Here is a 225895-nt window from a genome sequence, read left to right as displayed (position 1 = left end):
GCAGGCCCGCGGCGATGAGAGTGGTGATGTTGGAGTCCGCGATCGCGCTGAAGGCGTTGCGGAATCCTGCGGTCAGGGTCGACCGTGGCGTCGGGCGGTCCCGCGCTGCGTACTCCTCGCGGGCACGTTCGAAGACGAGAACGTTGGCATCGACCGCCATGCCGATGGCCAGCACGAATCCGGCGAGGCCGGGGAGCGTGAGGGTGGCGCCGAGCGCTGCGAGGGCGGCGTAGGAGATCAGGCCGTAGGCGGCCAGGGCGACGGTGGCGATGGCGCCCATGAGGCGGTAGATCGCGATGATGAAGAGTGAAGTCAGCGTGGTGCCGATTACTGCGGCCCAGATGCTTGCCGTGATGGCTTGCGCGCCGAGGCTGGCGCCGACCGTGCGCTGCTCGATGATCTCCACCGGTACGGGCAGGGCGCCACCGCTGATGAGCAGGGCCAGTTCGCGGGCCTCGCTGTCGCTGAATGAGCCGGTGATTTGCGTCGAACCGCCGCTGATTCCGGAGCGGCACGGGACCGAGGGGTCTACCTGCGGCGAGGAAATGATCTTGCCGTCCAGGACGATGGCGACCCGGCGGGCCGGGTCGCCTGCCGGATGGCAGGCGGCTTCGCCTGTCAGGCGGGCCCAACCGTCGCGTCCTGGTCCCTTGAAGTCGACGGTGACGTGCCAACCGGCACCGCCTTGCTGGTCGAAGCGGTTGGTGGCCTTCTCGACCTGCTTGCCTGTGAGTGAGGCTGCCTCCAGGTGCAGGGGGTTGCCTGACTCGTCGGCCAGGGTTTGCTGGTGGGGGCTGGACGGCGGTGTGGGGCGGTTCGGGGTGTCGCCGGTTTTCTTAGCTGCGCCGATCACCTGGTGGAAGGTGAGTTCGGCTGTGCGGCCGAGCATGTCCGCCGCCTTGGTCGGGTCCTGGGCGCCGGGCAGCTCCACGACGATCCGGTTGTCCCCGGCGCGGGCGATGGTGGGCTCGGCGACACCGAGCGCGTCGATACGGCCGCGCAGCACCTCCATAGTGCGGTCGGTGGCCTCCGCGCCTGCGTCGGAGGTGGACGTGGGGCGCGTTTCCAGTACGAGTTGCGTGCCGCCGCGTAGGTCGAGTCCCAGGTGGATGGGCACGGTCAGGGCGACGTAGAGGGACAGGGCTACTGCGGCCAGGGCTAGGAGGGCTCTGATGAGCGGGGGGCGGTTGGCGGTTCGGCGTGGGGAGCGGGGGGTGCGTCGGTCCGGGGTGGTGGGTCGGGCTGGGGAGTGGGTGGTAGGTCGGCGTGGAGGGTTGTTGGCGGCGGCTCGGCGCGGGGGGCGGGGGGTGGATCTGTGTGGGGAGAGCTTGGCGTCGGGGGTCGGGGTGCGGGTCGCGTCTGAGCTTGGAGAACGGTTTTCGTCCGAGTGCGGGGGGCAATTCACGTGCGGGTTCGGGGAACGGGTCGCATCTGGGTCCCACGAGCGCGTCGAGTCCGGGCCCAGCGGACGGATCGCGTCGGGGCTCGGGGGGCGGTGCCCGTACGGGTCCGATGAGTGGGTCGAGTCCGGTTCCGGAGAACGGGTCGCGTCGGGGCTCGGAGGACGGCGCCAGTTCGGGTCCGATGAGTGGTGCGCGTCGGTATTCGGGGAACGGATCACGTCCGGGTCCGACGAGCGGTGCGCGTCGGCGCTCGGGGGACACTGCGCGTCCGGGGCCGACGCGCAGTTCGCGGCTGGGTCCGGGGAGCGGTTCTCGTTCGAGTGCGTGGGATGGATCCCGTCCGGGTCCGGGGGATGGTTCGCGTCGGGGTGTGAGGGTCGGTGCACAGCAGGCCTCCGGCAGGCACACCGCGGCCAGGGCATTGGCCGCGGTCAACGGAAAAAGGGGGACATTCAGGTGCCGGGAGGTGGGGGCGGTGCGCGCACGCCGGGTGGGCCGGCTGCTTCCAGGGATGCGGGGCGGCGTACCGCCGACGGGGGCGTCCACGCGCGCTGGTGCGGGGTGGCAGTTGTGCAGTGCGCGGTTGGGGCGGCAGGGAGCGGCGGTGATGAGCGCTCGCCAGCGGTGTCGCGTTGGTTGCGGGTTGCGGCGCTGGAGACTGCGAGGTCCGCGTCGTCTGCGTGCGGTGGGCTCAGCGGGAACGCGACGCTGGAGACTGCGGGGTTCGCATCCCCTACGTACGGTGCGTTGGACGGGAACGCGACGCTGGAGACTGCGGGGTTCGCGCCCCCTGCGTACGGTGCGTTGGACGGGAACGCAGCGCTGGGAACTGCAGGGTTCGCCTCTTCCGCGTAAGGTGCGGCGGCGAGTACCGCCGGGCCCGCACCCCCTGCGTACGGTGCGCTGAACGGAAGCACGGCGCCCGAGACCGCGCGGTTCGCCACCTCTGCGTGAGGCGCGGCGGCGAATGCCGCCGGGCTCGCATCTCCTGCAAACGGTGCGCCGAGCGGGAGCGCGGTGTTGGCCGTTGGCGGTGTGGCGGGCTTGCCATGCGTCGTCTGGGTGGATGTGGGGCTCGGCGGTGCGGCCGAGTCGGCTTGCGTCGGCGCGGTCTCCGTGGTGTGGGGCCGTGCGCGGTCGTCATCGAACGGCACTGCACGCGCGGCGGTTGGCGCCGATGGGAACGGGTGAGGCGCATGTGTGCTGCCGTGCTCGGGCCGTCCCAGCAGAACTGTGACAACGGCAAGCAGTACCGCTAGCAGCGCTGCCGCGCGCGGGACGGTGTGCGAGGAGCGTGCCACGCCCCGTCCCCCTCTTCGTGTCGGTGGTGCCCGCCGCAATGCTTTCGGGGCCTCAAGGCCCGGCCGGGGAGTGGCGGCTGGGCCTTGAGGCAGTCAGGTGGGTGGGCGGGCGGGCGAATGGGTCGGTGGGTGAATGGTGGGTGGGGCCGCGTTGCATCGAACGGATCGGGCAGGTGAGCCCTCCGCCGAACAGGCCAGCGGGCTGCGGGCAGCGGGCAACGAGCAGCGGCCAGCGGCCAGCGAGCCAACAGGCCAGTGGGTAGGTGTGCGGGGCGGGGTGAACCGGCCGCGGGACCGGACGGGGCAGGCTTGCTTGGATAGTCAGGGTTCGATCAGGCCCGCTCTGATTGCGTAGCGCGTTAGTTCCAGGCGGTTGCGCAAGCCCAGTTTGTGCAGCAGGTTCGCCCGGTGTCTGTGGACCGTCTTGATGCTGATGAAGAGCATTTCCGCGATCTCCTTGGAAGAGTGGCCCTCCGCCACGAGTTTGAGGACCTCCTCCTCCCTCGCCGTCAGCACCTGGTCCGGCGGCTCTTCGCCCTGGCGGACCCGGTCGAGGTAGTTGCGGATCAGTGCGGTGACCGCTCCCGGATAGAGGAAGGGCTCGTCCCGCATCGCCGCCCGGCAGGCGGCCACCAGGTCCCTGTCGGCCACCGACTTCAGTACGTATCCACTCGCGCCCGCCTTCAGCGCCTGGAAGAAGTACTGCTCGTTGTCGTGCATCGTCAGCATCAGCACACGTACGCCGGGCTTCACCGCGGCCAGTTCGCGTGCTGCCTGCAGACCTGTCATCCGGGGCATCGCGATGTCCAGTACCGCCAGGTCGACCTCGCGCGAGCGGGCCAGGGCGATGGCCTCAGCACCGTCCCCCGCCTCGGCGACGACTTGGAGGTCGGGCTCACCGTCCAGGATGAGCCGCACCCCGCGCCGTACCAGCGCATGGTCGTCGGCCAGCAGAATACGGATCGGCTTACTGGTCATCAGCGCTCCCCGAGGAGTCCGAAGCCGCGGAATCGGCCGAAGCCACGGAATCGACCGCCGAAACAGGCACCGTCAGCCGCACCTCCGTACCGGCGTGCGGGCGCGACGTGACGTCCAGCGTCGCCCCGATGAACAACGCCCGTTCACGCATCCCCCTGATCCCCGCCCCCTCGTGGGCGAATCCGGTCCCCCGGCCGTCGTCGGCGACGGACAGCACCACCGCACCGACTGCGCCGACCGCACCGCCTGACCGGGACAGGGTCACCTCGACCTGGCCTGCCTCGGCGTGGCGGGCCGCGTTGGTCAGGGCCTCCTGGGCCACGCGGTACAGAACTAGTTCCGCCTGCTCATCCAGTGGGGGCAGGTCCGAGTCGAAACGGCGTACCACCCGTAGCCCCGCGTGTGTGGCGAACTCGGTGGTCAGAGAGGTCAGGGCGCTGATCAGGCCGAGGTCGTCAAGGACGCCCGGCCGCAGCCTGCGCACCAGGCGTCGCACTTCGTCCAGGCTTCCCCGCGTGATCTCCTGCGCCTGTTGCAGTTCACCGCGCAGAGGTTCGTCCGCCCCGTCCGACGCCCGCTTGAGGGCCAGCAGGACCGCGGTCATGGTCTGACCGACCTCGTCGTGGAGCTCCTGGGCGATACGGCGCCGCTCGGATTCCTGGGCGAGCAGTACGCGGGCGCTGCTGGCGGCCCGTTCCTGCTCCAGCCGTTCCAGCATGGCGTTGAAGGTGCGGATCAGCTCGGCCGTCTCACCCCTGCCCTGCTCCGGCAAGCGGTGTCCGGGGCGCAGCAGGTCGACCGTGGTCATCAGGCGGGTGAGCCGGTCCAGCGGGGCGAGGCCGATCCGCAGCAGGGCCGCGTTGGCGACCAGCATGACGCCCAGGCCGGCCACGAGGATGACCGCCTCGGTCAGCACCACCGGCACGGAGACGGTCACCGGCGCCCACAGCAACAGCGCCGTGGCGCTTCCGAGCACCACCGCGTTGAGCGCGAAGATCCGCCAGAACAGGGTCAACGGGGGTGGCGCCTTTCTCTCGTGCCGGTCAGGCCAAGTCGCCGATCTTGAACGGCCTCCGTCCAGACTGCCTGGTCACCTTCCGTCCGTCGATGGGGCCCAATGCCCATTTCCTCACCTCGGTGTGCCCATGCCCCGCCCACGCCGGGATGGGCTCCCGGGACCGCCTCAGATGGGTATTGCGCCCGATGGGTTTTACCTCGCGTACGGGCGACGGTGAGTCACATACGCGCCGCCGACCCTGGCGGCCACCTTGCCGGAAGAAGGACCCACCATGCCGCACGACGCTCACCGGCGCCTGGAACACGAACGCTCCTCCCGGCTGACCCAGTTGCAGGCCATCGACGGAGCCGGGCCAGAGGTGGAGGAGCAGGTGATGCTGGCGCAGAAGGACACCATCGAGCGGGTGCTCAAGGAGATCGACGCCGCTCTCGCCCGCGTCCGGGACGGCAGCTACGGAACCTGCCCCACCTGTGCCAAGCCCATCCCGGTCGAACGCCTGGAGATCCTGCCGTACACCCAGTTCTGCGTCCCCTGCCAGCGCAGGACCGACTGAGCACCCCCCCTCCACCGCCGCCTGGCCCCCCTCCCACCAACCCCCTCCACCCGCCCGCTCTCCGTATCCCGCCCTGCCCGAGGGGTGAAGTGGTGAACCACCAGATCATCGACGACCGCAGCACGCACTTGTCGCCCGAGGACCTCGCCACCCTGAGCGAGAACCTCCGCGAGCAGTTCCTGTTCCGCCGCGAACAGTTGCAGCAGCTCTCCACCTCCGCGCTGACCCGGGCGGACGCGCTCCTCGACCGGCAGAGCGCGGCACGGACCGAGGTCCGCGTCAAGCTCTCCGCCTCCGCCCGCATGGTGCTCGCCGATGTCGAGGCCGCCCTGGGACGCATGGACCGCGGCGACTACGGCGCCTGCCATCTGTGCCGGCGTCCCATCGACCGCGAGCGCCTGATGATCGTGCCGCAAGCCCGCTACTGCGCCCGTTGCCAGCAGGTCCGAGGGGGAGGGGCCGACCGATGACCATGATGCCCGGCCCCGTCCCCCTGCCTGGCAGGCACCGCTCGTGGCCCTGGTGCCCCCGGTGCTCCGGCATCGCCCTCGACCTCGGCAGTGCCCGGACCCGTGCCTGGACCTCCAACCGACGGATGGTCCTCGACGTCCCCACCATGACCTTCAGCGGCGGCGGTGCCGTCTATCCCATCCGGCGCGGCGCCATCGTCGACACCCCCGGAACCGCCCTGATGCTCGACCGTCTGCTCGGCCACCGGCTGCCCCGCTTCGGGCGCCCCTTGCTCATCCTGACCGCGCCCGTACTGGGAGGGGTCGCCTACCGGGCCGAGGCCCGCGTCGCCGTCGAGGTCCTCCGTCCGCGCACCGTCCTGACCGTCCCCACCGCGCGAGCCGTGGCCACCGCCGTGGATGCCGATCTGGCCCGCCCCCTGCTCGTCGTGGACGTCGGCGCCCACCTGACGGAGGTCGCCCTGCTCTCCGGCGGCGATGTGATCGACGCCCGGCACGCTGCCCTGGGGACCAGCGACGAGGACGGCCAGATCACCGACTGCGTCGTCGCGACGGTGGCCACGATGGTGGCCGCGATGCTCGAACAGGACCGCACCTCCCGGACCCGGGAGGCCCTCCGGCGTGGCGCGCTGCTGGCCGGCGGCGGCGCGCTGCTTCCCGACATCGGTTACGGCCTCGCCGGCGAGCTGCACGCTCCCGTCCAGCCCGTACCCGCCCCGCACACCGCGGCCGTCCGCGGGGCCGCGAAACTCCTCCGGGCCGCGCACGCCCACCCCTCCAGAACCCACCCCGACTAGGCCCGGCGGATGGGCGGCAGCTCGTACGTCCCGTCGAAGATCGCGGCGCGGGGCGTGTACATGCGCAGGACCGGGCGGAAGCGGCCCTCCGGTGTGGGCAGCCAGTTCGCCGCCGTCTTGTCGTCGGCGGGACGCTGTGGCTGGAGGAGGAGGGTGAGGGAGCCGTCGTCGTCGTAGTTCAGGCCCGGGGTGCGGTCGCCGATGGAGTGGCGTTCGGCGGGGTCGGCGACCAGGTGCCGGTCCGGGTCCGGCTTCGGGCCCGGGTCCGGCAGGCCGTACATCGTCACCGACCAGAACGCGTCCACCGGCGGCGGCTTCTCGAAGCGCAGGGTGTACGACTGCGCGCCCTCCAGCGGCCGGCCGTCGCCGTCGTCCCACGCCTGCGCGTACGCCGCTTCGTAGCCGTGCTTGCCCCAGAGCGCGGTGTGCGCCGATGTGGCCCGCAGCATGCGGCCCATCTCCCGGTCGGCGCAGACCCATTGGGGGTCCTTGAGCGTGCCGACCTCGAAATGGTCGGCGTTGTAGTCGAAGGAGTGGTAGGTGAGCCGCCAGCCGTTCTGCTGCGTACCGGCCCCGGGGGCGGGCGCCTGCTCGACCTGCTCCTTGCCCGCCGCGAACCCGGCGCGCAGCGCTTCGGCGAGTTCCGGCTCGGGCGGCGCGTAGGGGCTCTGCGCGTCCAACAGGCCCAGTGGCGCGAACCGTTGCTGATAGGCGAGGTCGGGTTGCGCGGGCGGGAAGGCGGCCATGCGGGCCCGCAGTTTCTCGTAGAAGAGGATCTCCGGTTCACCGTCGGGGACGTACGTGTGGGTCGGCAGCCCGTGGAGCTCGCCGGACGCCGTCCAGTAAGGCTCCAGGAGTGTGTCCTCCTGGAGCGCCCGCACCGCCGCCACGTCATCCGGTCCCGTACACGCCCATCGCCCGACGATCGTCGCCACCTCTGTCGGCACGGCGATCCGGGTGGCGCCCAGCGGGACCTCCTCGTCCCAGCCGGGGGGTGTGAGCAGGTAGCTGGCCTCGCCGGTGCCGGTGGCGCGGCGGCCCACGTAGGCGAAGTTGTTGGTCCATGCGTCCACGAACTGCAGGACGTAGTAGCGGCCCTCGGTGTCCGGGACGGTCAGGAGCAGGGCGCCGCCGGAGAGGTCGAGCTGCGCCAGGGAGCAGACGGTGCCGTCGTCGGCGTCGGCACCCGCCGACTGGTCCTGGGGGTCTGCGGGCTTGCCGCCGTGGCTGAACTCGTTGAACGGCGCGGGGGGAACCGAGCCGATGCCCTTGCGGGAGGCGCGGTCGACTTCGTCGAGGTTGAGCACCATCGGGTAGCCGTAGATGTACGCCTCGGCCGCCAGCGCCTGGAGATCGGTCGTGCCGTCGGTCATGCCCGCCGCCTTCTCGTGATCAAGCTCGTCGTCGTTCGCGATCAAGGTTCTACGGACATCGTCGGGGCGCCGTGTCCCTCTTGCCACTCATGCGCCGCACGCGGCGTGGCGTGCTCCCTCATCCCTCCGGCGTGCCCGGGGACGCCTGGTCACCGAAGCGCCGCTCGAACTTGGCGACCTGGCCCTCGGAGTCCACGACGCGGGCGCGGCCCGTGTAGAAGGGGTGGCTCTCGGAGGAGATCTCCACCTCCACCAGCGGGTACGTCTCGCCGTCGTCCCACTCGATGGTCCGGTCGCTCTCGGCGGTGGAGCGGGTGAGGAAGGCGTAGCCCGCGGAGCGGTCCCGGAAGACGACGGGGCGGTAGTTGGCGGCCTCGTCCTTGCGCTTGTCCTGGGTCATGCCTTCCAGGTTCCCCGCGTACGTGCGCTGCGGCGAGCCTGAGGGCGCCACGTGGGCTACCGCCGGTCCGGCCAGGCGCCCTCCCCTCCTGCGGCTTCGGCGCACGGCAGCTCGGGGCCGCGCCGGACAAGCCGTTCCGGCCCACCCAACCGACTGCCCCACAACACGATCGCAATGCAAGTCGCGATTCAGGTCGCTGTTCAGGTCGCGATTTAAGCCCGTGCTCGTTTCTTTGCGGCGGGCTTCTTCGCCGTTGTCTTCTTCGCCGTTGTCTTCGTCGTCGTCTTCTTCGATGTCGACTTCTTGCCCCCCACCTCCTTCGGCGTCGTCTTCGCCGCAGCTCGTTTCCGGCCGCCGCCCCGCTCCAGCGGCGTCACCTCCGCCACCGCTCCGTCCCCCTGTCCCCGCGCCGTCTTCGCCGCGCGCACGCTCTTCTCGAGCGCCGCCACCAGATCGATCACCTTGCCTCCGTCGGAGTCCCTCTCCGCAGCCGGCTCCGCCGGGAGCGTGCCCTCGGCCTTGGCCGTGATGAGTTCCTCCACCGCCTCGCGATAGTCGTCGTGGAGGGTGGAGATGTCGACCTCTCCCAACGTGTCCATCAGCGCGTCCGCCAGGTCGAGCTCCGCGTCCCGGACCTTGACCTGGCCCTCGGGGGCCACACCCTCCGGAGCCCGGATCTCGTCCGGCCACAGCAGCGCGTGCATCGCGATCACGTCGTCCACCACCCGCAGCATCCCCAGCCGCTCCCGCCCCCGCAGCGCGTACCTCGCGATCGCCACTTTCTCGCTCCGCTTCAGCGCCTCCCGCAGCAGCGTGTACGGCTTGGTGGCGGGCACCCCGTTGGCCGACAAGTAGTAGGCCGTGTCCATCTGCATCGGATCGACCCCGTCGGCCGGCACGAAGGCGACGATCTCGATCGTCTTGGCCGTCGGAAGCGGCAGGGCCGCAAGGTCCTCGTCCGTGATCGGGATGATCGAGCCGTCCGCGTCCTCGTATCCCTTGCCGATCTCGGCGGACGTCACCTCCCGCTCCTCCAGCTCGCACACCTTGCGGTAGCGGACTCGGCCGCCGTCCTCCGTGTGGATCTGCCGGAAGGACACCGAGTGGTTCTCGGTGGCGCTCATGAGCTTGATCGGGATGCTGACCAAACCGAAGGAGATCGCACCGTTCCATATGGATCGCACGTCAGGCACCTCTCAGCAGCCGGGTGACGAGAGAAGACAAGTAACGCTGTAACGCTGATCCCCGTTCCCTGCTTTGTCGTTTTTACCCCGATTTGTGGGACTCTCATCGTATGACGCCGATCACCGAGGTGGAGGGGCGGCGACTGGCCCTCAGCAATCTCGACAAGGTCCTCTACTCCGCATCCGGCTTCACCAAGGGCGAGATGCTGCACTACTACGCCAGCACGGCCGACGCCCTCCTCCCCCATCTCCGCAACCGGCCCCTCTCCTTCCTCCGCTTCCCGGACGGGCCCGACGGTCAGCTCTTCTTCGCCAAGAACGTGCCGCCGGGCACCCCCGATTGGGTGCACACCGCCGACGTACCGCGCTCGGACGGCAACACCCGCCAGATCGTCGTGAACGACCTGGCGAGCCTGATGTGGGCGGGCAATCTCGTGACCGAGTTCCACACCCCGCAGTGGCAGGCGGACGCCCCCGCCATGGCCGACCGGCTCGTGCTCGACCTGGACCCCGGCGCGCCCGCCACCGTCGTCGAGTGCTGCCGGGCGGGCATCTGGCTGCGCGAGCGCCTCAGGGCGGACGGCCTGGACGCGTACGCGAAGACCTCGGGCTCCAAGGGCCTGCATCTGCTCTGCCCCTTGGAGCCGACACCCTCCGAGCAGGTCAGCGCCTACGCGAAGGCGCTCGCGCAGGAAGCCGAGGCCGAGCTGCCCGACCTGGTCGTCCACCGGATGACCCGCAGCCTGCGCCCCCGCAAGGTCTTCGTCGACTTCAGCCAGAACGCCGCGGCGAAGACCACCGCCACCCCCTACACCTTGCGCGCCCGCCAGGAACCGACGGTCTCCGCCCCCGTGACCTGGGAGGAGGTCGAGGAGTGCGTCAGCCCGGCGGACCTCGTCTTCCTGGCCGCCGACATCGGCCCCCGGCTCCAGCGGTACGGGGATCTGCTGGGCCCGCTCACCGACCCGGACCAGGGCCGGCCCCTCCCGCACAAACTCCCTCGGTCGGGGCAGTGAGACCGTGCGGCATCGCCGTGATCGTGGCGGCCCGCTCGTATCGGCTTCGGACGCGCCCCGAGTGAGCGGCATCACAGTTAATCAAGTTTGACTAATCAGGGAAGCGAGCATACCTTTCTCTGCGTAGTCAAACTTGACTAACGTGACGACATGGCGAGGAGCCCACATGACCGTTCTGCCCGAGACCGGATACGTCCCGACCGACGAGGACCGCGCGAGCCTGGCCGCCTGGTTCGCCGAGTACGACGCACACAGCGCCAAGCGCGACGTGGAGCGCATGGCCGACCTGGCCGTCTTCCCGCTCAACCTGGTCAGCGACGACTCCGCGGGCGACGGGCGCTCCGCGCAATGGGACCGGGAACAGTTCGTCGCGACCATGACGCACGTGATGGGCGAAGGGAGCGACGACATCACCTTCGAGTCCACGCGTACGCCCGTCTTCCTCTCCCCCGCCATGGCCGTGGTCTTCACCGACTCGGTGATGACGGCGAACGGCGAGACGCAGGAGCTGCGGTACGCCGACATCCTGCTGAAGCGGGGCGGGGCCTGGGCGTTCCAGACCATGATCCAGGGCGGTTGGGGGGACAACCTGTGACGAGCTGAAGGACGAGACGAGGGACGAGCTGCGGGGCGTGCTGCGGGGCGAGCCCACCGGGCTCAGGAGCTAGACCCGCAGCCAGGTGTGCCGGTCGCGGGCCATCGCGTGCAGCGCCTCCACATCGGCCGGTTTCAGTACGCCGCCGACGCCCGCGAGGGCCGACACCTCCCCGTCGCGCACGATTCGCACCCCGCGCGGCGGGGCCGTGACGTCGAGGTCCGTCGCCCCGCAGAGGGCAAGGACCGGGCGGATCTCGGCGGTCATCGCGAAGGACGCCCGGTCGGCGTCGGCGCGGATCTCCCTCAGGAGTGGACGCGGGTCCGCGCGGCCGACCGTGACCATCGGGTCGGCGACGCGGACCCGCTGCTTGCGGGCGGGCAACGTGTGGACGCTGAACAGACCGCCGGGGCCGATCAGCAGGTGGTGGATGCGGGGGCCGCCCGGCAGCGGCACCGAGTGCAGGGTGTGCCAGCCCGCGCCTTCGAGGCCGTCGAGCACCTCGCCGATGGCCTGCTCGGCGGTGAGCGCACGCTGCCGCGGGTCGGCGCGCAGCCTGCGGGCGGGGGCCGGGTCGCGGTCCAGGTCGATCAGGAGGGCCTCGCCAGGGCGGTTCGGGGCGAGGTCGTCGTCCGGGTGGAGGGCGAGGCGGGCCAGCTCGGCGGGGGTGGGAACGGGCGGCGGGCCGACCGAGAAGCCGCCGGAGATGAAGGGGGCGAGGGCGCGCAGGACGGCTTCCCTGTGTTCCTCGCCCAGCAGGTTCACGCGGGACGACTCCCTCTCGTACCACGCCACGTTTCTGCCGTCCGCGAGGCAGACGTACAGCCGCTCCTGTCCATGGCGCCAGGCCGGTATGACGCGCAGTCCGCTCATGCACCATCACCCCACGGACCATGGGAGCAGCAAGGACATGCCTTGGGCAAGAACCTGGGCGACGCGGAGAGAAGTTGAGCCACTCGTGACGGCGCCGCCTCCGCGATGACGGCCCGCTGTTGCTGACCCCTTACCCCTGAGCCCGCAGCTCTCAGGAGCCCGCGCCGATGCGGCACGTGGGGAAGGCGAGAAGGGTGAGAATGGGGGGCACGATGGAGGTGCCGCGAGCGGGCGGAAGTACGGCGACGTTCCGGGAGTACGGCGACGTCCAAGGTGCGCGAGATGGAACGGGTGGACAAAACAAACATTCCCACCCATAAGGTGTATGGGGCGACCGAGCGGCCCGAGCTGCGCCCGCTGACCTGTGGCGGGCCGGTCAGGGACGGTCACCGCACCGACGACATCATCCCCTACGCCGACCTCGCGCCGTAGCCGGACCCGGGCAACGGGACCCGGGCCCCGCGGCGCCGCAACCGAACCCCGCGCCGCAGCCGAGCAGCCCCCGGGCCGCTCCACCGGCAGGCAGGAGTGCAGTGCACCGGAGCCGTCTCGCGCTCGCCGCAGGACTCGTGCTGCCCGCCGCCCTGCTGGCGGGCGGCTGTGGCGACCCCGGCGACCTGCGCGGCGCGGGCTCCACGCCCACCGCCGAGGCCCCCACCCGCCTGTGGCCGAAGCTGCCGCCCCCGTCGGCGCCCGCCGAGGACTACGGCACGATCGAGAGCCTGCCGGTCAAGGGCGTGGACGTACCGGGCGGGGACCTGCGCAAGGTGAATCCGGTGACCGTCGCCAAGGCCGACTTCGACGAGAATCCGGGGATGTACAGCCGTTCGGACGCGGTCTACAGACAGACGGCCGAGAACCTCGCCGCGTGCGACACCACCGTCACCGACGACAGCAGGGACAGCAGCGAAGCCGAGTGCCCCGTCCTGAAGGCCTACTACCGCGACCTCACCGGTGACGGCAAGGACGACCTCATTGTCGGCATCCGGCTGGCCCGCGGGCACGCCGAGAATCTCGACATACGCGCCTACGCCGTGGAGAAGCGGCAGTTGACGCAGATCATGGAGATGGGGGACGCGGTGCTCGGTGTCGAGCTGGCCGGTCATGAGGTGATCGTCCGCGCCGTCTCGGGCATGCCGGGGTACGAGTACCGCACCGTCTGGTCCTGGGACTCCCACCAGAAGACCATGCTGCCGACGACCGACGAGATCGTGCGCTCCCCGAACGCGCCGAAGGGCAAGACGTCGCGCAAGCCCGAGCCCGCGGCGAGCGCCCGTCCCGTGCCCTCTCCCGGCGACTCCCCCAGCACGTCCGCCGGCACGTCTGCGAGCGCCTCCCCGAGCGGAAGCCGATGAGCCACCGGCTGCCGCGTGGACCGCGGCTCCCCGCCTGGACGGCGACCCTGACCTGGAAGGCCGGGGTCTTCATCACCGTCATGTGCTGCGCGCTCGCCGCCCTGCTCGGCGCGCTCGTGCATGTCTCGGTGACCAACCAGACCGTGGGCCAGGCCCGCGAGCACGCCCTCACCCGGCTCGACGACGCCACCAAGGCGTTCGAGGCGGGCGACGATCTCGGTCCCGGCGCGGGGATCGATCCCGAGGGCCTGCCCGCGCGGCTGCGGGATCTCGCGGTGAGCGGCGAGCGCGGGACGATGGTCGCCGCGCAGGACTCCCGGCCGACGATGTGGGCGGCGGGTCCCGCCACGGACCGGCGCGCCATCGCCGTCCGGGTCGACTACGCCCAGGGCGCCCGCACCATCGACGGACTCGACCGGGCGATCCTCGGCTCCTCGGTCCTCGCGATCGGGGCGACGCTCCTGGTCGGAGCGTTCGCCGTGACACGCGTGACGCGGCGCCTGCACCAGACGGCGACGGTGGCCCGCCGGATCAGCGCGGGCGACCTCGACGCGCGCGTGAACGATCCGCGCACCCGCGAACCCTCGCGCCGCCAGGACGAGGTGGCGGACGTCTCCGGCGCGCTCGACACGATGGCGTCCTCGATGCAGGGCAAGCTCCAGAGCGAGCAGCGGTTCACCGCGGACGTGGCGCATGAGCTGCGTACGCCGCTGACCGGACTGCACGCGGCGGCCGAGCTGCTGCCTCCGAGCCGCCCCACGGAGCTGGTGCGCGACCGGGTCGCCGCGCTGCGCACCCTCACCGAGGACCTCCTGGAGATCTCCCGCCTCGACGCGAAGAGCGAGCGCGTCGACCTGGACGACCACCACCTCGCCCCACTGGCCGAGCGCGCCGTGCGGGCTTCGGGGGTCGATGCCGAGCTGGTCGTCGTACGCGACGTCTGTGTGGTGACCGACCGGCGGCGCCTGGAGCGGGTGCTCGGAAATCTCATCGCCAACGCGGACAAGCACGGGCGCGGGCCCATCGTGCTGACCGTCGACGGGCCCGTGGTCTCGGTGCGCGACCACGGCGACGGATACCCGGATTACCTGGTGGCGCACGGCCCGCAGCGGTTTCGTACGGAGGGCACGACCAGGGGCCACGGGCTCGGCCTGACGATCGCGTTGGGCCAGACGGCGGTGCTCGGCGCACGCCTCACGTTCGCGAACGCGGCGGACGGCGGGGCGGTGGCGACGCTGACGCTGCCGTACGAGGAGACGGCGGGGAGCGGTTCCAGGGGCGCCGACGGGGCGGCTTGAGCGGCCATGTGACGCCGCGTGACCTTTTGCGCGCCCAGCGCGCCGATTTTACTGTGAATCGCGGCCTATGACCCATGTTCCAGGGGGCTTGCGGGCCGTTTCGCATCCGTCCTTTCCAGAGGAGGCCCCATGTCCCTTCGGCCCACCGCCACCAGCACCCGGCTCGGCATACTCGCCGCCGCCGGCGCGCTCGCCGCCTGCGCCCTCACCGGCCCCGCCGCCGCAGCCGACGACACCGAAGCGAGCGGCCACCCGCGCCTCTACAAGGGCCGTGTCATCGCCAAGGGCGGACTGATGCTGCGCACCGCCCCCCACCGGGGCAGCAAGGCGATCCGCAGCGTGCCGTACGGAAAGGTCGTCTCCATCTACTGCAAGACGACCGGCGACCACGTGGCGGGCAACAACCGCTGGTTCCTGCTCACCAACGGGACTTGGGCGTGGGGTGCCGCGCACTACATCGCCAACATCGGGCCCTCCCCGCGCTGGTGCTGACGCACCACAAGGACGGTGACATAAGCGGACATCAGGGCCTATCGCTTGCTACGTTCCGGGCATGACCGGAACAGCGACGGCGCCCCCCTCCGTACCCGCTGTTCGCGTGCCCCGGCGCCGTGGCACCGAAGTCGCACTGATCGTCGTGGCCGTCCTGCTCTCGGTCTACGGCTACTGCGGCGTCGGCCTCGCCAAGAACGGCACCGTCCCGCCCGGCGCCGTCGGTTACGGCGCCGGGCTCGGCGTGCTCGCGCTCCTGGCGCATCTCGCGGTCCGCTTCCGCGCCCCCTACGCCGATCCGCTGCTCCTGCCGATCGCCGTGCTCCTCAACGGCCTCGGTCTCGTCCTGATCTACCGGCTCGACCTGGAGACCCCCGGCGACGAGGCGGCGCCCACGCAACTCGTCTGGTCCACCGTCGGCGTGGCACTCTTCATCGCCGTCGTGCTCTTCCTCCGTGACCACCGGGTGCTCCAGCGGTACGCGTACATCTGTGTCGTCACCGCGCTGGTCCTGATGATCGTGCCGATCTTCTTCCCGGCCGTGAACGGCGCCCGGATCTGGATCAGGGTCGGCGGTTTCTCCATCCAGCCGGGCGAGTTCGCGAAGATCCTGCTCGCGATCTTCTTCGCCAGCTATCTCTCCGCCAACCACAACGCCCTCGCCTACACCGGCCGTACGGTCTGGAAGCTGACGAAGCTCCAGCTGCCGACCGGGCGGGTCCTCGGCCCGATCGTGGCGATCTGGCTCCTGAGCGTCGGGGTCCTCGTCCTCGAACGGGACCTCGGCACCTCGCTGCTCTTCTTCGGCCTCTTCGTGATCCTGTTGTACGTCGCCACCGGACGCACCGGCTGGATCGCGGTCGGCCTGGTGCTCGCCGGGATCGGGGCGTACACGGTCGGCTCGCTCGAACCCCACGTACACAGCCGGGTCGAGGACTGGCTGCACCCCTTCGCCTCCATCGACGCGGGCCAGGGCCCCAACCAACTGGCCCAGTCCCTCTTCGCGTTCGCGGCCGGCGGGATGCTCGGCACCGGGCTCGGCGCCGGGCACTCCATCCTCATCGGCTTCGCCGCCAAGTCCGACTTCATCCTGGCCACGGCGGGCGAGGAGCTGGGCCTCGCGGGGCTCGCCGCGATCTTCCTCCTTTACGCGCTCCTGGTGGAGCGCGGCTACCGGGCGGGGCTCGCCCTGCGGGACGCCTTCGGGCGGCTGCTGGCGGTGGGGCTCGCCTCGATCGTCGCGCTCCAGGTGTTCGTGATCGCGGGCGGGGTGACCGGGCTCATCCCGCTGACCGGCATGGCGATGCCGTTCCTGGCGCAGGGCGGCTCGTCCGTCGTCACCAACTGGATCATCGTGGCGCTGCTCATCCGGGTCAGCGACTCGGCACGCAGCCAACCGGTGGAGGCTCTGAAGGGGGGCGCCCCGTGACGCGGTACATCCGCCATGCCGCCGCGTTCTGCGCGCTGCTCCTGATCGCCCTGCTCGTGAACGCCACCCGCGTCCAGGTGGTGCAGTCCGACTCCTTCGACGAGAACCCCGCCAACCGCCGCCAGGCCATCGCCCGCTTCGGCCAGCCGCGCGGCGACATCATGGTCGACGGGCGCGCGGTCACCGGCTCCAAGGACACCGGGGAGCAGCTTCGCTACGAACGGACGTACAAGAACGGCCCGTTGTACGCCCCGGTGACCGGGTACGCCTCCCAGGTCTACGGCACGACCCTCCTGGAGAACGCCGAGGACGACATCCTCTCCGGCACCGACCCGATGCTCGCCCCGCTCCCCCTGTGGAACGACATCAGCCGCGCCCAGAACCCCGGAGGTCAGGTACGGACCACCATCAGGGCCGCGGCGCAGCAGGCCGCGTACGCCGGGCTCGGCGGCAAGAAGGGGGCGGTCGCCGCGATCGAACCGTCGACCGGGAAGATCCTCGCCCTGGTCAGCACGCCTTCGTACGATCCCGAGCGGCTCTCCGGCACCAGTGATGCCGTGGCAAGGTCCTGGGCGTCGCTGAACCGCAGCGCGGACAAGCCGATGCTGAACCGGGCGATCCGCCAGACGTACCCGCCGGGGTCGACGTTCAAGGTGGTCACGGCGGCGGCCGCCCTGGACGCGGGCACGGTCACGGACCTGGACGCCGCCACGAAGTCCCCGGCCCCGTACACGCTGCCCGGCACGAGCACGCGGCTGACGAACGAGGTCGACGGCTGCAAGAACGCGACCCTGCGCTACGCCTTCGAGTGGTCCTGCAACACGGTCTTCGCCAAGCTGGGCGCGGACACCGGCCTGAACGACATGCTGGACACGGCGGAGAACTTCGGCTTCAACGACAGCGGCCTGAAGATCCCGTCATCGGTGGCGGCGAGCAACTTCGACACGTCCATGGACGAGGCGCAGCTGGCGCTCTCCTCGATCGGCCAGTTCAACACACGGGCGACGCCGCTGCAGATGGCGATGGTCTCGGCTGCGGTGGCGAACGGCGGCCAGGTCGAGTCACCGCACCTGGTGGACGAGACCACGACGGACGACGGGAACGTGGTGCGGAACACCGGCACCAGCTCCCTGCACCAGGCCATGAACCCGGCCACGGCGATGCGGCTGCGGGAGCTGATGACCGGCGTGGTCGAGGAAGGCACCGGCGGCAACGCGGCGATCCCCGGCGCGACGGTCGGCGGCAAGACCGGCACGGCCCAGCACGGCATCGACAACACCGGGACGCCGTACGCCTGGTTCATCTCCTGGGCCCAGAAATCCGGCGACGCCCAGCCCTCGGTGGCGGTGGCGGTGGTCGTGGAGGACGCGGCGGCGGACCGGGGGGACATCAGCGGCGGCGGGAGCGCGGCGCCGGTGGCGAAGGCGGTGATGGAGGCGGTGCTCAGCGGCGGTTGAGGGCGGTGAGGTCGATGTCGAGAGGGAAGGGGAACTTGAGCTTGAGCTCCTTGCGGTGAATTCCCATGACGGCGTACTGCTTGGTAGCGGGGTCGAGCTCGTAGACGTAGACGACCGGCAGACCGTCCTCCTGCTCCACCCGCCAGAAGTGCCGGACGCCCGCTTGCGCGTACTTGCGGGGCTTGACCTCGCGGTCACGCTCCACGGAGTCGTCCGACACGACTTCGACGGCCAGGATCACGTCCTCGGGTTTGAACCAGGTCTGACGCGGGCCGGTGTCGGCGTCGACGGCGACGACGAGGACGTCTGGCTCTGGGCGGTTCCGGCGGTCCAGCTTCATCGTCATCTCACGAGCCACGTCCAGGTGCTCCGGCGCCTGGGTCATCAGGGCGCCCTCCAAGAGGCGCATGGCAAGCATGTGGAACCGGGTCTGCGGACTCATCACGACAAGCGCCCCATCAATCAGCTCCGTGTGCGGAGGGAGATTCGGGAGCTTGTCCAGGTCGTCCGCCACCCAGCCGTCGGCGGGCGGGACGGCCCACTCGTACCGGTCGTCCAACCCGTACTCGCGTGCGGCGGTCATAGTTACTCCCATACGCCGGAGTCTGCCGTGCACGACCAGCGTACCCAGCGAGAACCCCGAACCGCCCGCCCATCGGGTGATCAACTGCGGCGCGTTGACGTCAGTGGGTCGCCTCCCCCGAGGCGATCATGTCCGTCACCTCCGCCACCCGCTCCCCCTCCTCCGCCGCGAACCGCTCCGCGTCCAGCTTCTCCGCTATCTCCTCGTCCTGGGCCATCAGCTGGTCGAGGTTGGCGTTGCCCATCTCGAAGACGCCCATGTCGACGTACGCCTCCTGGAGCCGTTTGCCCCACAGGCCGATGTCCTTGACGCACGGCACGATGCGGCTGAAGAGCAACTGCCGGAAGAGGGCGAGGAACTCGGAGTTCTCGCTGCACTCCTCGGCCTCCGCCTTCGGGATGCCGAAGTTCTCCAGGACCTCGACGCCGCGCAGCCGGTCGCGCATCAAGTAGCAGCCCTCGATGACGAATTCCTCGCGCTCGCGCAGTTCCGCGTCGGAGAGCTGCTTGTAGTAGTCCCGCAGGGCCATGCGGCCGAAGGCCACGTGGCGTGCCTCGTCCTGCATGACGTACGCGAGGATCTGCTTGGGCAGCGGCTTGTCCGTCGTGTCGCGGATCATGCCGAAGGCGGCCAGGGCAAGACCCTCGATCAGGACCTGCATGCCGAGGTAGGGCATGTCCCAGCGGGAGTCGCGCAGGGTGTCGCCGAGCAGGGACTGGAGGTTGTCATTGATCGGGTAGAGCATGCCGATCTTGTCGTGCAGGAAGCGGCCGTAGACCTCCGCGTGCCGCGCCTCGTCCATGGTCTGGGTCGCGGAGTAGAACTTCGCGTCCAGGTCGGGGACGGACTCCACGATGCGCGCCGCACACACCATCGCGCCCTGCTCACCGTGCAGGAACTGGCTGAACTGCCAGGAGGCGTAGTGCTTGCGCAGTTCGCCCTTGTCCCGGTCGGTCATCTTGTCCCAGTGGCGGGTGCCGTAGAGCGACATGGACTCGTCGGGGGTGCCCAGGGGGTCGTACGGGTCGACCTCCAGGTCCCAGGCGATGCGCTTGGCTCCGTCCCACTGCTTGTCCTTGCCCTTCTGGTAGAGAGCGAGGAGCCGGGCGCGGCCCTCGTCGTACTCCCAGCTGAAGCGGGCGGCGCCGGTCGCGGGGATCTGCCAGGTGATGTCGTCGGGGGCGTGGGTGTACAGCTCGTGCGTGGACATGGACGGCTCCTAAGGGTGGGCCTTCGCTCTCCGTGATCGTCCTGGGCTGCTTTCGACTGCCTTGTACCACTTGGTAGTTGGCAGGCTCACACGTTCGTAGACGCCGGGTCAACAAGTCGCGCACAAGGGATTGACGCCCTTGCTGACAGGCAGTCTCATAATTCGTGACCGCCGGTAACTCTGACGACGAGGCAGGGGCAGAGTCATGACGACCATCACGGAGGACGCGGCGATCGAAGGGCTGCGGGACGCGCTCGGAGCGCTCAAGGACCGGGAGCAGGTGGCCGAGCGGCTGCTCGACTCCTCCGCCAAGCACTCCTTCGACCCCGACAAGGAGCTGGACTGGGAAGCGCCCTTCGAGGAGGGCAAATGGTTCTGGCCCCCGGAGCTGCTGTCTCTGTACGGCACGCCGATGTGGCAGCGGATGAGCGAGGAGCAGCGCATCGCGCTCTCCCAGCACGAGGCCGCCGCCCTCGCGTCGCTCGGCATCTGGTTCGAGCTGATCCTGATGCAGCTCCTCGTACGGCACATCTACGACAAGCCGGCGACGAGCGCCCATGTGCGCTATGCCCTGACCGAGATCGAGGACGAGTGCCGGCACTCGAAGATGTTCGCGCGCCTGATCACGCGCGGGGACACCCCGTACTACCCGGTCAGCGCCGTGCACCGGAACCTCGGCCGCCTCTTCAAGACCATCTCGACGACGCCCGGTTCGTTCACGGCGACGCTGCTCGGCGAGGAGATCCTCGACTGGATGCAGCGCCTGACGTTCCCGGACGAGCGTGTGCAGACCCTGGTGCGCGGTGTCACCCGCATCCACGTCGTGGAGGAGGCGCGCCATGTGCGGTACGCCCGTGAGGAACTGCGCCGCCAGATGGTGACGGCACCGCGCTGGTCCCAGGAGTTCACCCGCCTCACCTCGGGTGAGTTCGCCCGCGTCTTCTCCATCGCCTTCATCAACCCCGAGGTCTACACGAACGTCGGCCTGGACAAGCGCGAGGCCATGGCCCAGGTCAAGGCGAGCGCCCACCGCAGGGAGGTCATGCAGACGGGAGCCAAGCGGCTCACCGACTTCCTGGACGACATCGGGGTGCTGCGGGGCGCGGGGCGGCGGCTGTGGAAGAGCTCTGGACTGCTTGCGTAACCAAGAGGGTGCGCAGCGTTCCGGGGCGCTTGTTCGAAAGGGCGGTTACGCTGCGAGGCATGACCTCGCCTGCTCCCACCCGCGCGTACCGGCGCCTCAGTGTCGAAGAGCGGCAGCGGCAGCTCAAGGAGGCCGCCCTGTCCCTCTTCGCGGTGCGCGCACCCGACGAGGTCTCCCTCGACGACGTCGCGGAGGCGGCCGGAGTCTCCCGGCCACTCGTCTACCGCTACTTCCCGGGCGGCAAGCAGCAGTTGTACGAGGCCGCGCTGCGGTCCGCGGCCGACGAGCTGGAGAAGTGCTTCGCCGAACCGCCCGAGGGGCCGCTCACCCGGCGCCTGGCGAACGCGCTCGACCGCTACCTCGCCTTCGTGGATCAGCACGACGCGGGGTTCAGCGCGCTGCTCCAGGGCGGCAGTGTCGTGGAGACCTCGCGGACCACGGCCATCGTGGACGAGGTGCGCAGGACGGCCGCCGAGCACATCCTGGCCCACCTGGAGGTCGTGGGCGCCACGGGCCCGCGCCTTCGGATGACCGTGCGGATGTGGATCACCTCCGTCGAGGCGGCGTCCCTGATCTGGCTGGACGAGGAGAAGCAGCCGCCGCTGGACGAGCTGCGGGACTGGCTCGTCGAGCAGTTCATGGCGGTCCTCGTGGCCTCTGCCGGCCGCGACCCGCAGACCGCGGAGGCGGTACGGGTGGCGCTGGCGATGGAGACGCCCGACGGCCCCGCGGGCTCCCTGGCCCGGCGGGTGCTGCCCGTGGTGAGCGACGCGGCGCACCTGCTGTGACGCGCGGCAGCCGCCTGCTGTGACACTGGCCGGGTGAAGAGCGAAGACACCACCTTCGTGGGTGGCCCCCTGGACGGCCGTGTCCTGCCCATCCTGCTCGGTCCGACCGGCCACCCTCCGAAGGTGTACCGAGTCCCGGTCCCGGACGAGGCGGGTGGACCGGCGACCGTGCTGGTGTACCGCCGGGTGGCCAAGGCGGGGGGCAAGCGGCTGGGGCTGCACCAGGGCTGGACGTACGAGTACGACCCCGAGGGCGACAAGGCCGGGCCCGGACTCAAGTGGCCGTGGTCGAAGCCGGGCGGGACGGCGGGCTGAGGGTCGCCTCCGCAAGGACGGCGCGCCGTGGGGCCCTGGACGAGTGACCGCATTGCGCCAACCCGCGCACCTTCCGGAGGCGGGCCGCCCCGGGGCCGCCGATGCTCGCGGTGCGGGGCGGAGCCGCCGCCGCGCGCCGGAGGTGATGACATGTCAGGCAGGCTGCTGCGCTGGGTCGGTACGGGAGCCGCGGTCGGGGCGTTGCTGGCGACGGCTTCCCCGGCGTACGCCGTCCCACAGCCGGACGGCACCACCGAGCGCCCCGTGGCCGAGCTCCTGACGGATCTTCAGAAGGCGTACCGGAAGGCCGAGGAGGCGACGGAGAAGTACAACGCGGCCGCGGAGAAACTGAAGGAGCAGCGCGCCGAGGTCACCCGCCTGAACCGCGACCTGACCCGCGCCCGGACCTCCGTGCGCGAAAGCCGGGGCGCGGCGGGCCGGTTCGCCCGCCAGCAGTACCAGGGCACGACGAACATCTCCCCCTACGTACGCCTCCTCCTCGCCCGCAACCCGCAGCAGGCCCTGGACGAGGGGCATGTGATCGGACGGGCGGCGGCGGAGCGCGCCGCGACGGTGGACCGGCTGATCGGCGGCGAGAAGAGAGCGTCGGAGCTCGCGGCCAGGGCCAAGAGGGCCCTGGAGACCCAACAGGCGCTCGCGGCGCGGCGGAAGGAGGCGCGGGACACGGTCAAGGGACAGCTCAAGGAGGTCGAGGAGCTGCTCGCCTCGCTGAGCACGGAGCAGCTGGCGGATCTCGCGCGGGCCGAGGAGGAGGGGATGGCCGACGCGCAGCGCAAGTTCCTGGCGTCGGGCTCGCTGAGCGGGCCCCCGGGCTCCGCACCGACCCGGTCGCCCTCCCGGCGGGGGGACGAGGCGCTCGACTACGCCGTGCGGCAGATCGGGAAGCCGTACAAGTGGGGTGCGGAGGGGCCCAAGGCCTTCGACTGCTCGGGGCTCACTTCCCGGGCGTGGGCGGCGGCGGGGAAGGACATCCCTCGCACGTCGCAGGAGCAGTGGGCACAGCTGCGGCGGGTCTCGCTGCGGAAGCTGCGCCCGGGGGACCTGATCGTCTACTTCCGCAAGGCCACGCACGTGGCTCTCTACCTGGGTGACGGCATGGTGATCCAGGCCCCGCGCCCCGGAGCCCGGGTCAAGGTCTCCCCCATCGCGGCCAACCCCGTCCTGGGAGCGGTACGCCCCGACCCCTCGGCCAAGCCGATGAAGAACTACGTCCCGCCCAAGCTGCCGCGAGGGGCGACGAAGGGCGGCGACGCGGGGTACGGGCGGGCTGGTGCGCCCCAGGCATGAACGCCTGCACGAACAAGCCCGCCCGCCCACGACGGTCCGGCGGCGGGGTCAGCCCGTCAGCTCTTGCAGGTACGCGCCCGTCTTCTCCGGCTCATAGAAGAAGTTCTCGAAGTCCGACGGGTCGTTGAAGCCGTTCGCGAAGCGGTCCGCGGCCGGCTGGAGCCGGCCCGCCGCGCCGATCAGGTTCAGGACGTGCTCCGGCGGCGGCGCCAGCATCGCGTTCGTCCACTTGGTGACGTGCTGAGCCGTCTCCCAGTACCGGTCGAACGTGGTCTGCATCCACTCCTCGTCGAACGGCTTGTCGCCGCGCGAGACGATCGAGGAGAGGTACGAAGCCGCGCACTTCGAGGCCGAGTTGGATCCCTGACCCGTGATCGGGTCGTTGGCGACCACCACGTCCGCGACGCCGAGCACGAGCCCGCCGCCCGGCAGCCGCCCGATCGGCTTGCGTACCGTCGGCGCGTAACGGCCGGACAGCGTGCCGCCCGCGTCCGTCAGCTCGACCTTGGTCGCCCGCGCGTACTCCCACGGCGTGTACTTCTCGAGGAGTTCGAGGGTGAGCGCCAGGTGCTCCGAGGGGTCCTTGACCCCCTGGAAGACGTCGAGCGGGCCGCCCGGCACGCCCTCCCAGAACAGGATGTCCGCGCGACCGGAGGTGGTGAAGGTCGGCATGACGAAGAGTTCGCCGACGCCCGGCACCAGGTTGCACCGCACCGCGTCGAACTCGGGGTGCTCGGGCCGCGGCCCCATCCCGTGGACGTACGCGACGGCCAGCGCGCGCTGCGGGGTGTCGTACGGGGAGCGCGAGGCGTCCCGCTCGAACATCGAGACGAGCTCGCCCTTGCCCGCGGAGACAAGCACCAGGTCGTACGTGCGGGAGAAGTAGTCGAGGTCCGAGACCGCCGCGCCGTGGATGACCAGCTGGCCGCCGCGCTGCGCGAACGTCTCCATCCAGCCCGCCATCTTCACGCGCTGGTCGACGGACTGGGCGATCCCGTCCAGCTTGCCGACCCAGTCGATGACGCGGGATGAGTCGGGGCCTGCGACCGAGACGCCGAGGCCCTCGATCTTCGGGGCCTGGGACTCCCAGAAGTTCAGCTGCAGATCGCGCTCGTGCTGCAGCGCCGTGTGGAACATGCACTGGGTGGACATCACACGGCCGGACCGGACCTCGTCCGCCGTGCGGTTGGACATCAGGGTGACCTCGTACCCCTGCGACTGGAGTCCGAGCGCTATCTGGAGCCCGGCCTGACCGGCTCCGACGACGAGTATCTTCCGCATGCGGCAACTTCTCCTACGACGTACTGAAGACTGAGATGCTATTCGGGGGTTGCTGCGAGGGCGTGGCCCACCAACGAGAGCAACGACTCGATCACCGAGATCCGCTGCCTCGCGTCCATGATCAGCACCGGTATGTGCGCCGGGATCGTCAGCGCCTCACGGACGTCCGCGGGCTCGAACTCCTCGGTGCCCTCGAAGTGGTTGACGGCCACGATGTAGGGCAGCCCGCAGCTCTCGAAGTAGTCGAGCGCGGGGAAGCAGTCGGGCAGGCGGCGGGTGTCGGCGAGGACCACGGCACCGATCGCGCCGCGCACCAGGTCGTCCCACATGAACCAGAAGCGCTGCTGTCCCGGCGTACCGAAGAGGTAGAGCACCAGGTCGTCGTCGAGCGTGATCCGGCCGAAGTCCATGGCGACCGTGGTCGTGGTCTTGTCCGGGGTCGACGTGAGGTCGTCCGTGTCCTCGCTCGCCTGCGTCATCAGCGCCTCCGTCTGGAGGGGCGTGATCTCGGAGACCGCGGTGACCAGGGTCGTCTTGCCGACGCCGAAGCCGCCCGCCACCACGATCTTCGTGGCGATCGGGGCGCGGGTGCGGTCCGTCTGCCAGGCTTGGAGGTTTTCGTCCGGGTCGGGGCCCGGGTGGCGGAGTTCAGAGACGGCGGAGTCCACTCAGCACCCTTTCGAGCAGTGCGCGGTCCGGCTGTCCCGGGCCGTGGCCCGTTCCGTACACGCGGATCTTTCCCTGGTCTGCGAGGTCGCTGAGCAGTACGCGGACCACGCCGAGCGGCATCTTCAAAAGCGCGGAGATCTCCGCGACCGTACGCATACGGCGGCAGATCTCGACGATGGCCCGCAGCTCCGGCATGACGCGGGCGGTGGCGTTGCCCTGCGGCAGTTCGCGGCGCTCCTCGGGGGCATCGAGGGCGGCCACGAACGTCTCGACGAGCAGGACGTGACCGAAGCGGGTGCGTCCGCCGGTGAGGGAGTACGGGCGTACGCGCGCGGGTTTACGGTCACCGCCGCGCTGGGGCAGCTTGCCGGGCTTACTGCTCATCGGACGCTCTCCATCGACTGGCGCAGCTCGCTGCGGAGTTCGGGGGTGAGGACATGCCCGGCGCGGCCGACGAAGAGCGCCATGTGGTACGCGACGACGCTCATGTCGCAGTCCGGGGTGGCGTGCACGCCGAGCAGCGAGCCGTCGCTGATCGACATGACGAAGAGGCTGCCCTCCTCCATCGCGACGACGGTCTGCTTGACGGCTCCCGCGTCCATCAGCTTGCCGGCGCCGATGCAGAGGGAGCCCAGGCCGGACACGATGGTGGCGAGGTCGGCGCTTGAGCCCTTGGGGCCCGAACTGTTGTCGACGGGCTGCTCGTTGTTCCGCGCGGGGTCGGAGGAGAGCAGGAGCAGACCGTCGGAGGAGACCACCGCGACCGAAAGAAGGCCCGGCACCTCCTCGACGAGGTTTGTCAGCAACCAGTGCAGGTTGCGTGCTTCGCTGCTCAGTCCGAATCCGGCGGACGTGCTGCCGGGGGTGGGGCTGCCGGTGGATTTACCGCCGGTGGAAGAACTGGGCGAGCGCATGGGCGCAGTCAACTACTTGCCTCCTCGACTGTGTCCCCCATGTTTTTGGTCTCTTTGGTCTCTTTGGTCTCTGCGGTCTCAGCGGTCTTCTCGTTACGTTCGGTCAGCTCGGCCTCTACGTCGCGACGGCCGCTGACGGCTCCCTGGTGAAAGCCCCCGAGACGCTTGCGCAGCGCTTCGGCGTCGACGGAGCCGCTGCGCGCCTTGGGCACGGTGGGCCCCGGCGCGGTGATCTTCGGCGTGCGCTTGGGCAGCCCCTTGTCCGTGACGCGCTCCCACTTGGGGGCGGGGGCGGCTTCGGGGGCGGGCTCAGGCTGGGCTTCGGGCGCCGTCGGGGCCTCGGGGGCTGCCGGAGGTGCCGGAGGGGTCAGCTCCAGCGTCGTCTCGGGGGAAGCCGCGGGCTCAGGCTCGGCCTCCGTCTCCGCCTCGCGCACCGCGTGCTCCGCAGCCGCGATCAGCGGGTCCTCATCGGCCCCGGTGGCGGCGGCCGATGCTGAGCGTCCCGGCAGCACATTGGAGTTGGCCTCGGCCTCCGAGCCCGGAAGGTGCAGGGCGGGCGCCCCGCCGGGTACGTGCTCACCGACCGGCGGAGCCGACACCGCGGGCGCCGCGGCGAGAATCACCTTCGGCAGGACCACGACCGCCGCGACGCCACCCTGCTTCTGCTCGCGCAGCCGGACCCGCGCCCCGTGCCGCGCGGCGAGCCGGGCCACGACGTACAGGCCGAGCCCGAGTCCGTCCCCGCTCTCCTGGTCGTACGCGTCGTCGGGACGGAAATCCGCCAGGCGGGAGTTGAGCTCCTCCATGCGGTCCTCGGTGACCCCTATGCCCTCGTCCTGCACGGAGAGCATGACCTCGCCGCTCTCCAGGAGCCAGCCGGAGACCTCCACGGAGGCGTCCGGCGGCGAGAACGACGTCGCGTTCTCCAGGAGCTCGGCGACCAGGTGGCTGATGTCGTCCGCGGCGAAGCCCGCGATGTGCGCGTGCGGCGGCAGCGTGGCGATGCGCACCCGCTCGTACCGCTCGATCTCGCTGACGGCGGCGCGTACGACGTCGACCAGCGGGACCGGGCCCGGGTGCTGGTGGCCGTGCTCGGCGCCCGCGAGGACCAGGAGGTTCTCGCTGTGGCGGCGCATGACCGTCGCGAAGTGGTCGAGCTTGAAGAGCGTGGCGAGGCGGTCGGGGTCCTGCTCGCGGTCCTCCAGGTTCTCGATGACGGCGAGCTGCCGCTCGACCAGGCCGAGGGTGCGCAGCGCCAGATTGACGAACGTGCCGTGGATGGACTGCCGCACCCGCTCCAGGTGGGCGGAGGCCTCGGCCAGTTCGGCGCGCAGCGCCTCCCGCTCGTCGGCCATGGACTGGCGCTTGCCGATGAGGTGCTTGCGGTCGGCTTCGAGCGTGGTCAGACGCTCGGTGAGGGCCGCCGCATGCTCGTGCAGCGCGTTGACGGACCGTACGACCTGGGCGAACTCGTCGTCGCGGCCCGTGAAGCGGATCGGCTCCTGAGGCGCGGGCTCGTGGGCCAGGCGCGCCGAGCCGATGCGCAGGACGGCGAGCGGGCGGGTCAGGCTGCGGGCCATCGCCATGGAGACGCCGACCGCGACGAGCAGCGTGACGCCGACGAGCGCGACGCGGATCTCCAGCGCCGTCACGTCGTCGTCGCGCAGCTTGGTGAGGTCCTTGGTGCGCTGCACCATGAGCGCGGACTCGGCGCCGCGCATCATCTCGATGCGGGCGGAGAGCGCGGTGTCGAGCTTCTTGCGGTCGTAGCCGAGCTCGGTGGTGGAGAGCGTGGGCTGGTCGGTGAGGCGGGTGAGGTACTTCTCGGCCGTGGTCACCTCGTGGCCCGTGACCGTCGAGTCGTACGTGGTGCGGGCGCGGTCCGTGGCCGCGTCCCGGAAGTCGGAGAGTGACGCCTGCGCGCGCACGTGGGCCTGCTGGCCGGCGGCGCTGAGGGTGTCGCGGCTCTTCTCGGCGGCGGGGGACTCGTCGACCACGGTGGTGGGCAGGCCGGTGACGGGGTCGACACCGGTGCTCGTCTCCGTGGAGCGCGGGACGGCGAGGGTGGCCAGGAGCAGGCCGCGGGCGCTCGCCGCCTGTTCGACGGCGTGGTCCAGGTCGGCGAGCGCGTAGGCGCCGGAGCCCGCGCGGGGCGGGGTCTTCTCGGCGAGCTCGCGGGTGAGGCCGTGCAGTTCGGTGATGACGTTCGAGTACGCCGTGTGGGCTTGGAGAGCAGTGCTCTTGCCGGTGAGCGCCGCTCTGCGCACGGCTGCGATGTCGGCGAGGTCCCCCCGCAGAGCGGCCGGGGCGTCGGCCGTGCGCAGCTCCTCGATCTGACGGTCCACGCGGGCGCTGCGGCTCTCGGAGAGCCCCTTGCCCTGCGGGCGGCCCGCGGCGATGAACGAGGTGACCTCGTCGCGCTCGTCGGCCAGCGAGTGGCCGAGGGAAACGGCGTCCTGGGTGCGCTCGGCGAGGGTCACCAACTGCTGTGCGTCACCGAGTTGCCCGGAGGCGGCGACGATGGCGGGTGCTCCGGCACCGGCGATCGCGGCGGCCACGACGGCGACGGCGACGATCAGTCGATTGCGTACCCGTGCGGTGGGCTTGGAGTTGGCGGGCTTCACGGGCTTCGCGGGCTTCGAGCCGTCAGGAGGCGTCACGGCGGGGGCTGTGTGATCTCCCGCCGCGTTCTCTCCCGTGGCGTTCCCCGCGCTGCCCGCGTTCTCCGCCGCTGTGGGCTCGGACGCACGCTCCGTAGGGATGGTCGCGCCCGGCGTGGCCCCTTCGGGAGCCGTCTGCTTGCCCTTGCGCCCAGGCCGCATCTTCTGCACCGGTGCTCGCATTCTTCTTTTTCGTCTGCCCATGGGCCCGGGTGACGATCCGTCAACACACGCGCCCCCCGGTACGGCTCCAGACCCTTCCAGTGCCGATGGGTGGCAGTCGTGCATCACATGCCTGGCCACCCGAAGGAGTGAACATCGGCGGGGAGTTGGCGAGCAAGTCCCGCCCCGGGCCGAAAGTCCCGGCCACGGTGCGCCGGTTGGACGTCGACCGCAGGCTTTGGCAGGATGCGCCGCCACACGCCGCCGGAGGCGATCATTCCGACTGAAATCCGGCGCCTGACCTGCTGGTCCGGGCCAAGCCCCGCCGCCTCGGGGCTCCCGGACGACCCTGTGAAGGCCTCGTGCAGACTGGCCGAATGCGTATCGAACTCGCCACCGAGCCCGGAGACCCCGCGCGGCCCAACGAGGACTATGCGGCGGTGATCCTTCCCGCGGCCGGACAAGGCGGAGCGCTCGTCCTTCTGGACGGGGTGACTCCGCCTGTCGGAGATGACGGCTGTCTGCATTCGGTCCCCTGGTTCACGGCGCGGCTCGGCGGCGCGCTGGGAGAACTGTCCGTTTCGCGGCGGGATATGACGCTCCCTGAGATTCTCGCGGCGGCGATCGTGCGCACCGCGAAGGCCCATGGTCAGACTTGTGACCTTTCTCACCCACGTACGCCTCAGGCGACGGTGATTCTGGTGCGTTGGGACGAGGAGCGGGTCGAGCACCTCGTCCTCTCCGACTCCGCGCTCCTGGTGGCGGGCCCGGACGGCCACGTCACGCCGGTGCTCGACGAGCGCCTCGCGGAACTGCCCCCGCGAATTCTCGCCATGCGCGACGCGGTCCGTGCACTGCCGCGCGGCTCCGCCGAGCGAGAGGAGGCGGGCCGCGCGTACGGCGCCGCCGTCGAGGCCCTGCGGAACGCGGAGGACGGCTTCTTCACGGCGGCAGCCGACCCGTCGGCGGCGGCGCGTGCGGTCACCGGCACCTGGCCGCGCGCCGAGGTGTCGGCGGTGGCGGCTCTCACGGACGGCGTCGGCCGGTGGGTCGAGACGTTCCGGCAGGGCGACTGGGCGGAGTGCTTCGCGCTGCTGCGCAAGGACGGCCCGCAGCGCCTGGTGGACCGAGTGCGGGAGCTGGAACGAGCGGACCCCGAGGGCACGGCGTTCCCGCGGGGCAAGCGGCATGACGACGCGGCGGTGGTCTACGCGGAGTTCTGACGCGACCGGGGGTGCGCCCCCAAGGGGCGCGGGGAACTGCGCGACCAGCCACGACGCAGCCGCGGACGGAGACGTGCCGCACCCCGGCCCGAGTGGGCGGCCGGTTCCCTCAAGACTCCGGGGACTCGTTCAGCTGCCGCAGCAAGCGGGCAAGCTCCGCGACCTCCGTGCGGTCCCACCCGGCCAGCTTCCGCACATACCGCTCCCGCCGCCCGGCCCGCACCGTACGGAACCGTGTGCCGCCCTCCCGCGTGAGGCGCACGAGCCAGGCCCGCCCGTCGGCGGGGTCGGGCTCGCGGGCGACGAGCCCCAGCTCCTCCAGGGCCCGCAGCTGGCGGCTCATCGTCGCCTTGCCGACACCGATGTACGCGGCGAGATCCGTGGCCCGCTGCGGGCCGGAGTCGTCGAGGCAGACCAGGAGTCCGTACGCGGCGGGCTCCAGGTCGGGGTGGACCTGCCTGGCCATCTCCCCGGACGAGGCGCGCGCCCGGCGCAGGAGCAGCGTCAACTCGCGCTCCAGGGAGAGGAACTCACGGTCGATCCCGCTGCTCACGTCGGCCCCGCCGCTGTTCACGTCGGCCCCGCCGCTGTTCACGTCGACTGCACCGTCGTTCTGGCCCTCGTGCACTTCAGCACCCATGGCACGCTTTCTTTCCGGATCAGAGAAGTTTTCCGCCCCGCACGGCGGCAGACATCCGCGTCGGCCCATCGCCGCAGCTCGACCAGTATTTCGTAACGCCCCGACGGCTCACGCCGAGGACACCGCCGCTGGAGTAGACCAACGGCAGACACCGGACCCCCTTCCCAGCCTCGGGTCTACGTGCGTAGCGTCATGCATGACATGTTCACACCACGAATGTGTCGACAGGTCCCCCCACGAGCTCCATCGAGCTCAATCGAGGCCTACGGAGGCACGCACATGCCCGTGCACAGACCCGGAACGCCCCGCCGCTCCCGCTGGTCAGCGGCCGCAGTCCTGCTCTCAGTCCTCTCCGCCCTCTCCCTCCTCCTCACGCTGCCGGGCGCCGCACAGGCCGCCGACGGCGACGACACACCGGCCCGCGGCTCCGCCCGCATGGGCCAGGGCGTCGTCGAGCACGACGGGCAGGGCAGTCTGCCGCCCAGCGGCGACGCCGTACAGACCGAAGGCGTCGACGTCAGCAGCCATCAGGGCAACGTCGCCTGGTCGACGCTCTGGAACAGCGGCGTGAAGTGGTCCTACGTGAAGGCGACCGAGGGCACGTACTACAAGAACCCCTACTTCGCCCAGCAGTACAACGGTTCGTACAACGTGGGCATGATCCGCGGGGCCTACCACTTCGCCACGCCCGACACCTCCACCGGCGCCGCCCAGGCCAACTACTTCGTGGACAACGGCGGCGGCTGGTCGCGCGACGGCAAGACGCTGCCGGGCGCGCTGGACATCGAGTGGAATCCGTACGGGGCGGCCTGCTTCGGCAAGTCCCAGTCCGCGATGGTCACGTGGATCCGGGACTTCCTGAACCAGTACAGGGCGCGCACCGGACGGCACGCGGTGATCTACACGGCCACCAGCTGGTGGAAGCAGTGCACCGGCAACTACGGCGGCTTCGCCGTCAACAACCCGCTGTGGATCGCGCGTTACAACACGTCCCCGGGCGAGCTGCCCGCCGGATGGGGCTTCCACACGATGTGGCAGTACACCTCGTCGGGCCCGACGGTCGGGGACCACAACAAGTTCAACGGCGCCCTGGACAGGGTGGTGGCGCTCGCCAACGGCTGAGCGGACCCACCGAGCGTGAGGGCCCGGGACCCCTTTCGGGGTCCCGGGCCCTCACGCGCCGACCGCCTCCGTCACGCGGCGGCCGGAACCCTCACCTCGGCCTCGGTCAGGGCCAGTTCGAGCACCTGACGGACGTCCGTCACCGGGTGCACGTCCAGCTTCTGCAGGATCTCCGCCGGGACGTCGTCCAGGTCGGCCTCGTTCCGCTTCGGGATGATCACCGTGGTGATCCCGGCGCGGTGCGCGGCGAGCAGCTTCTGCTTGACGCCACCGATGGGCAGGACCCGCCCGGTCAGCGAGACCTCGCCGGTCATGGCCACATCCGTCCGGACCAGGCGGCCGCTGAGCAGCGACGCGAGGGCGGTCGTCATGGTGACACCCGCGCTCGGCCCGTCCTTGGGGACCGCGCCCGCCGGGAAGTGGATGTGCACGCCGCGTTCCTTCAGGTCGGCGACGGGCAGCTCCAGCTCGGCGCCGCGCGAGCGCAGGAAGGAGAGCGCGATCTGCGCGGACTCCTTCATCACGTCGCCGAGCTGACCGGTCAGGGTCAGGCCCGCGGCGCCCGTCTCCGGATCGGCGAGCGACGCCTCGACGTACAGGACGTCACCTCCCGCGCCGGTGACCGCGAGCCCGGTCGCCACGCCCGGCACCGCCGTGCGCCGCTCGGCCGGGTCCTGCGCCGACTCGGGCACGTGGTGCGGGCGTCCGATGAGGTCACGCAGATCGCCCTCACCGACGGTGAACGGCAGCTTCCGCTCGCCCAGTTCGTGCTGCGCCGCGACCTTGCGGAGCAGCCGCGCGACGGACCGCTCCAGGTTCCGTACGCCCGCTTCCCGGGTGTACTCCCCCGCGAGCTTGCGCAGCGCGCTCTCGTCCAGGGTCACCTCGTCCGTCTCCAGACCGGCCCGCTCCAGCTGGCGCGGGACCAGGTGGTCACGGGCGATGACGACCTTCTCGTCCTCGGTGTAGCCGTCGAGGCGGACGAGTTCCATGCGGTCGAGCAGCGCCTCGGGGATGGATTCGAGGACGTTCGCCGTCGCCAGGAAGACGACATCACTCAGGTCGAGCTCGACCTCCAGGTAGTGGTCCCGGAAGGTGTGGTTCTGCGCCGGGTCGAGCACTTCGAGGAGGGCCGCCGCGGGGTCGCCGCGGAAGTCGGAGCCCACCTTGTCGATCTCGTCCAGGAGCACGACCGGGTTCATGGACCCGGCCTCCTTGATGGCCCGCACGATCCGGCCGGGCAGCGCACCGACGTACGTACGCCGGTGGCCGCGGATCTCCGCCTCGTCGCGTACGCCGCCGAGCGCGACCCGCACGAACTTGCGGCCCATGGCGTGCGCGACGGACTCGCCGAGGCTCGTCTTGCCGACGCCAGGAGGGCCCACCAGGGCGAGCACGGCGCCGCCACGACGGCCGCCGACGACCCCGAGGCCGCGGTCGGCTCGTCGCTTGCGCACCGCGAGGTACTCGGTGATGCGTTCCTTCACGTCCTGCAGGCCGGCGTGCTCGGCGTCGAGGACGTTCTGGGCGCCCTTGATGTCGTACTCGTCCTCGGTCCGTTCGTTCCAGGGCAGTTCGAGGACGGTGTCGAGCCAGGTCCTGATCCAGGAGCCCTCGGGCGACTGGTCGCTGGACCGCTCCAGCTTGTCGACTTCCTTGAGGGCGGCCTCCCGGACCTTCTCGGGGAGGTCGGCGGCCTCGACGCGGGTGCGGTAGTCGTCGGACTCCTCGCCGTCCTTCTCGCCGTTGATCTCGCGCAGTTCCTTGCGCACGGCGTCGAGCTGGCGCCGCAGCAGGAACTCGCGCTGCTGCTTGTCGACGCCTTCCTGGACGTCCTTGGCGATGGACTCGGCGACGTCCTGCTCGGCGAGGTGCTCGCGCAGCTGCTCGGTGGCGAGCTTGAGGCGGGCGACCGGGTCGCCGGTCTCCAGGAGCTCGACCTTCTGGTCGGTGGAGAGGAAGGGCGAGTAGCCGGAGTTGTCGGCGAGCGCGGAGACGTCGTCGATCTGCGTGACGCGGTCCACGACCTGCCAGGCCCCGCGCTTCTTCAGCCAGCTGGTGGCGAGCGCCTTGTACTCCTTGACCAGCTCGGTGACCACACCGGGGAGCGGATCGGGCACGGTCTCGTCGACCTTGACGCCCTCCACCCAGAGCGCGGCACCGGGCCCGGTCGTCCCGGCACCGATCCGCACGCGGCCACGGCCGCGGATGAGGGCGCCGGGGTCGCCGTCGGAGAGACGCCCGACCTGTTCGACGGTGCCGAGGACACCGGTCGCGGCGTACGTCCCGTCGATGCGCGGAACAAGAAGGACCTGCGGCTTGCTGCTCCCGTCGGAGCGGGCGGCGGCCTGGGCGGCCTCGACCGCGGCGCGCACCTCGGTGTCGGACAGGTCGAACGGAACCACCATGCCGGGCAGGACAACTTCGTCGTCGAGCGGGAGCACGGGCAATGTCAGCGGTGTGGACGGCTTCGACTCGGCGGACTCAGTAGTCATGATCTCCCCTTCGGCATTCAAGTTGAGCTATGTGGACTCAATGCTCGTGAGTCCTTGAATGTTCCCCAAGGGGTGTTCGCTGTGAGCGATCACGTCGACACGTGCGGGAAGGCGGGTCGTCGGGGCGGTCAGGCCGACCGGCGCCACCGTCGCACCAGCGGCCATGTGGCGACACCGATCGACAGCGCGAGCAGGTGGCCCCAGTTCGTCATCGGGTCCGTGAACGCGATCAGGTCGTCGATCAGCATGCCGCCGAACCCGGCGAGCACCAGCCACCGCAGCCACGGCCTGAACAGCCCCGCCAGCGCGCCGACGCTCGCCGCGACTCCGAAGCTGATGCCGTAGTCGAGACGGTGCAGGGAGCTGTCGGGCAGATGCCCCGCGAGGACCGAGAGGCCGACGGGGATCTCGGTGGCGAGGGTGGCGACGACGTGACCGAGCAGGAAGACGCCCGCCGTGCGGAGCGCGCCGATGCGGCGCTCGAGGGCCGTGAGGACCAGCAGGAAGCCGACCGCGTACGGCGAAGCGATGCCGCCCGCGATCCACAGCGCGCTGGCCACCAGGACGAGCAGCGGCTGCTGCGACAGGTGCGCGACATCGGTGCTGGAGTGGCGGTGCAGGTCCGAGACGAGGGACGGGTCCGCATACTGCGCCAGGAGCGACGTCACGGCGAGGACCGCGGCATAACCGAAGGTGAAGGGCGTGCCCGTGGGGGTCGGCAGGATTCGCCAGAGACGCGGGCGCCGACCGGGCGCAGCCGCGTCGGGGGTGGCCGCCTCGGAGGGAGCCGTCTCAGGACTGGTCGTCACCTCGGGCGCGCGGCCCCGTTGCCGCGGGATGCCGTCCCGTTGTCGCGGGACGCCGTCCAGGCCGGGCGGGGCGGTCTCCTCGGGTGCCGTGGAGGCAGCCGACGCGCTCAGGTTCAAGGTGAGACGCTCCTTCCGTCATGGCCACCCTTTGCCGATCTTTCCGGCACTGTCTATGACCCGTACCACGGCCCGTGCCAGGTGAGACGCGAATCACAGCAACCCGGCGGTCCCGGTTCGCGTCCGCCCCCAGGCGGTGCTCTCACCAGTCATACCCTGGCCGCCATGCACACCCACACCACCGCCCCCGTCGTCATCGACCGGCGCGAGGGGCCGTACGGCGAAGTCGTACTGCGGCGCCATGGTGCGCTTCTGCAGATCATCGCCAACGGCTGTTTCCTGATGGACACTTCGGACGGCCGCTCCGAGCGGCTGCTCGTCGACGCGGCGTACGACGCGCTGGACGATCCCCGCGAGCCCGCGCTGCTCATCGGCGGCCTCGGCGTCGGCTTCTCCCTCGCCCACGCGGCGGCCGACCCGCGCTGGGGCCGCATCACGGTCGTCGAACGCGAGCAGGCCGTCATCGACTGGCACCGCTCGGGAGTCGACGCCCCGCTGGCCGGGCTCTCCGGCGCCGCGCTCGCCGATCCGCGCACGGAGATCCTGCACACAGACCTGGTGGCGCATCTCTCCGGCGCCGACGCCTCCGACGGCAGCCCGAGAACGTACGACGCGCTCTGTCTGGACATCGACAACGGCCCGGACTGGACGGTGACGGAGGGCAACAACTCCCTCTATTCTCCCGCCGGTCTGGCCGCCTGCCGGTCGCGTCTGAACCCGGGCGGGGTACTGGCCGTGTGGTCCGCCCAGCCCTCGTCCGCTTTCGACTTCGCTCTACGGAATGCCGGGTTCCAGTCGGTACGGACGGAAGAGATCCCCGTTGCCCGAGGCGTACCCGACGTGGTTCATCTCGGCGTAAGGGCTGCGTAGCCGAGGTGCCTTCGCGACCCGTACCCTGCTGACCGAACACAAGCGATCAGTGTCAGGGGCGGGCGATGGAGCAGACACACACCTCCCACAACGGCGCGACGGCGGCGATGCCAGGCGCCCAGCGCCGGGTTCTGGTGGTCGAGGACGACCCGACGATCGTCGACGCCATCGCCGCCCGGCTACGCGCCGAGGGTTTCGTAGTGCAAACGGCGGGCGATGGCCCGTCGGCGGTCGACACCGCACAGGCTTGGCAGCCCGATCTGCTGATCCTGGACATCATGCTGCCGGGCTTCGACGGGCTTGAAGTGTGCCGCCGGGTGCAGGCCCAGCGGCCGGTTCCGGTCCTCATGCTGACGGCGCGCGACGACGAGACGGACATGCTGGTCGGGCTCGGCGTCGGCGCCGACGACTACATGACCAAGCCGTTCTCCATGCGGGAGCTCGCGGCCCGGGTGCACGTCCTGCTGCGCAGGGTCGAGCGGGCCGCACTGGCCGCGACCACCCCGCGCAGCGGCATCCTGCGCCTGGGCGAGCTGGAGATCGACCACGCTCAGCGGCGGGTCAGGGTGCGCAGCGAGGACGTCCATCTGACGCCGACGGAGTTCGACCTGCTGGTCTGCCTGGCCAACACCCCGCGTGCCGTGCTCTCGCGCGAGCAGCTGCTCGCCGAGGTGTGGGACTGGGCGGACGCGTCGGGCACCCGGACCGTCGACAGCCACATCAAGGCGCTGCGCCGGAAGATCGGCGCCGAGCGGATCCGTACGGTGCACGGCGTCGGATACGCCCTGGAGACCCCGACCCCGTGAGGCGGGCCGTCCGATGACCGGTCCCTTCGGCGAGCTGCGGCCGTTCTCCATCAAGACCAAGCTCGGCACCCTGGTGGTCGTCTCGGTCTTCATCACCACGGGTCTGCTGATGGTGGCGATGAAGACGGAGACGGAGCTGCGCTTCATCACCGTCTTCTCCGTGATCGCCACGCTGCTGATCACGCAGTTCGTGGCGCACAGCCTCACCGCGCCGCTGGACGAGATGAACTCCGTGGCGCGGGCCGTCTCGCACGGCGACTACACGCGCCGGGTGCGCGGCGCCGACCGCCGCGACGAGCTGGGTGACGTGGCCACCACGATCAACCGCATGGCGGACGACCTGGAGGCCCAGGACCAGCAGCGCAAGGAACTGGTCGCCAACGTCTCGCACGAGCTGCGCACCCCCATCGCGGCCCTTCGCGCGGTCCTGGAGAACGTCGTCGACGGAGTATCCGCCGCCGACCCGGAGACCATGCGTACGGCCCTGAAGCAGACGGAGCGGCTCGGGCGCCTGGTGGAGACGCTGCTCGACCTGTCCCGCCTGGACAACGGCGTCGTACCGCTGCGGGCCCGCCGCTTCGAGGTGTGGCCCTACCTGTCGGGCGTCCTGAAGGAGGCCAACATGGTGGCTTCCGCGCGCGCGGGCATCGCGTCGGGCTCCGGCAGCCACACCCGTACGGACGTCCATCTGCACCTGGACGTGACGCCGCCCGAGCTGACGGCGCACGCGGACGCCGAGCGGCTGCACCAGGTCGTGGCCAACCTCATCGACAACGCGGTCAAGCACAGCCCGCCGCACGGCCGCGTCACCGTACGCGCCCGGCGCGGTCTCTACCCCGAGTCCCTGGACCTGGAGGTCCTCGACGAGGGCCCCGGCATCCCGGAGTCGGAGTGGCACCGGGTCTTCGAGCGCTTCAACCGCGGCAGCCACGCCAACACCCCTCCGCAGGGGCCCGGCAGTGACGGCGGCACCGGACTCGGGCTCGCCATCGCGCGCTGGGCGGTCGATCTGCACGGCGGACACATCGGTGTGGCCGAATCCCCTCGCGGCTGCCGCATCCAGGTCACTCTTCCGGGCCTGCCCGAGGCGCGGAGTTGACGTAGGGTTCGAAACGGAAGCGATTCGCGGGCGCATCGGAAGCGCGCCCGGGTGACGCCACCGCGCCGGCCACGGTCCGCGCGGCCGTCCTGCGTTCCGGAACCTCGCTTGTTTCCCGCCATTTACGCCACCGAAACCCCCCGTCCAATGTGACTTACGCGACGGATGACGGGGCCGGTCTGCACCTGGCGGCGTTGGAGGCGTAGCCTTGATTCCCGCTGTCCATCACCTTGTGAAGCGGAAGAGGGCGGTTACCGCCGTGTCGTCACAGTCCCCCAGTAGCTCGAGCATCTCGACCGACCAAGACGGGCAAGGCAAGAGCCCTGCTGCGGCCTTCGGTCCCAATGAGTGGCTCGTCGACGAGATCTATCAGCAGTACCTCCAGGACCCGAATTCGGTCGACCGAGCCTGGTGGGACTTCTTCGCCGACTACAAGCCAGGAGCGGGCGCGTCACCCACCGCTGCCCCGGCCAAGCCGGCGGGTGACGCAGCCGCGGGGGCTGCGGCCACCACGTCCCCCGCAGCTCCCGCCGCACCCGCAGCTCCGGCAGCGTCCGCCCCGGCGACGCCCGCGGCCCCCGCCGCGCCTGCCGCGCCCGCGGCTCCGGCCGCGAAGCCCGCGGCCGCCGCTCCGGCCCCCGCCGCGAAGCCCGCGGCCAAGGCGGAGCCCGCTGCCAAGGCGGAGCCCGCCACCGAGGCCCCGGCAGGACCCGAGTACGTGACGCTGCGCGGCCCCGCCGCCGCGGTCGCGAAGAACATGAACGCCTCCGTGGAGGTCCCGACGGCGACGTCGGTCCGCGCGGTCCCGGTGAAGCTGCTCTTCGACAACCGCATCGTCATCAACAACCACCTCAAGCGCGCCCGCGGCGGGAAGATCTCCTTCACGCACCTCATCGGGTACGCGATGGTGCAGGCCATCAAGGCCATGCCGTCGATGAACTACTCCTTCGTACAGAAGGACGGCAAGCCGACGCTGGTCAAGCCGGAGCACATCAACTTCGGCCTCGCCATCGACCTGGTGAAGCCCAACGGCGACCGCCAGCTGGTCGTCGCGGGCATCAAGAAGGCCGAGACGCTGAACTTCTTCGAGTTCTGGCAGGCCTACGAGGACATCGTCCGCCGCGCCCGCGACGGCAAGCTCGGCATGGACGACTTCACCGGCGTCACGGTCTCGCTGACCAACCCCGGCGGCCTCGGCACCGTCCACTCGGTCCCCCGCCTGATGCCCGGACAGTCGGTCATCATGGGCGTCGGCTCGATGGACTACCCCGCGGAGTTCCAGGGCACGTCCCAGGACACCCTGAACAAGCTCGGCATCTCGAAGGTCATGACGCTCACGTCGACCTACGACCACCGGGTGATCCAGGGCGCCGCCTCCGGCGAGTTCCTGCGCATCGTCGCGAACCTGCTGCTCGGCGAGAACGACTTCTACGACGAGATCTTCAAGGCGCTGCGCATTCCCTACGAGCCGGTCCGCTGGCTCAAGGACATCGACGCCTCGCACGACGACGACGTCACGAAGGCCGCCCGCGTCTTCGAGCTGATCCACTCCTACCGCGTCCGCGGCCACGTCATGGCCGACACGGACCCGCTGGAGTACAAGCAGCGCAAGCACCCCGACCTGGACATCACCGAGCACGGCCTCACCCTGTGGGACCTGGAGCGTGAGTTCGCGGTCGGCGGCTTCGCCGGCAAGTCCATGATGAAGCTGCGCGACGTCCTCGGCGTCCTGCGCGACTCGTACTGCCGCACCACCGGCATCGAGTTCATGCACATCCAGGACCCGAAGCAGCGCAAGTGGCTGCAGGACCGCATCGAGCGCACCCACGCCTCCAAGCCGGAGCGCGAGGAGCAGCTGCGCATCCTGCGCAGGCTGAACGCCGCCGAGGCCTTCGAGACGTTCCTCCAGACGAAGTACGTCGGCCAGAAGCGCTTCTCCCTGGAGGGCGGCGAGTCCGTCATCCCGCTGCTCGACGCCGTGCTCGACAGCGCCGCCGAGTCGCGCCTGGACGAGGTCGTCATCGGCATGGCCCACCGCGGCCGGCTGAACGTCCTGGCGAACATCGTGGGCAAGTCGTACGCCCAGATCTTCCGCGAGTTCGAGGGCAACATGGACCCCAAGTCCATGCACGGCTCCGGCGACGTGAAGTACCACCTGGGCGCCGAGGGCACCTTCACCGGCCTGGACGGCGAGCAGATCAAGGTCTCGCTGGCCGCCAACCCGTCCCACCTGGAGACGGTCGACCCGGTCATCGAGGGCATCGTCCGCGCCAAGCAGGACATCATCAACAAGGGCGGCACGGACTTCACGGTCCTGCCGGTCGCCCTGCACGGTGACGCGGCCTTCGCGGGCCAGGGTGTGGTCGCCGAGACGCTCAACATGTCGCAGCTGCGGGGTTACCGCACCGGTGGCACCGTCCACATCGTCATCAACAACCAGGTCGGCTTCACCGCCGCCCCGGAGTCGTCGCGTTCCTCCATGTACGCCACGGACGTGGCCCGCATGATCGAGGCGCCGATCTTCCACGTGAACGGCGACGACCCGGAGGCCGTCGTCCGCATCGCGCGGCTCGCGTTCGAGTTCCGTCAGGCGTTCAACAAGGACGTCGTGATCGACCTCATCTGCTACCGCCGCCGCGGTCACAACGAGTCGGACAACCCGGCGTTCACGCAGCCGCTGATGTACGACCTGATCGACAAGAAGCGCTCGGTGCGCAAGCTCTACACCGAGTCCCTCATCGGTCGCGGCGACATCACCCTGGAAGAGGCCGAGCAGGCTCTGCAGGACTTCCAGGGGCAGCTGGAGAAGGTCTTCACGGAGGTCCGCGAGGCCATCTCGCAGCCCGCCGAGGCGGAGGTCCCGGCCCCGGAGGCCGAGTTCCCGGTGAACGTCGACACCTCGATCTCCCAGGAGGTCGTCAAGCGGATCGCCGAGTCCCAGGTCAACATCCCCGACCGGGTCACCGTCCACCCGCGACTCCTTCCGCAGCTGCAGCGCCGCGCGTCGATGATCGAGGACGGCACGATCGACTGGGGCATGGGCGAGACCCTCGCCATCGGTTCGCTGCTCCTGGAGGGCACCCCGGTCCGCCTGTCGGGCCAGGACTCGCGTCGTGGCACGTTCGGTCAGCGCCACGCGGTCCTCATCGACCGTGAGACGGGCGAGGACTTCACGCCGCTCCTGTACCTCTCCGAGGACCAGGCGCGCTACAACGTCTACGACTCGCTGCTCTCCGAGTACGCGGTGATGGGCTTCGAGTACGGCTACTCGCTGGCCCGCCCCGAGTCCCTCGTCATGTGGGAAGCGCAGTTCGGTGACTTCGTCAACGGCGCGCAGACGGTGGTGGACGAGTACATCTCGGCCGCCGAGCAGAAGTGGAACCAGCACTCCGGCGTCACGCTGCTGCTGCCGCACGGCTACGAGGGCCAGGGCCCGGACCACTCGTCCGCCCGCATCGAGCGCTTCCTCCAGCTGTGCGCGCAGAACAACATGACGGTCGCGATGCCGACCCTTCCGTCGAACTACTTCCACCTCCTGCGGTGGCAGGTGCACAACCCGCACCACAAGCCGCTGGTGGTCTTCACCCCGAAGTCGATGCTGCGCCTCAAGGCGGCGGCCTCGAAGACGGAGGAGTTCACGACGGGTGGCTTCCGCCCGGTCATCGGCGACGACTCGGTCGAGGCGTCGGCGGTCCGCAAGGTCGTCTTCTGCGCGGGCAAGCTGTACTACGACCTCGAGGCCGAGCGGAAGAAGCGCGGCGACACGGGCACCGCGATCATCCGCATCGAGCGTCTGTACCCGCTGCCGGGTGCCGAGCTCCAGGCGGAGATCGCGAAGTACCCGAACGCCGAGAAGTACCTGTGGGCGCAGGAGGAGCCGGCGAACCAGGGCGCGTGGCCCTTCATCGCCCTCAACCTCATCGACCACCTGGACCTGGCGGTCGGCGCGGACATCCCGCACGGCGAGCGCCTGCGCCGCATCTCGCGGCCGCACGGCTCGTCCCCGGCGGTCGGCTCGAAGAAGCGCCACGAGCAGGAGCAGGAACAGCTCCTCAACGAGGTCTTCGAGGCGTAGGCCCCGAGCGGTTCGTACGCCGGTGGGCCCGGTCCCGAGTGCTTGTCACCCGGGGCCGGGCCCACCGGCGTATCGGCTTATCCTGAATGTCCTGAGCACATCGCTCACCAGTCGTTCTTGAATCGCGGAGCCTGTCTTGTACTTCACCGACCGTGGCATCGAGGAACTGGAGAAGCGGCGCGGCGAGGAGGAAGTCACCTTCGAGTGGCTCGCCGAGCAGCTCCGCACCTTCGTGGACCTCAACCCGGACTTCGAGGTCCCGGTCGAGCGCCTGGCGACCTGGCTGGCCCGTCTGGACGACGCGGACGAGGACGAGTAGGCCGCGCGTCACCCGCCCACGAGCGCGGGGGCCAGCTTGCGCCACTGGGGCAGCGGCAGGGCTCCCGGTTCACCCGTCAGCACCGGTACGCAGACGTGGTCGGCGCCCGCCGCGAAGTGCTCCCGCACGCGCGGATCAGCCGGGCCGGTTGCTGGATCTGGCGCTGGACGCGGTTCACGGGCGCGGCACAGGGCCGCCTTCCGGGACTCGAGGGCCGGGGTCCTCCAGAACGACGCTCTCAAGCTCCGGATGGTGGCCGCGCGTCGGCTGCCCGCACGCTGTCGTACGCAAGCCCCAGGGAGCCGTGGACCAGCAGGAGCGCCGCCGCCGCGGCCCAGCCCGCGCTGCGTCGCCGCAGGGCCCATGCCGCGAGCGGCAGCCCGGCGGCCAGCTGAGCCGCGGCCAGGGCGCGAGCCCGCGGTCCCCGCAGCCAGGGCCCGAGGCGCCCCCGCTCGACCACGTCCAGTTCCGCCCGCACCACGTCCCGCCAACCGGACCACTCGATGTCCCGCACGCCCGGCACCACGCGCGCCACCGTGCGCAGCCGATCCGCGGACTCCCCCGGGCCGAGCCCGGGCGGTAGCTCCACCCCTGCCCGCGCGAGGACGGCGAGCAGCCCGAGCAGGCGCGCACGGGCGTCGGCCTCGCTGTCGGGGCGCCCGAGGGCCTCCAGGGTCTGCAGGTCCAGTACGGGGTCGAGCCCGAGCCGCGCGGTGAAGGTGCGCAACGCCTCGTCCTCGCCGGCGGGCGTTCCGTTGGCCAGCCACACGTACTCGACGGTGCGCCGGAAGCCCGCGGCGAGTGTGCTGCCGGCGCGGTCGGAGTCCCACCACAGAGCCAGCACCGGCCAGGTCGCCCCGACGGCGAGCGCGGTGGCCCATCCGGTGAGGACCCGGTCCACCGGTTCGTCACCGTGCACCCAGGGCTTGCCCTCGGGCACGAGCACGCTCCACTGGTGGCCCGCCGGAGCGAGCAGCATCGGTTCGCGCAACAGGCGGGCGGCGGGCTCGACCACGTCGGGTTCGGCCCGGCAGAGCAGCAGCGCACCGGCGGCGCCGTGCTCGAAAGCTTCGGACGACATGGCCCCACGCTAGGTCAAATCGCCATATTTAGCGCAGAGAAGCGAGGGTGTCTTGACTTTCCGTGACCGCGATATATCGTGTATCTCAGAGACGCGATATGGCGCGTTGCTGTCGGGCTTTCGGGCCCTCCGTCCACAGCAGCCCAGCCCGCCGAGGAGGACAGCCCGATGTCAGAGTGGTCCGTCGCCGAGCCCCGGAAGCTCACGTTCGACGCCCCCGTGAAGACCCTCCGTGTGCGCGTGGTCAACGGAACGGTGAACGTCGTGGGCACCGACGAAGTTTCCGCACGCCTCGAGGTGTCCGAGATCGAGGGGCCGCCGCTGACCGTCACGCAGGCCGACGGCGTGCTGACCGTCGCGTATGACGACCTGCCCTGGAAGGGCTTCCTCAAGTGGCTCGACCGCAAGGGCTGGCGCCGCAGCGCGGTGGTCTCCCTGGCCGTCCCCGCGGGGACCCGCGTGGAGGTGGGCGTGGTCGGGGCGGGCGCCGTGGTCTCGGGGATCGAGGGGAGCACGGAGGTCAAGGGGGTCACCGGAGACACGACCCTCGTCGGCCTCTCGGGCCGGATCCGCGCCGACACGGTCTCGGGCAGCGTGGAGGCGCAGGGCATCACCGGCGACCTGCGGTTCAACTCGGTCTCCGGCGATCTGACGGTCTTCGAGGGCGCGGGGGCCTCGGTTCGGGCCGATTCGGTGAGCGGCTCGATGATCGTGGACCTCGACCCGGCGGGCGCTCCGGCCGACATCGGCCTGACGAACGTCTCGGGCGAGATCGCGATCCGGTTGCCCCATCCGACGGACACGGACGTCGAGGCGAACACCGCGAGCGGGACGGTGTCCAACGCGTTCGAGGATCTGCGGGTCAGCGGCCAGTGGGGGGCGAAGAAGATCACCGGTCGCCTGGGGTCGGGGAGCGGAAAGCTCAAGGCGACGACGGTCTCGGGGTCCATCGCGCTGCTGCGCAGGCCGCCGACGGAGGAAGATCTCTCCGACGAGGTCCCCTCGACCGCTCCCCCGACAGATCCGACGGACCCGCCGGGCCCGACGGACAGTGTCCCGTCCGACGACGCCGCCCCGACCGACAAGAAGGTGCTCTGAGATGGCCCCCGTGTTCGCCCATGGCCGACTGCGCCTGTACCTGCTGAAACTCCTCGACGAGGCGCCGCGCCACGGCTATGAGGTGATCCGCCTCCTGGAGGAGCGCTTCCAGGGGTTGTACGCACCTTCGGCGGGGACGGTCTACCCGCGCCTGGCGAAGCTGGAGGCCGAGGGCCTGGTCACGCACACCACGGAAGGCGGCCGCAAGGTGTACGCCATCACGGACGCGGGCCGCGCGGAACTGGCCGACCGCAGCGGTGAGCTGGCCGATCTGGAGCTGGAGATCCGCGACTCCGTCGCCGAGCTCGCCGCGGAGATCCGGGACGGCGTGCGGGGTGCGGCGGGTGAACTGCGCCGCGAGATGCGGGAGGCGGCCAAGGAGGCGCGCGCGTCCGGCGGCGCTTCCGAGGGCAAGAGCGGGGCGGGCTCCGGCTCCGGCAGGCCCTTCCCTGACCCCGCGGACTTCTTCGACGGCTCCTGGGCCGAGACGGACGGCTGGCGTCAGGCCAAGGAGGAGTTCAAGCGCGCCAAGCAGGAGTGGAAGGAGCAGGCCCGGCGGGCGAAGGACGAGACCCGCAGGGCACGCGAGGACGCCCAGCGCGCCCGCCGCCAGGCCCAGGACGCGCAGGAGACCGCGCGTGCCCAGGCACAGGAGGAGGTGCAGCGCATCGCACGGCGCGTCCAGGACCAGGTGCAGGACCACTTCACGCGGGGCGACTGGCCGACCGGGGTCCGCGAGGGCCTGACGGAACTGGCCAAGGAGTTCGGCGAGTTCGGCAAGGACCTGGGCAAGGACTTCGGGCGCAAGAGCCCGAAGCCGACCGCCGCCGAGGAGCCCACGTTCACCTCCGCCCCCGAGGACGGGGTCCCCACGGAGTACGTCCCGGAGTGGGCTCAGGTGGACGGCACCGGCAATCCGTCGCGGGACCTGGACCGCCTCCTGGACCGCTTCCGCGACGACATCCGCGACGCGGCCCGGGACCACGGCGTGACGGAGGACCAACTGCGGGACGCACGCCGCCACTTGTCGGCGGCGGCGGCCCACATCACCGCGACACTGCGCACCCCCAAGGCCTGACCTGGGGACGCCGAGGCCGCCGGCTGCCTACTCGGGGCCGGTGCCGGGACCGGAGCCCCCGCCGTACAGCACCCGCTCCACCGACTCGTGGGTCACGCCGTGGTCCGCAAGGACCTCGCTCACGAGTCCGGGGCGGACGGTCAGGGCGAACAGGATGTGCTCGTCGCCGATCTGCCGGTCCTTGCGGGCGGTGGCCACGCGCAGGGACCTCACCAGGGTGTCCTTGGCCTCGCGGGTGAACGGCCGGTGCCCGCTCCAGCCCCGGCCCCGGCCCGGACGCGCTGCCTTGCGGGCACCCGCCAACGCGCCCGCACCGTGGGCCTCTTCGACCCGGGAGACGATCTCGGACACGTCGATGCCGAGTCCGGCCAGCGCCTCCGTATCGGCCTGCGAGAGGCCCCCGCGGCGCCGCGCCTCGCCCAGCGCGTCCTCGATCGAGTCCCGGCGGCGCGTGGCCCCGAGCGAGGCCAGGGCGAAGGACGCCCGGCTCGCCTCGCGGTCGAGCAGCGCGAGGAGCATGTGCCCGTCGTCGACGCACGCCGCACCCTCGCCCTCGGCATGCCCGACCGCACCCTTGACCACGGCGCGGGCGTCCTTCGTGAACCGCTCGAACATCACTGCCTCCCGTACTTCTTGTGCACGGCCTGCCTGCTCACTCCGAGCTCCGCGGCGATCCCCTGCCACGACCAGCCCTGCTGGCGCGCACTGCGCACCTGCACGGCCTCCAACCGCTCCACCAGCCTCCGCAGCGCGGAGACGGCCCGCAGTCCGACTCGTGGGTCACGGTCACCCGCACGCTCGGCGAGATCCGTAGCTTCGGTCATGCATGTCAACTTACGTTGACAGGAAGCGGATGTCAATCAAAGTTGACACCCGTGATGTGGACGCGGCCCTTCCAGCGCCTTTCAGGTCATCCGACCTCGAGCACGATCTTCCCGAACAGGTCACCGGACTGAAGACGCTCGAAGCCCTCGCGCGCCCGGTCAAGCGGCAGCACCTCGTCGATGACGGGACGCACGCCCGTGGCCGCGCAGAAGGACAGCAGGTCCTCCAGTTCGTCCTTGGACCCCATCGTCGAACCGACGATCTTCAGCTCCAGGAAGAAGACCCGCGTCAGCTCCGCGTGCGAGGGCCGGTCACCGCTGGTCGCCCCCGAGATGACCAAGGTGCCGCCCGGCTTGAGGGACTTGACGGAGTGCGACCACGTCGCCGCCCCCACCGTCTCGATGACGGCGTCCACCCGCTGCGGCAACCGCGCGCCGGACTCGACGGCCTCCACCGCGCCCAGCTCCAGGGCCCGCTTCCGCTTGGCCTCGTCGCGGCTCGTGGCGAAGACCCGGAGCCCCGCGGCCTTGCCGAGGACGATCGCGGCCGTCGCGACACCGCCACCCGCGCCCTGGACCAGGACCGAATCCCCGGGGCGCACCCCCGCGTTGGTGAAGAGCATGCGGTACGCGGTGAGCCACGCGGTCGGCAGGCAGGCCGCCTCGGCGAACGACAGTTCCTTCGGCTTCGGCAGCAGATTCCAGGTGGGGACGGTGACCTGCTCGGCGAACGTCCCCTGGTACTTCTCGGTCAGGATGGAGCGGCCCTCCGCAGGACCGACCCCGTACCCGGTCTGGCCGATGACGGAGTGCAGGACGACCTCGTTGCCGTGCTCGTCGATCCCCGCGGCGTCGCAGCCGAGGATCATCGGCAACCTGGCCTCGGGGAGCCCGACCCCGCGCAGGGACCACAGATCATGGTGATTGAGGGAGGCGGCCCGGACGTTCACGGTCGACCAGCCGGGCCTGGCCTCGGGGGCGGGACGCTCCCCCAACTCAAGGCCGCTGAGCGGCTGGTCACGGTCGATGCGGGCTGCGTAGGCGGCGAACATGAGGCAGACGATAGGCCGCGGGCCTGCCCGGACGTAACCACGCACGACTGTGACGCGCGCCGCGCTCCCACCCCGTACACACCCAGATGCACACCCGTCCAGCACCCCGTGCACACCCGTCCAGCCCCACCAACGCGCCGCGCCCCCGTCCCGTACACACCATGTGCGTACGAAACGGGGGCGCGGTCACGCCATCGAGTGCTCGAGTGCTCCGCTCAGCGGCGGGCGACACCCTCGGCCCGAGCGGCCGCGGCCACGGCGGCGGTCACTGCCGGGGCGACCCTCTCGTCGAACGGCGAGGGAATCACGTAATCGGCGGACAGTTCGTCGCCCACCACGCCGGCCAGCGCCTCGGCGGCGGCGATCTTCATCGTCTCGGTGATCCGCGACGCCCGCACCTGCAGCGCGCCCGCGAAGATGCCGGGGAAGGCGAGCACGTTGTTGATCTGGTTCGGGTAGTCCGAGCGCCCGGTCGCGACGACAGCCGCGTACTTGTGGGCGATGTCGGGGTGCACCTCGGGGTTCGGGTTGGCCATGGCGAACACGAACGAGTTCGGCGCCATGGAGGCGACCGCGGGCTCGGGGACGGTGCCGCCCGAGACGCCGATGAACACGTCCGCACCCGCGAGGGCGCTCTCCAGCGAACCGCTGAGCCCGGCCTTGTTGGTGATCTCCGCGAGCTCACGCTTGACCGGGGTGAGGTCGTCCCGGTCCCGGCTCACGACGCCCTTGCGGTCCGCGACCGCCACGTCGCCCAGGCCCGCCTCGAGCAGGAACTTGGCGATGGCGACCCCGGCCGCACCGGCACCGGAGATCACGGCACGCAGCTCACCGAGCGTGCGCCCGGTCAGCCGCGCCGCGTTCCGCAGCGCGGCGAGCGTCACGACCGCCGTGCCGTGCTGGTCGTCGTGGAAGACGGGAATGTCGAGCCGCTCCTGGAGCTTGCGCTCGATCTCGAAGCAGCGCGGGGCCGAGATGTCCTCGAGGTTCACACCGCCGAAGGACGGCGCGAGCCGCACCACGGTCTCGACGATCTCGTCCGCGTCCGTCGTCGCGAGCGCGATCGGGACCGCGTCCACGCCGCCGAACTGCTTGAAAAGAATGGCCTTGCCCTCCATCACGGGGAGGGAGGCCTCGGGACCGATGTCACCGAGACCGAGCACGGCCGTGCCGTCGGTGACCACGGCCACGACGTTCGACTTCCATGTGTAGTCGTTCACCAGCTCCGGCTGCTCGGCGATCGCGGTGCACACTTTCGCGACGCCGGGCGTGTACGCCAGGGACAGGTCGTCCTTGTCCCGCACCGGCACGGTGGCCTGCACGGCCATCTTGCCGCCACGGTGCAGCGCGAACGCCGGATCGAAGGGCTCTTCAGCGCCTTCGTGACCCGTACTGCTGTCGCTGCGAGGATTGACGATCTCCGCTGCCACTTGTCTTACCCCTTAAGTCTTAAATCATCAGTTGAGGGTGTCCACTCCTGGTTGAGAAGTGGGCGGGCACCGCGTCTGTTCCCCGCCTGTCGGCGGAGGGAGGTACAGACACGCGAGCGCGCCGCACACGCGCTCTGGGCCCCGGATGAGGGGTGTAAATAGCCTTTCTACCTGAAGGCAGCGGGCGCGGGCGAGTGACATTGGTTTCAGCGACTCCGCAGGTACCCCTTGAAGCCTGAACAGATGTTCTTGATCCGAACGAGTGACCTTCCACAGCCAGCCTCGTTGAGCTGTTCGACGCGGGAAGAAGCGGCTGGACGAAGGATTGGACATGGCGGGCAAAAGGGCGGGGCCGGTGACTGTGCCAAGTGACCGGAAGCCATTGCGCCCGCTGGCCTCTCCGGTCTCGGTGCCCGCTCCGGCGGGGGCCTCGGTCCGAACCCGGCTCCATGTCTCTGCCGAGGAGTCGGGACTCCTGTGGGAGCTCGGGTGCTTCCTGGGTGCCGGCCTCCAAGGATCTGGCAGCCAGGTGCAGCGACGGACGGGACGAGCGGTCCGCTGATCGTTCCCGGCGGTGGGCGGAGCGCAAGCGATCTCTCACGGAGGTCACTTCGTCCCGATGGGCCGGGTCGATCACCGGTTGGGCGAACGGGCAGTACGCGGCCCGGCGCGAGGCCCAGACTCGGGAGGTCGCCGAGCTCCGGCGGGCCATCGGTCTGATCGAGCAGCGGCTTGCGCTCCCGCTCAGGAGCAAGGGCGCCAAGGGGCGGCCCGGTGGGTACCGGTCCCGGTCCGAACGCCGGGGCAAGCAGATTCGGATGGCTCACCTCTTGGCCCGTCTGTACCGGGTCGAGGCGGATCGCGTTGCTGGCGTCGTGCACATGGTGCGCGGCGGGCGAAGTCGGGCGAACGGACGGCATCACCTGTCCGGTGACGGCGGAGCTCTGATGGCCTGGCGTACGGAGTGGGAAGCTTCCCGGTTGTTTCTGCAGGCGGACGGGGAGGCCGGCAAGCCCGGCGGCAACGACACGATCCGAATCGACGGAGAGGGCCGGGTCTAGATCCGCCTGCCCGGGGCCTTGGAGCACTACGCGAACGCACCGTACGGCCGCTATATCCTCGCTGCTCCCGTACGGTTCGCCTGGCGCAGCGGCGAGTGGGCTCAGCGGCAGGCGGCGGGGGCTGCGCTGGCCTATCGGATCGCCTTTGATCCCACGCGGGGTGGGCGCTGGTACCTGACGTGCTCCTGGACGGCAGCGCAGACGGTCGCCCGGAGTTCCCGAAGCCCACAGCCGGAGAGCGACAGGGCGGCGTTGAAGGCCGCGTTGGCCCGTGGTGCTGCCGGAGTCGACCTGAACGCCGACCACCTGGCCGTATGGCGGCTCGACGAGCATGGCAATCCGGTGGGCCGCCCCAGGGACTTTCCCTTCGACTTGTCGGGCACCGGCTCGCACCGCGATGCCCAGATCCGTCAGACGATCACCAGGCTGCTCCAGTGGTGCGGGAAGCACGACGTGAGGGCTCTGGTCATCGAGGACCTCGATTTCACCGACTCCAAGTCCCGCGATCGGCATGGCCGCAAGAAGTTCCGGAATCTGATCTCCGCCTTCCCCACCGCGATCTTCAAGCGGCGGCTGCGGGGCATGGCGACGTCGCAGGCCCCAACGGGAGGATCCAAGATCGAGAAATGGGGGGGACCAGCGTGCCCCCAACCGTTCAGGGCAGGCCGCTGACCAGCACTCAGGGGAACCAGAGTCCGCTGGCCGCTCAGCGAGCAAGAACGGTGTAACGCACCTTTCAAACGCCCGACCCGCCACCGGTCCACATCGCGAGATTCACCCGAGATTCACCGAAAATCTCAAATGGCGGTACTTCGTTCCGGGCCGGTACGGCCCTGTTGTCCCAGCCTGTCTGGGTTGCCAGGTCACCCGTTATCCGATTTTGACATCACTGGCACCCAGAATCGGACGGTCCGAATGGCAAGATGCCGTCATCACACGAGGTCGCGACACCCGAAGGTGTGTGCACGACCGCTCGGCAACTCCCTCATCCGCCGGAGGAACCCTCATGACCGCACGCTCCATTTGTCGTACCGCCGCCGGTAAGTCCGCGAAGTCCCGGATGGCCACGGTCGGCGCGATCGCGGTCGCCGGCGCGCTGCTGCTGACCGGTTGCGGAGACCAGACCAAGAGCAACGAAGGGGGCGGCAAGAAGGCGAGCAGCGCGCCGCTCGCCGACAAGCTGCCCAAGGACATCCGTGACGCGGGTGTCATCAAGGTCGGTTCGGACATCGCGTATCCGCCCGTCGAGTTCAAGGACAAGTCGGGCAAAACCGTCGGCATCGACCCCGACCTCGGTGACGCGCTCGGCAAGCAGCTCGGCGTGAAGTTCGAGTTCGAGAACGGCACCTTCGACTCCTTGATCACCGGGCTGCGCTCGAAGCGGTACGACGTCGCAATGTCTGCCATGACGGACACGAAGAATCGCCAGGAAGGCATCGACGAGGCGACGGGCAAGAAGGTCGGCGAAGGGGTCGACTTCGTCGACTACTTCACCGCGGGCGTCTCGATCTACACCAAGAAGGGCGATGACCAGGGCATCGAGACCTGGGCTGACCTCTGCGGCAAGAAGGTCGCCGTCCAGCGGGGCACCGTCTCGCACGACATGGCCAAGGCAGAGTCCAAGAAGTGCAAGGGCGGAAAGAAGATCGCCATTGAGTCCTTCGACAACGACCAGCAGGCCCAGACCCGACTGCGCTCCGGCGGTGCGGACGCGGGCTCGTCCGACTTCCCGGTCGCCGCGTACGCGGTCAAGACCTCTGGCGGCGGCAAGGACTTCCAGCTCGTCGGCGATCAGGTCGAGGCCGCTCCGTATGGCATCGCGGTCTCCAAGAAGAATGAAAAGCTGCGCGACGCGATCAAGGCTGCGCTCGACGCCGTCGTCAAGAGCGGCGAATACGACAAGATCATCTCGAAGTGGGGCGTCGAGGAAGGCTCAGTGAAGGAAGCCAAGATCAACGGCGGCAAGTGACCACGAACTACGCGTGATTCGCTCACAAGTACCCCGTGTCCAACGCTCCCAAGCCGTTGAAAGGCGCCACCCGTGACTGCTGACGTGCGCAAGTCAGACTCAGAAAACCCCCCACCGCCGCCATCAGGCCCAGAGGCCATCAAAGCCGTGCCGGTCAGGCACTACGGCCGGTATGTCTCCGCACTGATCGCCATAGCGGCCCTAGCTGCGATCATCTACGCCTTCGGGCAGGGCAACGTCAAATGGGACACTGTTCCCGAGTACTTCTTCGATGACCGCATCTTGCGGGGAGTCGGCCAGACGCTCCTGCTCACCGTGCTCGCCATGTTGATCGGTGTGTCGGGTGGCGTCCTCCTCGCCGTGATGCGGATGTCGCGGAACCCGGTGACCTCATCCATCGCCTGGTTCTACATCTGGTTCTTCCGCGGCACGCCAGTCCTGGTCCAGCTCTTCGTCTGGTTCAACCTCGGTCTGGTCTTCGACACGATCAACCTCGGGCCCATCTACAAGGACGAGTGGTCCGACTTCATGACGCCGCTACTGACGGCGTTGCTCGGGCTCGGCCTGAATGAGGCCGCGTACATGGCGGAAATCTGTCGCGCTGGTCTGTTGTCGGTCGATGAGGGCCAGACCGAGGCGTCTCACGCGCTCGGTATGAGCCACGCCAAGACGCTCCGCCGGATCGTCATCCCGCAGGCAATGCGCGTGATCGTGCCGCCGACTGGCAACGAAGTCATCAACATGCTCAAGACGACTTCGCTGGTGGCGGCAGTGCAATACACCGAGCTGTTCCGCTACGCCCAGGACATCGGGCAGGTCTCGGGTGCACCGGTGGAGATGTACTTCACCGCCGCAGCCTGGTACTTGATCATGACGTCGATCCTCAGCGTCGGCCAGTATTACCTGGAGCGCTACTACGCGCGGGGCTCCAGCCGGACCCTGCCGCAGACACCGCTACAGAAGATCAAGCGCAACTTGCTCGCTCTGGGCCGCTCGAAGGGAGACATGGCATGACCGCCATGGTGAAGGCCGAGGGCGTACACAAGTCCTTCGGCCACGTAGAGGTACTCAAGGGCATCGACCTGGAAGTCGCGACTGGCGAGGTCTTCTGCCTCATCGGCCCGTCCGGCTCCGGCAAGTCGACGTTCCTGCGCTGCATCAACCACCTGGAGAAGATCAACGCTGGCCGACTCTACGTCGACGGCGAACTGATCGGTTATCGGCAGAAGGGTGACAAGCTGCACGAGCTCAAGGACAGCGAAGTCGCCCTGAAGCGCCGGGACATCGGCATGGTCTTCCAGCGCTTCAACCTCTTCCCGCACATGACGGCGCTGGAGAACGTCATGGAAGCACCAGTCCAGGTCAAGGGCGAGACGAAGGCGGCGGCGAAGGAGCGGGCCGGGCAGCTCCTGGAGCGCGTCGGTCTGGCCGACAAGGCGAAGAACTACCCCTCGCAGCTCTCGGGCGGCCAGCAGCAGCGCGTGGCGATCGCCCGCGCGCTGGCCATGGACCCGAAGCTGATGCTCTTCGACGAGCCGACGTCGGCGCTCGACCCCGAATTGGTGGGGGAAGTTCTGAACGTGATGCGGGACTTGGCGGAGTCCGGGATGACGATGATCGTCGTCACCCATGAGATCGGGTTCGCTCGCGAGGTCGGCGACAGCCTCGTCTTCATTGACGACGGCGTGGTAGTGGAGTCAGGTCGTCCGCGCGACGTCCTGACGAGCCCCCAGCACAGCCGAACTCAGTCGTTCCTCTCCAAGGTTATGTAGGTCGTAAAGAGTCGAGGTTCGCAGGTCGCAAATCAATTAAGTTCAGAACTTGCGAACCTCGACTTAGGTGGTTATCAGGATGAGTTACCTGGGACTGACATATCCACGGAGAGTCAAACTGGGGGACTCATCCGGGCCGTTAGCCCCGTTACGGATCACCGCGAAGAACTCGATGTAATTATTGTTACCTTCCCTGAAGTTATAGTTGCACACCTTGGCACCGTTATCGGCACCATCGGAATCGTGGCACTCACCGACACGACCCGACCCGTCATGGGCAAACCACCTGACAACCAGCCTTTTGTGGTCCCTGCGGAGGTCATTGAGGATGAACTTGTCGCCGTTACCGTCAAAACAGACGTCACCAAGCCCCCAGCTCACCATGGGAATGCAAGTCCGAGTGGCTGCATGAGCAGGCGCACTGGCAATTAGCGAGCCAGCCATAACGGCGCCAGCCGTGAACACTGCCTTCAGACGAAATCTCACACATACCCCCTGATTTGTTGAGCACGCCAGTTACCGGCGCCCCCGTGGTCAATAACGAACAGCAGGTTATCCCACTCACACTTCAGCAGACAAGAGTTAATGAAGAATCGACATCACGCCCGATTTAGCGCCACATGACAGCGCTCATGTCGTATAAATACGTCTGAATTCCACCATGCGACCCAAGCTTTCGGCTGACCTACGACGGCTCGGGCGCCATAGAACACGAATGCATGGGGCTCCATAGCCCCCGAGCCGCCTTCACTTAAGGCCCAGCACCATCGCGTCCGACGGCGAGGACCACACGGTCCGCGCCTCGCCGAAGCCCGCGTCGCGCAGCGTCCGCGCGTGCCACTCGGGCGAGGGGGTGTCGCCGTCCGCGTGCTCGCCGTAGATCTCGAAGTGCTTGGCGGTGGGCCCGGCGAGCACCGGGTCCTTGGCGGCCAGCTGCCACCATTCCTTCCAGTCCAGGGCGCCGTCCGCCTTGGCCCGGTCCATGCGGGCGTGCCGCTGGGCCCGGTCGGCGTCGTTCAGGCGGGGCGTGGCGGGGTCGGGCATGTGGTCGGCGTTCATGAAGACGCCGCCGTCCCGCACGAGCCCGGCGACCTGGCCGTACAGGGTGGTGAGGGGTTCGCTGTGCAGCCAGTGCAGGGCGGTGGCGGTGAGGACGGCGTCGTACGAGTCGTACGGGAGTTGCGCCGTCCACTCGGGGTCCTTGAGGTCGGCGGTCACGAACGTGACGCGGTCGTCCCCGGCGAAGGTGCCCTCGGCGATGGCGAGGAGCGCCGGGTCGAGGTCGAGGCCCGTGCTGACCGCCTTCGGGAACCTCTTGAGCAGCCGGTCCGTAATACTCCCCGTACCGCACGCGAGGTCGAGGACGCGCGGTTCGGTGCCGACAACCGCCTCGACCATGTCCAGCATGACCCGGAACCGCTCCTCGCGGTCGGGCAGATACCACTCCTGCTGCCGGTCCCAGCTGTCCTGCCAGGCACGCCAGTCGGCCGTGGACACCGTTTCCGTCATAAGAAGCCCTCCGGTACGTAATACGCTCTCGTAATACCCTAGAAGCACGCGCAGCTGTTACTCACGCACGTGACGAAGATAGACCGCCCCGGTAAGGACTACAAGTGGAACTGGCCTATTACTCGGACTACGCCGTACGTCTGGTCAACAGCGAGGAGCCGGGTCGCAACAAGGACACGCTGACGTCGGTCGATGCGGTTCGTGAGCTGTTCGGAGGCGGTTCGCAGGCGGCGCGGCGCGCCACGGACTCCGATGTGACCCGCTTCCGTTCGGTGCGAGGCAGGCTCAGGGCCGTCTTCGAGGCGGCCGACGGCGGCGACGAGACCCTCGCGGTCGACCTGCTGAACTCACTGCTCATGGAGTTCCCGGTCAGCCCGCAGATCTCCGGCCACGACCACCGCGACGACGACGGCCATCCGCTGTGGCACATGCACCTGGCCGACCACCCGTCGAACGCGACGTCCGGGTACGCGGCGATCGCCGCGATGGGTCTCGCCTTCCACCTCACCGAGCACGGAGTGGACCGCCTCGGCCTGTGCGAGGCAGCGCCCTGCCGCAACGCCTATCTCGACACGTCGACGAACCGCTCCCGACGCTACTGCTCGGACCGCTGCGCGACCCGCGCCAATGTCGCCGCCTACCGCGCCCGCAAGCGCCTGGAGACGGAGCGGTCGGCCAGCACCGGCCGCGCGGCCGACACGGCCCAGCGCAGCAGACTGAACGGCGAGCGCTGACCGGAGCCGAACCGGGGCGGGCGGTAGCGGAACCACACCTTCCCCAGGACGAGCTCCTCGGGCACCGTGCCGTAGTCCGTGCTGTCCCCTCCCGCGTACGTGTTGTCCCCGAGCACCCACCAGCCGCCCTCGCGCCGCTCGGCGGCCCGCTTGACGACCAACAGGTCCTGCTGGAACGGATGGCGGAGCACCACCACGTCACCCGCTCGGACCCGCGCGCCCCACTGCACCACCAGGCGATCTCCGTGGTACAGCGTGGGCACCATCGAAGGGCCGGTCACCTCAGCCGCACCCAACGGCAAGACGCCCCTTCTCCGTTCGCTCTCCTGCGACAGCTCCGGCATCCCCGCACCTCCCCGGTCCTATCCTCCACGAGTCCCAGTCTGACCCTGGACTTTTGTCCTAAGCCCATGGGGGCACTCGCGAAAAGCCGTCTCTCACGGAGTAATGTCCCACCTGAGAAGACGATCACGAGGAAGGACTGCTGCATGCTTTCCCGCCTGTTTGCCCCCAAGGTAAAGGTCAGCGCCCACTGCGACCTCCCCTGCGGCGTGTACGACCCCGCCCAGGCCCGCATCGAGGCTGAGTCGGTCAAGGCCGTCCAGGAGAAGATGGCGGCCAACGACGACGCGCAGTTCCAGACGCGCGCCATCGGCATCAAGGAGCAGCGCGCGGAGCTCGCCAAGCACCACGTGTCGGTGCTGTGGAGCGACTACTTCAAGCCCCCGCACTTCGAGAAGTACCCGGAGCTGCACCAGCTGGTCAACGACACCCTCAAGGCCCTCTCGGCCGCCAAGGCGTCGTCCGACCCGGCCACGGGCCAGAAGGCGCTGGACTACATCGCCCAGATCGACAAGATCTTCTGGGAGACGAAGAAGGCCTGACCCACCGGTCGGCCTCTTCCCAAGAGCGCAGGCGAGAGCACCCGGCATCCGCGCGGAGCCGGGTGCTCTCGCGTTGCGTCACCCCTGGAGCGCCGCAAGGCCTCTCCGCAGGTCGTCGGCGTTCATCACCGGACAGATCTCGACCTCCGCACCGAGCTCCATGAAGAACGGCTCGGCGATGGACGGTATCTGCGAGCTGTCCTGCATATCGAAGACGAAGGTGGCGGTCCGGCCGCCGTCACCGGGAGCGAAGTACGCCGCCTCGGGTTTGAGCTGTTCCGTCACCGACTGCATCAGCTTCGGCAGCGTGCCGTTCTTGATCGCCTCGTTCGAGATGTGCGTGTCCAGACGTGCTCTCAACATGACTCTCATGGCTTTCACTTCCTCCCTTCCAGAGTCCCGCATCGGGCCCGGTCGTGCAGCGCGAGGTTCGCGGCGTGATGCCGGTCATGCCGGACAGACACGGCGTGATGCCGGATAAATCAGTTGCCCCCACGGCCCGCCCCTGCTGCACTCTCGGTACGCCTAGACCCGTCAAGGAGACGCAATGCGCCGTTCGTTCATGTCCAGCCAGAAGGGAATTGCCATCAACCCAGAGGACATGACACTCAGTGCATACGTCGAGCACGTCCAACTCCCTGAATCTGGGGATCCTGGCGCATGTTGACGCCGGGAAGACCAGCCTGACCGAGCGGCTGCTGCACGCTGCCGGTGTCATCGACGAGATCGGTCGCGTCGATGCGGGGAACACCCAGACCGATTCACTCGCCCTGGAGCGGCAGCGCGGCATCACGATCAAGTCCGCCGTCGTCTCCTTCGCCGTCGACGACGTCACCGTCAACCTCATCGACACCCCTGGCCACCCGGACTTCATCGCCGAGGTGGAACGGGTGCTGAGCGTGCTCGACGGCGCCGTACTCGTCGTTTCCGCGGTCGAAGGCGTCCAGGCGCAGACGCGCGTACTCATGCGGACGCTGCGGCGGCTGCGCATTCCCACGCTCGTCTTCGTGAACAAGATCGACCGACGCGGGGCGCGCCACGAGGAGCTGCTTCGCGACATCTCCGAGCGGCTCGTCCCGGACATCGTGCCCATGGGGATGCCACGCGGCCTCGGCGGTCGAGACGGGGCCTTCGTGCCCTTCGAGGACGGCGATCCCTCCTTCACCGCCCGCCTCGTCGACGTACTCGCCGCGCACGACGACGCCCTGCTCGCCGCGTACGTCGAGGACGAGACGGGACTCTCCTGCCGGCGGCTCCGCACCGAACTCGGCACCCAGACCAAGCAAGCCCTTGTGCACCCGGTGTTCTTCGGCTCGGCCGCCACCGGCGCGGGCGTCGGCGAACTCATCGGGGGCATCCGGGAACTGCTGCCCTCCGAGGACGGTTCCCGGCGCGCCGACGACCCGGCCTCCGGCACCGTCTTCAAGGTCGAGCGCGGGGACGCCGGGGAGAAGATCGCGTACGTACGGATGTTCGCGGGGACGATCCGCACGCGGGACCGGCTGCCGTTCGGCGGCGGACGCGAGGGCAAGGTCACCGAGGTGAGCGTCTTCGACCGCGGGTCGGCCACCCCGCGCGAGGGGGTCTGCGCGGGGCAGATCGGGAAGCTGTGGGGGCTCGGCGACATCCGGATCGGGGACGTCGTCGGCGTACCGCACGCGAAGAGGGGCGCAGCGGGTCAGCGCTTCTTCTCGCCGCCCACCCTGGAAACCGTCGTCGTCCCCGCCCGCCCCGGCGACAGGGGCGCGCTGCACCTCGCGCTCACCCAGCTCGCCGAGCAGGACCCGCTGATCGATCTGCGGCAGGACGACCTCCGGCAGGAGGTCCACGTGTCGCTCTACGGCGAGGTCCAGAAGGAGGTCATCCAGGCGACGCTCCTCGACGAGTACGACATCGACGTCACGTTCCGCGAGACCACGACCATCTGCGTGGAGCGCGTGACCGGAAGCGGGTCGGCCTTCGAGATCATCGACAAGGGCGACAACCCCTTCCTGGCCACCGTCGGGCTGCGCGTCGACCCGGGTCCGCCCGGCTCCGGCGTGGAGTTCCGCCTGGAGGTCGAGCTCGGTTCGATGCCGTACGCGTTCTTCCGCGCCGTCGAGGAGAGCGTGCGGGAGGCCCTGCGCCAAGGCGTCCATGGATGGGAGGTCAGCGACTGTGTCGTCACCATGACGCACTCCGGCTACTGGCCACGCCAGAGCCATGCGCACGGCACCTTCGACAAGAGCATGTCGAGCACGGCCGGGGACTTCCGGCTGCTGACCCCGCTCGTTCTCCTGACCGCGCTGCGGCGGGCGGGCACCGAGGTGCACGAGCCGCTGCACCGCTTCCACCTCAGCGTCCCGGACGACGTGTTCGGGACGCTCCTGCCCGCACTCTCACGGCTGCGCGCGGTCCCGCACACCCAGACGGCGCGCGGAGCCTCGTACGTGGTCGAGGGCGAGGTCCCCGCGGCCCGCGTGCACGAGCTGGAGCAGCTGCTGCCCTCGCTGACGCGCGGCGAGGGCGAGCTGGAGTCCGCCTTCGAGCGGTATCAGCCGGTCCGGGGCGAGGCCCCGGACCGGCCGCGGACCGACCGCAACCCGCTCTGCCGCAAGGAGTACCTGCGGGAGGTGGCGGGTGTCCGGCGCTAGCCGGCCGGGCCTGGGCCCTGGGTCAGCGCCGGAACGCGGGCAGGCCCAGGGCGCGTACGCGAGCGGGGTCGACGAGGAGGTTGAGTTCGGTGATCCTGCCGCCGGCGATCGTGAACTCCATGACCGAGACGACCTCGCCGTCCGGCACTCCGACCACGCCGAAACGGCCGTTGACGAGCGCGATCTCGGTGGTCGGCGCACCCTTCGAGAACATCGCCGCCTGCCCGGCCACCACCGAAGCGCCCCGCACCAGCTTCGAGAGCCCGGAGGCCGTTTCTCCGGTGTCGGCCCGCAACACCACGTCCGGGTCGAGCAGTTCCAAAAGCGCGTCGAAGTCACCGCCACGCGCGGCAGCGAGGAAGGCTCCGACGACCTCGCGCTGGCGTACGGGGTCGTTGTCGGGCGTGGGCGCCGAGCCCTGCACCCGGCGGCGGGCCCGGCTCGTCAGCTGCCGGGTCGCGGCCGGGGTGCGCTCCACGATCGGGGCGACCTCGTCGAAGGGCACGGCGAACATGTCGTGCAGCACGAAGGCGAGGCGTTCGGCGGGCGTCAGCGTCTCAAGGACGACGAGCAGTGCGAGGCCGACCGAGTCGGCGAGCAGCGCCTCATGCTCCGGGTCGACCACTTCTCCCCAGCTCACCACCGGGTCCGGCACATGGGTGTCCATCGACACGGACAGGGAGTCCTCGCGCCGCGCATGCCGCGTACGCAGCATGTCGAGGCAGATCCGGCCGACGACCGTGGTCAGCCAGCCACCCAGGTTCGACACCTCGCGGATGTCGGAGCGACTGAGGCGGATCCACGACTCCTGGACCGCGTCATCGGACTCGGCGAGCGATCCGAGCATGCGATAGGCGACAGCCTTCAGATGCGGCCGGTGCTCCTCGAAGCGGGCGGCCAGGGCTTCGCTCTGATCTACTGCTGCTTCGCTCTGATCTACTGCTGCTTCGCTCTGATCTACTGCTGCTTCGCTCTGAACTGCTGCTGCTTCGCTCTGGTCCATCTGTCACATTCCCTCGTCGCGGTACGTCACATCAATGACGCACCGTGCAGGCGCACTTGGAGGAGAACAGTAATGAACACCGAGACGACGAAGCCCCGCACACCCGAGCAGCGCAAGCGGGACACCCTGCACCGGCTCGCCCACGACATCGACGCGTGGGTGGCGACTGCCGACCCGGACAGCGGAACCCCGTACCTGATCCCGCTGTCCTTCCTCTGGGACGGCGAGGGCCTGCTGGTGGCCACCCCGGACGCCAGTGTCACCGGCCGCAACCTCCGGGCGACCGGCAAGGCGCGGGTCGGCATCGGGCCGACCCGCGACGTCGTCCTCGTCGAGGGGGCCGTACGCGCTCTGGGCGAGGGCGAGTTGACCCCCGAGGACCGTGACGCCTTCGCCGAGAAGACGGGCTTCGACCCGCGCGAGCTCGCTACCGCGTACACCTACTACCGCATCACCCCGCAGCGGCTCCAGGCCTGGCGCGAGGCCGACGAACTGGAGGGCCGGGAGCTGATGCTGGGCGGGCGGTGGACGGTGCGATAGCCGCCGGGGCCCTGCCCGGGTCAGCCTCTGCCGAGCACCGGGGCCAACGCCTCCCGGAGGTCGTCGGGGCCGGTGTAGTGGAGCCCCAGCATGCCGAGCGCGACGGCCGCGTCCACGTTCTCCTTGCGGTCGTCCACGAAGAGGCAGCGCTCGGCAGGGACCCCCGTCCGCTCCACGGCGATCTCGTAGATCCGGCGGTCGGGCTTCACGATGCCGACGTCCGCGCTGCCGACCACGGTGTGCGCGAGGTCGGCGATGCCGAGCTCGGCCAGGTCGTCGTCGAGCCAGGGCGTCGCGTTCGTCACGAGCGCCACGTGCAGGTGCGCGCGGGCCCGCCTGAGCAGGTCCACCACGGTGGCGTCGGCGGAGAAGCCGGCCTCGGCGAGCGCGGTGCCGAGGGCGCGCCCGCGCTCGTGGGGCACCCGGTCGGCGAGGCCCTGCGCGATGGCCTCCACCCACTCCTCCTTGCCGATGCGCCCGAGCATCAGCGGCTGGTCGGTCTCGGGCGCGAAGGCGATCTGGGCGGTGCTGCCGTGCGGAAGTCCGGCGGCGTGCTCCATCTCCTCCATCCGCGTCATGTCGTAGAAGCGGATCACGCCGTCGAGGTCGCAGAGCACGGCGTCGAACGGCAGCGGCGGCACCTGCCAGGCGAAGCGCAGCTTCTCCTTGGCCTCGGCGCCGATCCGGCCGTAGAAGCGGATCGCGCCCTCGTTCCACGCGGGCGTCTGCCACTGGACCTCGGTGAGGCCAAGGGCACGGGCCTCGGCCGCCACCGCGTCCGTCAGGCGCTCGCCGAGGCCGAGGCCCCGGTGGCCGTCGCGCAGGAAGAGGCAGTCCATGTGGAGGTACTCGGCGCCGTCCCAGGTGGAGATCTCCGGCGCACACGTGGCGTAGCCGACGACCTCGCCGCCGGGCAGCTCGGCCACCAGACAGCGCAGCCGCGGCTGCGGCACCCCGAAGAGGAGGGCGTTCAGGCGCTGTTCGAGGCCGGGGGCGGGCGGTGCGCCCTTCTCGTACGCGGCGTGCTCGGCGACGAGTTCCACGACACGGGGGAGGTCGGCGGGGCGTGCGTGGCGGATGCGGGGTGCTTCGCCGTTCTGTTCGCCGGGCATACGGGTACGGGCGGGCTGTGCGCTCGGGCCGTCGGACGCGGTCGGATACGTACTGTCGTACGTGGTCGGATGCGGGCCGTCGTACGCGGCCGGATCTTCGTGCGTCATCGCAGGTCCCCCTCGATGACGTCCCGGCCCCACGCGGCGAGCCGTTCCGCGAGGCTACCGCTCCCGTCGAGCACGCACCGCACATAAGCGTCCCGCTCGTGCGTGAGCACGGCGGCCTCCCACACGCAGGGCGCGAGCCCGGCCCGCCCCGGCCTCAGCTCACCGGGCTGCCCGGCGGGACCGACGAAGACCGCGAGGTCGGACATGTACCCCTCGATCCAGCTCTGTACGAGGACGTAGTCGCCGTCACCGCCCGCGTGCACGATCAGCACGGCGAGCCCTGCCGACCCACGGACACGACCGAGCCCCAGATGCGCCCCCGCGATCGCGAGCGCGGTTCCCTCGTCCTGCCCGGTGACCTTCCGCCCGGGCGCCTCGACGGCGTACACCTTCACGAGGTGCCCGCCCGCCTCGCGGACGCCCAGGGGCCGTGCGGTGCGGGCGTGATGGCCGTCGGCGAGGGCGAGCAACCGTTCGCCGTCGACGGCCGAGGGAAGTTCAGCAAGCTCGGTCATGTCCATGCGCCCATGATGCAGATGTCCCCCACGTCTTGTGACGCGGATGTGCGCCACGCCTCAGTGGGCGTCGCCGTCACACCCTCAGTGCCGTGTCCATCGGGGAACGCCCCACGACGGCCGCCCGCGCGGCATTCCGCGCGATACGGCTGTCAGCGCTTCCTGCGGTACGTCCGCACGACGACGCCGTTGCCGAAGACCCGGGACGCGTCGAGCGCGAACTCACTGATCACCGTCTCCGCGCCCGCGCCCCCGTCGAACATCGGCATGCCGGTCCCCAGCAGCACCGGGTAGGACTTGATGACGAGCTCGTCGACCTCGTCCCGCAACTGCGCCGCGATCCGCGCGCCACCGCACAGCCATATGTCGAAGCCACTGTCCTCCTGCTTGAGCTCACGGACCCTGCCGACCAGGTCATCGGAGATGATCTCGACATTCGGGTCGGGCGACTTGTCGAGGGTGGTGGACGCCACGTACTCGCGCAGGTGCCCGTAGGGACTCGTGATGCCGGCGTCCAGGGCAAGCCGGTAGCTGCCCAGGCCCTGGACGACCGTGTCGAAACGCTTGTTCTCCAGACCTTCGAGACCGAGCATCCGGCGGCCCTCGGTCGGAATCGTCTCCGGGTATTCCGTTTTGAGGAACTCCAGGAACTCCTCGTCCACGAACGGCATGAAGGATCCCCCGTCGCCGCTCCTGTCCCCGATGAAACCGTCGATCGACACGGCGACGAAGTAACTGAGCTTTCGCAAAGGGGGCTCCTGTCTTGGATTTACTTCTTCGTGTTCCGGATGTTCCGGGTCGCGCCAGAAAGACGCACAGGTCGCTGGGCGGGCTGAGGTCGCTGGGGGGGGGCTGAGGTCGCTGAGAGGCTGAGGTCGCTGAGAGGCTGAGGTCGCTGAGGGGCGCGGCACCGAAGAGGCCGCACCGCCGCGTCACCCCCGGTGGATTGCCTCCGTGTCGAACTCCCCCGCAACCACCTGCCGCGCGCACTCCGCGAGTCGCAGCCGGTTCGCGCGGGCATGGCTCCGAAGCACCGCGAACGCCTCGTCCACCGTGCACTTCCAGCGCTCGGCGAGCACACCTTTCGCCTGCTCGATGATGATCCGGCTGACGAGCGCCTCCTGTAACTGGCCGCGCTCCGTCTCGCTCTGCTCCAGGGAACGCCGCCGGAGCATCGCGATCGTGGCGACATCCGCGAGGGCCTGCGCGAGCGCCGTTGCGTCCGGACCCAGCACCTGAGGCCTCGCCTGGAACAAATTCAGCGTGCCGAGCGCCTGATCGCCCTGGCGCAGGGGCAGCACGTGCATCATCGCGTAACCCGCCTCGCCGGCCCGCGTCGCGAACTTCGGCCAGGCGATGGTCGCCTCCAAGCGGGTGAGCGCGATGTTCGTGTTCGCCGTGCCGGAGCGGTGGCAGTCCAGCGACGGCCCCTCTTCCCGCTGCAGGGCGAGCAGATCGAGCACCCAGGCGTGCTCGCCTGACGCGGCGACGAGCTTCAAGTCGCCCTCGGTGTCAGCAAGAAGAACGCCCACGGCCGAGACGCCGAGCAGTTCCACACAGCGTGCGGCCAGGCCCTGCACGAACTCGGCGACGTCGAAATCGTCGGTCACGGAGTCGGCCATCTCCACGAAGGCCTCGGCCAGAAGTCGCTCGCGGGACGTGCCGCCGGACACTTCACGGGTCATTTTGCGGGACATGGGGCTCGTCCCCCCTTCATCGCGTCTACGGCCAACACATCGGCGTTGCAACGATTTTAGGCGAACCGGCCGGTGTCGCCACCGCCCGTGGCGAAAGGCCGGGGCTCCCGCCACATCGGCCACAGCTGCGGGCCGTCCGGCAGATCGACGGCGTTACCCGTGAAATGGAATCCGAGCCGTTCGTACAGTGCGCGGCTGCGGCTGTTGCTCGCTTCCAGATAGGCGTGCAGCCCTTCCTGGTCACAGCGATCGAGCACGGATCCGATCAGCGCCGAGCCGAGCCCCTCGCCCTGCCGCTCCGGGCTCACGCCGATCATGTGCAGATACTGGTGGGGCCGGTCGGTCGGATGCGCCTCGCCGGTCAGCCGACCGATCTCCTCGATCCGTACGTTGTCGGGGTCGACGGCCGCGCGCAGCTGTGCGGGCCCCTCTTCGCCGCCCTCGTCCTCACCCGCGGGGACGGACCACCACAGCGCGACGGCCGAGCCGTCCTCCGTGATGTCGACGTAGCCGAGGCTCAGCGCGAGGTCGAGAAAGGCGTTCATCAGCGCGCCGTGCCTGCGGCGGCGGTACTCCTCGTCGGGGAAGACCCAGCTGCTCACCGGGTCGTCCCGGAACGCCTCGTCGAGCAGCCGGACCACGTCCGCCCTGTCGCTCTCCCCGGCTCTCCGGATGACTACGCCCACAGCCCGCCCCTTCGCCCTCGCCCACGCTCAACTGCGTGTACCGCCCCGCCGGTTACTACTGGTGCAGCCTAGGCGATCGGGCCCCCGCACACGGGCGAGCCCCGCACCCTGACCGGCTCTCGGCGGGGTGCGGGGCTCAGGGCCGTCGCGGGTTGGCGTACGCCTGTGTAGGGCCGCGTACGTTCAGTGCGTGCGCCGCGTCACGAACTCCGCGAGCGCCAGCAGGCTGCCCGCCGCCTCCGGAACCGGCACCGCGCCCGCGAGTTGGTTGATCGCACGGGACATCCGGTCGCCCGCGTGCAGCAGCGCCCAGTCCCTGCCGCCCGCCGCCTCGACGGCGTGCGCCATACGGTCCAGGTCGCCGTCGGCCGACGGGCGGCCGTACAGCTCGGCGAGGGTGGCGGCTGCCGGGGTGCCGGAGGCCAGAGCCGCGACCACCGGCAGGGACTTCTTACGGGCGGCGAGGTCGGCACGGGCCGGCTTGCCCGTGCGTCCCGGATCGCCCCAGATGCCGATCACGTCGTCGATGAGCTGGAAGGCGAGCCCCGCCTCACGGCCGAACCCGTCGAGCGCCTCCACCTCGCTCCGCCCCGCCCCCGCGTACAGAGCGCCCAGCGCGCAGGCGCAGCCGAGCAGAGCCCCCGTCTTGGCCTCGGCCATGGCGAGGCACTCGTCGAGCGTGACCTCGTCGGGGCCGCGCCGCTCGAACGCGCCGTCCGCCTGCTGGCCCTCGCAGAGCTCCACCACGCAGGAGGCGAGCCGGGCGGCCGCCGCCGGGGCTCCGGGGTGCGGGTCCTCGGCGAGCAGCCGCTGCGCCAGCGCCTGGAGCGCGTCACCGGCCAGGATCGCGTCGGGTTCACCGAACACGGTCCATGCGGTGGGCCGGTGCCTGCGGGTGGTGTCGCGGTCGATGACGTCGTCGTGCAGCAGGGTGAAGTTGTGGGTCAACTCCACCGCCGCCGCGGCCCGGACCGCGCCGGCCTGGTCCCCGCCGAGGGCCCGCACCGCGGCGAGCACGAGCGCGGGCCTGATCGCCTTGCCCGCGTGCCCGGCCGCCGGTGTGCCGTCCGCGTGTTCCCAGCCGAAGTGGTAGAGCGCGATACGGCGCATCGCTCCGGGCAGCGAGTCGATCGCCCGGCGCAGCTCCGGGTCGACGCACTCGCGAGCCGACGCCAGAATCTCCACCGCTTCGCACGAATCGCGCCCCGCGTGCTCCTCGTACTCCGTCGTGTCCGTCGTCGTGTCCGTCATGGACTCACCCCGGAGAGGATGCGGACGGTGGCGATTCCTGGGCCTGCGGGCGCGTACGGGAGGGGTGTACCCGGTGGCGCGCCCGCAGACACGGCCTCATCGCCAGCGGCCGATCTCGACGTTCTCCAGCACGCCCAGCGCGTCCGGCACCAGGACAGCGGCGGAGTAGTACGTCGACACCAGGTACGAGATGATCGCCTGCTCGCTGATCCCCATGAAGCGCACGGACAGGCTCGGCTCGATCTCGTCGGGGATGCCCGCCTGGTGCAGGCCGACGACGCCCTGCTCCTCCTCGCCCGTACGCATGCAGATGATCGAGGTGGTGCGGGCCTCGGTGACCGGGATCTTGTTGCACGGGAAGATCGGCACCCCGCGCCAGGTGGGGATGCGGTGGCCGCCCATGTCGATGGTCTCCGGCACCAGACCACGCTTGTTGAGTTCGCGGCCGAACGCGGAGATCGCGCGCGGGTGGGCCAGGAAGAGCTTGGACCCACGCCTGCGGCTGAGCAGCTCGTCCATGTCGTCCGGGCTCGGCACGCCGTCGTGGGGCTGCAGTCGCTGCTCGTACTCGCAGTTGTTGAGCAGGCCGAACTCGCGGTTGTTGATCAGCTCGTGCTCCTGGCGCTCCTTGAGCGCCTCGACCGTGAGCCGCAGCTGCTGCTCGGTCTGGTTCATCGGCTGGTTGTAGAGATCGGCCACGCGTGTGTGGACGCGCAGAACGGTCTGGGCGACGCTCAGTTCGTACTCACGCGGTGCTGATTCGTAGTCGACGTAGGTGCCCGGCAGCACGGCCTCGCCGACGTGTCCGGCGGAGAGGTCGATGGGCGCCTCGCCGAACTTGTTGGTCCGCTGGGCCGGGATGGACCGCAGCCTCCGGAGGTGCTCGCGCAGGGAATCCGTGCGCTCGGCGACCTGCTCCAGATCCTGGCGGGGCAGTGTGAGCACGGTGCACGCGGTCACCGCGCGTGTCGTGTACTCCCAGATGGCCTCCGGGTCGAGCAGCGCCTGCTCGCCGAAGTAGGCGCCGTCGGCGATCGACCCGAGGTCGGTGTCGTCCCCGTAGGGCCCGGTGCCGATCTTCTCGACCCGGCCGTGCGCGAGCAGGAACACCTCGTCGGCCTGGCTGCCGAAGGAGGTGATGACCTCCCCCGCGGCGAACTCCCGCTGCTGGCAGCGCTGGGCCAGCTCCCCCAGGACCTCGACGTCCTCGTAATCCCGCAGGATCGGCAGCTCGCCGAGCTCCGCCGGGATGACCTGGACCCGGTCTCCGGTCTTCACGAACGACACCCGGCCGTCACCGACCGCGTAACTCAACCTCCGGTTCACTCGATACGTGCCGCCCTGCACCTGCACCCACGGCAGCGTCCGCAGGAGCCAGCGGGAGCTGATCTCCTGCATCTGCGGCGCGGACTTGGTGGTGGTGGCCAGATTCCGCGCGGCCGACGTACCCAAGCTCTGCTGTGGCTCGGCCTGTTCCGCACGGACCTCTTCGCCTACCGACATTGGCTATGCCCTCCCGATCAAGCGCTCATCTGCGCCGACAACCCTTCCAGCACGGTGAGTGCGAGCGCCATTACACAAACGAGCGGGAATGGATCAGGCAGGACGGGGCATTCACCCGCGTGCTGGCGGGCGGCGTTCGCGGGGAGCGGGGAACTCGAAGATCGGCGCGTCCGTTGAACCAGACACAGAGGCCGCTACTCTTCGTACCGATATGAACCATTTCGCGGCATCCCGCACCAATCCGTAGGAGACGGCAATGGCAGGCTTCCTGGATCGCGCCAAGGAACAGGCGCAGCGCGGACTCACTCAGGGCAAGCAGAAGATCGACGAGGTCCAGGCGCAGCGCACGGGCGGCGACCTCCTGAAGAAGCTGGGCGCCGCGTATTACGCGCAGCAGCACGGCACGGGTACCCCTCAGGCCACGCAGCAGGCCCTGCAGGCGGTCGAGGCGCACATCGCGACGAACGGCGACGCGTTCCTGCACAGCGGCGACCACCGCGGCTGACCAAATCGGCTCGCACGGTGCCCGAACAGCGACGGAATACCTCCGAACAGCTGGTCCGGGCACCGTGGTTCCGGTAAAAGCGGACATACAAGACGGTCCGCGACAGGCGGCCGTCGTGCTCCGCAAAGGAGTCGGCCATGGCCCCACCCATGTCCGCGGGCAGCTTTCTCGACGCGCTCAAGGACGAAGGGGTGACGGTCGTCGAAGTCGGCGACTGGCGTCACCACAACCGCAACCACAAGGGGCCGTGGGGGCCCGTGCACGGGGTGATGATCCACCACACGGCCACGTCGGGCAGCCAGCGCACCGTGGACCTCTGCCGTGACGGGTACGCCTCGCTGCCCGGCCCGCTGTGCCACGGCGTCATCACCAAGGACGGCCGCGTCCACCTCGTCGGGTACGGCCGCGCCAACCACGCCGGCCTGGGCGACGACGACGTCCTGCGCGCGGTCATCGCCGAGAAGGCGCTCCCGCCGGACAACGAGGCCAACACCGACGGAAACCGCCACTTCTACGGCTTCGAGTGCGAGAACCTCGGCAACGGCGAGGACCCGTGGCCGGACGCGCAGCTGGACGCCATCGAGAGGGTCTCGGCGGCCATCTGCCGCCACCACGGCTGGACCCACCGCTCGGTGATCGGCCACCTCGAATGGCAGCCGGGCAAGATCGATCCCAAGGGCTTCACCATGAACGCCATGCGGGAGCGCATCGAGGAACGCCTCAAGTAACGGCCCGCCTGGACCAGGCGGGCCACGACCATGCCCGACTGCGCGGCGCCGGGCAGAATGGCGGGGTGAGCACCACCCCGCCGACCACCCCGCGCCTCCGGCTCCCGTCCCCGCTCCACGAGCTCAGGGACGACCGGTTCACACGGCACGGAGTCACTCTCACGCTCAAGCGGGACGACCTCATCCACCCGGACCTCCCGGGCAACAAGTACCGCAAGCTCTTCCTGAACCTGGACGCCGCCGTCGCGGCCGGGCACGAGTCCCTGCTGACGTTCGGCGGCGCCTACTCCAACCACCTCAGGGCGACAGCGGCGGCGGGCCGCCTCCTCGGCATGGACACCATCGGCGTGGTCCGCGGCGACGAACTCGCCGACCGCCCCCTGAACCCGTCGCTGACGCGTTGCGCGGCCGACGGAATGCGCCTGCACTTCATCGACAGGACGACGTACCGCGAGAAGTCGGACCCGGAGGTCCTGGCCGCCCTCCTGCGCGCGACAGGCGCCAAGCACCCCTACGTCATCCCCGAAGGGGGCAGCAACTCCCTGGCCGTGCGGGGCTGCACGGCCCTGGGCGAGGAACTGCGCGGCCGCACCCACACGGCGGCCGTGGCCTGCGGCACGGGCGGCACCCTGGCCGGCATGGCGGCGGGCCTCGCCCCGGGTCAGCACGCGCTCGGCATACCGGTGCTCAAGGGCGGCTTCCTCGGCCCCGACATACGGGCACTGCAACAGCGGGCCTTCGGCGCCCCCACCGCCAACTGGCGCCTGGACGAGCGCTTCCACTTCGGCGGATACGCCCGTACGTCCCCCGAACTCACCGCGTTCGCAGATGACTTCGAGGACCGGCATGGCCTTCCCGTGGAGCGCGTCTACGTGGCCAAGCTCCTCTACGCGCTGACGGCCCTCTCCGAAGAGGGCGCGTTTCCCTCCGGCACCGACGTCACGGCGGTGATCACCGCGACGGAGCCCGCGGCTCCCACGGCTCAGTCCTCGACCTCCCGATAGGCCGCCGCCTCCTCCAGGTCCAGCTTCCGAAGCAGCGTCCGCATCATCTCGTCGTCGATGCGCCGCTCGTCCCGCATCGTCACGAACACCTCCCGCTCCGCGGCGATCGCCTCCCGGGCCAGCCTGCGGTAGGTCTCGTCCGCCGACTCCCCCGTGACGGGGTTGGGTTGGCCAAGGCGCTCCCACACGGAGTTGCGGCGTCGCTCGAGAACGGTGCGCAGACGGTCCTGAAGGGGCTGTGGGAGGCAGTTGCGCTCGCCCTCCATCAGTTCGTCCACCCGGCGCTCCGCGGCCTGCGAGGCGGCGTTCTGTGCCTGCGCCTCCGCGAGCGTCTCCGCCTGCGTGTCACGCCCCGGAAGCCTCAGGACCCGGATGAGCCACGGCAGCGAGAGCCCCTGCACGACCAACGTGCCGATCACCGTGGTGAAGGTCAGGAACAGAACGAGGTTGCGCGCGGGGAACGGCTCCCCGTCGTCCAGGACGAGCGGGATCGAGAAGGCGATCGCCAGCGACACCACACCGCGCATCCCGGCCCAGCTGACGATCAGCGGCCGGCGCCAGTCCATGTCGCTCTCGCGCTCCTTGATGCGCTTCGACAGGATCCGCGGCAGATAGGTCGCCGGATACGACCACACGAAGCGCACGAGGACGACGAGGAAGAAGACCGCCAGCGCGTACCAGGCCGCCTGCGGGCCGCTGTACTCGCCGAGTCCCTTGAGCACGAGTGGCAGTTGCAGTCCGATCAGCGCGAAGACGGCCGACTCCAGGATGAACGCGACCACCTTCCACACGGCGGCCTCCTGGAGCCGCGTCTCGAAGTCGACCTCCCAGGAGCGGTGCCCGAGGAACAGGGCGACGACGACCACGGCGAGCACTCCGGAGGCACCGACCTGCTCGGCGGCCGCGTACGCGACGAAGGGGATCAGCAGGGAGAGGGTGTTCTGCAGCACCGCCTCCTTCATGTGCCGGCGCAGCCAGTGGATCGGCACCATGAGGATCAGGCCGACACCGACCCCGCCGACCGCGGCCACCAGGAACTCCCTGATCCCGCCCGCCCAGCTCGCGCCCTCGCCGACCGCCGCCGCCAGGGCGACCTTGTAGGCGGTGATCGCGGTCGCGTCGTTCACCAGCGACTCGCCCTGCAGGATCGTGGTGATCCGTGACGGCAGCCCCACCTTCCGCGCGATGGCCGTGGCCGCCACCGCGTCAGGAGGCGCGATCACCGCGCCGAGGACCAGCGCGGCGGTCAGCGGCAGGTCGGGGATCAGCAGATACGCCAGATAGCCGACGGCGAGGGTCGCGAACAGCGTGTAGCCGACCGAGAGCAGCGCCACGGGTCTGATGTTGGCGCGCAGATCGAGGTACGAGCTCTCCAGGGCCGCGGTGTGCAGCAGGGGCGGCAGGATCAGCGGCAGCACGATGTGCGGGTCCAGGTGGTAGTCCGGCACCCCGGGGACGTAGGCGGCGACGAGACCCGCCGCCACGAGGAGCAGCGGCGCGGGCACCGGTGTCCGGCGGGCGGCTCCGGCCACCGCGGCGCTCGCCGCGATCAGTGCCACCAGGGGCAGTACGTCCATCGGTCAGGCCCTCCGCGCTACGCGTTCCCGTCGTAATCTGGCAATCATGAACGAGTGCCCGCATGTCGCAGCGCTGCCGCACCCCGAGCCCGCGCCACTGAGCGAGACCTGTCTCGAGTGCCGCGCGGCCGGCAGTCACCCCGTGCAACTACGGCTCTGCCTGGACTGCGGCCACGTGGGCTGCTGCGACTCCTCGCCCTTCCGGCACGCGACGGAGCACTTCAAGGACACCGGGCACGCGGTGATGAGGACCTTCGAACCGGGCGAGAGCTGGCGTTGGTGCTTCGTCGACGGTTCGATCGTCTGACGCCTGGGTACGTCAACCCGACGCCCGTACTCTCCAATTGGGACCGCGAGACCCCTAGCCACTCTCCGTACCCTTAGGCTTACTATGAGTGACAGCAACGGAGCGGGGTCCCCGGGACACGGAACTGGGGAGCGCGGTAGCGTCACCGCATAACTACGTGGTGCGTTACCCGTGTGACGCAGTCCGGACCGCCGCTTGACGGCGGACCTGGAGCCCCGAAAGTGCTTGTACCACCTTGGAGGTGAGGGTGTCCCAGATCGCAGGCGAGCCCGGGAATCAGGACTTCGTCGAGGTCCGCCTTCCTGCCGCGGGTGCCTACCTGTCGGTGCTGCGTACGGCCACGGCCGGTCTCGCGGCGCGTTTGGACTTCACTCTCGACGAGATCGAGGACCTGCGCATCGCGGTCGACGAGGCCTGCGCGATCCTGCTCCAGCAGGCCGTGCCCGGCTCCGTGCTCAGCTGCGTCTTCCAGCTCGTCGACGACTCCCTGGAGGTGACCGTCTCGGCGCCGACCACCGACGGCCGGGCTCCGGAACGGGACACCTTCGCCTGGACAGTGCTGTCCGCCCTCGCGGGTCAGGTCGACTCCTCCGTGGCCGAGGACAACACCGTCTCGATCAGTCTCTACAAGAAGCGCGGCGCGGGACCCGGGCCGGCGTGAGGGACGGGGAGGGGCCGGTGCGGGACGAAGAGCGCGGCACACGGGGTCTGCCCGGTGGCCGGGAAGGGACGCCCACGAGGGGGCGCGAGGCTCCGGTGGAGCCGGCGCTCACGGGCATCCCCGAGCAGCAGGCCAGGCCGCACCCTCAGGACCCGGAGCAGCCGGGTCCGTCGACTGTGGCTGACGCGTCGGAGCAGGCAGAGCCGACCGCCCAGGAGGAGCGCGCGAAGCCCTCCGTCCGGGGCGGCGCGCAACGGGCGGGATACATGAGCGAGCAGCAGCACACCCGGCACGATCCGCAGGACCGCAGCGGTGCACGCGCGATGTTCATCGAGCTGCGCGAGCTGAAGGACGGCAGTCCCGAGTACGCGGACCTGCGCAACAAGCTGGTCCGCATGCACCTGCCGCTCGTCGAGCACCTGGCCCGCCGGTTCCGCAACCGCGGCGAGCCTCTCGACGACCTGACGCAGGTCGCCACCATCGGCCTGATCAAGTCCGTGGACCGCTTCGACCCGGAGCGCGGCGTGGAGTTCTCCACGTACGCGACGCCCACGGTCGTCGGCGAGATCAAGCGCCACTTCCGTGACAAGGGCTGGGCGGTCCGGGTCCCGCGGCGCCTCCAGGAGCTGCGGCTCGCGCTGACCACGGCGACCGCCGAGCTGTCCCAGCTGCACGGTCGCTCGCCCACGGTGCACGAGCTCGCCGAGAAGCTGGGCATCTCCGAGGAGGAGGTCCTGGAGGGCCTGGAGTCGGCCAACGCGTACTCCACGCTGTCCCTGGACGTCCCGGACACGGACGACGAGTCCCCGGCGGTCGCGGACACCCTGGGCGCGGAGGACGAGGCCCTGGAGGGCGTCGAGTACAGGGAGTCCCTCAAGCCGCTGCTGGAGGACCTTCCACCCCGCGAGAAGCGCATCCTGCTGCTGCGGTTCTTCGGCAACATGACGCAGTCGCAGATCGCCCAGGAAGTCGGCATCTCCCAGATGCACGTCTCCCGGCTTCTCGCCCGCACACTCGCGCAGCTGCGCGAGAAGCTCCTCGTCGAGGAGTGACGGAGGAGCAGACCGCCCCTCCGGGTCTGCTCCTTCGGTAAGCCCGTACCGCCCATACCGTCCGGGACGGCTACTTCACGTCGTCCTGCACGTTCCCCGGGCCCCGGATGCCGAGCGCCTGGGTCGTGGCGGGATTGACCAGCAGGACGAGCGCGGTGACCGCGACGACGGCGAGCGCGATACCGGCCGGGATGGCCATGCTGTCGACCTGCAGAAGCTGCCAGGCCACCGGCAGCGCCATGATCTGCGTGATGATGGCGGGCCCCCGGCTCCAGCCGCGGCGGAGCAGGAGCCCGCGGGCGGCGAGCAGGGGCAGGAGCGCGAGGACGATCAGCGTGACGCCACCCGTCGTGGCCTGTTCCGGGTTGTCGGGGTCACCCGCGAGGCCCATGACGAGCATGTAGACACCGGCGGCGATGAGTGCGACGCCCTCCAGCGCGGCAAGGGCCGCGGCGGCCGTCAGACGTCCGGGACGCGGGCCGGGCTCCGGTGCTTCGGGGGTGGGGTTCCGCTCAGTACTCACCCTTGCAGCGTAGCTGTGCGTGTCCGTGCTCCGGCCCCCGGTCCGCCCCCTCGGTCTGTGCCGGGTAAAGAGGGCTAGGTACTCTGCTTCGCATGCGTGCACTCCTTGTGGTCAACCCGGCGGCAACCACCACCAGCGCGCGCACGCGTGACGTACTGATCCATGCGCTGGCGAGCGAGATGAAGCTCGAGGCGGTCACCACGGAGTACCGCGGCCACGCCCGGGACCTCGGCAGACAGGCCGCGGAGAGCAAGGACATCGAGCTGGTCGTCGCCCTCGGCGGAGACGGCACGGTCAACGAGGTCGTCAACGGACTGTTGCACAACGGCCCCGATCCGGCCCGCCTGCCTCGCCTCGCGGTCGTCCCCGGCGGCTCCACCAACGTCTTCGCGCGCGCCCTCGGTCTGCCCAATGACGCCGTGGAGGCGACCGGCGCACTGCTCGACGCGTTGCGTGAGGGAAGCGAACGGACAGTGAGCCTGGGCCGGCTGTCCGGCACCCCGGGCACCGAGGACGAAGCGGTACCCGCACATTGGTTCACTTTCGCCGCCGGGTTCGGCTTCGACGCCGGGGTGGTGGGGCGGGTCGAACAACAGAGGGAACGCGGGAAGCGGTCCACGCACGCGCTGTATTTGCGCCAGGTGGTCCGTCAGTTCCTCGACGAACCGCACCGCAGGCACGGAATGATCACGCTGGAACGGCCCGGCAAGGACCCGGTCACCGACCTCGTGCTTTCCATAGTCTGCAACACCTCTCCGTACACCTACCTGGGCAATCGCCCGATGTACGCGTCCCCGGGTGCGTCTTTCGACACGGGCCTGGACGTGCTCGGTCTGAGCAGGCTCTCCACCGCCGCGGTGGCCCGGTACGGGACCCAGCTGCTGACGTCGACGCCGAATCGCGGACCACACGGCAAGCACGCGGTTACGCTCCATGACCTCACCGACTTCACCTTGCATTCAAAGGTGCCGCTCCCCCTTCAGATGGACGGTGACCACCTAGGGCTGCGCACGAGCGTGACGTTCACAGGCGTTCGCCGTGCACTGCGTGTGATTGTGTGAGTGGAAGGGGCCAAAGTCCTTTCACTCGAACGTTTAGGCCAGGGTCCACCCCATGGAAGTACGGCTGTGACCCAGTCGACACTGAGGAATCAAAAAAAACTTTCCGGAAGGGGTTGTATCCGCCGCCGAGGTTTGCGAATCTCTACATGGCGATCGGGACGGCCCGCAACATCGGCCCCACAGATAGCCAGAACCCCCTCCTCAACGCATAGGACATCGTCGCCCATGTGACGAAAGTCCCTTCCGTTGTCGAGGGATTCGTGAAAGCGTTCACATTCACAAGCAACCCTGCATGTAATACCAAGGAGAGGTAGCAGCCATGGACTGGCGTCACAACGCCGTTTGCCGCGAGGAAGACCCCGAGCTCTTCTTCCCCATCGGCAACACCGGTCCTGCGCTGCTGCAGATCGAGGAAGCCAAGGCCGTCTGCCGCCGCTGCCCCGTCATGGAGCAGTGCCTGCAGTGGGCGCTCGAGTCCGGCCAGGACTCCGGCGTCTGGGGTGGCCTCAGCGAGGACGAGCGCCGCGCAATGAAGCGCCGCGCCGCTCGCAACCGTGCACGCCAGGCAAGCGCCTGACGCTCACGCCCCCTACGAGCCTTAGCCCGGCGGCGCGTACAGCGAGTACGCATCTCCCGCCCCCGAGCCGCAGCCGCGCAGTACCCCCGATGCGCAACGCAACGTGAGCAGTGAGCCCCGGACCGAAGTGGTCCGGGGCTCACTGCTTTCCGTTTGCGTATGCGCTGTTCCGTACGTGAGTGCACTACGTGCACCGCGTGTCCTACTTGTCGGCGCGCACCGGGATGTCGAGAACGACCTGTGTGCCGCGTTCCGGGGCCCGCACCATGTCGAACGTTCCGCCCATCTCGCCCTCGACCAGGGTGCGGACGATCTGCAGGCCGAGGTTGCCCGAGCGGTGCGGGTCGAATCCGTCGGGCAGACCGACGCCGTCGTCCTGGACGGTGATGAGGAGTCGGGCGTCCTTGCTGGTGCCGCCGCGCACGGCGGAGACCTCGACCGTGCCGGTGTCGCCTTCCTGGAAGCCGTGCTCCAAGGCGTTCTGCAGGATCTCGGTGAGGACCATCGCCAGCGGGGTCGCGACCTCGGCGTCCAGGATGCCGAAGCGTCCGGTGCGCCGGCCGGTGACCTTGCCGGGCGAGATCTCCGCCACCATCGCGAGGACGCGGTCGGCGATCTCGTCGAACTCCACGCGCTCGTCCAGGTTCTGGGACAGCGTCTCGTGCACGATGGCGATCGAGCCCACGCGGCGTACGGCCTCTTCGAGCGCTTCACGTCCGGTGGCCGAGTCGATGCGCCGCGCCTGGAGGCGCAGGAGTGCGGCGACCGTCTGGAGGTTGTTCTTCACCCGGTGGTGGATCTCCCGGATGGTCGCGTCCTTGGTGATCAACTCCCGCTCGCGACGGCGCAGTTCGGTGACGTCGCGGAGCAGTACGAGCGAGCCGATGCGCGGGCCCTTGGGCTTGAGCGGGATCGCGCGGAGCTGGATCACGCCGTCGCCGCCCTCGATCTCGAACTCACGGGGCGCCCAGCCGCTGGCGACCTTGGCGAGCGCCTCGTCGACCGGGCCGCGGGACGGGGCGAGTTCGGCCGTCGCCGTGCCGAGGTGGTGACCGACCAGGTCTGCGGCGAGGCCGAGGCGGTGGTAGGCGGAGAGCGCGTTCGGCGACGCGTACTGGACGATGCCGTCGGCATCCAGCCGGAGCAGACCGTCGCCCACGCGCGGGGACGCGTCCATGTCGACCTGCTGGCCGGGGAACGGGAAGGACCCGGCGGCGATCATCTGGGCGAGGTCGGACGCCGACTGAAGGTATGTCAGTTCCAGGCGCGAGGGAGTGCGCACCGTGAGGAGGTTGGTGTTGCGAGCGATGACGCCCAGGACGCGCCCTTCCCTGCGTACGGGGATGGACTCGACCCGCACCGGGACCTCTTCGCGCCACTCGGGGTCGCCTTCGCGCACGATGCGGCCCTCGTCCAGGGCGGCGTCGAGCAGCGGGCGGCGTCCGCGCGGGACGAGGTGGCCGACCATGTCGTCCTGGTAGGAGGTGGGGCCGGTGTTCGGCCGCATCTGCGCCACGGAGACATAGCGGGTGCCGTCGCGGGTGGGGACCCACAGCACGAGGTCGGCGAAGGAGAGGTCGGAGAGCAGCTGCCACTCCGAGACCAGCAGATGCAGCCACTCGAGATCGGAGTCACCGAGAGCGGTGTGCTGGCGTACGAGGTCGTTCATGGAGGGCACGTGTGCGAGCGTACCTGGCACGCCCGGCGGGACCGCCCCGGGAGATTCCCGACGAGCCGCGGCGCCAGGGCGGGACCCTCAACCCACCCACGGCACCGCAGCCCTTCAGGAACACCGACCACCGGAATGTGCGGTACCGGACGGCCGATCAGAGGATCCGACACGGTCAGGGCAGAGAGTGCCGGTTCCTCGGTCCACCCTCCTGTGCGGGAAGGGCGGATGCTTTACCAACGCATTGTGGACTAGACCATTCACCTGTGTCTACGCGTCGGCAGATGTTTGTTGTGTTGTCTCTTTGTCACGCTTGCGGCCCGGCGGGCACCTGCCGTCCAGCGGGGTCACACCCCGGGCCAGACCCGCATGGCCAGCTCGGCGACCGCTTCCAGCTCCTGCCGGCTCGCGCCGTCGCGGGACTGCTGGGACATGCCCTGGAGCACGGCTCCCGTGTAGCGGGCCAGGGCGGGGGCGTCGGTCTGCGGGGGGAGTTCGCCCGTGGCGACAGCGGCCCTTATGCGCGACTCGATGGAGCTGATGTTCGCGTTGCGCCGGTCGCGCAGGCCGGCCTCGACCTCCGGCGTCGTGCAGTTCGTCGCGGCGCAGATGACCAGGCAGCCGTGGGGGTGGCCGGCTTCCGTGTACTTGTCGGCGGCCTCGTGCAGCATCCGCGCGACTCCGTCGCGGACGGTGGGCTCCTCGGCGAAGGCGCGCTCGCCGAAGGAGCCGTGCGTCTGCCCGTACAGCGTCACGACCTCCTCGAACAGTGACTGCTTGTCACCGAAGGCCGCGTACATGCTGGGGGCGCCGATCCCCATGGCCCGGGTGAGGTCCGTGACCGATGTCGCTTCGTACCCCTGATCCCAGAAGGTGCGCAGCGCCTGCTCAAGGGCGGTGTCGCGGTCGAAGGAACGGGGGCGCCCGCGCTGTTTCGTCGCCATGGAGTGAATTGTATAGCGAGCGCTAGAAAAACGGCTCGGGGTGCGCTACGGTTTTTTCTGTAACGACCACTAGAGAAATAGGGGGCGGCTCTCATGGGTGCGCTTGCAGGGAAGCTCGCGGGGAAGACGGCGCTGGTCACGGGCGGCAGCCGCGGCATCGGGCGGGGCATCGCCGAGCGGCTGGGGCGGGACGGAGCACGGGTGGCCGTGCACTTCGGCAGCAATGAGACCGCGGCGAAGGAGACGGTCGCGGCGATCGAGTCCGCGGGCGGCTCGGCCTTCGCGATCGGGGTCGAGCTCGGAGTGCCGGGTGACGCGCAGTCACTGTGGGAGGCGTTCGACGCACACGCGGACGGCGTGGACATCCTGGTGAACAACGCGGGGATCGGCACGTCCCGGCCGTTCGCCGACATCGACGAGGCGGAGTACGACCAGCTGTTCGCGGTGAACGCGAAGGCACCCTTCTTCATCACGCAGCTCGGCGAGCGGCGACTGCGGGACGGCGGGCGGATCATCAACATCTCGTCGGGCCTCTCTCAGGCCGCGGTCATGCCGGAGATCATGACGTACGCCATGACGAAGGGCGCCCTGGACGTGTTCACGCGCAACCTCTCCAAGGTGCTCGGCGCCCGCGGCATCACGGTCAACTCCGTGGCACCGGGCATCGTGGACACGGACGTCAACGCCGCATGGCTGCGCGGCGACAAGAACAAGGAGGCGTGGGCGGGCGCGGCGGCGATGTCGGCGCTCGGCCGTGTCGGCACCCCGGCGGACATAGCCGACGCGGTGGCGTTCCTCGCCTCGGACGACGGGCGCTGGGTCACGGGGCAGTGGATAGACGCGACGGGGGGTTCGCTGGCATAGGTGGGTGGACGCGACGGGGGTACACCGGCGTAGGCGTCTCGATGGGGCGGGGCAGGCTCGACGGGCGGGGGTGGGCCGGAGAGTCGAGCATGGGAGGCGGGGAGTTCGTGCTGCCGAGGCTCGGGAACCTGGGGTCACGGCGGGGCAGCTCTGCTAGATTGGTCTATACCACATAATCCAGTAGTCCCCCGTGGGTGCTCTCTCCAGACCCGTGAGTCCCCCCTCCAGATCGGCAGGCCCAGCGTGGAAGTTGTCATCGTCCCGGACGCCAAGGCAGGCGGCGAGCTCATCGCGGAGGCCATGGCCGCCTTGGTACGTCGTAAGCCTGACGCCCTGCTCGGTGTCGCCACCGGATCCACCCCGCTGCCCATCTACGAAGCCCTGGCCGCCAAGGTCGCCTCCGGTGCCGTGGATGCGTCGCGGGCGCGGATCTGCCAGCTCGACGAGTACGTGGGGCTGCCCGCCGGGCACCCCGAGTCCTACCGTTCCGTGGTGCTGCGTGAGGTCGTCGAGCCGCTGGGGCTCAGTGAGAAGTCCTTCATGGGGCCCGACGGCAGCGCGCAGGATGTGCAGGCGGCCTGCGAGGCGTACGACCAGGCGCTCGCGGACGCCGGAGGCGTGGATCTCCAGCTGCTCGGGATCGGCACGGACGGGCACATCGGGTTCAACGAACCGTGCTCGTCCCTCGCCTCGCGCACCCGGATCAAGACGCTGACGGAGCAGACGCGGGTGGACAACGCGCGGTTCTTCGACGGGGACATCGAGCAGGTGCCGCACCACGTGATCACGCAGGGGATCGGGACGATCCTCGAGGCGCGGCACCTGGTGCTGCTCGCCACCGGTGAGGGCAAGGCGGACGCGGTGGCCGCGACGGTGGAGGGGCCTGTCGCCGCGGTTGTGCCGGCTTCGGCTCTGCAGTTGCATCGGCACGCGACTGTCGTCGTGGACGAGGCGGCCGCGTCCAAGCTGAAACTTGGGGAGTACTTCCGGGCCACGTACGCGGCGAAGCCGGCCTGGCAAGGGCTTTGAGCGGGCCCCTGGGCCTTGTGCGGAGGTGCCGGGACCGCCCCCTGCTGGGGCGGTCCCGGCACCTTTGCGTTGTAGCCATACCTGCTGGTGTGTGAGGGCTGGGCGCGCAGTTCCCCGCACCCCTTCGGGGCGTCCCGAAGGGGCGCGCTCTAGATCCCCGCGATGGCCTCCGCCGCCGCCACGCCGCAGACCCTCGCCGCGCCATGTGTCGCGATGTGTACCGAGCCCCTCGGAGGGGCCTGGGGGACGCCCATCTCCACCACGATCGTGTCGGGGCGGGCGGACAGGAGCGTGTTCAGGGCCTCTGCCATCCACGTGTGCCGGTGGGCGTCGCGGACCACGGCCACGATCCGCCGCTCCCCCGCCTCCGCGAGGGCCGGCGCACCCGCGTCCGCGCCCGTGAAGCTGCCCGTCTCCGTGCCCGGGAGCAGGCGTGCCAGCTCCGCGGCCACGCCCCACGGGGTCTCGTCACCCACCGCGATGTTGGCCATCGGGGTGAAGGCGGCGACGTACGGAGCTTCGGTGAGCGGGGCCGCGTAGGACTCGCCCCGGGTGACCGTCAGGGCGCGGCGGGCCGCGACCAGGCCGATCTCGGTGCCGGGCGCGCCCCCCGAACGCTCGGCCGCGCCCGACACCGAAGTCCAGTGGGCCAGCGCCCGTACGCGTGTGGCCGCGTCGGCGAGGCGCTCCTCGGAGAGCTCGCCCGTGCGGACGGCCCCGACCAGCGCGTCGCGAAGGCGCAGGACCGTGTCGTCGTCCGCGAGGCCGCCGCCCACACAGATCGCGTCGGCACCCGCGGCGATGGCGAGGACGCTGCCGCGCTCGATGCCGTACGTGGCGGAGATGGCCTGCATCTCCATGCCGTCCGTGACGATCAGGCCGTCGTAGTTCAGTTCCTCGCGCAGGATCCCCGTCAGGATGCGGCGCGAGAGCGTCGCCGGGTACTCCGCGTCCAGGGACGGGACGAGGATGTGCGCGCTCATCACCGCACGCGAGCCCGCGGCGATCGCGGCCCGGAACGGCGCGAGGTCGCGGGCGCGCAGCACCTCGGGGTCCACCCCGATGCGCGGCACGTCATGGTGCGAGTCGACCGCGGTGTCGCCGTGCCCCGGGAAGTGCTTGGTGCAGGCGGCGACGCCCGCGGACTGCAGCCCCTCGACGTAGGCGGCGGTGTGCCGGGCCACCAGGAGCGGGTCGGAGCCGAAGGACCGTACGCCGATGACGGGGTTGTCCGGGTTGGAGTTGACGTCGGCGGACGGCGCCCAGTTGAGGTTGACGCCGCACGCGGCGAGCCGGCGGCCCAGCTCTGCGGCCACGTCACGGGTGAGCTCCGTGTCGTCGACCGCGCCGAGGGCGTGGTTGCCGGGGAAGGAGGAGCCGGAGCGGACCTCCAGGCGGGTCACGTCACCGCCCTCCTCGTCGATGGCGACCAGGACGTCGCCACGCTCGGCGCGCAACTGGGCCGTAAGTGCGGCCAGTTGTTCGGGGGAGGCGATGTTGCGGCCGAACAGACCGACCGAGGCGAGGCCTTCACCGATCCTGCGCAGCAGCCAGTCCGGCGCGCTGGTCCCGACGAAGCCGGGCTGCAGGACGGTCAGGGCGTCGCGGGTCAGAGTGTCGGCGGGGCGGGTGAGTGTCGTCATATGGCGGGTTATCCCTTCACGGCACCGTCGGTCAGACCGCTGACGGCCCTGCGCTGCAGGAAGACGAAGAGGACGAGGATCGGGATGGCGAAGAGCGAGGCGGCGGCCATGGTGGCGCCCCAGTCGTCGCCGAAGGCGGTCTGGAAGCCGGACAGCCACACCGGCAGCGTCTTGGCCTCCGCCTCCTTGTTGAGGACAAGGACGAGCGGGAATTCGTTCCAGGCGGTGATGAAGCCGAAGAGCGAGGTCGACATCAGGCCCGGCGCGAGCAGCGGCAGGATCACCCGGCGGAACGCCTGCATCCGGGAACAGCCGTCGACCATCGCCGACTCCTCCAGCTCGCGCGGCACCGCGGCGACGAAGCCGCGCAGCGTCAGGAGCGTGAAGGGAAGGATCATCACCATGTAGAAGAGGGTGAGCGGAACCAGGCTGTTCAGCATGTCGGCGTCGCGCACGATGATGTAGATCGCGATGACCATGACTTCCCAGGGCGCCATCTGGGCCAGCATGAAGCCGATGATGAAGCCCTTGCGGCCCTTGAAGCGCATCCGGGCGAGTGCGAACGCCGACGCGAGGCCGATGATCAGCGAGAAGATCACGGCGAGCAGGGTGACGGTGAGGGAGTTGCCGACCATCGTCCAGAAGTGTTCGGCCTGCACGGCGGTCTTGAAGTGCTCGAACGTCGCGTCGGTCGGGAACCACACCGGGTCCTCGCTGATGATGTCGCCGGTCGGCTTGAAGGCCGTGGCGAACATCCAGTAGACCGGGAAGACGAGGCCGATGAAGAGAACGACGGCAACCGCGTTGGGCCAGATGCGACGGACCACCGACGAACGCGACGAACGCGACGACCTCGATGAAGCGGTGCGGTTCACAGCTCGTCCTCCCCTTGCTTGAGCACGATCCGCAGATAGAAGGACGTCAGGACCAGCAGGATGACAATGGTGAGCAGGGCGATCGCCGCACCCATGCCGAAGTGCTGGTTGCCCATGCCCTCGATGTAGGCGTAGACGGGCAGGATCTCGGTGAGCCGGTCAGGGCCGCCCTCGTTGAGCGCCATGACCTGCGCGAACGCCTTGAAGACCCAGATGACCTCCAGGAACGTCGTCGCGTAGAGGAAGGGCCGCAGATAGGGCAGCGTGACGTTCGTGAAGCGCTTCCAGGCGCCGGCGCCGTCGAGCGACGCGGCCTCGTAGAGCTCCTTGGGGATCGTCGTCGTCGCGGCGTACAGGTTGATCGCCACGAAGGGGATCGACTGCCAGACGATCAGGACGATGACCACGAAGAAGGTGGAGTACTGGCTGCCCATCCAGTCGTACTCGGCCATCGAGTGCCAGCCGGCCTTGTCCAGGACCCAGTTGACGACGCCGAAGCGCTGGGCGAACAGCCACTGGTAGACGGTCGTCGCCGCGATGACCGGCATGGCCCAGGCGAGCACGAGCCCGACCAGGAGGAACGTCCGCATCCGCTTGCCGAGCCGTGCGAGCAGCAGTCCCACCAGCATGCCGAGCAGCATGATCAGTGCGACGTTGACCGCGGTGAAGGCGATCGAGCGACCGGTGACCCGCCAGAAGTCCTCGCCGCTGAGGACCTCCTTGAAGTTGTCGATCCCGTTCCACTCCGTGAGGTGGAGGATGAACTGCCTCATGTTGAGGTTCTGGAACGACAAGATCCCGTTGTTGATCAGCGGCCAGCCGAGGAACAGCAGGGTGGCCGTGAGCGCGGGGAGCAGGAGCAGGTAGGGGGCGAGCGATCGGGCCCCCGTGCGGGGCTTACCCGGATCCGCCGGCCGTCTGTCCGATTTCAGATCCTCCGTCGGGCCGGAGGGCGGCCGTTCGGTCTGCACGGTCATGCTTCGCCATCTCTTTCGTGGGCATCGCGGAACGCAGCGCTTTTGTGGGCATCGCGGAACGCAGCGCTGCGCCGGGGGCAACGGGCCCGGGGGCAGTGACACCCCGGGCCCGGAGACACCGGCAGGAGCGCTTGCTTACTGCTTCTGCGACAGGCGCTTGTTGAGCTCGCCCTCGACCTGCTTGGCGGCCGCGTCGTTGGACTTACCGTTCAGCACCGCGGTCATGTAGTTCTTGATCGGGTTCGGCGGGTTCTCCACCGCGGCCCACTCCGGGATCAGCGGGGTCGTGCCGCCGCCGGCGGTGGCGGGGGCCATGGCCTCGGCGGCCGGGTTGCCCTTGAGCTGGGCCTCCAGGGCCTGCTTGTTCGGGATGACGCCGCCTTCCTTGGCGAGCGCCCCCTCGAACTTGTCGCTCAGCGCGATCTTCAGGAACTCCTTGGCGAGCTCCTGCTTCTTGCTGGTCGCGGCGACGGCGAGGTTAGAGCCACCGAGGAAGACGCCCTCGGGCTTGTCGGCGGTGGGACCGGGGATGGTGAAGTAGCCGATGTTCTCCTCGAACTTCTTGTCCTTGCTGGCCTCGATCGCGGTCGCGGCCTCCCAGCTCATGCCGATGAAGGCGCCGGTCTTGCCCTTGGCGAAGACCTCGGCCTGCTGCGGGGTGGCCTCGTCCTTGTTCTTGGGGGCCTTGGAGAGGTCCGCGAACTGCTTGTACGTCTTCATGGCCTTGGCGACCTTGGGGTCGGTCAGGTTGGAGACGTACTTGTCGCCGTCCTTCTTGACCAGTTCGGCGCCCTCACCGATGGTCAGGCCGACGAAGTGGTACCAGTTCTGGCCGGGCAGGTAGATCGGCTCGGCGTCCGTCTTGGACTCGATCGTCTTGAGGTCCTTGAGGAACTCCGCCCGCGTCTTGGGGGTGTCCTTGATGCCGGCGTCGGCCCAGACCTTCTTGTTGTAGATGACGACGCGGTTCAGGACGAACCACGGGGCGGCGTACTGCTTGCCGTCCACGACCGAGGACTTGTTGATCGACTCGGTCCAGTCGGCGCCGACCCCTTCCTTGAGGTCACTGAGGTCGGCGAGGCCACCGGTCTTGGCGTACGCGGCGGTCTGCGTGTTGCCGATCTCGAAGACGTCCGGCGGGTTCTCCTCGGAGAGGGCGGTCGTCAGCTTCTGCTGGATGCCGTTCCACTGCTGGACTTCGAGCTTCAGCTTGGCGCCGGTCTTCTTCTCGAAGGCGGCCTTGACGTCCTTGGTCCAGCCCTCGGGCGTGGAGCCGTCCATCGCCCAGAGCGTCAGGGTCTCCCCCTTGAAGCCGTCCGCCCCGGCCTTCTTGTCGTCGCCGTCGTCGCCGCCACAGGCCGCGATCGAGACCAACATGCCCGCGACACCGATGGCCGCTATGAGCTTGCGCTTCACGTCACCCTCCTCAAGGGATGCCAGTCAACCCCCCACCCGCAGCGACCAAATGGACCGAGATCTGCCCGTGGGACTGGAACCTGGTCTTTAATGGTGTAGACCAGTACGGGGAGCTTGGCCTAGACCTTTAGGGGTGTCAAGGGTGTATAAGAAGGGCTGTCAGGTCCGTTATCGGACCGACACCTGAGCGGGCGCAGTAATCCCCCAAGCTCTCGACTTCGCTCGAGCAGGGGGGACCCCCAAGCCCGGTACGTGCCACGATGTGAGCCGCGACAGACGGAGGAGCCGGTGACGGCAGCAGGAAGGCGGGCCATGGGCACCGAGGCGGGGAGCACGGAGACGGAAGCGGGTGCGTCCCCGGCCGCGGAGACCGGCGCGGCAGCGGCAGTCGGCCGCACCGCACGCGTGCCCAAGTACTACCGCCTGAAGCGGCACTTGCTCGACATGACGGAGACGCTGCCGCCCGGCACCCCGGTCCCTCCGGAGCGCACGCTGGCCGCCGAGTTCGACACCTCACGCACGACGGTGCGCCAGGCCCTGCAGGAGCTGGTCGTCGAGGGCCGTCTGGAGCGGATCCAGGGCAAGGGCACCTTCGTGGCCAAGCCCAAGGTCTCCCAGGCGCTCCAACTCACCTCGTACACCGAGGACATGCGGGCCCAGGGCCTCGAACCCACCTCGCAGCTCCTGGACATCGGCTACATCACCGCCGACGACACCCTCGCCGGGCTCCTGGACATCAGCACGGGCGGCCGGGTGCTGCGGATCGAGCGGCTCAGACTCGCCAACGGCGAGGCGATGGCCATCGAGACGACGCACCTCTCGGCCAAGCGCTTCCCGGCCCTGCGCCGCTCCCTGGTGAAGTACACCTCGCTCTACACCGCACTCGCCGAGGTGTACGACGTGCACCTCGCGGAGGCCGAGGAGACCATCGAGACCTCGCTCGCCACCCCGCGCGAGGCGGGCCTGCTCGGCACGGACGTGGGCCTGCCCATGCTGCTCCTGTCGCGGCACTCTCTGGACGGCGGCGGCCAGCCGGTGGAGTGGGTCCGCTCGGTGTACCGCGGCGACCGCTACAAGTTCGTGGCCCGCCTCAAGCGCCCCACGGACTGACCCACTCCCCTCGAAGGACTCTTCCGGGGTCTGGCGCAGATCACCGTGCTGCTCTACGTTCCTCCCGTCATCGCATGATGAACGGGAGGACGACTCGGTGCGCACAGCGAATCCCCGATCCATCGTCATCTGGACCCTCGTGGCGCTGGTGGGCGCCGCGGGCTGGACCGTGCTTGCGCTCTCACGCGACGAGGAGGTGTCGGCGGCCTGGATGGTGGCCGCGGCCCTCGGCTCGTACGCGATCGCCTATCGCTTCTACTCCAAGTTCATCGTCAACCGCGTCCTGAAGGTCGACAAGAAGCGGGCCACCCCGGCCGAACGCCTGGACAACGGCATCGACTTCCACCCGACCGACCGCCGCGTCCTGCTCGGCCACCACTTCGCGGCGATCGCGGGCGCGGGGCCGCTGGTGGGCCCCGTACTGGCCGCTCAGATGGGCTACTTGCCGGGCACCATCTGGATCGTCGTCGGGGTGATCTTCGCGGGCGCCGTGCAGGACATGGTCGTCCTCTTCTTCTCCACCCGGCGCGACGGCAAGTCGCTCGGCCAGATGGCGCGCGAGGAGATCGGTCCGTTCGGCGGGGCCGCCGCGCTGCTCGCCGCGTTCGCCATCATGATCATCCTGCTCGGGGTGCTCGCGCTCGTCATCGTCAACGCGCTCGCGGACTCGCCGTGGGGCACCTTCTCCATCGCGATGACCATTCCGATCGCGCTCTTCATGGGCTTCTACCTGCGGATCCTGCGACCCGGCCGGGTCAGCGAGGTCTCCCTCATCGGGATCACACTGCTCCTGATCGCGCTCGTCGCCGGGCGCTGGGTCGCCGAGTCGTCCCTCGCCGAGACGTTCACGCTTGCGCCGTCGACGCTGGTCATCTGGCTGGTGGCGTACGGATTCATCGCCTCGATCCTGCCGGTGTGGATGCTGCTCGCGCCGCGCGACTACCTCTCCACGTTCATGAAGATCGGCACGATCCTGCTGCTCGCGCTCGGCGTCGTCATCACGCTGCCGACGCTGAAGATGGACCCGGTGACCGACTTCGCCTCGCGCGGCGACGGGCCCGTCTTCGCGGGATCGCTCTTCCCGTTCGTCTTCATCACCATCGCCTGCGGGGCCCTGTCCGGCTTCCACGCGCTGATCGCCTCGGGCACGACGCCGAAGATGGTCCAGAAGGAGACGCAGATCCGGATGATCGGCTACGGCTCCATGCTGATGGAGTCGTCCGTCGCGGTCATGGCGCTCATCGCGGCGAGCGTCATCGACCCGGGTCTCTACTTCGCGATGAACGCGCCCGCGGGCGTCATCGGGGACAACGTCCAGGCCGCCAGCCAGGCCGTCGCGAACTTCGGGTACTCCATCTCCCCCGAGGACCTCGCGCAGGCCGCCAAGAACGTCGAGGAGTCCTCGCTGCTCTCGCGCACCGGCGGCGCGCCCACACTCGCGGTCGGTGTCTCCGAGATCTTCTCGAAGGTCACCGGCGGCTCCATGAAGGCGTTCTGGTACCACTTCGCGATCATGTTTGAGGCGCTCTTCATCCTGACCGCGCTCGACGCGGGCACGCGCGTGGGCCGCTTCATGCTGCAGGACATGCTCGGGAACGTCTACAAGCCCTTCAAGAGGGTCAGCTGGAAGCCCGGGCTCATCATCACGAGCGCGGTCGTCACCGGCCTGTGGGGCTACTTCCTGTGGGTGGGCGTGCACGAGCCGCTCGGCGGGATCAACCAGCTCTTCCCGATCTTCGGCATCTCCAACCAGCTCCTCGCCGCGGTCGCCCTCGCCGTCTGCACGACGCTTCTGGTGAAGTCTGGACGCCTCAAGTGGGCCTGGATCACCGGGGTCCCGCTCGTCTGGGACGCGACGGTGACGCTCACCGCGAGCTGGCAGAAGGTGTTCTCCAGCGACCCGCGCGTGGGCTTCTTCAAGCAGCGCTCGATCTACCAGGACGCGATCGACGACGGAAAGATCCTGCCGCCCGCCAAGTCCATGGAGGACATGCACACCGTCGTCACCAACTCCACGGTGGACGGCGTCCTTTCGGCCACGCTCGCCCTGCTCATCGTCGTCGTGATCGCGGACGCGGCCCGGGTCTGCGTGAAGCACGTCCGCGACCCTCAGTCGTCGAAGCTGAGCGAGGCCGAGTACGTCGAGTCGAAGCTGACCGCGCCGGCCGGGCTCATCGCGACCCAGGAGGAGAAGGCCGAACTGGCGGCGGCGAAGTCGAAGGCCTCCGATGACGCGCAGGTCCCGTCATGACCTGGGTGCTGCGCGGCCTGCGCTGGGTGCGGTGGTACGCACGGGAGTTGACCGACGAGTCCGCATACGACCGCTATGTGGAGCACACGCGCAAGACGCATCCCGGGGCATCCGTCCCCTCCCGGAGGGAGTTCGAGCGAATGCGGACGGACCGACAGGAGTCCGACCCCAGGCAGGGGTTCCGCTGCTGCTGAGCCGCTGCTGATCCCCAGCTCAGCGGGCACATCGACGCGTCCGGAATCCGGACAGGGGTTCCATAGATCAATACTCTCGCTTAGATTTCCCGCACGTTAAAGGTGGGATGAGCGAGGGAGCGGAGCCGCGAAGTGTCAGATGCGCCTGAAGTGAGCAGACCGGTGGTCACGCCGGTCCGCGTGATCATTGCCCTCTGTCTCGTCGCGCCGTTCGTGGCGATGCTCTGGGTGAGCTCCTACGCGAAGATCGATCCGACCTTCAACGGCATCCCGTTCTTCTACTGGTACCAGATGCTGTGGGTGCTCATATCCACGCTTCTCACCATGATCGCCTACAAGCTGTGGCAGCGTGACCAGCGCGCCCGCAAGGCCGAGCAGGCCCAGGGGGGTGCGACCCGATGAACGAGCTCGCAGCGGACACGGGCGGCGTCAACGGCATCGCCCTCGCCGTCTTCATCTTCTTCTTCGCCGCCGTCACGGCGATGGGCTTCCTGGCCGCGCGCTGGCGCAAGGCCGAGACCGAGAGCCTGGACGAATGGGGCCTGGGCGGACGGTCGTTCGGCACCTGGGTCACGTGGTTCCTGCTCGGCGGCGACCTCTACACGGCGTACACCTTCGTGGCCGTCCCCGCGGCGGTCTACGCGGCGGGCGCGGCCGGCTTCTTCGCGGTGCCGTACACGATCCTCGTCTACCCGCTGATCTTCACCTTCCTGCCGCGTCTGTGGTCCGTGTCGCACAAGCACGGCTACGTGACCACCTCGGACTTCGTGCGCGGGCGCTTCGGCTCGAAGGGCCTCTCGCTGGCCGTCGCGGTCACCGGCATCCTCGCCACGATGCCGTACATCGCGCTCCAGTTGGTCGGCATCCAGGCCGTGCTCGACGTCATGGGCATCGGCGGCGGTCCCGACACGAACTGGTTCATCAAGGACCTGCCGCTCCTGATCGCGTTCGCGGTGCTCGCCGCGTACACGTACTCGTCGGGTCTGCGCGCCCCCGCGCTGATCGCGTTCGTGAAGGACGGCCTGATCTACCTCGTCATCGCCGTGGCGATCATCTACATCCCGATCAAGCTCGGCGGCTTCGACGAGATCTTCCAGGCGGCGAACGAGAAGTTCTCGTCGGCGAACGAGGCGGCGGGCAAGCCCGTCGCGGGCCTGGCGCCGGGCCACACAGGGCAGTGGACCTACGCCACCCTCGCGCTCGGCTCCGCGCTCGCGCTGTTCATGTACCCCCACTCGATCACGGCGACGCTCTCCTCCAAGAGCCGCAACGTGATCCGCCGCAACACCACGATCCTGCCGCTCTACTCCCTGATGCTGGGCCTGCTCGCGCTGCTCGGCTTCATGGCGATCGCGGCCGGGATCAAGGTGGAGAACGGACAGCTGGCGATCCCGCAGCTGTTCGAGACCATGTTCCCCGACTGGTTCACGGGCGTCGCGTTCGCGGCGATCGGCATCGGCGCGCTCGTCCCGGCCGCCATCATGTCCATCGCCGCCGCCAACCTCTTCACGAGGAACATCTACAAGGACTTCATCAAGCCGGACGCGACACCCGCGCAGGAGACCAAGGTCTCCAAGCTGGTCTCGCTCCTGGTGAAGGTGGGTGCGCTCGCCTTCGTCCTCACCATGGACAAGACCGTCGCGATCAACTTCCAGCTCCTGGGCGGCATCTGGATCCTGCAGACCATGCCCGCACTGGTCGGCGGCCTGTTCACACGGTGGTTCCACCGCTGGGCGCTGCTCGCGGGCTGGGCGGTCGGCATGGTCTACGGAACGGCCGCCGCGTACGGGGTCGCCTCGCCTACGCAGAAGCACTTCGGTGGCTCGTCCGACGAGATCCCGGGCATCGGCGAGATCGGCTACATCGGCCTCACGGCGTTCGTCCTGAACGTGGTGGTCACCGTGGTCATGACCTTCGTCCTGCGTGCCATGAAGGCCCCTGACGGCATCGACGAGACGTCTCCCGGCGACTACACGGCGGACGCGGGCGACCCCGGCGTCGTGGAGGAGCTGCCGCCGGCCACGGTGGGAGCGCCGGGCGGGCACTGAGGTTCTTTCACACGTACGTGACGCGGGCCGCCGGAGGAACCGATCCGGCGGCCCGTCGTCGTGCGTGCGGCCCTACGAGACCTTGTAGAGCTCCGTACGGACCCGCTGGGCGGCCTGGGCCGCGAAGGAGATCGTCAGGTCCTTGTCGGGGCCCGCGTCCACCAGGACGAGCACGTCACCGACCCGAACCTCGGCTCTGTAGTACGGAGTTCCGCCGTCGTACTCGTCGCCGCCTTCGGTCCGCGTGGCCTCCAGGATCGCCTCGTCGCCGATGCCCGGCAGCTCCTCGAACACGTGGTGCTCCACGACCGGGGCCGCCTCGGTGTCGACGGTGACCGCGGGGCACGCCTTGTGGAGCTGCCGGCGCAGGGTCACGTGACGCTCGGCCTGCCCTGCCCGCATCGAGACCAGGCTCTGGGTGACGAAGGGGTCCCCTTCGTCGGCGATCGCCCCGGGGAAGGGGCTGATCAGGTGCTCTGCGCGTGTCCCCCGCATCTCGAACAGCTCCGTGCTCGCCTTCGCGCCGGGAGCGCAGGCGCCCCAGTCACCGCCCCCGTAGGGCTGTTCGTAGATCCCTGTGGTGGCATCGCGCGCCTGCGCCTTCGGGCCGACCGCCTTCGCCGGAAGCAGCGCCGCCTTCAACTCGGCGCCCGTGAAGACCTTGCCGGGGTCGATGTCGCCGTCCACCCCGGGCGCCGTGCTCGGCTTCGGGGGCCGCGCGGGCTTCGTCTCCGCCTTCTCGCCACCCTCCCCGCACCCGGTGAGCAGCAACAGCAACACCGCGGCAACGCCCGCGCCCCGCCCTCGCACGCCGTCTCCCCCTGGTCGCCCATCAGTTCGGCGCCACCCTAGGGGATACGCACGCCGACACAAGATGTGGGGCTGACTCCCAGAGCCAACACAAGATGTATGCTCGTGCTCGCTGTCGCCGCAGGGGAATCCGGTGCAAGTCCGGAACTGTCCCGCAACGGTGTATGAGTACGCATTTGTCGTGCTCGCAAGTCCGAAGACCTGTCGACAGCGCGCCCGTTCCGACCGGTACGGGCGCCAACGACGTCCGGGCCTCGTGGAATGGGCTGGTGGACGCGGAGCGCAGCCCTGCCCAGGGGCGGCCCCCGTGTGTCACTCACCCCTCCTCCCCAAGGCCCTGAGCCGAGCGAGGGAGTGCTCCACGTGACCATCGCGCCAGCCGAACCTGCGTCAGCGCAGACCACCGACGAGTCGCGGACCGCCGACGGCCCAGGAACCGCGCTGCTGCGTACCCTGACCGATCTCACCGCCGACCTCCAGGGCGCCGACCCCGGCCGGGTCGCCGCGGCCGCACTGCGCGGCCGGTCGGCCAAGGGGGCCTCGGAGATCACGGCGGAGCTGCGGGAACTGGCGACCGAGGCGGCCGCCGGGCTCATCTCCGAGGACCCGACCTACTCGCAGCTGGCGGCCAGGCTCCTCAGCCTCAGCATCCGCGACGAGGCCGCGTCGCAGGGCGTGCGCAGCTTCTCCGACTCGGTCGCCGTCGGGCACCGCGAGGGCCTGATCGCGGACCGCACCGCCGCGTTCGTCGTCGACCACGCGGAGCGCCTCGACGGTCTCGTGGACGCCGCCCTTGAGGACGGCGCCGACTTCCGCTTCGGCTACTTCGGCCTGCGCACCCTGCACAGCCGCTACCTGCTGCGCCACCCGATCACCCGGCACGTCATCGAGACCCCGCAGCACTTCATGCTGCGCGTCGCGAGCGGCCTCGCCGAAGACGGCTCCGCACGCTCGGTGGACGAAGTCGCCGCCCTGTACCGCCTGATGAGCCGCCTGGACTACCTGCCGTCCTCGCCGACGCTCTTCAACTCCGGCACGCGGCACCCGCAGATGTCCTCCTGCTATCTCCTCGACTCCCCGCTGGACGAGCTGGACTCCATCTACGACCGCTACCACCAGGTCGCGCGCCTCTCCAAGCACGCGGGCGGCATCGGTCTCTCCTACTCCCGCATCCGCGCCCGCGGTTCGCTGATCCGCGGAACGAACGGCCACTCCAACGGCATCGTGCCGTTCCTGAAGACCCTGGACGCCTCTGTGGCCGCCGTGAACCAGGGCGGGCGGCGCAAGGGCGCCGCCGCGGTCTACCTGGAGACGTGGCACTCGGACATCGAGGAGTTCCTGGAGCTGCGCGACAACACGGGTGAGGACGCGCGCCGCACGCACAACCTCAACCTCGCGCACTGGATCCCGGACGAGTTCATGCGCCGGGTCGCCGCCGACCAGGACTGGTCGCTGTTCTCGCCGGCCGACGTGCCGGAACTGGTCGACCTGTGGGGCGACGCGTTCGACGCCGCCTACCGCAAGGCCGAGGCCGCCGGGCTCGCCCGCAAGACCATCCCGGCCCGCGACCTCTACGGCCGCATGATGCGCACCCTGGCGCAGACCGGCAACGGCTGGATGACCTTCAAGGACGCCGCCAACCGCACCGCCAACCAGACGGCGGAGCCGGGCCACACCGTCCACTCCTCCAACCTCTGCACGGAGATCCTGGAGGTCACGGACGACGGCGAGACGGCCGTCTGCAATCTGGGTTCGGTGAACCTCGGCGCGTTCGTGGACACGGCCGCCGGTGACATCGACTGGGAGCGGCTCGACGAGACCGTCCGCACGGCCGTCACCTTCCTCGACCGCGTCGTCGACATCAACTTCTACCCGACCGAGCAGGCCGGGAAGTCGAACGCCCGCTGGCGTCCGGTGGGCCTGGGCGCCATGGGGCTCCAGGACGTCTTCTTCCAGCTGAAGCTCCCCTTCGACTCCCCCGAGGCGCGCGCCCTCTCGACGCGTATCGCCGAGCGGATCATGCTCGCCGCGTACGAGGCCTCCGCCGACCTCGCCGAGCGCAACGGCCCGCTGCCCGCCTGGGAGAAGACCCGCACCGCGCGCGGCGTCCTGCACCCGGATCACTACGACGTCGACCTGACGTGGCCGGAGCGCTGGGCCGCGCTGCGCGCACGTATCGCCGCGACCGGCATGCGCAACTCGCTGCTGCTCGCCATCGCGCCGACCGCCACGATCGCGTCCATCGCGGGCGTGTACGAGTGCATCGAGCCGCAGGTCTCCAACCTCTTCAAGCGCGAGACGCTGAGTGGTGAATTCCTCCAGGTCAACGCCTACCTGGTGGAGGAGCTGAAACGGCTCGGCGTCTGGGACGCGAAGACCCGCGAGGCGCTGCGCGAGGCCAACGGCTCGGTGCAGGGCTTCAGCTGGATCCCGGCAGAGGTGCGCGAGCTCTACCGCACCGCCTGGGAGATCCCGCAGCGCGGCCTGATCGACATGGCCGCCGCGCGCACGCCGTTCCTGGACCAGGCGCAGTCCCTGAACCTGTTCCTGGAGACGCCGACCATCGGCAAGCTCTCCTCGATGTACGCGTACGCCTGGCAGCAGGGCCTGAAGACCACGTACTACCTGCGTTCACGCCCGGCGACCCGCATCGCCCGCGCGGCGGCCGGCAAGAGCGCCGAACCCGAACCCGTACCCGTACCCGCCCAGGTCACGGCCGAAGAAGCCGTCGCCTGCTCCCTGGAAAACCCCGAGTCCTGCGAGGCCTGTCAGTAATGAGCTCCACGACCAACAGCGAGAAGAACCTCCTCGACCCGGGCTTCGAGCTGACCCTGCGCCCCATGCGCTACCCGGACTTCTACGAGCGCTACCGGGACGCGATCAAGAACACCTGGACCGTCGAGGAGGTCGACCTCCACTCCGACGTCACCGACCTCGCCAAGCTCTCGCCCGGCGAGCAGCACATGATCGGCCGTCTGGTCGCGTTCTTCGCCACCGGTGACTCGATCGTCTCCAACAACCTCGTGCTCACGCTCTACAAGCACATCAACTCCCCCGAAGCACGGCTCTACCTGAGCCGTCAGCTCTTCGAGGAGGCCGTGCACGTCCAGTTCTATCTGACGCTGCTCGACACCTATCTGCCCGATCCCGAGGACCGCGCCGCGGCCTTCGACGCGGTCGAGGAGATCCCCTCCATCCGCGAGAAGGCCGAGTTCTGCTTCCGGTGGATGGACTCCGTCGAGAAGATGGACCGCCTGGAGAGCAAGGACGACCGCCGCCGGTTCCTGCTGAACCTGATCTGCTTCGCCGCGTGCATCGAGGGGCTCTTCTTCTACGGCGCCTTCGCGTACGTCTACTGGTTCCGCTCGCGCGGTCTGCTGCACGGCCTGGCCACCGGCACCAACTGGGTGTTCCGTGACGAGACGATGCACATGAGCTTCGCCTTCGACGTCGTCGACACCGTCCGCAAGGAGGAGCCCGAGCTCTTCGACGACGCGCTGCGGACGCAGGTCACGGACATGCTCAAGGAGGCCGTCGAGGCCGAGCTGCAGTTCGCGCGCGACCTGTGCGGTGAGGGCCTGCCCGGCATGAACACCGACTCCATGCGCGAGTACCTGCAGTGCGTCGCCGACCAGCGGCTCCAGCGGCTCGGCTTCGCGCCCGTCTACGGCTCGTCAAACCCGTTCTCGTTCATGGAGCTCCAGGGCGTCCAGGAGCTGACCAACTTCTTCGAGCGGCGGCCTTCGGCCTACCAGGTCGCGGTCGAGGGTTCGGTCTCCTTCGACGACGAGTTCTAGTACGTCCGATGGCCGTGAGCCGCGTGGGGCGCGTGCCGCCTCGCGCAGCTCACGGTCGATCCGGCGCTCGTGGACGAACCCGACGAGTGAGGGTGCGGCCAGCAGGAGGAAGACGGTCAGGACGGTCGCGTATCCGAGGAATGCGTTCATGTCCTCACTGTCCTGCGCGTCGCACCTGAGCGTCAGTGGCAGGACTGCCACACACCATCGACTTACTGCCAGTCCTGCGGCACACTTGCGGACATGCTGAAGACCGGCGCTTTGAGGAACGTGGCCGCCGTACTGCTCGACGGTGTGAACCCCTTCGAGCTCGGCGTCGTCTGCGAGGTGTTCGGCCTCGACCGGAGCGACGCGGGCCTTCCCGTGTACGACTTCGCGGTGGTCGCCGCGGAGGACGGGCCCCTGGGCAATCACGCGGGGTTCTCGGTCACCACTCCGTACGGCCTGGACCGGCTCGAAGAGGCCGATCTCATCACCGTCCCGGCCGGCCGGTCGTTCGTGGACCGCGCCTACCCCGAGGAACTGCTCGCCGCCCTGCGCCGCGCGGTGGACCGCGGGGCCCGCGTCCTGTCCGTCTGCTCCGGCGTCTTCGTGCTCGGCGCGGCGGGGCTCCTCGACGGGCGCCGCTGCGCCGTGCACTGGCAGCACGCCACGGAGCTCGCGGTGCGCTACCCACGCGCCCGGGTCGAACCCGACGTCCTGTACGTGGACGAGGGCCCCGTCATCACATCGGCGGGCACCGCCGCCGGGATCGACGCCTGCCTGCACATCGTGCGCCAGGCGCACGGCACCGAAGTCGCCAACGCCATCGCCCGGCGCATGGTCGTACCGCCCCATCGCGACGGCGGCCAGGCCCAGTTCGTGACGCGCCCGCTGCCCCGCACGCAGTGCGACACCGTGGGCGGAGTGCTCGCCTGGATGGAGCGCCATCTGGACGCGGACGACATCACCGTCGACCGGCTCGCCGAGCGCGCGCACATGTCGCCGCGCACCTTCGCGCGCCGCTTCCAGCAGGAGACCGGCACCACGCCCTACCGCTGGCTCCTGCGCCAACGCGTGCTCCTGGCGCAGGAGTTGCTCGAGGGCTCGGACGAGACGGTGGACGCCATCGCCGGGCGTGCCGGTTTCGGCAACGCCGCGGCGATGCGCCACCAGTTCCTGCGGGCGCTCGGCACCACGCCGAACGCCTACCGCCGTACCTTCCGCGGACCGGCCGTCAGCGCCTCAGCGCCCGCAGAACGAGCCTCTTCGGCTGTAGCGTGATGCCGATCTTCGTGTCGGCGTCGGTCTCCTCGACCGGCGTCAGGTGCCACTTGGGCGCCACCGTCGCCAGGATGATGGCGAGTTCGGCCAGGCTGAAATGGTCGCCCGGGCACTTGCGGTTGCCGGTGCCGAACGGCATCATCGCGAACTCCGGTATCTCACTCGCGCGTTCCGGGTTCCAGCGGTCCGGGTCGAACTCCAGGTGCTGCTCGAAGGAACGCGGATCGCGCTGCATCGCGTACACGCTGTAGACGATGTCGGCACCGGCCGGAATGCGGTAGCCGCCCAGGATGGTTTCCCCCACCGACCTGCGGGTGAAAATCCAGGCGGCCGGTTGTATACGCATGGCCTCGGTGACGACATTCCGGGTGTGCGGCAGGTCCCCGAGGTCGGCGAATGTGATCTCCCGGTCCGGCGCGACGGAATTTACTTCTTCAACCAATCGCCTTTCCTGTTCGGGGTGTTCGGCCAGCAGGTGGAAGGTCCACGCCAGGGTCGCCGCGATATTCTCGGCGCCCGCCACGACAAGGGAGATCACATGGTCGTGAACCTCCTGATCGCTGAGCGGCTCCCCTGATTCATCGCGGGCTCGCAGCATTTCGGCCAACAGGTCGTCCTGCTCTCCGTCCGCCGCCCTGCCTTCGGCGATGATCTCGTCGACCAGTGCGTGCAGTTCGGCGAGCGCGCTCTGGAAGCGGCGGTTTCCCTGGGTCGGCACGCGGTACAGCGGCCCGACCGAGAGCACCATCCTGCGGTAGAGCCCCTCGAAGACGGTGTGCAGCGATGCAGCGATGCGGTCCGCCTTCTCACTGATCGCGTCGACTTCAAGGAGCGAGCGGGAGACGACCCGTACGGCGGTGCGGAACATTTCCGCGTTGATGTCGATCGTGTCGCCCGACCGCCAGCGGGCGGCCGTCATGCGGGCCTCCTCCTCCATCACCTTGGCGTAGTCGGCGATCCGCTCACGCCTGAACGAGGGCTGCATCATGCGCCGTTGACGCCGGTGCAGCTTGCCGTTGCTGGTCGCCACACCCTTGCCGAGCAACACTTCCAGGGTGTCCCAGAGGGGCCCTCCGACGATGTAGTCGGGGCTCCTGAGCATCTGCCCGACCAACTCCGGGTCACAGACCGCGTACGCCGTCTTGGGGCCCAGCCTGATGCGTACGAGATCGCCGTGGTCCCGTAGCGCGGCGAGGAAGCCGAGCGGGTCGCGGACCAGGTTCCAGGCGTGGCCGATGAGCGGGGCGCCGCCGCTGACGAGCGGTGGCGTAATTGTCGCGGATATCGCGGATTCGACGCTCATTCCTCACCCACCAATTCAGTTTCGGCCAAGTCGCCCGATCCCGCGTCGCTCACGTACGGGGGAATGGACCTGTCGTCCCAGCTGTCCACCCGATAGCGACCGGATTCGTGATGGAACCAGTACACGGAAGAGAACCAGTTCCGCATATTGGCGATGCATGATTCCACCGCGTCCGAGAGTTCCTTTCCGCGCACGCTTCCGTCGGCCAATTGCCCGGCGAGATGGAGCACTTCCTGTTCTGCCACCAGGAACTCCGTCACGCATCGGGCCACCCGTCGGTGGACTTCCTCCACTGCTTCTTCGAGGGAAAGCCCTTCGTGCTGGATCAGGCTGATCCCGAGATTGTGCAGTTCGTCTCCCGCGAGTTCTTTGGGGAGCGAGCACAGGTCGTTGTACCAGGCGGAGAAATCCTGCGTGGCGAGCGCCGCCCGCCGGTATGCGGGATGCTTCCGCACCGCCGGCGGCAGCTCCTGTCGCGCCGTCGGTTCGAGCAGGTCGATCCACGTCCAGTGCGCGAACGTCAGCCTGCGCAGTTCGATGTAGGCCTCGACCGTCGGGACGGTTCCGGTTCTGCGGTTTCTGAACTCCAGGTCGTACGCCTCGATCACACTGTGGAAATGCCGGGCGAACCGGGCGTTCCAGCTGGCCCCGAGGTGCGAGTACAGCCGCAGGACGCAGTCCGCGAACCCCGCAACCAGGGGGTCGCGGTGGCGCAGTTGCTGCCGGGGCGCCCGGAGCGCCTCGTGGAGCCCGCGGCACAGCCGGCGCCACTGCGCCGCCCTGCCGTGCACCGAGTCGCGGTCGTGCCGGTCGTCCCACGCGAAGAACCAACTGCTGAGGTCGGCTATCGCGCTGAGCAACTCATCGGGCGCGCCAATGTAGTAGCCGGCCACCAGATCCGTGTAGCACAGGCCGTCCGCGTACCGCTCGACCTTGTCCGGGGGCATGAGGCGCATTTCGCGCAGCCAAGTCCTGGACTTCTCCTGGAGCTGCGGCCAATACGGGTGCAGTTGCCGAGGAAACCCTGACTCGATCACCGGAAGCGCCAACGCCGGTGGTACGGATACCGCCGGCACCTGTGTCTGGGTAGGGAAAGTGCTGTGTGAATATGCAGGCACGGACAAGCCCCTCTCAGCCGCGTGAGGACGCACGCCCCTCCCGCCGTGCCGGGCGCGCGCCGTTGTGTATCCCCGCGCTTTCCATTCAGCACCACAACTGACCGTTCAGGGAACAGATTTGCGCCATTCACTACCCCCCAGTGCCGAAAAAATCCCCGTACGTGACTGATTAAGGATCACCATGAGCCTGATTTGATCGCACAGCTGACCGGTCCGGGACGGTTCATGCGAACGGCCCCTGGACGGGAGGGAGTTCCCGACCAGGGGCCGCAGGTGGCTCGCGGTGCGCGCGAGTCCGGAGTCGACTAGGCGTTCGGCACGACGGGGTAGCGCGGGGTGCCCTCTTCCATCTGCCGCAGCGCGTCCTTGCGGTCGCGCTTGGAGAGGCGGTCGATGTAGAGGTAGCCGTACAGGTGGTCCGTCTCGTGCTGGAGGCAGCGGGAGAAGTACCCGGTGCCCCGCACCTTGATCGGGTTGCCCTTCTCGTCCTGCCCGGTCACCTCGGCGTAGTCCGGGCGGGCCAGCTCCGCGTAGGCCGTGGGCACGGAGAGGCAGCCTTCGTTCGAGTCGTCCAGGCGGCGCTGGTCCGCGGGGAGGTCACGCACGACGGGGTTGCAGACCACGCCGACGTGCCGCCTGCCCTCGTCGTCCATGCAGTCGTACACGAAGACCTTCAGGTCGACGCCGATCTGGTTGGCGGCCAGGCCCACGCCCTCGGCGGTCCGCTGGCTGGCGAACATGTCGGCGACGAGCTGCTCGAGATCGGCGTCGAAGGCGGTGACGTCCTTGCACTCCTTGTGCAGCACCGGGTTGCCGACGACCGTGATGGGCCGGGACGTGCCGCGCTCGCGGTAGGCCGTCTCCCGCTCCTCGCAGTCCTCCGTGTCGATGACGAAGCCCTCGTCGTCTACGGGGAGGACCCCGCCCGAGGCCTGCTGCTCAGTGTCCTGCGCCATTGTCCGACGTACGCCTTCCTGGGAACCCACAAGAGATAGTGCCGGTACAGCCTACGGCCAGGAGTCAGCAGACCTCTTCCAGATCCCGCCAGTCGCGGGAGTCCGGGCTGTCCGCGACCCAGCCGTCGAGCAGCCCGCGCACCAGGGCGGCGGGCGCCGCGATGCCGCACTCCCGCTCGGGCACCCACAGGGCGCCGGGGCTGCGGTGGCCGAGCGGCCCGGGGTGACCCGGCTCGCTGTGGTCGTGCGGGTCCAGGTGCTCGCCGTCGCCCTCGTCGCTCGGCATGCGGCTCTCGGAGCACATCCGGCACAGCAGCCGTACGGACGACGACCAGTCCTCGGCGGCGAAGCCCGCGTCCGCGGCGAGCTTCTCCAGGGCGTCCCGGTCGTCCTCGGTGGCGGCCTCGAGGAGCACCACCCAGGTCGGGACGGGTGAGGGAGCCCACAGCTCGATCTCGTCGAAGACGGGATACGAGTCCCCTCCTCCCGTCGTCCGCTCGCCGTGCGGAACGCCGTCGTGCAGCACGACCTCGCCCCAGCGGCGCCCGGAGGAGGGCAGCGGGATGGAGAGCACCTCGATGCGGGCGGGGTCGAGCCTGCGCCCCCACACGACCTCGGCCTCACCCTCGGGCGAGAGCCGCACGGCGGCGCTGCCCAGGTCCATGCCGGTCGGCTCACCGGAGGCGGCCACCCCGCCGGGCACCTTCAGGCCGTACGCCTGCCAGGCCCGCCGGGCCAGGGGCCAGTCCTGCAGTGCCGTGGCGGCGATCCCCACGTTCCACCAGTCGGGGGCGCCCGCCGACCGGTCGAGCAGCGCCACGGCCCGCAGTCCCGCGGCCCGCGCCTGCTCCCAGTCGTGCCGGAACTTGTGGAGCAGCGCGAGGTTGAACCAGGACTCCGAGAGCCAAGGCTCCAGATCCGCCGCGCGCGTAAGGAGCGCGCCCGCGTCCTCGTACCGCCCGTCGCCGATCAGCGTGAAGGCGCGGTCGGTGGCCTGCCGCCATGAGGCGGAGGGCCGGTGCCGTCCCTTGCCGAAGATCCTCACGATTCCCGCCTGCCGATACTTAAGTTCCTGTGTTCCGCTGTGCCCGAGGGCCCTCTTCGCATCCAACCACGTACGGTCGGACGGCCGCTCATTACCCATGGGTTACCCAACCGGCGGCAAGCTATGACCGCCCCGCGAAAGCACCCGGGCCAGGGCTTCCACCACTTCGGGCTGGTAGTCGCGGCCGGTGCCGAGGCGCAGCCGCTCCAGAGCGTTGAGAGGCCCTCCGGGACCTTCTCCCCTGGCCATCTCGTCGTACGCGTTGGCGGCTCGCACGATACGGGCGGTGAGCGGCTGGTCGCGGTACGGGTCCGCCTGTCGCTCCACGACCACGGCGACGTCGCCGTTCACCCCCGTCTGACGCACGACGGCGCCCCCGAGCAGGGCGATCCGCCGCTGTTCCGCGTCCGGCAGGGCGGCGGTGGCGCCCGCGGGCACGGGGTCGACGAGGGAGAGCTGCCCGATGTCGTGCATCAGCGCCGCGTGCTCGAGGACGGCGAGGTCCGGGGCGGAAAGCCCCAGCTCACGCCCTACGGCCCGGCTGAGCGCGGCCACGCGGCGGGCGTGGCCCTGCGGGGTGTACCCGGCGATCTCGGTGGACCGGGCGAGCGAGGTGATGGTCTGCCGATAAGTGGTCCGCACCGCCGCGTACCGCCCGAACGACAGCTGGGTCAGAAGCAGCGGCAGGCTGAACACCGGCAGCGCCCAGAGCCCCGCCACGGCGACCGCGAGCGCGATGACGGCCCCTGTCGCGCACACGGCGGACCCGATGCCGAGCATGGCCCGCAGCTCATCCCTCAGGATCGGCCCGAAGGGCATGGGGGCACCTCCCATGCCCTTCGGGCCATGGGGGACGGTACGGGCGTGCGCCATGGCCGCGGCGAGCACGGCGTCGCAGAGGGCGGTCAGGACGATCAGCGCGACGATGACGGCAGCGAAGGCGGGCCCCTGGCCCACCCACTCCTCCAACTTGCCCGCGTTGTAGAGCGGCTGGAAGCAGGCGGCGGCGAACCCCACGGTGAGGACGCGCCGGGCCACGTGGTCGAGGGCGGGCCCCTTGCCGAGCGCCACATGGGGCACGGCCCCGACGAGCGCGGCCGCGACGACGACGGCGATCACCTGGAGGACGCCGTGGTGCGTGTGCCGCCCCCCGACCTCCCCGAGCAGCGCGTACGCGAGCGCCCCCGCGGCTCCGAGCGGCGCGGGCTCCCGGTCGCTCCCGCCCGCGCCCCAGCGGGCCAGCTCCCCCACGGCGACGAGCCCTCCGAAGGCGAGCGCGATCCCCCCTTCGGTGATGCCGTGCCAGAGGGTCGAGCCGAGGGCGACGAGGGTGAGCAACCCGGCGGCTCCGTAGACAACCGTTAGGGGCAGGCGTTCCACACGGGCGCTCACCGCGCTCCCGCCCCCGGGGCCGCGGGAACACCGGAAGGACCGTGCCGGGGGCCGGGCACCTCGGCGGTGTCCGAGGTGACCACCGGGTGCCACCCGTGCCGGTCGAGCGCCCGCCGCAACGCGGCGACCATCGCGGGGTCGAACTGTGACCCCGCGCACCGGGACAGCTCGGCCACAGCCGCAGCGACAGGGCGGCCCCGCCGATAGGACCGCGTGGACGTCATCGCGTCGAACGCGTCCGCGACCGCCACCACCCGCGCGAACTCGGGAATCTGCCGCCCGACGAGCCCGTAGGGATATCCGCTCCCGTCGATCCGTTCGTGGTGGTGGAGGATCGCCGCCCGCGCCTCCCCGAGGAAGCCGATCCCGCGCACCATCTCGTGCCCGTACTCGGGATGCAGCTCGATGACCCGCCGCTCCTCAGGGGTCAGCGGCCCGTCCTTGCGCAGCAGCCGGGTCGGTACGCCGAGTTTGCCGACGTCGTGCAGGATTCCGGCGAACCGCAGGCTCTCCACCCGCTCGTCCGCCATCCCCAGCTCCCGCGCGATCATCACGGAGGCCCGCCCCACGCGCTCGCTGTGCCCCCGGGTGTAACGGTCCTTGATGTCGACGGCCTGCACGAGCGCCCGGATGGTGGCCTGGTGGGCGGCGCGCTCGCGGTGGTACTGCGCGAAGACCCAGCAGGAGACCCCCATCGGGAGCAGTACGAGGAGCGCGGCGAGCGGCCCGTACGGACTGCGCCACAGCACCGCCATCATCAGTCCGGCGAGGCCGTGCACGGCGACCGGCGCGAACGACCGCAGGAAGAGCCCCCGCCACGCGGCCCGCGCGGGCGCCCGCTCCGCGGTGGCGAGGATGCCGCCGTCCAGGACGGTCAGAACGACGGAGAAAGCCAGGACGGCCGCTCCCGCGGGCACGAGCGCGTACGGAAAGTCGGCCGCGGCCACGGTCTCGCGTCCGCCGAGCGCGCCGTGCGTCCACGCCGACACCCAGGCGGTGAGGGCGAGTTGGGCGGCACGCCAGAGCCTGCGCACCCACCGGGGGCGCCGCTCGACGCGAGCGAGCAGCGCACCCGGCACCGCCACGAGCGCGGCGGCCGCCGGGGGCAGCAGGAAGACGGCGGCCAGCAGCACGGGGAAGAAGGTGCCGAGGCCGTTGGCCGGGGCGCCGGCACGGCGGCCGATGACCCGGCAGCGCGTGAGCTGCTCGCACCCGGCGTAGAGCGCGGCGAGCAGCGCGAGCGCGGCCCACTGCGTGCGCGAGGTCAGCGCGGGCACGGCACAGGCGACGGCGGCCAGGGCGGCGCACAGGATGTAGGCGCGCGCCCATGGAGCGATGGACCGCATGGCTGCGCCTCCTCCCCCGTGACCGTCCCCAGTGCCCCGTGACCGTCCCCAGGGACCACGTTCCAAGGTCCGGAGACTAGAACGACTGCCACCCACTCCGAGCCCCGCACGCGGAAATTGGCACGTACGAGTGACAAGTGAGCAGAAAAAAGCAGGCCGTGACGGTCTCCCGTCACGACCTGCTCATGCTCAACTACCGGAGGCTCAGGCCTCCTTGGCCCGCAGACTCTTGGCGGACACGCTTCCCTCGGCGGTCACCGTCTCCACCGTCACGTCGTGCTCGGGCACTGCCTCGCCCGAGCGGATCAGGTCGATGCGTCCCATGACCTTGGCGCGCAGGTCGGTCGGCACGTCGTCCTGGCCGCAGCAGCGCTTCACCAGCTTCTTGACCGCCTGCTCAAGGCCGTACTTCTCCAGGCACGGAGAGCACTCCTCGAAGTGCGTCTCGAACTTGGTGCAGTCGCTGTCCGGCATCTCACGGTCCAGGAACTCGTACAGATGGTCCAGGACTTCACTGCAATCCGTCTCGTGCGGCTCTCCGCAGCTCATGAGCCTGAGCCTTTCGCTTCGTTCGACGACTCTGACGCGGCTCCGGCGGGGACGAGGCCACGGTCACGGGCGTAGTCCTCGAGCATGCCGCGAAGCTGGCGACGACCGCGGTGCAGCCGGGACATCACCGTACCGATGGGTGTCCCCATAATGTCCGCGATCTCCTTGTACGCAAAGCCCTCTACGTCGGCCAGATAGACGGCGATGCGGAATTCCTCGGGGATCGCCTGCAGCGCCGACTTCACGTCGGAATCCGGCAGGTGATCGAGCGCCTGCGACTCGGCCGAGCGCAGACCGGTGGACATGTGCGACTCGGCACGCGCGAGCTGCCAGTCCTCGATCTCCTCGGCGGCGCTGCGCTGCGGCTCGCGCTGCTTCTTGCGGTACGAGTTGATGAACGTGTTGGTGAGGATGCGATACAGCCACGCCTTGAGGTTGGTGCCCTCACGGAACTGGTGGAACGACGCGTACGCCTTGGCGTAGGTCTCCTGCACCAGGTCCTCCGCGTCCGCCGGGTTGCGCGTCATGCGCAGCGCCGCCGAGTACATCTGGTCGAGGAAGCCCAAGGCGTCCCGCTCGAAGCGCGCCGTGCGCTCCGCCGACGTCTCTGCGCTTCCGTCGGGTCGCTCCGCCTGGCCTTGCTCGGCCCCTGCGTCGGTCCCAGTGACCGGACCCACCTCCTCCAAAGACGTGGTGAGACCGAAAGCAGTCCCACTCGAATCGGAGGATAGACGACGATCCGGTCCCGCCGCCGCCCGAATAGGAGCGGTCTTGGGCGCGCTCAGCACCGTCCATTCCAGGTCACGGGTGCTGGAGCGGGCCGGGCAGGTGGTCGAACCCATGCGGCGGACTTCCTCTCGTACCAACAGCGTTTGGCTTCTGTTCGGCACAACAGAGGTCACGCACCCAACATTCCCGTCCACCTGATGACGCCATCCGTGATGCGCGTCATGGCCTCGTCCTCGGTGATGTCCGCGCGTTTCGGGATCGCGAAGCCGTGGTCGCCGTAGGGGACCTCGACCAGTTCGTACGGTCCTTCGGGGAACTCCGCGGGCTTCCCGAAGGGGTCGTTCCCGCCCTGTACGACGAGGGTCGGCACCCCGGCGCCCAGCAGTTCCTCCGCGCGGGACTTCTCCGGCTTGCCCGGCGGGTGCAGCGGGAAGCTGAGGGCGAGGACGGCGGCTGCGCCCAGTTCGGCCGCCGTACGGCACGCCACTCGGGCCCCGGCGCTGCGTCCGCCCGCGATCACCGGGAGGCCCGGCTTCGCGAGCGCGGGCCACAGGCCGCGCCACCCCACGTCCAGCGTCTTCGGCGCGGGCGCCAGCTTCTTGCCCGCGACGCGCCAGGGCTGCTCCACCAGGGCGACGGTGACGCCGTGCGCGGGCAGCGCCGCGGCGATGGCCTTGAGGTCGCGGGCCTCGATGCCGCCGCCTGCGCCGTGGCTGAGGGCCAGGATCAGGCGTGCCTCGGCCTTCGGGGCGGGGTGCCAGGTGATGCGTGCGTCACCCGCGTCGGTCGATGCGATCTCACTCTTGGCTGCGATCTCACTCTTGGTCACGTCAGAAGAGTGTGCCTTCCTCGGGTCCCTCCAGCTCCTTCAGCAGCTCCGGGCCGTTGTTGCGTACGTTGCTGACCGCCGTCGACACCGGGTAGGCCCGCATCAGGCCGTGCGGTGGCGGCTCCAGGAGCGGGCGCAGGTCCTCGACGTCCGTGCGTGACGGGTCGAGCCAGGCGTCCCAGCGGTCCGGCGTCAGCATCAGGGGCATCCGCGGGTGGATGTCGGCCAGCGTGCGCGGGCCTTCCTCGGGGGCGACCGCGAGGGGCGAGGTCTCCGCCTCCGTGGTGATCACCGTGCAGGTCACCCACCAGGCGAGGGGGTGCTCGTCGGGCAGCGTCCTGTCGCGCCAGAACTCGTAGAGCCCCGCCATCGCGAAGACCGAGCCGTCGGCGGGCGTCACGAAGTACGGCTGCTTGCGGGGGCGCTTCTTCTTGCCCTCGACCTCCAGCTCGCGCTCTCCGGAGCCGGTGACCCACTCGTAATAGCCGTCGGCCGGGATGACGCAGCGGCGGGAAGTGAAGGCCCGGCGGTACGAGGGCTTCTCGTGGACCGTCTCCGCGCGGGCGTTGATCATCCGGGCGCCGCCCTCGGGCGTCTTGGACCAGGACGGCACGAGTCCCCACTTGAGCGTGCGCAGCTGGCGAACCGGGGCGGGGTCTTCCGCGTCTTTCACTGGACGGTCCAGGACCGCGTAGACCTCCTTGGTCGGAGCCACGTTGAAATCGGGTGCGAGGCCCTCCTCGGGCTCCCACTTCTCGATCTCAAAGATTCCTGCGAGATCCTCGGGCCTACGACTCGATGCATACCGTCCGCACATACGTGCCAGACTGCCAGACCCCGTACGTCAGAAGGAGCCGGTCCGAGCAATGCAGAGCACCGCGAACGCCAGCCTGACCGACCTCTGGGACCGGGTCTTCGGCACGCAGGCCGCCCCCGACGAGTGGCTGGTGATCGCCACCGGCCTCGTCGCGCTCGCCGTCGTCGTCCCGCACGGCGTCTGGCGCATAGCCCGCAACGCCATCACCATCGCGCACGAGGGCGGCCACGGCCTGGTCGCCCTGCTCACCGGCCGCCGCCTCGACGGCATCCGGCTGCACTCCGACACCAGCGGCCTCACCGTCTCCCGCGGCAAGCCCACCGGCCTCGGCATGATCCTCACGGCCGCCTCGGGCTACACCGCGCCGCCTCTGCTCGGCCTCGGCGGCGCCGCGCTGCTCGCCGCCGGTCACATCACGGCGTTCCTGTGGCTCGCGACGGCGTTGCTCCTCGTGATGCTGGTCATGATCCGCAACGCGTACGGCGCCCTCACGATGATCGTCACAGGCGGCGCCTTCCTGCTCGTCTCCTGGCTGACCAGCTCGCAGGTGCAGGCGGCGTTCGCGTACGCGGTGGTGTGGTTCCTGCTCCTGGGAGGCGTACGTCCCGCCTTCGAGCTGCAGTCCAAGCGCAGGCGCGGCGGCGCGGGAGACTCGGACGCGGATCAGTTGTCCCGGCTCACGCACGTGCCCGCCGGGATGTGGCTCTTCCTCTTCCACGCCGTCTCACTGTGCTCGCTGATAGGCGGCGGTCGCTGGCTGCTCGGCCTCTGAGCAGCGACGAGTTGCCTCAGCTCTCTGCCACTAAAGTGGGGGCATGACCGCAAACCCAGCGCACAGCACCCTCTGGCCAGCCCCGCACGCGAGCGGAGCCGTCGCCGCGACGGTCCATGTACCCGGGTCCAAATCGGTCACCAACCGCGGCCTCGTCCTCGCCGCCCTCGCCGCCGAGCCCGGCTGGCTGCGCCGGCCGCTGCGCTCCCGCGACACCCTGCTGATGGCGGGCGCCCTGCGCGCCCTCGGCGTCGGCATCGAGGAAGGCGTGGGCCCGGACGGCTCCGGCGAGGCCTGGCGGGTCATCCCCGCCGGCCTGCACGGCCCCGCCACGGTCGACGTGGGCAACGCGGGCACGGTCATGCGCTTCCTGCCCCCCGTCGCCGCCCTCGCCGACGGCGCGATCCGCTTCGACGGCGACCCCCGTTCGTACGAGCGGCCCCTGAACGGCGTGATCGACGCCCTGCGCGCGCTCGGCGCCCGCATCGACGACGACAGCCGCGGCGCGCTGCCGCTGACCGTGCACGGCGGCGGCGCACTCGACGGTGGTCCGGTCGAGATCGACGCCTCCTCGTCCTCCCAGTTCGTCAGCGCCCTGCTGCTCTCGGGCCCGCGCTTCAACCAGGGCGTCGAGGTGCGCCACACCGGCTCCGCCCTGCCCTCCATGCCGCACATCCGGATGACCGTCGACATGCTCCGCGCGGTCGGCGCCCAGGTGGACACCCCGGAGTCGGGCGGCGAGCCGAACGTGTGGCGGGTCACCCCCGGCGCCCTGCTCGGCCGTGATCTGACCGTCGAGCCCGACCTCTCCAACGCCCAGCCGTTCCTGGCGGCCGCCCTGGTCACCGGTGGCCGCGTGATCGTCCCTGACTGGCCCGCGCACACCACGCAGCCCGGCGACAAGCTGCGGGAGATCTTCACCGAGATGGGCGGTTCCTGCGAACTGACCGAGCAGGGGCTCGTGTTCACCGGCTCCGGCTCGATCCACGGCATCGACGTGGACCTGAGCGAGGTCGGCGAGCTCACCCCCGGCATCGCGGCCGTCGCGGCCCTCGCCGACTCCCCCTCGACCCTGCGCGGCGTCGCCCATCTGCGGCTGCACGAGACGGACCGCCTCGCGGCCCTCACCAAGGAGATCAACGAACTCGGCGGCGACGTCACCGAGACCGCCGACGGCCTGCACATCCGTCCGCGCCGCCTGCACGGCGGGGTCTTCCACACGTACGACGACCACCGCATGGCCACGGCGGGCGCCATCATCGGCCTGGTGGTGGAGGGCGTGCAGATCGAGAACGTCGCGACGACGGCGAAGACGCTGCCCGACTTCCCCGACCTCTGGACCGGAATGCTCGGGAACTGACGGGCGGATCCAGAACATGCGCCGCTACGGAAAGAACCCCGACGAGGACGACATCCGCGTCCGCCCCAACCGCAAGGGCAACCGCCCGCGCACGCACATCAGGCCCAAGCACGAGGACGCGTCCGACGGCATGGTCCTCACCGTCGACCGGGGCCGCCTGACCGTCCTGGTCGACGACCGGATCGTCATGGCCATGAAGGCGCGCGAGCTGGGACGCAAGGCCGCCGTGGTGGGCGACCGCGTCTCGCTCGTCGGTGATCTCTCCGGCAAGAAGGACACCCTCGCGCGCATCGTGCGCATCGAGCCGCGTACGTCGGTCCTGCGGCGTACGGCCGACGACGACGACCCGTACGAGCGGGTGGTCGTCGCCAACGCCGACCAGTTGGCCATCGTCACGGCCCTCGCCGATCCTGAGCCGCGTACGCGCTTGATCGACCGCTGCATCGTGGCGGCGTACGACGGCGGTCTCACCCCGCTCCTCGTCCTGACCAAGTCCGACCTGGCGTCCGCCGACAAGATTCTGGAGACCTACTCCACGCTCGACATGCCCTACGTCGTCACCAGCCGCGAGGAGTTCACCGACGGCGCGGAGCTGGCCCGGGTGCGCGAGGTGCTCGACGGCAAGGTCACCGCGTTCGTCGGCCACTCCGGTGTGGGCAAGACGACGCTGGTGAACGCCCTGGTCCCCGAGGACCTGCGGCGCAGCACCGGACACGTCAACGCCGTCACGGGCCGCGGCCGCCACACCACCACCTCGGCGCTCGCGCTCCCCCTGGCGGGCTCACCCGGCGGATGGCTGGTCGACACGCCCGGCGTGCGCTCCTTCGGCCTGCATCACGTCGACCCGTCCCGCGTCATCCTCGCCTTCCCCGACCTGGTGCCGGGGACGGAGGAGTGTCCGCGCGCGTGCAGCCACGACGAGCCGGACTGCGCGCTCGACGCGTGGGTGGAGGTGGGGCACGCGGATCCCGCGCGTCTCTACTCGCTGCGCAGGCTCCTCGCGACCCGTGAGCGACGCGACGACGACTGACCTGTCCATTGTTTGCGCCCCGGGCACAGCGGCAAAGGCATAATCGCACCAAGCCTGATCCCAGGCGGACGAGGCGGTCACCGAACGTACGGATGCGGGAGGCAGAAACATGGCGTGGCTGCTGGTCATCGTCGCGGGGTTCCTGGAGACCGGGTTCGCGGTCTGCCTCAAGCTCTCGCACGGCTTCACCCGGCTCTGGCCGACGATCACTTTCGCGGCCTTCGCCCTGGGCAGCTTCGGCCTGCTCACGCTCGCGCTGCGCAAGCTCGACGTGGGCCCGGCGTACGCGGTCTGGACGGGCATCGGCGCCGCGGGCACCGCGATCTACGGAATGATCTTCCTCGGTGACGTCGTCTCCACGCTCAAGCTCGTGTCGATCTCGCTGGTGATCGTCGGTGTCATCGGCCTGCAGCTGTCGGGCTCCGCGCACTGATCCTGCGACTGAGCGGCGTCCTCAGGCGTTGATCCAGCGCCCGAGGGTCCCGCGCACGAGTTCCACGGGGTCCTCATCCGCCGGCGAGGGCGCGACGACGTACGACAGCGCCATCCGCACGGCACTCTCACAGGCCATCGCGAGCTCTTCCGTGTCCTTCGGCCGCGCCCGGCCGTTCAGCGCGTTCACCGCCTTGTCCCGTACGAGGGCGAGCAGTTCGGCGGGCGAGGGGACGCCCGCGTCCGCGCGCCGCTGTGCCGGTACGGGCGAGGAGGAGATTCCGGGCCTGGTCGGTGCGGGCAGCCGTTCGCTCCAGCAGCCGGTGAGCATGGCCCGGGCCAGTGCGTTCCCGCGGGCGGCGGCGATCGTCCACGCGCTCACGGCGGTGAGCCGGTCCACCGGACCGCCCTCCACGGCCAACGCGCGCTCCACGCCGTGCAGATACGCGTCGGTCTCGCGCCGGAGCAGGGCGCGCGCCAGGCCGTCCTTGCTGCCGAACTCGTTGTAGAGGGTCTGCCGGGACACCCCGGCGGTGGCCGCGACGTCGACCATGCGGACGCCCGGCCACGGTCGGCGGGCGAGCGCCGTGTTGGCCGCGTCCAGTAGGGATTCCCGTGCTGCGGGCATCGTCGCCTCCCGGGGCCGAAGCGGCTCTGCGGCCAGAGTTGACGCGCTCGGAAGCGGTGTCAATAGCCCCGGCGCGACCTGGCACGGTATGCGTCATGTCCCGGAATGGCCCGGACATACGGTGCTGTGGCCCAGGCACAACGAGATCGATACTGTTCACTCATGCCCGACTACCACGATGATCTGCGTCTTGCCCATGTCCTCGCGGACGCTGCCGACGCCGCGACGATGGACCGGTTCAAGGCTCTCGACCTCAAGGTCGAGACCAAGCCGGACATGACGCCGGTGAGTGAGGCGGACAAAACGGCCGAGGAGTTGATCCGGTCGAACCTGAAGCGCGGACGGCCGCGCGACGCGATCCTCGGTGAGGAGTACGGCGTCGAGGGCACGGGCCCGCGCCGCTGGGTGATCGACCCGATCGACGGCACCAAGAACTACGTACGCGGCGTGCCGGTCTGGGCCACGCTGATCGCCCTGATGGAGGCGGGCGAGGGCGGCTTCCAGCCGGTGGTGGGTGTCGTCTCGGCGCCCGCGCTCGGCCGCCGCTGGTGGGCGGCGAAGGGCGCGGGTGCCTTCACCGGGCGCAGCCTGACCTCGGCGACCCGGCTCAAGGCCTCCAAGGTCTCGCGGCTCCAGGACGCCTCCTTCGCGTACTCCTCGCTCACGGGCTGGGAGGAGCAGGGCCGCCTCGACGGGTTCATGGACCTCACGCGCGCGGTCTGGCGCACGCGGGGCTACGGCGACTTCTGGCCCTACATGATGGTCGCCGAGGGCTCGATCGACATCTGCGCGGAGCCCGAGCTCTCGCTCTGGGACATGGCGGCGACCGCGATCATCGTGACCGAGGCGGGCGGCACCTTCACCGGCCTCGACGGCATTCCGGGCCCGCACAGCGGCAACGCGGCGGCGTCGAACGGCCTGCTCCACGACGAGCTGCTCGGTTACCTCAACCAGCGCTACTGAGGCGTACGCCCCGCGCGCGTACGCCCTGAACCGGCAGCACCCGCCCCCTTGTTGAGGACCCGCAGGCCTGCGACTCTAAGAGTTCCCCCACTTGTGAACTTGTGAATCGCTTCTCTTGCGGTCCACTCAGGAGGTGGCTCAAGCCCATGCTCGTCCGCGACGCCATGAGCACGATGGTCCTCACCATCGGTCCCGCCCACACACTGCGCCAAGCGGCCCGGCTGATGGCGGCGCGCCGCGTCGGCGCGGCCGTCGTCCTCGACGCCGACACCAGCCTGGGAATCCTGACCGAGCGCGACGTCCTCGTCTCGCTGGGCCTCGGCCAGAACCCCGACACCGAGACCGCCGGCACCCACACCACGACCGATGTCGTCTTCGCCGCTCCGTCCTGGACCCTGGAGGAGGCGGCCGACGCCATGTCGCACGGCGGCTTCCGGCACCTGATCGTCATGGACGGGAACGAACCGACCGGCATCGTCTCGGTCCGCGACATCATCCGCTGCTGGGCCCCGAGCAGGCAGCAGGCGCCCACACTCACGGCCTGAGCACTCTTCGCCGAGAACGGTCGGCGGGCCGGACCCCCCGAAGGGATCCGGCCCGCCTTTTCTCCCTGCGACAAGCGATCTCAGCCGCGAAGGGCCTGGACCGCGGCCTCGAGGCGCTTGCCGAAGTCTCCGTCAGCCTGACGGAAGTTGTTGATCGCGCGCTCGGCGATGTCGTCGCGCGAGACCTTGGAGATGAAGCCCGCCAGGTTCTCGATCAGGCGGCCCTTCTCGTCCTCGGACATCAGGCGGTAGAGGTTGCCCGCCTGCACGAAGTCGTTGTCCTCGGCGTGCGAGGGCGCCTCGTGGTTGCCCGTGCCGCCGGTGACGGGGGTGGACACCCACAGCGGCCGGTCCGTCTGGAACGGGCCGCCGAAGGAGTTCGGCTCGTAGTTCTTCGTGCCCTTGTGGCGGCCGTCGTACAGCGCGCCGTCACGCGAGTTGGTGCGCGCCTCGGTGGCGTGCGGGCGGTTCACCGGCAGGTGGTCGGCGTTGATGCCGACGCGGTAGCGGTGGGCGTCGCCGTACGCGAAGAGGCGGCCCTGGAGCATCTTGTCCGGGGAGGGACCGATGCCCGGCACGAAGTGCGCGGGGCTGAAGATGGACTGCTCGACCTCGGCGAAGATGTTCTCCGGGTTGCGGTTGAGCTCCAGCTTGCCGATCTCGATCGGCGGGTAGTCCTCGTGCGGCCACACCTTGGTGAGGTCGAACGGGTTGAAGCGGTACGTCGCCGCGTCGGCCGCGGGCATGATCTGCACCTGCACGGTCCAGGACGGGAACTCGCCGCGCTCGATGGCCTCGCGCAGGTCGCGCTGGTGGGAGTCGGGGTCGACGCCGGAGAGCCTGACCGCCTCTTCCGTGGTGAGGTTCTTGATCCCCTGGTCGGTCTTGAAGTGGTACTTGACCCAGAAGACCTCGCCGGCCTCGTTGTTCCACTGGAACGTGTGCGAGCCGTACCCGTTCATGTGGCGCAGCGTCGCCGGGATGCCGCGGTCACCGAAGAGCCAGGTGACCTGGTGGGTCGACTCGGGGCTCAGGCCCCAGAAGTCCCACACGTTGTCGGCTTCCTGCGAGCCCGTGTACGGGTCGCGCTTCTGCGTGTGGATGAAGTCGGGGAACTTGATGGCGTCCTTGATGAAGAAGACGGGGGTGTTGTTCCCGACCAGGTCGTAGTTCCCCTCCTCCGTGTAGAACTTCAGCGCGAAGCCACGGGGGTCACGCACGGCGTCGGCGGAGCCGAGGTTGCCGGCGACGGTGGAGAAGCGGAGGAAGGTCTCCGTCTGCTTGCCGACCTCGGAGAGGAACTTCGCGCGCGTCCACTGCGAGACGTCGCGGGTCAGCGTGAAGGTGCCGTACGCGCCGGCGCCACGTGCGTGGACGATGCGCTCCGGGATGCGCTCGCGGTTGAAGTGCGCGAGCTTCTCCAGCAGCGCCTGGTCCTGGACCAGAACCGGACCGCCTGCACCAGCGGTCTCGCTGTTCTGATTGTCGGCGACCGGCGCGCCGGCCTCCGTGGTGAGCGGTCCCTGCGTCACGTGCGCCTCCTGCGTCATTTCCTGCAAGTCCTGTCCCTTGGCGTAGCCCTTGGTGTCAGCCGATGCCCTTGGCTTCTGCCGAACTCGATCCTACGATAGACATTGTCTAAGTCAAGTGAACATCCAAAGTCACACCTCGTCGGGACTTGGTCCCTCACCTGTTAGGCTGGTGCTCATGAGTGACCTGTTGGAACGACTGCGCGGACGCGGCTGGCGCATGACCGCGCAGCGCCGTGTCGTGGCCGAGGTCCTCGACGGGGACCACGTACACCTGACGGCGGACGAGGTGCACGCGCGCGCCGTCGGCAAACTGCCCGAGATCTCCCGCGCGACCGTCTACAACACTCTGGGTGAGCTGGTGACCCTCGGTGAGGTCATCGAGGTCTCGACGGACCGCAGGGCCAAGCGGTACGACCCGAACGCCCACCGCCCCCACCAGCACCTGGTGTGCGCGCAGTGCGGCACGATCCGTGACGTCCATCCCACGGGCAACCCGCTGAGCAGCCTCCCCGACTCGGAGCGCTTCGGCTTCACGGTCGAGGGCGCGGACGTCACATATCGGGGCACGTGCCCGAGCTGCGCGGCGGCGTAGCGCTTCTTGCTCGTACGTTGACGAAAGCCCCCGGTGGCCGATGGCACCGGGGGCTTTCGCGCGCCCTGCGGACGCGTGGTTCACGCCGGGCTCTTCCCTCGTGATAGCGCCCCGGAACACACCAAAGGCCGGGAAGCTGATGCTTCCCGGCCTTTGGCCTTTAGTAGCGGGGACAGGATTTGAACCTGCGACCTCTGGGTTATGAGCCCAGCGAGCTACCGAGCTGCTCCACCCCGCGCCGTTGTGTTGTAACCGTACGTCAGACGCGACGACCAGCGCAAATCCGTTCCGGCGCCTTGCTGTGGGCAGGCGTTCCGCAGGGCGGAACGAGTGGGCACAGCCCGCCCACCAGCCTGCACCCGCCCGACAGCCGCAAGTGAGAAGGAGGGCAGGCGCAGGGGTCAGGCAGTCAGCTCCTGCTGAAGAGCTTCGCGCAAGCGAGCGGCTCGCTCGCTGACCTCAGCGGGCCCCAGCTCCACCGCACGCGAAGCCCACCGCTGCCCCTCGACCAGCTGTCCGCGCCGGGCGTAGAGCAGCGCGAGCCGGAGCGCGGCCCGCCCGTGCCCGGCGTCAGCGGCCCGCGTCCACCACAGCGCTGCCTCCGGCTCACTGCCCTCGCGGGCGAGCAGCAGCCCGAGGTTGAACGCGCCGTTCCGGCTGCCCGCGTCCGCCGCGAGGCGGTACCACCGCGCCGCCTCGACGACATCCCCGCGCCCCGCGGCCAGCATCCCGACCCGCACCTGCGCACGCCGGTGCCCCTGCTGGGCCGCCCGCTCGTACCACTCCTCGCACTCGGTCTTCTCGGCTGCGGGCTCCCCGAGGGCGGGCGGGCCCGCGGCGGACCGCCGCGCGTCGAGCACGGTGCCCAGGCGGTACGCCGCCTCCGCGCTGCCGCCGCCCGCCGCACACCGCAGATGCCGCTCGGCGTCCCGCTCGTCGCCCTCCCGCAGCCGCGCGGTGCCGACCTGGAGCGCCGCCTCGGTGTGCCCGGCGGCCGCCGCACGCTCGTACCAGGCCAGGGCGGAGTCCTCGTCGTCACGGGACGCGTACAGGATCCCGAGGTTGAAGGCCGCGTCCACGCTGCCCGCCTCGGCCGCCTTGGAGAACCACGGCTCGGCGCCCGCCGCGTCGCCGCCCTGGAGCAGCAGCACGGCCAGCGCGTTGGCGGCCTCGCGGTGACCGGCGTACGCGGCACGCCTGTACCACTGGTCGGCCTGCACGGTCCGCCCCTGCTCGGCGCAGAGCAGACCGAGGTTGTACGCGCCGTTCACGTCTCCCGCGTCCATGGCCGCCCTGTACCACCGCTCGGCGGTCTGGGTCTCGCCCCGCTCGGCGTGCAGCGCGCCCAGGGCGTTCGCGGCGTTCCCGTCGCCGTCCTGGGCCGCTTTCAGCCACCAGACGGCGGCGCTCTCCTCGTCGCCCGCGTCACGCAGCAGGAAGCCGAGAGCGCAGGCGGCACGCGCCTCCCCGTCCTTCGCGGAGTTCAGGTACCAGCGTCCCGCCTCCTTCAGCTCGCCGCGCTGCTCCAGGATCGCGCCGAGGTGCAGCGCGGCCCGCCGGTGGCCGCGCGCGGCGGCCTGGCGGTACCACTGCTCGGCCTCGGCCGCGGCGGAACGTGCTCCTTTGGCGTCGGCCTTCGCGGGGGTCTTGGTGTCGGTGCGCTCGGCGGTGGCCCGCCGGTCAAGGGCACGGGCGATGCGGTAGGCCGCCTCGCGGTGACCGCGCTCGGCCGACGCGCGCATCCAGCGCTCGGCGCCGACGTCACCGCGGTGCTCCAGGAGATCGGCGAGAGCGTACGCACCCAGGGCGTGCCCCTGCTCGGCGGACTGCCGCAGCCAGTACTCCGCGGCGGGCTCGTCGCCGCGCTCGCGGTGGTAGCGCCCGAGCGCGTGCGCCGCCGCGGCGGAACCGGCGACGGCGGCGACCCGCCACCAACCGGCCGCCTCGTCGGCGTATCCGCGCTGGTGGAGGAGGACTCCGAGGTTGTTGGCCGCGGCGCGGTCGCCCTCGGCGGTCGCCGCGCGCAGCATGGACTCGGCACCGTCGAGATCACCGCGGCGCAGCAGAAGGCTTCCGAGGACGCTCATCGCGTCGACGTCTCCGGCCTCGGCGGCCAGCCGATGGCGCAATTCTTCGGCGGCCGCCCCGGGATCCTCCCGGTCGGCCGGCTGCACAAACCGCCCTGTCTCCAACAGAGTTGCCTTGTCCCCCATAACGTCCATCGTCGCACCACCTGCAACCTGGGTACACCTGGTATACCGCAGCCAGTGAGGTCACTTCAGCGTTTTGTCGACTTGCCCACAGAGAGATAAGTGAAACACAGTTTCCCCAACTCCCCTCGCGCGGAGCACGGTTCGCACAGACCAGCGCACGACGCCACGGACCCCTCGCACACACGACCACATACACGACGAAGGCCCGGATCCGATAAGGATCCGGGCCTTCGTCTTTTAGTAGCGGGGACAGGATTTGAACCTGCGACCTCTGGGTTATGAGCCCAGCGAGCTACCGAGCTGCTCCACCCCGCGCCGTTGTGTTGAAACAGTACCACGGCCCGGGGTGGGTGCTTTACCGCAGGTCAGTCGCCCTTCTGATCTCCCTTGTCATCCTTGTCGGCCGGCTTGTCGCCCGCCTTGTCGCCCGGCTTGTCGCCTGCCTTGTCGCCTGCCTTGGCCTGGGCGTCCTCGGCGCGCTGCAGGGCTTTCTGGAGGTCCTCCTGCGCCTTGCCGTACGCCTCCCAGTCGCCGTCCTTCAGGGCCGTCTGCCCGTCCTCGAACGCCTGCTGGGCGTCGTCGAGGGCAGCCTGCACCGTCGGGTCGTTCGTCTTGGGCGGATCGGCCGGGTCGGCCGGCTCGTCCGTGCCGTCGGCCGGTGGCTTGGTGGTTCCTTCCGCACCGAAGACCTGGTTGAGGCCGTCGCTCAGGGAGTCCGCGAACGCGGTCTCCGTGCCGTAGGACACCGCGACCTTCTTCAGGAGCGGATACGCCGATTTACGTCCCTGTACGTACACGGGCTCGACGTAGAGGAATCCGTCGTCCAGGGGGACGGTCAGCAGGTTTCCGTAGAGGACGTCGGAGTCGGCGCCCTTCATGTCCCGGACGAAGTTACCGACCTCGGTCATCGAGTTCAGCTTGTTCTGGACCTGTTCAGGGCCGTCCACGTCGCCCGTGACTCTCAGCAGCTTCATCGTGCCGAAGTTCTTGCTTCTGGCGTCGGCGTCGACCGTCATGAAGGCGCGCAGGTTCGGGCGCCCGCTGGGGGTGAACGTCGTCGTCAGCGAGAACTGCTGCTGCGTCTGACCCGGCGTCTTCATGGACAGGTAGTACGGCGGGACCGCGCTGTTGTCCTTCTTCGTCGGGTCGTTCGGCACCTGCCAGGCGTCACTCGCGTTGTAGAACTGGCCGGGGTCCGTGACGTGGTAGAGCGTCAGGAGCTCACGCTGCACCTTGAACATGTCCTGGGGGTAGCGCAGATGGTCCATCAGGGCCTTGGGGATCTCACCCTTGTCCTTGACGGTGTCCGGGAACGCCTTCTTCCAGGTCTTCAGGACCGGGTCCTTGTCGTCCCAGGTGTAGAGCTTGACCTCGCCCGTGTACGCGTCGACGGTCGCCTTCACCGAGTTGCGGATGTAGTTGACCCGGTTCTGCTGGGCCACCACCGCGCGCGCGTCGTCCGACTCCGACAGCGAGTCGGCCGTGGTGTCGCCGAGCGTGGTCCGCGAGGCGTACGGATACCCGTTGCTCGTCGTGTAGGCGTCGACGACCCACTGGATCTTGCCGTCGACGACCGTCGGATACGTGTCGCCGTCGATGGTCAGCCAGGGAGCCACCGCCTCGACGCGCTCCTTGGGCGTGCGGTTGTAGAGAATCCGCGACCCCTCGCCGATCGCGCCCGAGTACAGCATCTGCGGTTCGCCGAAGGACACGGCGTACGCGGCTCGGTTGATCGGGTTGGAGAGGTTGACTCCGCTGTCGCCCTTGTAGCTGTAGGTCTTCTGGCCGCCGCCGTCCTCTTCGTAGTCGAGCTCCTTCTGGGGCCCGCCCACGATCGAGTACTGGGTGGTCTTCTCGCCGTAGTAGATCCGCTGCTCGTACTCGCCGAGGTTGCCGGCGGTCGGCAGGCCGTAGTTCGTGAAGTCCGGAGCTCCCTTGGAGCCCTTCTTCGTCTCCGTGCCCTTGGCCGTGACCATGCCGTAGCCGTGGGTGTAGGCGAAGTGGTCGTTGATCCAGTTGCGCTTCTCGAGCTTGTCGAGACTCAGCTCACGCAGACCGACGACGGTGTCCTGGCCGTTGTAGCGGTCCACGTCCAGGGTCGTCGGGAAGCGGTAGTACTCGCGCTCCTGCTCCAGCTGCTGGAACGTCGGCGAGACGATGTTCGGGTCGTTCAGCCGGTAGTTGGCGGCGGAGTCCGCGTCATCACGCTTCTTCTCCGGCTCCTCGTCGGCCTTGCCCGCGCCCTTGTAGTCCTCGGGCTTCACACCGCTGATGCCGTACGCGTCGCGCGTCGCCTTGATGTTCTTCTGGATGTACGGCGCTTCCTTGGCCTGCTCGTTCGGCGAGACCTGGAACTTCTGCACGATGGCCGGGTACAGACCGCCGATGAGGATGGCGGAGAGGACCATCAGGCCGAAGCCGATGACCGGCAGCTGCCACGTGCGCCGCCACAGCGTCCCGAAGAAGAGCAGCGCGCAGATGACGGCGATGCAGAACAAGATGGTCTTCGCCGGCAGATACGCGTTCGCGTCCACGTAGCGAAGGCCCGTCCAGTCGCCCGTCGCCTTGAAGTCACTCGACTTCACCGCGAGGCCGTACCGGTCGAGCCAGTACGCCACTGCCTTGAGCGTCACGAAGACGCCGAGCAGCACCGAAAGATGCCCGGTGGACGCCGCCGTGGCGCGCGCGCCGGGGCTGGTGATCCGCAGCCCGCCGTACAGGTAGTGCGTGAGGGCGGCGGCGATCAGGGAGAGCACCGTGGCCGCGAAGCCGAAGCCCAGCAGGAAGCGGTACCAGGGCAGGTCGAACGCGAAGAACGACACGTCCAGGTGGAACTGCGGGTCCTTCTGACCGAAGGAGACGCCGTTCACCCACAGCAGCCATGTCCGCCACTGGCCGGCGGCGGACGCGCCCGCGATCAGGCCGACGAGCGTGGCGATGCCGAGCAGCAGCCACTTCTTGTACGGCGCGATGCTCATGCGGTACCGGTCGAGGCTCTGCTGCTCCATCGACATGGCGCTCAACGGCGGGCGCAACCGGTGCGCCAGCCAGATGTTCAGTCCGACCGCGGCCGCCATGAGGAGGCCGAAGACGAAGAACAGGCCGATCTTGGTCCACAGGGTCGTGGTGAAGACCGACGAATAGTTGACCGAGCGGTACCAGAGCCAGTCTGTCCAGAACCCCGCGAACATGACGAACACCATGGCGAGAACAGCCAGGATGCCCAGTGTCATGAGCAGGGTCCGGACGCGACGGGACGGTCGGCCCACTCTGATCCGTGGCCCCGTCGGGCCTCCGCCGCGGTCCGGCATCTGGAAAGCCAAGGTGCGCACCTCGAAGTCGATGTTGATTCTGTTGATCCGTCAGGGTCCTGTGATCGTGGACCCACACCTATGCAACTTACTCACGCTTTACTCGGTTCCCGTTTCTCGGGACTAACGAGGCAGGATTGTGACCATGTCCAACACTCCCATGGCAGCGAGCCCCCTCACCCGTGCCGTACTCGAGATCGACGAGTACGTGTCCGGCCTCGGCTGGGACCTGCCCGCACGCCTCTTCGCGCTCGTCGACACGGCGCGACTGCGCTCCCAAGAACCCGGCCTCGCCACCCAGCTCGGCCTCGACAACTCCCCCGAGGACTCCGGCCTCACACCCATCGAGCAGGAGGAGATCCCGGAGGGCAAGCCGCTGGACGAGTTCCTCGCCACCATCGCCTGGCCGGACGCCGTGGCGGGCTGCGCGCTCACGGTGGAGCGCCTGATGCTGCCGCCGTCGGCGGAGACGTCCGTCCCCGAAGGGCTCAGCGAGGCACAGCTCGCGAAGTGGGTGGCCGAGCACCCGGACCGCCAGGAGGTCCGCATGACGGTCGCGGTGCTGCGTGACGGTGCGCGCGACTCGGCCCTGCGGCTGCGCGAGAAGGACTCGGCCACCGAGGTCCTCACGGGGTCCGACCTCGTTCCGGGCCTCGCGGACGCGCTGGCGGCCACGTTCGCCTGAGACCGGCTGCTCTCGTACGCGGGCGGGGCCGCCCCGCCCGCGTACGTCCGCCTACTTCTTCACCGTGCACTGCGGCAGGTCCGCGGTGTCGCCCTTGCGGATGTCGTCGAGGGAGTCGACCGCGTCGTCGATGCTGTCCACCTTGACCAGCGTGAGGCCGTCCGGGACGTCCTTGGCGGCCGTGGCGCAGTTCTCCTTCGGCGTCAGGAAGTACTTGGCGCCCTTGGCGCGCGCGCCGACCGTCTTCATGCCGATGCCGCCGATCGGGCCGACCTTGCCGTTGTCCTCGATCGTGCCGGTGCCGGCCACGAAATTACCGCCGGTGAGGTCGCCCGGGGTCAGCTTGTCGACGATGCCGAGCGCGAACATCAGTCCGGCGCTGGGGCCGCCGACGTCAGCGAGCTTGATGTCGATCGTGAACGGGAACGTGTGATCGGTGCCCGCCTGGATGCCGACGATCGCGCGGCCGTCCTTCGCCTTCTCCGTGGTGATCTTCACGTCCTGCGTCCGGGTCGGCTCCTTGCCCGCCTTCTCGGCGGCGGCCGCCTCCTTGACGGGGACGAGGCTGAAGACGACGTCCTGGCCCGGCTTGTGCTTGGTGACCAGCTCGGCGACGTCCGTCATCTCCTTCACGGGCGTGCCGTCGACCTTCCTGATGACGTCACCCGCGTGGAGCTTGCCCTCGGCGGGGCTGTTCTTGAAGACGGTGGAGACGACGACCTGGGACTTCACCGGCAGGTTCAGCTCCCTGAGCGCGGCGACCTTGGCGCTCTCCTGGGACTGGCTGAACTCCTCGGCGTTCTCCTGGCTCGACTGCTGCTCGGTCTTGCCGTTCGGGTAGAGGGTGTCGTGCGGCACCACGATGTTGTCGTGGGCCATCCAGCCGTACACGGCCTCCGCGATGTTCATGTTGTAGTCGGCACTCGTGACCCGGACCGTCGTCATGTTGAGGTGACCGGTCGTCGGATAGGTCTTGTGGCCCGAGATCTGCAGCACCGGCTCGCCGCCGTGGTCGCCGAGGGTGTTCACCGTCGGACCCGGGGACATCTCCGAGTACGGCACTTTGATGAGGACTCCGGCGCAGAGCAGCGCGATCAGCATCAGGGTGGAGGCGAGCATCGTCGCGGTGCGGCGTGGCATGGAACGACAGTACGGGACCTGCCTGTCAGTGCACCGCTGGGGCCAGTCCGTACGGGGCTCACAGGGCCTCAGGAGGCCCTGGGGCGCCGCGGCCTCACGATCCCTGGCGGGGCTTCTCCATCGCCTCGCGGAAGGCCGCGTAGCCGTTCAGTTCGGAGTTGTCCCCGGTCTTGCCGGACTTGCGGTTACGCGCCGCCAGGGCGGCCCACAGCCCCGCACCGACAGCTGCCGCGAACGGAATCAGCAACCAGGCAAGTGATGCCATGTCGACCTCCCGACCCCTTGAGCGACCGCAACTGACTGATCAGCAGATTAACCATCCGCTGCGTCAACGCTCACGCCGGGGGCCGGGTTACGCAACCTGAAGGCTCCTCGGGCCAACTGGCCCGGTGGGGGCGTAAGGAGGTCAGCAGGCGCCGACCCACTCCTCCTGACCGTCGGAGAACCGCTGGTGCTTCCAGATCGGCACTTCGTGCTTGAGGTCGTCGATGAGCTTGCGGCAGGCGGCGAAGGCCTCCGCCCGGTGCGGGCAGGAGACCGCCACGACGACCGCGAGATCGCCCACCGCCAGGTCGCCGACGCGGTGGACGGCGGCCAGAGCGCGCACCGGGTATTCGCCGACGACCTTCTCGGCCACTCGGCGCATCTCGGCCTCTGCCGTCGGATGGGTCGAATAGCCGAGTTCGTCGACGTCCGCGCCGCCGTCGTGATTGCGCACGGTCCCCACGAAGAGCGCCGTGCCGCCCGCGGCGTCGTCGCCGACGGCCCTGAAGACCTCGTCCAGGGAGAGCGGTGCGTCACGGATCGCGAGAAGCCTGATGGGGTCCTGCGCGGTCTGCTCGCCGGGGTGGTCGTTCGTGGTGCGTGCCATGCGGCCATGGTGCCGCACGGCACGGACATCACGGAATAGCGCTTTCGCCCGGCACGCGCGCGTGCCGCGTTGGAGCTCTCTACAGGGCGAGAGCTCCGCACGGGCCCACGGCGAGTCTCAGATCCGGCGCCGCGCCTTCCGCGCCCGCCGCACCACCGCGGCGGCGCCCAGCAGCGCGACCGTCGCACCCGCCGCGCCCGCGGCCGTCGCGTCCTTGCGGCCGAGCCTGCGTCCCGCCACGGTGCGTCGCCCCGCGACCTCTTCGAGGAGCTCCCCGAGGACCTCCTCGTTCGTCCACTGTGGACGCCAGCCCGCGTCGTGCAGCCTGCTGACGCTGACCACCCACGGGTACATCGTGTACGCGAGGTCACCGGCGGGAGACGGTGTGAGCCCGATCCGGTGCAGCCGCGCGGCGGCGCCCAGGGCCACCGTGGACGGCAGCTCCATGCGCCTGATCTCGCTGAGCTCCTCGACCTCTTCTTGCTCGAGCCAACCGTCGCAGCCGACGGCCAGCTCACCGTCGACCTTCTCCAGGACGGCGTACTCCAGGGCGCTGCACAGGTCCTCGACATGGCAGAACTGCCAGGCGGGGCGCGATCCCGCCACCACGAGCAGCCTCGGCGACTCGAAGTACCGGGTGAGCGCGGTGTCCGTGCCGCCCACCAGGATCGCGGGCCGCACCACCGTGACGTTCAGACCGGGGTGGGCCCGGGGTGCGCGCCGGGCGAGGCGCTCGACCTCCAGGAGGTCACCGACACCGGTGGCCTCCGCCGTGGCGCGCAGTTCGGCGTCTTCGGAGAGGGGCAGTTCGTTGTCGGACAGCGCTCCGTAGACCATCGCCGACGTGCAGAGCACGACGCGGTGGACGCCGGCCGCCGCGGCGGCCGTCAGCACGGTCTGCGTGCCGCGCACGTTGTACGCCGTACGGGCCGCGGCGTCCGTCTCCAGGTCGAGATCGAGGGCGAGGTGGACCACGACGTCCGCGCCCCGCAGCTTCTCGGCGATGGCCGGGTCCCTGACGTCCAGGATGTGCCACTGGGCCTGGGCGCACTCGCCCCGCCGCTCGTCGATGGCAACGACCTGCTTGATCTCATCGGACGCGGCCAGGCGCTCGGTCAGCAGCGCGCCCACGCCGGAGGCGGCGCCGGTGACGGCGACCACGGGCCCTCGGACGGGGCTCGGAGTAGAAAGGTTTCGCGCTGCGCGAACCTGTGGATCTGGGGAACTCACCAGGCGTCTCCAGCGGTTGTCTTCTGTAGATACGCGAATGACGCGTATGTACCAGGTGGCATCCATCCTGCCGCAGGCCATGACTCGGCGAAGCACTGAGGCCCGATCCCGTCACGGTGTCTACGCTGGGTGGTGTTGTAGGGCAGCCGCCGCCGGAACCGTACCGGCGGCCTGACGAGCCGAGGAATCCCGTGAGTGACACCCCATTCGGATTCGGCCTTCCGCCGGAGGAGCCGGAGAACGGCGACGAGGGCAAGAAGAAGGACAGCCCCGGAGGGGGACAGGGTGCAGGTGGCCCTGGGAACCCGTTCGGCTTCGGCGGCCTGCCCGGCGCAGGCGGCCCTGGCGGCCCTGGCGGTGACAACCCGTTCGCCGCGATGTTCGGTTCGATGAACCCGAACGACCTGGGCGCCGCGTTCCAGCAGCTCGGCCAGATGCTCTCGTACGAGGGCGGCCCGGTGAACTGGGACATGGCCAAGGACATCGCCCGCCAGACCGTCTCCCAGGGGACGCCCGACGGCACCAAGGACGCGAGTGTCGGTCCCGCCGAGCGCGGCGCGGTCGAGGAGGCCATCCGCCTCGCCGACCTGTGGCTCGACGACGCGACGTCCCTGCCGTCCGGCTCCGGCCTGGCCGTGGCCTGGAGCCGCGCCGAGTGGGTCGAGGCGACCCTTCCGGTGTGGAAGGAACTGGTCGACCCGGTCGCCGAGCGTGTCGGCCTCGCCATGGGTGACGTACTGCCCGAGGAGATGCAGGCCATGGCGGGCCCGCTGATCGGGATGATGCGCTCCATGGGCGGCGCCATGTTCGGCCAGCAGATCGGCCAGGCCGTGGGCGTGCTCGCGGGTGAGGTCGTCGGCTCCACCGACATCGGCCTGCCGCTCGGCCCGGCCGGCAAGGCAGCTCTCCTTCCGGTGAACGTCGAGGCCTTCGGCAAGGACCTCGGCATCGCCCAGGACGAGGTCCGGCTCTACCTGGCGCTGCGCGAAGCCGCCCACCAGCGGCTCTTCGCCCACGTGCCGTGGCTGCGCTCGCATCTGTTCGGCGCGGTCGAGGGGTACGCCCGCGGCATCAAGGTCGACACCGCCAAGCTGGAGGACGTGGTCGGCCAGCTCGACCCGCAGAACCCCGAGCAGCTGCAGGAAGCGCTCCAGCAGGGCATGTTCCAGCCGGAGGACACTCCGGCGCAGAAGGCCGCTCTGGCCCGCCTGGAGACCGCTCTCGCGCTCGTCGAGGGCTGGGTGGACGCGGTCGTGCACGCCGCGGCCAAGCCCCGCCTGTCGTCCGCCGACGCCCTCCGCGAGACGCTGCGCCGCCGCCGCGCGACAGGTGGCCCCGCGGAGCAGACCTTCGCCACGCTCATCGGTCTTGAGCTGCGCCCGCGCCGGCTGCGGGACGCCTCGCGCCTGTGGGCCTCGCTCACGGACGCGCGCGGCGTGGACGGCCGTGACGGCCTGTGGGCCCACCCGGACATGCTGCCCACGGCCTCGGACCTGGACGACCCGGACGGCTTCGTGCACCACGAGCAGCTGGACTTCTCCGAGCTGGACAAGATGCTCGGCGAGGCGGCGGGCGGCTCCGCCAAGCCGGACCTCAAGAAGGACGCCGCGGGTGCCGAGGACACCGAGGGCGACACCGGCAAGAGCGACAAGGGCGACAAAGGCGACGACGACAAGTGAGCCTGTACGACGACGCGGTCCTCGTGCTGAAGGGGTACGAGGAGCAGGAAGAGCTGCGCCAGTACTACCTGGACCATCTCGCCGCCCACCCCGAGGACGGCATGTGGAAGGCCTGTACGGACGGCCATGTGACGGCCAGCGCCCTGGTCATCGACCCGGAGCGCGGGCGCGTGCTGCTGACCCTGCACAAGAAGCTGCGGATGTGGCTCCAGATGGGCGGTCACTGCGAGCCGGGTGACGCCTCGCTGGCCGCGGCCGCGCTGCGTGAGGCGACGGAGGAGTCGGGGGTGCCGGGTCTGACGCTCGTCCCGGGGGGTCCGGTCCGCCTGGACCGCCACCCGATTCCGGGCCCCTGCACCCAGCACCTCGACGTGCAGTACGCGGCGTCGGCCCCGCGGGACGCCGTCGAGGCGATCAGCGACGAGTCACTGGACCTGCGCTGGTTCGCGTACGACGAGGTGGCGGGCGTCGCCGACGAGTCGGTCGTACGCCTGGTGGAGGCGACGCGGGCACGGCTGTAGCCGTGCCCCGTAAGGGGCGCGGGGAGCTGCGCGACCATCCACAACTGGCCCGCAGTTCCCCACGCTCCTCCTGGTTCTGTCTCGCCCGGAGAGGCTTCAGCTCCAAACGTTGCCTTGGTTCTGCCCCCGAGCGCCCTGCTGCCCGACGCCGAACTGGGCGCGCGCGCCCTGCCCGACCACGGCGTTCTGGGGCGGCAGCAACTCACTCGGCTGGACGAGCGCGTATCCCTGGCCCATGAAGCTGAGCTCCCAGCCCTCGCCGGTGTTGCCGCGGCGCCGCCACACCCCCGAGGAGTGCGTCTGGGCCTGCATCTGCACCCGCAGGCCGTTGGACCAGGCGACGATCGCGTCGGCGTCGGCATTCACGTACTGGTCAGGCGTGACCTGCAGCATCAGCGGTTGACCCGAGGTCATCAGGGCGACCTTGCCGCGGCCCGTGATGTTGAGCTGGTACTTGCCGGAGCCGGAGATGCCGTACTGGCTGTCCACGGCGATGACCTGATGGGTCAGCGACGAGTCGAGCGCGAGGACATAGCTGCTGTCCACGGTCAGACCGTCCTGGTCCACGTCCACGACGTGGATGTACTGGGCGAGGTTGGCGAGATAGACCGTGCCCTGGCCGTGGCAGCGCATCAGGTCGAGGCCCTCGCCGGTCTGCGCGCGGGCCCGCTGGTTGCCCTGGCTCTGGTACTCGGCGTCGAACTCGATCAGCCCCTGGTAGGCGACCATGGCGCCCTTGCGGGCCAGGATGTCGTCGTGGCCCGCGAGGGCGACCCGCAGCAGCTGCGGGTTCTGGACGGTGTAGCGCTCCTGAGTCTGCTGCTCGGTGTGCGCGAAAAGTGGGCTCTGCATGGTGTGTTGCTCCCCCTCAGCCCCGGGCTCGGAGACGGTCGGTGCTGTCCTCGCTGGGCTGTACGACGACGATGCCCTCCCCGGAGAAGCCCATCTGGTAGGCCTCGCCGCTGCCGCGCCCGATGAGCGAACCGGCCTTGAAGCTGCGCTTGCCCTTCACCTTGAGGTTCGGGGACCAGGCGATCAGGGCGTCCGGGTCGACGTACGTCTCGTCCTCGCCGCGACCGCAGTCGACGACGACCGGGGTGCCGCGGGAGGTCAGCGCCACCCAGCCCTGGCCGGAGATCTTGATGTTCCACAGGCCCTGGCCCGCGAACTTGGCAAGGCCCTTGACCCGCTCGACGCCCCACTGGAGGTTCGCGTCGAAGGCCAGGAGGTTGGTGCCGTTCACCGAGAGCGAGTCGCCCGCCAGATTGATGACGACGACGTCGGCTCCGTAGTCGGCGAGATAGAGCAGGCCGTCTCCGGAGCACTTCATCAAAGGTGCGCCCTCGCCGGTCATCCACTCCTTGGCGATCTGGCGCACCGCGGGGGGATTGGGCTCGTACTGCACGAAGCCTTCGTAGGCGACCATCGAGCCCACGCGCGCGAGGAGGTCGTTTCCGGTCTGCATCGCCACCTTGACCATGTGGTGGCCGTGGTTCTCCATACGGGCGGCGACGGGCGCGGGGGCGAAGCCCGCGAGTTGCTGATTCATGACGGGCTCCCTCAGACCTCGAACGGCTGGACGATGATGAAGTTGCCGGGAGCACCCCGGAACTGGAGGTTCACGCTCTCCCCCGTCGAGCCCGCGGACGCGTTGCTGCGCAGCCGCACCTGGCTGGAGACGATCGCCTGGGCGGCGGCCGACCAGGCGACCACGGCGTGGCAGTCGGCGAACGTCGTCGGGGTGACGGGCAGGACGACGGGCACACCGTGCGTCTTGACGATGACCGTGCCGGTGCCCTGGAACTGCATCACGAACAGTGCGCCACCGGGGATGCCGTGGCCCTCGATCCTGCGCACCTCGTGCTGGAGGGACTCGTCGAACGCGAGGACGTTCTCCGCGGAGACGCAGATCGCGTCGCCCTGGAGCTCGATGGGGTGCAGATGCGTGGCTTCCTCGGCGAGGAAGACCTGGCCCCGGCCGGAGCAGCGCATCAGCTGCATCTCCTGGCCGGTCGAGTTGCCCACGACGCGGCCCGCGAAGCCGGCGCCCTTGTAGCTGAACTCGACCTTGCCCTGGTAGAGCACCATGCTGCCCTGTCGGGCGAGCACGGCCTGCTCGCTGACGCCGAGGTCGACGCGGATCATCTTCTCGTTCTGCTGCGTCCAGCGCTGCCCGGTGGGGGCCTCGCGATACGCGGCGAGAGCCGCGGCCACGCCGCCCGCCTGCGGGACGCCCTGCGGGACGCCCTGGGGGACGCCCGCTCCGTACGGTGACGGGGCCGCGGGCTGACCGGGGAACTGACCGGGGGGCTGCTGGCCGTAACCGGGAGGCATCGGGGCGCTCGGCTGCTGGCCGTAACCGGGCGGCAGGGGCGCCGACTGGCCGGGGACCTGGCCGAACTGCGGCTGTTGCGGCGGCGGCTGCTGGCCGGGCTGTCCGTACGGGGCGGGGGCCTGCGGCGGCGGAACCGTGCCGCCCTGCGGCGGGTTCATCGGCGCCACGATGGTCTGCGCGGCGTGTACCGAGGGGTCCGCCGGGGCCGGGGCCGGGGGCGCGAAGTTCTGGGCCGGAGCGGGTGCGGGGGCTGGGGCCGGGGCGGGCGTGGGAGCAGGAGCCGGAGGAGCCTGGGCGGGGCCCGCCGGAGCGCCGAACGCGGGCGGCGCGGCGGCCTGGGCGGGCGGCGCGAAGGACGGGGCGGCGGCCTGCGGCGCCGACGGCGCGGGCTCCTCCTCGGCGACCTCGCCGCCGAAGTTCTTCAAGAGCGCGTCGAGACCGCCGTCGAAGCCCTGGCCGATCGCGGCGAACCGCCAGACGTCCTTCATGTAGAAGTCACCCAGCATCACGGCACGTTCCGTGGAGAACTCCGCGCCGTTGAAGGAGTAGCGGGCCACTTCCTCGCCACCCGCGACGATCCGGATGTACCCGGGGGCGACCTGGGACATCTGTCCGGCGCCGTCGATCGTCGCGGTGAACGACAGCTTCTTGATCCGCGGCGGGATCCGGTCGAGCGTGACCCGGAAGGATTCCGTGTCACCGGCCTGCGCGCCGAGGAGCTGGATGGACTCCTCGGGCGACTTCGGCTGGTTGAAGAAGATGAAGTAACTGTCGTCCGACAGGCGCTCGTCCGCGTCCAGGCCGAAGCAGCTGATGTCGAAGCTCAGTCCGGGGGCGGAGATCTGCACACCTACGTACAGATCGGTCCCCGCGGTGAGGTCACTGATCTTGGCCTTGTGGCCGCGTTGGAATTCCCTGGCCATACGTAACGACCGTCCCCCATCCCGAATGTAAATGCGTCGCGCCAGGCTAACCGCAATCCGCGACAGCGGACCAAGCCGGTACAGACCCGGTACACAACCAGCGCGCGCGACGGAAGTTCACGCGTCGCGAGCAGCCGGCAGATGGGGCAGCCGGTCGGCCGCGACCACACCTTCGAGGTACCCACGAGCCCGTTCCGTCCGGGGATACGCCTCCAGGAGCTGCCAGAAGTTGGGGCCGTGTCCGGGGACCAGGAGATGCGCGAGCTCGTGGACGAGGACGTAGTCGACGACGTACTCGGGCATGCCCTGCAGCCGGTGCGAAAGACGGATGCTGCCCTCCGACGGGGTGCACGAGCCCCAGCGGGTGTTCTGGTTCGTGACCCAGCGAACCGACGTGGGCCTGGCCCGGCCGTCGAAGTACTGCTCGGAGAGACGCTCGGCGCGCTCGGCGAGCTGCGCGTCGCCCAGGACCCGCTTGCTCTCCTGGGCCGCGAGCTTGTCGAGCATGACGTTGACCCAGCGCTGTTCCTCGGCCTCGGACATCCGGGCGGGGATGAGCACGACGGTGCGATCGCCCTCTCGGTACGCGGAGACCGTTCTGCGGCGGCGGGCGCTCCGTCTGACCTCGACCGCGCTCGCCACCGAGCCGGGTGACGGCGGGCTGGTCATGCTGCGCTGTGGGTTTCCGGCGCGGTGCAGTGGGTCGGCGGGCACGCCCCGACGTTACCCGTTGGGTGTGGGGGAAGTCCCGCCTCCGGGACGGTTCGGCGGGGTATCGCTCCCCGTGCGATCGATTAGTACGACGAATACCCCCTGCCTGTGGACAACGCTGCGCGGCTGTCCGCCGAGGCGGGCATTCTGGCTGTTGACCGGTGATGCGGACGGGGGCAGCGCCGGAGAACCACGGGGGGACGAGGACCATGCATCCGATGTTGAAACCGGCGCTGCGACGCGGCTGGCGCGATCTGAACACGATCCAGTTCGGCGTGGCGCCCGCGCATGCCCTGGTGCTCGGTCCGGTGGACACGGCGACGGGCAGTTTTCTCCAGCTTCTGGACGGGACTCGCGGGCTGCCGCTCCTGCGCGACGAGGGCAAGCGGATGGGCCTGCCCGACGATCACGTGGACAAGCTCGTGCGGCGGCTGTCCGCAGCCGGGCTCCTCGACGACGCGACAGGAGGCGGCGCGGCGGCCGATGCCTTGCGCGAAAGGACATCGGCCATGGACCGGCTGCGTCCGGACCTGGCGTCCCTGTCGGTCGTCACTTCCGGACCGGGCGACGGGATGAGGAAGCTGGCGGCACGGCGGGCGATGCGGGTACAGGTCCGGGGAGCGGGGCGGGTGGGGGCCGTGGTGGCCTCGGTCCTGTCCGGGGCGGGCGTGGGGCAGGTCGACGTGCTGGAGGGAGGAGTCGTCGAACCCTGGGATGTGGCGCCGGGCGGTCTGCCCGCCGAAGCCGTCGGCGACCGCAGGGACACGGCGGCCCGGCGGATCGTGCGGCAGTCGGCTCCGGACCGCCCGCCACGCCGTGGGCGGAAGGAAGCCGGTGAGCCGCGAGAGCCGGGCGAAGGGGAGCCGGAGCTCTCCCTCGTGATCATCGCCCCGCGGGACGGTCTTGACGCCCACGCGCCCGACCCGCTCACCACCGAGCCGCTCGTCACGTCAGGGACACCCCATCTCTACGCGGGGGTGATCGAAGGAACCGGAGTGGTCGGGCCGCTCGTCTTGCCGGGGGCGACAGCCTGCGCGAACTGCCTGGCCTTGGACCGCGCCGACCGGGATCCGACCTGGCCACGCATGCTGGCGCAGTGGCGATCGGGACGGGCACGTCATGTGCACGCATGCGATCTGGCGCTGTCGACCACGGTCGCCGGCCTTGCCGCGGCGCATGCCCTCGCCTTCCTGGACGGGGCGGCACCGGCGAGCGCGGGGGTTCGCTGGGAGGCATCGGTGCCCGGACTCGACTGGCACGCACGGCCGGTGGCACCACATCTCACCTGCCCGTGCGGGGCGGGTGTGGTGACTAAGGGGGAGCACCCCGCCGGGGACAAGAAGCCGCACGACACAATGGCCGGGTAACCGCCTGCGAGGGCGTGGCTGTCTGGGACTTGGAGGGGCGCATGTCTGATCTTCCCCGGAAGGCGGTAACCCGTACCGCCAAACTGGCCGCGCTGCCACTCGGCTTCGCCGGGCGCGCGACTTGGGGGCTCGGCAAGCGGATCGGGGGCAAGTCGGCGGAGATCGTCGGCCGTGAGCTGCAACAGCGCACGGCGGAGCAGCTGTTCAAGGTGCTCGGCGAGCTCAAGGGCGGGGCCATGAAGTTCGGCCAAGCGCTGTCGGTCTTCGAGTCGGCGCTGCCGGAGGAGGTGGCGGGGCCCTATCGCGCCGCGTTGACGAAGCTGCAGGAGGCGGCTCCGCCGATGCCGACGCGCACCGTGCACGCCGTGCTCGCGGAGCGGCTCGGTGAGGACTGGCGCGAGCTGTTCCTGGAGTTCGAGGACAAACCGGCCGCCGCCGCCTCGATAGGCCAGGTACACCGGGCGGTGTGGGAGGACGGGCGCGCGGTCGCGGTCAAGGTGCAGTATCCGGGGGCGGGCGAGGCGCTGCTCTCCGACCTGAACCAACTCAGCCGGTTCGCCCGACTCCTGGGGCCGCTGATACCGGGCATGGACATCAAGCCGCTCATCGCGGAGCTGCGCGACCGGGTCTCCGAGGAGCTCGACTACAGCCTGGAGGCCCAGGCACAGCGCGTGCACGCGGAGGAGTTCGCGGACGATCCGGATGTCGCGGTGCCCGACGTGGTGCATCAGTGCGAGCAGGTCCTGGTGACCGAGTGGATCGACGGGATACCGCTCGCGGACGTGATCGCGGACGGCACCCAGGAGCAGCGGGACCGGGCGGGACAGCTCCTTGCCCGTTTCCTCTTCTCGGGTCCGGCGCGCACGGGCCTGCTGCACGCCGATCCGCATCCGGGCAACTTCCGGCTGCTGCCCGACGAGAAGGGCGGCTGGCGGCTCGGGGTCCTCGACTTCGGCACGGTGGACCGGTTGCCCGGCGGGCTCCCTCCGACCATCGGCCGCTCCTTGCGGATGACGCTCGACGGCGAGGCCGACGCGGTTTACGCCATGTTGCGCGAGGAGGACTTCGTCCAGGAGTCCGTGGAGCTCGAACCGGACGCGGTGCTCGACTATCTGCTGCCGATCATCGAACCGATGCTGGTGGAGGAGTTCACCTTCACCCGCGGCTGGATGCGCGGACAGGCGGCCCGGGTCGCCGATCCCCGCTCTCCCGCCCACCAGTTGGGCAAGCGGCTCAATCTCCCGCCGTCGTATCTGCTGATCCACCGGGTGACATTGAGCACGATCGGAGTGCTGTGTCAGCTGGGAGCGACGGTGCGGATGCGCGACGAACTCGAGGAGTGGCTGCCGGGCTTCCTGGACGAGGAGCCGGAGGAGGCGGCGGAGGACGAGGTGGAAGGCCAGGCGGATCGCACCACCGGGTAGACCTCACCACCAGGTGGAGTCGAGTCGTCCTTCGATGGCCCTGAGGTTCTCGCGGGCGCAGGAGTCGCAGAAGTAGCGTCTGACGCCGTTCTCCACGGAGCAGGTCCAGGTGGGCGGCGCGCCTTCGGTGACCTTCCCGCAGCGGGAACACACGAGGTTCTCGGCATTCTCGCTGCCCGAGGGCTGAGGAGTCTGCTGGTCCACCCGGCGACCCTATCGCCGCTGCCGGAGGTTCGCCCGGCACAACGCACCGCGGGGGCCGGTCCGTTCGGACCGGCCCCCGTGGGCATCGTGGTGTGGTTCGGTCAGCGCGTCGGCCGGCTCGTCACTGCATGACGGCGATGGCGAGCGCGCGCCTGGCACGCAGCGAAGCGCGCTCGGCGCGGCGCTGCATCCGACGCGCCGCCATCAGGCGGGCGGCGGGGCGCGCGGCCTCGGCCTCACGCATGCGTTCGTGCATATGCGCACGAGCCAGGGCTTCTGGGATGAGTTGCATCTCGCGGGTCCTGTTCTGGCGCGAGTCGTTCGCGCCGGTGGTGGTGAAGTCTGGGGTGGCGGAGCCTGCGGGCTCGGCGGTGGCTGCCTTCATCGGGGCCTGCTTCTTGGGGTCGTGCGTCAGGGGGCGATCGATCGTTCCGGCGGCGTTCATGCGGCGACAACCGGGTTCTTGCGCGGACGGCCACGGGGCCGCTTGCGGGCAACGACGACACCCTGGACGAAGAGCTCGCCGCCCCAGACGCCCCACGGCTCACGCCGCTCCTTGGCGCCGGCCAGGCAGGCCTCCATCAACGGGCAGGTACGGCAGAGGGACTTGGCGTACTCGACGTCGGCGGGCGACTCGGCGAAGAAGACCTCAGGGTCGTAGGCACGGCAGGGGACGGGTACGCCGAGGTTCTCGATGGCGTCGTCGAGCGCGGTGAGCGCGGTCAGGGGAGTCAAGGTCGGGTCCTCCGTGGGAGCGGGCGGGGGGAGAGTCTCTGAAGGCGGTACGGACGGGGCGTGCGCTTCGAGTTGCACGGTGGTGTTTTCCTCGTCTGGTCGTGCCGGCCTGGTCGGCCGGTTGGCGGCTGGTACCGGGTCTTGCTCGGCCCCTTCGCTCCGTCTCCCCGTTTTGGGGCAAACAGAAGGGCCGCGGATCCCGGGTGGGGTTCCGCGGCCCTGAAGGCGCCGGTCTGATCGAGGATCAGACTGGATCACTCCAGGGTTCGAGCCCACGGAAGGCCCACATCGTGTGGTGCTGCTGTGTCTTGTGCTGCGTCGTCTGCTTCTTGGATCCGGCACCGGCTGCGGCAAAGGCATAGGCCTGCGCCTGTGCCGTCGCTACTGCTTCCGGTGCCTTGGTCGCTCGCTCGCTGCCTTCATTGACCTCACGCATCGGAGAAACGTTGAGACCGGTGCGCGGGAGGGACAGAGGCAGGACGGAGGACTCCGGACGGATGGCGGCGGCAGCGATGCCACCGGACAGACCGGTGCCCAGGTTCGAGAAGCCGAGCAGGCAGGAAGCGACGACCGAGCGATCGGTCATTTTCGCGGTGCTGATGAAGCTCTCGTTGATGCTGATCACTGGAATCGCCTCCTCTCGGCGTCTATGGGATCGGCCGGAACCGATCCTGCGGGCTATTAAGTACAGCACGAGGCCAGGGCTTCGGAGAAGCCGCCGTTCCCGTGCTTAAGAACCTATGGCTCTTCCTTGCGCATGCGCAAACTATTTTTTCGACGAGTTTGAATCAGTCGCCATCGGCGCCCCTTACACCCTCTTCACCTGCACAAATGGCAAGGACATCTGATCCGAATCGGTTGAGCTTGCGCACGCCGACGCCCGGGATCCTGGCCAGCTCGCCCTCCTCCTCGGGCGAAGCCTCAGCAATGGCGATCAAGGTCTTGTCCGTGAACACGCAGTAGGCGGGCTGGCCGAGGAGCTCCGCCTGGCCCGAGCGCCACTCCCGCAACCGTTCGTAGAGCCCTTCGTCCATGTCGGACGGGCAGTCCTCGCACCGCATCAGTTTCATCTCGCCCGCGTCGGTCAGGGACCGCCCGCAGACCCGGCACCGGGCCGGGGATCTGCTCGTCCTTCGGCGGCTCCTGGCGCCGCCGGTGCTTTCCTCGCCGGCGCTGCCGCGCTCGACGCCTCCGGGCCCGCCGCCCGCTGCCCGCGCTCCGGTGCCCGCCCCCGAGCCGGGGCGCAGACCGTCCAGGAAGCGGCTGGGGCGGCGTCCCGCGCGACCGCCCGGCGAACGCGACAGGGCCCAGGAGAGGGAGAGATGGGCACGGGCACGGGTGACGCCCACGTACAGGAGGCGGCGCTCCTCCTCCACCTGCTCGTCGGTCTTGGCGTACGTGATCGGCATCATGCCCTCGGCGAGACCGACCAGGAAGACGGCGTCCCACTCCAGGCCCTTGGCGGCGTGCAACGAGGCGAGGGTGACGCCCTCGACGGTCGGCGCGTGCTGGGCGTTCGCGCGCTCGTCGAGCTCCCCCACGAGGTCGGAGAGCGTCGCGTCGGGCTTGGCCCGCGCGAAGTCCTCGGCGAGGCGCACCAGGGCCGCCAGGGACTCCCAGCGGTCGCGGGCCGCGCCGGAGCCCGCCGGGGGCTGTGTCGTCCAGCCCTTCGTGGAGAGGACGGCCCGCACCTGCGAGGGCAGGTCGACGACGTCGTCGAGCAGGGCGTCGTTGCCCCCGAAGCGGGCCGCGCCACGCAACGCGGCGCCGGCCTCCCTGACCTCGGTGCGCTCGAAGAACCGCTCGGCGCCACGCAGCTGATAGGGCACACCGGCGTCGGCGAGGGCTTGTTCGTAGATCTCGGACTGGGAGTTCGTTCGGAACAGGACCGCGATCTCGCTCGCGGGGACGCCGCCGGCGATGAGGGCACGGATGCGGCGGGCGGCGCCTTCGGCCTCGGCGGGCTCGTCCGCGTACTCCGTGTAGAGAGGTTCGGCTCCGGCGTCACGCTGCGAGATCAGTTCCAGGCGGTGGTCCGCGGCGCGGCCGCGGGCCTGGGAGAGCAGGCCGTTGGCGAGGTGGACGACCTGGGGCGTGGAGCGGTAGTCCCGCACGAGCTTGACGACCGTCGCTCCGGGGTGGCGGGTGCGGAAGTTCAGCAGGTGATCGGGGGTCGCGCCGGTGAAGGAGTAGATCGTCTGGCTGGCGTCGCCGACGACGCAGAGGCTGTCGCGGTCGCCGAGCCACAGCTCCAGGAGGCGCTGCTGGAGCGGGCTGACGTCCTGATATTCGTCGACCACGAAGTGTTGGTACTGGGCTCGGACCTGATCGGCGATGTCGTGGCGGTCCTGGAGGATGCCGACGGCGAGCAGCAGGACGTCTTCGAAGTCGATGACGGAGCGGTCGCGCTTGAGGTCCTCGTACGCGCCGTAGATCTGAGCGATCTCCGCCGCGTCCCGGGGGACGAGGCGGCCCGACTTCGCGGCGGCGGCAGCGTAGTCCGAGGGGACGGTCTGGGTGACCTTGGACCACTCGATCTCGCTCGTCACGTCGCGCAGCTCGTTGCGGTCGAGGCGGATGCGGGACGCGGCCGCCGCGTCCGCGACCAGTTTGATCTTGCGGTCGACGATCCGGGGCAGTTGGCCGCCGACTGCTTTCGGCCAGAAGAACTGGAGCTGACGCAGCGCGGCGGAGTGGAACGTGCGCGCCTGGACCCCGGAGGCGCCGAGCTGGCGGAGACGGCCGCGCATCTCCCCCGCCGCGCGGTTGGTGAACGTGACGGCGAGCACGCTGGCGGGCTGGAGGATTCCCGCGCGCACGCCATAGGCGATCCGGTGCGTGATCGCCCGTGTCTTGCCCGTCCCGGCACCGGCCAGGACACACACCGGCCCGTGCAGGGCGGTGGCCACCTCGCGCTGCTCGGGGTCGAGCCCGGCGAGCACCGCGTCGGCAGACTCCGGGACCTGCGGGAAGAGGGGGGAGTGCGTTGCTGCTGTCACCCCGCCATGCTGCCAGGTCGCCGGAGGCGCGTGAGCCGGTTGTCCACAGGGAGGCCGGTGCGGTCGTACTAATGCGGGAATGGTGGCCGGGTCACGTACGTTCAGGTCATTGCGATGACGCACCCCGAGCGACAAAGGAGCGCGAGACACATGCCGGGCACTGTGACGATGTACAGCACCACGTGGTGCGGCTACTGCCGCCGGCTCAAGGGCCAGATGGACCGCGAGGGCATCACGTACAACGAGATCAACATTGAGCACGACCCGGATTCCGCGGCCTTCGTCGAGAAGGCGAACGGCGGAAACCAGACGGTTCCCACCGTTCTCTTCCCGGACGGCTCGACCCTGACGAACCCGTCGCTGGCCCAGGTGAAGCAGAAGCTGGCCGCGTGAGCGGCCGGGGCCTGATCCGCCGGTCGGGCCCCTAGCCGACGGTGCCCGGCTTCGGCAGGGGCTTGCCGTACCAGAGCTCGATCAGTCGGGCCGCGATCGAGATCCCGTAGGGAGGCAGGACCTCCCCGGACTCGAATGCGGCCCGCAGGTCTTCCCGGGAGAACCAGCGGGCCTCGGAGATCTCCTCGCCGTCCACGTTGATCTCCGACGAGGTGGCGGTGGCCATGAAGCCCAGCATCAGGCTGGAGGGGAACGGCCAGGGCTGGCTCGCCACGTACTCGACGTCGCCGACCATGACACCGGCCTCCTCCCAGACCTCGCGCCGCACCGACGTCTCGATGGACTCGCCCGGCTCCACGAACCCCGCGAGGGTCGAGAAGCGGCCCTCGGGCCAGTGCACCTGGCGGCCGAGGAGCGCGCGGTCCTGGTCGTCCGTCACGAGCATGATCACGGCCGGATCCGTGCGCGGGTAGTGCTCGGCGCCGCACGCCTGGCAGCGGCGGATGTGGCCGGCCGCCGCGATGACCGTGCGCTCGCCGCAGCGCGAACAGAAGCGGTGCAGGCGCTGCCAGTTCTCCAGGGCGACGGCGTGCACCATCAGGCCCGCGTCACGGGGCGACAGGAGAAGCCCCGCCTCGCGCAGGCCCGCGGGGCGCGCCTGCTGGTCCATGCGGCCCGGCAGGGAGTCCTTCTGCAGCGCGAAGTAGCTGACGCCGTCGTCGTCCGTGCCCAGAAAGTAGCGGTGGGCCTCGGTGAGCGGCGCCTCGAAGGACGGGATCATCACCAGTTCGGTGCTGCCGTCCGGTGTCTCGTCGATGAGCACCTGACCGCCGGAGACCACGAAGACCCGTGTCGTCGGGTGGCTCCAAGCGGCGGCGAGCCAGGCCTCGTCGAGGCGGTGGTGGGCCGCGCGATCGATGCCGCTCGGCGCGGTGAGCGAGACGGGACGGTCAGCGGTGCGGTCGGTCCAGGTGGTCACAGGTGCTTCCAACTCCCCCGATGAAATGGGTGGTGCGGCAAGGTCGACAAGGCGAGGCTCAGTGTGCATCGCGCCAGTGCTCGGCGAGATCGCCCCACAGGTAGGCCGTCGTCTCGACTCCTTTGAGGAGCAGATCGAGTTCGACCTTCTCGTTCGGTGCGTGCCAGCCGTCGGACGGCACGGAGATGCCCAGGAACAGCACGGGGGCGGCCAGTACGTCCTGGAGGTCGGCCGCCGGTCCGGAACCGCCCTCTCGGGTGAAGCGGATCGGCTGCTCGAAGGCGCGGCCCATCGCCCGTACGACGGACTGCAGGGCGGGGTGGTCGAGCGGCGTCAGGCACGGGCGCGTGGCGGCGCCGAAGGTGATCGTGTGGCTGATTCCGTTCGGCAGCTGGTCGGCGACCCAGGTGCGCACGGCCTCTTCGACGCGGTCCGGGTCCTGGCCCGCGACCAGCCGGAAGGAGAGCTTCAGGAAGGCGGACGACGGGACGATCGTCTTGCCGCCCGGCCCTTGGTAGCCGCCCCCGATGCCGTTCACCTCGGCGGTGGGGCGGGCCCAGATGCGCTCCAGGGTGGTGTGGCCCGCTTCCCCGTGGGTCGCGCGGGACTTGGCCGTACGCAGCCAGCGCTCCTCGTCGAAGGGCAGCTCGGCGAAGAGTGCGCGCTCACGGTCGGTGAGTTCGGTGACGCCTTCGTAGAAGCCGGGGACGGCCACGCGCGCGTGCTCGTCGTGCAGCGCCGCGACGAGGCGGGCGGCGACGGTCGCCGGGTTGGGGACCGCCCCGCCGAAGGAGCCCGAGTGGATGTCCTGGTCGGGGCCGCGCAGCTCGATCTCGCAGTCGGCGAGACCGCGCATGCCGGTGCACACCGTGGGGGTGTCCTTCGCCCACATGCCGGTGTCCGAGACGACCACCGCGTCTGCCGCTATGCGCTCCTTGTGCTCCTCGATCAGCGCGCGGAAGTTCGGGGAGCCCGACTCCTCCTCGCCCTCGATCAGGAGCTTCAGGTTGACCGCGGGGGTGGTGCGGCCGGTGGCGGCGAGGTGGGCGCGGACGCCGAGTGTGTGGAAGAACACCTGGCCCTTGTCGTCGGCCGCACCGCGCGCGTAGAGCCGGTTGCCCTGGACGACGGGCTCGAAGGGGTCGGTGTGCCAGCCGTCCTCGCGGGCCGCGGGCTGCACGTCGTGGTGGCCGTAGACGAGGATCGTGGGCGCCTGCGGGTCTTCGGAGGGCCACTCGGCGAACACGGCGGGAGCGCCCGCCGTCTGCCAGACCTCGGCGGTCGGGAAGCCGGTCTCCTTGAGCCTGCCGGCGAGCCAGTCCGCGCTGCGCCGCACGTCGTGTGCGTGGTCGGGCTGTGCCGACACGGACGGGATGCGCAGCCACTCCACGAGGTCGTCGAGGAAGGCGGCACGGTGGGTCTCGATGTACGTACGAACGGCGCTGACGCCACTGACGTCACTGTCAACGGACTGGCTCATGGTCACGAGCCTAGCCGCCCCCGGGGGGCGCATCGTCCGGTGGTTCGTCACCCGGCTGCCCGTCCGGTTCCGCCAGCAGGATCCGCTCGAGCTCGGCCCGGCCAGGCAGGTGCGCAGGGCGGGACGTCTCGCCGCTGCGCACGTACAGGAACGACGCCTTGACGGACTCCGGGGGCACGTCGTGCAGCTCGGCCCAGGCCAGGCGGTAGACGGCGAGCTGGAGGGGGTCGGCGGTGCGGGTGCGGCTGGTCTTCCAGTCGACGATCTCGTACGTCACGTCGTCGCCGTCGACCTCCTTGTAGACGGCGTCGATCCGGCCGCGCACGACACGGCCCGCGAGGGTCAGCTGGAAGGGCACCTCGACGCGGTGCGGAGTGCGGCGGGCGTACTCGGTGCGCTCGAAGGCTTCCTTGAGGGCCTCCAGGTCCCGTTCGTCGGCGATCTCGGCCTCGCCGGGGCCGCCGCCCGGCAGGTCGTCGGGGGCCAGCAGCGGGAGGCGCAGCTCCTCGAAGCGGGTCTCGACCCAGGCGTGGAAACGGGTGCCGCGGCGGGCGGCGGGCTGCGGCGGGTGTGGCATGGGGCGCGCGAGCTCCTGCGCAAAACCCTCCGGGTCGGCGGCGAGGCGCAGCACTTCGGACGCGGTGAGCGAGGGCGGTACGGGGATGTCCCTGACGGCTTCACGGGCGCGCAGCAGTTCACCGGTGAGGGCGTCCAGGTCACGGTCCCAGGAGGCGAGCGTGCGGGCCTCCTCCGGAGTGAGGCGGGCGCGCTGTGGGGTGGCTTCGGGCACTCGCGGCGGGGTGGCCTCGGGCGGGTGCGGGCGGGCCTCGGGCTCCGGCGCCTGGTGGGGAACGGGCGCCTGGTGGGAGTCCGCTTCGGGGGCGGCGGGGGGGTGCACGCGCGCGTGGGGCAGGGCGGGGCGTTCCTGGGAGGGGGCGGGGCGTTCCTGGGGCAGGGCGTCCCAGTCGTCCGGGGTGACGTCCGGGAAGACGGCCTCGTCGAACGGCGGCTCTTCGTCCTCCGGCGGGGGCGGCCAGTCCGGGTCCTCGGCCGGGGGCACGTCGTCGTACGCCGACGGGTGGGGCTCTTCGTGCGAGCGGGCGTCGTCGGCTTCGTCCTGTGCCCCCTCGCCCGTCAGCCGGTCCAGATGCGTGAGGACCGTCTGCGCGGCGGCCCTGCGGCGGGCCAGGGACGTGTCGTCCAGCGGGAGCGGCCACGCGTGCTCGGCGGCGCCCTCCGTCAGGGCGGGGTTCTCCTCGTCCTCCTCCGGTTCGTCCGCCCAGGCCTCGATCTCCCCGTGACCGACCGCGCAGTGGTCGTACAGCGCCCGGAGGAAGTCCGAGGGGCCGCGCGGCTTCTTCTGCGAGGGGCCCCACCAGTGGCCGGAGCCCAGGAGCAGCGAGCGGGGGCGGGTGAACGTCACATAGCCCAGGCGGAGCTCCTCGGTGCGCTGGTGCTCCTTCATGTCCTCGTGGAACGCCTTCATGGACCGGGAGTCCCACGCCTCGATGTCGGGCAGGGTCGCCGCGTCCCCGCGCAGCGCGTGCGGGACGACCTTGCCCTGGGCCGTCCACTTCTCGCGGCCCTGGGTGCTGGGGAACGTTCCGGTGACCAGGCCGGGGACGGCCACCACGTCCCACTCCAGGCCCTTCGACTTGTGCGCGGTGAGCACCTTGACCGTGTTCTCGCCGCCGGGCAGGGCGTTGTCCAGGCCCTTCTCGTACTGCGCGGCTGTCCGCAGGAAGGCGAGGAAGGCCAGCAGGCTCGCCCCGCTGTCGTTCGCCGCGAAGGACGCGGCGACGTCCAGGAAGTTCGAGAGCGTCTCGCGGCGGCGGGCCGCGAGGGCGTGCGGTGACGCGGAGAGCTCGACCTCCAGGCCCGTGACGGCGAGCACCCGGTGCAGCACGTCCATCAGCGGGTCGGCCAGCGAGCGCCGCAGATCGCGGAGTTCGGCGGCGAGGCGGGCGAACCGCACCCTCGCCTCCGGCGAGAAGGGCAGCCCGTCGTCCTTCGTCTCCTCCCCCAGCGGCGTCTCCAGGAAGGTGTCGAGCGCGTCCGCGAGCGATGTCACCTCGGCGGGGTCGACCCCCTCGACCGCTTCCGCGAGACGCCGGTCCGGGTCGTCGTCCGGGGCCGCGTGGCCATGGCGTACGAGAAGGCGCGCGCGGCGGCCGAGGAGGGCGAGATCGCGCGGACCGATGCGCCAGCGGGGGCCGGTCAGGAGGCGCACCAGGGAGGCGTTCGCGCCCGGGTCCTGGAGCACCTCGCAGACGGCGACCAGGTCGGCGACCTCCGGGAGGTGCAGAAGGCCGGAGAGGCCGACGACCTCCACGGGGACGTCGCGGGCGACCAGCGCGCCCTGGATCTGCGCGAAGTCCGTCGCTGTCCGGCACAGGACGGCGATCTCGCCGGGGGCCTTGCCGGTGCGCACGAGGTGCGCGATGGAGTCGGCGAGCCAGTCGATCTCCTCGGCGTGGGTGCGCAGCAGGGCGCAGCGCACCATGCCGTCGCGCTCGGCGCCGGGCGCGGGCCGCAGCGCCTCCACGCCCGCGTGCATCGCGCGCAGCGGCTCCGCGAGGCCGTTCGCGAGGTCCAGGAGACGGCCGCCGCTGCGGCGGTTCTCGCTGAGCGCGTGGCGGGCGGCGGGGCGCCCGTCGGCGTGCGCGAAGTGCTCGGGGAAGTCGTCCAGGTTCGCCACGGAGGCGCCTCGCCAGCCGTAGATCGCCTGGCAGGGGTCGCCGACCGCCGTCACGGGGTGGCCCGTACCGCCTCCGAAGAGGCCTGCCAGGAGGATGCGCTGGGCGACCGAGGTGTCCTGATACTCGTCGAGCAGGACGACGCGGAACTCCTCGCGCAGGATCTCGCCGACCTCCGCGCGGGTGCGGGCCAGCGTCGCGGAGAGGGCGATCTGGTCGCCGAAGTCGAGGAGGTCGCGAGAGCGCTTCGCCTCCCTGTAGCGGCCGACGAGCTCGGCCAGTTCGAGCCGGGCCGCCGCCGTCTCGGGGACCTTGCGCAGGTCGGCGTTGGAGAGCTTGGCGCCCTCCAGGGTGTGCAGCAGTTCGGTGTCGTACGCCCGGAGCCTGTCGGGCCGTACGAGATGCTCGGCGAGCTCGCTGTCGAGCGCGAGGAGGTCGCTGACGAGGTCGGGGAAGGAACGGGTCAGCGCGGGATAGGGGCCCGGCGCCTCGCGCAGCACGCGCGCGGCGAGCTGGAAGCGGGTCGCGTCGGCGAGCAGGCGGGAGGTGGGTTCGAGCCCTATGCGCAGCCCGTGGTCGGTCAGGAGGCGGCCCGCGAAGGCGTGGTACGTGGAGATGACCGGCTCGCCCGGCGGGTGGTCCGGGTCCAGGGCCTCGGGGTCGGTGACCCCGGCCTTGATCAGCGCGTGGCGCACCCGCTCGGCGAGCTCACCCGCGGCCTTGTTCGTGAACGTCAGGCCGAGGACCTGCTCGGGGGCGACCTGCCCGGTGCCGACCAGCCAGACCACGCGGGCCGCCATCACCGTCGTCTTGCCCGACCCGGCTCCGGCCACGATCACCTGCGGGGCGGGCGGCGCGGTGATGCAGGCCGTCTGCTCCGGGGTGAACGGGATGCCGAGGAGCTCTTTGAGCTGTTCGGGGTCGGTGATACGAGGTGGCACGTCAGAGAGGCTAGCGGCGGCCACTGACAATCGGGGTCCGCCCGGTCGTCAGTGGCCGCTGTCACTCATGGCGTCAAGGGGTCAGGACTTCATGAGCTCTTCCATGTCCATGACGTCGCCGGGCGCGGGAGCCTTGACGTCGACGGGCTTGCCGTAGTCGGTGAAGTTCATCGTGCCCGGGTCTTCCTTGCCCGAGGTAACGATCTTCAGGAAGTACGGCTTGCCCTCGGCGGCAACGTAGAAGGTGGTCTTCTTGCCCGAGTCGTCCTTCGTGAGGACGGCCGCCTTCTTGCCGTCGACCTCGGAGTCCTTCCCGCGCTCGAGCTTCTTGAGTTCCTTCGACTGGAACATCGCGTCCGGGTCACAGACGCCGCCGTTCCCGCCGCTCGGCGCCTTGACCCACTTGTCCTTGAGGGCCGACGCCTTGCCGCTGCCGCCCATGGCCTTCTTCCAGTACGCCTCGTCACCCTTGATGTACTGGGTCTTGTCGGCCACGAGCAGCTCGGCGGTGCCACCCGCGCCGCCGCCCACCTTGCCCTTGCAGTCACCGGCCTTGGCGACCGAGAAGTCGACCTTGACCGTCTCGGAGTCCTGCTTGCCCTCGCCGGCCACCCGGAAGGAGCCCGCGTCCTTGGACGCGTCGGCCGCCTTCTTGGCGATCTTGTCGGCGCTCATCCCCTCGAAGGGATCCTTCTCCTCGCTGGAGCAGCCCGTGATGCCCACGAACGCGGCGGCGCAGGCGACGGCCGCGGCCAGGATCTTCCGGTTGGCTGCCATGTGTGTTTCTCCTCAAAGACGTTGAGCTTTGCGGCGACTTTAGATGGCCTGTGCGGCTGCTATGAGCGGGGTACCAGGAAGGGTGACGTTGGCCACTGGCGTCGCGGCTGTCACTCCACGACCTGTCGGCCCTCCGGCCGCGCGCTGCACGAGGCGCGGAAGGCGCAGTGCGTGCAGTGCTGGCCCGTGGTCGGCGAGAAGCGTTCGTCGAGGACCTTGCCGGCCGCGGTGGCGAGCAGGTCGCCCACCCACTCCCCGGAGAGCGGCTCCTGGGCCTGCACCTTGGGGAGGGTCTCACCGCCGTCCTTCTTGGCGGCGCCCTGGCGCAGCTGCACCAGTTCCGCGCCGCCCGCCTCCGGACGTACGCCGTCGAAGGCGTCGTCGACCGCGCCTTCGCGCAGGGCGAGCTGGTAGACGGCGAGCTGCGGGTGGCGGGCCACTTCGGCGGCGGTGGGGGTCTGTTTGCCGGTCTTGAAGTCGACTACGTAGGCACGGCCTTGCGCGTCCTGCTCCACGCGGTCCATGGAGCCGCGTACGCGTACTTCGTAGGGGCCCGCTTCGAGGGTGACGTCGAAGTCGTGCTCACTGCTGACGGGGGTGCGGGACGCCCGGTCCATGACGTGCCACTGGAGGAAGCGTTCGAGCGCCACGCGCGCGTGCTCCTTCTCCTGCGCCGACTTCCAGGGGGCGTCGAAGGCCAGCGCGTCCCACACCGAGTCGAGGCGCTCCATGAGGACGGCGAGGTCGGCGGGTGTCCTGCCGGACGCGACCTCGTCGGCCAGGACGTGCACCACGTTGCCGAAGCCCTGGGCGGCGGTCGCGGGGGCGTCGGCCTTCACCTCGCGGCCGAGGAACCACTGCAGGGAGCAGGTGTTGGCGAGCTGGTCCAGGGCGCTTCCGGAGAGGACCACGGGCTTGTCGCGGTCCCGCAGGGGGACCTCGCTCGCCGTCGGCTCGTACATGCCCCACCAGCGGTACGGGTGCGCGGACGGCACGAGGGGGCGTCCCTCGGCGTCGCTCAGCGCCGCGAGCCGGGCCAGGCGGTGCGCGGCGGCCTCGCGCAGCGGCTCCGAGACCCGGGGGTCGACGGTGGTGGCGCGCAGTTCGGCGACGAGCGCCGAGACGGACAGGGGGCGGCGCGGCCGGCCCGTTATGTCCTTGGGTTCGACGCCGAGTTCGGTGAGGAAGCGGGACGGTTGGTCGCCGTCGTCCGCGGGCGCCTTGACGGCGGTGACGACGAGGCGTTCACGCGCGCGCGTGGCGGCCACGTAGAACAACCGGCGCTCTTCGGAGAGGAGCGCTCCGGGGGTGAGGGGCTCGGCGAGGCCGTCGCTGCCGATGCGGTCGGCCTCCAGGAGGGAGCCGCGGCGGCGCAGGTCGGGCCAGAGGCCTTCCTGGACACCGGCGACCACCACGAGCCGCCACTCGAGGCCCTTGGAACGGTGCGCCGTCATCAGGCGTACGGCGTCGGGTCGTACCGCCCTGCGCATGAGGGTGTCCGCGGCGATGTCCTGCGCCTCGGTCTCTTCCAGGAAGTTGAGCGCGCCGCGCCCGCCGGTGCGCTCCTCCGCGCGAGAGGCGTACGCGAAGAGGGCGCAGACCGCGTCGAGGTCGCGGTCGGCGTTGCGCCCCGCGGCCCCTCCGCGGCGCGCGGTCCGCTCCAGGCGGCGCGGCCACGGCGTGCCGTCCCACAGCTCCCAGAGAGCCTCCTCGGCGGTGCCACCGCCCGCGAGGCGCTCACGGGCCTTGCGGAGCAGCGCACCGAGCCGCTGGGCTCCGCGCGCGTACGCGGGGTCGTGCGCGACGAGCCGCTCCGGTTCGGCCAGCGCGCGCGCAAGGAGTTCGTCGGAAGGTGGCGGAAGGTGGTTCCCCGCGGCACGCTCCTCCGCGCGAAGGGCCCGCCCCAGGCGGCGGAGATCGGCGGCGTCCATGCCGGCGAGGGGAGAGGCGAGGAGGGTAAGAGCGGTCTCGGTGTCGAGCCAGGTGGGGGCCGTGACTACGGGGCGGGACGCGGGGGCGGGCTCCCCGTCGGGTCCAGCCCCGCCCTCGACCTCAGCCTGGACGTCGACACCGGCCTCGACCCCAGCCTCCACGTCGACACCGGCTTCGGCCTCGGCCTCGACCCCAGGAGGCGTCGCCTCGGACACCACCGCCGTGGCCACCGCCCGTAGTGCCGTGAGAAGGGGCGTGACCGCCGGTTCGTGGCGCAGCGCGATGTCGTCGCCGTCGATGTCGAGGGGGACGCCGGATGCCGTGAGGCTGCGGCGGACCGCGGGGATCGTGTGGGCTCCCGCGCGGACCAGGACCGCCATCTCACCCCACGGAACGCCGTCCTCCAGATGCGCGCGGCGCAGGATGTCCGCGATGTTGTCGAGTTCGGCGCCCGCCGTCGGATAGGTGTAGGTCTCCACGCGGCCGCCCTCCCGGACCGCGGCCAGCTCCCGGTGTGCCCGCACCTTCTCCGCGGGCAGCCTGGTCAGCGGCATACGGCGGGTGAGCAGCCGGGTGGCCGCGAGGAGGCCCGCTCCTGACCTGCGGGACGTCGTCAGCACCTCGACCGGCGCCGGAGTGCCGTCCGTGCGCGGGAAGTCGTCGGGGAACTCCAGGATGCCGTTCACGTCGGCGCCCCGGAAGGTGTAGATCGACTGGTCCGGGTCGCCGAACGCCACGAGGGACCGTCCGCCCCCGGCCAGGGCGTGCAGCAGCCGCACCTGCGCCGGGTCCGTGTCCTGATACTCGTCCACGAACACCGCGTCGTACTGCGCGCCGAGCGCCCGTGCCACCTCTGGGCGCTGTGCGAGCAGCACCGCGCGGTGCACCAGTTCCGCGTAGTCGAGCACTCCTTGCATGTCGAGTACGTCCAGGTACTCCGCGAGGAAGGCCGCCGCAGCGCCCCAGTCAGGGCGCCCCGCGCGGCGGGCGAAGGCGTCCAGGGCGTCGGGACCGAGCCCCAGTTCACGGCTTCGGGCGAGCACCGCGCGCACCTCGTCGGCGAAGCCCCGTGTCGTCAGGCAGGCGCGCAGTTCGTCCGGCCAGCGGACGTGGGAGCGCCCCTCCCCCGCGAGGTCGATCTGGCCCGCGAGGAGTTCGCGTACGGCCACGTCCTGTTCAGGACCCGAGAGCAGCCGGAGCGGCTCGACGAACAGGTCGGCGTCCTGGTGGGCGCGGATGAGGGCGTAACAGAAGGAGTGGAAGGTCGTGGCCTGCGGGGCGGTCGCCGCGCCTATGCGCAGCGCCATGCGGTCGCGCAGCTCCACCGCGGCCTTGCGGCTGAAGGTGAGGACCAGGACCCGTTCCGGCTCCGTGCCCTTCGCGATCCGTGCGGCGACGGACTCCACGAGCGTCGTCGTCTTGCCGGTGCCGGGCCCCGCCAGGACGAGCAGCGGCCCCCCGGGGTGGTCAACCACCGCACGCTGCCGTGCGTCAAGACGAGGGGGGTCCACGCGGACCGGCGGGGTGCGCACCAGCCGATAGGCGCCCTGAGCCCCCTGGCGCACCTGAGGGTGCGACGGGTGCCGGGTGTGCCGGGCGGAAGAAGTGGAGCTCACGTGGGTCGCCGGTCCTGGTGGGTGTACGTGGTGAAAAACGGCTGCGCGATGGCTGCGGGGTGAGAGAAATGCGTGCTGTCGACGCTACGCCAGCGGGCGTGCGGGACGGGCGGCTTCCCCTGTACGGGCCAGCGGGCGTGCGGGACGGGCGGCTTCCCCCGTACGGGCCACCGGCCCCCCACGGCGCCGCGGGATGGCCGAAGCTGTCAGGTGTGAGCCTCCGGAGCCCGCGGGTGGTCGGCGCCGCTGCCCGCCGCGTCGGGGACAGCTGTCGTGCCGTCCCACCGGGCCCTGCGCATATCCAGGCGCGGCACATGGCCCTGGGCCGCGCGGCTCGCCTCACGCAGTGGCGTGCCCTCCGCGCGGTAGTGGCCCATCGCCCGCAGTTCGTGACCGGGCAGGAGCACACCGTCCGAGCGGACCACACGCCACCACGGAACCGCCCCTCCGTAGAGAGCCATCGCCCGGCCGACTTGCCGGGGGCCGCCCTCCTCCAGCCATTCGGCGACGTCCCCGTACGTCATCACCCGGCCCGGAGGGATCAGCTCCGCGACCTCCAGGACCCGCTCCGCGTATTCCGGGTACTGCGGAAGCTCTTGCTCCGGTCCGCTCTCCTCGCTCATCCGGTCCATCCTGCCGTACCCCACCGTCACCGTGAGCGCCCCGCGACAGAGTGTGCGGTACGAGACAAACTGGAGCTGTGTGAACACTTTGCGCCCCCGCATTGCACCCTGATGCCCCCCTCTGTCGGTGGGACATGCCACCATCGTGCGGGCGGTGACTGGTGATACGAGATCAAGAAGAGGCGACGGAGCAGCAGGATGTGCACCCCGATGAGGCGGCGGGCACCCCTGCGGCCGAGGCGCACCCGGACGCCGGTGGGCACCCCCTGAAGAAGCACGAGAAGTTCGAGAAGTCCGGCGGGGACGAGGACGGGTCGTCCATGGCCGACCAGGACGGCCCCGACGCCCACGTGCCCGACGGCCGCGCCGACGCCTTCGTGCCCGGCGGCTGCGCCGACGACGAGGGAGCCCACGCCGATCGCGTCGCCGGTGACGAACCGCTGCTCGCCGCGCGCGTGCACCGTCCGTCCGACCTGATGCGGCTGCTCGTCGGCATCCTCGGGATCGCCGTCGTCCTCGCCATCGCCGCGTTCGCGCACGGTACGACGTCGGGTCTCGCCCAGGACATCGACAAGGGCACGGACCAGGCGCCCGACCTTCTGATCAAGTTCGCGGGCCTCACCGCGAGCATCGGCGTCCTGCTCGTGCCCGTGGCGTTCGCCATCGAGCGGCTGGTCAAGCGGGACGGTCTGCGCATCGCCGACGGCGTCCTCGCGGCCGTCCTCGCGCACGGCGTGACCCTTGCCACCGACCTCTGGGTCGCCAAAGCCGCCCCGGGCTCCATCCAGGAGGCGCTGACCCGGCCTTCGCCCGGCGATCTGCACGCGCTCACCGATCCCGTGCACGGCTATCTCGCCCCGGTCATCGCGTACATGACAGCCGTGGGGATGTCCCGCAGACCGCGCTGGCGCGTGGTCCTGTGGGTGGTGCTGCTGCTCGACGCCTTCACCATGCTGGTCACCGGCTACACGACGCCGTTCTCGATCATCCTGACCGTCCTCCTCGGCTGGAGCGTGGCCTACGGCACGCTGTACGCGGTCGGCTCGCCGAACGTCCGGCCCACCGGCCAGACGCTGCTCGCCGGTCTGCGGCACGTCGGCTTCCACCCGGTGAGCGCGGCCCGCGAGGACGCCCCCGACAGCGAGCACGGCGACCGGGGCCGCCGCTATTTCGTCACCCTCGAGGACGGCCCGCCCCTGGACGTCACGGTCATCGACCGCGAACAGCAGGCCCAGGGCTTCTTCTACCGCGTGTGGCGCAGACTCACGCTGCGCGGCATCACCCAGCGCCGCAGCCTCCAGTCGCTGCGCCAGGCCCTGGAACAGGAAGCCCTCCTCGCGTACGCGGCGATCGCGGCCGGGGCCAACGCGCCCAAACTGATCGCCACCTCCGAGCTCGGACCCGACGCGGTGATCCTCGTCTACGAGCACACGGGCGGCCGCACCCTGGACTCCCTGCCGGACGACGTCATCACCGATGAACTGCTGCGCGACACCTGGCGGCAGGTGCAGGCGCTCCAGTCGCGGCGGATCGCGCACCGCAGGCTGGCGGGCGACGCGATTTTGGTGGATCGTTCCGGCACGGTGATCCTGACCGACCTGCGCGGCGGTGAGATCGCCGCGGGTGACCTGGTCCTGCGGATGGACATCGCGCAGCTCCTGACCGCCTTCGGACTGCGCGTGGGCGCCGAGCGCGCGGTCGCGAGCGCGGTCGACGTGCTCGGCCCCGACACGGTCGCCGACTGCCTTCCGCTGCTCCAGCCCATCGCGCTGACCCGCTCCACCCGCGGGACCCTGCGCAAGCTGGCCAGGGAACGGTCCCAGCGTGAGCGCGAGGCGGTGCTCGATGCGTCCCGCAGGGACAAGCTGGCCCGCGCGGCGGATGCGAACGCCGACGCGGCGGCGGAGGCCCTGGAGGCCGCCGAAGGGGGCGGCAAGGGCCCCGACCGCAAGACCGTGCGCGCGGAGAAGCAGGCCGAGAAGCAGGCGATAGACGTCGCGCTCGAGCAGGCCCGCGAAGAGGACCTGCTCACCCAGATCCGCCACCAGGTGCTGCTGATCCGGCCACAGGCGCCCGTCGAGCCCGCCCAGTTGGAGCGGATCAGGCCGCGCACGCTGATCAGCTTCATCGCCGGGGCCATCGGCGCGTACTTCCTGCTCTCCCAGCTCACCCACGTCGACTTCAACACGATCGTCGGCGAGGCCGACTGGGGCTGGGTAGCCGTGGCCGTGGCGTGCTCGGCGCTGAGCTATTTCGCGGCGGCCATGAGTCTGCTCGGCTTCGTGCCGGAGCGTGTGCCGTTCCTGCGGGCCGTGCAGGCGCAGGTCGCCGGGTCGTTCGTGAAGATCGTGGCGCCCGCCGCGGTGGGCGGGGTCGCGCTCAACACGCGCTTCCTGCAACGCTCCGGGGTCCGCTCCGGTCTCGCGGTGGCGAGCGTCGGCGCCTCGCAGCTCTTCGGCCTCGGCTCGCACATCATGCTGCTGATGATCTTCGGTTATGTGACCGGTACGGAGAAGACGCCGTCCCTGTCGCCGTCCCGGACCGTCATCGCCGGCCTCCTGTCGGTCGCCGTGCTCGTGCTCGTGGTGACGGCGATCCCGTTCCTGCGGAAGTTCGTCGTCACGCGCGTGCGGTCGCTGTTCGCGGGCGTCGTGCCCCGCATGCTCGACGTACTGCAGCGCCCGCAGAAGCTGCTCACCGGCATCGGCGGCATGCTGCTCCTGACGCTCATGTTCGTGCTCTGCCTCGACGCTTCGGTACGTGCCTTCAGCACCACGGAGATGAAACCGCTGACCCTGGCCAGTGTCGCCGTGGTCTTCCTCGCCGGGAACGCGCTCGGCTCCGCCGCGCCCACGCCCGGCGGTGTCGGCGCGGTGGAGGCGACGCTCACCTTCGGTCTGATCGCGGTGGGTGTGCCCAAGGACGTCGCGGCGCCGGCCGTGCTCCTGTTCCGCCTCCTCACGCTGTGGCTGCCGGTGCTTCCCGGGTGGCTCTTCTTCAACCACCTGACGAGGAAAGGCCTTCTTTAGGGAGGTCCTTCTTTAGGAGGGGCCTTCTGTGGAGGAGGCCTTCTTCACTAGAAGGACGCCTGTTCACGGAAGGCCGAGCCAGCCGTGCGCCCCGTCCGCACCCCCCGCAGGATGGGGAGCATGCCCAACCTCAAGGCGCGTGCCGCCGCCACCGTCGTCCTGCTGTCCGCGACCCTCGCGGCCTGCGGCGGAGACGACACCAAGGACTCCGGGGACGAGAACCTGTCGGCCCAGGAGCTCAGCTGGAAGGACTGCCCCGCGCCCGCCGCCTCCGAAGGCGGCGGCGAGGCCCCGTCCCCGCTGCCCGGCGGCGCCGCGTGGCAGTGCGCCACCATGAAGGCCCCTCTCGACTGGGACAAGCCCAAGGGGGACACCCTCGACATCGCCCTGATCCGCGCCACGACGAGCGGCAAGAAGGACCAGAGGATCGGCTCGCTCATCTTCAACTTCGGTGGCCCGGGCGGCTCGGGCATCACCACGCTGCCCGCCTTCGGGGAGGACTACGCCAAGCTGCGCACCCGCTACGACCTGGTGAGCTTCGACCCACGCGGCGTCGGCCGCAGCGCGGGCGTGAAGTGCCAGGACGACGAACAGCTCGACACGTACTTCCAGCAGGACTCCACGCCCGACGACGACGCCGAGCGGAAGGAGCTCGTCGCCAACGTGAAGGGCTTCAACGGAGCCTGCGAGAAGAACTCCGGCGAGGTGCTCCCGCACGTACGCACCACCGACGCGGCCCGTGACATGGACCTGATGCGCCAGGTGCTCGGCGACGACAAGCTGCACTACTTCGGCATCTCGTACGGCACCGAACTCGGCGGCGTCTACGCGCACTTGTTCCCCGAGAAGGTGGGCCGCGCCGTCTTCGACGCGGTCGTCGACCCCACCGAGACGGCGGAGCAGGGCTCGCTCGGCCAGGCCGAGGGCTTCCAGCTCGCGCTCGACAACTACGCCAAGGACTGCACGTCCAAGGTCGCGGACTGCCCCGTCGGTGACACGGAGCAGGACGTCAAGGACAAGATCGCGAAGCTCCTCGACGACCTGGACACCAAGCCGCTGCCCGCCATCGCCCCGCGCGAACTGACCCAGACCGCCGCCACGAACGGCATCGCCCAATCGCTGTACTCCAAGGACTTCTGGCCGTATCTCACGGAGGGCCTCGACGAGGCGTACGACGGCGACGGCAAGATCCTGATGACGCTCTCCGACTCCATGAACGGCCGCAACCAGGACGGTACGTACAGCAACATCCAGGCGGCCAACATCTCCATCAACTGCGCGGACGACAAGGAGCGCCCCACCCCGGAGTACGTCGAGCAGCGGCTTCCCCGGTTCCGTGAGGCGTCGGCGCTGTTCGGCGACTACCTGGCATGGGGCATGGTCGGCTGCACGGACTGGCCGGTGGACGGCGCCGCCGACCATCCGGACGTCAGCGCGCCGGACGCGCCGCCCATCGTCGTCATCGGCAACACGGGCGACCCGGCCACGCCGTACGAGGGCGCGAAGAAGATGGCGGACGCGCTGGGCAAGGGCGTCGGCGTCCAGCTGACGTACAAGGGCCAGGGGCACGGGGCGTACGACAGCAAGAACAAGTGCGTGCTCGGCGCCGTGAACAGCTACCTGCTGGACGGCACGGTGCCGAAGGAGGGCACGGTCTGCTCGTGACGGGGCAGCGGCCGCCCGGCCCGCCAAAGGCGTTGTCAGCGGTCCCGCCTACTATGGCTTGACTGTCTTCCAAGGGGGGAAGCGCTTCATGCCGCGTTTCGTACGGTCAGCAGCCATGGCCGCCGCAGGGGTTCTGGTGGCGGGGCTCGCCGTCGGCTGCGGTGGTTCCGACGGGGGCGGGGGCAAGGACGACGCGAAGCCCGCGCCGACAGGACCCGAGCAGTCACCGAAGCCCGACCCCGCCTCCACCCTGCCCGCCTCGCTCACCACCCAGAAGCTCGACTGGGGCGGCTGCAAGGCGTCCGGCAGCGATCCGGCGCCCGGCTCCGACTGGCAGTGCGCGACCCTCAAGGTCCCCCTGGACTACGCGAAGCCGGACGGCGAGACGATCGACGTCGCGCTGATCCGCGCCAGGTCCACCGGTGAGGGCAAGCGCATCGGCTCGCTCCTGTTCAACTTCGGCGGACCCGGCGGCTCCGGTGTCTCCATGCTGCCGTCGTTCGCCGACATGTACGACACGCTGCGCGAGCGGTACGACCTGGTGAGCTTCGACCCGCGCGGCGTCGCGGCCAGTGAGGGCATCCGCTGCCGCAGCGACAAGGAGACCAAGGCCGCGGAGGCCGTCGATCTCACTCCTGACACTCCGGCCGAGGAAGCCGCGTACTTCAAGGACGCGGCCGACTTCGGCGCGGGCTGCGCCGACGACTCGGGCAAGCTCCTCAACCATGTCTCGACCGTCGAGGCCGCCCGGGACATGGACGTGATGCGCCAGGTTCTCGGCGACGAGAAGCTGCACTACATGGGCATCTCGTACGGCACCGAACTGGGCGGCACGTACGCCCACTTGTTCCCCAAGAAGGTCGGACGCCTCACTCTGGACGCCGTGGTCGACCCGACCGCGGACTCGGTCGGCCACGCGAAGAACCAGGCACGGGGATTCCAGCGCGCCCTGGACAACTACCTGAAGTCCTCGGGCCAGGACCCGAAGGACGGCTCGCAGAAGATAGTGCGCCTCCTGAAGCGCCTCGACGCCGAGCCGCTGCCCGGGTCGGGCGACCGCAAGCTGACCCAGTCCCTGGCCCTCACCGGCATCACGGTCACCCTGTACAGCAAGCAGAGCTGGCCCGCCCTGACCCGCGGACTGGAGCAGGCCGAGAAGGGCGACGGCTCGGCCCTGTTGCAGCTGGCCGACGCCTACAACGAACGGGACGCGTCCGGGCGTTACAGCACGCAGAGCCACTCGCAGCGCTCGATCGCCTGCCGCGACGCCAGCGCGCGGACGACGCCCGCGCAGGCGAAGGCGCAGCTGGCGGACTTCCGTGAGATATCGCCTGTCTTCGGCGAGTTCATGGGCTGGGACACGGCGGGCTGGTGCCACAAGTGGCCGGTGGCCGGGCTGCACGACTCTCCGGACGTGAGCGCGCCGGGCGCGGCGCCGATCCTGGTGGTCGGCAACACCGGGGACCCCGCCACGCCCTACGAGGGCGCGCAGAAGATGGCCGACGAGCTCGGCAAGGGCGTGGGCACCATGCTGACCTGGAAGGGCGAGGGTCACGGCGCCTACGGCATGGGCAGCGACTGCGTGGACGAGACGGTCAACGACTATCTGCTGAACGGCAAGGCGCCGAAGACCGGCAAGGTCTGCGAGACCTGAGCACGTCAGCCCGTCCGGCGTTCGGGGACGAGCTGACAAGGCGATGGGCCCGCACCTTCAAAAGGGTGCGGGCCCATCTCCGTTCACGCGCTACGCCTAGTAGACCGGCTTCTCGGGCTCGATCTGGTTGACCCAGCCGATCACGCCGCCGCCCACGTGCACCGCGTCGCTGAAGCCCGCGGACTTCAGCACGGCGAGGACCTCCGCGGACCGGACACCCGTCTTGCAATGCAAGACGATCTTCTTGTCCTGCGGAAGGTTCTCCAGGGCGGTGCCCATGAGGAACTCGTTCTTGGGGATCAGCTTGGCGCCGGGGATCGAGACGATCTCGTACTCGTTCTGCTCGCGCACGTCGATGATCTCGATCTTCTCGTCCGCGTCGATCCACTCCTTGAGCTGCTTGGGAGTGATCGTCGCGCCGAGCGCCGCCTCCTGGGCCTCGTCCGACACGACGCCGCAGAAGGCCTCGTAGTCGATGAGTTCCGTGACGGTGGCGTTCGGGCCGCAGACCGCGCAGTCCGGGTCCTTGCGGACCTTGACCTGGCGGTACTGCATCTCCAGGGCGTCGTAGATCATCAGGCGGCCGACCAGCGGGTCGCCCACGCCGGCCAGGACCTTGATCGCCTCGGTGACCTGGATGGAGCCGATCGACGCGCAGAGCACGCCGAGCACGCCGCCCTCGGCGCAGGAGGGGACCATGCCGGGGGGCGGGGGCTCCGGGTAGAGGCAGCGGTAGCACGGCCCGTGCTCGCTCCAGAAGACGGACGCCTGGCCGTCGAAGCGGTAGATCGAACCCCACACGTACGGCTTGTTGAGCAGCACGCACGCGTCGTTGACCAGGTACCGCGTGGCGAAGTTGTCCGTGCCGTCGACGATCAGGTCGTACTGGCTGAAGATGTCCATCACGTTCTCGGCTTCGAGCCGCTCTTCGTGGAGGATCACGTTCACGTACGGGTTGATGCCGACGACGGAGTCCTTCGCCGACGCCGCCTTGGAGCGGCCGATGTCGGCCTGGCTGTGGATGATCTGGCGCTGCAGGTTCGACTCGTCGACCTCGTCGAACTCCACGATGCCGAGCGTGCCGACGCCCGCCGCGGCGAGGTACATCAGCGCCGGTGACCCGAGGCCGCCGGCGCCGACGCAGAGCACCTTGGCGTTCTTCAGCCGCTTCTGCCCGTCCATCCCCACGTCGGGGATGATCAGGTGGCGGGAGTACCTGCGAACCTCGTCGACGGTGAGCTCAGATGCTGGCTCGACCAGGGGTGGCAGCGACACGGGGACTCCGTTGGTCGGTATGTAGGAACGGTGGTTCTGTCCGTAACACTGCCACGCCCCTCTTCATTCCGAGACACCCGTTCCGATGCGCGAGACGATCTCGTCCCAGTACCCGGGCATCGACTCCCAGGGGTCGTCCACTCCCCCGCCGTCGACACGGTCGGTGAAGTAGATCGTCGACGCGCCCTGCCAGCGCGCGATGCGCAGCGCCTCGTCGAGATGGCCGCGGGGCATGCCGTGCACGAAGTGGCAGAAGCGCTCGGGCGGATAGTCGGCGGTCCACTCGGCCACCTGTGACCAGCGGTAATCGCTCCATGGGCCGGAGAACGTCACCAACTGGTCGGCGGATTCGGCGTATCCGGGATACGGATGGGTGCCGTGCCCCAGAACGATGTGCGCGTCGTCGCAGAGCGCCCGCAGCGTCGTCACCGTCCTGCGCACCTCCGGGAGCGCCGCGCGCTCGGTGGGACAGCGGTCCAGCGAGAATCCGTCGACCTGGTACCAGTCGAGGTAGCGGTGCGCGTCGGAGACGAGCTCGCCGAAGCTGCGCGCGCCGTACGTGACGTCGAGGTGACCGAGAACACGCACTCCCGCGTTCCGCAGCCGCCCCGCCGCCTCCAGGCAGTGCGGGTCGGGCCGGTCCCCGGGACCCCTGCTCACATTCAGGACGACCCAGTGCAAAGGGGCACCAGGGCGAGTGAGTTCGGACCATTCGCCGGGTGCGACGAGAGGGTGCGCGAACCCGGGGATGCCGAAGCCGAGACGTACGTCGGTGTGTGCGGTGCCCGTGGTTGTGCTGGTCAGATGCGGCATGCCGCCTCCATCCAGATGTCGGCGAGTGATTCCTCGAGGTTGATGCGGGGGCGCCAGCCGAGCCGGTCGCGCGCGGTGCGCACATCGGCCTGCTGCCAGCTGCCGCACCCGTCGGGGTAGGGGTAGGCGGCCGGGCTCCCGTGCTCGGATTCGGTGCGGGGGTGCCCGATGGATGGCCGCAGGACCCCTTGGTCCAGCTCGTGCAGGGCGCCGCCGTACCCGGCGACGCGCGCCAGGACGGCCGCCGCGTCGCGCAGACGCACCGCCCGGCCCGCTCCGATGTTCACGATCCCCTGGGCGGCGGAGAGCGAGGCGGCGTGCACGGCGCGCGCCACGTCGCGTACGTCGATGAAGTCCCGTTGGACGCCGAGCCCTCCGAGCTTGAGCTCGCCGTCACCGGCCTGCATGGCCCGCCGCATGGCCTCGGCGAGCCGCCCGAGCGGTGATCCGGCCGGGGTGCCGGGCCCGGCGGGTGAGAACACCCGCAGGACGACCGCGTCGAGACCGGACCCGAGGACGAGTTCGGTGGCCGCGAGTTTGCTCACGCCGTACGGTCCGCCCGGCCTGGGCACGGCGTCCTCGGCGGTGGAGGACCCCGGCTGGCTCGGCCCGTACTCGGCACCGCAGCCCAGTTGCACGAGCCGTGCCCCGCATCCGCTGCGGCGCAGGGCCTCACAGATCGTGGCGACGGCGACGGTGTTGTGCCGGGTGAGCTCGCGGGCACCGCCACGGGTGGCTCCCGCGCAGTTGATCACGACGCCCGGGTGCACGGCGTCCAGGAAGCGGGTGAGCGCGCCGGGGCTGCCGCTCGCGAGGTCGAACCGTACGTCCGAGTCGTCGCCGCGGCCGAGCGCTGTGAGCTGCACCGCCGGGTCGGCGAGCAGCCGGTCGGCGACGAACCGGCCGAGGTATCCGTTGGCTCCGATCAGCAGCACCCTCATCGGGCGGCTCCCGACTTGGATTCTCGGATGCTGGGGGTGCTCATCTGGCGTTCTCCTTCAGGGGGTTGCCGTGATTCACGGGGTAAGGCCCGCGGTGTCGGCCCCGCGGGAGAGAGGGTTTCGGATGGGGCCAGGAGGGACTGGCGGGCGCGCATCCTCAGGGCGCTCCGGCGCCGTGCGCGGAGGCCCGGCTGAGCACCCGCAGGCAGTGGAGCAACAGCACGGCCGCGGCGGCGCCGCACGCGACGAGGGGAACGACGCCGGCTCCCGCGGCCCGGACGGCGCCCTCCACCGGCGCCGCGAGCCAGTCGCATCCGGGCAGGCGCCCCGCGAACACGGAGGCCAGTGAGAGCACCTCCGTCGCACCCGCGGCTCCCAGCATCAGCAGGGGTGCCCGCGTGAACCCGTACGAGGAGAGCAGCCGGGCAAGGAGCAGCAGCGCGCCGAGCGCTCCGGCGGCGGCGGAGGCAGGTACGCCATAGACGGCGGCGGTCCCCACGAGCAGGGCCCCGAGGGCGCACAGGTACAGGGCGACGACGCACAGGAGCAACGGCCTTACGGAGGCCGTGAATTCAGTGAGCCCTCGGCTGAGCGAGAGCCGCCGTCGTGCCCCCACGGCGAACAGCCGCACGCAGTACACGGCGGGGGCCACGGCGAGCGAGAGCCCCAGGGCCGTGGCGGTCGACGGCCCCCAGAGGCCGTCGGGCCCGCCCGAGAGGGCGGCCCGCATCAGCTCGTCGCCGAAGAGTGCGTACGCGACGAGAAGGCACGCCCACGCGCGCGGGGCGGGCCCGACATGGTGCGCGGAACGCAGCGGTCCGTACCGAAGGGCCACCCGGAGGGCGAAGGCCACGGCGAGCGCCCCGCCGAGCCCCACCGCGTACCGCGCACGCCCCTCGCTCAGCTCGATCCCCACGGCGGCGAGCCCGCAGGCCGCACCCGGCAGCAGGGCGAACAACGCCCATCCGGTGGCCGATTCGGGGGCATCGCGCGCGGGGGTGGCCACGGGGGCGCCGCGCTCCTCCGCGTCGCGCGGCACGCGCGCGTACATCTCCTCGGCGAGCGCGAACACGTCGCGGTGCCTGAACCGCGCGGCAGTCCGGTCGGTCACTCCGTGTGCCTCAAGTCCGGCGGCGATCTCCAGCGGGTCGACGGCGCGCGCGCAGAGCTCGCGATGCCGGTGCATCAGCGCCTTCACGGGGTCCACGGCACCGCGCCGCGGGGGCTTGCCGGGGCCCGCGCCGGTGCCGCCATCGGCAGCGCTGTCAGCATGGGCACTGCTGTCAGCGTGGGCACCGCTGTCAGGATCGGCACCGCTGTCACTGTGGGCGCCGCTGTCGCCATGGGCACTGCTGTCGCTATGGGCACTGTTGTCGCCAGCGGCACCGCTGTCACCGCCAGCACGACTTTCCCTGCCAGCGCTGCTTGCACCACTGGCCTCGACTACACCGCTCACACCACCGGCACCACCGGCACCACCGGCACCAACTTCACGATCAGCACCACTTCCCCCACCGACGCCCACCCCCCGCCAGGCCGCGGGCTCCCGGATCAAGGCCGCGTCGGCCAGCAGTTCCTCCGACCGCACGTCCCATCCGCCGGGGCTTCCCGGAGCCCGTGGCGTGTCCGCCTGCCGCTCCTTGCTCATACGCCCGCCTCCTTCAACCGCTCGGGGCTGCCGTCCTCTTGCGCCCAGCTGGGCGCGCCGCCCGGGCCCGTGCTCGCGTCCCCGCCACCCGCGGCCACCGCCCACCGCCCCGGCATGTACGCCTCCGCCGGATTGCCGAACGGCACCGGCTCGCCCGCGTCGTCGAGCGCCTCCCTGCGCACCGGGCAGTGCGAGACGATCTCCAGGTAGATGCCGCGGAAGGCTTCGGTGTTCTGCTCCACGGTGAACAGTTCGAGCGCCCGCGCACGCGCCGCCGCCCCGAGCCGCTCGCGCCGCCCGGCGTCGCGCAGCAGTGCCACGCACGCCTCGGCGAGCGCCCGCGGATTGCGCGGCGGAACCACGAGCCCGGTGCCGCCGATGACCTCGACGACCGCGCCGACATCCGTGGAAACCGTCGCGCGCCCGCAGAACATCGCCTCGACCAGGCTGATCGGGAAGCCCTCGACGACGCTCGACAGGACGACGACACTCCCGGCGGCGTAGGCGTCCGCGAGTTCGGGCACCTCGGGCGCGCCGATCTCCTCGAAGGACACGGGGTTGTCGCCGACGGCGTGCGCGCCGTCCGCCTCGTCGGGGAAGAGCTGTGCGGCGAGCGCCCTGCAGTGGGCCAGATACGCGGCCGCCTCGGGGCCCTCCGCCGCCGCCCCGACGATCCGCAGCCGGGCCTTGGGCTCCTCCTTGCGGATCTCCGCGAAGGCGTGCAGCAGGGAGATCAGGTCCTTGGCGGGCTCGATGCGCCCGACCCAGAGGAGGGTGTCGGGGTCGCCCGGATCCTCCCGCTCGCCGACCTCCGCGAAGCGGGACGCCTCCATGCCCGGGTAGACCGTGCGCAGCTTCGACCGCTCGGCTCCGCACCGCTCCTGCCAGCGGCGGGCGTGCGTGTTGCCGGGCGTGATGACCGTGGCCTTGCGATAGACCTCGGCGGCGAGCTTGCCGTGGAAGGAGGTGAGCAGCGCCCGCGCCGGCGTGCTCAGCGCCTCGTCGCCGGTCGCGAGGTAGTGCGCCCGCAGTTGCACGCCGTATTCCGTGACGAGGAGGGGCACTCCGGAGAAGTGCTGGGCGAGGAGGCCGGGCAGCGCCGCGGGACCGCCGGACGTGGCGTGGCACAGGTCGACCGCGCCGAGGCCGTCGTCCCCGTACCAGTCGAGGGAGAGCGGTCGCAGCGCGCGCTCCAGGAGACCGGCCACGGCGAGCAGGTCGGGTACGCGTGCGGCGCGCGCCGTGCGGAGTGCGCCGGGCGCGCGGCATGCGCCCTCCAGGGCGCGCACGGCGGTTTCCGAGCGCAGCGCGCCGATGAGGCCGCCCTGGTCACCGGCGAGTTCGGCGAGGCCGTAGAGGGCACTGCTGAAACGGTCCGCCAACGCGTCGGAGACGCCCGAGGCGCCAGTGGCGCCCGCTCCGGATTCGCACACCGCCGCGGCCAGTTCGCCGAAGCACTCCGCGAACCGCCGCCGCGCCCGCCGTCCGTACCCGGCCCCGAAGGCCGCTCTGTCGTCGGCGCACCTTTCGGCGGTCCACAGAGGCGCCGTCCGCACTTGCTTCACCTGGGGTGGCAGCTCGATCCAGCCCTGCGTCTCCTGCCGCTCGCTGCGGCTGAGTGCGTAGACGTCGAATTCGTGCTGCCCGAGCCCGCGCACGAGCCGGTCGCACCAGAGCCTGGCCTCACCGTTCACATACGGATAGCCACCCTCCGTAAGCAATCCGATGCGCACGCGTACACCCCCGTTCACCCATATGGAGAGCCGCCGTTGGACCGGTGGCTCGCAGCGGGACGAACGTATGCGGACATGCGGGCGGCGCGACGGACGGTTGTCCATCGCGCCACCAAAAGGGGTGAACGGGAGTAACTTTCTTGCCCAGGTAGCGTTCCGTCGCGCTATGAAGCAGAGAGAGCGCTTTTCCGCTACCGAGGGTTAAGCTGCGGCCAGCTCCCTGCGGGCCCCGCGGCGCCCTGCGGCGCCGCGTCGCGGCCTCCGGGTCTTGACGCGATCTCCATGAGGTCGCGCGCGCCGAGCGCGCACGCCCGCGTCGCGCCACGGGCAGGGGCAAGCATCAGCGAATGTCGGACACGCAGAGCGCGGTCACGCCAAAGAGCGCCGCTCAAGGGCGGCGCGCGAGGAGGCGTGACGAGGCCTGACGAGGCGACATGTGCAGCATTGCGAACGAACTCATCGCGGTGTCAAAGGTGACGCCCGAGGCCGCCCATTGACGCGCGACCGTATTCCGGACGCTTCTGTCTCAACTCTTGGGAAACGCCCACGGGTTGGCCTTGCACTTGATCCCGTCGTGATTGAGGAACTTCGTCTGCTGCTGCATGACGGGAGCGAGGTCGCCGTCCTTCGTACAGTCCGTGTGGTTGAAGCCGAGCCGGTGTCCGACCTCGTGATTGATCAGCATCTGCCGGTACGGGTGGATGCGGTCGCCGTAGGTCTTGGCTCCCTGCGCCCACCGATAGGCGTTGATCATCACGCGCTCCGTGGCGGCGGAGTCACAGGAGACGTTCTGCTGCCTCGTGTCGAGCCCGGACTTCGCGCACCATTCCGCGGTCGTCCCCGGGCTGGCGAGCGTGATGACGAAGTCGGGTTTCCCCGATGAGATCCGCTCGAAGGTCCGGCCCCCGCCGTGCGCCCAGCTCCGTTCGTCGTTCAGGGTCTTCTGCACGGCCGACGCGAACAGCTCGCCGTCCAGGCCCATCCCCTTCTCGACATCCACGCGGTAGCGGAACAACCGCCCCTTGCCCGGCGCCTTGTCGAACCCGGCCATCGCGTCGAAGTCGCCGGATGCCGTGAGCTTGGCGTCGAGCGGGTACTTCTTGGCCATCTGCGTCTCGTACGTCGCCGGGGCGGACTCGGGAGGCGTGGGCCGGTCGTCCGAGCGGGACGCGTCCTGGCCCGCGGCACGGCTGTCCTGACCCTTCGCGGCCCGCGTGGAAGCCTCGGCAGCAGAATCCTTTGCTCCGTCGGTCACCTGGCCGGCCACGACGACGGCGAGGACGGTGGTGACGGCGGCGGCTGCGATCCCGGTGAAGGTGCGGCCCTTGCCCCCCTTGCCGTCCTGGGCGTCGTCGTCCGCGTAGTCGTCGGGGCCGTCGTGACCGTCGGCTCCGGCAGCCCAGAGCTCTCCCCGCGCCGCCTCGTCCTCGTCGACCGAGCGGTCCCAGTCGGTGACGGAGGCGTACGGGTCGTGGGACGGGCGCCCGGTCGACGTACGCGTGGCAGCGGTCGCGCCGCCCCCGAAGAGGTCCTCGTCGGCGAACTCGTCGCCGAACGCGTCCACGTAATCGGGACGCGGCCCCGGCACGCCGGGCGGCGCGGTCCGCGCTCCCGGCATTCCGTAGGCGGCGCCCATCCGCGGCCCGGTTCCCCAAGCCCCGCCCGGCTCACGCTGCTCGGGGTGCCCGCCACGGACGTTCGGCGTGCCGTGCGGCGGAGTTGGCTGCGGGACACCGTGCGGTGGGGTCGCCTGCGGGAATCCATGCGACGGAGTCGCCTGCTGGACGCCGTGCGGCGGGGTGCCGGGGTCCCCGGGGGCGCGTCTGCGGCGCCCCGTGCCGGGGCCGGGCGGGCGCGCGGCCCGCGGTACCGGTACGTCTCCGCTATCCGCGTTGCCCGTATTACCCGTATTACCCGTGTTGTCTGCGAGGTCGGCCGAACCCCGGCGGCTATGACGTCCCACTCGCCGCCTCAGCTCCCCGCGCTCGGTTGTCCGTATGCATGCAACCCGTCCATGTCCGCGATGAGTTCGCGGATCGCCGTGGCCACCGTATCCGGATACTCCATCATCGCCACATGCCCGGCGTCCGGCAGCGTGAGAAGCCGTGAGTCACGGAAGGCCGCGGCGGCCTTGCGCGCCATACGGCACGAGACGAGCTGGTCCTTGCCGCCGTACACGAGCAGTGTCGGCGCGAGCACCCGCTCCGCCTGCCGCCACAGGCCGTGCTGCCCGCCCAGCGTGTACGCGTTCACGATGCCGCGCGCCGAGCGGGTCATCGCGTCCCACATGTACGGCAGGGCAAGCCTGCGCTCCATCTCCCGCACCGCCGCGCTGTACCCCTCCGGCGAAACCCGGCCGGGGTCGCCGTAACAGAGCGCCATGACACCGCTGACCCGCTGCTCGGCCGTCCAGTCCTTGGTGAGCCTGGTGAACAGGGCCGCGACGCCGGGCACCGCGAGGAGCCCGGTCGGGACCGCCGTGCGCTGCACCCGGAGCTCCGGCAGCGCCGGCGAGATCAGCGTGAGGGTGCGGACCAGGTCGGGGCGGACAGCGGCGACGCGGGTGGTCACCGCGCCGCCCATCGAGTTCGCGATCAGGTGTACGGGCCCTTGTTCGCGCGAGTCCAGATAACGGATGACCGCGCGCGCGTGCCCGGTGACCGAATAGTCGCCGTCGTCCGGCGGCGGCGAGTCACCGAAGCCCGGAAGGTCGAGGGCCGCACAGTCGACGACGTCCTCGAGCAGCGGCATCAGGGCCGACCAGTTCTGCGAGGAACCGCCGAGCCCGTGCACGTACAGCGCGGAGGGCAGCCCCTCGCGGACCGACGGCCTGGAACGCACCGAGAGCGTGATCCCGGGAAGGGAGACCGAGTCGAGCCGCTCGCCCGTCGCGACCGCCACGGCACCCGGCTTGGGGGCGACGGTCGCGGCGATCACGTTCGGCAGCTCGGTCGAAGACATGCGGCAATGTTACGAGACGATCACACGGTGGTTCATGTGTTCGCCGTCACAGATCCGGCCGATCTCGCCCGGAGATCGCGTAGCGCCCGGATCGGCAGTCTCCTACGCTCATAGGAGAGGGCAAACAGGGCACTCGCATCACCAGTCCTCTACCGGAAGAGAGCCACGATGACCGTCGACCCGTCGGACCCCGAGACCTTCGAGGCCGAGGTAACCACCGACACCAGCACCGAAGCGCCCGAGGCCGATGCCGCGGAGCAGCAGACCGATCTCGCACCGCGCGAGGACGACTCCTTGCAGGGTGCGGACACGGACGCGGCCAACGAGGCAGACCTGGCCGAACAGGCCCGCGTCGTCAGCATCGACGAAGACGACTATCGCTGAGCTGCCCGTGTTTGCCCTGCTACGCACGGCTTTCACGGTCATCCAGTCCGTGAAATTCTCAGCTCGTACCGCGCACATCGCGGTTACCGAAAAGTACGATGGCCGCGCGGCGCACACCGCACATTCACGATCATGGGAGGCGGCGTGACAGCCATCGAGCAGACAGAGGCGGCGCGCCCGCGGGGCACACGCCTGCCGCGTCGCGCCCGACGCAATCAGTTGCTGGGCGCGGCACAAGAGGTCTTCGTCGCGCAGGGGTATCACGCGGCCGCGATGGACGACATCGCCGAACGGGCCGGAGTCAGCAAGCCGGTGCTCTACCAGCACTTTCCCGGCAAGCTCGACCTGTATCTCGCCCTGCTCGACCAGCACTGCGAATCACTGCTGCAGTCCGTCCGTACGGCGCTTGCCTCCACCTCGGACAACAAACTTCGCGTCGCGGCCACGATGGACGCGTACTTCGCGTACGTGGAGGACGAGGGCGGTGCCTTCCGTCTCGTCTTCGAGTCCGACCTGACGAACGAAACCGCGGTCCGCGAGCGCGTGGACCGGGTCACCCTCCAGTGCGCGGAAGCGATCTGCGAGGTCATCGCCGAGGACACGGGCCTGCCCCGCGACGAGGCGATGCTGCTCGCGGTGGGCCTCGGCGGCTACTCCCAGGTGGTCGCCCGGTACTGGCTCGCCAGCGGCAGCACGGTCCCGCGCGACAAGGCGGTGGAGCTGCTCACCTCGCTGGCCTGGCGCGGCATCGCCGGATTCCCGCTGCACGGCGTGGACGGCCACTGAGCCGGCACCGGCGCTGACCGGAAGCCCCGGTTTTCCGTTCCCCGCGTTCTGTTCCCGATCTCTGTTCGCTACTGGCGTGCAGCGGCGGAAGCATGTGGGTCGCCTCACCGGGCTAATGTGTGCTGAGTACGGCGCGGACGGCCGCGCACATCACTGACCGTCGGAGGGACAAAGCCGTGGAGGTCAAGATCGGCGTGCAGTACGCGCCCCGCGAGATCGTGCTGGAGAGCGGCCAGAGTGCCGAGGAAGTCGAGCGCGCGGTGTCCGAGGCGCTGACCGGCAAGTCGCCGCTGCTGAGCCTCGTGGACGAACACGGCCGCAAGGTCCTGGTTCCGGCCGACCGCCTCGCGTACGTCGAGCTCGGCGAGCCGACCACGCGCAAGGTGGGGTTCAGCGCCCTGTAGTCCAGGGCGTCGCACGCAGGACGAAGCATGAGAACGGCCCGGTGGTCACAACCACCGGGCCGTTCTCGTGCGTTGAGTCCGGTGCGGTGACTCCGGCGCCCTGACGCCGGTGCGTGCGTTGACGCGACCCGTCGGGGGAAGGCTGTGGAGGATTGCATTCCGGCCACCGGGGGTAAGACCGGCTACGACCGTTTTGCACCTGGCCGCGAGGGAGGGAACACCCTGTGATTCTGGAAGCGCTCGGCTCCGCACTGCTCGGTTTCGCCCTGGCATGGGCGGCGGCCCACCGACTGGCCACTCGGCTCCCCGCCCGCAACCTGGTCCTGTCGACCGGTGCGGCCGGCGCCTTGATCGGCTCGTTCGTCACGCACATGGCCCTGGGCGCGGGCCACGCCCTGGGCACACTCGTGGGCGCGGTGGCCGTGGCAGCGGCCCTGCTCTCACTCCTGCTCCGCCCCAGCCGTGGCCGCCTACGCCGTCGCTCAGCGACGGCGTAGGGCCCCAGCCCCAAAGGGGCGCGGGGAACGGCGCGAGCAACCCCCACACTCCCGCAGGAAGGACCCGAACAGCCCCACCCCAGGGGCGCGGGGAACGGCGCGAACACCCGCACACACCCGGAGGGAAGCGCGGCAAACCCCAGCAGAGCGACTACGCCGCCAAGCCCAGCGCAGCCATCCGCTTGGTGTGCGCCTCAGTGATCCGCGAGAACATCCGCCCGACCTCGGCGAGGTCGAAGCCGTCGGCCACTCCCCCGACCAGCATGGTCGACAGCGCGTCACGATCGGCGGCCACCCGCTGCGACTGCGAGAGCGCCTCGCCCATCAGCCGCCGCGCCCACAGCGCGAGCCGCCCGCCCACGCGCGGATCCGCGTCGATCGCCGCACGCACCTTCTCCACCGCGAAGCTCGCGTGCCCCGTGTCGTCGAGCACGCCGAGGACGAGACGACGGGTGTCGCCGTCGAGCCGCGCCGCGACCTCGCGGTAGAAGTCGCTGGCGATCGAGTCACCCACGTACGCCTTGACCAGGCCCTCGAGCCAGTCGGACGGCGCCGTCTGACGGTGGAAGCCGTCGAGCGCGGCCACGAAGGGCTCCATCGCCTCGGTCGCGTCCGCGCCGATCGCCGAGAGCCGGTCCCGCAACTGCTCGAAGTGGTGGAACTCCGCCGACGCCATCTTCGCCAGCTCCGCCTTGTCGCCGAGCGTCGGCGCCAGCTTCGCGTCCTCCGCGAGCCGCTCGAACGCCGCGAGCTCTCCGTAGGCGAGCGCTCCGAGCAGGTCTACGACCGCGGCGCGGTAGTTCGGGTCGGCGGAAGCGGTCGTCCAGTCCTGGGCAGCGATTCCCGTGGGTTCGGCAGGCGTGTCAGCGGCGGTGTCAGGCGTCTCCATAAACCGCACAATAGCCCGCGCGCAGCAACGTGTAAGGGCCTGGTCAGTGAGTGTGACAACGGTGACGTGACCAATTCGCCAGACACGGCTGCGAGATTCCGGGGTACAGTGGTAATGCGCCTGCCGAATATTCGACGGGCCGTACGAATGAGGATGCCCGGTCGGAGGCCCGATCGGCTCCGAACCGACAGCCCTCCAGGTTGCCCGCGCAGTGCGGACGGCACGAGGAGGAAACCTCAGCGGCACGAGCGCTCGAGCGCAGGCAGTGGTCCCGCGCCCCCGGCCCCGCCCCCAAGCAGCCGGCGGTAGTGGCACGGTCACGACCCCCAGCGTTCGCCTCGGACCGCGTCTCACAGAAGAGGCAATGCCCTGACTACGACTTTCCGCGATCTCGGAATTCTCTCCGAGACGGCCGAGGCCCTTGAGGCCGTCGGCATCATCAGCCCTTTCCCCATCCAAGAGATGACGCTGCCCGTGGCGCTCTCCGGCTCCGACGTCATCGGCCAGGCCAAGACCGGCACCGGCAAGACGCTCGGCTTCGGACTGCCCATCCTGGAGCGCGTCACCGTCCCCGCGGACGTCGAGGCGGGCCGGGCCAAGCCCGAGCAGCTCACCGACGCCCCGCAGGCGCTCATCGTCGTCCCCACGCGTGAGCTCTGCCAGCAGGTCACGAACGACCTCCTGACCGCCGGCAAGGCGCGGAACGTACGCGTCCTCGCCATATACGGCGGCCGTGCCTATGAGCCGCAGGTCGAGGCCCTCAAGAAGGGCATCGACATCGTCGTCGGCACGCCGGGTCGTCTGCTCGACCTCGCGGGCCAGAAGAAGCTCAACCTCAAGCACATCAAGTGCCTGGTCCTCGACGAGGCCGACGAGATGCTCGACCTGGGCTTCCTGCCCGACGTCGAGCGGATCATCAACATGCTGCCGCCGAAGCGTCAGACGATGCTGTTCTCGGCGACCATGCCGGGCGCGGTCATCGGCCTGGCCCGCCGCTACATGTCGCAGCCCACGCACATCCGCGCCACCGCGCCGGACGACGAGGGCCAGACCGTCGCGAACACGAAGCAGCACGTCTTCCGCGCGCACAACATGGACAAGCCCGAGATGGTCTCGCGCATCCTGCAGGCCGAGGGCCGCGGACTCGCGATGATCTTCTGCCGTACGAAGCGGACCGCCGCCGACATCGCCGAGCAGCTCGAAAAGCGCGGCTTCGCATCGGGCGCCGTCCACGGCGACCTCGGTCAGGGCGCCCGTGAGCAGGCGCTGCGCGCGTTCCGCAACGGCAAGGTGGACGTACTCGTCTGCACGGACGTCGCCGCTCGCGGCATCGACGTCGGTGGCGTCACGCACGTCATCAACTACCAGTCCCCCGAGGACGAGAAGACCTACCTGCACCGCATCGGCCGCACCGGCCGCGCGGGCGCCAAGGGCATCGCGATCACGCTGGTCGACTGGGACGACATCCCGCGCTGGCAGCTGATCAACAAGGCGCTGGACCTGGGTCTGAGCGACCCGGTCGAGACGTACTCCAGCTCTCCTCACCTGTACGAGGAGCTGAACATCCCGGCGGGCACGAAGGGTGTGCTGCCGCGCGCCGAGCGGACCCGTGCCGGCCTGCGCGCCGAGCAGGTCGAGGACCTCGGCGAGACCGGCGGCAAGGGCGGTTCGCGCGGGCGTGACGGCGGCCGTGGTGGCCGTGACGGCGGTCGTGACAGTGGCCGTGACCGTGAAGGCGGCCGTGACGGCGGTCGTGACCGCGGGCGCGCTCCTGAGCCGGAGCGCGAGCAGCGTGAGGCGCGTACGCCGCGTCGGCGCCGCCGTACGCGTTCGGGTACGCCGCTGGAGGCTCCCGCCGTGGCGGTCGCCGAGGCCGCTGCGCCGACGGCTGCGGCTGTGGCCACCCCCGTGTCCGCCCCCGAGGCCGAGCTGACGGAGCCGCGCGCGCCGCGTCGCCGCCGCCGGACGCGGAGCGGTTCGGAGGCCGCGGAGGCAGTGGTCGAGACGGTCGAGGCCGCGGAGACGCCCGAGGCCGAGGCCCCGGCGGAGAAGCCGCGCCGCCGCACCCGCAAGGCAGCGGAGCCGGTAGCGGAGGCCGCCGAGGCCGAGACCCCGGTGGAGAAGCCGCGCCGCCGCACCCGCAAGGTTGCGGAGCCGGTAGCCGCCGAGGTGACCGAGGTCGAGACCCCGGCGGAGAAGCCCCGGCGCCGCACCCGCAAGGCAGCCGAGGCGGCGGTCGACACCGTCGCCGAGGCCGTGCAGACGCCCGAGGCCGAGGCCCCGGCGGAGAAGCCCCGCCGCAGAACCCGCAAGGCAGCCGAGCCGGTAGCCGAAGTAGCGGCGGAAGCCGTCGAGACCGAGGCACCCGCCACCAAGCCCCGCCGCCGCACCCGCAAGGCGGCAGAGGCGGCGGTCGACACCGCCGAGGCCGTGCAGACGCCCGAGGCCGAGGCCCCGGCGGAGAAGCCCCGCCGCAGAACCCGCAAGGCAGCGGAGCCGGTAGCGGAGGCCGCCGAGGTCGAGACTCCGACGGAGAAGCCCCGGCGCCGTACCCGCAAGGCAGCGGAGCCGGTAGCCGAGGCGGCCGAGGCCGAGGCACCCGCGGAGAAGCCCCGCCGCCGCACCCGCAAGGCAGCGGAGCCGGCGGTCGACACCGCCGCCGAGGCCGGGATCCCCGCTCAGTCGACGGAGGAGACCAAACCGCGTCGCCGTACGCGTAAGACCGCGGAGGCTCCGGCTGTCGCCGAGGAGGCCACGGTCGCCAAGCCGCGCCGCAAGACACGCAAGGCGGTGGCTGCGCCGGCCGAGGAGAGCTGACGCGCTCCGCTGAGGTGAGACATCCGAAGGCCCGGACCCCCACGGGGGCCGGGCCTTCGGCATACCCGCCCCCGTCAACCCCCCTCCACCGCTGCCGAGTTACTACCCGGCGCTACGCGCCGAATTCTCGCCCACCCACCCACCCGATCACCCCGCAGCCATGGGCTGGACGAGCGGGCGAGCAGGAGGGCGAGCGGGCGGGCGTGGCGAGCGGGCGAGCAAGTGGGCGAGCAGGCAGGCGAGCAAGCGTGGCGAGCAGGCAGGCGGGCAAGCGGGCAGGCAGAGACGACCCAGCAAGTCCACGCACGCGCATGCACAAAAATCCCACCCCAAAAATCCGAGCGCCCAACCCAGCGCCCAATCACCGTGCAACTGCAGGGCAGACGGCCGGGCGAGTGGGAAAGATCTGCAAAGCACGGCACCCCAACGGGCGAGCAGCGCACTCGCAGACACGAACGAACCGAAGCGGCCGACCACGACGCACCGACAACCACCCACCTCCGCTGCCCCCACAGGACAGCCAGGCGGACGGACGCCAAATACCCGCGCAAAGCCCGACGACGAACCGGCAGCGAACCGGCAAGCAGGACAACCCCCGACACGGAGCGCCGGAGCAAGCCCACCACGACACACGAGCGCCCCCTGCGACCACGGGGACAGTCGAGCGGATGGGTCATCACGGGCAAGGCGAGCGGGGCAATACCCGGCACGCGACCGCCGAGGCAGCCGACCACGACGCGCCAACCCACCTGCGACAACAGGGCAACCGGGTGAGCGGGCGGGCGGGAAGAATCGCGCGAAGCGCGGCACAAACTACCCCCAACGCACCAGCCCCCCACACCACCCAACCGCCCACGCCTGCCAGGCAACACCCAGCGCACAGGCACCGAAGCACGCCCACTGACCCGTGCCGCCGAACCTGGATCGTCTGCCATCGAAGTTGGACGACCGGTGGATCCGTGACAGGGAAGTTGGACCAAGCCAGCTGAGATTCCACGCGGTCGCTACGTCGAGGTCCTGTCCGGCGCATCATGCGTGTCCGATTCGTTCAAGAGGACGGTAGCCGCGGTCCATTACCGTCACCGCCATGAACAACATCGGCGACGAATCACTTCATCTCAGTACTTATGTCGACCGCACCGCCAACGATATATATGACTACGCCTCGGACGCGGCCAACCTGCCTGCGTGGGCCCATGGCCTGGGAGAATCCATCGAAAAGATCGGAGACCATTGGGTCGCGGAGTTCTCCCCCATGGGGCGGGTCGTGATCACCTTCGCGCCGCGTAACGAGCTGGGTGTGCTCGACCACGACGTCACGCTCCCCTCCGGGGAGACCGTCTACAACCCGGTCCGCGTGATCGTCAGCGGCGCAGGGAGCGAAGTGGTGTTCACCCTCCGTCGTCGGCCGGAGATGAGCGACGCCGAGTTCGAGCGTGACGCTGGCATGGTCGCCGCCGACCTGGCCCGTCTCAAGGACCTGATGGAGTCCGGGTGAGGCCCTCTTCTGGTGGCGGCTCCACGTGATCACCTCGGAACCGGATGGTTGGCAGGTCATGGGCAGGGAGAGCTGACGCATGACGCCATCTGGAGTACTTAATCCCGAACACCGGTCGTCCGACTTCGGTGGCAAACGATCCAAGTTCGATGGCACAGGACACCCACCACAACGCACCAACAACCACCCACCCCCTGCAACCGCGGGCAGGTGACACCCGCCCGAAGCGCGGCCCGCGCAGCCGCAGCGCGCCCACAGCTGGCGCCGCCCCATCCCGCCCTGCGGCTGCGGGGTAATCGGCCGGGTGGGTGGGGGCGACCCGCGCGAAGCGCGGGAAAGCAGACCGCAGGGCACCAGCGAGGCAGCCCACGGCAAGGCACCCACAGGGAGGCCCACCGCAAGGCACCCGCAGAACAGCCCCCGCACCGCCCGACCGCACCCGGCCAAACCCGGCCACACCCGCAGAAAACCCCACCCCCGCCCATCCAAACCCCCACCCCACCCCAGCCGCCAGCTAGCCTCAACGCATGAGCAGGCCCCCGACCTTCACCCCGCCCCCCGGCGTCGACGCCCGGCGTCTCCAGACCGCGCGCGGCGACTTCGCCACCCTGGACGCCCGCCCGGCCGGCAAGGCCAAGGGCACCGTCCTGCTGCTGCCCGGCTTCACCGGAAGCAAGGAGGACTTCATCACGCTGCTCAAGCCCATCGCAGATGCCGGGTACCGAGCGGTTTCCGTCGACGGACGCGGACAGTACGAGACCCCGGGGCCGACGCACGACGAACTCCCTTACGGCCAGGACGAGTTGGCCCAAGACGTCCTCGCCCAAGCCGACGCCCTCACCCAAGCCCACGCCCTCACCCAAACCGACGTCCTCCCCCAGCCCGACGTCGCTCTCCCCCAGCCCGACGCAGTCAGCAGCGCCCCGCACCTCCTGGGCCACTCCCTCGGAGGCCTCATCGCCCGCGCAGCCGTCCTCCGCGCAGCCACCCTCCACACCCCCGCGCCCACCTTCGCCTCGCTCACCCTGATGGCATCAGGCCCGGCCCAGATCGCACCCTCGCAGCAGGCCCGCGCCAAGATGCTGACGGACGCACTCGGCGTTCTGTCGATGGACGAGGCATGGGCGGCCATCCAGACCATGGAACCGCCGGAGGAGACCGACCTCGACGGTTACGCCCTGCGCGCCCGCTGGCTGCGGCACAGCCCCGCTCAGCTCATCGCCACCGGCAAGCAGCTCTGCGTCGAGCCCGACCGCGTCGCGGAGCTCGCCGCCCTCCCCCTGCCCAAGCACGTCATCTCAGGCGAGCGCGACGACACCTGGCCCATCCCCTGGCTCGACGAGATGGCCGAGCGGCTGCGGGCCCATCGCACCGTCATCGCGGGCGCCGAGCACTCCCCCAACACCGACCGCCCGACAGAGACCGCCGCCGCCCTCATCGCCTTCTGGGACCGGATCGCCACCCACCAGTAGCGACACCGCGCCGGCAGCGACAGCAGCCAGCAGCGGCAGGGCGGGTAGCAGCGACTAGTACCGCGTCTGCAAATGCTCCCAGAAGCCGTCCCGCAGCGCCCGCCGCAAATCCGACTGCCCCCGCAGTGAGTACGCAAGCAGCTTCTCGGCGTCCACCAGTAGCTCCTGGTCCACGGACCCGGGCAGGTACGGATGCCCCGGCAGCAGGTCCACGAGCGCCGCGCGCCCCCGCGCGGCCAGCCATTTCGCGGCGATCTGCGCGCCCACGAAACGCACGTCCTCGCGGGACGGCCGCGGCGTGCCCGCCGTCTCGTACGACGCCGCGGCGCTGCGCCGGGACACGTACGGCTTGAAGAACTCGAGGTCGAACGTGCGCTGGCTGTCGACCTCCCACAGCAGCGGCTCCGCCTGATTACGGCCGTCGGACGCCTCGATGCCCCACAGGTGCACCCGCGCGCCATACCCCTGCGCCGCCTCCACCGCCGAGACCAGGTCCTCGTCGCCCCCGATCAGGGCCGCGTCGCTGATGGCCCGGTGCCGGGCGAGCGACTCCAGATCCGTCCGGATGAGGGAATCCACGCCCTTCTGCTGGTTGTTCGCGTTCAGGTTGCCCAGGCGGACCTTGACGTCCGGCAGCTCCGCGATCGACTGCTGCTCCACCGTGTGGATGCGGCGCCGCGCACCGTCGTACCAGTAGACGCGCAGCAGGCGGCTGTCCGCGAAGATCGTGCGGGCCTTGTCGATGAACGCCTCGATCAGCCCCTCGGCGTCCAGGTCGAAGGCTCGCCGGTCCTCCGTGCCGACCGCGAGCCGTCCCGCCGCCGCGTACACGTACCCGGCATCGACGAAGATCGCGTGCGTGGAGGGCGTCTTGGCCACCTCGGCGAGCACGCGCTCGAGGAGTCCGTTGGTGCGCTCCAGCTGAGCACTGATCTGGGCGCTGATCTCGATCTCGTCGTTCATTGGTGCCATTGTCCCGTTGGTCACGCAGCGAACACAACCGGTTCCGCTACTCACGGGTAATTAGCCTGTCGAAAAATTTCCTTAGCGTAGGGAATGTTTGCTGCGGACAACCCGTTGTACCCGTATGGAACGCCGGACACAGCTGTCCCGGTGGCCACCACCAGTAGTTCTCCTTCAGGAGGATGACCAGACGAAGGGAGAAGCCTTATGCGCTTCGAAATCATGCGACTCGACGACGTCGACGGCAGCGCCGTGGACCGTACCGTCGTAGACGCCGCCTCCGTCAATCGGATCGTGCAGCAGGCCGCAGCGATCGGCCAGCGCATCTATATCCGACCGGCCGAATCCCCGGCCTCGTAACGCACGAGTTGCACGCGCAGGCGCCACGCACACGTTGCGGGCGCAGGATGCGCGCAGAGGTTGAAGGGCCCCCGTACACCTTTAGTACGGGGGCCCTTGGCATGTCCGGTGACCGGGGTGAGGTCATAGAGCCCCTGGTGGGGTCAGAGAGCCCCGACCCGCGCCCGACCGCGCTAACCCCCGTTGATCACCTGCGTCACGCCATTGATGATCTGCTGCACCGCGATCGCGGACAGCATCATGCCCGCGAGCCGCGTCACCAGGACCACGCCGCCGTCCTTGATGACCCGGATGATCAGCAGCGAATAGCGCATCACCAGCCACAGCACGACGTGCATTGCCACGATCGCCGCCCACACGGAGAGCTGCGTACCGACGCTGTCGGCGTCCTGGACGGCCAGGATGACGGAGACGATCGCGCCGGGCCCCGCGAGCAGCGGCATGCCGAGCGGCACGAGGGCGACGTTCACGTCCTTGGTCTGCTTCGGCTCGTCCGTCTTGCCGGTGAGCAGGTCGAGCGCGATCAGCAGGAGCAGCAGACCGCCCGCGATCATCAGCGCGGGGACGGAGACATGCAGGTAGTCGAGGATCTGGTGCCCCAGGACACCAAAGACGGCGATGACGCCGAAGGCGACGCACACCGCCTGGAAAGCCATCTTCTTCTGCACCTTGGCCGGGCGGCCGGAGGTGAGTCCGAGGAAGATCGGCGTGATCCCAGGGGGGTCCATGATCACAAAAAGGGTGAGGAAGAGGGAGCCGAAGACGGCGACGTCGAACACAGTGATGGCCTTGCGGTGAAGTGAGTCGTACGAAAATCCCGCGCGAGGGCGGCGGAACAGGAAAAGTGGGGGCGGAGCCGCTTACGCGGTGGGCCCTCCGCCCGCGCCCGGCACCGGGAACGCCCCGGTCGCGCGGCGCGTGATCTCCCCGTAGATCTCGGGGTCGGTGGTGAACTCCCCGAGCACGCACGTCTTGCGGCTGCCGTGGTAGTCGCTCGACCCCGTGGCCAGCAGGCCGAGGTCGGCGGCGAGGCCGTGCAGCCGGGTGCGGGTGGCCGGGTCGTGGTCCATGTGGTCGGCCTCGACGCCGTCGAGACCGGCGGCGGCCAGTGCCGCGATAGCGGCCTCCGGCACCACCTGCCCGCGCTTGACGGCCGCCGGGTGCGCGAAGACGGTGACGCCACCCGCGGCCTTGACCAGGCGGATCGCGTCGAAGGGGTCCAGTTCGTGCTTCTCGGCGTACGCACGGCCGCCGTCGGCGAGCCAGTCCGGCGTGAAGGCGTCCGAGACGGTGGGCACGACGCCCAGTTCCACCAACGCCTCGGCGATGTGCGGGCGGCCGACCGAGCCGTCGCCCGCGATGCGCGCGACCTGCTCCCAGGTGACCGGGACGCCGAGCTCCTGGAGCTTGCCGACCATCGACTTCGCGCGGGGCACCCGGTCGTCGCGCACGAGCTCGCGCTCACGGGCGAGCTCCGGCTCGTCGGGGTCGAAGAGGTAGGCGAGCATGTGCAGGCCCACGCCGTCGAGGCGGCAGGAGAGTTCGGCGCCGGTGACGAGGGTGAGACCTCGGTCGAGTCCGTCCAGGGCCGCGATGGCTTCCGCGTACCCGCGGGTCGTGTCGTGGTCCGTGAGCGCTACGACGTCGAGTCCCGCGGCGGCGGCGTTGCGCACCAGCTGCGCCGGGGTGTCCGTGCCGTCGGAAGCGGTGGAGTGGGTGTGCAGGTCGATGCGCACGACGCGGACTCCAGGCTCTGACGGGCGGGTGAGGGGGACGCTCAAGGATAACGGGACTCGAACGTTCCACCGCCCGCTCAGGAGGAGACGCCCCTCACTGCCCCAGCCTCAGCAGCCGACGACCGAGGACCCCGCCCGCTCAGCAAAGACACCCCTCACTGCCTCAGCGCCGACGAACGAGGAACTCCGCCCCCTCCGGAGAAGACGCCCTCTCCGCCAAGCCCCGGCAACCGGCGACCGGCGAACCCCGCCCCGCCCAGCTCACGCATTCACGGCATCAGAAGCCGCGGTGACAGAGCCCCGCACGGCAGCAGATCCACCTCGGCCCCCGCGTCCCGCAGATCGGTGAGCACCAGCTCGTCGTACATCAAGAGCCCCGACTGCTCCGGCCACGCGATCGCCCACAGCCACAGGCCGCGCGCCTCGCCCGCGAAGACCGCGCGGTCGTCCGGCGTGCCCGCCACATGCCACATCGGGGTCGGCCGGCCTGCCGCGAGAAGCTTGGCCTGCGGCGGCTTCTCGACGTTCAGGTACGGGCCGGGGTCCGGGCCGTCGATGCCCGCATACCGCGCGCCGAGACCGACGCCCAGCTCCTCGGCGACCAGGACCAGCTCGCCCATGCCGCCGAGCGGCGCGGGCCCCGAGCAGGCCACGGCGGTCGCACGGCCGCCGCTGCGGTCGTCGCCCGCGCAGACCACGCCCGTGAAAAGCCAGCCGACCGGCAGCGGCCACGGCATCCAGACCGGCACCTGCGCGCGATGCACGACGACCTGAAGGGCCTCGACGCTCGGCGGGATCACAGGTTGCAGCGGATGCACCGTCCCGTGCACATCACACTGCCAGGAGTCGGCAAAGAGACCGGGAGCCCTGACCCGGCCACCACACTTCGGGCAACTGGGTTCGCCCCTCATAGCGACCAACGGTCCTCCCCGGTCGTCGCCCCGTCAAGGACGATCACCCGTCCGGTGGCCGTGTCACCAGGCAAAACTAGATGTAGCTTGCACCTTTTAGCTTGGCTAACTAATATGTGTATACGTCAACGATCTCGACGGAAGCCGCTAAGGAGCAGGCATGAACACCAGTACAGGAGGACCCGCCGGAGGGGATCCGTTCGACGAGGGGACGACCAGCCTTCTGCGTCAGCCGAAGGCCGTCTGGGCCACCGCGGGCGCGTCCGTCGTCGCCTTCATGGGCATCGGGCTCGTCGACCCGATCCTCCCCTCCATCGCCAAGGGCCTGGACGCGTCCGCCAGTCAGGTCTCCCTGCTCTTCACCTCGTACTTCCTGATCACCGCCGTCGCGATGCTGGTGACCGGATTCGTCTCCAGCCGGATCGGCGGCAAGAAGACCCTGCTGCTCGGCCTCGCGCTCGTCGTGGTCTTCGCGGGGCTCGCCGGCACCTCGGGGTCCGTCGGCGAGCTCGTCGGGTTCCGCGCGGGGTGGGGCCTTGGCAACGCGCTCTTCGTGTCGACCGCCCTCGCGGTCATCGTCGGCGCGGCGGCCGGCGGCAGCGCCGCCGCGATCCTGCTCTACGAGTCGGCGCTCGGTCTCGGCATGGCGTGCGGGCCGCTGCTCGGCGCGGTGCTCGGCAACGCGAGCTGGCGCTACCCGTTCTTCGGCACCGCCGTCCTGATGGCGGTCGGCTTCCTGTGCATCACGGCGTTCCTGAAGGAGCAGCCGAAGCCCGCGCGGAAGACCTCACTGCTCGCGCCTCTCAAGGCCCTCGGTCACGGCGGGCTCGCTTCGGCCGCCGCCTCCGCGTTCTTCTACAACTACACGTTCTTCACGGTCCTGGCCTTCACGCCGTTCGTCCTGAACATGACCCCGTACAAGTCGGGTGCCATCTTCTTCGCCTGGGGGCTGCTGCTCGCGGTCTTCTCGGTGCTCGTGGCGCCGCGGCTGCAGGCGAGGTTCGGCTCGCTGAAGGTGCTCGGCGGTTCGCTGGTGCTGCTCGCCGCGGACGTGCTGGTGCTCGGATACGGCAACCACGCCACGGCCATCGTCTGCACGATCCTGTCCGGCGCCTTCATCGGCGTGAACAACACCGTCTACACGGAGCTCGCGCTCGGCGTCTCGGACGCGCCGCGCCCGGTGGCGAGCGCCGGTTACAACTTCGTCCGGTGGTTCGCGGCGGCCGCCGCCCCGTTCTTCGCGCCGAAGATCGAGGAGTGGAGCGACATCCACATCCCGTTCGTGGTCGCGGCCGTCACCGCGGTGCTCGGCGCGGTCGTGGTCCGGGTCCGCAAGGACGCCCTGACGCACGAAGCCGAGGAGCTCGAACCGAAGCACGCGACGGAGGACGGCGTCACCGTCTTCGCCAACTGAGAGCGTCGTTACGGAACTTCAGTCCAGGGACACGGACTTGCGCAGCGGATCGCGCAGGTCCGTCCCGCTGTTCAGCCAGCGCTCCTGGAGGGCTTGCGCGCCGTGCACGCGCTTCCACGCACCCTCGTTCGGCGTCATGGGGAGCAGCGGCAGGAACCGTACGGGCTCCATAGGCTCGTCGAGCTCCAGGTCCTCCACCAGGCCGCCCGGCTCCGCGACGAGCACGGAGGTGAACTGCGCGCCGGGCCACAGCGGTTCACCCACGTCGAGTGAGGCGCCCGGCGCCACGATCAGGCCCTCGACCTGCGGTGAGGCCGCCAGTACGGCGAGGGGGCGCAGCACCTTGTCCGTTTCGGCGATCCCGCCCCGCACCGACAGGATCAGCTCCGCGCGCGGGCCCTTGACCGGGTCGGCCAGTGCGGCGGTGGGGTCGGCCATCGGCTGGGCCGACATGCCGAGGGTGGCGTATCTGACCAGGTCCCCGTCCGTGAAACGCAGCACTTCTACGCGGTCGGTACCGAGGAAGGTCACCGCGGCGCGGGCGTCCGGTTCACCGAGGCCCGTACGGAGACGGGCTTCGACCAGAGCGAGAACATCAGCCATGCAGTGAGCATAGAACTCGTCAGAGGAGGGTAAAGACGGGGCTTGACCTTCAGTCGGCTGATAGTGTTGGCCGCTGGTCCCGGGCAGCACGCAGAGCGCGCTTTCAAGCCCGGGCAGATGACTTCGCGCGCTACGCGCTTGGGACTTCCCCTACGGGGGACCGGCCGGAGGAGGTGGGGCTGCCATGGATCGAAGTCGACCGTGCAGTACCACCCGTTCTTCCGTCTGACACCTCACGCAGCCCTGTAGCTGCCACTGCGCGCCAGTACTCCCCGTGCTCGCGTGCGACGGAAGAGCACTTCGTTTCCACCTGATCTCTCTGTTCTCTGATCTGAGTCAGTAGCGAAGCTGCCACCGCGATGGTGCGGTGCTCCCCGCTTTGTGGACGTGCCAAACATCCTCAGCAGGACGTCCCCATTCCGGGTAGTTCCAACTGTCGCAGGCCGCCTCCGTCGAAGGAGCCTGCCCATGTCGATGATCCGTGACCTTCGCGCCGCCGTCCGCCCCTCGCTCCGCAAGGACGGCAGCGCGTACAGCTCGTACGACACCACGCGCGACCCCACCGCCGCCTCCGCCGTCGTCGACTGCGCGGTCTACCGCGACGGCCGCCGCGCCTCGTGCGACGACACGCTCACGCCGCACGAGGCGATGCTGCAGGTGCGTCGCGACGGCGGCTTCGCCTGGATCGGTCTGCACGAGCCGACCGAGGAGGAATTCGCCGGTATCGCCGCCGAGTTCGGGCTGCACCCACTGGCCGTCGAGGACGCGGTGCACGCACACCAGCGGCCCAAGCTGGAGCGTTACGACGACACGCTCTTCACCGTCTTCAAGACCATCCACTACGTGGAGCACGCCGAGCTCACCGCCACCAGCGAGATCGTGGAAACCGGCGAGGTGATGTGCTTCACCGGGCGGGACTTCTTCATCACCGTGCGGCACGGCGGACACGGCTCGCTGCGTGCCCTGCGGCGCCGGCTCCAGGAGGAGCCCGAACTCCTCGCCAAGGGGCCGTCCGCCGTCCTGCACACCATCGCGGACCACGTCGTCGACGGCTATCTCGCGGTGGCCGACGCGATGCAGGACGACATCGACGAGGTGGAGACCGAGGTGTTCTCCGCCCCGAGCAAGGGCAAGGGCTCCGCGCGCGGTGTCGACGCCGGGCGGATCTACCAGCTCAAGCGCGAGGTCCTGGAGTTCAAGCGGGCCGTCTCGCCGCTGATTCGGCCCATGCTGCTGCTGAGCGAGCGGCCGATGCGGCTCGTCGACCCGGACATCCAGAAGTACTTCCGCGACGTCGCCGACCACCTGGCCCGCGTCCAGGAGCAGGTCGTCGGCTTCGACGAACTGCTCAACTCGATCCTCCAGGCCAACCTCGCGCAGGCCGCGGTCGCGCAGAACGAGGACATGCGCAAGATCACCTCCTGGGCGGCGATCATCGCCGTGCCGACGGCGGTCTGCGGGGTCTACGGCATGAACTTCGACCACATGCCCGAGCTGCACTGGCGGTTCGGCTACCCGATGGTGCTCGGCCTCATCGGCGGCGTCTGCTGGGCCATCCACCGCACCCTGAAGCGCAACGGCTGGCTCTAGGACCACCCGGCGGACGGCTCGGTAGGCTGCCCGCATGACAGACACGCTGCTCGCCCAGGCCCTCGTCGAGGAGGCCACCAAGAAGTCGGGCCTCATCTGGGTGCGCGGCGAAGGCCCTGCCCGCGCCCTGTGGCACGTATGGCACGAGGGCGCGGCGCACCTCGTCGGCGACGGCCCCGGTGAGCAGCCGCTGCCGGGGCTCGTGGACGGCGGCACCGCCGAAGTGACCGTACGCAGCAAGGACAAGGGCGGCAGGCTCATCGCCTGGACGGCGCTCGTGACCGAGCTCGCGCCGCGCTCCGAGGCGTGGGAGGCGGCCGTCGCCGAGCTCAAGGGCAAGCGCCTCAACGCGCCCGACGGCGAGCGGATGCCACAGCGCTGGGCGGACGAGTGCCGGGTCGTGCGGCTCACCCCGCAGGACACCATCACCGACCTGCCCGACGGCTCCCTCGCGGCCCCGCCCCTGCCGACCTCTGCGACCACCCGGAAGGCCGTGCCCGACGCGCTGCCCCGGCTGCTGTTCAAGCGGAAGAAGCGGCGGGGCTGACCCGGTCTCTACGAATCGGGCAACTGCTCGCCGTAGTCCACCATCTCGTCCTTGTCCGGCACCTCGAGGGCGAAGTCCCTGCCCCAGTCGCTGAGCCGGAGCGAGCCCGCGTCACCCGCGCGCTCCAGGCGCAGCGGGTAGGGCTTGCCCTTGAGGGAGACGTCCAGGGTGCCGCCCGCGCCCTTGTCACCGGTGATCTCGATGCTGGGGTTGCCGGACGTCGTGCCGCGCTCCCCGGTGGCGAGCGTGCCGTGCAGGGTGAGCATGCCCTCCAGGAGGACGTCCTTGTCGGTGAAGCCGCTCAGCTGCTGGTAGGACGCGTCTTCCTCGGGGACCTTCACGTACTTGCCGTCGAGCTTCGCCGCGGCGTCCTCGTCCGCCTTGCCGGGCTTCTCTCCGCCCTTGGCGTCCTGGTGGGTCCAGAAGGCCGAATCGGCCATCAAGAAGAGCTCTTTGCCGACGCGCAGCAGCTTGAAGGTCTCACCCTTCGAGGTGACCGAGCCGGTGCCGCCCTCGTCCTTGAGCCGCATGTCGAGCTTGTACGTGTGGCCCTTGCTGACCAGCGTGCCCGAGAGCCGCACCGCGGGTGCCGCGTCGGCCGCCGCGCGGGACTTGCGCTGGATCTTCGTGGCGGAGAGTTTGCCGATGCCGTTCGTGCCCGCGTCCGGATCCTCTTCGCTGCTGCTGCACCCGGTCAGACCGCTGACCCCCAGGACGAGACCCGCGCACATCACGCTCACGAGCTTGCGGGTACGGCGGACCGGGGAAATCGCTGACACAGGGGGCGCTGCCTCTCGTGGGGACGACGGCTACGGCTACGGCAGTACGGCAGCGTACCCGTGCTGACTAGGTGGATCGTCGCCAGTCCGGCCGGACGCTCCGCCGGGGCGTATCCGACCGGGACGGGCTAGCCTGAAGCCCGCATTGCCCGACAGAACGGCACGAAAAGGTCACGAGCGGAGGAGGCGCGTGCAATGGCGGCAAGCGCCTCCCGGGTCTTCGTCTCGCATCTGGCCGGTACCGCCGTCTTCGACCCGAACGGCGACCAGGTGGGCCGGGTGCGCGACCTGGTGGCGATGCTCCGTGTGCAGCGCAGGCCGCCCCGGCTGCTCGGTCTCGTCGTCGAGCTGTCCACGCGGCGCCGCATCTTCCTGCCCATGACCCGCGTGACGGGCATCGAGTCGGGCCAGGTCATCACGACCGGCGTACTGAACGTACGGCGGTTCGAGCAGCGGCCCACCGAGCGGCTCGTGCTCGGCGAGATGCTCGACCGGCGGGTCAGGCTCGTCGAGTCGGACGAGGAGGTCACCGTCCTCGACGTGGCGGTGCAGCAGCTGCCGGCCCGCCGTGACTGGGAGATCGACCGGGTCTTCGTACGCAAGGGGAAGGGAGGCACCTTCCGGCGCAAGGGCGAGACGCTCACCGTCGAGTGGTCGGCCGTCGACGGCTTCTCCCTGGAGGAGCACGGTCAGGGCGCCGAGAGCCTGCTCGCCACCTTCGAACAACTGCGCCCCGCCGACCTCGCCAACGTCCTGCACCACCTGACGCCGAAACGGCGGGCGGAAGTGGCGGCGGCCCTCGACGACGACCGGCTCGCCGACGTCCTCGAAGAGCTGCCCGAGGACGACCAGATCGAGATCCTCGGCAAGCTCAAGGAGGAGCGCGCCGCCGACGTCCTCGAGGCGATGGACCCGGACGACGCCGCCGACCTGCTCGCCGAGCTGCCCGAGGAGGACAAGGAGCGGCTGCTCACGCTGATGCAGCCGGACGACGCGGCCGACGTGCGGCGCCTGATGGCGTACGAGGAGCGCACCGCGGGCGGTCTGATGACGACCGAGCCGATCGTGCTCAGGCCGGACGCCACGGTCGCCGACGCCCTCGCGCGGGTGCGCCAGCAGGACCTGTCCCCCGCGCTCGCCGCGCAGGTCTATGTGTGCCGTCCGCCGGACGAGACGCCGACGGGCAAGTACCTGGGCACCGTGCACTTCCAACGGCTGCTGCGCGATCCGCCGTACACGCTGGTCAGCTCGATCCTCGACGACGATCTGCAGACGCTCCTGCCGCAGACCGCGCTGCCCCAGGTCGCCGGGTTCTTCGCCACGTACGACATGGTGGCGGCTCCCGTCGTCGACGAGGGGGGCTCGCTGCTCGGCGCGGTCACGGTCGACGACGTGCTGGACCACATGCTGCCGGACGACTGGCGCGAGACGGAGTTCCTCCCCCAGGCTCTCGACTCCGCTCGAGCAGGGTGGTACCCCCATGGAAGAGGAGGCGCCTGATGCCGCCGGCTGACCGGGAGCGGGACAGCCGCGTCGAGCCGCGGACCGCTCCCCGCTTCCGGCTCGACCAGCCGCGGCCGCCGCGCCGCAAGTTCCTGCCGGAGTACGACCCCGAGGCCTTCGGGCGGCTTTCGGAGCGGATCGCGCGGTTCCTGGGCACGGGGCGCTTCATCGTCTGGATGACGGTCACCATCATCGTGTGGGTGGGCTGGAACGTCTGGGCGCCCGAGATCCTGCGCTTCGACCCGTTCCCCTTCCTGTTCCTGACCCTCGCGCTCTCCCTCCAGGCCTCCTACGCGGCGCCCCTGATCCTGCTCGCGCAGAACCGGCAGGACGACCGGGACCGGGTCAACCTCGAACAGGACCGCAAACAGAACGAGCGGTCCATCGCGGACACCGAATATCTGAGCCGCGAGATCGCCTCGCTGCGCATGGGCCTCGGCGAAGTGGCCACCCGTGACTGGATCCGTTCCGAACTCCAGGACCTGGTCAAGGAGCTGGAGGAGCAGCGCAGAGGCCATCGCGTCGTATTCCCGGCCGAGGAGAGCGGCGGGCGTGATGTAGGCGACCGTTGACGGCTCTTTCCGGGGCGGGGTTACCGCGCCGTACTATCGGTCTCATGGCTACGGAAGACGCGGTGCGTGAAGCACTGGCGACGGTGAACGACCCCGAGATCCACCGACCCATTACCGAGTTGGGGATGGTCAAATCGGTAGATATCTCCCCTGATGGGGTGGTAGCGGTCACCGTGTACCTCACGGTCTCCGGTTGCCCGATGCGCGAGACCATCACGAAGAACGTGACCGACGCGGTCGCCGCGGTCGAGGGCGTCACGCACGTCGACGTCACCCTCGACGTGATGAGCGACGAGCAGCGCAAGGAGCTGGCCTCCGCGCTGCGCGGCGGCACCGCCGAGCGCGAGGTCCCCTTCGCCAAGCCCGGCTCCCTGACCCGTGTCTACGCGGTCGCGTCCGGCAAGGGCGGCGTCGGCAAGTCCTCGGTGACGGTGAACCTCGCGGCCGCGATGGCGGCGGACGGCCTGAAGGTCGGCGTCGTGGACGCGGACATCTACGGCCACTCCGTGCCCCGGATGCTGGGTGCGGACGGCAAGCCGACCCAGGTCGAGGACATGATCATGCCGCCGTCGGCGCACGGCGTGAAGGTCATCTCGATCGGCATGTTCACGCCGGGCAACGCCCCGGTCGTATGGCGCGGCCCGATGCTCCACCGCGCCCTCCAGCAGTTCCTGGCCGACGTCTACTGGGGCGACCTGGACGTCCTGCTCCTCGACCTGCCGCCGGGCACGGGCGACATCGCGATCTCCGTCGCCCAGCTCGTCCCGAACGCCGAGATCCTCGTCGTGACGACGCCCCAGCAGGCGGCGGCCGAGGTCGCCGAGCGCGCGGGCTCCATCGCCGTGCAGACCCACCAGAAGATCGTCGGCGTCGTCGAGAACATGGCGGGCCTTCCCTGCCCGCACTGCGGCGAGATGGTCGACGTCTTCGGCGCGGGGGGCGGCCAGCGCGTCGCCGAGGGCCTCACGAAGACCACGGGCACGAACGTCCCGGTCCTCGGCTCCATCCCGATCGACGTCCGCCTGCGCGAGGGCGGCGACGAGGGCAAGCCGGTCGTGCTGACCGACCCGGACTCCCCCGCGGGCTCGGCGCTCCGCACGATCGCGGGCAAGCTGGGCGGCCGTCAGCGCGGCCTCGCTGGCATGACCCTCGGGATCACCCCGCGCAACAAGTTCTGAGGCTCTTCCCCGGCCTTCTGCCGTACGCCGATGGGGGCGCCGCTCGTCATGAGCGGCGCCCCCATCGGCGTACGTGCGCGGCGGCCGGGCTGGTCGGCCGCGTAGGGGACTAACCGGCCGCGTACTCGTGGATGTCCTTGACCACCGAGAAGCCCAGGCCGTACGCGCTCATGCCGCGCCCGTAGGCGCCCAGGTGGACGCCTTCCTCGGTGGACCCGGCGAGCACCCAGCCGAACTCGGACTCGCGGTAGTGGAACGAGGTCGGCACTCCGTCCACCGGGAGCGAGAGCGTCGACCAGTCCTCGCCCTGCAGATCGTCCGCGAGGACCCAGGCGGTCTCGGTCTGCTGGTCCACCCAGTCGTCACGCAGGCTGTGGTCCATCTGGCTGGGCCAGGTGAAGGACAGCAGACCCATTCCGGCGAGCCAGGCCGCGGACGACACCGACGTCGCCTCCAGCAGGCCCGTGCCGTCCGGGCTGCGGCGCACCGGGTTGGCCGCGACGGTCACCACGACCGCGAAGCGCTCCTTGTCGCTGTTCCCGAAGGGTCCGTCACTCCGTACCGACGGCTCATCGCCGTGCCCGATGGAGCCGTGCTCCACCGCGCCGTCCGCGGCGTTGCCGACCTGCATCAGCCAGCGCTCGCCCGTGAAGGCCTCGTCCAGGCCGTACCAGGGGAAGGGTGCCAGCAGATAGCTGTCGACCGTGCGCCGGGCGGAGGGCATCGCTTCTGCGGTGCCGCCCGCGGCCGGCGCCTGTGCGCCTACGCGACTTGTCGTCTCCATGTACCCGGCCGCCTCCTCGTTCTCATCGGTCCGCAGGGCCCGCCCCCCTCGGGCGTCCTCAGCCGGACAACAAGGCAGGATAGCCACACCCGTTCCGGAACCTGGGACGCCGGTGGGCAGATGGGTGTCTCGCGGGGCGTGCTCCGGGGTCTGCCGGGGGGCGTACCGGGGGTCTCTCGGAGGAGGCCAGGCGCTGGTCAGCCGGAGGTGAGGCGGAGGTCAGGCGCGGGTCAGGTGGCGTCCGCGTCGAACGGCGGGTGGTCGGCGGGCGCGGCCCTCTCGGGCTTCTTGGCCATGTCGACAGGACCGACATGCCCGTCCTTCTTGACCATGTCGATGCGGCCCCCGGAGGTGGCGCCGGACGTGCTGCCCGAGCCTTCGCCCTCGGCGGATTCGCTTTCCCGCCCGTTCACGGCGTCCGTGACCTCGGCCATCTCCTTCTTCAGGTCGAAGCCGTTCCGGATTTCCTTCAGGCCGAGCTCGTCGTTGTCGAGCTGCTTGCGGATGAAGGTCTTCGGATTCAGGTCCTCGAACTCGAAGTCCTTGAATTCCGGGCCGAGTTCACTGCGGATATCCGCCTTGGCGCTGTCCGAGAATTCACGGATCTTACGGATGGTCCGCGAGGCGTCCTGAATCAGCTTGGGCAGCTTGTCCGGGCCGAAAACGAGCACGGCGAGGATGATCAGCGCCACTACCTCGAGCGGGCCAATGTCTGAGAACACCTTGAGCTCCTTGCCATCCGGACCGGGTCCACGGTACCCGGCGTTCCTGTCCGTCCGGTAGCCGCTGGGCGACAGACGTGGATCAGTTCCCGTCCGACGCGCCAAGCACGAGCGTCACTTTCCGGTCCTTTCCTGCTCGCTGGACGGTCAGTTCAAGGCGGTCCTTGGGGCGGTGGGCGCGAATCTTGACGATGAGTTCGTCGCCGGAGTGGATGCGCTGGCCGTCCACTTCGGTGATGACGTCGCCCGGCTTGATGCCCGCGCGGTCTCCGGGGCCGCCCGCGTTCACCGCGGGGCCGCCGTCCTTGCCCTTCTCGCCGACGCGGGCGCCGTCACCCGTGTACTCCATGTCGAGAGTGACACCGATCACAGGGTGCGTGGCCTTGCCGGTGTTGATCAGCTCTTCGGCTACGCGCTTGCCCTGGTTGATGGGGATGGCGAAGCCGAGGCCGATGGAACCCGACTGGCCACCGCCTGGCTCCGAGCTGTCGTCGGCCGAGCGGATGGCGCTGTTGATGCCGATGACGCGGGCCTGCGAGTCGACCAGTGGGCCGCCGGAGTTGCCGGGGTTGATGGGTGCGTCGGTCTGGAGGGCGTCGACGTAGCTGACGTCGCTGCCGTCACCCTTCTCGCCGCCGGCCGTGATGGGGCGCTCCTTGGCGCTGATGATGCCGGAGGTGACGGTGTTGGCGAGGTCGAAGGGGGCGCCTATGGCGACGACCGGGTCGCCCACCTGCACGTTCTCCGAGTTGCCGAGAGGCAGCGGCTTCAGTCCGCGCACGCCGGAGACCTTGACCACGGCGAGGTCGTACCCGGCGTCGCGGCCGATGACCTCCGCCTTGGCGGTCTCGCCGCCGCTGAAGGTCACCGATATCTCGCCGCCGGTCCCGGCGGGCTCGACCACGTGGTTGTTGGTGAGGATGTGACCCTTGCCGTCCAGCACGAAGCCGGTGCCGGTGCCCTGCGCCTCGTCGCCGCTGACGTGCAGGGTCACGACGCCGGGCAGCGAGCTCGCGGCGATCCCGGCGACGCTGTCCTTGGCCCGGTCCTTGCCCTCCTGGGAGTCCGCCTGCGGCAGCTCGATGTCCGAGACCCCTGCGTTCCGCTCGATGTAGGCCCCGAGGGCTCCCCCCAGACCACCGGCGACGAGGGTGATGACCGCGATCCCGATCAGGATGATCCGCCGCGCCCGCTTCTTCTGCTTGTCCTTGTCGACGGGAACGGCACCGCTCTGCTGCAGGGGCGCGTTCCAGGGGTCGTAGGACTGACGGGGCGGGGCGACGGCTTGGGGCTGCTGGTGGGCCTGCTCGTGAGCTTGCTGGTGGGCCTGCTGCGGGTCGGGCAGGGGGTGTCCTTGCGGTTGCGGCTGTGGTGCCGGGTGGGCCTGCGGTGGCGGTGCCGGGTGGGCCGCCTGGTGCGGCTGCGGTGCCGGGGGCCCCTGCGGCTGCGGCTGCGCGGCGACGCCTTGCGGGGGCGTGGGGTACGGGGTGCCGTGGGGCGGGGTTCCGCCGTGATGCGCCGCCGGGAGCCGGGTGCCGCGGGCAGGGGTCGCCGCCGGGTGCTGTACGGGCGGGGCCGGGGCCCAGGGACCGGGCTCACCGTAGGGCGGGGTGCTGTACGGATCGGGGTCGTGCAGCGGGCGGGGGCGGTCGGCGGGGGCGCTGGGAGCCGTAGCCGCGTCGGTCGGAGGCGCGGTGCCGGTGCCGGTCCGGGGCTCGGTCACGGACGGCGTTGACTCCGGCGCTGCCCCAAGCGGCGTGGCCGCACCAGTGGCGGCGTCCGCGGTGGGGTAGCTCGGAGCCGAAGCGTTCCGAGCCGGGTGATCAGCCGCGACGGCTGCGGGCGCGACCGGAGCCACACCGGCATCTTCCGGAACACCCGGAGCCGTAGCCACGTCGGTCGGAGGCGCGGTGCCGGTGCCGGTCCGGGGCTCGGTCACGGACGGCGTTGACTCCGGCGCTGCCCCAAGCGGCGTGGCCGCAGCGGTGGCCGCGTCGGTCGGCGTGGGTGCGAGCGGAGTCGCCGCGGCCAGGGTGAAGTCCCCGGAGGCGTCTTCCGCTCGCCCGGCGGTGCCTGGCGCCTCGTCCCCGGTGGCACCCGTCGCCGCGTCGGCGCCGCCCCGCTCCGGCCCCGTTCCGTCAGGCGCGGAGCCCGACCTGGGGCGGCTCCACCACTTCGCCTTCGTGGGCTTGCCCTCGTCCATGCTCTCCCCACACCTGGCCTACGGCGGACGCCGATCACGTGCTCAACTCCGCGCCCGCCACAAGCCTTGGGCAGGCACGGCCCACCGAGGATTCAACCAGGTTCCCGCGCCGAAGCGCAGAGCACGTCAGCGTATCTGCGAAGTGCCCTGCAGGGTGCCTTCGGCGGGCGAGGACGCCGCGGTGCGCGCCGGGTCCACCCCGCCGCCCGAAGCCACGCCGTCCGAAGCCGACCCGCCCAGCGTCGGCACGGTGCCCGCTGGAGACATGCCGCCCCGCACGACGGACGGGACCGGCCGGATCAGCGGGGACATGATCGCCGCTCCGGTCAGCATCGGCGCCGCGACCTGATGCAGGGCGGCCACCGGCTCGGGCTGCTGGACACGAGGGCCCCGCGCGGGCACTCCGGGCAGCAGGGGCCCGGTCGCCTGCGTCGGCGCGACGGGCGCCGCGAGGACCCCGGGCCGCGGGCCCTGAGCCGACAGCGGTCCACTGCCACGGCGCCGGACGGAATCGGGAGCCGCGGTGACACCCGCGCCCGGCGACCGCATCGGCGACGCACTGCTCTTGTTGCCGCCCGAGGTGTTGCTGCCCGAGCTGTTGCTCGTGCCCGAACCCGCACGCGGGTCACCGGGGTCGGCGGGAACGCCCGTCGTGACGCCGCCCAGCGCTATCGCGGCCAACGACACCGCACCCGCGGCGGCGAAGGCGAACCGCCGTCCCCGCCACAGCGACCGCTCGGCCTCGGCACGGCCGACGTCGCGGCGGTCCACGTCATGGATGTGGAAACCGCGCCCCGAACCCGGCAGCACCGCGGCGTGACTGCCCGACGGCGCGTAGCCGAAGGTCTCGGGGCGCACGCCGAAGACTCCGCTCGGCGGCAGCCCTGACTCACTCTCCGCGGTGGCGAAGCCGCCGCTTCCAGGGGGTCTGGGGCCGGAGGGAGGCTCACTGCCACCGCCGGGAAGGCCTTGCAGGCGGGCGAGGAAACTCTCGGAGGGAGGCGGCGGTGCCACCTCGGCGAAGACACTCTTGAGCCGGCGCTGCGCGTCGGCCTCGGTCTTGCACTTCGGACAGGTCGCGAGATGAGCGAGAACCCGCTCACGCGCGTCATGGCCCAACTCACCGTCCACCAGGGCGGCGAGTCGGTCCCCCAGATGCTGCTCGGCCAGATGCCGCTCGGCAGGATTCGACCGTGATCCACTCACGCGGTCGCGCCCCCTCCTCCCAGCGCCACGGCTCCTGCGAGCGAGCGGCGCTCGGCGCGGGCTTCGGGCGACCGGTGCTGAAGGGCCTTGCGCAACTGCGAGCGGCCACGGTGGATACGGCTGCGGACCGTGCCCAGCTTGACGCCCAGAGTCGCGGCGATCTCCTCGTAACTGAGACCTTCGATGTCGCACAGGACCACTGCCGCGCGGAACTCGGGCGCGAGGGTGTCGAGCGCCTGCTGCACGTCCGCGTCGAAGTGCGTGTCGTTGAAGACCTGCTGCGGCGACGGCTCACGGCTGGGGAGGCGCTCGGCCGCGTCGTCCCCGAGGGCGTCGAAACGGATGCGCTGCTTTCGGCGCACCATGTCCAGGAAGAGGTTCGTGGTGATGCGGTGCAGCCAGCCCTCGAACGTGCCGGGCGTGTAGGTCGACAGGGACCGGAAGACACGGACGAAGACCTCTTGCGTGAGGTCTTCGGCGTCGTGCTGATTACCGGTCAGGCGATACGCGAGGCGATAGACGCGTCCGCTGTGCGTGCTGACGATCTCCTCCCAGGTGGGCGGAGTCCACGCCTGCGATTCCGCGTCAGCGGCAAAGGTCGCGGTCTGAGCGGAGTGGGCGGTGTGGAATCGGTCAGCGGTGTCGGTCACGGATTTCGGCTCACCCGCCAACCCGAGAAAGCGCCTCAGCGCTCCTCCCCGATCCGCGGACGCAGCCGCACCTCCCCTGTCGGCTCTGGTGGTGTCCAGTGGAGCCCCTACCATAACCACCTCGACCGTTAGCTCCGGATAAGCGTTTTTACTGGAATTTGGTACGGGGTTCCTGCCAGGTGTCCTGCCTGGTCGAAGGGCCCGCAGCCAGTCTTGATCCATTCGTTACCCCCGGCGTCCGCCTACCCCTACTAAACGCCCGGTCCCATCTGCGGGTTCCCGCCCCCAACGGATACAGTCACGGCCAGGCATCCACGGGGACAGGAGAGGGCCATTACCGGCAACCGGCAGACGAGCTGGGCGTTCGCCGACGCCTTTGTCGCCGAGGACGAGGCCACACGCTGGGCCCGTGACCGGGCCCAGGACGCGGGGCTGCCCTCGGTGTCTCCCGGTACCGGCGCCACGCTGCGCATGCTGGCCGCCACGGCGGACGCCAAGGCCGTCGCCGAGATCGGGACGGGCACGGGCGTGTCCGGGCTCCACCTGCTGCACGGCATGCGACCCGACGGCGTCCTGACCACCGTCGACCCCGAGCCCGAGCGCCAGCAGTTCGCCCGGGACGCCTTCCGCGCCGCCGGATTCGCGGGCAACCGCGCGCGGTTCATCCCCGGCCGCGCACTCGACGTACTGCCGCGCCTCGCGGACGGCGGCTACGACCTCGTGTTCTGCGACGGCGACCGCACGGAGTACCTGGACTACCTCGCTGAATCGTTGCGCCTGCTGCGCCCCGGCGGGCTCGTCTGCTTCGAGGGCGCCTTCTCCGACGGCCGGACGGTGGACTCCGGTCCGCAGCCCGTCGAGGTGCTGCGCATCCGTGAACTCCTGCGCACCGTGCGCGAGAGCCAGGACCTGATGCCGGCGCTCCTGCCGGTGGGCGACGGCCTGCTCTGCGCCGTCAAACGCTGAACGCCCAGCGCCGAACACCCCCGCACAAACCCCGGACATAGCACTGCCCCGGCACGTCGTTACGATGCCGGGGCAGTGAAAAAGTGTGGGCGCTTCCGCGTCAGCCGACGACCTTCTTCAGGGCGTCGCCGAGTGCATCGGCCTCGTCCGGAGTCAGTTCGACGACAAGTCGTCCGCCGCCTTCGAGCGGAACGCGCATGACGATGCCCCGCCCCTCCTTGGTCACCTCGAGCGGGCCGTCGCCCGTCCGCGGCTTCATGGCCGCCATGCTCGTTCCCCTTCCTGAAACCAGCTCATCGCAGCCGACAACCCAGGTGTCACCGGCATCGAACACATTGCTTCCAGGCCATTATCCCGCATGGCAGGACCCGATGACCAACATCGGTCTGCATCGCTTGCGCAACGCGCGCCCGCAAAACCACTCAATTCGGCGATGTGGCTGCGATACTGCGCCGCCTCTCACGCCTGAGCGGCCGGGATTCCTTTGACGCAGGTCACATATCTCCCCTCATGTCGAAGCCCGATGATCTCCGTCATGCTGGGCTCGGACAAAGATGACCGGCGCAGGACCACTGGAGGGGATTCACCATGGCCGACACCGTGCTCTACGAGGTGAGCGACGGGCTCGCGACCATCACGCTCAACCGCCCCGAGGCGATGAACGCGATGAACATCGAGGCCAAGGTCGCTCTGCGGGAGGCGGTGCGATCGGCCGAGTCGGACCCCGCGGTCCGTGCCGTGCTGCTCACCGCGACCGGGCGTGCCTTCTGTGTGGGGCAGGACCTGAAGGAACACGTCGGTTCCCTCATGGCGGACCGCGCCGCGGGCACCGGACAGACGATGAGCACGGTGCGGGAGCACTACAACCCCGTCCTGCGCGCGCTGACGGGGATGGCCAAGCCGGTCGTCGCGGGCGTCAACGGCGTCGCGGCCGGGGCGGGCCTCGGCTTCGCGCTCGCCGCCGACTACCGGATCGTCGCGGACACCGCGCGGTTCAACACGTCCTTCGCCGGGGTCGCGCTGACCGCCGACTCGGGCGTCTCCTGGACGCTCCAGCGCCTGATCGGGCCCGGCCGCGCCGCCGACCTCCTGCTGTTCCCGCGCAACATCGGCGCACAGGAGGCGTACGACCTGGGCATCGCCAACAAGGTCGTCCCGGAGGCCGAGTTGGCCGCCGAGGCCCTGAAGCTGGCCCGCACCCTGGCCGAGGGTCCCACCCTCGCCTACGGGGCCCTCAAGGAGTCGCTCGCCTACGCGGCGGGCCACACCCTGGAGGAGTCCCTGGAGAAGGAGGACGAGCTCCAGGCGAAGGCGGGCGCCTCCGAGGACCACGCGATCGCCGTCCAGGCGTTCCTCGACAAGGCGAAGCCCAAGTACCTCGGCCGTTAGGGCCCTAGGACCGGCCGCCCCGGGGGATGCGGATCACGCAGTCCTCCAGGTGGTCGTCCACCAGGCCGCAGGCCTGCATCAGGGCGTACGCCGTGGTGGGGCCGACGAATCGGATGCCGCGCTTCTTCAGGGCCTTGGACAGGGCCGTGGACTCGGGGGTGATCGCCGGTACGTCGGCCAGCGCGCCGGGGGGCTTGCGGGACGCCGGGTCCGGCGCATGCGACCAGATGAGTTCGTCGAGCTCGCCCTCGGACCAGTCGGCGAGCACGCGCGCGTTGGCGAGGGTCGCGTCGACCTTGGCGCGGTTGCGGATGATGCCGGGGTCGGCGAGGAGGCGCTCGCGGTCGGCCTCCGTGAACCGTGCGACCTCGGCGATCCGGAATCCGGCGAAGGCGGCGCGGAAGCCCTCGCGGCGGCGCAGGATCGTGATCCAGGAGAGGCCCGACTGGAAGGCTTCCAGGCACAGCCGTTCGTACAGGGCGTCGTCCCCGTGGACCGGGCGGCCCCACTCCTCGTCGTGGTACGCCACGTAATCCTCGGTCGACAGGCCCCAGGGGCAGCGCAGTCTGCCGTCCGGGCCCGCCACGGCATCGCCGCTCATCGGTCGCCCTCCTCTTCGGCCGTGTTCTTCGGGGCCTTCGGGGCCGCCTGGTCCTGGGGCATGGCCGGGGCGTGGGTCTTGAGGAGGCCCGGGCCGCCGACCGCGGTGGCCTGGGCGCCCGCGAGGGCCGCCTCCAGCTCCGCGATGTGGGCGTCACGCTCGGCGAGTTCGGCGGCGACGCGGCCGAGCGCGTCGTCCACGTCCGCCATGCGATAGCCCCGCACGGTCAGCGGAAAACGCAGCGCTTCCACGTCGGCGCGGCGCAGGGCGCGATCCGGCGGCAGCGGGTCGGCGAACCGCTCGGCCGGCACGTCGGGCAGCGCGGCGCGCTCCCCGCCGCCCACCACGGCCAGGGACACCGCGCCGACCACCACGACAAGGGCGATGACCAGGAACAAGAACAAGACCATCTCTTCAGGCCCCCACGCTCGACTGCCGTGCTCACACTGTCAGGGTCTGATCGTGCCATGCGCCTGTGACAGTTAAGGTCGCAGGCGGCCGAACCACGGCACCGACGAAGGAGGCTCACCGGGGATGCTCAGGCTTGGCAGGCGTGAATTCGACGCGCACGAGCCGGTGATCATGGCGATCGTGAACCGGACCCCTGACTCCTTCTACGACCAGGGCGCCACGTTCCGCGACGAGCCCGCGCTCGCACGCGTGGAGCAGGCGGTGTCGGAGGGCGCTGCCATCATCGACATCGGCGGGGTCAAGGCCGGCCCTGGCGAGGAGGTGACGGCCGAGGAGGAGGCGCGGCGGACGGTCGGCTTCGTCGCCGACGTGCGCAAGCGGTTCCCCGATGTCGTCATCAGCGTCGACACGTGGCGGCACGAGGTCGGCGAGGCGGTCTGCGAGGCGGGCGCGGACCTCCTGAACGACGCGTGGGGCGGGGTCGACCCCCGGCTCGCGGAGGTGGCCGCGCGGTACGGCGTGGGTCTGGTGTGCACGCACGCGGGTGGCGCCGAGCCGCGGACCCGCCCCCACCGCCTCGTGTACGAGGACGTCATGGCCGACATCCTCTCGGTCACCCTCGGCCTCGCCGAGCGCGCGGTCGCGCTCGGGGTGCCGCGTGAGTCCGTGATGATCGATCCCGGGCACGACTTCGGGAAGAACACGCGGCATTCGCTGGAGGCGACGCGGCGGCTCGGGGAGATGGTGGACACGGGATGGCCCGTCCTCGTCTCCCTGTCCAACAAGGACTTCGTCGGCGAGACGCTCGACAAGCCGGTCAAGGAGCGGGTGCTCGGGACGCTGGCCACGACGGCGGTGTCGGCCTGGCTGGGGGCGCAGGTGTACCGGGTGCACGAGGTCGCCGAGACGCGGCAGGTCCTGGACATGGTCGCCACCATCGCCGGGCACCGGGAACCGGCCGTGGCCCGGCGAGGGCTGGCTTAGCGGCAGAGGAGCGGACGCCGGGCTCGCTGAAGAGCGCCCACCCGCCGGAAGCGCCCCGCCCTAGCGGCCGACTTCCTTGGTGACCAGGGCGACCGCCTCGTCCACGTCGTCCGTGACGTGGAAGAGGTGCAGGTCGTGCTCCGACGCCTTGCCGCCCGCCACCACCGTGTCGCGCAGCCAGTCGACGAGGCCGCCCCAGTACGCCGAGCCGAAGAGGACGATCGGGAAGCGGGTCACCTTGCGGGTCTGGACGAGGGTGAGGGCCTCGAAGAGCTCGTCCATGGTGCCGAGGCCGCCGGGCAGGACCACGAAGCCCTGGGCGTACTTCACGAACATGGTCTTCCGCACGAAGAAATAGCGGAAGTTGACGCCGATGTCGACGTGCTCGTTCAGGCCCTGTTCGAAGGGCAGCTCGATGCCGAGGCCGACGGAGACGCCCTTGGCCTCCCGCGCGCCCCTGTTGGCCGCCTCCATGGCGCCGGGGCCGCCTCCGGTGATCACGGCGAAGCCCGCGTCGACGAGCGCCTTGCCGATGCGGATGCCCGCCTCGTACTCCAGCGAGTCGACCGGTGTGCGTGCCGAGCCGAAGACGCTGATGGCGTTGGGGAGTTCGGCGAGCGCGCCGAAGCCTTCGACGAACTCCGACTGGATGCGCATCACCCGCCAGGGGTCGGTGTGCACCCACTCCGATCCGGACTCGGCGCCGGTGTCGAGGAGCCGCTGGTCGGTGGTGCCCGGGGTGATCTGCTCACGCCGCCGCACCACGGGCCCCAAGTGCTGCTCGTCCCGCGGGCCCTGCCCTTCTGGACTACCCATGAACATCCCCTTCCACTGACGGTCTTGCTCGACGTGCCACTTCAGCGTAGGTCTACGGGCGTTACAGACGACGCATCCTTGCGGGAACTCAGGATGTCAGCCAGGCGCTCAGCCGCTTCTCCGCCTCCGGGATGAGGGAGGCCCGCACCCGCTCGTCGATCTTGTGGGCGAGCAGCGGGTTCCCAGGGCTGTAGTTCACGGCGGGCACGCCGAGCGCGCTGAAGCGGGAGACGTCGGTCCAGCCGAACTTGGGCTGTGCCCGGCCGCCGACCGCCGCCATGAAGGCCGCGGCGGCCGGGTGGTCCAGACCAGGGCGCGCGCCGCCCGTGTGGTCGTCCACGATGAACTCGTCGATCTCGCAGTCGGCGAAGTAGTCGCGTACGAAGGCGAGTGCCTCTTCCTCGCTGCGGTCCGGCGCGTAGCGGAAGTTGACGACGACGGTGCACTCGTCGGGGATGACGTTGGTCGCGACGCCGCCCTCGACGCGTACGGCGTTGAGGCCCTCGTGGAACTGCAGGCCGTCGACGACCGGCTTGCGCGGCTCGTACGCGGCGAGCTTCGCGAGGATCGGCGCGGCCTTGTGGACGGCGTTCGAGCCCATCCACGCGCGCGCGGAGTGCGCGCGCGTGCCCTTCGTCTTCAACAGGACCCGCAGGGTCCCCTGGCAGCCTCCCTCGACCTGGTTGTCCGTCGGCTCCAGGAGGATCGCGAAGTCACCCGCGAGCCAGTCGGGGTGGGCCTCGGCGACGTGGCCGAGGCCGTTGAGGTGCGCGGCGACCTCTTCGTTGTCGTAGAAGACGAAGGTGAGGTCGCGGTTCGGTTCGGTCACGGTCTGCGCGATGCGCAGCTGGACGGCGACGCCCGACTTCATGTCGCAGGTGCCGCAGCCCCACAGGACGCCGTCCTCGTCCAGGCGGGACGGCACGTTGTCCGCGATCGGGACCGTGTCGATGTGCCCGGCGAGGATCACGCGCTCGGCCCGGCCCAGGTTCGTGCGGGCCACCACGTTGTTGCCGTGCCGGTCGACCGTGAGGTGCGGCAGGCCGCGCAGAGCCGTCTCGATCGCGTCCGCGAGGGCCTTCTCCTGGCCGCTCGGCGACGGGAAGTCGACCAGCTGGGCGGTGAGCGCGGCGGCGTCGAGCGTGAGGTCGAGCGACGCGTCGTGTGAGGTCTGAGCCATGGTGGCGACCCTAACGCCCCTCGGCGCGCCGCCCTGTCGGTGGCCTCCAGTACCTTGGGTCGCGTGCCTGAGCCCCCCACCCTCGTCCGGCGCGGCCGCCTCCTCCGTATCGGGGCCGCCGTCGCGGTCCTGCTCGCGCTCGTGGGCTATGTGATCGTGCAGTACGTCTTCGGGGGCAAGGCCGCGCCACGCTGCCAGGTCGTCTCGGGCGACGGCGACGGGGCGAGTTACGAGTTCGGCGCCGAGCAGGCGCAGAACGCGGCGACGGTCGCCGCCGTGGGCACCTCCCGCGGCATGCCGGAGCGCGCGGTCACCATCGCCCTGGCGACGGCCCTGCAGGAGTCGGGTCTGCGCAACATCAGCCATGGCGACCGGGACTCGCTCGGCCTCTTCCAGCAGCGGCCCTCGCAGGGGTGGGGCGACGAGAAACAGATCATGGACCCGGCGTACTCGGCGGCGCGTTTCTACGACCACCTGAAGGACGTCCCCGGCTATTCACGGCTCCCCCTGACCGTCGCCGCCCAGCGCGTGCAGCGCAGCGGCTATCCCCAGGCGTACGCGAAGCACGAGCCGGACGCCGTGCTGCTCGCCGCCGCCCTGACCGGCCGTGCCCCCGCCACCCTCACCTGCGAGGGCCGCACGGCCGACGAACCGGGCGACCCGGCGAAGGTGCGGGCCGCCCTGGCCCGTGACTTCGGTCGCGAGGTGGCGCCGCGGGGCGGCAGCGGCGACACCCTCACCGTGCCGGTGAGCTCCACGGCGGGAGGCGCGGGGCGCGGCGGCGAGCAGCGGGGTTGGGAGCTCGCGCACTGGGCGGTGGCCCAGGCGTCCGCGCTCGGCATCGAGCGCGTCTCGTACGGCGGCCGGGAGTGGAGAGCCGAGGACTCCGGGAAGGAATGGCGCAAGCCGGGCAAGGCGGTCGCGACAGGCACGGATGAGCGGCGCACGGACACCGGAACGGGCACGGGCGACGTCCGAATCGTCCTTGGTCACTAGTACGGCGGGTCACTCGACCGAGTCACGCTGATCACTTACCGGCGATGCGCCGCCCAGAGGTTCGCCGTCCACCCCCGCATCCGTCGAACCCCTTGCGAGCGCAGGGCATTGACGTTTCAGCAGCCTCGCATGATCTGATCCTTTTGCCCGTTTTTACCCACAGCCGATTATGCGATGCATTGCCAATTCTTTACGTTGCGCCACCGCAACCTTCGAGGGCTTCGAGCGGTAGTCACTGCGTCCGAACGCCGGGCCCCATCCGGCCGGACACCCAACGTTCTCTCCCGTCTGAAGGAGCACCATGTCCCTCCCCCTGACCCGCCGGATCGCCCGTGCCGCGCTGCTCGTCGCAGCGGGGGCGGCTCCCGTGGTCGGTGCGGCCGGCTCCGCAAGCGCCGCCGAGCTTCCGGCCACCCCCGACCTGGGCGGTGTGACCGCCCTGGACGGTGCCGGTCTGGGCAACACCGTCGACGGCGCGGCTCGGAGCACCACCGGTCTCGCGGGTGAGACCGGCAGCAAGGCCGTCAAGAAGGGCGTACCGACCGCGGGCAAGGTCGTCGGATCGAGCGCCAAGACCGCGACTCCCGTCGCGCAGAAGGCCGCGGGCGACCTCGCGGGCAACGCCGGTGACGTGGTCGGCGAGACCGCGGGCACGGCCACCGAGAGCGGCCTGCCGACCGACACCGTCGGCGAGGGCCTGCCGACGGACGCGGTCACCAAGGGCGGTCTGCCCACCGACCAGCTCCCCGTCAAGAGCCTGCCGCTCGGCTGACCGCCGCGCACCTGAAAGGAGGGCCCGGAGCCACTGGCTCCGGGCCCTCCTCACGCGTCGGGGCCACCGCACGCCTCACCCGTCCCGCTGCGCCTCGACGAGGGCCTCCCCCGCCGCCGTGCGGAAGTACAGCACCGACCGTCCCGTACGCCGTCTGCGCACGAGCCCCGCGTCCAGCAGCACGCGCAGGTGGCGGCCGACCGAGCCGAGCCCCTGCCCCGTCAGGGATCCAGCGCGTCCGCTCACCGAGCGCGGCCCGCACCAGCGACGCGAGGCCCGGGTCGGCGGCCAGCCGCTCGCGGTAGGCGGGCAGATGGGCGTCGAGCCAACCGCGCTCCCCCGGGTGCGTGGCCGTGCGCCGCTCCAGGGAGAAGAGGCTCGCGGTCGCCTCGGCCAGCGGCGAGACGACGAAGCGGCTGCCCGCGAGGGTGTCCGCGTTGATCTGCCACCAGCCCATGCCGCCGCCTGTCCCCCGGGCACCTTTCGCCGCCGCGCGAAACATTAACTCCCGCGCGCGGAGCCCCCGAAGACTCCCCGCATGCGTACCTACCGCGAACTCTTCCGCGCCCCGGAGTTCACCCCGTTCTTCCTGACCGCCTCTTTCCTCGCGGCGGCCCAGACGGTGAGCGGCCTGGCCCTGGGCACGCTGATCTACGACAGGACCGGCTCGCCGCTGCTCTCCTCGCTCGGCATGTTCGGCCCCGCGCTCGCGCAGGTCGTGGGCGCCGCCTTCCTGCTGTCGGCGGCCGACCGGCTGCCGCCGCGCGGTGCGACGGCCGGCCTCGCGCTGTTCTTCGCCCTGGCGACCGCCGCTCAGGCACTCCCCGGTCTGCCGCTGTGGGCCACGTTCGCGCTGCTCCTGGCGCTCGGGAGCCTGGCCTCGCTCGGCGGCGGGGTGCGCTACGGACTGCTCAACGAGATCCTCTCCAGGCAGGGTTACCTCATCGGACGTTCAGTGATCAACATGTCGAGCGGCACGATGCAGATCTGCGGCTATGGGCTCGGCGGCGCCCTGGTCGCCGTGTTCTCGCCGCGCGGCACGCTGCTCGCCGGCGCCGCGCTGTATCTGGCCGCCGCGATCGCCGCGCGCGTCGGGCTCACCTGCAGGGCACCACGCGCCGCCGGACGCCCCTCGATCGGCGCGACCTGGCGTACGAACGCGCTGCTGTGGTCGTCCCGGCCGCGCCGCTCGGTCTATCTCGCGCTGTGGGTGCCCAATGGCCTGATCGTGGGGTGCGAGTCGCTCTACGTGCCGTTCGCCCCCGAACGCGCGGGGCTCCTGTTCGCCTTCGCCGCGTTCGGGATGCTCGCGGGGGACGTGCTGGCCGGGCGGTTCCTGTCGCGCCGGTGGCGGGAGCGGCTCGGGGCGCCGCTGCGGCTGCTGCTCGCCCTCCCGTATCTCGTCTTCGTCCTGCGGCCCGGACTACCCCTCGCGCTCATGGCGGTGACGCTCGCCTCGGTCGGGTTCTCGGCGGGCCTGCTGCTTCAGGAGCAACTCATGGCTCTGACACCGGACGAGTTGAGCGGGCACGCGCTCGGCCTGCACACGTCCGGGATGCTCACGATGCAGGGGGTGGGCGCCGCGCTCGGGGGCGGCATCGCCCAGCTGACGTCGGCTCCGGCCGCCATGACCGTCCTCGCCATGGCGTCCGTCGCCGTCACGCTCGCCCTCGCCCCAGGGCTGCGGTCAGCGGCTCAGGCGAGCCGCTCGACCGCCGCGGCCACCCGCTCGTCCGACGCCGTGAGCGCCACGCGGACGAAGCGGTCTCCCGCCGGGCCGTAGAAGTCGCCCGGTGCCACCAGGATGCCGAGCCGCGCGAGGTGCCCGACCGTGTCCCAGCAGGACTCGTCGCGGGTCACCCAGAGGTAGAGGCTCGCCTCGCTGTGCTCGATGCGGAAGCCGTGCTTCAGGAGGGCGTCGCGCAGGGCGGTGCGGCGGGCCGCGTACCGCTCACGCTGCTCGTGGACGTGCTGGTCGTCGCCGAGGGCGGCGACGACCGCCGCCTGCGTCGGCGCGGACGTCATCATGCCGCCGTGCTTGCGGATCTGCAGCAGGGCACCGAGAACGCCCGCGTCACCGGCGATGAACGCCGCGCGGTAGCCCGCGAGGTTGGACCGCTTGGAGAGCGAGTGAACGGCGACGATCCCCTCGAACGAGCCACCGCACACATCCGGGTGCAGGACCGAGACCGGCTCCGCCTCCCAGCCGAGCTCCAGATAGCACTCGTCGCTCACGAGGAGCACGCCGTGCTCGCGCGCCCAGGCGACGGTGCGGGTCAGCTCCTCCTTGGACAGGACGCGGCCGGTGGGGTTCGACGGCGAATTGAGCCAGAGGAGCTTGAGGTCCGTCGGGTCCAGCTCGGTCGGGTCGTCGTAGGAGACGTACCGCGCGCGAGCCAGGCGCGCGCCCACCTCGTACGTCGGGTAGGCGAGGCGCGGGTAGGCGACGACGTCACCGGGGCCGAGGCCCAGCTGTGTCGGGAGCCACGCCACCAGTTCCTTGGAGCCCACGACCGGCAGCACGTTGTGGTCCGTGACGCCGCGCGCGCCGAGGCGCCGCTCGCACCAGCCGGTGATCGCGTCACGCAGCTCGGGCGTGCCCCACACCGTCGGGTAGCCCGGCGAGTTCGCCGCCGCGACCAGCGCTTTCTGGATCAGCTCCGGGACCGGGTCGACCGGGGTGCCCACCGACAGGTCGACGATGCCGTCGGGGTGGGCGGCCGCCGTGGCCTTGTACGGCTCGAGCTTGTCCCAGGGGAAGGCGGGAAGGCGGCCGGAGAGACCGGAGACTACGGACACGTGCTGACTCCCGTACTGCGTGTACGTCCTGCGTGGATGGACAAATGCCTCGGTCCCGTACAGCGACACATGCCGTACGGGACCGGGGCGGCGCTTCAAGCTGCCGTTACTGGTTCTGCGGCGGCAATGCGGCGATGAAGGGGTGGTCGCGCTCGATCAGGCCGAGCTTGCTGGCACCACCGGGCGATCCGAGCTCGTCGAAGAACTCGACGTTCGCCTTGTAGTAGTCCTTCCACTCTTCCGGGGTGTCGTCCTCGTAGAAGATCGCCTCGACCGGGCAGACCGGTTCGCAGGCTCCACAGTCGACACATTCGTCCGGGTGGATGTACAAGGACCGGGAGCCCTCGTAAATGCAGTCGACCGGGCACTCTTCGATGCACGCCTTGTCCTTGACGTCGACACAAGGCTGCGCGATGACGTAGGTCACGCTGTCGTTCCTCCTCGATACGGGCGTTGGCGGGCCGTCTTCAGGCTCCGCTCGCCTGGCGCGCGGGAGCGCGGCGTCGTCGATGCCCGCCTCTAGTATCTCCGTTCCCGGGCATGATCCGAACAGGAGGGGCGTACAGAGCTGTGGAATTCACTGCGGGCGGACGGCTTGAGGTCCGCATCACCCCAGCTGACGTGGGCAAACGAGTGTCGGTACGCCGCCTGAACGAAGGGCCCGGGACGGACGCCAAGTTCACTGACACGGTGGGTGTTCTCACATCGTGGAATGATGGTGTGGTACTGATCACACGCCGGGACGGTGAGCGTGTCCGGATCGTGGAGAGTGCTCTGGTCGCGGGCAAGGTGGTCCCCTCCGCCCCGGCCCGCAGGCGCGGCCCCGCGGCCTCGTACAAGGAGCTGGCGCGGGTGACCGCGCGCGCCTGGCCGCCGGTCGAGAGCGAGCCGCTCGGCGAGTGGGAGCTGCGGGCGGCGGGCGGATTCACCCGGCGGGCCAACTCGGTGCTGCCGACGGGCGATCCGGGACGGCCGCTGGACGAGGCCCTCGCGTACGTACGTCAGTGGTACGCGGCGCGGGAGCTGCCCGCGTACATCCAGACCGCGACCGGGGCCGAGGGCACCCAGGAGCTGCTCTGCGCCGAGCTGGAGGAGCGGGGATGGGAGCGCGAGGTGAGTGCCGAGCTCCACATCGGTGCTCTCGCGCCCCTCGGCGACCTGGACGCGCCCGGAGCAGGGGCGGAACAGGTGCTTGTCTCGCGCTCCTTCGACGAGGCGTGGCTGCGGCGGTACAAGCGATCCGGAGTCCCGGGCCCCCATGTGCTCAAGGTGCTGGCGGGCGGCCCCTCGGTGTGGTTCGCTTCCGTGCCCGGAGCCTCTTTTGGCGCGGGGCCCGCCGCGATCGGGCGGTGTGTCGTGGACGGACGCTGGGCGGGATTCATGGCGGTCGAGGTGGATCCGGCGCACCGCAGGCGGGGACTGGCGACGGCGGTGATGGCAGCGCTGTCCCGGCAGGCGCTCGCCGAAGGCGCTTCGGCGGCCTGGCTGCAGGTCGAGGACGACAACGAGGGTGCGCGGGCGCTGTACGGCGGTCTTGGCTTCGCCGCGCACCACACGTACCACCACTATCGATACCCGTCGGCTCGGTAGCTCCTACCGGTCGGCTCGGTGAGTAAGGCACGAGGCACGCATGCACGAGGAGTCAAGGACGGCCGCGTCGCGGCGGCGGTTCGCCGATGAGGCCAGGGCCGAGCGGCCCGACCTGTCCCTGCTGTGCCTCCTGCTGAGCGCGGAGGCCGATCCGGAGCTCGGTGACGACGGCATCGACGCGGCCCAGATCGAGCTCGACCGGCTCGCCGGGCAGCTGCCCTACCGCCCCGGCGGGGCGCGGGAGTGGGCGGCCGCCCTCGCCGAACTGCTGGGCGCGCGTTGCGGGTTCATGGGAACGCCCGCCGACTACCAGCGCCTGGAGTCCTCCCTGCTGCACGAGGTGCTGCGGCGCCGCCGCGGCCTTCCGATCCTGCTCTCGGTGGTGTGGATCGAGGTGGCCCGCCGGGCGGGCGCGCCGGTCTACGGCGTCGCGCTGCCCGGTCACTTCGTGGTCGGCTTCGGCACCCGTGAGGAGCAGGTGCTCACCGATCCGTTCGCCGGCGGGCGGCTGCTCACGGGCGCGGACGCGGAGCTGCTCGTCGCCGGGTCCTCGGGCGCCACCGTGTCCGCCTCGATGCTGACACCGGCCGATCCGCTCAACATCGTGCTGCGCATCCTCAACAACATCCGGGCGTGGGCGGCGGCCCGGCCCGAGCGCTCGGACGTCGCGCTCTGGGCGGTCGAGCTCTCCCTGCTGCTGCCCGCACACCCGGCGCGGCTGCGCTACGAGCGAGCCCAACTCCTCGTCCAGCGCGGGGACTTCCTCGCGGGGGCGGCGGAGCTGGAGGAGTACGCCGACGTGGTGACGACGGTGGAGCCGACCACGGCGGACCGGGTGCGGGACCAGGCGCGGGCCGCGCGGGCCATGCTCAACTGACCCTGCCCGGCCGGCCGACGTCCCACGCGTGGGCGTAACGCCCCGGCGCGATGCCCACCACCCGCTTGAAGTGCCGGGTGAGGTGCGACTGGTCGTAGAAACCGGCGGCGGTCGCCACCTCTCCCGGCGGCCGGCCCGCCAGGAGGAGCCGGCGGGCGCGGTCGACGCGGCGGGACATCAGGTACTGGTGCGGCGCGATGCCGTAGGCCCCGCTGAAGGCGCGTACGAGATGGGTGGGGTGGGCGTGGACCAGGCGTGCCGCCTCGGCAAGGGTCACGCCCTCAAGCAGCCGCTCGTCGAGGAGGTCACGGAGGTCCCGCGCGACGCCCCGACCGGTCCCACCGGGGGCGCCGGTGGTGATCCTGGGGCGCAGGTGGGCGCGCAGCCGCTCGCCGATCAGGGCCAGGCGGCTCTCGGCCTCCAGCTCGTCGCCCCGGCGCGCCAGGGCCGTGTGCAGCCGGCCCACGCGGGTGCGCAGGACGGGGTCGACCAGGTCGGGGCCGTCCACCGCGGGGCCGATGAAGCTCGCGTCCAGCTGTGTCATGTCCAGGTAGAGCACGCGCTTCCGGAAGCCGTCGGGGGTGGCGGGTGAGCCGTTGTGCGGGACGTGGGGCGGGAGCAGCGAGACGGTGTCGCCCGGGGTGCCGTGCTCGTGGCGGTCCAGGTCGTAGCGGACGGCTCCGTCGTCCACGATCAGCAGGGTCCACGCGTCGTGGACGTGCATCGGGTACGCGTGCTCGGTGAAGTGGGCGTGGAAGACCTCCACGACACCCGCGACCGGCGGGCGCCATGCGGATATCTCCTGCCGGGCCACCATGCAAAGAACGTACAAGACGTGGTGGCGGTCCACTCGGCAGTCTCGATCCATGAGAATCACCGCCGAGACAGACACCGCCGTCGCCGGAGTCACGGGCGAGATGCCCGTCCGCTTCGATACGAAGATCGCCGTCCTGCTCCGTGACGACCTCGAGCCCTGGCAGCGCCTCAACGTGACCGCGTTCCTGGTCAGCGGGCTCGGCACGGCGGTGCCCGAGGTGGTCGGCGAGCCGTACGCGGACGCCGACGGCACCCCCTACCTGCCGATGTTCCGCCAGCCCGTCCTGGTCTTCGAGGGCTCGAAGGAGACCCTGACCGCGGCGCACGTCCGCGCGCTGTCCCGCTCGCTGCCGAGGGCGGTGTTCACGTCCGACCTGTTCGCCACCGGCAACGACCGGGACAACCGGGCCGCGGTGCGGGCGCTGCCGAAAGATCAGCTCGACCTGGTGGGGCTCCTCGTCCACGGGCCGCGCAACGCGGTCGACAAGGTCCTCAAAGGGGCGCGGATGCACCCTTGACCGGCGGGGGCGGGGCCAAGGGGTGAGATCGGAGCGCTATCGATCGGCCCGGCAGGGCACGAAGCACCTATGCACCCCCTATCCCCCGAGCGGCGACGCCTCTTCGCCGATCAGGCACGGTCGGCGCGGCCCGATCTCGCGCAGCTGTGCCTCTTGATCGGCGCGGAGGCGGACCCGGATCTCGACGACGCGGGGATGCGCGCGGCGCGGCGCATCCTCGACCTCCTCGCCGACCAGCTGGCCGAGCGGCTGCCCGACATGGCAGGCGACCCCCGGTCCTGGGCCCTCGCGCTGGCCGAACTGCTCGGCGCGCGCCATGGGTTCGGGGGCAGGCCCGGCGACTACCAGCAGCTTCGGTCCGCGCTCCTGCACGAGGTGCTCCGACGCCGCAGAGGTCTGCCCATCCTGCTTTCGGTGGTGTGGATCGAGGTCGCCCGTCGCGCGGGCCTGCCCGTCCACGGGGTGGCCCTGCCCGGCCACTTCGTGGTCGGTTTCGGCGCCAAGGACGAGCAGGTCCTCGCCAATCCCTTCGCGGGCGGGGACGTACTCGAGGCGACGGACGCCGAGCTGCTGGTGGCGGGCGCCACGGGCGCGCCCCTCGTGCCTTCGATGCTGAGCCCCGCCGGGCCGCTGGACATCGTCCTGCGCGTCCTCAACAACATCCGCGCGTGGGCGGCGGCCCGCCCCGAGCGCTCGGACGTCGCGCTCTGGGCGGTCGAACTCTCCCTGCTGCTGCCCGCCCACTCCGACCGGCTGCACTACGACCGAGCCCAACTCCTCGTCCAGCGCGGCGACTTCCTCGCGGGCGCCCTGGAGATCGACACGTACGCCGACACCTTGGCCGCCACGGACGAGGCGGCGGCCACGCGGTTGCGACAGGAGGCACGCGGGGCGCGGGCGATGCTGAACTGAGCGCTGCGGGGGCCTGCTCCGGGCCGAGGACCGCAACCTCGAGGTGCGGGGTGAAGACCAAGCCCGTGCCGGTCACGCCGGAGGCCGGGCGGTCCACCTCTGTGGTCCGCCCGGCCTCCGGGTGCGTACGTGCGTACGTGCCTACGTGCCTACGTGCGTACGGAGATTCAGCCGGCGTTCGTCTCGATCACGCCGATCCGCTCCGCCGGCGTCTTGCCGATCAGCGCCTTGTTCATCGCGGCGGCCACGTCCGTCGGCTGGACCGGGGTCTTGTCGCCGTTGCCGCGCTGGATCAGGATGCCGTCGAAGACGTTGCCGTAGAGCTTCTTGAGCTCGGCGGTGTTGTAGTGCACCTGCAGCGTGCCGTTCTTGAGCACCTTCGTCTCGAGCACCTTCGGCAGCGACTTCGCCGGGCCGAACGGGATCGACGCGTTGCCCGCCTTGATCGTGACGTTGGCGGACATGGCGGGCTTCGCGAAGCGCGTCATGAACTTGTCGACCTCGGTGTCCGGGACGGTCGGCTTGCGGGTCGTGACGGGTACCTCGACGGTGCCTGCGCTGTCGGTCTCGACCTGCTTCTTGTACGCCTCCGCCACGGCCTTCGTCGAGGCGGCGACGTCGATGCCCTTGCCCTCCTTGCCGTACACGGGAACGGCCTTGCCGGGCACGAACTTGACCGTGCCCTCCTTGGCCGAGCCGGAGCCGCCCGCGGCGCGCTCCAGGGCGGCCGCCAGCTTCTCCTCGTCCACGGGCATGACCGGCTCGGCGACGCGCGCGCCGCCGAAGAGCGAACCGATCACCGATACGGGGTTGTAGTCGCTGCCCGCGGCCTCGCGGACGGTCGCCTGGCTGTCCAGGGTCAGGCCCGCCTGGTCGGGCTTGAGCGTGACCGCCTCGCCGGCGACCGAAAGCTTCAGGGGCTTGGCCACACGCTCGCCGATCGCCGCGTCGAGCTTCTTGACGGCCTCGTCGCGCGTGCCGCCGCCGATGTCGACGCCGAGCGCGGTGGTGCCCTTGGGCACGTCTGCGTGGTTCATCAACAGCCCGGCGCCGTACGCCCCGCAGGCCACGACGACCACGGCGACGCCCACGAGAACGAGCTTGTTGCGCCCCTTCTTCTTGGCCGGAGCCGCGGCGACGGGCACGTTCGGCTGCACCGGCTCGGGCAGCTTGGGCGGGGTGTGCGCCACGGGTCCGTCGGTCTGCGGGGCCGTGGCGAAGGGCGAGTTCTGTGCGGGCGGCACGACAGGGATGCCGCTGGTCAGGGTGTCCCCCGACACATTGGTCCCGGGAGAGGGCGCGCTCGGGCCGCCCGGGATGGAGCCGGGGCCGCCGTGCACCGGGCCGCCGGACGCAGGGGGCCGCGGGCCGCCGGGGCCCTGGGCGGGGCCCGCCTTCTGCGGCGTGAGGATGGCGGTGTCGTCGCCCATCACGGGGGCACCCGCACCCGAACGGGCGGCGGGGTTGGCCGGGTTGGGTCGATTGCCCGGATTGCCGGGGTTTGCGGGGCTGCCTCCCGGGTTGCCGTGGCTGCCCACGTTACCGGGATTGCCGGGATTGCCGGGACCGCCCTGATTCGGCGCGGCCATCGGGTTCGCCCGGCCTGCCGGGTTGGCCTGATTCGCCGGGTGGGAAGGGTCGGAGGGCTTCGGCGCCAGCGGTCCTTCGCCGGTCACCGGTCCGCTGGTCGGCCCCGAAGGTCCACGGCCGCCTTCACCCGCGGCGCCTCCGGAGAAGTACGGCAGGTCCCCGCGCTGCGGGTCGCCGCCCTGCGGCGCACCCGAGCCGAGCGGGCCCGCCGCCACGGCGCCGGACACGTCGAAAGAGCCCGTACCGGAGCCGTTGCTCCCCGAACCGGCGGGCGCGGGCGTGCCGTTCCCACTGGTGGGACCGCTCTTGCGCGGCGCGAACCAGTCGCTCGTCTTCTCCTCGGCCGGAGCGGAGGGCGACGAGGGCCCGGCCGCGGCGGACCCGGTGGGCGCGGAGCCCGATGCGGGCATCCCGGTGGAACCGGGACCGCCCGCGCCGTTCGCGGACCCCTGGCGGCCCGCGCCGTCCCCGGCTTCGGCCGCCGCGCGGCCCCCGTCCAGTGGACGTGACGCACCGGCGTCGCTGTCCCCGACGGGCGTGCGCATGACGACCGGTGGGATGGGCCGCGACCCGGGAATGTTGATCCGGATGCGCGTGGTCAGCGTGGTCTCGGTCTTGGGCTCGTCGGGCCGCTCCTCGGCGGCCTGCCGCTGCGCGCCGTCCACGGCGCCGTCCGACGCGGCGCCCTGCGCGGGGGAGCCGTACGGCGGCGTCCCCGAGGGGTAAGCGGCTCCACCGCGCCCCTGGGGCCCGGAGGACGAACTGTCAGTTTCACGACTCAAGGCAGGTTCTCCCGGTTGGCTCCGCCGCCTGTGCTCCCCGTGCGAAGGGGAATTCCCTCCGGCCGGAGGCTGGGGGAGGCTCGGCGGCGCGCACCACCATACTGGCCGCCGTCGGCACTCATCCTGTGACCGCCGTCAAACCCGTGCGGCACACGGGTTGAAGTGGTACGTCACTTGCCAAGTCGGGCGGCGGGCCCGCCTGGTTGCGGTCGCTGCCCGAGGGTGGCGCACATCACAGCGAACGCCATACCGCCGAGCAGGAAGGCGTACGAGCCGAGTCCCGCCCCGAAGAGGAAGTCTCCTTCGGGCCGGGTGGCCATGAGCAGGACGACGGAGACGAACCAGCCCGCCGCCGGCGCCACCGCCCCCGCTCTGGTGCCGACCCCACGCAGCCCTCCGTAGAAGAGCCCGGCGGCTCCGAGGAGCGCGAGCAGCAACCCGCCCCCGGACCAGCCCGCTTGGACGAGCACACCGGCGGCGCCGACGGCCGCGCCCAGCACGAACAGCCCTGCGTACGAGGCGAGGCGGCCGGGATTCAGCGGCTGGGCGAGGGCGCTGCCGCCCGGCGGGGACGCGGCGGACGACGGACCGGAAGCCGGCGACGACGCGGACGTGGCACGCGAACGAGTACTCACGGCGCCGTCACCCCTTCGAGCCCCGCGTCCGCGAGCCCCGCGAACAGATCGGTCTCACGCTTGCCGTCCATCGCACCGCTTTCTCCTCGCACCAACTCGTAGTACTCGACATCGAAGATCGGCTGCGCGAGGCGGTTCGACAGGACGAAGAGCGGTCCCTGCACCTCGATCTGCGTGGCGTGTGCGCGCATCGCCGCCGCCTTCGCCGGGGCGAAGGCGGTCCCGTCGATCTCCGTCGTGATCCGTTCGTCGTCCGTCACACCGGGCACGTCCGCGACCACGCCGGGGGTCGTGAACGGCGAGTGCCGCAGGGCCCCCTCCATCCACCGGAACCGCTCTTCGACGGCGGAACGCGGCGCGCGGTTCCAGTAGATCTTGGCGATGGTGTGGGGTTCGCCGAGGTCCGCGCGGAAGGCGCCCTCGGCCGCGAGGTCCGCGGCGCGCATCGCGACACGGTGGGCCTGGATGTGGTCGGGGTGGCCGTACCCGCCGTCCGGGTCGTACGTCACGAGCACCTGGGGCCGCACCTCGCGGATCACCTCGACGAGGTGGGCGGCGGCGTCGTCGAGATCGGCGGACCAGAAGGCGCCCGGACGGTGGTTCTGCTCGACGCCCATCATCCCGGAGTCGCGGTAGCGGCCGGTGCCGCCGAGGAAGCGGTGGTCGGCGACGCCGAGCTGCTTCATCGCGGCGGCCAGCTCACCGATGCGCTGCGGGCCGAGCGCGTCCTCGCGGTCGGGCGCGAGATGGGCGAGGTCGGGCGGAATGACCTCGCCCTCCTCGCCCAGCGTGCAGGTCACCAACGTGACATGGGCGCCGTCGGCCACGTACTTGGCCATCGTCGCGCCATTGTTGATCGACTCGTCGTCGGGGTGCGCGTGCACGAGCAGCAGACGCCGGGCGGGCAGTTCCGTCATGGGACCACCCTACGAGCACCCCGCGCGGTGATCAGAACGTGATCCGGCCGGATCAGAAATGGACCAGAGATGGATCAGAACTTGATGTCGCCGATCATCCCCGCCACGTTCGTCGTCAGCTCGTTGATCGTCGGGGCGATGGAGGAACTCGCCAGATAGAAACCGAGCAACACACAGACGATCATGTGACCCGCCTTCAATCCTGACTTCTTGACCAGCAAGAAGACAATGATCGCCAGCAGCACCACCGCCGAAATCGAGAGTGCCACGGCGGCTCACCTCCAAGTCCAAGACCCTGCACCAGTGCGGACGCCAGCAGGTACATACCCACTAAGCGCTACGGATCATAACTATCCGTGGGTCCGCATGACTCGGAGCACGGCAGCACAAGGGGGCGCATGCCCCATAGGCTCGGGGGATGACCACCGAGACACCCGGAACCGCCGGGCCCACCGAAAGTCACGCGCAGCGGCTCTCCTTCCCCCGCCTGCACGCCCGCACGCAACGCTTCACTCTCGGTGCGCCCCGCGCGTTCACGGTGGCGCCCGACGGGTCCCGGGTGGTTTTCCTGCGCTCGTCGTCCGGCACGGACCGGGCGAACCAACTCTGGGTCCTGGACCTGGCGGACGGCGCGACCGAGCGTGTCGCCGCCGATCCCCAGGCCCTGTTGAAGGGTGCGGCCGAGCGGCTCTCCGCCGAGGAGCGGGCCCGCCGCGAGCGCAGCCGCGAGGGCGGCGCGGGCATCGTGGGCTACGCGACGGACGCGGCGGTGGAACTCGCCGCCTTCGCCCTGTCCGGGCGGCTGTTCGCCGCGGAACTGCGCGTGGGCACGGCGCGTGAACTGCCCACCCCCGCACCGGTGATCGACCCGCGCCCCTCCCCCGACGGCCGCCACATCGCCTACGTCGCCGGGGGCGCCCTGCGGGTGACGGGAGCCGACGGCGACGCCGACCGCGCGCTGCTGGCGCCGGAGCCGGATTCCGTCGAGAAGGAGACCGTGACGTACGGCCTCGCGGAGTTCATCGCGGCCGAGGAGATGGGGCGTTCGCGGGGCTTTTGGTGGTCGCCGGAGTCGGACCGTCTGCTCGTCGCGCGCGCCGACGACGCCCCCGTACGGCGCTGGTGGATCGCCGATCCCGCGCACCCGGAGACGGAGCCCGCGCGGGTCGCGTACCCGGCGGCGGGCACGGCCAACGCGGACGTGCGGCTCTTCGTCGTGACGCTGGACGGCGCGCGCACCGAGGTGATGTGGGACCGCGCCCGCTACCCGTACCTGGCGCGGGTGCACTGGTCGTCGGCAGGGGCGCCGCTGCTCCTCGTCCAGTCCAGGGACCAGCTCAGCCAGCTCTACCTGGCAGTGGACCCGGACGACGGATCGACCCGCATGGTGCACGCCGAGGAGGACCCGCAGTGGCTTGAGCTCTTCCCCGGGGCCCCGTCCTGGTCCCCCAGCGGTCGCCTCGTACGGATCGTGGACGAGGGCGGCGCGCGCGTCCTGGCGGTGGGCGAACGCCCGCTGACGGGCCCGCAGTTGCACGTGCGGGCGGTGCTCGACGTGGCGGACGACGACGTGCTGATCTCGGCGTCGGCGGGCGTGGCCGCCGCGGCCCCGGAGACCGGTGAGGTGCACGTCTACCGGGTCAACGAACTGGGCGTCGAGCGCCTCTCCACCGAACCCGGGGTGCACTCCGCGGTGCGCTCGGGAGGCCTCACGGTCCTCGTGACGGCCACGCTCGAACAACCGGGCTCCCGCGTCCAGGTACTGCGCGACGGCAAGCAGGTGGCGACCGTCGCCTCGCACGCGCGGCATCCGGAGCTCACACCGCGCGTGACACTGACCGAAGGGGGCGCACGCAAGATCCCGTGCGCCGTCCTGCTCCCCACGGACTACGAGGAGGGTTCGGGCCCGCTGCCCGTGCTCCTCGACCCGTACGGCGGCCCGCACGGGCAGCGGGTCCTGGCCGCCCACAACCCGTACCTCACGTCACAGTGGTTCGCCGACCAGGGCTTCGCGGTGGTCATCGCGGACGGCCGGGGCACTCCGGGCCGCTCCCCCGCCTGGGAGAAGGAGATCCGGCGGGACTTCACGCTCACCCTGGACGACCAGGTGGACGCGGTCCAGGGGCTCGCCGACTCCTTCCCCCTCGACCTGGACCGGGTCGCCATCCGGGGCTGGTCCTACGGCGGTTACCTCGCGGGGCTCGCCGTCCTTCGCCGTCCCGACGTCTTCCACGCCGGGGTGGCCGGGGCGCCGGTGACGGACTGGCAGCTGTACGACACGCACTACACGGAGCGGTACCTGGGCGACCCGGGCGCGGACCCGGCGCCGTTCGCCCTGAGTTCCCTCGTCACCGAGGAGGGGCTGGTGGCGCCCGAGGAGCCGCACCGGCCGCTGATGATCGTGCACGGCCTCGCGGACGACAACGTGGTGGTGGCGCACGCCCTGCGCCTGTCGTCGGCGCTGCTGGCCGCGGGCCGGCCCCACGAAGTCCTTCCGCTCTCCGGGGTCACGCACATGACTCCGCAGGAACAGGTGGCGGAGAACTTGCTGCTGCTTCAGGTGGACTTCCTGAAGCGGTCGCTGGGGCTGTCCTAGGCGCGGGCGACCGGCCGGGGCGACATGGCTTGCCCCGGCCGGTCTACGGCACCCGCACGGCCGTACGTGTCTCAGACTGCCGGTTGCGTGTGGCGGTGCGGGGTCAGTGGGGTTGCCCTCATGTTTCTTTCCGGCTGATGGGTTTCAGCCCCTCCGGCGTTTGAGGAGCGGGGTCCGGGGCGGAGCCCCGGTTTCGGGAAGGGGCGGGATTGGGGAAAGCCCCGCAGGGACCGCCCCTACGGCACCACCCGCTTCTCCTCCGCGAAGTGGCACGCCGAGTCGTGGGCCGCGGGCCCCGGAACATCACGGAACTCCGCCGGAACGGCCAGCAGCGGCACCTCCAACGCGCACCGCTCCTGCGCCTTCCAGCACCGCGTGCGGAACCGGCACCCCGACGGAATGTTCGCCGGTGACGGCACATCCCCGTAAAGAATGATCCGCTCCCGGTGCTCCCGCGCCGCAGGATCCGGCACCGGCACAGCCGAAAGCAGCGCCTGCGTGTACGGATGCGTCGGATGCTCGTAGATCTCGTCCTCCGTGCCGATCTCGACGATCCGCCCCAGGTACATCACGCCGACCCGGTCGGAGATGTGCCGCACGATCGACAGGTCGTGGGCGATGAACACGTACGACAGGTCGAAGTCGTTCTGGAGCTGGTCGAGCAGATTCACCACCTGCGCCTGCACCGACACATCCAGCGCCGACACCGGCTCGTCCGCCACGATGATCTCGGGGCGCAGCGCCAACCCCCGCGCGATCCCGATGCGTTGGCGCTGACCGCCGGAGAACTGGTGCGGATAGCGGTTGATGTACTCGGGGTTCAGCCCGACCACGTCCAACAGCTCCCGCACCTTCTGCCGCCGCGAGCCCTTCGGCGCGACCTCCGGATGGATCTCGTACGGCTCCCCGATGATGTCGCCGACCGTCATGCGCGGGTTCAGCGAGGTGTACGGGTCCTGGAAGACCATCTGGATGTTGCGGCGCACGGCCTTCAGCGCGCGCCCGGACAACTTGCTGATGTCCTCGCCCTTGTAGCGGATCTCACCCGCCGTCGGCCGCTCCAGGTTCACCAGCATCTTCGCGACCGTCGACTTGCCGCAGCCGGACTCCCCCACGATGCCGAGCGTCTCGCCCTGGCGGAGGTCGAAGTCGACGCCGTCGACGGCCTTGACCGCGCCGATCTGCTTGCGGATGACGATGCCCTGGGTGAGCGGGTAGTGCTTGACCAGACCGCGCACCTGGAGGATCGGCTCGCCATCGTCCACCACTCGTTGCTTGCTGACGTGCTCACCACGAGGCATCGAGCGTCTCCTTCCAGAAGTGGCAGGCGCTCCGGCGGTCGGCGGTCAGGCCTTCGTAAGCCACTTCGTAGAGCGGCGGTACGTCGGTCCTGCACACGTCTCGTGCCATCGGGCAGCGGGGGTTGAAGGCACAGCCCGGCGGGATGTTCATCAGGTTGGGCGGCAGGCCTTTGATCGCGTAGAGCTCCTGGCCCTTCTGGTCCAGGCGCGGGATGGATTCCAGGAGGCCGCGGGTGTACGGATGCGCGGGGGCCTGGTAGATCTCGTGGACGGGAGCCTTCTCGACGATGCGGCCCGCGTACATGACGGCGATGTTGTCGGCGACGTCCGCCACGACGCCCAGGTCGTGGGTGATCAGGATCAGGCCCATGTGCAGCTCGCGCTGGAGCTCGGCGAGGAGCTCCATCACCTGGGCCTGGACGGTCACGTCCAGGGCGGTCGTCGGTTCGTCGGCGATGATCAGCGAGGGTTCGAGCGCCATCGCCATGGCGATCATGATGCGCTGGCGCATGCCGCCGCTGAACTGGTGCGGATACTGACCGACGCGCTCCTTCGCGGCCGGGATGCGCACCCGGTCCATCAGCTCGACGGCTTTGGCCTTGGCGTCCTTCTTGGACATCCCCTGGTGGACGACGTACATCTCGCCGAGCTGCTGGCCGACGCTGACCACCGGGTTCAGCGACGACAGGGCGTCCTGGAAGATCATCGCCATTCCGGCGCCGCGCGTCTTGCGCCGCTCCTCCGCCTTGAGCTTCAGGAGGTCCTGGCCCTTGAAGAGGATCTCTCCCCCGGTGATCTTCCCGGGCGGCATGTCGAGGATGCCCATGATGGCCTGCGCGGTCACGGACTTGCCGGACCCGGACTCGCCGAGCACGGCGAGCGTCTCGCCCTCGCTGACGGTGTAGTCGACGCCGTTGACCGCCTTGGCGACGCCGTCCCTCATCCTGAACTCCACGTGCAGGTCACGCACTTCGAGCAGCTTGGACGTCTGGGGCTCTCTCGGGGCGGACGCCCCGGATGCCACGGTTGCCATGGGCGCCTACCTCAGCTTGGGGTCGAGGGCGTCGCGCACCGCGTCGCCGAGCATGATGAACGCGAGCACGGTGATCGCAAGCGCTCCGGCGGGCCAGAGCAGCATGTGCGGGGCGTTGCGGATGTACTGGGAGGCGGCCGAGATGTCGATGCCCCAGCTCACGGTCGGCGGCTTCAGCCCCACGCCGAGGTACGAGAGGGTCGCCTCCAGGGCGATGTACGTGCCGAGCGCGATGGTGGCGACCACGATCACCGGGGCGACCGCGTTCGGCGCGATGTGCCGGAGCAGCATCCGCGAGTTGGAGGCGCCCAGGGCCCGCGCCGCCTGGACGTAGTCGTTCTGCTTGGCGGTGATGACGGAGCCGCGGGCGATGCGCGAGAGCTGTGGCCAGCCGAGCAGCACCATGAAGCCGATCACCGGCCAGACGGTGTTGCTGGTGACGACCGACAGGAGCACCAGGCCACCGAGTACGACGGGGATGGCGAAGAAGACGTCGGTGATCCGGGAGAGGATCGCGTCCCAGACCCCGCCGAAGAAGCCGGCGAGCCCGCCGAGCACGCTGCCCAGGATCGCGACGCCGAGCGTGGCGCAGACGCCGACGGTGACCGAGGCGCGGGCCCCGTACACGGTCCTCGTATAGACGTCGCAGCCCTGCCCGTCGAAGCCGAAGGGGTGTCCTGACGTGGAGCTCTTCTGGGCGTTGGCCAGGTCGCAGTCGAGCGGGTTGCGGGAGGCGATCAGGGACGGCCAGACCGAGATGACGAGGAGGAAGAGGATGATGAGGCCCGAGATGATGAAGACCGGGTTCCGCCGCAGCTCGCGCCAGGCGTCGGACCACAGGCTGCGGGCCGGGGTCGAGGGGCCGGTGCCGGTGCCTTGAGGGCCGCCGGGGGTCTGGTCCAGCGTCGTCCCCTCGGTCGCCGCGAGGTCCATCGCGCCGCCCATACCGGTCGGGGCGATGGCTCCGTCTGGCTCTCGGGGTTCAGGCATAGCGGATCCTCGGGTCGAGTACGGCGTACAGCAGGTCGACGATCAGGTTGGCCACCAGGAAGACCAGGACGAGGACGGTCACGAAGCCGACGACGGTCTGGGTGCTCTGGCGGAGGATCCCCTGATAGAGCTGGAAGCCGACGCCGTGGATGTTGAAGATCCGCTCGGTGACGATCGCGCCGCCCATCAGCGCGCCGATGTCCGTGCCGATGAAGGTGACCACGGGGATGAGTGAGTTCCGCAGCAGGTGCCGGGTGATGACGCGGCGTCTGGGCAGCCCCTTCGCGATGGCCGTACGGACGTAGTCGGCGCGGCGGTTCTCGGCGATGGAGGTCCGGGTGAGCCGGGTGACGTACGCCAGGGAGACCGAGGCGAGCACGAGCCCCGGCACGATGAGTTCGTCGATGGGCGCCTCCGACGACACGGAGGGCTTCATGACGCCCCATTCGACGCCGAGCAGCAGCTGGAGCAGCAGGCCGGTGACGAAGGTGGGGATCGCGATGACGACGAGCGTCAGGAGCAGGACGACGGTGTCGATGGGGCGCCCGCGCCGCAGTCCGGTCACCACACCCAGCGAGATTCCGATGACGATCTCGAAGACGATGGCGACGAGCGTCAGGCGGATCGTGAGCGGGAAGGCCGTCGACATCAGCTCGGTGACCTTCTGCCCGTTGAAGGCGGTACCGAAGTCGCCGGTGAAGACATTGCCCATGTAGGTCACGTACTGCTGCCACACGGGCTTATCGAGGCCGAACTCCTTCTTCAGCTGGGCGGCTGTCGCGGGGTCGCACTTCCGGTCCCCGCACAGGCCCGCGATGGGGTCGCCCATCACGTTCACCATCAGGAAGATCAGCAGCGTGGCGCCGAAGAAGACCGGGATCATCTGCAGCAGACGCCGGATCACATAACGTCCCATGAGGGGCTCCGGAAGTAATGGAGCGGTCACCCGACGCGGTGATGGCGCCGGGTGACCGCTACCTGGCCTCAGCTGACCTTGATCTCGTCGTAGACCGGGACGCTGAACTGGTTCAGCGTCACGTCGGAGACCCTGTCCGAGTAGCCGGCGCTGCCGTTCTGGTACCAGAGCGGAATGACCGCCATCTGCTCGGCGAGCACCTTCTCGGCGTCCTGGAAGGTGGAGACGGCCTTCGCGGTGTCGGTCTCGGCGTTGGCCTTGTCGACGAGCTCGTCGAATTTCTTGTCGGACCACTTGCCGTCATTCGACGAGGCGTCCGTGTAGTACAGCGGCTGCAGGAAGTTCTGGATCAGCGGGTAGTCCATCTGCCAGCCCGCGCGCCAGGCGCCGTCCAGCTTCTGCTGGGAGGCCTGGCTGCGGAAGTCGGCGAAGGTGCCGACCGGATTACCCACGCAGGACTTGTCGTTGCCCAGGGCCTTGTTGATGGAGTTGCAGACGGCGTCGATCCATTCCTTGTGCGAGCCGGTGTCCGCGTTGTACGTGATCTTCAGCGTGCCGCCGGGGATGCCGCCGCCGTCCGAGATCAGCTTCTTGGCCTGGTCGGCGTCGTACGTGCAGGCGTCGCCGCAGAGCCCTTCCTTGTACCCACCGTCCGCACCTAGCACCGGTGAGGTCCAGTCGGTGGCGGGGGTGCGGGTCTTCTGGAAGATCGTCTCGGTGATCTGTTCACGATTGATCGCCATGGAGAGCCCTTGTCGGACCTTCTCCATCCCGTCCTTGGACCACTTGCTGTCGTAGAACGGAAAAGCGAGGGTCTGAATGATCCCCGCAGGCGTATTGATGTAGCGGTCACCCAGATCGCTCTTGGCGTTCTTGAGCTGCGAGGCGGGAACATCGTCGACGAGGTCGAGATTGCCCGCCATCAAATCCGTGTAGGCGGTGTTGTTGTCGGTGTAGACCTTGAGGTCCACACCGCCGTTCTGCGCCTTGTCGCTCCCGCTGTAGCCGTCCCACTTCCGCAGGGACATCTTGGAACCCTTGGCGTACGAGTCCACGGTGTAGGGGCCGTTTCCGACCGGCTTGGCGAGCCACGCGTCGTGGTCGTCGTAGAACGTCTTGGGCAGCGGCGCGAACGCGGGATAGCCGAGGGTCTTGGGCCAGGTGGAGAACTTCTGGGTGAGCTTGACGGTGAAGGTGGTGTCGTCGACGATCTTCAGTCCGGAGAGCTTGTCGGCCTTGGCATCCCCCTTCTCCGGGTGGACGTCCTCGTAGCCCTCGATGTAGCCGAAGAAGTAGGCGTTCTTCTGGTTGTTCTTCAGGTGCGCGCCGTAATTCCAGGCGTCCACGAAGGATTTCGCGGTGACCGGCTCACCATTGCTGAACTTCCACCCCTTCTTGATCTTCACGGTGAAGTTCCGCGAATCCTTGGTGTCGATCTTCTCGGCGACCATGTTCCTGGCCTCGCCGGTCTTCGGGTCGTACCGCATGAGACCCCGGAAGATCATGTCGAGCACCTTGCCGCCCTGCACCTCATTGGTGTTGGCGGGCTCCAGCGGGTTCTGCGGATCACCCCAGGAGGACCCCACGATCCCGGAGCCGTCGCCACCACCGCCGTCGTCCCCGCCTCCACCACAGGCGGTCGCCGCGAGCGCGACGGTCACCGCACATGCGGCCCACTTGGCGTGCGTGGCTCCACGCATGGAGAGCCTCCCTTTCAGGCCTGAGTCTCACTTAGGCCCAAATACATCCCAATGCGTGGTACTGCGCATCTTTGTGGGGGCTTTCCGGGGCTAGTACGACCGGGATACCCCCGGATGCCACCAGCCGGGGAGCCACGCGGCTACTCGCTACCCTCGGAGCATGGACTAGGCGAGGATGCGCGCGATCGCCGAGGAGCTCGGAGCCTATGCCGAGCGCCTTGAGGGAACCTGGAACGTAGAGATCGGACCTTCGGGTCCGCTACTGGCCATGATGCGCCCCTCGAAGCGGCACGAGGGCACGGTGCGACGCATCTGCCAGCAACTGGACCAGCAGCTCCTCGTCACCCACCCCGGCTACATCTGCGCAAGCGGCCCGGAGATCGAGCACCCCTCGATCGGCCGCATGCGCCGCCCGGACGCCCTCGTAATCCCCGAGGCCGTTCTCGACGAGGAGGGGCTCGCCGTCGACGCCACGCAGGTGCTGGCCGTCATCGAGATCGTCTCCCCGTCCGGCCCGGACAGTGACGACGCCCACGGCGAGAAGCTGACCGAGTACCCCGCCATGGGCATCGAGCACTACATGATCGTCGACCCCCGGACCGGCACGATCGAGGTCCACTCCGAGCCGTGCGCCGGCCGGTACGGCAACAAGGAGCCGTACATCTTCGGCGACGAAGTGCCGTTCGGCCCCTGGGCCGTGGAGACTGCCGCGTTCCGCCGCTACGGAAAGCAGGGCAACGTCGACGGCTGACGAGCCGCAAATGGGGGCGCCCGGAACCGAGTGGTTCCGGGCGCCCCCATCACGTACGGCCAAAAGCCGGGGACGAGACTACGCCGCGTGCACGACGTTCTTCTCCTCCGCGAAGTGACACGCCGACTCATGCGCAGCCGGGGTGTCCTGGCCCACGAAGCGCTGCGGGATCGCGAGCAGCGGGGTCTCCTCCGCGCACTTCGCCTCCGCCTTCCAGCAGCGGGTGCGGAAGCGGCAGCCCGAGGGCGGGTTCGCGGGGGACGGCACGTCACCGGTGAGGATGATGCGCTCGCGGCCCTCGCGCGCCTCCGGGTCCGGCACCGGGACAGCCGACAGGAGCGCCTGCGTGTACGGGTGCGTCGGGTGCTCGTAGATCTGCTCGTCCGAACCGATCTCCGCCATCTTGCCGAGGTACATCACACCCACGCGGTCCGAGATGTGCCGGACGATCGACAGGTCGTGCGCGATGAAGAGGTAGGAGAGGTTGAACTCGTCCTGCAGCTTCTCCATCAGGTTGATGACCTGGGCCTGGACGGAGACGTCCAGGGCCGAGACCGGCTCGTCGCAGATGATGATCTCGGGGTTCAGGGCCAGACCGCGCGCGATGCCGATGCGCTGGCGCTGACCGCCCGAGAACTGGTGCGGGTAGCGGTTGATGTACTCCGGGTTCAGGCCCACCACGTCCAGGAGGTCCTGGACCTTCTGGCGGCGTGAGCCCTTGGGAGCCACCTCGGGGTGGATCTCGAAGGGCTCCCCGATGATGTCGCCCACCGTCATACGGGGGTTGAGCGACGTGTACGGGTCCTGGAACACCATCTGGATGTTGCGGCGGACCGCCTTCAGGGCGCGCCCCGAAAGCTTGGTGATGTCCTGGCCCTTGTAGAAGACCTCGCCGGCCGTGGCGCGTTCGAGCGTCATGAGGAGCTTGGCGACCGTGGACTTGCCACAGCCGGACTCGCCCACGATGCCGAGCGTCTCGCCCTGGTACAGGTCGAACGAGATGCCGTCGACCGCCTTGACCGCGCCGACCTGCTTCTTGATCAGGATTCCCTGCGTGAGCGGGAAGTGCTTGACCAGGTTGCGGACCTGGAGGATCGGCTCGCCGCGCTCGACCGGTGCCTCGATGGCCGCCACGGCCTCCTCGGGGGTGGCCGCGTCGACCGTTTCCACCTCGGAGACGTTCGGCATCACGTCCTGCGGCTCGCCGGTCTTCGAAGCCTTCGTCGGCTCAGCCATGGATCGTCTCCTTCCAGAAGTGGCACGCGCTGCCGCGGCCCGGCAGCTCCGTGCCGTCCTGTTCCGTCACCGGCACCAGGGCCGGAATGTCCGTACGGCAGACGTCCTGCGCCTTGTGGCAGCGCGGGTTGAAGGGGCAACCGGACGGAATGTGGAGCAGGTTGGGGGGCAGGCCCTTGATCGCGAAAAGCTCCTGGCCCTTCTGGTCGAGCCGGGGAATCGAATCGAGCAGACCGCGCGTGTACGGGTGCGCGGGGCGCTTGTAGAGCTCGTGGACCGGGGCCGTCTCGACGATCCGGCCCGCGTACATCACCGCGATCTTGTCCGCGACGTCGGCGACCACACCGAGGTCGTGGGTGATCAGGATCAGGCCCATGTTGTACTCGCGCTGAAGGTCGGCAAGCAGGTCCATGACCTGCGCCTGGACCGTCACGTCGAGAGCCGTGGTGGGCTCGTCCGCGATAATCAGGTCCGGCTCCAGGGCGAGCGCCATCGCGATCATGATGCGCTGGCGCATACCGCCGGAGAACTGGTGCGGGTAGTCGTTCACCCGCTCCTTTGCGGCCGGGATCTTCACGCGCTCCATCAGCTCGATGGCCTTGGCCTTGGCCTGCTTGCGGCCCAGTCCGTCGTGCACCCGGAACATCTCGCCGAGCTGGTAGCCCACCGAGAGCACGGGGTTCAGCGACGACAGCGCGTCCTGGAAGATCATGGCGATCTTTCGACCGCGGATCTTCCTGCGCTCCTCGTTGGACATCTTGAGCATGTCCTGGCCGCGGAAGAGGATCTCGCCCTGCGGGATCCTCCCCGGCGGCATGTCGAGGATGCCCATGATCGCCTGGGCGGTCACGGACTTGCCGGAGCCCGACTCACCGAGAACCGCGAGCGTCTCGCCCGCGTCCACGCTGTAGTTGACGCCGTTGACTGCCTTGACCTCACCCTCTCGGGTGTGGAACTCGACGTGCAGGTCCTTGACGTCGAGCAGCCTGCCACTCTTTTCCTCACCCGAGCGGGGGGCGGGAACCGAGTCTTCCTTGATGTCGATGCTGGTCATTGACGCCTCCCTCAGCGCAGCTTCGGGTCGAGGGCTTCGCGTACGGCGTCGCCCATCATGATGAACGCAAGCACCGTGAGACTCAGCATTCCTGCCGGGAAGATCAGCGTGTGCGGGTTGTTGCGGATGTCGTTCAGGGCGTCGGAGATGTCTCCGCCCCAGGAAAGCGCGTCGCCGGCGAAGCCGAGGCCCAGGAAGGACAGCGTCGACTCGGCGACGATGTACGTGCCGAGCGCGATGGTCGCGACGACGATGACCGGCGCGATGGCGTTCGGCAGGATGTGCCGGAACAGGATCCGCTTGGTGCCCGCACCCAGCGCCTTCGCCGCCACGACGTAGTCCGCGTGCCGGGTGGTGATCACCGCGCCGCGCATCACGCGGGCGATCTGCGTCCAGCCGAGGAAGGCGAGGGCGCCGGTGATGACCCAGACGTTGCGCTCGGTGAAGGCGTTCAGGACGACCATCGCGCCGAGCAGGAACGGGACACCGAAGAACACGTCGGTGAGCCGCGAAAGGATGCTGTCCCAGATGCCGCCGAAGTAGCCGGCCAGCATGCCGACCAGGCCGCCGAACAGGGTGACCAGGATGGTCACACCGAAGCCGACCACGATCGAGTTGCGGGCGCCGTAGACCACGCGGGCGTAGACGCTGCGGCCCTGGCGGTCGTAGCCGAACCAGTCGGGCTGGAAGAAGTGGCCGAGACTCGGCTTCTCCAGGAAGTGATTGGTCAGGTCGCCGGACGCGGGATCCGCGCTGGTGAACATGGCGGGGAAGGCAGCGACCAGGAGCACCACGACGATCAGCAGTGCGGAGATGAGGAACAGCGGCCTGCGGCGCAGGTCCCGCCAGGCGTCGCCCCACAGGCTGCGCGGCTTGCCCGTCGTGCCCGCCGCGTCGACGGTCTTCGCGTCCGCTTCGACGATGGCCACGGCGTGCGCCTCGTCCGTGGCCGGGGACTTGGTGAGGTCAGGCATAACGGATCCTCGGGTCCAGAACGGCATAGAGCAGGTCGACGATCAGGCTCGCGAGGAGATACACGAGCACCAGGACCGTCACGATGCCGACGATGACGGCGCCCTCTCGGTTGCCCAGCGCGTCGAACAGCAGGTTGCCGACGCCGGTGACGTTGAAGATGCCCTCGGTGATGACGGCGCCGCCCATCAGGGTGCCGATGTCGGTGCCCAGGTAAGTGACCACCGGGATGAGGGAGTTGCGCAGCAGGTGCCGGCTGATGATCCGGCGGCGCGGCAGGCCCTTGGCGACCGCGGTGCGTATGTAGTCCGCCTGCCGGTTCTCCGCGATGGAGGTGCGGGTCAGGCGTGCCACATAGGCGAGACCGACAAGGCCGAGCACGAGTGCCGGCATCAGCAACTGCTGGAAGTCTGTCGAATCCTGGACCGTCGGTTTCACCCAGCCGAGCTCGTTGCCGAAGATCAGCTGGAGGAACAGGCCGAACACGAAGATCGGGACGGAGATCACGAGGAGCGTGAAGAGCGTCACGGTGTTGTCCACGATCCGGCTGCGCCGCACACCGGCCAGCACACCCAGGGCGATACCGACGACGAGCTCGAACGTCCACGCCATGGCGGCGAGTCTCATCGAGATCGGGAAAGCCTGCTTGATCTCGTCAAGAATGGGTCTGTTGCCGGCGATGGTCTTGCCGAAGTCGCCCTGCAGCAATCCGCCCATGTAATGCAGGTATTGCTGCCAGAGCGGCAGGTCGAGCCCGCGGTCGTGCCTGATCTGCGCAACCTGCGCCGGGTCCGGCGGCTTGTCTCCCCACAGCGCCCGTACGGGATCGCCGGGGAGCACGTTGACCATCAGGAAGATCAGCAGGGTTGTCCCGATGAAGACCGGGATCATCTGGAGCAGTCGCCTCGCGACGTAGCGCCCCATGGTGGTGCCTCCGTCCATTGCGGAGCCCGCCGGTAAGCGACGCCCGGGGTCACCGGGCGTCGCTTACCGGAACGGAACTCCCGCGACTACTACTTCTCGAAGACCTCGACCTCGGTGAGAACCGGGTCGCCCGCCTGGTCGAACTCCATGTGCTTCACGTTCTTGGAGTAAGCGGACAGCGTCTTGTTGTACCAGAGCGGAATGCCCGGGAAGCTGTTCTGCAGCTCCTTCTCGGCCTGCTGGTACAGCTTGGCGGACGCGTCAATGGTCTTCGCCGCGTCGGCCTTCTTGGTCAGCGCGTCGAACTTCTTGTCCGAGAAGCCGCCCTTGTTGCCGTCGACGCCGGTGCCGTAGAGGTCGGCGAGGAAGTTGCCGTTGAACGGGTAGTCGAGCACCCATCCGGAGCGGTAGATCGACTTGACCTTCTTCTGGTCACGGATCTCCGTGTCGGCCGCGAAGTCGGTCACTGCGTCTCCGACGCACTTGACGCCGGTCGACTTGGTGATGCTGTTGCAGACCGCGACGACCCAGTCCTTGTGCGGCTGGTCGGCGTTGTACTGGATGGAGATCTTGTTGCCCGGAACGCCGCCGCCCTCCTCGATGAGGGACTTGGCCTTCTTGGCGTCGAACTTGCAGTACTCGCCGCAGGCGTCCTTCTGGTAGCCCTTGACGCCCTTGGCGACCCAGCCGGTGGCGGACTCACGCGTGCCGTAGAACACCGTCTTGGCGATGGTGTCGCGGTCGATCGCCATCGACAGGCCCTGAAGGACCTTGACGTCGATGTCCTTCCACTGCTTGGTGTAGAAGGCCGGGTTGATCGTGTTGATCGCCGAGAAGTCCTGCTCGATGGCGCGGTCGCCGAAGTCCTGCTTGAAGTTGGCGATCTCGCTGTTCGGCACGAGCGGCATCGAGTCGACGTTGTCCGACTTCAGGTCGGCGTAGGCCGCCGTGTCCTTGGTGTAGGCCTTGAAGTCGATGCCGCCGTTCTTCGGCTTCTCGCCCTTGTAGCCGCCCCAGGCGCGGACCGAGATCAGCTTCTTGTGGTCCCACTTCTGGAACTTGTACGGGCCGTTGCCGACCGGCGCCTCGCCGTACTTCTTCGGGTCCTTGAGGGCCTCCGAAGGCAGCGGGTAGAAGGGCGCGTAGACGAGCTTGTACGCGTAGTACGGGATGCCGTTGTTCAGCGTGATGGTGAAGGTGTTGTCGTCGACGACCTTCAGGCCCTCCATCGCCTTCGACTTGGCCTTCCCCTTCTCGGGGTGGACCTTGTCGTAGCCGACGATGTCGCGGTACCAGCTGCTGTTCTGCTGACCGTTGGCCGGGTCGGCCGCCCAGTTCCAGGCGTCGACGTACGACTTGGCGGTGACGGCCTCACCGTTGTGGAACTTCCAGCCCGGCTTCAGCTTGACGGTCCACACCTTCGAGTCCTTGTCGGGGGTGACCGACTCGGCGTTCTCGTAGGTGATGTTGCCCTGCTTGTCGTAATGGACCAGGCCCGTGAAGAGCGAGTCGATGACGACGCTGCCGTACGCCTCCATGGTGTTGGAAGGCTGCAGGGCGTTCTGCGGCTCACCGTTGGCATAGCTGACGATCCCCTTGGGGTCGACCTTGCCACTGTTGCCGCTGTCGCTGTCGCCGCCGCCGCAGGCCGTTGCCGTCAGCGCCACGACACCCGCTATCGCGACCCACTTGGCGCTCTTGGCACCACGCATGGGGTTCCTCCTCATGAGTCCACTGGTTCACTACAAGAGGGGGTACAGGAATCCGCGCCGACACCCCTGACGGCGCGTTGATCGAAGTACCCCAGTGTGCTCGTGAGTCGGCGCTCCCCACAGCGCGTGACCCATTGACCCGAGCTATACGCGGTCAACTATTAGCCATGAGGTACCGCCCGACCACACTCTTTTGGTCTCGGTTCAATCACACCTGGTGCGT

General features: G+C 70.1%; 209 protein-coding genes, 2 tRNA genes, 1 pseudogene and 1 riboswitch (1 of these 213 only partly in view). Of the genes and pseudogenes, 92 read left to right on the top strand and 120 right to left on the bottom strand.

Going from position 1 to position 225895, the window contains the following annotated elements:
• From secD to AB0I94_RS05980, 3 genes are all read right to left on the bottom strand, one after another.
• Positions 1–1174, bottom strand: the 5' end (the start) of a protein-coding gene (gene secD / locus AB0I94_RS05990; protein ID WP_363308310.1) for a protein translocase subunit SecD. Its footprint begins 1199 nt before the window's first position; only the first 1174 of its 2373 coding nucleotides appear in the window; the start codon lies at positions 1172–1174; the stop codon falls past the left edge of the window.
• Between the two features lie 1851 nt (positions 1175–3025).
• Positions 3026–3682 (bottom strand): response regulator transcription factor, encoded by a 657-nt coding sequence (locus tag AB0I94_RS05985; protein ID WP_363308185.1) that lies wholly within the window; start codon positions 3680–3682, stop codon positions 3026–3028.
• On the bottom strand, positions 3672–4697 hold the full coding sequence (locus AB0I94_RS05980) for a HAMP domain-containing sensor histidine kinase (RefSeq protein ID WP_363308184.1): 1026 nt from the start codon (positions 4695–4697) through the stop codon (positions 3672–3674). Before AB0I94_RS05980 ends, AB0I94_RS05985 begins: the two co-directional genes overlap by 11 nt.
• A gap of 274 nt (positions 4698–4971) precedes the next feature.
• Here AB0I94_RS05980 and AB0I94_RS05975 point away from each other — a divergent pair, with 274 nt between their 5' ends.
• The 3 genes from AB0I94_RS05975 to AB0I94_RS05965 all read left to right on the top strand — a co-directional run bounded on the left by AB0I94_RS05975 (position 4972) and on the right by AB0I94_RS05965 (position 6520).
• Positions 4972–5253, top strand: a complete 282-nt coding sequence (locus AB0I94_RS05975) for a TraR/DksA C4-type zinc finger protein (RefSeq protein ID WP_363308183.1) — start codon at positions 4972–4974, stop codon at positions 5251–5253.
• Positions 5254–5342: 89 nt separating this feature from the next.
• Positions 5343–5723 (top strand): TraR/DksA C4-type zinc finger protein, encoded by a 381-nt coding sequence (locus AB0I94_RS05970; RefSeq protein ID WP_363308182.1) that lies wholly within the window; start codon positions 5343–5345, stop codon positions 5721–5723.
• Positions 5720–6520 (top strand): rod shape-determining protein, encoded by an 801-nt coding sequence (locus AB0I94_RS05965; RefSeq protein ID WP_363308181.1) that lies wholly within the window; start codon positions 5720–5722, stop codon positions 6518–6520. Before AB0I94_RS05970 ends, AB0I94_RS05965 begins: the two co-directional genes overlap by 4 nt.
• Here AB0I94_RS05965 and AB0I94_RS05960 read toward each other — a convergent pair.
• From AB0I94_RS05960 to AB0I94_RS05950, 3 genes are all read right to left on the bottom strand, one after another.
• Positions 6517–7938 (bottom strand): DUF1254 domain-containing protein, encoded by a 1422-nt coding sequence (locus AB0I94_RS05960; RefSeq protein WP_363308180.1) that lies wholly within the window; start codon positions 7936–7938, stop codon positions 6517–6519. The genes AB0I94_RS05965 and AB0I94_RS05960 overlap by 4 nt on opposite strands.
• Positions 7939–8011: 73 nt before the next feature.
• Positions 8012–8293, bottom strand: a complete 282-nt coding sequence (locus AB0I94_RS05955; protein WP_363308179.1) for a type B 50S ribosomal protein L31 — start codon at positions 8291–8293, stop codon at positions 8012–8014.
• A 212-nt stretch (positions 8294–8505) separates the two neighbouring features.
• Complete coding sequence (locus AB0I94_RS05950; RefSeq protein ID WP_363308178.1) at positions 8506–9477, bottom strand: Ku protein; 972 nt, start codon at positions 9475–9477, stop codon at positions 8506–8508.
• 110 nt (positions 9478–9587) lie between these two features.
• Here AB0I94_RS05950 and ligD point away from each other — a divergent pair, with 110 nt between their 5' ends.
• Both ligD and AB0I94_RS05940 read left to right on the top strand, forming a co-directional pair.
• Positions 9588–10493, top strand: coding sequence for a non-homologous end-joining DNA ligase (gene ligD, locus AB0I94_RS05945; protein ID WP_363308177.1), 906 nt, complete (start codon positions 9588–9590; stop codon positions 10491–10493).
• Between the two features lie 166 nt (positions 10494–10659).
• Complete coding sequence (locus tag AB0I94_RS05940; RefSeq protein ID WP_363308176.1) at positions 10660–11088, top strand: DUF4440 domain-containing protein; 429 nt, start codon at positions 10660–10662, stop codon at positions 11086–11088.
• Between the two features lie 69 nt (positions 11089–11157).
• Here AB0I94_RS05940 and AB0I94_RS05935 read toward each other — a convergent pair whose 3' ends face one another.
• A complete protein-coding gene (locus AB0I94_RS05935; RefSeq protein WP_363308175.1) occupies positions 11158–11961 on the bottom strand; it encodes a nuclease-related domain-containing protein in 804 nt (267 codons plus the stop codon).
• A gap of 282 nt (positions 11962–12243) precedes the next feature.
• Here AB0I94_RS05935 and AB0I94_RS05930 point away from each other — a divergent pair, with 282 nt between their 5' ends.
• From AB0I94_RS05930 to AB0I94_RS05905, 6 genes are all read left to right on the top strand, one after another.
• Positions 12244–12393 (top strand): hypothetical protein, encoded by a 150-nt coding sequence (locus tag AB0I94_RS05930; protein ID WP_363308174.1) that lies wholly within the window; start codon positions 12244–12246, stop codon positions 12391–12393.
• 101 nt (positions 12394–12494) lie between these two features.
• Positions 12495–13316 carry a hypothetical protein gene (locus AB0I94_RS05925; RefSeq protein WP_363308173.1) on the top strand — a complete coding sequence of 274 codons (822 nt, stop codon included), beginning with the start codon at positions 12495–12497 and terminating at the stop codon, positions 13314–13316.
• Positions 13313–14614 (top strand): HAMP domain-containing sensor histidine kinase, encoded by a 1302-nt coding sequence (locus AB0I94_RS05920; RefSeq protein ID WP_363308172.1) that lies wholly within the window; start codon positions 13313–13315, stop codon positions 14612–14614. The genes AB0I94_RS05925 and AB0I94_RS05920 overlap by 4 nt, the downstream gene beginning before the upstream one ends.
• 129 nt (positions 14615–14743) lie before the next feature.
• Entirely contained in the window at positions 14744–15106 is a 363-nt protein-coding gene (locus AB0I94_RS05915) for an SH3 domain-containing protein (RefSeq protein WP_363308171.1), read from the top strand.
• 61 nt (positions 15107–15167) lie between these two features.
• Positions 15168–16535, top strand: coding sequence for an FtsW/RodA/SpoVE family cell cycle protein (locus AB0I94_RS05910; protein WP_363308170.1), 1368 nt, complete (start codon positions 15168–15170; stop codon positions 16533–16535).
• Positions 16532–17992, top strand: coding sequence for a penicillin-binding transpeptidase domain-containing protein (locus tag AB0I94_RS05905; protein ID WP_363308169.1), 1461 nt, complete (start codon positions 16532–16534; stop codon positions 17990–17992). Before AB0I94_RS05910 ends, AB0I94_RS05905 begins: the two co-directional genes overlap by 4 nt.
• On the opposite strand, the gene AB0I94_RS05900 is transcribed toward AB0I94_RS05905, so the two are convergent.
• Together AB0I94_RS05900 and AB0I94_RS05895 are read right to left on the bottom strand one after the other, a co-directional pair.
• Complete coding sequence (locus tag AB0I94_RS05900) at positions 17979–18575, bottom strand: Uma2 family endonuclease (protein ID WP_363308168.1); 597 nt, start codon at positions 18573–18575, stop codon at positions 17979–17981. The two genes, AB0I94_RS05905 and AB0I94_RS05900, sit on opposite strands and share 14 nt — an antisense overlap.
• A gap of 100 nt (positions 18576–18675) precedes the next feature.
• The gene (locus AB0I94_RS05895) at positions 18676–19785 is read right to left on the bottom strand and encodes a ferritin-like domain-containing protein (RefSeq protein ID WP_363308167.1); all 1110 of its coding nucleotides are present in this window, start codon (positions 19783–19785) and stop codon (positions 18676–18678) included.
• A 205-nt stretch (positions 19786–19990) separates the two neighbouring features.
• Here AB0I94_RS05895 and AB0I94_RS05890 point away from each other — a divergent pair, with 205 nt between their 5' ends.
• The 4 genes from AB0I94_RS05890 (at position 19991) to AB0I94_RS05875 (ending at position 23340) form a co-directional block, all read left to right on the top strand.
• The gene (locus AB0I94_RS05890; RefSeq protein ID WP_363308166.1) at positions 19991–20929 is read left to right on the top strand and encodes a diiron oxygenase; all 939 of its coding nucleotides are present in this window, start codon (positions 19991–19993) and stop codon (positions 20927–20929) included.
• Positions 20930–20988: 59 nt separating this feature from the next.
• Positions 20989–21717 (top strand): TetR/AcrR family transcriptional regulator, encoded by a 729-nt coding sequence (locus AB0I94_RS05885; protein ID WP_363308165.1) that lies wholly within the window; start codon positions 20989–20991, stop codon positions 21715–21717.
• A gap of 33 nt (positions 21718–21750) precedes the next feature.
• Positions 21751–22032, top strand: coding sequence for a hypothetical protein (locus tag AB0I94_RS05880; RefSeq protein WP_363308164.1), 282 nt, complete (start codon positions 21751–21753; stop codon positions 22030–22032).
• Between the two features lie 150 nt (positions 22033–22182).
• Positions 22183–23340 carry an NlpC/P60 family protein gene (locus AB0I94_RS05875; protein WP_363308163.1) on the top strand — a complete coding sequence of 386 codons (1158 nt, stop codon included), beginning with the start codon at positions 22183–22185 and terminating at the stop codon, positions 23338–23340.
• A 48-nt stretch (positions 23341–23388) separates the two neighbouring features.
• Here AB0I94_RS05875 and AB0I94_RS05870 read toward each other — a convergent pair whose 3' ends face one another.
• The 5 genes from AB0I94_RS05870 to AB0I94_RS05850 are packed head-to-tail and all read right to left on the bottom strand — an operon-like array spanning position 23389 to position 29047.
• Positions 23389–24621 carry a styrene monooxygenase/indole monooxygenase family protein gene (locus tag AB0I94_RS05870; RefSeq protein WP_363308162.1) on the bottom strand — a complete coding sequence of 411 codons (1233 nt, stop codon included), beginning with the start codon at positions 24619–24621 and terminating at the stop codon, positions 23389–23391.
• A 38-nt stretch (positions 24622–24659) separates the two neighbouring features.
• Positions 24660–25289, bottom strand: coding sequence for an ATP/GTP-binding protein (locus AB0I94_RS05865; protein ID WP_363308161.1), 630 nt, complete (start codon positions 25287–25289; stop codon positions 24660–24662).
• A complete protein-coding gene (locus AB0I94_RS05860) occupies positions 25270–25674 on the bottom strand; it encodes a DUF742 domain-containing protein (protein WP_363308160.1) in 405 nt (134 codons plus the stop codon). The genes AB0I94_RS05865 and AB0I94_RS05860 overlap by 20 nt, the downstream gene beginning before the upstream one ends.
• Positions 25671–26204: a roadblock/LC7 domain-containing protein gene (locus AB0I94_RS05855; protein ID WP_363308159.1), complete on the bottom strand. Its 534-nt coding sequence runs from the start codon at positions 26202–26204 to the stop codon at positions 25671–25673. Before AB0I94_RS05855 ends, AB0I94_RS05860 begins: the two co-directional genes overlap by 4 nt.
• An 8-nt stretch (positions 26205–26212) precedes the next feature.
• Positions 26213–29047, bottom strand: coding sequence for a nitrate- and nitrite sensing domain-containing protein (locus tag AB0I94_RS05850; protein WP_363308158.1), 2835 nt, complete (start codon positions 29045–29047; stop codon positions 26213–26215).
• 356 nt (positions 29048–29403) lie between these two features.
• Between AB0I94_RS05850 and AB0I94_RS05845 the strand changes: the two genes are divergently transcribed.
• On the top strand, positions 29404–30249 hold the full coding sequence (locus AB0I94_RS05845) for a protein phosphatase 2C domain-containing protein (RefSeq protein WP_363308157.1): 846 nt from the start codon (positions 29404–29406) through the stop codon (positions 30247–30249).
• A gap of 109 nt (positions 30250–30358) precedes the next feature.
• Here the strand turns inward: AB0I94_RS05845 and AB0I94_RS05840 are convergent, their stop codons facing one another.
• Positions 30359–30889: a MarR family transcriptional regulator gene (locus AB0I94_RS05840; protein WP_363308156.1), complete on the bottom strand. Its 531-nt coding sequence runs from the start codon at positions 30887–30889 to the stop codon at positions 30359–30361.
• Positions 30890–31168: 279 nt separating this feature from the next.
• On the opposite strand from AB0I94_RS05840, the gene AB0I94_RS05835 reads away from it, so the two are divergent.
• A complete protein-coding gene (locus AB0I94_RS05835) occupies positions 31169–32011 on the top strand; it encodes a lysozyme (protein WP_363308155.1) in 843 nt (280 codons plus the stop codon).
• A 71-nt stretch (positions 32012–32082) separates the two neighbouring features.
• Here AB0I94_RS05835 and lon read toward each other — a convergent pair whose 3' ends face one another.
• Positions 32083–34506, bottom strand: a complete 2424-nt coding sequence (gene lon / locus AB0I94_RS05830; protein ID WP_363308154.1) for an endopeptidase La — start codon at positions 34504–34506, stop codon at positions 32083–32085.
• Positions 34507–34634: 128 nt separating this feature from the next.
• Positions 34635–35345 (bottom strand): rhomboid-like protein, encoded by a 711-nt coding sequence (locus AB0I94_RS05825; RefSeq protein WP_363308309.1) that lies wholly within the window; start codon positions 35343–35345, stop codon positions 34635–34637.
• A gap of 252 nt (positions 35346–35597) precedes the next feature.
• On the opposite strand from AB0I94_RS05825, the gene AB0I94_RS05820 reads away from it, so the two are divergent.
• The 5 genes from AB0I94_RS05820 to AB0I94_RS05800 all read left to right on the top strand — a co-directional run bounded on the left by AB0I94_RS05820 (position 35598) and on the right by AB0I94_RS05800 (position 42601).
• Positions 35598–36302 carry a spermidine synthase gene (locus AB0I94_RS05820; RefSeq protein WP_363308153.1) on the top strand — a complete coding sequence of 235 codons (705 nt, stop codon included), beginning with the start codon at positions 35598–35600 and terminating at the stop codon, positions 36300–36302.
• Between the two features lie 65 nt (positions 36303–36367).
• Positions 36368–37108, top strand: a complete 741-nt coding sequence (locus AB0I94_RS05815) for a response regulator transcription factor (protein ID WP_055555160.1) — start codon at positions 36368–36370, stop codon at positions 37106–37108.
• A 13-nt stretch (positions 37109–37121) separates the two neighbouring features.
• Complete coding sequence (locus AB0I94_RS05810; protein WP_363308152.1) at positions 37122–38207, top strand: HAMP domain-containing sensor histidine kinase; 1086 nt, start codon at positions 37122–37124, stop codon at positions 38205–38207.
• A gap of 259 nt (positions 38208–38466) precedes the next feature.
• Entirely contained in the window at positions 38467–42282 is a 3816-nt protein-coding gene (locus AB0I94_RS05805; protein WP_363308151.1) for a multifunctional oxoglutarate decarboxylase/oxoglutarate dehydrogenase thiamine pyrophosphate-binding subunit/dihydrolipoyllysine-residue succinyltransferase subunit, read from the top strand.
• A gap of 136 nt (positions 42283–42418) precedes the next feature.
• Entirely contained in the window at positions 42419–42601 is a 183-nt protein-coding gene (locus tag AB0I94_RS05800; RefSeq protein ID WP_030560703.1) for a DUF6104 family protein, read from the top strand.
• Positions 42602–42839: 238 nt separating this feature from the next.
• On the opposite strand, the gene AB0I94_RS05795 is transcribed toward AB0I94_RS05800, so the two are convergent.
• Entirely contained in the window at positions 42840–43682 is an 843-nt protein-coding gene (locus AB0I94_RS05795) for a hypothetical protein (protein ID WP_363308150.1), read from the bottom strand.
• Between the two features lie 168 nt (positions 43683–43850).
• Here AB0I94_RS05795 and AB0I94_RS05790 point away from each other — a divergent pair, with 168 nt between their 5' ends.
• Positions 43851–44780 (top strand): hypothetical protein, encoded by a 930-nt coding sequence (locus AB0I94_RS05790; protein ID WP_363308149.1) that lies wholly within the window; start codon positions 43851–43853, stop codon positions 44778–44780.
• A gap of 1 nt (position 44781) precedes the next feature.
• Positions 44782–45858 (top strand): helix-turn-helix transcriptional regulator, encoded by a 1077-nt coding sequence (locus AB0I94_RS05785; protein WP_363308148.1) that lies wholly within the window; start codon positions 44782–44784, stop codon positions 45856–45858.
• A gap of 27 nt (positions 45859–45885) precedes the next feature.
• On the opposite strand, the gene AB0I94_RS05780 is transcribed toward AB0I94_RS05785, so the two are convergent.
• From AB0I94_RS05780 to AB0I94_RS05765, 4 genes are all read right to left on the bottom strand, one after another.
• On the bottom strand, positions 45886–46473 hold the full coding sequence (locus AB0I94_RS05780) for a Clp protease N-terminal domain-containing protein (RefSeq protein WP_363308147.1): 588 nt from the start codon (positions 46471–46473) through the stop codon (positions 45886–45888).
• On the bottom strand, positions 46473–46682 hold the full coding sequence (locus AB0I94_RS05775) for a helix-turn-helix domain-containing protein (protein ID WP_363308146.1): 210 nt from the start codon (positions 46680–46682) through the stop codon (positions 46473–46475). Before AB0I94_RS05775 ends, AB0I94_RS05780 begins: the two co-directional genes overlap by 1 nt.
• A gap of 86 nt (positions 46683–46768) precedes the next feature.
• Entirely contained in the window at positions 46769–47734 is a 966-nt protein-coding gene (locus AB0I94_RS05770; protein WP_363308145.1) for a zinc-binding dehydrogenase, read from the bottom strand.
• A 215-nt stretch (positions 47735–47949) separates the two neighbouring features.
• Entirely contained in the window at positions 47950–49164 is a 1215-nt protein-coding gene (locus AB0I94_RS05765; protein WP_363308144.1) for an NADP-dependent malic enzyme, read from the bottom strand.
• A 1079-nt stretch (positions 49165–50243) separates the two neighbouring features.
• Here AB0I94_RS05765 and AB0I94_RS05760 point away from each other — a divergent pair.
• The 4 genes from AB0I94_RS05760 to AB0I94_RS05745 all read left to right on the top strand — a co-directional run bounded on the left by AB0I94_RS05760 (position 50244) and on the right by AB0I94_RS05745 (position 53966).
• On the top strand, positions 50244–50897 hold the full coding sequence (locus AB0I94_RS05760) for a hypothetical protein (RefSeq protein WP_363308143.1): 654 nt from the start codon (positions 50244–50246) through the stop codon (positions 50895–50897).
• Between the two features lie 334 nt (positions 50898–51231).
• On the top strand, positions 51232–52194 hold the full coding sequence (locus AB0I94_RS05755; protein WP_363308142.1) for an ABC transporter substrate-binding protein: 963 nt from the start codon (positions 51232–51234) through the stop codon (positions 52192–52194).
• A 72-nt stretch (positions 52195–52266) separates the two neighbouring features.
• Positions 52267–53208, top strand: coding sequence for an amino acid ABC transporter permease (locus tag AB0I94_RS05750; protein WP_363308141.1), 942 nt, complete (start codon positions 52267–52269; stop codon positions 53206–53208).
• Positions 53205–53966 carry an amino acid ABC transporter ATP-binding protein gene (locus tag AB0I94_RS05745; RefSeq protein WP_363308140.1) on the top strand — a complete coding sequence of 254 codons (762 nt, stop codon included), beginning with the start codon at positions 53205–53207 and terminating at the stop codon, positions 53964–53966. The genes AB0I94_RS05750 and AB0I94_RS05745 overlap by 4 nt, the downstream gene beginning before the upstream one ends.
• 747 nt (positions 53967–54713) lie before the next feature.
• On the opposite strand, the gene AB0I94_RS05740 is transcribed toward AB0I94_RS05745, so the two are convergent.
• Complete coding sequence (locus AB0I94_RS05740; protein WP_363308139.1) at positions 54714–55475, bottom strand: class I SAM-dependent methyltransferase; 762 nt, start codon at positions 55473–55475, stop codon at positions 54714–54716.
• 104 nt (positions 55476–55579) lie between these two features.
• Here AB0I94_RS05740 and AB0I94_RS05735 point away from each other — a divergent pair, with 104 nt between their 5' ends.
• The gene (locus AB0I94_RS05735) at positions 55580–56209 is read left to right on the top strand and encodes a CGNR zinc finger domain-containing protein (RefSeq protein WP_363308138.1); all 630 of its coding nucleotides are present in this window, start codon (positions 55580–55582) and stop codon (positions 56207–56209) included.
• Here the strand turns inward: AB0I94_RS05735 and sodX are convergent.
• Complete coding sequence (gene sodX, locus AB0I94_RS05730) at positions 56113–56553, bottom strand: nickel-type superoxide dismutase maturation protease (RefSeq protein WP_363308137.1); 441 nt, start codon at positions 56551–56553, stop codon at positions 56113–56115. The two genes, AB0I94_RS05735 and sodX, sit on opposite strands and share 97 nt — an antisense overlap.
• Before the next feature lie 144 nt (positions 56554–56697).
• Between sodX and sodN the strand changes: the two genes are divergently transcribed.
• Positions 56698–57093, top strand: coding sequence for a superoxide dismutase, Ni (sodN, locus tag AB0I94_RS05725; RefSeq protein WP_363308136.1), 396 nt, complete (start codon positions 56698–56700; stop codon positions 57091–57093).
• 78 nt (positions 57094–57171) lie between these two features.
• On the opposite strand, the gene AB0I94_RS05720 is transcribed toward sodN, so the two are convergent.
• Positions 57172–57465, bottom strand: coding sequence for a hypothetical protein (locus tag AB0I94_RS05720; protein ID WP_363308135.1), 294 nt, complete (start codon positions 57463–57465; stop codon positions 57172–57174).
• Between the two features lie 239 nt (positions 57466–57704).
• Between AB0I94_RS05720 and AB0I94_RS05715 the strand changes: the two genes are divergently transcribed.
• Positions 57705–59726 (top strand): translation factor GTPase family protein, encoded by a 2022-nt coding sequence (locus tag AB0I94_RS05715; RefSeq protein ID WP_363308134.1) that lies wholly within the window; start codon positions 57705–57707, stop codon positions 59724–59726.
• A gap of 22 nt (positions 59727–59748) precedes the next feature.
• Here the strand turns inward: AB0I94_RS05715 and AB0I94_RS05710 are convergent, their stop codons facing one another.
• Positions 59749–60729, bottom strand: coding sequence for a sigma-70 family RNA polymerase sigma factor (locus tag AB0I94_RS05710; protein WP_363308133.1), 981 nt, complete (start codon positions 60727–60729; stop codon positions 59749–59751).
• A gap of 72 nt (positions 60730–60801) precedes the next feature.
• Between AB0I94_RS05710 and AB0I94_RS05705 the strand changes: the two genes are divergently transcribed.
• On the top strand, positions 60802–61269 hold the full coding sequence (locus AB0I94_RS05705; protein ID WP_363308132.1) for a pyridoxamine 5'-phosphate oxidase family protein: 468 nt from the start codon (positions 60802–60804) through the stop codon (positions 61267–61269).
• Positions 61270–61289: 20 nt separating this feature from the next.
• Here the strand turns inward: AB0I94_RS05705 and AB0I94_RS05700 are convergent, their stop codons facing one another.
• The 7 genes from AB0I94_RS05700 to AB0I94_RS05670 form a co-directional block, all read right to left on the bottom strand.
• Positions 61290–62489: an HAD-IA family hydrolase gene (locus AB0I94_RS05700; protein WP_363308131.1), complete on the bottom strand. Its 1200-nt coding sequence runs from the start codon at positions 62487–62489 to the stop codon at positions 61290–61292.
• On the bottom strand, positions 62486–63010 hold the full coding sequence (locus AB0I94_RS05695) for a hypothetical protein (protein ID WP_363308130.1): 525 nt from the start codon (positions 63008–63010) through the stop codon (positions 62486–62488). Before AB0I94_RS05695 ends, AB0I94_RS05700 begins: the two co-directional genes overlap by 4 nt.
• Positions 63011–63156: 146 nt before the next feature.
• Positions 63157–63753, bottom strand: coding sequence for a dihydrofolate reductase family protein (locus tag AB0I94_RS05690; protein WP_363308129.1), 597 nt, complete (start codon positions 63751–63753; stop codon positions 63157–63159).
• 183 nt (positions 63754–63936) lie between these two features.
• Positions 63937–64701, bottom strand: a complete 765-nt coding sequence (locus AB0I94_RS05685; protein ID WP_363308128.1) for a GAF and ANTAR domain-containing protein — start codon at positions 64699–64701, stop codon at positions 63937–63939.
• Between the two features lie 56 nt (positions 64702–64757).
• Positions 64758–65387 (bottom strand): GNAT family N-acetyltransferase, encoded by a 630-nt coding sequence (locus tag AB0I94_RS05680; RefSeq protein WP_363308127.1) that lies wholly within the window; start codon positions 65385–65387, stop codon positions 64758–64760.
• Between the two features lie 183 nt (positions 65388–65570).
• On the bottom strand, positions 65571–66638 hold the full coding sequence (locus tag AB0I94_RS05675; protein WP_363308126.1) for a family 2 encapsulin nanocompartment cargo protein polyprenyl transferase: 1068 nt from the start codon (positions 66636–66638) through the stop codon (positions 65571–65573).
• Between the two features lie 96 nt (positions 66639–66734).
• Entirely contained in the window at positions 66735–68141 is a 1407-nt protein-coding gene (locus AB0I94_RS05670) for a family 2B encapsulin nanocompartment shell protein (protein WP_363308125.1), read from the bottom strand.
• A gap of 256 nt (positions 68142–68397) precedes the next feature.
• Here AB0I94_RS05670 and AB0I94_RS05665 point away from each other — a divergent pair, with 256 nt between their 5' ends.
• The 3 genes from AB0I94_RS05665 (at position 68398) to AB0I94_RS05655 (ending at position 70378) form a co-directional block, all read left to right on the top strand.
• Complete coding sequence (locus AB0I94_RS05665; RefSeq protein WP_361833461.1) at positions 68398–68646, top strand: hypothetical protein; 249 nt, start codon at positions 68398–68400, stop codon at positions 68644–68646.
• A 137-nt stretch (positions 68647–68783) separates the two neighbouring features.
• A complete protein-coding gene (locus AB0I94_RS05660; RefSeq protein WP_363308124.1) occupies positions 68784–69374 on the top strand; it encodes an N-acetylmuramoyl-L-alanine amidase in 591 nt (196 codons plus the stop codon).
• A gap of 65 nt (positions 69375–69439) precedes the next feature.
• Positions 69440–70378 carry a pyridoxal-phosphate dependent enzyme gene (locus tag AB0I94_RS05655; protein WP_363308123.1) on the top strand — a complete coding sequence of 313 codons (939 nt, stop codon included), beginning with the start codon at positions 69440–69442 and terminating at the stop codon, positions 70376–70378.
• On the opposite strand, the gene AB0I94_RS05650 is transcribed toward AB0I94_RS05655, so the two are convergent.
• Positions 70357–71955 carry a Na+/H+ antiporter gene (locus tag AB0I94_RS05650; RefSeq protein ID WP_363308121.1) on the bottom strand — a complete coding sequence of 533 codons (1599 nt, stop codon included), beginning with the start codon at positions 71953–71955 and terminating at the stop codon, positions 70357–70359. The two genes, AB0I94_RS05655 and AB0I94_RS05650, sit on opposite strands and share 22 nt — an antisense overlap.
• 46 nt (positions 71956–72001) lie before the next feature.
• Between AB0I94_RS05650 and AB0I94_RS05645 the strand changes: the two genes are divergently transcribed.
• The 3 genes from AB0I94_RS05645 to AB0I94_RS05635 all read left to right on the top strand — a co-directional run bounded on the left by AB0I94_RS05645 (position 72002) and on the right by AB0I94_RS05635 (position 73975).
• Positions 72002–72262, top strand: a complete 261-nt coding sequence (locus tag AB0I94_RS05645) for a UBP-type zinc finger domain-containing protein (protein WP_363308119.1) — start codon at positions 72002–72004, stop codon at positions 72260–72262.
• Between the two features lie 247 nt (positions 72263–72509).
• On the top strand, positions 72510–72923 hold the full coding sequence (locus tag AB0I94_RS05640; RefSeq protein ID WP_363308118.1) for an anti-sigma regulatory factor: 414 nt from the start codon (positions 72510–72512) through the stop codon (positions 72921–72923).
• Positions 72920–73975 (top strand): RNA polymerase sigma factor SigF, encoded by a 1056-nt coding sequence (locus AB0I94_RS05635; RefSeq protein WP_363308117.1) that lies wholly within the window; start codon positions 72920–72922, stop codon positions 73973–73975. The genes AB0I94_RS05640 and AB0I94_RS05635 overlap by 4 nt, the downstream gene beginning before the upstream one ends.
• A 70-nt stretch (positions 73976–74045) precedes the next feature.
• Here the strand turns inward: AB0I94_RS05635 and AB0I94_RS05630 are convergent, their stop codons facing one another.
• The gene (locus AB0I94_RS05630) at positions 74046–74498 is read right to left on the bottom strand and encodes a hypothetical protein (protein ID WP_363308116.1); all 453 of its coding nucleotides are present in this window, start codon (positions 74496–74498) and stop codon (positions 74046–74048) included.
• Between the two features lie 92 nt (positions 74499–74590).
• Between AB0I94_RS05630 and AB0I94_RS05625 the strand changes: the two genes are divergently transcribed.
• Together AB0I94_RS05625 and AB0I94_RS05620 are read left to right on the top strand one after the other, a co-directional pair.
• The gene (locus tag AB0I94_RS05625) at positions 74591–75559 is read left to right on the top strand and encodes a diacylglycerol kinase family protein (RefSeq protein WP_363308115.1); all 969 of its coding nucleotides are present in this window, start codon (positions 74591–74593) and stop codon (positions 75557–75559) included.
• A 319-nt stretch (positions 75560–75878) separates the two neighbouring features.
• Positions 75879–76136: a WhiB family transcriptional regulator gene (locus AB0I94_RS05620; protein ID WP_016639615.1), complete on the top strand. Its 258-nt coding sequence runs from the start codon at positions 75879–75881 to the stop codon at positions 76134–76136.
• Between the two features lie 202 nt (positions 76137–76338).
• On the opposite strand, the gene AB0I94_RS05615 is transcribed toward AB0I94_RS05620, so the two are convergent.
• The gene (locus AB0I94_RS05615; protein WP_363308308.1) at positions 76339–77805 is read right to left on the bottom strand and encodes a PAS domain-containing sensor histidine kinase; all 1467 of its coding nucleotides are present in this window, start codon (positions 77803–77805) and stop codon (positions 76339–76341) included.
• Positions 77806–78152: 347 nt separating this feature from the next.
• The gene (locus tag AB0I94_RS05610; RefSeq protein WP_363308114.1) at positions 78153–78749 is read right to left on the bottom strand and encodes a TetR/AcrR family transcriptional regulator; all 597 of its coding nucleotides are present in this window, start codon (positions 78747–78749) and stop codon (positions 78153–78155) included.
• A gap of 93 nt (positions 78750–78842) precedes the next feature.
• Between AB0I94_RS05610 and AB0I94_RS05605 the strand changes: the two genes are divergently transcribed.
• Together AB0I94_RS05605 and nagB are read left to right on the top strand one after the other, a co-directional pair.
• The gene (locus tag AB0I94_RS05605) at positions 78843–79613 is read left to right on the top strand and encodes an SDR family oxidoreductase (RefSeq protein ID WP_363308113.1); all 771 of its coding nucleotides are present in this window, start codon (positions 78843–78845) and stop codon (positions 79611–79613) included.
• A gap of 243 nt (positions 79614–79856) precedes the next feature.
• Positions 79857–80642 (top strand): glucosamine-6-phosphate deaminase, encoded by a 786-nt coding sequence (gene nagB, locus AB0I94_RS05600; RefSeq protein WP_363308112.1) that lies wholly within the window; start codon positions 79857–79859, stop codon positions 80640–80642.
• Between the two features lie 149 nt (positions 80643–80791).
• Here nagB and AB0I94_RS05595 read toward each other — a convergent pair whose 3' ends face one another.
• The 4 genes from AB0I94_RS05595 to AB0I94_RS05580 all read right to left on the bottom strand — a co-directional run bounded on the left by AB0I94_RS05595 (position 80792) and on the right by AB0I94_RS05580 (position 85553).
• Positions 80792–82285 carry a glycoside hydrolase family 3 protein gene (locus tag AB0I94_RS05595; RefSeq protein WP_363308110.1) on the bottom strand — a complete coding sequence of 498 codons (1494 nt, stop codon included), beginning with the start codon at positions 82283–82285 and terminating at the stop codon, positions 80792–80794.
• An 8-nt stretch (positions 82286–82293) separates the two neighbouring features.
• Positions 82294–83100 (bottom strand): carbohydrate ABC transporter permease, encoded by an 807-nt coding sequence (locus AB0I94_RS05590; RefSeq protein ID WP_363308307.1) that lies wholly within the window; start codon positions 83098–83100, stop codon positions 82294–82296.
• Between the two features lie 56 nt (positions 83101–83156).
• The gene (locus AB0I94_RS05585) at positions 83157–84137 is read right to left on the bottom strand and encodes a sugar ABC transporter permease (protein WP_363308109.1); all 981 of its coding nucleotides are present in this window, start codon (positions 84135–84137) and stop codon (positions 83157–83159) included.
• Positions 84138–84272: 135 nt separating this feature from the next.
• Positions 84273–85553 (bottom strand): extracellular solute-binding protein, encoded by a 1281-nt coding sequence (locus AB0I94_RS05580; protein ID WP_363308107.1) that lies wholly within the window; start codon positions 85551–85553, stop codon positions 84273–84275.
• Between the two features lie 312 nt (positions 85554–85865).
• Between AB0I94_RS05580 and AB0I94_RS05575 the strand changes: the two genes are divergently transcribed.
• The 5 genes from AB0I94_RS05575 to mctP all read left to right on the top strand — a co-directional run bounded on the left by AB0I94_RS05575 (position 85866) and on the right by mctP (position 91156).
• On the top strand, positions 85866–86663 hold the full coding sequence (locus AB0I94_RS05575; RefSeq protein ID WP_363308306.1) for a GntR family transcriptional regulator: 798 nt from the start codon (positions 85866–85868) through the stop codon (positions 86661–86663).
• A gap of 97 nt (positions 86664–86760) precedes the next feature.
• A complete protein-coding gene (locus AB0I94_RS05570) occupies positions 86761–88914 on the top strand; it encodes a carbon starvation CstA family protein (RefSeq protein ID WP_363308106.1) in 2154 nt (717 codons plus the stop codon).
• A complete protein-coding gene (locus tag AB0I94_RS05565; protein ID WP_363308105.1) occupies positions 88911–89108 on the top strand; it encodes a YbdD/YjiX family protein in 198 nt (65 codons plus the stop codon). The genes AB0I94_RS05570 and AB0I94_RS05565 overlap by 4 nt, the downstream gene beginning before the upstream one ends.
• A gap of 132 nt (positions 89109–89240) precedes the next feature.
• A complete protein-coding gene (locus tag AB0I94_RS05560; protein WP_363308104.1) occupies positions 89241–89510 on the top strand; it encodes a DUF3311 domain-containing protein in 270 nt (89 codons plus the stop codon).
• Positions 89507–91156, top strand: a complete 1650-nt coding sequence (gene mctP / locus AB0I94_RS05555; RefSeq protein WP_363308103.1) for a monocarboxylate uptake permease MctP — start codon at positions 89507–89509, stop codon at positions 91154–91156. Before AB0I94_RS05560 ends, mctP begins: the two co-directional genes overlap by 4 nt.
• Positions 91157–91228: 72 nt before the next feature.
• On the opposite strand, the gene AB0I94_RS05550 is transcribed toward mctP, so the two are convergent.
• The gene (locus AB0I94_RS05550; RefSeq protein ID WP_363308102.1) at positions 91229–91966 is read right to left on the bottom strand and encodes a hypothetical protein; all 738 of its coding nucleotides are present in this window, start codon (positions 91964–91966) and stop codon (positions 91229–91231) included.
• Between the two features lie 124 nt (positions 91967–92090).
• Positions 92091–92168, top strand: a riboswitch (cobalamin riboswitch).
• 161 nt (positions 92169–92329) lie between these two features.
• Between AB0I94_RS05550 and AB0I94_RS05545 the strand changes: the two genes are divergently transcribed.
• The 3 genes from AB0I94_RS05545 to AB0I94_RS05535 all read left to right on the top strand — a co-directional run bounded on the left by AB0I94_RS05545 (position 92330) and on the right by AB0I94_RS05535 (position 97026).
• Positions 92330–94741, top strand: coding sequence for a ribonucleoside-diphosphate reductase subunit alpha (locus AB0I94_RS05545; RefSeq protein ID WP_363308100.1), 2412 nt, complete (start codon positions 92330–92332; stop codon positions 94739–94741).
• Positions 94741–95763 carry a ribonucleotide-diphosphate reductase subunit beta gene (locus AB0I94_RS05540; RefSeq protein ID WP_363308099.1) on the top strand — a complete coding sequence of 341 codons (1023 nt, stop codon included), beginning with the start codon at positions 94741–94743 and terminating at the stop codon, positions 95761–95763. The genes AB0I94_RS05545 and AB0I94_RS05540 overlap by 1 nt, the downstream gene beginning before the upstream one ends.
• 243 nt (positions 95764–96006) lie before the next feature.
• The gene (locus AB0I94_RS05535; RefSeq protein ID WP_363308098.1) at positions 96007–97026 is read left to right on the top strand and encodes a helix-turn-helix domain-containing protein; all 1020 of its coding nucleotides are present in this window, start codon (positions 96007–96009) and stop codon (positions 97024–97026) included.
• Here the strand turns inward: AB0I94_RS05535 and AB0I94_RS05530 are convergent.
• From AB0I94_RS05530 to AB0I94_RS05485, 10 genes are all read right to left on the bottom strand, one after another.
• The gene (locus AB0I94_RS05530; RefSeq protein WP_363308097.1) at positions 96980–98329 is read right to left on the bottom strand and encodes a cytochrome P450; all 1350 of its coding nucleotides are present in this window, start codon (positions 98327–98329) and stop codon (positions 96980–96982) included. The two genes, AB0I94_RS05535 and AB0I94_RS05530, sit on opposite strands and share 47 nt — an antisense overlap.
• Positions 98326–99447 (bottom strand): epi-isozizaene synthase, encoded by a 1122-nt coding sequence (gene cyc1, locus AB0I94_RS05525; protein WP_363308305.1) that lies wholly within the window; start codon positions 99445–99447, stop codon positions 98326–98328. The genes AB0I94_RS05530 and cyc1 overlap by 4 nt, the downstream gene beginning before the upstream one ends.
• Before the next feature lie 305 nt (positions 99448–99752).
• The gene (gene def / locus AB0I94_RS05520) at positions 99753–100403 is read right to left on the bottom strand and encodes a peptide deformylase (RefSeq protein ID WP_363308096.1); all 651 of its coding nucleotides are present in this window, start codon (positions 100401–100403) and stop codon (positions 99753–99755) included.
• A 64-nt stretch (positions 100404–100467) separates the two neighbouring features.
• Complete coding sequence (locus tag AB0I94_RS05515) at positions 100468–101448, bottom strand: hypothetical protein (RefSeq protein ID WP_363308095.1); 981 nt, start codon at positions 101446–101448, stop codon at positions 100468–100470.
• Between the two features lie 102 nt (positions 101449–101550).
• Positions 101551–102819 carry an HD domain-containing protein gene (locus tag AB0I94_RS05510; RefSeq protein ID WP_363308304.1) on the bottom strand — a complete coding sequence of 423 codons (1269 nt, stop codon included), beginning with the start codon at positions 102817–102819 and terminating at the stop codon, positions 101551–101553.
• A 17-nt stretch (positions 102820–102836) separates the two neighbouring features.
• Positions 102837–104186, bottom strand: coding sequence for an HD-GYP domain-containing protein (locus tag AB0I94_RS05505; RefSeq protein WP_363308094.1), 1350 nt, complete (start codon positions 104184–104186; stop codon positions 102837–102839).
• Between the two features lie 204 nt (positions 104187–104390).
• Entirely contained in the window at positions 104391–104735 is a 345-nt protein-coding gene (rsrA, locus tag AB0I94_RS05500; RefSeq protein WP_363308093.1) for a mycothiol system anti-sigma-R factor, read from the bottom strand.
• Positions 104732–105412 (bottom strand): sigma-70 family RNA polymerase sigma factor, encoded by a 681-nt coding sequence (locus AB0I94_RS05495; protein ID WP_361181605.1) that lies wholly within the window; start codon positions 105410–105412, stop codon positions 104732–104734. Before AB0I94_RS05495 ends, rsrA begins: the two co-directional genes overlap by 4 nt.
• Positions 105413–105633: 221 nt before the next feature.
• On the bottom strand, positions 105634–106293 hold the full coding sequence (locus AB0I94_RS05490) for an alpha/beta family hydrolase (protein WP_363308092.1): 660 nt from the start codon (positions 106291–106293) through the stop codon (positions 105634–105636).
• Between the two features lies 1 nt (position 106294).
• Positions 106295–107110, bottom strand: coding sequence for an SOS response-associated peptidase (locus AB0I94_RS05485; protein WP_363308091.1), 816 nt, complete (start codon positions 107108–107110; stop codon positions 106295–106297).
• Positions 107111–107159: 49 nt separating this feature from the next.
• Here AB0I94_RS05485 and AB0I94_RS05480 point away from each other — a divergent pair, with 49 nt between their 5' ends.
• From AB0I94_RS05480 to AB0I94_RS05465, 4 genes are all read left to right on the top strand, one after another.
• On the top strand, positions 107160–107882 hold the full coding sequence (locus AB0I94_RS05480) for a M50 family metallopeptidase (RefSeq protein ID WP_363308090.1): 723 nt from the start codon (positions 107160–107162) through the stop codon (positions 107880–107882).
• 43 nt (positions 107883–107925) lie between these two features.
• Complete coding sequence (aroA, locus tag AB0I94_RS05475; protein ID WP_363308089.1) at positions 107926–109242, top strand: 3-phosphoshikimate 1-carboxyvinyltransferase; 1317 nt, start codon at positions 107926–107928, stop codon at positions 109240–109242.
• A gap of 16 nt (positions 109243–109258) precedes the next feature.
• A complete protein-coding gene (gene rsgA / locus AB0I94_RS05470; protein ID WP_363308088.1) occupies positions 109259–110272 on the top strand; it encodes a ribosome small subunit-dependent GTPase A in 1014 nt (337 codons plus the stop codon).
• Positions 110273–110381: 109 nt separating this feature from the next.
• Positions 110382–110705, top strand: coding sequence for a multidrug efflux SMR transporter (locus AB0I94_RS05465; protein ID WP_160507132.1), 324 nt, complete (start codon positions 110382–110384; stop codon positions 110703–110705).
• A gap of 21 nt (positions 110706–110726) precedes the next feature.
• Here AB0I94_RS05465 and AB0I94_RS05460 read toward each other — a convergent pair whose 3' ends face one another.
• Positions 110727–111332, bottom strand: a complete 606-nt coding sequence (locus AB0I94_RS05460; protein WP_363308087.1) for a TetR/AcrR family transcriptional regulator — start codon at positions 111330–111332, stop codon at positions 110727–110729.
• 162 nt (positions 111333–111494) lie between these two features.
• Here AB0I94_RS05460 and hisN point away from each other — a divergent pair, with 162 nt between their 5' ends.
• Together hisN and AB0I94_RS05450 are read left to right on the top strand one after the other, a co-directional pair.
• The gene (hisN, locus tag AB0I94_RS05455; protein ID WP_363308086.1) at positions 111495–112295 is read left to right on the top strand and encodes a histidinol-phosphatase; all 801 of its coding nucleotides are present in this window, start codon (positions 111495–111497) and stop codon (positions 112293–112295) included.
• Between the two features lie 146 nt (positions 112296–112441).
• A complete protein-coding gene (locus tag AB0I94_RS05450; protein ID WP_363308085.1) occupies positions 112442–112840 on the top strand; it encodes a CBS domain-containing protein in 399 nt (132 codons plus the stop codon).
• 80 nt (positions 112841–112920) lie between these two features.
• Here AB0I94_RS05450 and AB0I94_RS05445 read toward each other — a convergent pair whose 3' ends face one another.
• Positions 112921–114390 carry a catalase gene (locus AB0I94_RS05445; protein WP_363308084.1) on the bottom strand — a complete coding sequence of 490 codons (1470 nt, stop codon included), beginning with the start codon at positions 114388–114390 and terminating at the stop codon, positions 112921–112923.
• A 157-nt stretch (positions 114391–114547) separates the two neighbouring features.
• Between AB0I94_RS05445 and AB0I94_RS05440 the strand changes: the two genes are divergently transcribed.
• Positions 114548–114964 (top strand): Fur family transcriptional regulator, encoded by a 417-nt coding sequence (locus AB0I94_RS05440; protein WP_363308083.1) that lies wholly within the window; start codon positions 114548–114550, stop codon positions 114962–114964.
• A 164-nt stretch (positions 114965–115128) separates the two neighbouring features.
• Here the strand turns inward: AB0I94_RS05440 and AB0I94_RS05435 are convergent.
• The 4 genes from AB0I94_RS05435 to AB0I94_RS05420 form a co-directional block, all read right to left on the bottom strand.
• Positions 115129–115202: transfer RNA gene (locus AB0I94_RS05435), tRNA-Met, on the bottom strand.
• A 163-nt stretch (positions 115203–115365) separates the two neighbouring features.
• Positions 115366–117186, bottom strand: coding sequence for a tetratricopeptide repeat protein (locus tag AB0I94_RS05430; RefSeq protein ID WP_363308082.1), 1821 nt, complete (start codon positions 117184–117186; stop codon positions 115366–115368).
• A gap of 232 nt (positions 117187–117418) precedes the next feature.
• A tRNA-Met gene (locus AB0I94_RS05425) sits at positions 117419–117492 on the bottom strand.
• 50 nt (positions 117493–117542) lie between these two features.
• On the bottom strand, positions 117543–120488 hold the full coding sequence (locus AB0I94_RS05420; RefSeq protein WP_363308303.1) for a UPF0182 family protein: 2946 nt from the start codon (positions 120486–120488) through the stop codon (positions 117543–117545).
• A gap of 145 nt (positions 120489–120633) precedes the next feature.
• Between AB0I94_RS05420 and AB0I94_RS05415 the strand changes: the two genes are divergently transcribed.
• Positions 120634–121173: a PPA1309 family protein gene (locus tag AB0I94_RS05415; RefSeq protein ID WP_363308081.1), complete on the top strand. Its 540-nt coding sequence runs from the start codon at positions 120634–120636 to the stop codon at positions 121171–121173.
• Between the two features lie 51 nt (positions 121174–121224).
• On the opposite strand, the gene AB0I94_RS05410 is transcribed toward AB0I94_RS05415, so the two are convergent.
• From AB0I94_RS05410 to AB0I94_RS05395, 4 genes are all read right to left on the bottom strand, one after another.
• Positions 121225–122313: a PDZ domain-containing protein gene (locus tag AB0I94_RS05410; RefSeq protein WP_363308080.1), complete on the bottom strand. Its 1089-nt coding sequence runs from the start codon at positions 122311–122313 to the stop codon at positions 121225–121227.
• A gap of 94 nt (positions 122314–122407) precedes the next feature.
• Entirely contained in the window at positions 122408–122578 is a 171-nt protein-coding gene (locus AB0I94_RS05405) for a hypothetical protein (RefSeq protein WP_363308079.1), read from the bottom strand.
• A 141-nt stretch (positions 122579–122719) separates the two neighbouring features.
• Positions 122720–123184 carry a molybdenum cofactor biosynthesis protein MoaE gene (locus AB0I94_RS05400; RefSeq protein ID WP_363308078.1) on the bottom strand — a complete coding sequence of 155 codons (465 nt, stop codon included), beginning with the start codon at positions 123182–123184 and terminating at the stop codon, positions 122720–122722.
• A gap of 117 nt (positions 123185–123301) precedes the next feature.
• Entirely contained in the window at positions 123302–124414 is a 1113-nt protein-coding gene (locus AB0I94_RS05395) for an SDR family oxidoreductase (RefSeq protein WP_363308077.1), read from the bottom strand.
• 191 nt (positions 124415–124605) lie between these two features.
• On the opposite strand from AB0I94_RS05395, the gene AB0I94_RS05390 reads away from it, so the two are divergent.
• The gene (locus tag AB0I94_RS05390; protein WP_363308076.1) at positions 124606–126093 is read left to right on the top strand and encodes a zinc-dependent metalloprotease; all 1488 of its coding nucleotides are present in this window, start codon (positions 124606–124608) and stop codon (positions 126091–126093) included.
• On the top strand, positions 126090–126614 hold the full coding sequence (locus AB0I94_RS05385) for an NUDIX hydrolase (RefSeq protein WP_363308075.1): 525 nt from the start codon (positions 126090–126092) through the stop codon (positions 126612–126614). The genes AB0I94_RS05390 and AB0I94_RS05385 overlap by 4 nt, the downstream gene beginning before the upstream one ends.
• Positions 126615–126710: 96 nt before the next feature.
• Here the strand turns inward: AB0I94_RS05385 and AB0I94_RS05380 are convergent, their stop codons facing one another.
• From AB0I94_RS05380 to AB0I94_RS05365, 4 genes are all read right to left on the bottom strand, one after another.
• Positions 126711–127466 (bottom strand): AIM24 family protein, encoded by a 756-nt coding sequence (locus AB0I94_RS05380; protein ID WP_363308074.1) that lies wholly within the window; start codon positions 127464–127466, stop codon positions 126711–126713.
• 16 nt (positions 127467–127482) lie between these two features.
• Positions 127483–128163 (bottom strand): AIM24 family protein, encoded by a 681-nt coding sequence (locus AB0I94_RS05375; RefSeq protein ID WP_363308073.1) that lies wholly within the window; start codon positions 128161–128163, stop codon positions 127483–127485.
• Between the two features lie 11 nt (positions 128164–128174).
• Entirely contained in the window at positions 128175–129872 is a 1698-nt protein-coding gene (locus AB0I94_RS05370; RefSeq protein WP_363308072.1) for a TerD family protein, read from the bottom strand.
• 117 nt (positions 129873–129989) lie between these two features.
• Complete coding sequence (locus AB0I94_RS05365) at positions 129990–130586, bottom strand: M48 family metallopeptidase (RefSeq protein WP_363308071.1); 597 nt, start codon at positions 130584–130586, stop codon at positions 129990–129992.
• Between the two features lie 206 nt (positions 130587–130792).
• Here AB0I94_RS05365 and AB0I94_RS05360 point away from each other — a divergent pair, with 206 nt between their 5' ends.
• On the top strand, positions 130793–131950 hold the full coding sequence (locus tag AB0I94_RS05360) for a ThiF family adenylyltransferase (protein WP_363308070.1): 1158 nt from the start codon (positions 130793–130795) through the stop codon (positions 131948–131950).
• 41 nt (positions 131951–131991) lie between these two features.
• Complete coding sequence (locus tag AB0I94_RS05355) at positions 131992–133374, top strand: AarF/ABC1/UbiB kinase family protein (RefSeq protein WP_363308069.1); 1383 nt, start codon at positions 131992–131994, stop codon at positions 133372–133374.
• Between the two features lie 3 nt (positions 133375–133377).
• Here AB0I94_RS05355 and AB0I94_RS05350 read toward each other — a convergent pair whose 3' ends face one another.
• From AB0I94_RS05350 to AB0I94_RS05330, 5 genes are all read right to left on the bottom strand, one after another.
• Positions 133378–133578 (bottom strand): hypothetical protein, encoded by a 201-nt coding sequence (locus AB0I94_RS05350; RefSeq protein WP_363308068.1) that lies wholly within the window; start codon positions 133576–133578, stop codon positions 133378–133380.
• Positions 133579–133699: 121 nt separating this feature from the next.
• Positions 133700–134023, bottom strand: coding sequence for a hypothetical protein (locus AB0I94_RS05345; RefSeq protein ID WP_363308067.1), 324 nt, complete (start codon positions 134021–134023; stop codon positions 133700–133702).
• Complete coding sequence (locus tag AB0I94_RS05340; RefSeq protein WP_344522157.1) at positions 134020–134391, bottom strand: WhiB family transcriptional regulator; 372 nt, start codon at positions 134389–134391, stop codon at positions 134020–134022. Before AB0I94_RS05340 ends, AB0I94_RS05345 begins: the two co-directional genes overlap by 4 nt.
• A gap of 166 nt (positions 134392–134557) precedes the next feature.
• A complete protein-coding gene (locus AB0I94_RS05335) occupies positions 134558–134938 on the bottom strand; it encodes a hypothetical protein (protein WP_363308066.1) in 381 nt (126 codons plus the stop codon).
• Between the two features lie 163 nt (positions 134939–135101).
• Positions 135102–137312 carry an ATP-dependent DNA helicase UvrD2 gene (locus tag AB0I94_RS05330; RefSeq protein ID WP_363308065.1) on the bottom strand — a complete coding sequence of 737 codons (2211 nt, stop codon included), beginning with the start codon at positions 137310–137312 and terminating at the stop codon, positions 135102–135104.
• A gap of 150 nt (positions 137313–137462) precedes the next feature.
• Here AB0I94_RS05330 and AB0I94_RS05325 point away from each other — a divergent pair, with 150 nt between their 5' ends.
• The gene (locus tag AB0I94_RS05325) at positions 137463–137705 is read left to right on the top strand and encodes a mycoredoxin (protein ID WP_160507106.1); all 243 of its coding nucleotides are present in this window, start codon (positions 137463–137465) and stop codon (positions 137703–137705) included.
• A gap of 31 nt (positions 137706–137736) precedes the next feature.
• Here the strand turns inward: AB0I94_RS05325 and nudC are convergent, their stop codons facing one another.
• The 6 genes from nudC to AB0I94_RS05295 form a co-directional block, all read right to left on the bottom strand.
• Complete coding sequence (gene nudC / locus AB0I94_RS05320) at positions 137737–138684, bottom strand: NAD(+) diphosphatase (protein ID WP_363308064.1); 948 nt, start codon at positions 138682–138684, stop codon at positions 137737–137739.
• A 58-nt stretch (positions 138685–138742) separates the two neighbouring features.
• On the bottom strand, positions 138743–140164 hold the full coding sequence (locus tag AB0I94_RS05315; protein ID WP_363308063.1) for a dipeptidase: 1422 nt from the start codon (positions 140162–140164) through the stop codon (positions 138743–138745).
• A 10-nt stretch (positions 140165–140174) separates the two neighbouring features.
• Complete coding sequence (locus AB0I94_RS05310) at positions 140175–143801, bottom strand: UvrD-helicase domain-containing protein (protein ID WP_363308062.1); 3627 nt, start codon at positions 143799–143801, stop codon at positions 140175–140177.
• Positions 143802–143882: 81 nt separating this feature from the next.
• A complete protein-coding gene (locus AB0I94_RS05305; RefSeq protein ID WP_363308061.1) occupies positions 143883–144578 on the bottom strand; it encodes a hypothetical protein in 696 nt (231 codons plus the stop codon).
• Between the two features lie 110 nt (positions 144579–144688).
• Positions 144689–148126, bottom strand: coding sequence for an ATP-dependent DNA helicase (locus AB0I94_RS05300; RefSeq protein WP_363308060.1), 3438 nt, complete (start codon positions 148124–148126; stop codon positions 144689–144691).
• A gap of 206 nt (positions 148127–148332) precedes the next feature.
• Positions 148333–148749 (bottom strand): MGMT family protein, encoded by a 417-nt coding sequence (locus AB0I94_RS05295; protein WP_363308059.1) that lies wholly within the window; start codon positions 148747–148749, stop codon positions 148333–148335.
• A 161-nt stretch (positions 148750–148910) separates the two neighbouring features.
• Between AB0I94_RS05295 and AB0I94_RS05290 the strand changes: the two genes are divergently transcribed.
• The 3 genes from AB0I94_RS05290 (at position 148911) to AB0I94_RS05280 (ending at position 155097) form a co-directional block, all read left to right on the top strand.
• Positions 148911–151778 carry a lysylphosphatidylglycerol synthase transmembrane domain-containing protein gene (locus AB0I94_RS05290; protein ID WP_363308058.1) on the top strand — a complete coding sequence of 956 codons (2868 nt, stop codon included), beginning with the start codon at positions 148911–148913 and terminating at the stop codon, positions 151776–151778.
• A 120-nt stretch (positions 151779–151898) separates the two neighbouring features.
• Positions 151899–153443, top strand: a complete 1545-nt coding sequence (locus tag AB0I94_RS05285) for an alpha/beta hydrolase (RefSeq protein ID WP_363308057.1) — start codon at positions 151899–151901, stop codon at positions 153441–153443.
• A gap of 88 nt (positions 153444–153531) precedes the next feature.
• Positions 153532–155097, top strand: coding sequence for an alpha/beta hydrolase (locus AB0I94_RS05280; protein ID WP_363308056.1), 1566 nt, complete (start codon positions 153532–153534; stop codon positions 155095–155097).
• A gap of 96 nt (positions 155098–155193) precedes the next feature.
• On the opposite strand, the gene moeZ is transcribed toward AB0I94_RS05280, so the two are convergent.
• The 7 genes from moeZ to AB0I94_RS05245 all read right to left on the bottom strand — a co-directional run bounded on the left by moeZ (position 155194) and on the right by AB0I94_RS05245 (position 164468).
• Complete coding sequence (gene moeZ, locus AB0I94_RS05275) at positions 155194–156372, bottom strand: adenylyltransferase/sulfurtransferase MoeZ (RefSeq protein WP_363308055.1); 1179 nt, start codon at positions 156370–156372, stop codon at positions 155194–155196.
• 63 nt (positions 156373–156435) lie between these two features.
• Complete coding sequence (locus tag AB0I94_RS05270) at positions 156436–157185, bottom strand: spherulation-specific family 4 protein (protein ID WP_363308054.1); 750 nt, start codon at positions 157183–157185, stop codon at positions 156436–156438.
• The gene (locus AB0I94_RS05265; protein ID WP_363308053.1) at positions 157173–158126 is read right to left on the bottom strand and encodes an NAD-dependent epimerase/dehydratase family protein; all 954 of its coding nucleotides are present in this window, start codon (positions 158124–158126) and stop codon (positions 157173–157175) included. Before AB0I94_RS05265 ends, AB0I94_RS05270 begins: the two co-directional genes overlap by 13 nt.
• Positions 158127–158283: 157 nt before the next feature.
• The gene (locus tag AB0I94_RS05260) at positions 158284–159333 is read right to left on the bottom strand and encodes a hypothetical protein (RefSeq protein ID WP_363308052.1); all 1050 of its coding nucleotides are present in this window, start codon (positions 159331–159333) and stop codon (positions 158284–158286) included.
• A gap of 437 nt (positions 159334–159770) precedes the next feature.
• Positions 159771–161507, bottom strand: a complete 1737-nt coding sequence (locus AB0I94_RS05255; protein ID WP_363308051.1) for a DUF3492 domain-containing protein — start codon at positions 161505–161507, stop codon at positions 159771–159773.
• A gap of 526 nt (positions 161508–162033) precedes the next feature.
• Positions 162034–163470, bottom strand: a complete 1437-nt coding sequence (locus AB0I94_RS05250; protein ID WP_363308050.1) for a DUF3152 domain-containing protein — start codon at positions 163468–163470, stop codon at positions 162034–162036.
• Between the two features lie 8 nt (positions 163471–163478).
• Positions 163479–164468, bottom strand: a complete 990-nt coding sequence (locus tag AB0I94_RS05245) for an alpha/beta hydrolase (protein WP_363308049.1) — start codon at positions 164466–164468, stop codon at positions 163479–163481.
• A 168-nt stretch (positions 164469–164636) separates the two neighbouring features.
• Here AB0I94_RS05245 and AB0I94_RS05240 point away from each other — a divergent pair, with 168 nt between their 5' ends.
• From AB0I94_RS05240 to AB0I94_RS05225, 4 genes are all read left to right on the top strand, one after another.
• Positions 164637–164852, top strand: a complete 216-nt coding sequence (locus AB0I94_RS05240; RefSeq protein ID WP_363308048.1) for a hypothetical protein — start codon at positions 164637–164639, stop codon at positions 164850–164852.
• 144 nt (positions 164853–164996) lie between these two features.
• Entirely contained in the window at positions 164997–165638 is a 642-nt protein-coding gene (locus tag AB0I94_RS05235) for a TetR/AcrR family transcriptional regulator (protein ID WP_363308047.1), read from the top strand.
• Positions 165639–165814: 176 nt separating this feature from the next.
• Positions 165815–166042 carry a DUF3107 domain-containing protein gene (locus AB0I94_RS05230; protein WP_363308046.1) on the top strand — a complete coding sequence of 76 codons (228 nt, stop codon included), beginning with the start codon at positions 165815–165817 and terminating at the stop codon, positions 166040–166042.
• Positions 166043–166266: 224 nt separating this feature from the next.
• Positions 166267–166539, top strand: coding sequence for a hypothetical protein (locus AB0I94_RS05225; RefSeq protein WP_363308045.1), 273 nt, complete (start codon positions 166267–166269; stop codon positions 166537–166539).
• Between the two features lie 151 nt (positions 166540–166690).
• Here AB0I94_RS05225 and AB0I94_RS05220 read toward each other — a convergent pair whose 3' ends face one another.
• Positions 166691–167428, bottom strand: coding sequence for a ferritin-like fold-containing protein (locus AB0I94_RS05220; protein ID WP_363308043.1), 738 nt, complete (start codon positions 167426–167428; stop codon positions 166691–166693).
• A gap of 462 nt (positions 167429–167890) precedes the next feature.
• Here AB0I94_RS05220 and AB0I94_RS05215 point away from each other — a divergent pair, with 462 nt between their 5' ends.
• The 3 genes from AB0I94_RS05215 to AB0I94_RS05205 all read left to right on the top strand — a co-directional run bounded on the left by AB0I94_RS05215 (position 167891) and on the right by AB0I94_RS05205 (position 173215).
• Positions 167891–170245: a DEAD/DEAH box helicase gene (locus AB0I94_RS05215; RefSeq protein WP_363308042.1), complete on the top strand. Its 2355-nt coding sequence runs from the start codon at positions 167891–167893 to the stop codon at positions 170243–170245.
• Between the two features lie 1087 nt (positions 170246–171332).
• Entirely contained in the window at positions 171333–171743 is a 411-nt protein-coding gene (locus AB0I94_RS05210) for an SRPBCC family protein (protein WP_363308041.1), read from the top strand.
• Between the two features lie 527 nt (positions 171744–172270).
• Entirely contained in the window at positions 172271–173215 is a 945-nt protein-coding gene (locus AB0I94_RS05205) for an alpha/beta hydrolase (RefSeq protein WP_363308040.1), read from the top strand.
• 54 nt (positions 173216–173269) lie between these two features.
• Here AB0I94_RS05205 and AB0I94_RS05200 read toward each other — a convergent pair whose 3' ends face one another.
• On the bottom strand, positions 173270–174178 hold the full coding sequence (locus AB0I94_RS05200) for an NYN domain-containing protein (RefSeq protein WP_363308039.1): 909 nt from the start codon (positions 174176–174178) through the stop codon (positions 173270–173272).
• Positions 174179–174385: 207 nt separating this feature from the next.
• Here AB0I94_RS05200 and AB0I94_RS05195 point away from each other — a divergent pair, with 207 nt between their 5' ends.
• Complete coding sequence (locus AB0I94_RS05195) at positions 174386–174538, top strand: hypothetical protein (RefSeq protein ID WP_363308038.1); 153 nt, start codon at positions 174386–174388, stop codon at positions 174536–174538.
• 173 nt (positions 174539–174711) lie between these two features.
• On the opposite strand, the gene AB0I94_RS05190 is transcribed toward AB0I94_RS05195, so the two are convergent.
• The 3 genes from AB0I94_RS05190 to AB0I94_RS05180 all read right to left on the bottom strand — a co-directional run bounded on the left by AB0I94_RS05190 (position 174712) and on the right by AB0I94_RS05180 (position 177185).
• Positions 174712–175317, bottom strand: coding sequence for a MarC family protein (locus tag AB0I94_RS05190; protein WP_363308037.1), 606 nt, complete (start codon positions 175315–175317; stop codon positions 174712–174714).
• 81 nt (positions 175318–175398) lie between these two features.
• Positions 175399–176274 carry a PHP domain-containing protein gene (locus tag AB0I94_RS05185; protein ID WP_363308036.1) on the bottom strand — a complete coding sequence of 292 codons (876 nt, stop codon included), beginning with the start codon at positions 176272–176274 and terminating at the stop codon, positions 175399–175401.
• Between the two features lie 269 nt (positions 176275–176543).
• Positions 176544–177185, bottom strand: a complete 642-nt coding sequence (locus tag AB0I94_RS05180) for a DUF6758 family protein (RefSeq protein ID WP_363308035.1) — start codon at positions 177183–177185, stop codon at positions 176544–176546.
• Between the two features lie 160 nt (positions 177186–177345).
• Between AB0I94_RS05180 and AB0I94_RS05175 the strand changes: the two genes are divergently transcribed.
• Positions 177346–178599: an MFS transporter gene (locus AB0I94_RS05175; protein WP_363308034.1), complete on the top strand. Its 1254-nt coding sequence runs from the start codon at positions 177346–177348 to the stop codon at positions 178597–178599.
• Positions 178600–178617: 18 nt separating this feature from the next.
• Here AB0I94_RS05175 and AB0I94_RS05170 read toward each other — a convergent pair whose 3' ends face one another.
• Positions 178618–179202: a suppressor of fused domain protein gene (locus tag AB0I94_RS05170; RefSeq protein ID WP_363308033.1), complete on the bottom strand. Its 585-nt coding sequence runs from the start codon at positions 179200–179202 to the stop codon at positions 178618–178620.
• Between the two features lie 468 nt (positions 179203–179670).
• Here AB0I94_RS05170 and AB0I94_RS05165 point away from each other — a divergent pair, with 468 nt between their 5' ends.
• Positions 179671–180792 carry a magnesium and cobalt transport protein CorA gene (locus AB0I94_RS05165; RefSeq protein WP_363308032.1) on the top strand — a complete coding sequence of 374 codons (1122 nt, stop codon included), beginning with the start codon at positions 179671–179673 and terminating at the stop codon, positions 180790–180792.
• A gap of 34 nt (positions 180793–180826) precedes the next feature.
• On the top strand, positions 180827–181339 hold the full coding sequence (locus tag AB0I94_RS05160; protein WP_363308031.1) for a hypothetical protein: 513 nt from the start codon (positions 180827–180829) through the stop codon (positions 181337–181339).
• A gap of 8 nt (positions 181340–181347) precedes the next feature.
• Here the strand turns inward: AB0I94_RS05160 and AB0I94_RS05155 are convergent, their stop codons facing one another.
• The gene (locus tag AB0I94_RS05155; protein WP_363308302.1) at positions 181348–182070 is read right to left on the bottom strand and encodes a hypothetical protein; all 723 of its coding nucleotides are present in this window, start codon (positions 182068–182070) and stop codon (positions 181348–181350) included.
• A 243-nt stretch (positions 182071–182313) separates the two neighbouring features.
• Between AB0I94_RS05155 and AB0I94_RS05150 the strand changes: the two genes are divergently transcribed.
• From AB0I94_RS05150 to AB0I94_RS05140, 3 genes are read left to right on the top strand one after another with little or no spacing between them, the layout of a single operon-like run.
• Complete coding sequence (locus AB0I94_RS05150; RefSeq protein ID WP_363308030.1) at positions 182314–183618, top strand: CBS domain-containing protein; 1305 nt, start codon at positions 182314–182316, stop codon at positions 183616–183618.
• The gene (locus AB0I94_RS05145) at positions 183618–184193 is read left to right on the top strand and encodes a DUF1003 domain-containing protein (protein ID WP_363308029.1); all 576 of its coding nucleotides are present in this window, start codon (positions 183618–183620) and stop codon (positions 184191–184193) included. The genes AB0I94_RS05150 and AB0I94_RS05145 overlap by 1 nt, the downstream gene beginning before the upstream one ends.
• Positions 184194–184237: 44 nt before the next feature.
• Positions 184238–185371, top strand: coding sequence for an Mrp/NBP35 family ATP-binding protein (locus AB0I94_RS05140; RefSeq protein WP_363308028.1), 1134 nt, complete (start codon positions 184238–184240; stop codon positions 185369–185371).
• 109 nt (positions 185372–185480) lie between these two features.
• On the opposite strand, the gene AB0I94_RS05135 is transcribed toward AB0I94_RS05140, so the two are convergent.
• The 5 genes from AB0I94_RS05135 to sigE form a co-directional block, all read right to left on the bottom strand.
• Positions 185481–186155 carry a hypothetical protein gene (locus AB0I94_RS05135; protein WP_363308027.1) on the bottom strand — a complete coding sequence of 225 codons (675 nt, stop codon included), beginning with the start codon at positions 186153–186155 and terminating at the stop codon, positions 185481–185483.
• Positions 186156–186385: 230 nt separating this feature from the next.
• Complete coding sequence (locus AB0I94_RS05130; protein ID WP_363308026.1) at positions 186386–186877, bottom strand: sec-independent translocase; 492 nt, start codon at positions 186875–186877, stop codon at positions 186386–186388.
• Positions 186878–186959: 82 nt separating this feature from the next.
• Positions 186960–189080 carry a trypsin-like peptidase domain-containing protein gene (locus AB0I94_RS05125; protein ID WP_363308025.1) on the bottom strand — a complete coding sequence of 707 codons (2121 nt, stop codon included), beginning with the start codon at positions 189078–189080 and terminating at the stop codon, positions 186960–186962.
• Positions 189081–189206: 126 nt separating this feature from the next.
• On the bottom strand, positions 189207–190286 hold the full coding sequence (locus tag AB0I94_RS05120) for a zf-HC2 domain-containing protein (protein ID WP_363308024.1): 1080 nt from the start codon (positions 190284–190286) through the stop codon (positions 189207–189209).
• Positions 190283–191050 carry an RNA polymerase sigma factor SigE gene (gene sigE / locus AB0I94_RS05115; protein WP_363308023.1) on the bottom strand — a complete coding sequence of 256 codons (768 nt, stop codon included), beginning with the start codon at positions 191048–191050 and terminating at the stop codon, positions 190283–190285. The genes AB0I94_RS05120 and sigE overlap by 4 nt, the downstream gene beginning before the upstream one ends.
• A 153-nt stretch (positions 191051–191203) precedes the next feature.
• On the opposite strand from sigE, the gene AB0I94_RS05110 reads away from it, so the two are divergent.
• On the top strand, positions 191204–191902 hold the full coding sequence (locus AB0I94_RS05110; RefSeq protein ID WP_363308301.1) for an O-methyltransferase: 699 nt from the start codon (positions 191204–191206) through the stop codon (positions 191900–191902).
• Between the two features lie 100 nt (positions 191903–192002).
• On the opposite strand, the gene AB0I94_RS05105 is transcribed toward AB0I94_RS05110, so the two are convergent.
• Positions 192003–192170 carry a DUF3117 domain-containing protein gene (locus tag AB0I94_RS05105; protein WP_003966491.1) on the bottom strand — a complete coding sequence of 56 codons (168 nt, stop codon included), beginning with the start codon at positions 192168–192170 and terminating at the stop codon, positions 192003–192005.
• 320 nt (positions 192171–192490) lie between these two features.
• Here AB0I94_RS05105 and AB0I94_RS05100 point away from each other — a divergent pair, with 320 nt between their 5' ends.
• Complete coding sequence (locus AB0I94_RS05100; protein WP_363308022.1) at positions 192491–193291, top strand: enoyl-CoA hydratase-related protein; 801 nt, start codon at positions 192491–192493, stop codon at positions 193289–193291.
• A gap of 4 nt (positions 193292–193295) precedes the next feature.
• Here AB0I94_RS05100 and AB0I94_RS05095 read toward each other — a convergent pair whose 3' ends face one another.
• Together AB0I94_RS05095 and AB0I94_RS05090 are read right to left on the bottom strand one after the other, a co-directional pair.
• On the bottom strand, positions 193296–193892 hold the full coding sequence (locus tag AB0I94_RS05095; RefSeq protein ID WP_363308021.1) for a DNA-3-methyladenine glycosylase I: 597 nt from the start codon (positions 193890–193892) through the stop codon (positions 193296–193298).
• Positions 193889–194302: a DivIVA domain-containing protein gene (locus tag AB0I94_RS05090; protein WP_363308020.1), complete on the bottom strand. Its 414-nt coding sequence runs from the start codon at positions 194300–194302 to the stop codon at positions 193889–193891. The genes AB0I94_RS05095 and AB0I94_RS05090 overlap by 4 nt, the downstream gene beginning before the upstream one ends.
• Positions 194303–194426: 124 nt before the next feature.
• Here AB0I94_RS05090 and folP point away from each other — a divergent pair, with 124 nt between their 5' ends.
• Positions 194427–195287 carry a dihydropteroate synthase gene (folP, locus tag AB0I94_RS05085; RefSeq protein WP_363308019.1) on the top strand — a complete coding sequence of 287 codons (861 nt, stop codon included), beginning with the start codon at positions 194427–194429 and terminating at the stop codon, positions 195285–195287.
• Between the two features lie 60 nt (positions 195288–195347).
• Here the strand turns inward: folP and AB0I94_RS05080 are convergent, their stop codons facing one another.
• Positions 195348–196103 carry a TIGR00730 family Rossman fold protein gene (locus tag AB0I94_RS05080; protein WP_363308018.1) on the bottom strand — a complete coding sequence of 252 codons (756 nt, stop codon included), beginning with the start codon at positions 196101–196103 and terminating at the stop codon, positions 195348–195350.
• A gap of 88 nt (positions 196104–196191) precedes the next feature.
• Positions 196192–197283 carry a succinyl-diaminopimelate desuccinylase gene (dapE, locus tag AB0I94_RS05075; protein ID WP_363308017.1) on the bottom strand — a complete coding sequence of 364 codons (1092 nt, stop codon included), beginning with the start codon at positions 197281–197283 and terminating at the stop codon, positions 196192–196194.
• 63 nt (positions 197284–197346) lie between these two features.
• On the opposite strand from dapE, the gene AB0I94_RS05070 reads away from it, so the two are divergent.
• Positions 197347–198279 carry a heavy metal transporter gene (locus tag AB0I94_RS05070; protein ID WP_363308016.1) on the top strand — a complete coding sequence of 311 codons (933 nt, stop codon included), beginning with the start codon at positions 197347–197349 and terminating at the stop codon, positions 198277–198279.
• Positions 198280–198580: 301 nt separating this feature from the next.
• Complete coding sequence (locus AB0I94_RS05065) at positions 198581–199051, top strand: ATP-binding protein (protein WP_363308015.1); 471 nt, start codon at positions 198581–198583, stop codon at positions 199049–199051.
• A gap of 75 nt (positions 199052–199126) precedes the next feature.
• Here AB0I94_RS05065 and AB0I94_RS05060 read toward each other — a convergent pair whose 3' ends face one another.
• Positions 199127–199297: a helix-turn-helix domain-containing protein gene (locus AB0I94_RS05060; protein ID WP_363308324.1), complete on the bottom strand. Its 171-nt coding sequence runs from the start codon at positions 199295–199297 to the stop codon at positions 199127–199129.
• Positions 199296–199508, bottom strand: a pseudogene (locus tag AB0I94_RS05055) (transcriptional regulator); the annotation flags it as partial. The gene AB0I94_RS05060 and the pseudogene AB0I94_RS05055, both read right to left, overlap by 2 nt.
• A gap of 81 nt (positions 199509–199589) precedes the next feature.
• On the opposite strand from AB0I94_RS05055, the gene AB0I94_RS05050 reads away from it, so the two are divergent.
• Positions 199590–200834, top strand: coding sequence for an MFS transporter (locus AB0I94_RS05050; RefSeq protein WP_363308014.1), 1245 nt, complete (start codon positions 199590–199592; stop codon positions 200832–200834).
• Here the strand turns inward: AB0I94_RS05050 and AB0I94_RS05045 are convergent.
• Both AB0I94_RS05045 and fdxA read right to left on the bottom strand, forming a co-directional pair.
• Positions 200747–201850, bottom strand: a complete 1104-nt coding sequence (locus AB0I94_RS05045; RefSeq protein WP_363308013.1) for a bifunctional succinyldiaminopimelate transaminase/glutamate-prephenate aminotransferase — start codon at positions 201848–201850, stop codon at positions 200747–200749. The genes AB0I94_RS05050 and AB0I94_RS05045 overlap by 88 nt on opposite strands.
• 106 nt (positions 201851–201956) lie before the next feature.
• Positions 201957–202277: a ferredoxin gene (fdxA, locus tag AB0I94_RS05040; protein ID WP_018089397.1), complete on the bottom strand. Its 321-nt coding sequence runs from the start codon at positions 202275–202277 to the stop codon at positions 201957–201959.
• A gap of 143 nt (positions 202278–202420) precedes the next feature.
• Here fdxA and AB0I94_RS05035 point away from each other — a divergent pair, with 143 nt between their 5' ends.
• Together AB0I94_RS05035 and AB0I94_RS05030 are read left to right on the top strand one after the other, a co-directional pair.
• Entirely contained in the window at positions 202421–203440 is a 1020-nt protein-coding gene (locus AB0I94_RS05035; RefSeq protein ID WP_363308012.1) for a GNAT family N-acetyltransferase, read from the top strand.
• A 40-nt stretch (positions 203441–203480) separates the two neighbouring features.
• Positions 203481–204317 (top strand): transglutaminase-like domain-containing protein, encoded by an 837-nt coding sequence (locus AB0I94_RS05030; RefSeq protein WP_363308011.1) that lies wholly within the window; start codon positions 203481–203483, stop codon positions 204315–204317.
• On the opposite strand, the gene AB0I94_RS05025 is transcribed toward AB0I94_RS05030, so the two are convergent.
• Positions 204310–205134, bottom strand: a complete 825-nt coding sequence (locus AB0I94_RS05025) for an AraC family transcriptional regulator (protein WP_363308010.1) — start codon at positions 205132–205134, stop codon at positions 204310–204312. The genes AB0I94_RS05030 and AB0I94_RS05025 overlap by 8 nt on opposite strands.
• A 49-nt stretch (positions 205135–205183) precedes the next feature.
• On the opposite strand from AB0I94_RS05025, the gene AB0I94_RS05020 reads away from it, so the two are divergent.
• The gene (locus tag AB0I94_RS05020) at positions 205184–205651 is read left to right on the top strand and encodes a DUF2000 domain-containing protein (protein ID WP_363308009.1); all 468 of its coding nucleotides are present in this window, start codon (positions 205184–205186) and stop codon (positions 205649–205651) included.
• A gap of 69 nt (positions 205652–205720) precedes the next feature.
• Positions 205721–206563, top strand: a complete 843-nt coding sequence (locus AB0I94_RS05015; RefSeq protein WP_363308008.1) for a transglutaminase-like domain-containing protein — start codon at positions 205721–205723, stop codon at positions 206561–206563.
• A gap of 167 nt (positions 206564–206730) precedes the next feature.
• Here AB0I94_RS05015 and AB0I94_RS05010 read toward each other — a convergent pair whose 3' ends face one another.
• From AB0I94_RS05010 to AB0I94_RS04995, 4 genes are all read right to left on the bottom strand, one after another.
• A complete protein-coding gene (locus AB0I94_RS05010) occupies positions 206731–208935 on the bottom strand; it encodes a hypothetical protein (protein WP_363308007.1) in 2205 nt (734 codons plus the stop codon).
• 170 nt (positions 208936–209105) lie between these two features.
• The gene (locus AB0I94_RS05005; RefSeq protein WP_363308300.1) at positions 209106–209474 is read right to left on the bottom strand and encodes a DUF6113 family protein; all 369 of its coding nucleotides are present in this window, start codon (positions 209472–209474) and stop codon (positions 209106–209108) included.
• A 92-nt stretch (positions 209475–209566) separates the two neighbouring features.
• Entirely contained in the window at positions 209567–210487 is a 921-nt protein-coding gene (gene mshB, locus AB0I94_RS05000; protein ID WP_363308006.1) for an N-acetyl-1-D-myo-inositol-2-amino-2-deoxy-alpha-D-glucopyranoside deacetylase, read from the bottom strand.
• 74 nt (positions 210488–210561) lie between these two features.
• On the bottom strand, positions 210562–210756 hold the full coding sequence (locus AB0I94_RS04995) for a hypothetical protein (protein ID WP_344521425.1): 195 nt from the start codon (positions 210754–210756) through the stop codon (positions 210562–210564).
• Between the two features lie 149 nt (positions 210757–210905).
• Between AB0I94_RS04995 and AB0I94_RS04990 the strand changes: the two genes are divergently transcribed.
• Complete coding sequence (locus AB0I94_RS04990) at positions 210906–213083, top strand: prolyl oligopeptidase family serine peptidase (protein WP_363308005.1); 2178 nt, start codon at positions 210906–210908, stop codon at positions 213081–213083.
• Between the two features lie 236 nt (positions 213084–213319).
• On the opposite strand, the gene AB0I94_RS04985 is transcribed toward AB0I94_RS04990, so the two are convergent.
• The 5 genes from AB0I94_RS04985 to AB0I94_RS04965 form a co-directional block, all read right to left on the bottom strand.
• Positions 213320–214384, bottom strand: a complete 1065-nt coding sequence (locus AB0I94_RS04985) for a dipeptide ABC transporter ATP-binding protein (protein ID WP_363308004.1) — start codon at positions 214382–214384, stop codon at positions 213320–213322.
• Entirely contained in the window at positions 214371–215417 is a 1047-nt protein-coding gene (locus tag AB0I94_RS04980; protein WP_363308003.1) for an ABC transporter ATP-binding protein, read from the bottom strand. Before AB0I94_RS04980 ends, AB0I94_RS04985 begins: the two co-directional genes overlap by 14 nt.
• Positions 215418–215423: 6 nt before the next feature.
• Positions 215424–216407, bottom strand: coding sequence for an ABC transporter permease (locus tag AB0I94_RS04975; protein WP_363308002.1), 984 nt, complete (start codon positions 216405–216407; stop codon positions 215424–215426).
• Entirely contained in the window at positions 216400–217323 is a 924-nt protein-coding gene (locus tag AB0I94_RS04970) for an ABC transporter permease (RefSeq protein ID WP_363308001.1), read from the bottom strand. Before AB0I94_RS04970 ends, AB0I94_RS04975 begins: the two co-directional genes overlap by 8 nt.
• Positions 217324–217391: 68 nt before the next feature.
• Positions 217392–219023 carry an ABC transporter substrate-binding protein gene (locus tag AB0I94_RS04965; RefSeq protein WP_363308000.1) on the bottom strand — a complete coding sequence of 544 codons (1632 nt, stop codon included), beginning with the start codon at positions 219021–219023 and terminating at the stop codon, positions 217392–217394.
• Positions 219024–219198: 175 nt separating this feature from the next.
• On the opposite strand from AB0I94_RS04965, the gene AB0I94_RS04960 reads away from it, so the two are divergent.
• A complete protein-coding gene (locus AB0I94_RS04960) occupies positions 219199–219774 on the top strand; it encodes a Uma2 family endonuclease (protein ID WP_363307999.1) in 576 nt (191 codons plus the stop codon).
• 78 nt (positions 219775–219852) lie between these two features.
• Here AB0I94_RS04960 and AB0I94_RS04955 read toward each other — a convergent pair whose 3' ends face one another.
• The 5 genes from AB0I94_RS04955 to AB0I94_RS04935 form a co-directional block, all read right to left on the bottom strand.
• On the bottom strand, positions 219853–221010 hold the full coding sequence (locus tag AB0I94_RS04955) for a dipeptide ABC transporter ATP-binding protein (protein WP_363307998.1): 1158 nt from the start codon (positions 221008–221010) through the stop codon (positions 219853–219855).
• Positions 221003–222064, bottom strand: a complete 1062-nt coding sequence (locus AB0I94_RS04950; RefSeq protein ID WP_363307997.1) for an ABC transporter ATP-binding protein — start codon at positions 222062–222064, stop codon at positions 221003–221005. The genes AB0I94_RS04955 and AB0I94_RS04950 overlap by 8 nt, the downstream gene beginning before the upstream one ends.
• Before the next feature lie 11 nt (positions 222065–222075).
• Positions 222076–223038: an ABC transporter permease gene (locus AB0I94_RS04945; protein WP_363307996.1), complete on the bottom strand. Its 963-nt coding sequence runs from the start codon at positions 223036–223038 to the stop codon at positions 222076–222078.
• A complete protein-coding gene (locus tag AB0I94_RS04940) occupies positions 223031–223960 on the bottom strand; it encodes an ABC transporter permease (RefSeq protein WP_363307995.1) in 930 nt (309 codons plus the stop codon). The genes AB0I94_RS04945 and AB0I94_RS04940 overlap by 8 nt, the downstream gene beginning before the upstream one ends.
• An 89-nt stretch (positions 223961–224049) precedes the next feature.
• A complete protein-coding gene (locus AB0I94_RS04935) occupies positions 224050–225672 on the bottom strand; it encodes an ABC transporter substrate-binding protein (protein ID WP_363307994.1) in 1623 nt (540 codons plus the stop codon).
• Between the last annotated feature and the right edge of the window lie 223 nt (positions 225673–225895).

It is taken from the genome of Streptomyces sp. NPDC050147, from assembly GCF_040660195.1.
Taxonomy (GTDB): Bacteria; Actinomycetota; Actinomycetes; order Streptomycetales; family Streptomycetaceae; genus Streptomyces.
The sequence above is the reverse complement of the archived record's forward strand: the minus strand, read 5'-3'. Positions and strand labels throughout refer to the sequence as shown.

What these genes read in the sequence shown, in the direction of transcription:
- AB0I94_RS05985 (WP_363308185.1), bottom strand. Translation starts at nt 3,682, where the DNA reads ATGACCAGTAAGCCGATCCGTATTCTGCTGGCCGACGACCATGCGCTG.
- AB0I94_RS05975 (WP_363308183.1), top strand. Translation starts at nt 4,972, where the DNA reads ATGCCGCACGACGCTCACCGGCGCCTGGAACACGAACGCTCCTCCCGG.
- AB0I94_RS05965 (WP_363308181.1), top strand. Translation starts at nt 5,720, where the DNA reads ATGACCATGATGCCCGGCCCCGTCCCCCTGCCTGGCAGGCACCGCTCG.
- AB0I94_RS05955 (WP_363308179.1), bottom strand. Translation starts at nt 8,293, where the DNA reads ATGACCCAGGACAAGCGCAAGGACGAGGCCGCCAACTACCGCCCCGTC.
- ligD (WP_363308177.1), top strand. Translation starts at nt 9,588, where the DNA reads ATGACGCCGATCACCGAGGTGGAGGGGCGGCGACTGGCCCTCAGCAAT.
- AB0I94_RS05940 (WP_363308176.1), top strand. Translation starts at nt 10,660, where the DNA reads ATGACCGTTCTGCCCGAGACCGGATACGTCCCGACCGACGAGGACCGC.
- AB0I94_RS05935 (WP_363308175.1), bottom strand. Translation starts at nt 11,961, where the DNA reads ATGAGCGGACTGCGCGTCATACCGGCCTGGCGCCATGGACAGGAGCGG.
- AB0I94_RS05930 (WP_363308174.1), top strand. Translation starts at nt 12,244, where the DNA reads ATGGAACGGGTGGACAAAACAAACATTCCCACCCATAAGGTGTATGGG.
- AB0I94_RS05920 (WP_363308172.1), top strand. Translation starts at nt 13,313, where the DNA reads ATGAGCCACCGGCTGCCGCGTGGACCGCGGCTCCCCGCCTGGACGGCG.
- AB0I94_RS05915 (WP_363308171.1), top strand. Translation starts at nt 14,744, where the DNA reads ATGTCCCTTCGGCCCACCGCCACCAGCACCCGGCTCGGCATACTCGCC.
- AB0I94_RS05910 (WP_363308170.1), top strand. Translation starts at nt 15,168, where the DNA reads ATGACCGGAACAGCGACGGCGCCCCCCTCCGTACCCGCTGTTCGCGTG.
- AB0I94_RS05900 (WP_363308168.1), bottom strand. Translation starts at nt 18,575, where the DNA reads ATGACCGCCGCACGCGAGTACGGGTTGGACGACCGGTACGAGTGGGCC.
- AB0I94_RS05895 (WP_363308167.1), bottom strand. Translation starts at nt 19,785, where the DNA reads ATGTCCACGCACGAGCTGTACACCCACGCCCCCGACGACATCACCTGG.
- AB0I94_RS05890 (WP_363308166.1), top strand. Translation starts at nt 19,991, where the DNA reads ATGACGACCATCACGGAGGACGCGGCGATCGAAGGGCTGCGGGACGCG.
- AB0I94_RS05885 (WP_363308165.1), top strand. Translation starts at nt 20,989, where the DNA reads ATGACCTCGCCTGCTCCCACCCGCGCGTACCGGCGCCTCAGTGTCGAA.
- AB0I94_RS05875 (WP_363308163.1), top strand. Translation starts at nt 22,183, where the DNA reads ATGTCAGGCAGGCTGCTGCGCTGGGTCGGTACGGGAGCCGCGGTCGGG.
- AB0I94_RS05870 (WP_363308162.1), bottom strand. Translation starts at nt 24,621, where the DNA reads ATGCGGAAGATACTCGTCGTCGGAGCCGGTCAGGCCGGGCTCCAGATA.
- AB0I94_RS05860 (WP_363308160.1), bottom strand. Translation starts at nt 25,674, where the DNA reads ATGAGCAGTAAGCCCGGCAAGCTGCCCCAGCGCGGCGGTGACCGTAAA.
- AB0I94_RS05855 (WP_363308159.1), bottom strand. Translation starts at nt 26,204, where the DNA reads ATGCGCTCGCCCAGTTCTTCCACCGGCGGTAAATCCACCGGCAGCCCC.
- AB0I94_RS05850 (WP_363308158.1), bottom strand. Translation starts at nt 29,047, where the DNA reads ATGCGAGCACCGGTGCAGAAGATGCGGCCTGGGCGCAAGGGCAAGCAG.
- AB0I94_RS05845 (WP_363308157.1), top strand. Translation starts at nt 29,404, where the DNA reads ATGCGTATCGAACTCGCCACCGAGCCCGGAGACCCCGCGCGGCCCAAC.
- AB0I94_RS05840 (WP_363308156.1), bottom strand. Translation starts at nt 30,889, where the DNA reads ATGGGTGCTGAAGTGCACGAGGGCCAGAACGACGGTGCAGTCGACGTG.
- AB0I94_RS05835 (WP_363308155.1), top strand. Translation starts at nt 31,169, where the DNA reads ATGCCCGTGCACAGACCCGGAACGCCCCGCCGCTCCCGCTGGTCAGCG.
- lon (WP_363308154.1), bottom strand. Translation starts at nt 34,506, where the DNA reads ATGACTACTGAGTCCGCCGAGTCGAAGCCGTCCACACCGCTGACATTG.
- AB0I94_RS05820 (WP_363308153.1), top strand. Translation starts at nt 35,598, where the DNA reads ATGCACACCCACACCACCGCCCCCGTCGTCATCGACCGGCGCGAGGGG.
- AB0I94_RS05815 (WP_055555160.1), top strand. Translation starts at nt 36,368, where the DNA reads ATGGAGCAGACACACACCTCCCACAACGGCGCGACGGCGGCGATGCCA.
- AB0I94_RS05810 (WP_363308152.1), top strand. Translation starts at nt 37,122, where the DNA reads ATGACCGGTCCCTTCGGCGAGCTGCGGCCGTTCTCCATCAAGACCAAG.
- AB0I94_RS05795 (WP_363308150.1), bottom strand. Translation starts at nt 43,682, where the DNA reads ATGTCGTCCGAAGCTTTCGAGCACGGCGCCGCCGGTGCGCTGCTGCTC.
- AB0I94_RS05790 (WP_363308149.1), top strand. Translation starts at nt 43,851, where the DNA reads ATGTCAGAGTGGTCCGTCGCCGAGCCCCGGAAGCTCACGTTCGACGCC.
- AB0I94_RS05785 (WP_363308148.1), top strand. Translation starts at nt 44,782, where the DNA reads ATGGCCCCCGTGTTCGCCCATGGCCGACTGCGCCTGTACCTGCTGAAA.
- AB0I94_RS05780 (WP_363308147.1), bottom strand. Translation starts at nt 46,473, where the DNA reads ATGTTCGAGCGGTTCACGAAGGACGCCCGCGCCGTGGTCAAGGGTGCG.
- AB0I94_RS05775 (WP_363308146.1), bottom strand. Translation starts at nt 46,682, where the DNA reads ATGACCGAAGCTACGGATCTCGCCGAGCGTGCGGGTGACCGTGACCCA.
- AB0I94_RS05770 (WP_363308145.1), bottom strand. Translation starts at nt 47,734, where the DNA reads ATGTTCGCCGCCTACGCAGCCCGCATCGACCGTGACCAGCCGCTCAGC.
- AB0I94_RS05755 (WP_363308142.1), top strand. Translation starts at nt 51,232, where the DNA reads ATGACCGCACGCTCCATTTGTCGTACCGCCGCCGGTAAGTCCGCGAAG.
- AB0I94_RS05745 (WP_363308140.1), top strand. Translation starts at nt 53,205, where the DNA reads ATGACCGCCATGGTGAAGGCCGAGGGCGTACACAAGTCCTTCGGCCAC.
- AB0I94_RS05740 (WP_363308139.1), bottom strand. Translation starts at nt 55,475, where the DNA reads ATGACGGAAACGGTGTCCACGGCCGACTGGCGTGCCTGGCAGGACAGC.
- sodX (WP_363308137.1), bottom strand. Translation starts at nt 56,553, where the DNA reads ATGCCGGAGCTGTCGCAGGAGAGCGAACGGAGAAGGGGCGTCTTGCCG.
- sodN (WP_363308136.1), top strand. Translation starts at nt 56,698, where the DNA reads ATGCTTTCCCGCCTGTTTGCCCCCAAGGTAAAGGTCAGCGCCCACTGC.
- AB0I94_RS05720 (WP_363308135.1), bottom strand. Translation starts at nt 57,465, where the DNA reads ATGAGAGTCATGTTGAGAGCACGTCTGGACACGCACATCTCGAACGAG.
- AB0I94_RS05710 (WP_363308133.1), bottom strand. Translation starts at nt 60,729, where the DNA reads ATGGACCAGAGCGAAGCAGCAGCAGTTCAGAGCGAAGCAGCAGTAGAT.
- AB0I94_RS05705 (WP_363308132.1), top strand. Translation starts at nt 60,802, where the DNA reads ATGAACACCGAGACGACGAAGCCCCGCACACCCGAGCAGCGCAAGCGG.
- AB0I94_RS05700 (WP_363308131.1), bottom strand. Translation starts at nt 62,489, where the DNA reads ATGACGCACGAAGATCCGGCCGCGTACGACGGCCCGCATCCGACCACG.
- AB0I94_RS05695 (WP_363308130.1), bottom strand. Translation starts at nt 63,010, where the DNA reads ATGGACATGACCGAGCTTGCTGAACTTCCCTCGGCCGTCGACGGCGAA.
- AB0I94_RS05685 (WP_363308128.1), bottom strand. Translation starts at nt 64,701, where the DNA reads ATGTCCCGCAAAATGACCCGTGAAGTGTCCGGCGGCACGTCCCGCGAG.
- AB0I94_RS05675 (WP_363308126.1), bottom strand. Translation starts at nt 66,638, where the DNA reads ATGACGGACACGACGACGGACACGACGGAGTACGAGGAGCACGCGGGG.
- AB0I94_RS05670 (WP_363308125.1), bottom strand. Translation starts at nt 68,141, where the DNA reads ATGTCGGTAGGCGAAGAGGTCCGTGCGGAACAGGCCGAGCCACAGCAG.
- AB0I94_RS05665 (WP_361833461.1), top strand. Translation starts at nt 68,398, where the DNA reads ATGGCAGGCTTCCTGGATCGCGCCAAGGAACAGGCGCAGCGCGGACTC.
- AB0I94_RS05660 (WP_363308124.1), top strand. Translation starts at nt 68,784, where the DNA reads ATGGCCCCACCCATGTCCGCGGGCAGCTTTCTCGACGCGCTCAAGGAC.
- AB0I94_RS05650 (WP_363308121.1), bottom strand. Translation starts at nt 71,955, where the DNA reads ATGGACGTACTGCCCCTGGTGGCACTGATCGCGGCGAGCGCCGCGGTG.
- AB0I94_RS05645 (WP_363308119.1), top strand. Translation starts at nt 72,002, where the DNA reads ATGAACGAGTGCCCGCATGTCGCAGCGCTGCCGCACCCCGAGCCCGCG.
- AB0I94_RS05625 (WP_363308115.1), top strand. Translation starts at nt 74,591, where the DNA reads ATGCGTGCACTCCTTGTGGTCAACCCGGCGGCAACCACCACCAGCGCG.
- AB0I94_RS05620 (WP_016639615.1), top strand. Translation starts at nt 75,879, where the DNA reads ATGGACTGGCGTCACAACGCCGTTTGCCGCGAGGAAGACCCCGAGCTC.
- AB0I94_RS05615 (WP_363308308.1), bottom strand. Translation starts at nt 77,805, where the DNA reads ATGAACGACCTCGTACGCCAGCACACCGCTCTCGGTGACTCCGATCTC.
- AB0I94_RS05610 (WP_363308114.1), bottom strand. Translation starts at nt 78,749, where the DNA reads ATGGCGACGAAACAGCGCGGGCGCCCCCGTTCCTTCGACCGCGACACC.
- AB0I94_RS05605 (WP_363308113.1), top strand. Translation starts at nt 78,843, where the DNA reads ATGGGTGCGCTTGCAGGGAAGCTCGCGGGGAAGACGGCGCTGGTCACG.
- AB0I94_RS05595 (WP_363308110.1), bottom strand. Translation starts at nt 82,285, where the DNA reads ATGACGACACTCACCCGCCCCGCCGACACTCTGACCCGCGACGCCCTG.
- AB0I94_RS05585 (WP_363308109.1), bottom strand. Translation starts at nt 84,137, where the DNA reads ATGACCGTGCAGACCGAACGGCCGCCCTCCGGCCCGACGGAGGATCTG.
- AB0I94_RS05575 (WP_363308306.1), top strand. Translation starts at nt 85,866, where the DNA reads ATGGGCACCGAGGCGGGGAGCACGGAGACGGAAGCGGGTGCGTCCCCG.
- AB0I94_RS05565 (WP_363308105.1), top strand. Translation starts at nt 88,911, where the DNA reads ATGACCTGGGTGCTGCGCGGCCTGCGCTGGGTGCGGTGGTACGCACGG.
- mctP (WP_363308103.1), top strand. Translation starts at nt 89,507, where the DNA reads ATGAACGAGCTCGCAGCGGACACGGGCGGCGTCAACGGCATCGCCCTC.
- AB0I94_RS05540 (WP_363308099.1), top strand. Translation starts at nt 94,741, where the DNA reads ATGAGCTCCACGACCAACAGCGAGAAGAACCTCCTCGACCCGGGCTTC.
- AB0I94_RS05535 (WP_363308098.1), top strand. Translation starts at nt 96,007, where the DNA reads ATGCTGAAGACCGGCGCTTTGAGGAACGTGGCCGCCGTACTGCTCGAC.
- AB0I94_RS05530 (WP_363308097.1), bottom strand. Translation starts at nt 98,329, where the DNA reads ATGAGCGTCGAATCCGCGATATCCGCGACAATTACGCCACCGCTCGTC.
- def (WP_363308096.1), bottom strand. Translation starts at nt 100,403, where the DNA reads ATGGCGCAGGACACTGAGCAGCAGGCCTCGGGCGGGGTCCTCCCCGTA.
- AB0I94_RS05505 (WP_363308094.1), bottom strand. Translation starts at nt 104,186, where the DNA reads ATGCGGTCCATCGCTCCATGGGCGCGCGCCTACATCCTGTGCGCCGCC.
- rsrA (WP_363308093.1), bottom strand. Translation starts at nt 104,735, where the DNA reads ATGAGCTGCGGAGAGCCGCACGAGACGGATTGCAGTGAAGTCCTGGAC.
- AB0I94_RS05485 (WP_363308091.1), bottom strand. Translation starts at nt 107,110, where the DNA reads ATGTGCGGACGGTATGCATCGAGTCGTAGGCCCGAGGATCTCGCAGGA.
- AB0I94_RS05480 (WP_363308090.1), top strand. Translation starts at nt 107,160, where the DNA reads ATGCAGAGCACCGCGAACGCCAGCCTGACCGACCTCTGGGACCGGGTC.
- aroA (WP_363308089.1), top strand. Translation starts at nt 107,926, where the DNA reads ATGACCGCAAACCCAGCGCACAGCACCCTCTGGCCAGCCCCGCACGCG.
- rsgA (WP_363308088.1), top strand. Translation starts at nt 109,259, where the DNA reads ATGCGCCGCTACGGAAAGAACCCCGACGAGGACGACATCCGCGTCCGC.
- AB0I94_RS05465 (WP_160507132.1), top strand. Translation starts at nt 110,382, where the DNA reads ATGGCGTGGCTGCTGGTCATCGTCGCGGGGTTCCTGGAGACCGGGTTC.
- AB0I94_RS05460 (WP_363308087.1), bottom strand. Translation starts at nt 111,332, where the DNA reads ATGCCCGCAGCACGGGAATCCCTACTGGACGCGGCCAACACGGCGCTC.
- hisN (WP_363308086.1), top strand. Translation starts at nt 111,495, where the DNA reads ATGCCCGACTACCACGATGATCTGCGTCTTGCCCATGTCCTCGCGGAC.
- AB0I94_RS05450 (WP_363308085.1), top strand. Translation starts at nt 112,442, where the DNA reads ATGCTCGTCCGCGACGCCATGAGCACGATGGTCCTCACCATCGGTCCC.
- AB0I94_RS05445 (WP_363308084.1), bottom strand. Translation starts at nt 114,390, where the DNA reads ATGACGCAGGAGGCGCACGTGACGCAGGGACCGCTCACCACGGAGGCC.
- AB0I94_RS05440 (WP_363308083.1), top strand. Translation starts at nt 114,548, where the DNA reads ATGAGTGACCTGTTGGAACGACTGCGCGGACGCGGCTGGCGCATGACC.
- AB0I94_RS05430 (WP_363308082.1), bottom strand. Translation starts at nt 117,186, where the DNA reads ATGGACGTTATGGGGGACAAGGCAACTCTGTTGGAGACAGGGCGGTTT.
- AB0I94_RS05420 (WP_363308303.1), bottom strand. Translation starts at nt 120,488, where the DNA reads ATGCCGGACCGCGGCGGAGGCCCGACGGGGCCACGGATCAGAGTGGGC.
- AB0I94_RS05415 (WP_363308081.1), top strand. Translation starts at nt 120,634, where the DNA reads ATGTCCAACACTCCCATGGCAGCGAGCCCCCTCACCCGTGCCGTACTC.
- AB0I94_RS05410 (WP_363308080.1), bottom strand. Translation starts at nt 122,313, where the DNA reads ATGCCACGCCGCACCGCGACGATGCTCGCCTCCACCCTGATGCTGATC.
- AB0I94_RS05405 (WP_363308079.1), bottom strand. Translation starts at nt 122,578, where the DNA reads ATGGCATCACTTGCCTGGTTGCTGATTCCGTTCGCGGCAGCTGTCGGT.
- AB0I94_RS05400 (WP_363308078.1), bottom strand. Translation starts at nt 123,184, where the DNA reads ATGGCACGCACCACGAACGACCACCCCGGCGAGCAGACCGCGCAGGAC.
- AB0I94_RS05380 (WP_363308074.1), bottom strand. Translation starts at nt 127,466, where the DNA reads ATGCAGAGCCCACTTTTCGCGCACACCGAGCAGCAGACTCAGGAGCGC.
- AB0I94_RS05375 (WP_363308073.1), bottom strand. Translation starts at nt 128,163, where the DNA reads ATGAATCAGCAACTCGCGGGCTTCGCCCCCGCGCCCGTCGCCGCCCGT.
- AB0I94_RS05370 (WP_363308072.1), bottom strand. Translation starts at nt 129,872, where the DNA reads ATGGCCAGGGAATTCCAACGCGGCCACAAGGCCAAGATCAGTGACCTC.
- AB0I94_RS05360 (WP_363308070.1), top strand. Translation starts at nt 130,793, where the DNA reads ATGCATCCGATGTTGAAACCGGCGCTGCGACGCGGCTGGCGCGATCTG.
- AB0I94_RS05355 (WP_363308069.1), top strand. Translation starts at nt 131,992, where the DNA reads ATGTCTGATCTTCCCCGGAAGGCGGTAACCCGTACCGCCAAACTGGCC.
- AB0I94_RS05345 (WP_363308067.1), bottom strand. Translation starts at nt 134,023, where the DNA reads ATGAACGCCGCCGGAACGATCGATCGCCCCCTGACGCACGACCCCAAG.
- AB0I94_RS05325 (WP_160507106.1), top strand. Translation starts at nt 137,463, where the DNA reads ATGCCGGGCACTGTGACGATGTACAGCACCACGTGGTGCGGCTACTGC.
- AB0I94_RS05315 (WP_363308063.1), bottom strand. Translation starts at nt 140,164, where the DNA reads ATGAGCCAGTCCGTTGACAGTGACGTCAGTGGCGTCAGCGCCGTTCGT.
- AB0I94_RS05305 (WP_363308061.1), bottom strand. Translation starts at nt 144,578, where the DNA reads ATGGCAGCCAACCGGAAGATCCTGGCCGCGGCCGTCGCCTGCGCCGCC.
- AB0I94_RS05295 (WP_363308059.1), bottom strand. Translation starts at nt 148,749, where the DNA reads ATGAGCGAGGAGAGCGGACCGGAGCAAGAGCTTCCGCAGTACCCGGAA.
- AB0I94_RS05285 (WP_363308057.1), top strand. Translation starts at nt 151,899, where the DNA reads ATGCCCAACCTCAAGGCGCGTGCCGCCGCCACCGTCGTCCTGCTGTCC.
- AB0I94_RS05280 (WP_363308056.1), top strand. Translation starts at nt 153,532, where the DNA reads ATGCCGCGTTTCGTACGGTCAGCAGCCATGGCCGCCGCAGGGGTTCTG.
- AB0I94_RS05270 (WP_363308054.1), bottom strand. Translation starts at nt 157,185, where the DNA reads ATGCCGCATCTGACCAGCACAACCACGGGCACCGCACACACCGACGTA.
- AB0I94_RS05265 (WP_363308053.1), bottom strand. Translation starts at nt 158,126, where the DNA reads ATGAGGGTGCTGCTGATCGGAGCCAACGGATACCTCGGCCGGTTCGTC.
- AB0I94_RS05245 (WP_363308049.1), bottom strand. Translation starts at nt 164,468, where the DNA reads ATGTCTTCGACCGAGCTGCCGAACGTGATCGCCGCGACCGTCGCCCCC.
- AB0I94_RS05240 (WP_363308048.1), top strand. Translation starts at nt 164,637, where the DNA reads ATGACCGTCGACCCGTCGGACCCCGAGACCTTCGAGGCCGAGGTAACC.
- AB0I94_RS05220 (WP_363308043.1), bottom strand. Translation starts at nt 167,428, where the DNA reads ATGGAGACGCCTGACACCGCCGCTGACACGCCTGCCGAACCCACGGGA.
- AB0I94_RS05215 (WP_363308042.1), top strand. Translation starts at nt 167,891, where the DNA reads ATGACGCTGCCCGTGGCGCTCTCCGGCTCCGACGTCATCGGCCAGGCC.
- AB0I94_RS05210 (WP_363308041.1), top strand. Translation starts at nt 171,333, where the DNA reads ATGAACAACATCGGCGACGAATCACTTCATCTCAGTACTTATGTCGAC.
- AB0I94_RS05205 (WP_363308040.1), top strand. Translation starts at nt 172,271, where the DNA reads ATGAGCAGGCCCCCGACCTTCACCCCGCCCCCCGGCGTCGACGCCCGG.
- AB0I94_RS05200 (WP_363308039.1), bottom strand. Translation starts at nt 174,178, where the DNA reads ATGAACGACGAGATCGAGATCAGCGCCCAGATCAGTGCTCAGCTGGAG.
- AB0I94_RS05195 (WP_363308038.1), top strand. Translation starts at nt 174,386, where the DNA reads ATGCGCTTCGAAATCATGCGACTCGACGACGTCGACGGCAGCGCCGTG.
- AB0I94_RS05180 (WP_363308035.1), bottom strand. Translation starts at nt 177,185, where the DNA reads ATGAGGGGCGAACCCAGTTGCCCGAAGTGTGGTGGCCGGGTCAGGGCT.
- AB0I94_RS05175 (WP_363308034.1), top strand. Translation starts at nt 177,346, where the DNA reads ATGAACACCAGTACAGGAGGACCCGCCGGAGGGGATCCGTTCGACGAG.
- AB0I94_RS05170 (WP_363308033.1), bottom strand. Translation starts at nt 179,202, where the DNA reads ATGGCTGATGTTCTCGCTCTGGTCGAAGCCCGTCTCCGTACGGGCCTC.
- AB0I94_RS05165 (WP_363308032.1), top strand. Translation starts at nt 179,671, where the DNA reads ATGTCGATGATCCGTGACCTTCGCGCCGCCGTCCGCCCCTCGCTCCGC.
- AB0I94_RS05160 (WP_363308031.1), top strand. Translation starts at nt 180,827, where the DNA reads ATGACAGACACGCTGCTCGCCCAGGCCCTCGTCGAGGAGGCCACCAAG.
- AB0I94_RS05155 (WP_363308302.1), bottom strand. Translation starts at nt 182,070, where the DNA reads ATGTGCGCGGGTCTCGTCCTGGGGGTCAGCGGTCTGACCGGGTGCAGC.
- AB0I94_RS05150 (WP_363308030.1), top strand. Translation starts at nt 182,314, where the DNA reads ATGGCGGCAAGCGCCTCCCGGGTCTTCGTCTCGCATCTGGCCGGTACC.
- AB0I94_RS05145 (WP_363308029.1), top strand. Translation starts at nt 183,618, where the DNA reads ATGCCGCCGGCTGACCGGGAGCGGGACAGCCGCGTCGAGCCGCGGACC.
- AB0I94_RS05140 (WP_363308028.1), top strand. Translation starts at nt 184,238, where the DNA reads ATGGCTACGGAAGACGCGGTGCGTGAAGCACTGGCGACGGTGAACGAC.
- AB0I94_RS05135 (WP_363308027.1), bottom strand. Translation starts at nt 186,155, where the DNA reads ATGGAGACGACAAGTCGCGTAGGCGCACAGGCGCCGGCCGCGGGCGGC.
- AB0I94_RS05125 (WP_363308025.1), bottom strand. Translation starts at nt 189,080, where the DNA reads ATGGACGAGGGCAAGCCCACGAAGGCGAAGTGGTGGAGCCGCCCCAGG.
- sigE (WP_363308023.1), bottom strand. Translation starts at nt 191,050, where the DNA reads ATGGTAGGGGCTCCACTGGACACCACCAGAGCCGACAGGGGAGGTGCG.
- AB0I94_RS05105 (WP_003966491.1), bottom strand. Translation starts at nt 192,170, where the DNA reads ATGGCGGCCATGAAGCCGCGGACGGGCGACGGCCCGCTCGAGGTGACC.
- AB0I94_RS05100 (WP_363308022.1), top strand. Translation starts at nt 192,491, where the DNA reads ATGGCCGACACCGTGCTCTACGAGGTGAGCGACGGGCTCGCGACCATC.
- AB0I94_RS05095 (WP_363308021.1), bottom strand. Translation starts at nt 193,892, where the DNA reads ATGAGCGGCGATGCCGTGGCGGGCCCGGACGGCAGACTGCGCTGCCCC.
- AB0I94_RS05090 (WP_363308020.1), bottom strand. Translation starts at nt 194,302, where the DNA reads ATGGTCTTGTTCTTGTTCCTGGTCATCGCCCTTGTCGTGGTGGTCGGC.
- folP (WP_363308019.1), top strand. Translation starts at nt 194,427, where the DNA reads ATGCTCAGGCTTGGCAGGCGTGAATTCGACGCGCACGAGCCGGTGATC.
- AB0I94_RS05080 (WP_363308018.1), bottom strand. Translation starts at nt 196,103, where the DNA reads ATGGGTAGTCCAGAAGGGCAGGGCCCGCGGGACGAGCAGCACTTGGGG.
- dapE (WP_363308017.1), bottom strand. Translation starts at nt 197,283, where the DNA reads ATGGCTCAGACCTCACACGACGCGTCGCTCGACCTCACGCTCGACGCC.
- AB0I94_RS05065 (WP_363308015.1), top strand. Translation starts at nt 198,581, where the DNA reads ATGTCCCTCCCCCTGACCCGCCGGATCGCCCGTGCCGCGCTGCTCGTC.
- AB0I94_RS05050 (WP_363308014.1), top strand. Translation starts at nt 199,590, where the DNA reads ATGCGTACCTACCGCGAACTCTTCCGCGCCCCGGAGTTCACCCCGTTC.
- AB0I94_RS05030 (WP_363308011.1), top strand. Translation starts at nt 203,481, where the DNA reads ATGCACGAGGAGTCAAGGACGGCCGCGTCGCGGCGGCGGTTCGCCGAT.
- AB0I94_RS05025 (WP_363308010.1), bottom strand. Translation starts at nt 205,134, where the DNA reads ATGGTGGCCCGGCAGGAGATATCCGCATGGCGCCCGCCGGTCGCGGGT.
- AB0I94_RS05020 (WP_363308009.1), top strand. Translation starts at nt 205,184, where the DNA reads ATGAGAATCACCGCCGAGACAGACACCGCCGTCGCCGGAGTCACGGGC.
- AB0I94_RS05015 (WP_363308008.1), top strand. Translation starts at nt 205,721, where the DNA reads ATGCACCCCCTATCCCCCGAGCGGCGACGCCTCTTCGCCGATCAGGCA.
- mshB (WP_363308006.1), bottom strand. Translation starts at nt 210,487, where the DNA reads ATGACGGAACTGCCCGCCCGGCGTCTGCTGCTCGTGCACGCGCACCCC.
- AB0I94_RS04990 (WP_363308005.1), top strand. Translation starts at nt 210,906, where the DNA reads ATGACCACCGAGACACCCGGAACCGCCGGGCCCACCGAAAGTCACGCG.
- AB0I94_RS04985 (WP_363308004.1), bottom strand. Translation starts at nt 214,384, where the DNA reads ATGCCTCGTGGTGAGCACGTCAGCAAGCAACGAGTGGTGGACGATGGC.
- AB0I94_RS04980 (WP_363308003.1), bottom strand. Translation starts at nt 215,417, where the DNA reads ATGGCAACCGTGGCATCCGGGGCGTCCGCCCCGAGAGAGCCCCAGACG.
- AB0I94_RS04975 (WP_363308002.1), bottom strand. Translation starts at nt 216,407, where the DNA reads ATGCCTGAACCCCGAGAGCCAGACGGAGCCATCGCCCCGACCGGTATG.
- AB0I94_RS04970 (WP_363308001.1), bottom strand. Translation starts at nt 217,323, where the DNA reads ATGGGACGTTATGTGATCCGGCGTCTGCTGCAGATGATCCCGGTCTTC.
- AB0I94_RS04965 (WP_363308000.1), bottom strand. Translation starts at nt 219,023, where the DNA reads ATGCGTGGAGCCACGCACGCCAAGTGGGCCGCATGTGCGGTGACCGTC.
- AB0I94_RS04960 (WP_363307999.1), top strand. Translation starts at nt 219,199, where the DNA reads ATGCGCGCGATCGCCGAGGAGCTCGGAGCCTATGCCGAGCGCCTTGAG.
- AB0I94_RS04955 (WP_363307998.1), bottom strand. Translation starts at nt 221,010, where the DNA reads ATGGCTGAGCCGACGAAGGCTTCGAAGACCGGCGAGCCGCAGGACGTG.
- AB0I94_RS04950 (WP_363307997.1), bottom strand. Translation starts at nt 222,064, where the DNA reads ATGACCAGCATCGACATCAAGGAAGACTCGGTTCCCGCCCCCCGCTCG.
- AB0I94_RS04945 (WP_363307996.1), bottom strand. Translation starts at nt 223,038, where the DNA reads ATGCCTGACCTCACCAAGTCCCCGGCCACGGACGAGGCGCACGCCGTG.
- AB0I94_RS04940 (WP_363307995.1), bottom strand. Translation starts at nt 223,960, where the DNA reads ATGGGGCGCTACGTCGCGAGGCGACTGCTCCAGATGATCCCGGTCTTC.
- AB0I94_RS04935 (WP_363307994.1), bottom strand. Translation starts at nt 225,672, where the DNA reads ATGCGTGGTGCCAAGAGCGCCAAGTGGGTCGCGATAGCGGGTGTCGTG.